Below are 230,686 nucleotides of genomic sequence, written 5' to 3'. Positions count from 1 at the left end.
CTGGCCCAGGCGACGCCCGCGGAGCGGGCGGTCCTCCGGCAGACCGGCCAGCTTCCGGGTGTCTGGGGCGACCACGTCCTCACCAGCGGCATCACCACGGCCTTCCTGGTCGCCGCCGCGTTCACCATCGTCTCCGCGCTCATCGCTCTGCTCGTCATCCAGGTACGGCCCTCGGACCTCGAACGCCTCCAGGGCGCGGCCGACCCGGCGGAGGTCTCGCGCTAGCGCGGTGGTGCCGCGGGATGCCGCCTGTCATGGCTGGCGGTGCCGTTGCGGTGCCGCCTGCCATGGTTGGCGGTTCCGTCCTCAATCGCCGGACGGGCTGGGTTGGCCGTTGTGCGCCTGCTGTTGTCGTGCGGTCGGGGCCGCCTGCCGGGACTGCGTCCTCAGCGCTCGCGACTTGGGTCGGCCTTGTTCGTGCCCGGGATCCTCGCTCGTCGCTTCCGGGCGCATCCCTCCACCGTCCCCTTCGGCCCGCTCGCGGCCACCAGCCGGTGGGGGTACGGGTCCTTCAGGCCCGGACGGGCTGAAGCTTGCCTTCCGGCCGGGCGGGGGCGGTGGAGGGGTTCTCCCGCAGGCGACGAGCGAGGATCCCGGGTAGGAACTGAAGGTGCCGGAGTCGCGAGCGCCGAGGAGAGAGACCCCGGCAGGCGCCCCCGACCCCACGGCCAACCCAGCCTGTCCGGCGTTTGAGGACGGAAGCGTCGGCCATGGCAGACGGCACCGCAACGGCACCGGTGCAGGCGGCACCGTCCGCGCGGCCCGTCCGGCGTTTGAGGACGGAACCCTCGGCCATGGCCGACGGCACCGATAGCCTGGTCGTCCGAACGATCAGGGGGGCGCGGATGGACCGGGACGCGGTGGTGGTCGGCGGGGGGCTGGCCGGGACGCTGGCGGTGGGGGCCCTGTTGGGTCAGGTGGACAGGGTGACGCTGGTGGAGAGGGACCGGTTTCCGGTGGGGCCGGAGGGCAGGAAGGGCGTGCCGCAGGGGCGCCATCTGCATGTGTTCTTGAGTGGTGGTCAGCGGGCGCTGGATGAGCTGCTGCCCGGCGTGGGCGCGGAACTGGCGGCGGCGGGGGCACACCGGTTGGAGATGCCGCGGGACATACTGACGCGGATGCCGGGCGGCTGGCAGCGCCGCTTCCATGAGGGCAGGCACGCGCTCGTGTCTTGTACGCGGCCGTTACTCGACCACGTCGTACGGGCGCGGGTGCTGGCGGAGGCGGCCGGCTCCGGGACGCGCCTGGAGATCGTCGAGGGGGCCGAGGTGGTCGGTCTGCTCGGGGACGAGGACCGGGTGACCGGTGTCCGCATCCAGGACCGGGGGCGAGCCGGGGAGCGGGACCTCGCGGCGGCGTTCGTGGTGGACGCGTCGGGCCGGGGGTCGCGGGCGCCGGAGTGGCTGGCGGGGCTCGGCCGGGCCGCGCCGCGCGAGGAGGTGGTGGACGCCGGACTGGCTTACGCCACGCGGATGTTCCGCCTGGCGGAGCCGCCGGACGCGGGGGTCTACATCATGCCCACGCCGGACGTGCCGCGCGGCGGCGCGGCGGTCCCGGTGGAGGACGGCCGGTGGCTGGTCACGCTCTCTGGCGAACGTGGACATGAACCGCCCACGGGGGAGGGCGAGTTCCTCGACTTCGCGGCGTCGCTGGCGCACCCGTATCTGTATGGGCTCATCAAGACGGCCGAGCCGGTGTCCGGCGTGCACGGTTTCCGGAACACCGCCAACCGCCGGCGCCACTACGACGCCCCGGGCGGTGTCCCGGAGGGCTTCGTGGCCATCGCGGACGCGGCGTGCGCCTTCAATCCCGTGTACGGGCAGGGGATGGCCGTCGCCGCGCTGAGCGGGCTCGCCCTCCGTGACGTCCTCGCGAACGGCGGCCTTCGCCCGGGGCTCGCCGCAGAGGTGCAGGGGGCGGCGGCTCGTGCGGCGGACACCGCGTGGCTGACGGCCACCGCCGCCGACCGTCCCCGGGCGGCGGCAGGTGCCGCCTCGCTCGGCCTTGTCGATCGCCTCAAGAGCCGCTACTTCTCGCGCCTCACGGCCCGGGTCGCCGTGGATCCCACGGTGGGCGCGGCCTACCGTGACCTCCTCTCGCTCACGGTCCCGCTGTCGCGGCTGCTCACGCCGGCCATCGCGGCCCGGGTACTGCTGCTGCCGCGCCGGCGGGGCCTGGCGGACCCGCCGCTGGAGGTGGGGCCGGGGCCGGACGGCGGCTGAGCCACGCGGTCGCAAAGACGTTGTGGGAGCGCTCCCCGCGTTGCCATCATGCCCGCATGACCTCACCAGCCCTCATCCGCCCGTACCGTCCCGGGGACCGGGACGCCGTCTACGACATCTGCGTCCGTACCGGCCACGAGGGCGGGGACGCCCGCCACCTCTACCCCGACCACCTGGAGCTGCTGCCGGACATCTTCGCGGGCCCGTACGCGACGCTGGAGCCCGGACTGGCCTTCGTCGTGGACGACGGCGGTGGCCGGGCCGTCGGGTACATCGTCGGCGCCGCCGACACGGCGGTGTTCGCCGCGCGGTTCCGCGAGGAGTGGCTGCCGAAGGTGGAGCACCGGTATCCGCGTCCGGTGGACGACCCGCGGACGCCGACGGAGGGGATGGTGGGGCTGCTGCACCACCCGGAACGGATGATCGTGCCGGAGCTGGCCGGGTATCCGGCGCATCTGCACATCGATCTGCTGCCGGAGTACCAGCGGGCCGGCCATGGGCGGGAGCTGATGTGGACGCTCCTGGACGCGCTGGCGCGTGGCGGCGTCCCGGCGGTGCACCTCGTGATGGCGACGGCGAACACCGCCGCCCGTGCGTTCTACGACCGGGTGGGATTCCACGAGATCCCGGTCCCGGACCCGGGCCCGCTGACGTATCTGGGGCGTGAACCGTTTCAAAAGGACGGTGCAGTGGTCTAGAAAGCGCTTGCCCATGGGCGGTATGGTCCCCGTCGGCCGACCATCCGCCCGACGGGAGCCGCTCATGAGACGTACCGGAATGGCATTACTCGCCGCCCTCGCCTGCCTTGCCGCGGCGTCACCCGCTCCGGCCTGGGCGGGGGGCGCCCCGGACACCGGGCTGGGCCACTGCACGACCGGCACGGCGCCGATCGTGTGCCACTTCGACGTGGCGCCCGGCGACTACGACGTCACCGCCGTCCTCGGCGGCGAGGCCGAAGGCGCGACGGCCGTGACGGCCGAGACCCGCCGCGCGGTGCTGGCCGAGACGCACACCGGCGCCGGGGAGTACGTACGCCGGGCCTTCACCGTCAACGTACGCACACCCGAGGGCGAGCCCACCGGCGCGACCGGCACTCCCGGGCTGGACCTGTACTTCGGAGGCAGCGCGCCGGAGCTGGCGGCGCTGCGGGTGAGGCCCAGCCGCCATGCGCCGCACATCTATCTGGCGGGGGACTCGACGGTGTGCGACCAGCCGGGCGAGCCGTACACGGGGTGGGGGCAGGAGCTGCCGCAGTTCCTCAGGCGCGGGGTGTCGGTGGCCAACTACGCGGACTCCGGCGAGAGTTCGGGCAGTTTCCTGACGACGCAGGCGCTGTTCCCGACGATGCTGCCGCTGATCCGGCGGGGCGACCTGGTGCTCATCCAGTTCGGCCACAACGACAAGCAGACGACGGCCGCCGACTACCGCACCAATCTCACCGCGCTCGTCGAGGGCGTGCGCCAGCAGGGCGGCCGCCCGGTCCTGGTCACGCCGGTCGTGCGCCGCTGGTTCAACTCCGACGGGACGCTGAACAACGGCACCGCCCTGCACGTCAACGGGCTCGGCGTGGACCTGCCCGCCGAGATGCGCATCCTCGCGCAGGACGAGGGCGTGCCGCTGATCGACCTCACCGCGCTGACGAAGACTCTCGTGGAGTCCTACGGCCCGGAGGCGTCCAAGGCGCTGTATCTCTACAACGAGAAGCGCGACAACACCCACTTCAGCGTCACCGGCGCCACCGAGGTGTCCAAACTGGTCCTCGGTGAGCTCACCGGCCAGCGCCTGATCCCCGAAAGGTCCGTACGACAGCCGTGATTCCCTTCCCCATGCCGCCCGAGGACCGCGAGCGCAGCCCGTACACCGGCTGGACGCGCGACCACTGGACCGCCGCCGCCGACGGACTGCTCGCGGCCACGGCCCCGTACGCGACCCCCGGCCGGGCGCTGTACCACCTGCCGGGGGAGCGGCACAGCTGGTCGGGGGTGCGCTCGGACGGCCTGGAGGGGTACGCCCGTACGTTCCTGCTGGCCGCGTTCCGGGTCGCGGGCGAGGGTGGTGACGATCCGTCACATCTGCTGGAGCGGTACGCGCAGGGGCTCGCCGCCGGGACCGCGAATCCCGGCGGCGACGGACCCGAGGACTGGCCGGTGATCGCCGACCGCGGCCAGCCGCTGGTCGAGGCCGCCTCGATCGCGCTCTGCCTGCGGCTCACCAGGCCCTGGCTGTGGGACCGCCTCGACGACGCCGTACGGGAACGGGCCACCGCCTGGCTCGCGAAGGCCGTCACCGCCCAGGCCTGGCCGTGCAACTGGGAGCTGTTCCCGGTCACCGTCGGCGGCTTCCTGGGGGAGCGGGCCGCCGTGGAGAAGGGCCTGGAGGGCATCGAACGCTGGTACCGGGGCGGCGGCTGGTACACCGACGGCGATCTGCCCGCGTACGACTACTACAACGGCTGGGCCATGCACCTCTACCCGGTGCTGGAGGCCTGGCTGTCCGCCGACCCCGCGCTCCTCGACCGCTACGGCGAGCGGCTGCGGCTCCATCTCGCCGACTACGCCCGCCTGTTCGGTGCCGACGGCGCGCCCATGCACCAGGGCCGCTCCCTCACCTACCGCATGGCCACCACCGCCCCCCTGTGGCTCGGCGCCCTCACCGGCCACACCCCGCTCACCCCCGGCACCACCCGCCGGATCGCCTCCGGTGCGCTGCGCTACTTCCTGACCCGGGGGGCGGCCGGGGCCGACGGGCTGCTGTCGCTGGGCTGGCACGGCCCGTACGAGGGCGTCCTGCAGGGCTACTCGGGCCCGGCCTCCCCGTACTGGGCGAGCAAGGGGTTCCTGGGGCTGCTGCTGCCGCCCGGGCACGAGGTGTGGACGGCGGTGGAGGAACCGGCCCCCGCCGAGCGGGCCGACGCGGTGACGCCGGTCCGGGCTCCGGGGTGGCTGATCCAGTCGACGGCCGCCGACGGACTCGTACGGCTGCACAACCACGGCAGCGAGGACGCCCGCTACGACCCGTACTACACCCGGCTCGCCTACTCCACGGCCACCGGCCCGGCCCCGGACGGCTCGCCCCCCGACAACCACTTCGGGCTGCCCGACACCCCCCGCACCGAGCTGGAACCCCTCGGCACCGGGGACGGCTGGGCCGCCTCACGCTCCCGGGCGGGGGACGCCCATGTCGTGAGTGTGGTCCTCGCGCGCGGCGCGGCCGAGGTCCGGATCCACCTGGTCACCGGAGCCCGCCCCGGCACGGCCGTACGGCACACCGGCTGGGCGGCCGGCGAGGGGCTGCGCTCCGAGCTGCTGCCGCTGCACGGCCTGGCGGCGGCGCCCGCTCTGCCCCCGGTGCGCACCGCCTTCACCGGGCGGGCCGTGGCCCCGGCGCTGGCCGGGGAGACCACGGACCGTGCCGGCGGCGACCTGTTCGTCTGCCTCGCCAGGCTCACCGCCGCCGACGGTCCGGCCCTGGACGCGCTGGCCACCGTGGCGGTGGACGGCCGCCAGGTGACCGTCACCTGGCCCGACGGCACCGTCCAGCGGGCCCGCGTCAGCCCGGGGGAGGTCATCGTGGAATCCCCGCCGCCCGGCGCTCGTTGACCATGGCATGACGGAAACCCATGGCATCGACGAGGCCCAGGACGCCCTGCTCCGGCTGGTGGCCGACACCAAAGGCGGCATCCTGGTCACCATCAAGCGCGACGGCCGCCCCCAGCTGTCCAATGTGATCCACCACTACGACCCCAAGGAGCGCCTCCTGCGCGTCTCCCTCACCGACGACCGGGCCAAGACCCGCAACCTGCGCCGCGACCCCCGCGCCAGCTACCACGTCACCAGTCCCGACCGCTGGGCCTGGACCGTCGCCGAGGGCACCGCCGAACTGACCCCCGTCGCCGCCGACCGCGACGACGCCACCGTCGAGGAGCTCATCGACCTCTACCGCGCCCTGCAGGGCGAGCACCCCGACTGGGGCGACTACCGCCGAGCCATGGTCGAGGACCGCCGCCTCGTCCTCAAGCTGCACGTCGAGTACGCCTACGGACAGCCCGCCCGCTGAAAACCGGATGCGGCGCCTCCCGTGCGCGCGCCAGCATGAGCCATGGCCTGGAATCTGACGGACGACGTCGAGACCTTCGAAGCGGCCGCGGGCGGTTTCCTGCGCTCGCGGCCCGCCGAGCACACCGTGCTGCTCACGGTCACCGCGACGCTGAGAGAGAGCGGAACAACGGCGTTCGGGGACGAGCCGCCGCACTTCGGCTGGTGGACCGGCGCCGGGGGAGCCGTCGGGGGCGCCTTCGTGCGGACGCCGCCGCGTCCGCTGCTGCTCAGCCCGCTCTCCGCCGACGCGGCCGCCTCCCTGGCCGGGCTGTGGGACACGGCGGAGCCGCCGCCCGGGGTGACCGCCGACCTCGCCACGGCGTGGGCCTTCGCCGACGCATGGCGCGACCGTACCGGCGCCACGGTGTCCGTGCACCGGAACATCCGGCTGTACCGGCTCGGGGCGCTCCGGCAGCCCGATCCGATGCCGGCCGGCCGGGTCCGCACCGGTACCGCCACCGACCGCGAGCTGCTGGTCCGCTGGTTCCACGCTTTCTCCGTGGACCTGGGCGGCAGGGAGTTCGTCAACGCGGACCGCCAGGTCGTGGACCGGATCGGCTACGGCGGCCTCAGCCTCTGGGAGGTGGACGGCACGCCCGTCTCCCTGGCGGGCATCTCGCGCACCGTGGCCGGCACCGCCCGCGTGTCACCGGTCTACACCCCCGCTGACCTGCGCGGCCGTGGCTATGCGGGCGCCGCGACGGCGGCCGTCAGCCGGGCCGCCCTCGATGCGGGCGCGGAGGAGGTCGTGCTGTTCACCGACCTCGCCAATCCCACCAGCAACGCGCTGTACCGGCGGATCGGGTATGAGCCGGTCGTCGACCGGGTCGCCCTCGACTTCGACCTGTGACGACAAAGGGGCGCGGAACTGGAATGCCCGTTGTAGGAGTTGTCGCTGTACATACTGGTTCTGCCGGAGCCCCCACGGCTCGCGGCGCGATCGTGACCGCCGACTACCGGGAGGTGCCGTGACCGGCTCCAGTCCGAAGCGTTCCCCGCTCGCCGCTCTCATCCCCGCCTTCGGCGACAACCCCTCCGGGGACAGGATGGAGCGGATCCGGCGGTCGCCGAACTTCGCCGACGGGGTGTTCACCAACCCCGTCGCCGCACGGATGGCACCCTCCGGCTCGATGCTGAAGTTCGCGCGGAACTACTTCCGCAAGGAGGAGAAGATCCGCCGCGCCCCGGCCGGGGAGATTCCCCTGTACGGGGCGCAGGCCACCCTGGGCCGGCTGGCGGCCCCACCGGAGTCCGGGCTGCGGCTCACCTGGATGGGGCACTCGAGTGTCCTTGCCGAGATCGACGGCCGGCGGGTGCTGTTCGACCCGGTGTGGGGCGAGCGCTGTTCTCCCTTCTCCTTTGTCGGGCCCCAGCGACTGCACCCGGTGCCGGTGCCGCTGGCGGAGCTGGGGACGGTCGACGCGATCGTCATCTCCCACGACCATTACGACCACCTCGACATGCCCTCGATCAAGGCCCTGGCCGGCACCGGCACCCGGTTCGTCGTGCCGCTGGGCGTCGGCGCCCACCTGGAGCGGTGGGGGATCCCCGAGGACCGGATGACCGAGCTCGACTGGCACGAGTCCACGCAGGTCGCCGGGCTCACGCTCACCGCCACGCCCGCCCGCCACTTCTGCGGGCGGGCGATCCGCAACACGCAGCACACCCTGTGGGCGTCCTGGGTGGTGGCCGGGCCGGACCACCGGATCTACCACAGCGGCGACACCGGGTACTTCCCGGGCTTCGCCGAGATCGGCGGCACGTACGGGCCCTTCGACGCGACGATGATCCAGATCGGGGCGTACAGCGAGTTCTGGCCCGACATCCACATGACGCCCGAAGAGGGCGTGCGCACCCACGTCGACCTCCAGAGCGGCGACGGGCCCGCCGGGATCATGCTCCCCATCCACTGGGGCACCTTCAACCTCGCGCCGCACCCGTGGGAGGCCCCCGCCGAGGGCACCGTCGCCGCCGCCCGCCAGTACCGCGTCCAGGCCGCCGTCCCCCGCCCCGGCGAGCCCTTCGAGCCGGCCACCGGGCTGCCGCTGGACCCCTGGTGGCGGGCGGTCGCCACCGACCCCGACCGGGCCTGGCCCGCCATCACCGACGAACCGGAGTCCGCCGCCGACTCCGCCGAGTCCGCAGAGCCGGACAGCGCCCGGGCGTAACTCCCGGCCGCCCCGGACCGCCCCCGTCCGTGCGCGTTTCGCGCCGGGCGGGGGCGGTCCGGCGGTTGCAGTATGAGCGCATGCGCATGACGGACGACCCCGCCGCCGCCCTGCCCGAGCCGCTGTCCTACCGCGCCAAGCGCCTCCTGCTCGGCCGGCCCCTGACGACGGAACGCATCAGCGGGCAGAAGCTGGACAACCGGACCGCGCTCGGGGTGCTGGCCTCGGACTGCATCAGCTCGTCCGCGTACGGCAGCGAGGAGATGCTCCGGGTCCTGGTGCCGGTGATCGGGGCGGCGGCCTTCACGCTGCTGATGCCGGTGACCGGGGCGATCCTGCTGGTCCTGGTGCTGCTGACGCTCTGCTACAGCGATGTCGTGATGATCTACACGCGGGCGGGCGGCAGCTATGTCGTAGCGCGCGAGAACTTCGGCCCGGACATTGCCCAGATCGCCGCCGTCGCCCTGCTCGTCGACTACACCGTCACCGTGGCCGTCCAGGTGTCCGCCGGCACCAACGCGCTGATCTCGCTCGCGCACCTGCTCGGCGACGAGTTCACCGGGCTCGACCACATGCAACTGCCGGTCAGCGCAGGCGTGGTGATCCTCCTGGCGTACGGGAATCTGCGCGGCGTGCGCGAGGCCGGCCGGCTGTTCGCGGCGCCCGCCTACCTGTTCATGGCGGCCGTCGCGCTGATGATGGCCGTCGGTCTGGGCCGCTGGGCCGCGGGTGATCTGCCGCACGCCGACATCCACGCCGCGGGCGCGGTCCCGCTGGGGGACGCGGGCCAGGGCTGGCTGTACGGCGCCTCCGTCTTCATCGTGCTGCGCGCCTTCGCCAACGGCGGCTCCTCGCTCACCGGGCTGGAGGCGATCTCCAACGGCATCTCCGTCTTCCACGAACCCCAGGGCCGCAACGCCCGCCGCACGCTGATCGTGATGAGCTGCGTCCTGGGCTTCCTGGTCCTCGGCGTCTCCCTGCTCGCCCACCTCACCCACGCCATCCCCTACGCCGACGGCACCCCGACCGTCATCGCACAGGAGGCCAGGCTGGCCTTCGGCAGCGGCACGGCGGGCGACGCGGGCCTGATCCTCGTCCAGCTCGCGACCGCCCTGATCCTCTACACCGGAGCCAACACCCCCTTCACCGGCTTCCCCTTCCTGGCCAGCTTCGTCGCCGAGGACCGCTTCCTGCCCCGCGCGCTCACCCGGCGCGGCCACCGGCTGGCCTTCTCCAACGGCATCATCGCCCTGTCCGTCGTGGCGCTGGCCCTCCTGCTGGTCACCGAAGCCAATGTGGACCGGCTGGTCGCGCTGTACGCGATCGGCGTCTTCACCGCCTTCACCATGGCCGGCGCCGGGCTGACGGCCCACCACTGGCGGCGCCGCGAGCCCGGCCGCGGCTGGAAGCTCGCCGTGAACGCCTCCGCCGCCGTCGTCTCGGCAGCCGTCGTCCTGATCTTCGCCGTCACCAAGTTCACCGAGGGCGCCTGGCTGGTCGTCGTGGTCTTCCCCCTCGGCGTCTGGGCCCTGATGCGCATCAACCGCGAATACCGGCACGAAGCCGCCGCCCTCCAGGCCCTGCCGCCCGCCGAGGGGGAGCGCGACGCCCCGCGCTGGCGGCGGCACATCGTCCTCGTCCTCGTCGACACCTTCGACCTGGCCGCCCTGGAGGCCCTCCGGTACGCCCACGAGCTGCGGCCCGACGAGGTGCGAGCGGTCCACATCGTCGTCGACGAACCCCGCGCCCGGCGGCTGCGCGAGCGGTGGGAGGCCTCCGCGGCCATCTCCGTCCGGCTGGAGCTCGTCGACTGCCCGGACCGCCGCCTGGAGCGGGCCGCGGCCGAACTCGCCGTCAGGACCGCCGACGCCGACACCGCCGTGACCTTTCTGCTGCCCCGGCGCACCTACCCCACGGTGCTTGGCCGGCTGCTGCACCGGGGGACCGGCGAGTCCCTCACCAAAGCGCTCGACGAGCTGCCGAACGTCGCGGTGACGATCCTTCCCTACGTCGTCGGGGCGCCCCGCTGAAGTATCAAGGCCCGGGCTGCGGACCGGGGTCCTCGTGCCGGGCGAGCAGCTGCTCGATGCGGTCGAAGCGCTCGTGCAGGGCGGCGTGGCCGCGCCGCTTGTGCTCCCGGCCGACGAACCAGGTCGCGATGGCGGCGGTGACCATGCCGTACGTGGTGATGCCGACGACCATCACGACGGTGGCGATGGCCCGGCCCCACCACGTCACCGGGTAGAAGTCGCCGTAACCGACGGTCGTCGCGGTCTCCGCCGACCACCACAGGGCTTTCGGGTAGGTCGTGATGCTCGCGCCCCGCACGCCGTGCTCGGCGGCGACCACGGCCCAGGAGCCGGCGAGCATGGTGACGACCAGGACGGCGGTCGCGCCGCCCGCCGCCTTGAGATGGAGCGAGCGGCCTTCCCGGCCGAGGAGAACCGCGACCGCCTTGCCGAGGAATCCGGGCAGCATGAGCGGATCATGGCACAGGCCGTCACCCGGATCTGGCAGCCCGGGCCAGCCAGAGCGTCGTGCCGAGGCTCGCCGCCGAGAGCGCGAGGAGCATCAGTGGCACCGCGGTGACCGTGGACCACTCGATGCCCTTGCCGAGCGCGGGCGGCGCGGCGACGCCGCCGATCATCGACGCGGCGATGACCCAGGCACCGGCCCGCCGGGCCCCGGGGACGGCCCGGGTGAGCCAGGGCAGGCCGGTGGGGAAGATCGGGGCGATGAAGAGGCCGACGCCGGCGTAGGCGTAGGGGGCCAGGGAGGAGACCGTGGCGAGCGCGAGGCAGCCGGTCATCCCGGCGCAGCAGACCACGAGGATCCGCGGGGCGGGCCAGCGCAGGGCGATCGGCACGATCAGGAAGCGGCCGACGGTCATCATCAGCCAGTACACGGAGGTCGCGGAAGCCGCCAGCGTCGCCGAGCGGCCGAGGGACTCCAGGTGGGTGGGCTCCCAGCCGCCGACGCCCGCCTCGACGCCCACGTGCAGGACGTAGAGGAGGATGAAGCCGAGCAGGACGGGCGTCAGCAGCCGCTTTCCGCCGGTGTCCCCGGGGGCGGGATGCGAGACCGCGTTGGTGCGGACGCCCCGCGTGGCGAGCGCCAGACCCGCCGCGAGCAGGGCGAGACCTGCGAAGGCGTACGGATAGCGGTCGCTGCCCAGGACCGCGAGCAGGGCGGGGCCGAGGACGGCCCCGATGCCGAAGTGGGCGTTGAGGATGTTGAGCATGGCGGTGCTGCGGCCGCCGAAGCCAACCGCGAACAGCTGGTTGAGGCCGTAGTCGATGCCTCCGAAGCCGAGCCCGGTGAGCAGCGCGGCGGCCAGGGCCGTCGGCCAGTTCGGGGCGACGGCGAAGGCGGCGCTGCCGGCGGCCATCAGCGCGTACGAGGCGGTGAGCAGTGCGCGGTTGCTGATCCTGCCGTGGATGGCGTTGAAGGCCAGGACCCCCGCGACGCCGCCGACGAAGTGGGCGCTGAGCCCGAGGCCGGCGGCGGACGGGGACAGGCCGTAGTCGGAGCGCAGGGCCGGGATCGCGGGGCCGTAGAGGGCCTGCAGGGCGCCTATGAGGACGAAGCCGACGCAGGACGCGGCCACGGCCGGCCGGGAGAAGACCCGGCCGGCCGTGGTGGCGGGCGTCTGCGTGGTGGCCGTCAACGGCCGTCCAGGGTGGAGAAGGTGAAGCCGAAGGACGCCTCGGCGGCGGCCAGCCGGTACTGCGGAAGGGAGCCGGGACCGCAGGACTGGCTGCCGATGCCGTGCTGGCCGTGGTCGAGGTTGACCCAGACGACCTCGCCGGGGGTGAGGTCGGGGGTGTGATCCGCGGCGTCGAGCTGCTCGGTGGTCCAGCGGCGGGCGGTGAACCAGAAGGCGGGGGAGCCTTCGCCCTGCCGGACCGCGATGCCGGTGCCGTCCGCGCGGCGCAGCCGCACCCAGCGGACGTCGGCCCGGGCGCCGTTCTCCTGGGGGCGGACGTACGGCGTCTGGAGGGCGTCCACCGTGGAGGCGTGCAGTCCGATCCGGGAGGCGGCCCGGGTGTCCGGGTACGCCTCGCCGGGACCGCCGCCGTACCACTCGGCGCTGCCCAGGGTGCCGCACACCCCGAGCCGTACGCCGAGCCGGGGGAGCGGCACCTTCCAGTCGCCCTCGGGGGTGACCTCGACGGCGAGGTGGAGCCGGCCGCCGTCCGCCGCGTCCGCGGTCCAGCGGTAGACGGTGCGCAGGCCGAGGTCGGAGGCGGCGGGGGCGACGCGGGTGGTGACGGTCAGCGCGTCCTCGGTGAGGACCACCGAGGCGATGCGGTGCCGCATGCGGTGCAGGCCGAGGGTGCGCCAGGCGAGGGCGTCACGGGTTTCCGGGACGGACAGGGCGGCCTCGTCGTTGTCGGTCGGCGCCCGCCAGACGTCGAGCCGGGGGCCGGCGACCTGGAAGCCTTCCAGGTACTTCAGCTCGCCGGTCGCGGCGTCGAAGGTGCCGGGGCCGAGCACCACGACCCCGCCCTCCCCGGCGCGGGGGGCGAGCAGCGCGGGCCCGGAATCGTGGACGGCGGCCGGGGCGGTGGCCGCCGGCCACTGGCCCCAGGAGACCTCGTGCCCGGCCTCGGCCCATGGCGTGTCCTCCCGCAGCACGGCCCGCACCTGCCAGAAGGCCTCGCCGTCCTGCCCGGCCGCATCCGGCACCGGCAGCTTCAGCTCGGCCGACTCCCCGGCCGCGAGCGGCGGCACGGCGAGGGCGTCCTGGGCGACGGCGTGGCCGTCGACCTCGTAGACCCAGGTGAAGGCGAGATGCGAGAGGTCGGTGAAGTCGTGGCTGTTGGTGATCCGGACGGTGCCGCTGCCGGGTTCGCCCTCGATGCGGACCGGTTCGACGACCTTCTTGTACTCGATCAGTCCGGGCGAGACGGTCCGGTCCGGGAAGACCAGCCCGTCGCACACGAAGTTGCCGTCGTGCAGTTCCTCGCCGAAGTCGCCGCCGTACGCGAAGTACGGGGTGCCGTCGGCGGTGCGCCGGGCGATCCCGTGGTCGATCCACTCCCAGACGAAGCCGCCCTGCAGGCGCTGGTAGGTCTCGAACAGCCGCTGGTACTCGCCGAGCCCGCCGGGGCCGTTGCCCATGGCGTGGGCGTACTCGCACAGGATGAACGGCAGCGAGCGGCGCTTGGCGTCCAGCTCGGGGTCGCCCCAGGGCAGCTCCTCACGCCTGCCGATGAGCTCGACCTCGGCGTGGTCGGCGTACATCCGCGAGTACAGGTCGGTGTCGGCGCAGGACAGGTCGCCCTCGTAGTGGATGGGGCGGCTCGGGTCGCGCTCGCGGATCCAGTTCGCCATGGCGGACAGACCCCGGCCGGTGCCGCACTCGTTGCCGAGCGACCAGATGACGATGGAGGGGTGGTTCTTGTCCCGCTCGACCATGCGGGCGGCGCGGTCGAGCAGGGCGGGTGTCCAGCGGTCGTCGTCGGCCGGGTTGCCCTTCCAGCCCTCGAACTCGACGAAGCCGTGGGTCTCCAGGTCGCACTCGTCGACGACCCACAGCCCCAGCTCGTCGCAGAGCGAGAGAAAGGCCGGATGCGGCGGGTAGTGGCTGGTGCGGACCGCGTTGATGTTGTGCCGCTTCATCAGCAGCAGGTCGGTGCGCATCGTGTCCAGGTCGACGGCCCGGCCGTGCTCCGGGTGGAACTCGTGCCGGTTGACGCCCCGGAAGAGGATCCGCCGGCCGTTGACCTTGAGCACGCCGTCCTCGATCAGGACCGTGCGGAAGCCGATCCGCAGCGGGATCCGCTCGCCCTCGGTGGCCAGCTCGGCGTCGTACAGCCGCGGCGTCTCGGCGGTCCACGGCTCCACGGGCAGCGTCAGCGACTCGCCCGTGGCGATGTCGACTCCCAGCTCGGGGACGGTGACCCGGCCGCCGGGCTCGGCGTCGACCCGCAGGGTGCCCTCACCTGTGCGGTGATCGAAACCGGTGTGCACGAAATAGTCCGCTACGGAACCATCCGGCCGGTGGAGGAGCGTGACATCCCGGAAGATGCCCGGCAGCCACCACTGGTCCTGGTCCTCCAGGTAGCTGCCCGACGACCACTGGTGCACCCGCACCGCCAGCACATTGCCCTCCGGCCGCAGCAGCGCGCCCACCGGGTACTCGGCGGGCAGCCGGCTGCCCTTGAAGACCCCCAGCTCCTCGCCGTTGAGCCAGATCTTCGCGCAGGACTCGATGCCCTCGAAGCGCAGCAGCACCGACGCGGGGGCACCGCCGGCCTGCCACCCCTCCGGCAGCGCGAAGGTGATCCGGTGGTCGCCCGTCGGGTTCTCGGTGGGCACGTACGGCGGCTCGACCGGGAACGGGTAGAGGTGGTTGGTGTACGCCGGGGCGCCATGCCCGTGCAGCGCCCAGTGCGCGGGCACCGGCAGCCGGTCCCAGCGGGAGTCGTCGAACTCCGGGCGGGCGAACGACTCGTCCTGCGCGGTCGCGGTCGGCGAGAGCCGGAAGTGCCACGAGCCGTTCAGACTCAGCCGGGCCGCGTCCGACCCCGCATACCAGGCACGCGGCGGCAGGGCGCCGGTGCCGGGTGCGGGGTCGAGGTAGTACGGCAGGTCGGTGCTCAATACAGCTCCCGGAGTGATGTCGTCATGAATCGGATGAATGCAGGATGTCAGCCCTTGATTCCGGTCTGCGCGACGCCCTGCACCAGCCAGCGCTGCAGGAAGAGGAAGACCAGGACGAGGGGCAGGATCGACACGGCGGTCGCCGCGAACAGCTCGTGGATGTTGATGGTCTGCGCCGTGATGAAGGTCGACAGGGCGACCTGGACCGTCCACGCCTGCTGGTCCTGGCCGATCACCAGTGGCCACAGGAAGGCGTTCCACCCGCTGATGAAGGTGATGACGGAGATCGCCGCGAAGAAGTTCAGCGAGTTCGGCACCACGATCCGCCAGTACGAGCCCCAGTAGCTCAGCCCGTCCACCCGCGCCGCCTCCTCCAGCTCCTTGGGGAAGCCCAGGAAGTACTGCCGGAACAGGAACGCGGTGAAGCCGCTGAACAGCCCCGGAATGATCAGGCCGCGCATCGTGGACACCCAGCCGAGCGAGGACACCAGCACGAAGCTCGGTACGAAGGTCACCGCCGAGGGCACCATCAGCGTGGCCAGGACCACGTAGAAGACCTTGTTGGCGTGCTTGTACGGGATCCGGGCCAGGCCGTAGCCGGCCAGCGAGCACACCAGCAGGGTGCCCAGCGTCATCAGCACGGCGATGACGAACGAGTTCCAGAGCGAGTGCAGGAAGGGCACGCTCGGGTCGTCGAAGAGCTCCTTGAAGTTGCCCCATTGCATGGCGGAGGGCCACCAGCGCCACTCCGGGGCCATGACGTCCTGCTCGGTGGACAGGGCGTTGCGGGCGATCAGGTAGAACGGCACCAGGAACAGCACGGTGGCGACCGCCAGCGCGCTGTACAGCCCTGTGTTGCCCAGTAGTTGACGCGGTGTGCGGGAGGCCTTCGCCATCACTCGTCACCCTTTCCGAAGCCGAGCAGCTTGCCCTGGAGCAGCGTCACGGCGCAGATCAGCAGGGCGAGGAGCAGCGCGCCCGCGCTGCCGTGGCCGTAGTCCTGGTTCCCGCCCAGGGCGATCTTGTAAAGGTAGATCAGCGGTGTGCGGCCCCAGGAGGTCTTGCCCGCGTCCAGCAGGTTGTAGAACTCGTCGAAGGCCTGGTAGGCGGCGATCAGCAGCAGCAGGATCACCGCGACGGAGGTGGCGCGCAGCTGCGGCAGCGTGATGTAGCGGAAGGTCTGCCAGCCGGACTTGGCGCCGTCGATCGAGGCCGCCTCGTACAGCTCCTTGGGGATGTTCTGGAGCGCGGCCAGGAAGAGGATCATGTAGAAACCGCACTGCAGCCACAGCCGTACGGTGACGATGACCAGCCAGTACCAGGGCGGGTCGGGGGAGGCCAGCCAGGCGATCGGGTCGATGCCGAACCAGCCGATCACCGTGTTGACCAGGCCGAAGCTCAGACCCTGGAAGATCGACATCTTCCAGATCAGTGAAGCCGCGACATAGCTGACCGCCGTCGGCAGGAAGAACACCGAGCGGAAGAAGGCACGCATGAAGCGGATCCGGTGCACCAGCAGCGCCAGGCCCAGCGAGGCTGCCCAGGTGACCGGCACAGCGAAGAACGCGAAGATCGTGAAGACGAGCAGGGAGTGGACGAAGTCGCCGTCCTTGAGCATGTCGGCGTAGTTCTCCAGGCCGACGAACTTCGTGGGCGTGACCGTGCCGTGGGCCTTGTGCAGGCTCAGCCACAGGCTCCAGCCGATCGGCACGTAGACGAACACGAACAGGCCGGCGAGGAACGGGCCTACGAACAGCCAGAAGTTGAGTGAGCGTCCCCGGACGCCGCGCCGGTGCTGGGCGGGGGCCGCCTCAGCGGCGGCGCGGCGGGGCACGCTGTGCGTGGTGGTTGCCATGGGGTAGCGGGCCTATCCGAAGAGCTGCTTGAGCTCGCGGTTGACCTTCACGTCGCACTTGTCGAGCGACGCCTCGGGGTCCTTGTTGCCGCGTACGGAGTCGGCGATGACATCCTCGAGCGCGGTTTCCATCGGGGGCGTCCACACCGGGTTGTCGAAGTGGCCGTAGTCGTTGAAGAGCTTGACGCCCTCGGCGGCCAGCCCGGTCTTCAGCTTGGTCGCGGTGGCGGCCAGGCTGGTGCGCGGCGGGATGTGGAAGCCGTAGCTGGTGGCCCAGTCCTCCTGGTACTTCTTCTGGTCGATCCACAGCCACTTCACGAACGCCTTGGCCGCGTCAACGTCCTTGGCCTTGGCGGAGACGAAGGTGGACCAGCCGCCGTTGTAGACGGCCGGCTTGCCGCCGTCGCCGACCTTCGGGAAGGGGATGATGCCGATGTCGTCGGGGAAGGCCGCGAGGATCGTCGGCATGGCCCACATGCCGCACCACTGCATCGCGCACAGGCCGTTGACGAGCGAGGACGGGTCCCAGGCCTCGGTCGGCGCGCCGAGGAGCAGGTGGCCGCTGGTGTAGAGCTTGCGCAGCGTCTTCAGGCCCGCGACGACCTCGTCGGTGTGGTAGACCGGCTTGTTGTTCGCGTCCAGCAGGTCGCCGCCGGTGGCCCAGACCAGGGGCCGGATCGCGTTGGTCATGTCGTTGCCGAGGTACAGGCCCTTCATCTTGCCCTTGGTGAGCTTGGCGGCGGCTTCCACCAACTCGTCCAGGGTGGTGGGCGCCGAGACGCCGGCGGCGTCGAGCAGCGACTTGCGGTACCAGAGGAACTGCGGGTCGTCGATCATCCGGATGCCGTAGACCTTGCCGTCCACGGTGTGCGAGGCGATGTCCTTCGGATTGAAGTCGCTCTTGACGTCCGCGATGATGTCGTCGAGCGGCACGACCTGCTTCGACTGCACCATCTGAAGGTTGGGGTGGTACTCGAAGACATCGGGACCGCTGGAGGACAGCAGGCCCGAGGCGAGCTTGGAGTCGTAGTCGCCGGCTATCCACTGCACCTTGACGTCGGCCTTGGTGTAGGCCTTCGCGTACTTCAGTGCGGCCTGCTGGGTGCCCTTCTCGCCGTACTGGTGGTACCACTGGCTGATCGCCTTGCCGTCGCCGCCGGAGCTGCGCCCGTTGTTGCTGCCGCAGGCCGCGAGGCCACCGAGGGCCGCCATTCCGGCCGCCGCGCGCAGGACCCCGCGCCGGTCCCAATCCCTGCTCATTGCCGACATGTTGACTTCCTTGTCTCGTCGTCATGGCTGTGTGGTGCAGCGGGACGCTATTCATAGAAAAGTACTTCGTCAAGGTCTTAGACGAAGGTCAAGGGAAGGGATGCCGCTGTGTCATCGAACTGTTATCCCGCGAACGCGCCGCCCGTTCGGGCACCCGAACGGGCGGCGCCGCAGCTCACGTTGACGCTGACCTGGTCCAGGCCTGATTTGTGCCGCCGCCGCAGGTCCACAGGATCACCGGTGTCCCGTCGGCGGTGCCCCAGCCGCTCACGTCAAGGCACTTGCCCGTCTCCTCGTTGACGATCTGGCCGTTGGCGTTGGTCTGCCATCGCTGGGCCGCTGTGTCCGCCCCGGTGCCGCTTGCGCATGCCGCCGTCGTGGCCCGCGCCCCGTTGGCCGTGCTCGCCGTCGCCAGGCAGGCGCCGTCGCCGTCGGTGAGGCGTCCGGAGGCGTCGTACGTCCAGGTCTGGGAAGCCGTGCCTGCGCATGCCGTGATCGTGCCGTCGGCCGTGAGGCACTTGGCCGAGTTGGTGTTGACCAGGGCGCCGGTCAGTGCGGCCGGCGGGGCGCTGTGCTTGTGCTGCCGGAAGACGTAGGTGGTGACGGAGCGCGGCGCGAGCGTCGCGGAGACCGTGGAGCCGCTCACGGAGGCCGGGGTCACCTTGGCCCAGTCCTCGGTCGCCGAGGTGCGCACGGCGCGGGTGGCGCTGATGTCGGCCTTGCTGTTGAAGCGCAGGCTGAGCGGGGTCTCGGCGGCGTTGTGGTTGTTCACGACCAGGGTCCAGGTGCCCTTGTGGTCGTATGCCGTGACCTCGACGCCGCTCGGTGCGCCGGTGACGTTGTGGAGGACGGCCCCGGGACGGACGAACTTGCTGTACTGGCCGAGGGCGTAGTAGCGCTTGGTCATGTACAGCGTCTGGTTGCCGTTCGCCGCGTAGTCCGGGTCGTAGTAGACCAGCCCGTCGTTCCAGCCCTCGTCATTGCGGGTGTACGGGTCGCTGCCGTAGCCGCTGGCGAGGGCGACCCACCACTGGAAGGCGGAGTCGTGGGCGGTCGCGAAGTCCTTGTAGACGATCCGCGACATCAGCAGCGCGTTGTCGATCGTCGGGTCGTACTCCTGGTTCCAGCCCGTGCTGCCCTTGCCGAAGCAGCAGATCTCGGTGGCCCAGGGCTGCTTGCCGTAGGCCTTCGAGGTCTCCAGGATCTGCGCGAGCGAGCCGTCGCCGGGGTTGTTGTACGTGTGGTGCGCGAGCCTGCTGACGTACTGCGCGGTGCCGTCCTGGCCCAGCCACTGCGGGATCTGGGTGTTGAAGCCGGTCGTGGAGCTGGACTCGTCGGCGATGATGCCGGTCTTAGCGCCGCGCGAGGCGAGCTCGGCGCCGAGCGCGCGCACGATGTCGTCGCGCTGGCTCACATCGACGAGCATGCCCTCCTGCCCGCAGGAGTCGAAGCTGTTGGTCGGCTCGTTGAAGGGGCTGATGTAGTCGAACTTCACGCCCTGCTTCCTGAAGTGGCCGGCCACGTCGGCGATGTACGTCGCGTACGCGCCCTCGTCGCCGGAGATCAGACTGCCGCCGCAGGACTGGCCGTTGGTCTTGAGCTGCGACGGCGCGCTGTTGACGAAGCCGATCAGGTCCTCGACGCCGTAGCGGGCCGCGTACGCGGCGAACTCGCGTCCGCCGGGGTCCTTGGTCCAGTCGTAGGTGCCGTCGTCGTTGAGGAAGTCCTGGGCCGCGCGGGCCGGGGTGGTCACGGCGGTGCCACCGCCGCCGATGTTGTAGCGGTAGGAGCTGAGGTCCAGGCCGTGGCTGCCGAAGAGCAGTTCGGCGACCTTCGCCTTCTGCTTCGGTGCGAAGCCGGCCAGGTCATTGACCCACCAGGCGCCCGAGGCGCCGATGTTGTCGATGGTCTGCGCCGCGTGCGGGGAGACCTGGGCGGCTGCCGGGTCGTCCGCCGCGTGGGCGGGGGCGGTGGGGGCGGTTAACGAGAGCGCGGCGGCCGCGCTCGCGATCAGGGTGCGTAACGCTCTTGTGCGGGTCCGGACTGCCATGTGCCACCTTTGTCGTCAGGAAGGTGTGCTGCGGGTCCTTGCTGCTGTGACTGCCACGGTGCTGCCGCGGCGTACCGGTTTCTGGGACTTCTGTCCCACCGACGCGAGCGAACCTTCGAGGGCGAAGGTCGCCGCGCCGAGACTCACGGGATTGGACGCGATCGGGCACAGCACGATCTCCGTGCTCTCCAGCGGGCGCCGCAGCGCGTGCCGCGCGACCGCCTCGCGGACCTCGTCCAGCAGCGGCTGGCCGAGCCTGCGGGCCACCCAGCTGCTCAGCACGATCACCTCGGGGTTGAGGAGGTTCACCAGATCGGCCACGGCGGCGCCCAGATAGCGCGCGGTGTCGCGGACCACCTTCACCGCGACCGGGTCGCCGGCCGTGACGCCGCGCGCCAGCGCGTCGATCGTCGCGGTCTGGTCGTCGGGGTGCAGCAGCGGGCTCTCCGGGGCGAGTTCGCGCAGGTTCTGCATGATGCCGGGCGCGCCGACGTATGTCTCGACGCAGCCGTGGTTGCCGCAGTGGCACAGCCGACCGTCCAGGACCAGGGTGGTGTGACCCCATTCCCCGGCGCTGTTGGTGACCCCCCGGTGCAGCGCGCCGCCCAGCGCGATGCCCGCGCCGACGCCCGTACCGAGATTGACCACCACGACGTCGTCGCAGCCGCGCGCCGCGCCGAACCACAGCTCGGCGACCGTGCACGCGCGCAGCGGGTTGTCCAGGTACAGCGGATACGGGATGTGCTCGGCCAGCAGGCTCAGCAACGGCACGTCGTGCCAGTCCCAGTTCGGCGCGAAGACCGAGACCCCGCCCTCACGGTCCACCATGCCCGGCATGCTCACCCCGACGCCCAGCACACGGTCGGCGGGGATGCCGGCCTCGCCGACCACGGAGGAGACGGCGGAGACGATGTGTGCCAGGACCTGGGACGGCTCCCGCTCGCCGGGTCGCAGCTCCTCCTCGGCGCGGGCGAGCACGGCCAGCGAGAGGTCGTACAGCTCGACATGGATGTACGTCTCGGCGACATCGACACCGATCAGTGCCCCGCCCTCGGCGTTGACCGCCACCAGGCCGCGCGGGCGGCCGCCGTCGGAGTCCTCGTAGCCGACCTCGATCAGCAGGCCCAGCTCCAGCAGCTCACCGACCAGGTTGGCCACGGTCGCCAGGCTCAGCCCGGTCGCGGCGGCCAGCTCCTGGCGCGATACGGGGGACTCGGCGACGATGTGCCGCAGTACGCCGTATCGATTGGCTGTACGAATGTCCCGCGACGTCCGCTTCATGGCCGACAGGCTATTGCTTCGAGAAGGGGTTGAACAACCCCTTAGGAAAAGCACTATGGAAAGTCTCCCGAGGACCCCTACGGGGAGCCCGAGCGGGAGTCCGAGGCCCAGGCGATACGCAGGGCGAGCGCCGCCACGTCCACGGTCCGTGTCGTGTCCACGTGATGCACCGCCCCCAGCCCCAGCGGCTCCGCCACCCCGCTCCAGAACCGCCACTGGTCCTCGTAGAACGGCGACGCCTCCGCGTGCACCGGATGCCTGCTCCCCGCGCGCTCGCTGAATCTGCGTTGCGCCGTCTCCAGCGGCACCTCGCACCACACCTCGTGCACCTCCTCCGCTCCCGCCCGCGACAACCCCGCCGCCACCACCGCCCGCATGTGCGCCAGCCACGGGCTCTCCAGCACCGCTCCCACCGGCGCGTCGGCCAGCAGCGTCCACAGGCTCTCCGCGGCCGCCACCCCCAGCAGCCGGCTCCACTCCCGCGCCGTACACCCCGCCGGGCGCACCGCGGCCATGGTGTCCGCCAGCGTCTCCTTCACGGCGTCCTTGCTGAACAGCGGCAGTTCCAGTTCATGGGCCAGAGCCTTTGCCAACGTTGTCTTCCCCGCGCCCGGGAGACCGTTGACCAACACAGCTAACATGCCTGCGACCCTAGCCGCCCGTCCGAACGGGGGCGTTGTCAGTGCCGCCGGATAACGTCGAAAACATGGCCGACGCACAAGATGTACGACGCCTCGCTCTCGCGCTGCCCGAGACGGAGGAGAAGCTCGCCTGGGGCATGCCGACCTTCCGCGTGCGCGGGAAGATCTTCGCAGCGCTTGCGGACGACGACGGCTCGGTGGGCGTGAAGTGCCCGGTGGATGAGCGGTCCGAGCTGATCGCGGCCGAGCCGGAGAAGTTCTTCGTACGGCCCGGCCACGATGACAACTTCGCCTGGGTGCGAGTGCGGCTGGCTGCCCTGGAGGACGAGGACGAGCTGCGCGACATCCTCGCCGACTCCTGGCGTCAGGCCGCCCCGAAGCGCCTCGCCCAGGAATAACGGTCAGCAACAGCGGTCAGGACACGATGTCCTTGCGCTGGAAGCCCCGGAAGGCCAGCGCGAAGAAGACGATGGCGAAGGACACCGACACCGAGGTGCCCTTGAGCATGCCCGCCCACTCGACGTGCCCCGGCTGCAGCACATCCGCCCAGGCGTACTGCCAGTGCGTCGGCAGGAAGTCCCGCAGTGATCCCAGGGCCGTGATGGCGTCCAGGATGTTGCAGATGATCACGATGCCGACCGCTCCGCCGACCGCGCCCAGCGGGGCGTCGGTGACGGTGGAGAGCCAGAAGGCGAAGCCGGCGACCGCGAGCTGGCTGACGAAGACATAGAGGGCGATCACCGCCAGCCGCTGGACGGCGGTGCCCGGCGGGAGGGAGCCGGCGGTGGTCAGCGACAGGTCCTTCCAGCCGTACGCGGCCGTGCCCACCGCGAGCGCGACGGCGGGCAGCGACAGCACGGCCGCGGCGCTGAAGGCGAGCGACACCAGCAGTTTGCTCACCAGCAGCCGGGCGCGGGGCACGGGCGCGGCCAGCAGATAGCGCAGCGATGACCAGCTCGCCTCGGAGGCCACCGTGTCGCCGAAGAACAGCGCCACCGGAATGGTGAGGAGGAAGCCGGACGCTACGAACAGCACGGCGAGGGAGAAGTTGAGCCCGGAGGCGGTGGCCACGTCCATGAACGACACAGTGTTGTTCCGGCCGCCGGGGGTGCCGCCGATGGCGAAGGCCGCCCACACCACGACCGGCAGCCCCGCCACGACGGAGAAGGCGATCAGCGTGCGGCGGCGCAGCAGCTGGCGTACCGCCTCGACGCGCAGCGGGAGGGTGCGGCGCGGCCGGTAGCCCTCCGCGGCGCTGTTCGTACTGGCCAGGTCCGTACTGGCGGTGTCCGTACCGGCGGTGCTCATGCCGGGCCTCCGATCAGGGTGAGGAAGGCGTCCTCAAGGCGGCGGTGCGGGCCTACCCGCTCCACCGGCACTTCCAGGCGCAGCAGTTCGGCCAGCAGTTCGTGCACGCTCAAGCCCTCCAGGCGGACCAGCAGACCGGTCTCGGCCGTGTCGGCCGCGGCGACACCGGGCAGCCCGGCCAGCTTGCGGGCGGCCTCCTCCAGGGCGGCGGCGGGCATGCCGGCGGTTCCGACGAACAGGACGTCGCCGCTGCCGCTGATCTCGTCCACCGGTCCGGCGGCGATCAGCTGCCCCTTGTCCATGACCACCAGATGCGTGCAGCTCTGCTCGACCTCGGACAGCATGTGACTGGACACGATCACCGTCCGCCCGGTCGCCGCGTAGCGGGTGACGACCGCCCGCATCTCGCGGATCTGCGGCGGGTCCAGACCGTTGGTCGGCTCGTCGAGGATCAGCAGATCGGGCAGCCCGAGCATGGCCTGTGCGATGGCGAGCCGCTGGCGCATGCCCTGGGAGTACGTACGCACCGCCCGGTCCAGGGCCTCGCCGAGAGCGGCGATCTCCAGCGCCTCGTCCACATGGGCGTCCTCGGCCGGACGGCCGGTGGCCCGCCAGTACAGGTCGAGGTTGGCGCGCCCGGTGAGGTGCGGCAGGAAACCGGCGCCCTCCACGAAGGCGCCGACGCGCGACAGGACCGGCGCGCCCGGCGTGATCTCCTGCCCGAAGATCCGCACGGTGCCGGCGTCGGGCCGGATGAGGCCCATCAGCATGCGCATCGTGGTCGTCTTGCCCGCGCCGTTGGGCCCCAGCAGGCCCAGCACCTGGCCGCGCTCGACGCGGAAGGACAGGTCCCGCACCGCATAGCGGTCGGCGGAGCCGTGATAGCGCTTGGAGAGCCCGGAGATCTCCAACGGCACATCGCCGGGCGCCTGTTCCGCGGACCGCGGGCGCCTGCGGCCGGCGAGCAGCAGCGCGGCGGCCAGGGCGGCCGCGCCCAGCGGCAGCCCCCAGGTCCAGGCCGGCAGGCCCGCCTGCGCGGTGGCCAGCGCGCTGTCCGTCGGCACGGTCAGCGCGGCCCCGCCCTGCGGGAGGGAGACGGTGTACGTGGCCGGGGCGGCCGGGGAGGAGTAGGCGAGGTCGGTCGTCGCCAGGACGAGCCGCAGCCGGTGACCGGCGGCGAACTCGTGGTCCACGGCGGGCAGCGTCACGCTGACCGTGCCGGAGGAGGTGACGCGCAGCGGGGCGACGAGCTGATGGGGGAGCGACGCACTGCCGCCCTGTCCGACGTCGTACACCTTGGCGAAGAGCACGGCGCCCTCGGGCGCGTCGGTCTTCACCGTGATGCGCGTGCGGGCCGAACCCGTCATGCGCAGCGCGGATTCCAGCGGCGCGGAGTCGAAGACGGCCCGCTGCCCGGGGAAGTCGAGGGACAGGCCCTGCCCGAGGCTGCTCAGCTGTGACAGCGCCCCGATCCCGGGCACGGACGAGATGGCGGGCGGCGCACCGCCCGCCGGATTCGACACGGTCTGCGCATCGCCGGTCAGCGCGACCGTACGGCGTCCCGTGCCGCTCAGCCCCGGGTACGCGGCCGCGCTCGCGCCGCGCTGCACCGTCTGCCCGTCCGTGGTGTCGACCCCGCCGGTGCGGGTGACCCGGAAGGCCGGGCCGGTGTCGGTGCCGGTGTCCTTCTTCAGGTAGCGGTCGAACCACGCGACCGTGCGGGACTCGACGCGCGAGGACTCCTGGTCCCCGCCGTCATGCCCGCCGGAGGTCCAGTCCACCGACACCGGCGCGCCGTTGGCGGCCACGGCACGCGCGATGGCGTCCCCCTGGCCGAGCGGGAAGAGCGAGTCGTTCTGCCCCTGCACAACCAGCGTCGGCACCTTGATGCGGGCGGCGACCGATGACGGGCTGGAGCGCTCCAGCAGCTTCACGGTGGTGGCGTCCGCGCGCCCGGAGACGGCGGCCTTGTCGTACATCGCGCACAGCTCGGCGGTGAAGCGGCAGGTGGCGGCGTCGGACGCGGCCGGGGCGGCGGAGCCCGTGCTCGTGCTGCTCGTGCTGCCCGTGGTGAAGAAGATCCCGGCCCACAGCTTCTTGAACACCCCGGACTCGGCCGTCTGCCCGGCCGCGCTCTGCGGGAAGAGCGAGTCAGCCAGATCCCACCAGGTGATCTGCGGCGCTATGGCGTCCACCCGCTTGTCGTACCCGGCGGTGAGCAGTGAGATCGCGCCCCCGTACGACGCGCCAGCCATGCCCACCCGGGGGTCGTCGGGCCCGTCCAGGAGCACGTCGTCGCGCTTGCCGAGCCAGTCGATCAGCCGCCGCACATCGGCGACCTCGCGGTCCGGCGCGTTGAGCCCGATCTGCCCCGTCGAGTCCCCGAAGCCGCGCGCCGACCAGGTCAGCACCGCGTATCCGTCACGCGCGAGCTGCTCGGCCTCGCCGCGCATGTCGTCCTTGCTGCCGCCGAAGCCGTGCGCGAGCAGCACGGCGGGCCGCCGCCCCGAGCCGCCGGCGGTGAAGTACGAGGTGTCGATGCGCACGCGCTTCGCGCTGCCGGTGGTCTCGGGCATCGAGAACACCCGGTCCGAACGGCGCACCGGCGCCGGGCTGTCGGCGGCGGCCAGCGTCACGGCACCGCCCGCCGCCAGGGCGGCGAGCGCGGCGCCCCCCGCCACCAGCCGCCGCCGGTTCTTGTGCCGGGGCCAGAGCCGGGGCAGCCTGGGCAGGGCCAATCGCATGCGGTGATCCTCAGGTACGGGAGCGGGTGTACGGGGGCCGGGGTACGGGGTACGGGATTCGTCCCCCCTACTCTGCCTTACGGTGATCACGCGTACGTCACTCCCCGGGACGGGATCGGCGGAGCCCGCGTACTACCTCGGGAGTACGGTGCTGACCATGTCGTTCGCACGTATCGCGGCCGAGGCCGCCCTCACCGCCACCCCCGTACGCCGCCTCGGACTCGGCCTCGCCGCTGTCGGCCGCCCCGGCTACATCAACCTCGGCCGGGCCGCCGACCTGCCCGCCGAACGCACGGTGGCGGCGATGCGCGAGCGCGCCCACGAGGTCCTGGACGCGGCGTACGACAGCGGCGTGCGCTACTTCGACGCGGCCCGCTCCTACGGGCGTTCGGAGGAGTTCCTCGCCGAGTGGCTCCAGGCCCGCCCCGGCGGCGCCCCCGACGCCGTCATCGGCAGCAAGTGGGGCTACACCTACACCGCCGGCTGGCGGGCCGACGCCGAGGTCCACGAGGTCAAGGACCACTCCGTGGCCACGTACGACCGTCAGCTCACCGAGACCCGCGCCCTGCTCGGCAAACGGCTCGACCTCTACCAGATCCATTCCGTGACCCCGGACAGCCCCGCGCTCACCGACCGGGCCCTGCACGACCGGCTGGCGGACCTGGCCGCCGAGGGCGTGAAGATCGGCTTCTCGACCAGCGGCCCGGCCCAGGCCGACGCGATCCGCACCGCACTGGCGATCACCGTGGACGGCCTGCCGCTCTTCAGCAGCGTCCAGTCCACCTGCAACCTCCTCGAACCCTCCGCCGGCCCCGCCCTCGCCGAGGCCCACGACGCCGGATGCACGGTGATCATCAAGGAGGGCATGGCCAACGGCCGCCTGGCGCACGCCGCCCCCGGCTCCCTCCTCGCCCAGGTGGCCGCCGAGGCCGGCACCACGCCCGACGCCATCGCCCTGGCCGCCCTCCTGCGCCACCCCTGGGCGGACCTCGTACTGTCCGGCGCTGCCTCGGCGGCCCAGCTCGCCGGCAACGCGCAAGCTGCCGCCGTACGCCTGTCCGACGAGCAGTTCGCCGGCCTCGCCACGCTCGCCGAACCGGCCGGGGCATACTGGAGCCACCGCGCGGAACTCCCCTGGAACTAAGGGAGTTGCTGCGCGCGTGCTGTATTGCGTGATTGCGTGCGCGAAAACGGGGGAGCGGCGGCCATGGCGGTGACCGGCACCTGGAATCCGGTGAACCACTACCGGATCGACCACATCCTCGTCAGCCACGCCCTCCTGGCCCGGGTCGCCGCCGCATCCGGCACCGTCCGCGCCTCCGACCACGCGCCGGTCCTCGCCCGGCTGAACTACTGATCGGCAGCCCCCGCACATGAACTCCACCAGATCACTCGTCTACATCGGCGTGGTCGTGGCGGTCATCGCCGCCATCGCCGTCCTGCCCCTGGTCATCGACTCCATAGCCGCCGCCCGCTGGCGCCGCGAGGTCACCAAGGAGCTCATCGGCCGTTCCTGGTCGAACGCCGAGGTCCGCGCCCTCGTCAGGGACCTGCGCGAACCGCGTGGCGTCCGGGGCCTCACCCGGAGCCTGATCGCCATCCTCATCATCGTCCTGGTCGGCTTCGCCCTCGCCTACGCCACCATCGCCACCGGCAACGGCGCAGACGACCTCCGCAAGACCATCGTCACCTCCCTCCTCACCGTCCTCGCCACCGTCGCCGGCTTCTACTTCGGCTCCCTCGGCTCCCAGAACAGCGCCGAGGCCGCCCGTGGCAACGGCACCCCCACCCCGCCGGCCCCGGAGCCCCAGGCCGCCGCCCCCGTACCGTCCCCCGCTACACCCCCTCGACCTTGAACGGATCATGCTCCGCCAGCAGCTTGTCCAGCCGGGCCTTGTCCACCCGGCTGATCACCTGCCCCACCTCCTGCCGGTCCCGTACGCACTTCGCCAGCGTGAACGCCGACGTCACCACATACAGCACCCCCAGCCCGAGGAACGCCCGCACCCACGGCCCCACGGGCAGATATGCCACGCCGACGACCATGGCCGCCAGCGAGACACCGAACGAGAGCACGGCCTGCGCGAAGTACGCCGCCGTCGTCTGCTGATGGATCGCATTCGTCATGCCCGCATCATCCGTCCCCTGTGGCCCACGCCACATGAGTACCCCTACTCATTTCAGCGCGGGAGTCGGTGCGAGCGGGCACCGGGCCGGGTGCGGTATTGTTCTCGTGCACGGTCAGCCGGGGAAAACTCCGGATGATCAAGCACCGGGACGTGGCGCAGCTTGGTAGCGCACTTGACTGGGGGTCAAGGGGTCGCAGGTTCAAATCCTGTCGTCCCGACGGTGTTTATCAGCGGGTTTGCCGATATCGGCAGACCCGCTGGCTGCGTTGTGTGACACGAGTCGGGGCCGCAGCGAGGCGGCACCTGATTCTGCGAGCCAGTCCGCGAGCGTACGGAGCCCGGGGTGGACGACGCGCAGTACCTCGATGTCGGCGTGCCAGCGCGCGCCGGATGCCCACCGTTCCCTGACCTGAGCGATTTCGGGGTTGAGCGCGAAGGCTTCGGCATGGGTGAGCTGCTCGTAGCGCACCGCGGTGCCGGTGGCCTCACTGATCGCGGCGACCGCCTCGGTCGGGGTGGGGGCGTCCCCGGCGAGCTCCAGAGTCCGGCCGGCGAACCGGTCCGGCTGGTCGAAGGCCAGCGCGGCGAATTCCGCGATGTCCTCCAGCGCGATGATCTGGACAGGTTCGTCCGGCGGGAAGATGTGCCGGTGCACACCGTCGAAGATGCCGTCGAGGCCGATGGCCTGCGAAGCGAGGAAGTTCGACATGAACCGCACCGGGCGCAGCACGGTCACCAGCTGAATGCGCTCGCGCAGGTAGTCCTCGATACGGCTCTTCCCCTGTGAGGCGGCCGGAGGATTCGGCGTGGACGCGACGCCGGTGAACACGACGTGCCGGACTCCCGCCGCTGACGCGGCATCGGCCAGCGCACGGCCGCGGGAGAACTCCCGCTCCACGTCGGTGCCGGCGGGCCCGTACGCCATGGGCGGCACGGCGAAGAGCGCCGTGGCTCCCTCCAGTGCCGCCGGCAGGCTCGACGGGTCGTCGAAGTCGCCGCGGACGATTTCGGCCCCGGCGGCCGCCAGCGCCGTGGCGGCGGGAGCGGTCGTGTCACGCACCAGCGCTCGAACCGGCGTGCCGGCAGCCAGGAGGCGACGCGCGGTGGCGCCGCCCTGCTGACCGGTCGCCCCGGTCACGACAACCAGGCGGTCACCGAACTGAGTGGTCATGTCGTCCTCCGCCCCGGGAAGGTCGGCGGGCGCGGTCGGCGTGGGCCCGGGGTCGATGTGGAATGCTCCACCCGGTTGAGTGCGACGGACAAGGGATTACGTGACATGACCACAGCTCTCCAGGACGCCGGACGGGCCGATGCCCGCCGTAACCGTACGAAGGTGCTCGCCGCCGCCGCTCGCGCGTTCACCGATCACGGCCTCGACGTCTCGCTCGGCGAGATCGCACGCCAGGCGGGGGTCGGCACCGGCACCGTGTACCGGCACTTCCCCAGTAAGGAGATCCTGCTCGAGGCAGTACTCGTCGAGCAGGTCGACGGCCTGGTCGACGCCGCCCGACGGTGGGCGGCCCGAACCGCTCCTACCGCCGCGTTCTTCGGCTTCCTCCTCGAGGTCGTCGACAAGTCCTATGGACGCAAGCACGTCTGCGAAGCCGTGACCACGGACACGAGCTGGCCGCGCCCGGGCCTCGCCGCGTCGGCACGACGCTTCCGTCAGGTACTGGACGAACTGCTCCGCGCAGCGCAGCAAGCCGGCGGGGTCCGCGCCGATGTCGGCCCGGACGATGTCGCCGCGCTCACTGTCGGGTGCGCGACGACACGGGCCGCCCACCGCGACCGGGCCGGCGGCACCCGAATGGTGAACCTGGCGCTGGAGTGCCTGCGGAATCCCGCATCGGTAACGGAAGGGCGCAGGTTTCGTGACGCGCCCGGGACGCTTCACGCGGCCCCGCAGTGCGAGGAGTGCGGGGCCCGGCTCGATGCCCGCGCCACCGGCCGCCCCGCACGTTACTGCGGCGCGACCTGCCGGCAGCGGGCCCACCGTCGCCGCCTGTGACCGCCCACACCCCTGGACCTGGCCGCGCGCGCCGACCTGAGGCCCGGTGGCGGTGAACCGGGGCACCGGGCGGGTCCGTGCCAAGGACTGTCGGCGCTTGTCGCGGCATCCGACAGCCCGCAGAATGGGCGATGCCAGCAGGAGGATCGGGGTCCCGTATGTCCGTGTCGCCGTCCGGGAACTCCCATGTGCGGTTGCTGCTGGGGGCGTATGTCCTCGGAGCGCTGTCGGAGGAGGAGGACCGGCGGGTGGCCGCGCACTTGGGGGACTGCGCCGGATGCGGTGCCGAGTACCTCGAAATGGCCGACGTGCCGGACCTGCTCGCGATGTTCACCGAGGCCGATCTGCTGGAGGGACTCGGCCCGGATACGGGATCGGGATCAGGACCAGGACCAGGACCCGGATCAGGACCGGGATCGGAGAGCTGAGGACCGGGCGTGCTGCGTGTACTGGCGGTTGACGACGAGGAACCCGCGCTGGGCGAACTGCTCTATCTCCTGCGGGCCGACCCGCGGGTGGTGAGCGCGGAGGGCGCGCCGGACGCGACGGCGGCGCTGCGCCGGATAGGCGCCGCTCTGCACTGCGGCCCGGACGGCGACGAGTCGATCGACGTGGTGTTCCTGGACATCCACATGCCCGGACTCTCCGGTCTGGACATGGCACAGCTGCTGGCCGGGTTCGCGGAGCCGCCGCTGATCGTCTTCGTCACGGCCCACGAGGGTTTCGCCGTCCAGGCGTTCGACCTCAAGGCCGTCGACTACGTACTCAAACCCGTCCGCCGGGAACGGCTGTCGGAGGCGGTCCGCCGGGTCGCCGAGCACGTCGGGGCGGCGCGTCAGCCCCGCCCGGCGGAGGCCGCTCCGGCGCCGGCGCCAGCCGTCCCGCCCGCCGGCCGGCCGGGGGCGGCGGACCACATTCCCGTCGAACTGGGCGGCGTGACCCGCTTTGTGCTCGTCGATGACATCTCGCACGCCGAGGCGCAGGGCGACTACGCCCGGCTGCACACGCAGCGCGGCAGCCACCTGGTGCGCATCCCGCTGTCCGAGCTGGAACAGCGGTGGCGGGACCGGGGGTTCATCCGGATCCACCGGCGCCATCTGGTCGCGTTGCGGGCCGTGGACGAACTGCGGCTCGATGCCGGAAGCATGAGCGTACGGGTCGGTGACGACCTGCTCGCCGTCAGCCGCCGGCACGCGCGGGAGCTGCGCGATGTGCTGATGCGGCGGCAGGGCACGAGCTGAACCGTTCGACCGTCCGGCGCGTCTGACGCGCCGTTCGCCGCCGTACGGTCGCCGTACGGCGAGGGGCCTCCGCACGACGGCTTGCGGGGTCGCCAAGTCCCGTACCGTGGGCGCCGGTCGGGCGTGCCGTCGGGGAGGCGGCACAAGGGGAGGGAACAGGCGTGCTGGGCGAGATCGACGAGCTGCTGGCGGAGCTGCGCCGGATCCCCTCGTCCCCGCCGGGGACCGAGAGCGAGTTCGCCGAGCTTCTGGTGCGCGTCAAGGGCGTGGCCGGGCGGTGGGCCGATGTGCTGGACCAGGTACGGGAGTCGGCCGGCGGTCTGGCCGGGGCGCGGGCGGCGGCGGCGCTGGAGATCGCCTTCCGCAAGGCCGAGGAGTCGTACGTGGAGCTGGAGATCGCCCACCGGGACTGCGCCGAGCACACCCGGCGCGGCTGAGCGCTCGGCGCGGGGTGGCGTGCCATGTCGTGCGCCGGTAACGTGCGCTGCCTGGACTCCCCGGCCCCACCCGGTATTCGAAAGGGTCTTCGTGAGCGCAGACTCCGCGCCCCGGCGCGAGACCGTCACAGGAGTGCCGGGGCGGCGTCGTCCCCGGACCACGTCCGGTAGCGATGAGCAGTCGCTGCTGAGCGTCACCTCCTTCCGGTCCCTGATGCGCGGTCAGCTCAGGGCCGGGCTGTCCGCGATGGCCTGCCTGGCCGTCCTGGTCGGATCGCTCCCGCTGCTGTTCTCGCTGTTTCCCCAGGACCCGGGGCCCGGACTGCCCTCCCGGCAGACGGTGATGTGGCTCGTGCTCGGGATCGCCGTCTACCCGCTGATGCTGATCATCGCCCTCCGCTATGTGCGGCGCGCCGAGCGCAACGAGCGCGCCTACGCCGACCTCGTCGAGAGATGAACCAGGTCTACACGGCGGGCGCGGTGACCGGCGTCGTGCTGATCACCGTCCTGGTCGGAGCGCTGGGACTGCGCATATCCCGGACCACGTCGGACTTCTACGTGGCCTCGCGCAGCGTGCCGCCCTGGCTGAACGCCTCGGCGATCAGCGGGGAGTATCTGTCGGCGGCGTCCTTCCTCGGCATCGCCGGGCTGGTGCTCGCCCAGGGCGCCGACAGCCTCTGGTACCCGGTCGGTTACACGGCGGGCTTTCTGGTGCTGCTGGCCTTTGTGGCGGCGCCGCTGCGCAGGTCGGGGGCGTACACGCTGCCGGACTTCGCCGAGGCCCGGCTGGAGTCGCGTGTCGTGCGGCGGATGGCCAGTGTCTTCGTGGTGGGGGTGGGCTGGCTGTATCTGCTGCCGCAGTTGCAGGGCGCCGGGCTGACGCTGCGAATCCTCACCGGGGCGCCGGGCTGGCTCGGCGGGGCGGTGGTGGCGGCCGTGGTGACCGCGGTCGTGGCGGCGGGCGGCATGCGCAGCATCACCTTCGTCCAGGCCTTCCAGTACTGGCTCAAGCTGACCGCGCTGCTGGTGCCCGCGATCTTCCTCTGCCTCGCCTGGAGCGGTGGCATCTCCCCGGGAGCGGTGTTCGACCGGCCCGCGACGTTCCGTACCGCCACCTCCGTGACGGTCGACGACACCGTGCGCATCGACGTGGCCCGGCCCACGCGGATCACGGCGGTCGGCACGGCCACGGTCGACGGGACCCGCCACCACGGCGGCCGGTTCGTCCTGGCCCCAGGCGTCCACACCGTCGACGCCGGTGCCACGCTCCGCTTCCCCGCGCACGCCCGGGTGCCCGAACGGGCGGGCTACGGCGGCACCGGGGACGGCGGCACCGGGTACGGCGGCCGGGCGGACTGGGCCCGGTCGGTGACCGGCCCGCAGGAGCCGCACCACCTCTACGCGACGTACGGGCTGATCCTGGCGACCTTCCTGGGAACCATGGGCCTGCCGCACGTCACCGTACGCTTCTACACCAGCCCGGACGGCCGGGCCGCCCGCCGCACCACCCTGGTCGTCCTCGGGCTGATCGGCGCGTTCTATCTGCTGCCCCCGGTGTTCGGCGCCCTGGCCCGGGTCTACGCGCCCGATCTGACGCTGACCGGGCAGACGGACGCCGCCGTGCTGGTGCTCCCCGCCCGGATGCTCGGCGGCGGCGCCGGGGAGGCGCTGGGCGCGCTGGTGGCCGCCGGGGCCTTCGCGGCGTTCCTGTCCACGGCCTCGGGGCTCACCATGTCCGTGGCGGGGGTGCTGACCCAGGATGTGCTGCCGTCCCTGGGCATACGGCACTTCCGGGTGGCGACGCTGGCGGCCATGGGGGTGCCCCTGGCGGCGGCCACGATGGTCACCGGGCTGTCGGTCGCCGACGCCGTCGGGCTGGCGTTCGCGGTGTCCGCTTCCGCCTTCTGCCCGCTGCTGGTGCTGGGCATCTGGTGGCGCGGCCTCACCGCGCCCGGCGCGATCGCCGGGATCCTCGCGGGCGGCGGATCGGCCCTGACCGCCGTCGCGCTGACCATGGCCGACTGGGTGACCGGCCCGGGGTGGCCGCACACCCTGCTGCAGTGGCCCGCCGTGTGGTCCGTGCCGGTCGGCTTTCTCACCATGATCTCGGTGTCCCTTGCCGGCCGCCGGGCCCTCCCGGTCTCGGTCGCGGCGACCATGGCCCGGCTGCACCTGCCCGAACCGGCCGCCCCCGCACGGGGAGCGCGAGGATGAGCGGGCCGCTCACCGCCGCGCTGACGGCCGCCGGCGCGGCGCTCTTCCTGGCCGGCATCGCCGCCGGGTTCGTCATGGCCCGCCGCTCCGCCCGGGGCGACCTCGGCACCCCCGTCGAACAGGCCACCTTCCGTACGCTGCACACCGCCTCGCTCGCCGCGCCCCCGCTGCGCGCCGGGCTGACCGCCGACACCGCGCGCAAGGCCGCCCGCCGGCTGCGCTCGCTGCTGGGCACCCCCGCCCTGTGCCTCACCGACCGGGAGACGGTGCTGACCTGGGACGGGGTCGACGGCCACCAGCACCGGCAGCAGGTCATGGAACAGGTCGCCCAACTGCTGGACACCGGACGGGGCCAGGCGTTCCGCACCACCTGCGAGGACGACGAGTGCCCGCTGCGCTGGGCCGTCGTCGTCCCGCTCACGGTGGACGACGGGGTGCTCGGCGCGCTCGTCGCCTACGGGGAGCGGGAGTCGGCGGTCCTGGTGCGAGCCGCCGACGAGGTGGCCCGCTGGATCTCCGTACAACTGGAGCTGGCCGAACTGGACCGCTCGCGCAGCCGCCTCATCGAGGCCGAACTGCGCGCCCTGCGGGCCCAGATCTCCCCGCACTTCATCTTCAACTCACTGGCCGCCATCGCGTCCTTCGTCCGGACCGACCCCGAACGCGCCCGCGAACTGCTGCTGGAATTCGCCGACTTCACCCGCTACTCGTTCCGGCGGCACGGCGAGTTCACGACCCTCGCCGAGGAACTGCGCTCCATCGAGCAGTATCTCGCCCTGGCCGGGGCGCGCTTCGGCGACCGGCTCGCGGTGACCCTGCAGATCGCCCCCGAGGTGCTGCCCGTCGCCCTGCCCTTTCTGTGCCTGCAGCCCCTGGTGGAGAACGCGGTCAAGCACGGTATGGCGGACGCATCCGGGAAGTGCCTGGTCAGCATCGAGGCGCGGGACACTGGCTCGGAGACGCAGGTCGTCATCGAGGACAACGGCGTCGGCATGGACCCCGGCAGGCTCCGGAAGATCCTCGCCGGCGAGGGCGGCGCCTCCAGCGGCATCGGACTGGCCAATGTCGATGAACGGCTCCGCCAGGTCTTCGGCGACGACCACGGACTGGTCATCGAGACCGCCGTCGGCGCCGGAATGAAGATCACGGCCCGGATACCGAAGTACCGGGCGGGCGTGCACGCCGAACCGCCGTTGTCACGCTGACGCCATTGGCTTGTGACGTGCATCACAATTCCGCTTGTCCTTGGGCCACTTCGGCCCCAGCCCCGTTGCTCCGTTAATCGAGTTGCTCGTTCGATCGCGATCGACCAGGGGGTCAAGGACCATGACGGTTGTCCACGGGACCGTGCTGCCGAACCGTACCGACCTGCTCCAGGCGCTGCGAGCGCTTGACGCGGGCGACCGTGCCGTCGTGCGGAGCCTGTACGTACTGCGGCAGTCGCCCGAAGAGGCCGCAGCCGCGCTCGGCGTGCCGCTCGACGAGCTCCATGGCCGGGCCTGCCGGGCCGCCAAGCTGCTCGGCGCGCGGCTGAGCCAGGCCGCCTGACATTTCGGCACCGGTCCGGTTGATCCGGCGGGGCCCGGTGTACGTGCCGCTGAAGGACGCGGCACAGGCCGTGTGCGGGGCCGGTCGGAATCGCCGGACGGGCTGAGAATCAGCCCGTCCGGCGATGCGCTGTTTCACGCGTTGTGCAGGGGCTCGCGGGTGTCGAGACGGGCGAACTGCTCGCCGCCCGGGACGGGCTGGACGGGGCTGCCCGAGACGAGGGAGGCCTGGGTCGGCACGGTCACCCGGAGGCCGAGCACACCGGTGTCGACGGTGCCGTCCGGCTCGGCGTACCAGCGCCAGTGGGCGCCCTTGACGTCGCCGACCGCGAGGACGATCCAGTCGCCGCCGCGCAGTGAGCTCAGCTCGGCCAGCACGTCCGCGTCCCCGTCCGAGGATACGCGGGGCACGACGACGAAGCCCTTGACCGGACCGCTGCGGGCGGCGCCCCGGACCAGGCCGAGGCCGAGTCCCTCGGCGCCGCGCAGCACCTCGGCAGGGGCCTTGCCGACCAGTTCACGGGCGGTGGGGATGCGCAGGACGCCCTGGAAGCCGGGGAGCGCCTGGGCCGTCGGGTCGACGACCAGGACGACGGTGTCCTGGCGCGGTGCGTCGAGCAGGCCCCGTACGAGCGCGGCGATGGTGTCCTGCGCGGTGGTGAAGTCGCCGGTGACGCTGAGGGCGCCGTTGATCTGGGCGAGGTCCACCATGACCTGCGCGCTGCCGGCCTCGTCCCAGCCGACGCGTACCAGCTGCGGGCAGGAGACCTCCCACGCGGAGCTCACGTCGTCGATCCGCGGCTGCCCGGCGCGCTCCCAGCGGTTGGGGGCGATCGCGGTCCACTCGGCGGGCGGGGTGGCGCCTCCGGACACCGCCACGGAGATCCGCGACGAGGTGGCGAGCGCGCTGTAGACCCGTACCGGGCCGGAGGGGCCGGGAGTGCTCACCAGTTCGTGCACGGCGTGCCGTACGACGAGCGGGGTGAGGGAGTCCGCGGCCAGCCGCTTGCCGAGGGCTGCGCGGCGACGCCTGCGCAGCGCGAGCGTGGCGAAGCGCGGCAGCCGGGGCCGCAGGGCGTACAGGACCCTGCCGACGCCCTTGCCGAGCCGGTACACGCCGCGGCCGACCTTCTTGCGGAGCGTCAGCAGGACGGTGAGCGCGGCGAGCGCGCCGACGGCCAGTCCGATCAGCCACGGCGACAGGCTCGTGCCGAAGAGGTTGACCGTGCCGCTCTTGGCGTTGCCCGTGGCAGCCGTACCGGTCTGGGCGGCGGCGGAGGTGCTCGGGGCGGCGGACGCGGTCGCGCCCGAGCCGTCGTCGGACCCCGCCGCCAGCTGCCCGATCTGCACGTCGGGGCCGCTGGCGTCGTCCGGCAGCACCAGGATGTAGCCGGGCAGGACGGTGTCCGGGCTGGTGAACGTGGTGCCGTCGGGCTCGACCCGGCCCTTGTTGAGGTTGAAGATCTCCTGGAAACGGTTGCCGTCGCCGAGGACGTCCTGGGCGATGAGGAAGAGGGTCTCCTTCTCTCCGTTGTTCTGCTCCGGGGTCTTCACCACGGTGAACTTGACGGTCCTGGTCCCGTCGTCCGCGTATGCCGACGCCGGCAGGAGCCCGGCCGAGGCGACGATCACGATGGCGAGCATGGCGGGCAGCCGCACCATACGGCGCCTCCACTGGCCGGTTCGGGGCTGTTCAGTGACTGTTCTGGGTTTCCGCTCGGTGCTCACCGTTCTCGTCCTCCTCCGTCGAGACTGCGGTCGGCCACTACGGCTTTCGCTTGACTCCGGCACGCTTGCCACGGCGGTCCGGTTCACCTCGGCGCCGAAAAAACCCGTACGGAAAAAAACCTGAACCGATCACCGACACCCCCCGTGCTTCCTGCCAATGGACCAGCCGGGAGGGCAGCGATGGCGAGGCGATACACGTCCAATTTCGGTGTAGTCGGGTTCGGGGACGACCCGACGCCGGGTGACCCTGACGGGATCCGGGCCCTGTCGGCGCAGTACAACAACCTGAGTTCGCAGGCCAGTCAGGCGTTCGCGCTCTTCGCCAACGGCGGCAGGATCCGGTCGGGCAAGGGCGACGCGATGAAGGCCCTGCAGGAGCGGATCTCAGAGGTCCCCAGGATGCTGGACCAGACCGCGGTGTCGTTCAGCAACGCGGCCAAGGCCTACACCGTGTACGCCGACCTCCTCACCGACGCGCAGAGCAAACTGGACACGGCGATGGACCAGGGACTGGAGGCGCAGAGCAATGGCGCCGGCAAGCCCACGGTCCAGACGGCCCCCGACGCCACGCCCGACCAGGCGACCGCGGACGCCCAGGCCAACAACGCCATCTCGGCCGCCAACGACCAGCTCACCGCCGCCAAGCGGCTGGCGCAGGACGCGCACGATCTCCGCGAGAACGGCTCCCGCACCGCCTCCAGCCAGCTCAACGAGGCGGCCACGCACGCCATCCCGGCCCGCGACGTCTTCAAGAAGATCGCGGACTTCCTGGAGGACAACCCGATCGTCGAGATCGTGCTGGGCATCCTGGTGGCGATCGTCTCCGTCTTCTTCCCGGTCTTCGGACTCATCGCGGCGGGCCTGCTCTTCGGCGTCTCCCTGCTCAAGATGGGAGAGGAGGGCAAATTCAACGCCGGGGACATCGTCGCCGGCGTCCTGGGGATCATCCCGGGCATCGGGGCGCTGGGGATCGTCGGCAAGTTCGCCTCGGCGGTGGCGAAGTTCGCGCCGATCGCCAAGCTCCTCGCCGGCGTCAGCAAGTTCACCGGACCGATCCTTGAAGGCGTCACCAAGATGGCGAACGCCTTCCGGAGCACGTTCGCCGCCCTGGGCAAGGGCATCATCGGTACGAAGACGGGTGTCCTGCTGGGAGTCTTCGGCGCGACCCTCAAGGACGTGACGGTCGGGTTCGCGCTGGGCGTCGCCGGTGGGGCGATGACCAACGCGATCAACGGCAAGCCGATCGACATCAAGAACCTGCTGATCACGTCGGCGATCTCGGCGGGCATCTTCGGCGCGCTCACGCCGTTCTCGATGTCGAAGTTCGGTGTCGGCCTCAAGGAGGGCTTCACCAACATCGGCACCGACAGCAAGGCAGCCAAGGAGGGCTTCAGCAAGGCGTTCTCCAAGGACGCCCTCCTCGGCATCAAGGACGGCAAGCTGAACCCGGCGAACGCCTTCGAGCCCGGCAAGGGCGGTTCGGTCAAGGTCGACTCCAACGGCATCAAGTCCACCACCTCGCCGAGCACCGAGGGCACGCCGTCGACCACGGTCGAGACGCCGAACGGCGTCACCACGAAGACCGAGGTCGTCAACCCGGGTGCGGCTCCCGCCGACGGCACCCCGGGGCCGGCCATACCGCCGACCACCAAGACCACCACGACCACCCCTGACGGCTTCACCTCGACGACGCAGACCGACGGCAACGGCACCACCAACACGATCGAGGGCCCCAAGGGCGACCAGGTCATCACCGACGGCAACGGCGCCACCGTCAACACACCGGACCTGTCGACGCACGTCTCGCCGACCAACGCCGAGACCACCCACGGCGACTTCGCGGTCAATCACACCAACCCCGTGGCCGCGAACGACGGGAACCCCGCGGTCCCCGCGGAGGTGACGGTCACGCCGAACGGCGCCGCAAACCCGACGATCACCGTGGGCGACCACAGCGTCGCCACCCCGAATGTGACCGTCACCGATCACGGTGGCAACCACACCTCGGTCAACGGCGGCGACGGGGTGACCGTGCACAACCAGGGCAACACCAACACCGCCCAGGTCAACAACGCCCCGGTCGCCGTCCACGACTTCAGCGGGCCCAACCCGACGGTCAACCACAACGTCGGCGACGGGCACGGCATCGGCTTCGACCCGGCGAACCCCGGCAACGGCCTGAACCTGCCGGGCGGCACCCACGTCGCCACGAACAACAACGGCCATGTCGTGGTCGACCATCCGAACCAGGCCGGCACGGGCAACCACCAGATCACCCTGGACGGCAACAACACCACCTTCAACCACCCCGGCGGCACCAACACCACCGTCCAGAACAACGGCAACGCGACGGTCACGCACACCGGCGGCGCCACGGTCGACGTCCCGAACGGCGGCCACGGCTTCACGGTCAACGACGGTGCCACGCATCTGAACTTCAACGACGGCGGCACCAACCCCGGCGTGACGGTCAACCCGGCGAGCACCACCCCGGTCCATGTGAACCCGAACGGCCATGTGAGCAGCGGTCCTGTCACCACCCACGGCGACGGCAGCGGCACGATCCACCAGGGCGGGTCCGATGTCGCCACGTTCGACAACAACGGCACGACCTTCCACGGCCCGAACGGCGACGTCAACGTCGGCCACGACGGCACCTTCAACACCGGTGGCATTCAGAAGGGGCCCGACGGTGCGGTCACCCTCACCCAGGTCGACAACCATAACCAACCCGCTTTCCCCAAGGCCACGGTGAACCCCGACGGCACGGCGACCTTCGTCCACAACGGGGTGGACCACAACGTCGACGCCGCCGGCAACATCACGCACGCGACCCCGCAGTTCAAGCCGGGTCCCCCCAACCCGGACGGCACTGCGTCGGCCCCGGTGCTCGTCACCCCCAAACAGCCCGCGGTCGGCGCGCCGGCCAACTTCGGCCCGACATCCGTCCACGTCAACCCGGACGGCACCACCCATGTCACGCTGAACGGCCAGAACGGCACCACGGCGACGGTGGGACCGAACGGCACGACGCTGAACCACCCCGACGTCACGGTGACCACCACTCCGGGCAACGTCGTGGTGAACGGCACCGGCGGGGCGAGCAACGTCCACGTCAACACAACCACCCCGACGGGTGGCACCGGTCACCCGACGACCACCGTCAACACCGGCAACGCCACCCCGAACGTCAGCGTCAACCACGGCGACAACTCCACCACGGTCGCCGGACACGGCGGCAACCCGCCGGTCACCGTCGCCCCGACGAACAACGGCCACCAGATCGACGCGGGCAACACCAAGACCACCATCAACCCCGACGGCGCCTCGACCGACGTCGGCAACACGCCCGTCGTCAACACCAACACCGGCGGCGAGAACCCCGTCACCACCGCGAACACCGGCGGCGACACCACCCTGACCTCGGACAACAACGGCAGCGCGGTCTCGGACAACGGCAACACCTTCTCCGTCGACAACACCGGCAAGGTGACCAGCGGCCCGTCCGAGATCAACCACACCACGCCGCCCGGCGGCCAGCCGCAGGCCACGGTCACCCCCTCCGATCCGACGAACCACCAGCCCTTCACGGCGAACGCCACGAACAACGGCGTGGACATCCACGCGGGCGGCGTGCACACCAGCGGAAGCACCAACAACCCGGTGACCTTCGCCCACGACGGCCCGCACAACACGACCTTCAACTCGCCCGGCGACGGCACCCTGACCAGCACCCACACCGGGGGCGACACCGCCGCGGTCAACACCGACCACAGCTTCGACGTGCACAACGCCGGCCCCAACCCGACGGACACGCACAGCGTGCCGAGCAACGACGCCACCAACGGCCCCACCACCACGACCACCATCGATCACGGCAACGGCAACAGCACGACCGTCACCAGCGACAACAACGGCATCGCCAACACCACCACGCAGAAGTCCGGGACCACCCACACCGTCCACCCCGACGGCCACGTCGAGGTCGTGAACCCCAAGAGCGGCACCAAAATCGACACCGACGGCAACCACACCACCGTCGAGACCCCGGACAAGCACGTCATCGGGGACAAGGGCGACGTGATCGGCGGCGGCCACACGTTCACCACCGACCACAGCGGCGCCAACGGCAACCAGGCCGGGACGACGATCAGCGTCCCGGCGACCCCCTTCCACCCCACGAGCACGACCCACCAGCACCCCGACGGCACCGTGGACACCGGCTTCGGCCCCGTCCAGACCAGCCACTCGCCCGGCGGCGTGAACAGCGTCGGCACGAACCAGAATCACGTCCCGGGCCCGGGCGACCCGGCGGTGAACGTCACCCCGGTCACGGGCGACGGGAACGGCCAGATCACCGTCCAGGCGCCCGGCGGCGGCCCCACCGTGTCACACACCACCAACCCGCACACCCCGGACGGCGGCGGCGGCGAGACCACCGTGAACGCCGGCAACGTCACCATCACCAAGAGCCCGGAGCCGCCTGCTCCCAACCCCGACGGCACCCCCCCGGCCACCCCGGTCGCGCCGGAGACCTTCAACGTGCAGCACAACAACGGCGGGCCGAGCGTGGACGTACAGGTCAACGGCAAGGGCGACAGCGTCGTGCACAGTTCCGGCGGCAACTTCGACGTCAAGCACACCGGCAAGGGCGGCTTCGAGGTGGCCGGCGGGGGCGGCGCCAACGACAAGGTGAACGTCGCACCGGACGGCACCCTCACCGACCACAACGGCGTCCCCATAGCGAACGACACCCCCCCGGTCCAGCCCCCCGTGGCACCGGGCGCGGTGGCCCCGCCGCCCCCGCCGCCGACCCAGACGCACACCCTGGCCGACGACACGGTGATCCACAACGACGGCGCCGGCAATGTGACCGTGACCCCGCCGAACGGGGCCAATCCGGAGACCACCATCGCCGGCGGCTCGGCGACCACCACCGACGGCAACGTCACCGTCGTCCAGCACCCGGACGGCAAGGCCACCTTCACCACGCCGACCGACGGCAGCGCCAATCTGAGCATCGGTCCCAAGGGCGTGGAAGGAACCCACACCCAGGTGAACCAGGACACCACCACCACCGTGTTCAAGGTTGACGCCGGCAACAGCGGCGGGGTCAAGGTGACGAACACCGCCGACGGCCACACCACCAAGCTCAGCCCCAACGGGAGCTTCTCCGAACAGCACTCAGCCAGCCACGACAAGTTCGCCCAGGTCGACCCGCCCTCCACCAAGGACGCCGCCTTCGACGTGGGCAGCACCCTGGTCGCGGGAGCCGTCAACACCGTGGCCCAGACCGCCTACTCGATCGACAACGGCGCCGACCCGCACGACGCCATCCAGAGCGCGGGCCTCGGCTTCGCCCACTCCATACCCACCACACTCGCCGGCAGCCACCCGTCGGCCGCGTCCTTCGGCAGCAGCACCGGCAGCGTCGAAGGAGCCATCGCCTCCTTCCCCCGAAAGGTCATCGACAACGAGGCCGGGGTCCGCGACAGCCACGCGCTCAACCAGGCCGACCCGTCCAAGGACGACACCACCGAGATCAAGAACCACGACCCGGGTGCCCACGCGCCCACCCAGTGAGCCGCTTTCCCTTCCACCGCACCATCCGAGAAAGAACCGACAGGAGACAGTGACATGCCCGATTACCACGTCAACAGCGACCGCACCGGCGAGACCTCTGCCCAGCTGCTCGCGGACTTCCAGACGGCCACCGACATGCTCGGCCAGATCCGGATCCGGGTCGACGGCCTGCTCTCCGACGGTTACACCACCCCGGCCGCCGAAGCGCAGTTCAAGCCCTTCTTCGACCAGTTCCACACCGGCATGACCCAGACGGTCAACGGTCTCCAGGGCATCGGCCAGTACGTCAAGGGCGTCGGTGACGCCTTCGACCAGACCGACACGGGCCTGGGCCAGAGCCTGGCCCAGTAGCGGGTCCCCGCCTCCGGGCAGGCCCGCACCCCACAGACCGGCCGGGCCGGACACCGCTCCTCCCGGTGACCGGCCCGGCCGACTCCATTTCCAACAGCGGCAAGCAGCAAGGGAGATAACCGATCATGCGTCTCACCGTCACCGTCGTGGACCCCGCAGAGGGCAGCGCGTCGGACTTCGTCATCGAGAGCGACCCCGAGGCGCCGGTCGGGGAAATCGCCGAGGAGCTGCACCGCAGCCTGCGCGGCGGCGGCGCCGGGGACGACGCAGTTCCGGAGCTCTACGCCGGCAGCGTCCTGCTCAAGCACGACCAGTCGCTGGCCACCGCCGCCGTGCGCAACGGCAGCGTGCTGGCGCTCGACCAGCCCGTGCCCGTACTCCCGTACGAGCCCGACGGCGTCGCCGAGGTGCGAGTGGTCAGCGGCCCCGACGCCGGCACCGTGCACCGGCTGCCGCCCGGCGACTACGAGATCGGGTCCGCGCCGACCTGCCGGATCCGCCTGGAGGCCGCGGGCCTGCCCGAGGTGGCGGCCACGCTGAAGGTCGACGCCGACGGTGCCACCCAGGTCCGGGCGAGCGCCGCCGGACCCGTACGGCTGGACGACACCGCCGTGCACGACTGGACGTCCTGGCGGATCGCCGGGCTGCTCGACCTGGACACCGTGCTGCTGGAACTGGCCGAGCCCACCCGCCCCGACGCCGCCCTGCAACCGTCCGCCGACGGCCTGGGCCTGGACTACAACCGCCCGCCACGGCTGCGTCCGCCGAACATCAAGAACAGATTCCGCATCCCGGCCCCGCCCCGCAAGCCGGAGAAGCGGAAGATCCCGCTGCTGCCGATCCTGCTCACCCCGCTGATCATGTCGGCCACCAGCGTGCTGCTCTCGCACAACTACCGCTTCCTGGCCTTCGGCCTGCTCTCCCCGGTCGCCGCCCTCGTCAACCAGCTCACCGGCAAGAAGCGCGGCAAGCAGTCCTACGAGGAGCAGATCCGCCAGCACGAGGAGAAGATCGTCCGGCTGGAGCAGGAGATCAACGAGGCGGTGCTCGCCGAACAGGCCTTCCGGCGGCTCGCCGTCCCCGACCCGGCCGCCGCCATGCTCATCGCGACCGGCCCCCGGCAGCGGCTGTGGGAACGGCGCTGGCGCGACGAGGACTTCCTGCTGATGCGCCTGGGCACCGCCGACCGGCCGGCCTCGGTCGAGCTGGAGGACCAGAGCCAGGACGAGCACCGCAGGCAGGTCGTCCGCCTCACCAAGGACGTGCCGGTGACCGTGCCGCTGCGCGAGGTCGGGGTGCTCGGCGTCGCCGGCGACAGCTCCGTCGACCCGCTGGTGCGCTGGCTGCTTGCCCAGTCCGCGATCCTGCAGAGCCCGGCCGACCTGCGGATCTACGTACTGTCCAACTCCCGCGCCGAAGAACGCTGGTCCTGGGTCCACTGGCTGCCGCAGTGCGCGCCCAGCGGCGAGGACACCCTCAGCCTGGTCGGCACCAACGCCGAGTCCGTCGGCCGCCGCATCGCCGAGCTGAGCGCCCTGATCGCCCGCCGGGCGGCCGCCGGGGCGCAGGGCCCCCGTGGCGGCGCGGCCGGCGAGCCGGACGTGCTCGTCGTCCTCGACGGCGCCCGCCGGCTGCGGTCGCTGCCCGGCGTCGTACAGATCCTCCGCGACGGTCCCTCGGTCGGCGTCTACGTCCTGTGCATCGACGACGAGCCGCGGCTGCTGCCCGAGGAGTGCCAGGCCGTCGCCATCGTGGGAAGCGGATCGGCCCCGCTGCGCGTCGAGCGCACCGGCGCCGACCCGGTGGACGGCGTACGGATGGACGCCCCCAGCCTGCCCTGGTGCCTCGGCGTGAGCCGGGCGCTGGCACCCGTCCGGGACGTCGGCGACAGCGACGACGCGGCCGTGCTGCCCACCTCGGCGGCGCTGCTCGACGTACTCGGCCTGGAGCCGCCGACAGCGGAGGCCGTCTCGGCCGGCTGGGCGATCAACGGCCGTACCACCCGAGCCGTGCTCGGCATGGGAGTGGACGGGCCGTTCGCCATCGACCTGGTCAAGGACGGCCCGCACGGGCTGATCGCCGGCACCACCGGTTCCGGCAAGTCCGAGCTGCTGCAGACCCTGGTGGCCACCCTGGCCGTCGCCAACCGTCCGGACGCCCTCAACTTCGTCCTGGTCGACTACAAGGGCGGCAGCGCCTTCGCCGAGTGCGTCGACCTCCCGCACACCGTCGGCATGGTGACCGACCTCGACACCCACCTGGTCGAACGCGCCCTGGTGTCGCTCGGCGCGGAGCTCAAGCGGCGCGAGCACCTGCTGTCCACCGTCGGCGCCAAGGACATCGACGACTACACCGACAAGCGCAACCGCGATCCCGAGCTGATCGCGCTGCCCCGCCTGGTGCTGGTCATCGACGAGTTCGCGTCGATGGTCCGCGAGCTGCCCGACTTCGTCTCCGGCCTGGTCAACATCGCCCAGCGCGGCCGGTCGCTCGGCATCCACCTGATGCTCGCGACCCAGCGCCCCTCCGGCGCGGTGACCGGCGACATCCGTGCCAACACCAACCTGCGCATCGCGCTGCGCACCACCGACCCCAACGAGAGCCGGGACATCATCGACGCCCCGGACGCCGGGCTGCTCTCCCCGCGCACCCCCGGCCGGGCCTACGCCCGCCTCGGCCACGCGGCCCTGCTGCCGTTCCAGACCGGCCGGATCGGCGGCCGCCGCCTGGAGGCCGCCAACCAGGACCGCCCCAAGCCGGTGCTGAGCGAGCTGCACTGGGAGTCGCTGGGCAACCCGGTGGAGCGGGCGGCCGTCGCCGAGCGCGCCAGCCAGGCCGTCACCGACCTCTCCGTGCTCGTGCGGTCCGTCCGCGAGGCCGCCGACACCCTCGGCCTGCCGCCCGCCCGCAAGCCGTGGCTGGCCCCGCTGCCCGACATGCTTCCGCTGGAGTCGCTGCCGGACCCCGCGGACGCCGTGAACTCCTCGGGCGGGCTCGCCCCCGTCCCGTACGGGCGGATCGACCTGCCCGCCGAGCAGAGCCAGGCCGAGCTGCTCTTCGACCTGGACACCATGGGCCACCTGCACATCATCGGTTCCCCCCGCAGCGGCCGCTCCCAGGCGCTGCGCAGCCTCGCCGCCTCCCTGGTCCGTACGCACTCCACCGCCGACGTCCACCTGTACGGGATCGACTGCGGCAACGGCGCACTGAACGTCCTCAACCGTTTCCCGCACTGCGGAGCCGTGGTCGACAGGCCGCAGACCGAACGGATCGGCCGGCTGCTGGCCCGGCTGACGGCGGAGGTCGCCACCCGGCAGGCCCTGCTGACCCGGTACGGCGCCGCGGACCTCGCCGAACTGCGCGGCGCGCTGCCGCCGCACGAGAGGCCCGCGCACCTGGTGGTGATGGTCGACCGGTTCGAGGCCTTCGACCGTGACTTCGCCCTGTTCGACCAGGGCAGCATGATGGAGAAGATGACCGGGCTGCTGCGCGAGGGCGCGTCCGTCGGCATCCACCTGGTGCTCGTCGGCGACCGGGTGCTGACCTCTTCGCGGTTCTCCAGCACCACCGAGGACAAGCTCGTCCTGCGGCTCAACGAGAAGACCGACTACGCGATGATGAGCATCCCCACCAAGAGCGTGCCCGACGAGATGCCGCCGGGCCGCGCACTGCGGGCCGGGGACGTCAGCGAGGTGCAGTTCGCGCTGCTCGGCACCGACCCCAGCGGCGCGGCACAGGTTGCCGCCCTGACCGAGCTGGCGGACAAGGTCACCGCCCGGGACCTCTCCCTCGACCCGTCCCTGCTGCCGTTCCGGGTGGACGGCCTGCCCGACGAGCTGACCTTCGACCAGGCCTGGGAGCGTCTCCCGCAGGGCGGATCGCCGTCGCCGATGTGGGCGATGATCGGTGTCGGCGGCGACGACCTGACCGCCGTCGGGCCCAACCTCCTGGACCGCCCCAGCTTCCTGATCGGCGGGCCGCCGCGTTCGGGCCGCAGCACCGTGCTGCTGACGGTGGCGCGCTCCCTGATCGCCCAGGGCACCGGCGTGGTGATCCTCAGCCCCAAGAACTCCCCGCTGCGGGACCTGGCCGGCACCCCCGGCGTGGTCGCGGTGCTGACCGACCCCGAGCCCGCGCTCGGTGAGTTCCGCGCCGCCATGAACGCGGTCGTCACCCCGGCGGGCGTGGTCCTGGTGGACGACGCCGAGCTGCTGCTGCGCTCCGAGTTGGACGCGGACCTGTCCACCCTGGCCAGGGGCGGCGCCGGGAACGGCTGGGGCCTGATCGCGGCCGGCAACACCGAGGCGCTGTTCTCCGGCATCACCGGCTGGCACGTGAACGTCAAGCGCAACCGCTGCGGCGCTCTGCTGTCGCCCCAGTCGGTCACCGAGTCCGACGTCGTCGGGGCGCGCATCCCGCAGGGCCTGATCAGCTCCGGCGTCGAGCCCGGCAAGGCCCATGTGCACCTGGGCGACGGCAAGTTCATCACCGTACGGGTGCCGAAGACCACGGCTCCGTAAGGGCCGACGGCCAACGCGGAAGGGCCCGTCCGCCGAGGAGGTGGACGGGCCCTTCCGATTGTGTACTCGCTTACGCCTTGGAGCCGGCCAGGGCGGCCGGCTCGGTGAAGCGGAAGGTCGAGCTGATCGCGTCGAAGAGGTCGAACAGCTGCTCCGCCAGCGGCAGGTTGGGGCTGGTGCAGGTGACGATGAGGACCCGCTCGTCGTCGGGGATCGGGACGATGGTGTGCATCACCAGCATCTTCACGCCGAAGTCCTCGTCGATCATGACCTCTTCGGTGCCGGTGACCCGGCCGACCTCGCCGACTTCGGGCAGCGTCACCGTGGTCACCGAACGGTTCGGGTCCGGCTCGCCCCGGGTGAGCTGCCGTGTCATGTCCTGGAGGGTGATGGGACGGCCCGGCGAGGGATTCACGGCGAAGATCATGGTGTTGGCCAGCAGCAGTCCGTCCTCGTACATCTGGAACGCCCCGGCGGCGTAGATCGCGCCGCGCTCCTTGGCTCCCGTCAGGACTTCGCGCGCCTTGCGGAAGAGGGTGTTGACCTGCTCCTTGGTGGCCTCCTCGCCCGCCTGGCTCAGCAGCTTGGCGCGGATCGCGGCGAGGCTCTCGTTCCGGAGGTCGTACTCGACCCAGCTCTCCGGGACCCGGAGCGAGAAATTCCGAAGGTTCGTCATGATGAGCTCCTCATTGTCCGCCGTCGCCCTTGAGCGTGTCCGTGCTCTGCTTGTCCGTGTCCTCGAAGGCCTTCATGATCGCGTCGCAGGCCTCCTTCAGCTGCTTGCACTGCCGGGTGAGGTTCTTCCGGCCGTCACTCCACCTGCGGTCGAAGTTCCGCGCGGCGGCGACCATCGGCTGGCCGACCGTCTGCTCGTCGAACGCGATGTTGTGACTGTCGTCGATATGGTCGAGGACCTGCCCGAGCAGACTCCCGAGGCTCTTGACCTCATCGCCGGGGATGTCGACTTCCTTGGCCACCGCAGCGCTCCCTCCTTCTTCCGTGAAACCGCTTGATCTGCTCCTGTTCCAGGCACGGACGACGCATGACCTCGGTTCAACCCGTGCAACGTCGACCGTTCGTCGGCCCGTTGGCCCGTTCGGCGCACGCCACCGCCGCGTTCGCCCGTTCGCCGAACCGGGCCGGCGTATCCGCCAGGTGGCGGATATCTCCGCCATTGGTCTACGCCAATCTCATCCCATGCCGCCGTGGCAGAAGTCCTTTTCCCGAAGGGATGATTCGGGTGAGCTCTCCCCACCTGCAGCACGACACGACCACACTCCCGACTCGGCGTACCGCCGACGAGGCCGCGCTGGTCCGGCTCCAGCAGGAGCACGGACGGGCCCTGTTCGGCTTTCTCGTCGGCCTGACCTACGGGGACCGGCAGCGCGCCGAGGACCTCGCGCAGGAGACCCTGGTGCGCGCCTGGCAGCACCCCGAGGCGCTGGAGACCGACCACGACTCGATGCGCCCCTGGCTCTTCACGGTGGCCCGCAGGCTCGCGATCGACGCCCGCCGGGCCCGCCTGTCGCGCCCCAACGAGATCAGCGACGAGGCGCTGGAGGTCATCACGCCCGCCGTCGCCGACACCGCCGAGCGCTCGGCGGTCACCCTGGACGTCCGCGAAGCCCTCAAGGGGCTCCGCGCCGAACACCGCGCGGTGCTCGTCCAGGTGTACTTCCGCGGCCTGTCGGTCACCGAGGCCGCCGAGGTCCTCGGCATCCCTCCGGGCACCGTCAAGTCCCGCACCTACTACGCCCTGCGGATTCTGCGCCAGGCCCTGCCGGGCTACGTCGCATTCAGCCCGTCCGGCGATTGAGGACACAGCGAGGCCGGCAGCGCAACCCGGCGAACGGCCGCCACCACGCACCGAGCCAGGGCCTGTCCGGCGGATCTCCGCCGGACAGGCCCTGGCTCGTCCCTCGAACGCCCCCTCAAACTCCCGTCGGCGCATGCGCGCCCGGGTCGCGGTCCGCGATCTCCTTCGTCTTGATCCGGCCCGGGTCGGCGTGGTCCAGCGCGCTCTGGTCATGGGCGTTCTGCTCGCCGTTGAAGACCCGGACGGGGAGCGAGCCGATGGCCGCGTCGATGCTCTTGCCTGCGAAGATCGGCTCGTTGTGCGGGATGCGGTTGGCCATCTGATTGGGCAGGACATGGGCGAAGCTCATGCCCGCGTTCTCGAAGGCCGTGGTGGGGTCGGCGCCGTTCGCGATCTGGTAGCCGGCCGTGGCGACGTTCTGGACGGCTCCGCCGACGACGCTGTAGCCGGTCTTCCACTTGAAGTCGTTCATCGACGACGGGTCGAAGGTGGCGTGGTAGTCGTGCGCCGGCGCGTGCTGCTCGGAGTAACTGCCGTTGTAGCCCACCTTGGTGGTGTGGTCGGTGGTGGTGTTGACCACCTTCACGCCGCCCGAGTCGCCGAGGCCGATGTCGAACGAGTTGGGCTGGCCGATGTCGTTGGTGTTGGTGTGGGTTCCCTCGACGCCCCCGGGGCCCAGGTCGAGCGTGGTGTTGTGGTTGTCTTTCGTGGCGAATGTGGCCTTGCCGTCGGGGTGCTGGGTGATGGTGGTGTTGTTGTCGGTGGTCGTCGCGGTGCCGTTGTTGATGTTCGTCTGCTGGTTGTCGACACCGTGCGGGGTGAGGGTGACATGGCCCGCGCCGTCGTTGTTGACGGTGAGCGTGCCGCCGTTGAGGCCGCCGGACTGGGAGCCCGGCGCGCCGCCGTCAGGCGTTTTCACCGGGACGCCGTGGTGGTCGGTCAGGGTGCCGTCGGGGGCGACGGTGACCTTGTCGTTGGTTCCGCCGCCGCCGGAGACCTCGAAGCTGCCGTCGCCCTTGTTGACGACGGTGTAGTCCCCGTTGGGCCCGTTGGGGCTGCTCACGGTGGAGCCCTTGCCGCCGACCGGCACCTCGACGGTGGGTCCGCCGTTGTTGTGCTGCACGCTGAAGACCTCGGGCGCCTGCGTGCCGTCCTTGGGCTGCGGCGTCTTGGTGATCGTGGCGTTCCCGGTGTCGACGGTGGACTTGCCGCCACCGCCGCCGGAGATGTTCGGGTTGGGCTCATGGCTGATCGTCGGGCCGTTTCCGGGCGCCTGGACGCTGATCGAGCCCTTGCCGTTGCCGGTCACCTCGTTGACGTGCACCGGCTGGCCGCCGGTGCCGACGGGGTGCGTGGGGTTGCCGTGGATGTGCTCCGGGCCGCCCGCGGAGTAGGTGCCCTTGACGGGGCCGTAGGTGACGTCCACCTTGCCGTCGGGGTTGAGATGCGTCGTGCTGCCCGGCTGGTGCACCGGGTGGACGGGCGACGTGGTGACCGTCGTCCCCGCCGGGCCGTGGGCGCCCGGGTTGCTGTGGACGTCGATCTGGTTGTTGCCGACCGTCGTCTTCTCCGGGGTGACCACGGTGGCGTGGTCGGGGTGGACCGTGATGTCGGCCTTGCTCGGGGGGTTGTTGACCTTCACCGAGCCGTCCGGGTTGACCGTGTGGCTGGGCGTTCCGTCGCCCCCGGGCTTCCCGGTGGTGTGGGTGACACCGTTGTCGTCGCCCTTCACGGTGGTGCTGACGTCGCCGTGGTCCACGGTCGTCGTGGTGGTCGGGCCGCCGACCGGGTCGGTGGACGGGGCGCCGTGCGCGGTCGTCCCGTCGTGGTTGTTCACCTGGAAGGAGTGGTCGGGGTTGGCCGTCGCCGTGTCGCCCGAGGTGTGGACGACGCTCACGCTGCCGTCGCCGGGCGAGTGGAAGACGGCGTTGGGCGTGTCCGGGTGCTCGAAGGTCACCGGGTTGTTGTTGGTGCCGGTGGTCTTCACACCGCCCGCGTTGACCTCCGCGCCGTTGGGGGTGGTGTGCGCCTGGAACGGTGGGGCGTTCGGGTCGGACGGCTTGACGTTGGCGGTGGGCGCGGCGCCCGGGGCCTTGGTGTGGGTGATCTCCGTGGGGCCGGTGGTGACCTTGCCGCCGGTGTGATCGACGTTGAGGGTGTTGTCGCCGCTGTGGATCTGGCTGTTGCCCTGGTTCGTCGTCAGCGTGGTGTCGCCGCCGGTGTGCGCGGTGGTGACCGGGTGCTGGCCGGCGGTGTTGGTGTTGACCAGCGGCGTGCCGTTGTTGGCCGCCGACGCGCCGTTGTCGTTGACGGTCGTGTGGGTGGTGCCGCTGTGGATCTGGGTGCCCGGTCCGCCGTCGGTGTTCGGGGTGACGGTGGTCGTGGGGGTGCCGTCGTGCGCCCCGACGGTGGTCGAGCCGGTGTTGTGGTCGACGGTGACCTGGGGGTGGCCGGCCCCGGTGGTGACAGTCGTGGTCGGATGCCCGTCCGGCCCGGTGGTGGTGCTGGTCGAGACGGGGTGGTTCGGGTCGGTGCCGTTGACGTCGACCTTGCCGGGGGTGGTGTGGACGGTGACGTCAGGGTGGTTGAGGGTCGTGCCGCCCGGGGTGACGGTCGCCGTGGTGCCGTGGTTGCCGAAGGTGAACTCCGCCTTGCCGTCGGGGTTCACATGGACGGTCGAGTTGCCCAGGTTCACCGGGTTGCCCGGCGTCGGCTGGGTGACGGGCCCGGTGTGCGCCGGGTTGTTGTGGGTGATCTGGCCGTTCGGGCTGACGTTGAAGTCCGTGCCGTTGTGGGAGATCGTGGCCGAGCCGTCCGGGTGCGCGGTGCTGACGGGGACCGGGTTGCCGTCCGGCCCGGGGTGGTTGAGGGTGACCGTGCCGTCGGGAGCCTTGTTGATGGTGCCGGCGTTGAAGCTGCCGTCGTGGTGGACGGTGACGGGGGTGTGGCCGTCGCCCCCGTTGAACGTCACCGAGGTCTTGCCGACGGTCAGCTGGCCGTCGCCGCCGGGGTTGACGACGGCTCCACCGTGGCCGTCCGTGATGACACCGGTCGTGGCCACGCCGCCGTGGTTGCCCACGACGACCGGGTGGTTGCCGGCCGGGTTGACCGTCACCGTTCCGCTGTCGCTGTTGAAGGTCACCGGGGCGTGCCCGTCGTTGACCGTGAAGCCGTGGCCGTTGCCGGGGACGTCCACCGTGGTGCCGCCCGGGTGGGTGACGGTGCCCGAGCCGCCCGGGTTCAGCTGCGTGCCGGTCCCGTCGGGATGCGCGAAGGTGGTGTTGTTGCCGTCGACGGTGATCGTCTGGTGCCCGCCGCCGTTCCCCACCGGATGGGTCACCACGGTCTGGCCGTTGGGGTTGACCGCCACATGGTCGCCGCCCGGCAGGTCCAGGCCGTGCCCCGGGTTGTTGGCGTCGAACCCGATGTGGTTGCCGTTGCCGATGTCATGGGTGACCTGGGGCGCGGCGGGGTTGCTGACGTCATGAACGGCCACCGGCGTGTTGCCGACGTTCACGGTGGTGGTGTTGTTCTGGGTGTGCACGTCCAGACCGCCGGAACTCACCGAGGTGTGGTTCCCGCCGTGGTCCGTGACGGCCACATTCGGCGTCCCCACGCTGTGCTGGCCGACCGTGACCGAGGGCGCGGCGTTCGGCGGGGCCCCGGGCGGGGACACGCTGACGGAGTGGCCGCCGGGGTTGCCGTCGGGGATGTCGTGGGTGACCGTGCCGATGGTGTCCCCGGTGGTGACCGTGCCGTTCGGCCCGGTGCTGGTGTTGATGCCCGGGTTGTCGCCGCCGCTGTTGCCGCCGCTGAGCGGGGTGTGGACCTCCGCGCCGCCGTTGTTGACGGTGACCTTGTCGCCCCCGGGGCCGGTGACCGTCTGGGTGGTGCCGCCCGCGTCGGTTTTGACCGAGGTGGAGAAACCGTCCGGAGTGGTGGACTTGGCGTTGGTCACCGGAGGCAGGCCCTCCCCGCCGGGCTTCACCTCGGTCTTGGTGTTGACACCGTCCGGCGTGCTGATGGTCGTCGACGCCGACCCCTTGCTCGGGGGCGTGTTGTACGTCTTGATGCCGTGGGTGTCGACCTTGATCGCGCCGCCCTTGTCGACCTTGAAGGCGCTCGACGGGCTGTACTTGCCGTTGACGATGCCGAGCGACTCCTTGGAGAAGGCCTTGCTGAAGCCCGCCGAGGACTTCGCCGAGTCCTTGCCCAGGTTCAGGAACCCCTCCTTCAGCCCGGCGCCGAACTTCGACTTGTCCAACGCCGTGCCCCCGGCGGACACCGCGCCTCCGATGGCCGCGCCGACCAGGATGTCCTTGATGTTGCTCGTCTTGCCGTTGATCTTGTCGGTGATCGCCGAGCCGATGGCGCCCGAGACGAAACCGACGCCGAAGTCCTTGCCCACCTGCGCGCCGACCGCCAACAACGGGCTCACCTTGGTACCGATGATGCCCTTGCCCGCGATCACCAGGAACGACCGGATCTCGGACGTCATCTTGGTGATGCTCGCCAGCACCGTGCCGCTGACCTTGCCGACGCCGGAGATGATCTTGGCCAGCGGCGCGAACTTCGCCAGCACGCTCACCGCCTTGCCGAACGCCCCGAGCACGACCGCGCCCGGAATGAGCCCCAGGACGCCGGCGACGATGTCCCCGGCGTTGAATTTGCCCTCCTCGCCCATCTTGAGCAGGGAGACGCCGAACAGCAGGCCCGCCGCGATCAGCCCGAAGACCGGGAAGAAGACGGAGACGATCGCCACCAGGACGCCGAGGACGATCTCGACGACCGGGTTGTCCTCCAGGAAGTCCGCGAACTGCTTGAAGACGTCGCGGGCCGGGATGGCGTGCGTGGCCGCCTCGTTGAGCTGACTGGAGGCGGTGCGCGAGCCGTCCTCCCGCAGATTCTTCGCCTCCTGCGCCAGCCGCGTGGCCGCGGTCATCGCGTCGTTGGCGGCCGAGATGGCGTTGTTGGCCTGGGCGTCCTGGGTCGCCTGGTCCGGTGTGGCGTCGGGGGCCGTCTGGACGGTGGGCTGTCCGGCGCCGTTGTTCCGCGCCTCCAGTCCCTGGTCGATCGCCGTGTCCAGTCTGCTCTGGGCGTCGGTGAGGAGGTCGGCGTACACGGTGTAGGCCTTGGCCGCGTTGCTGAACGACACCGCGGTCTGGTCCAGCATCCTGGGGACCTCTGAGATCCGCTCCTGCAGGGCCTTCATCGCGTCGCCCTTGCCCGACCGGATCCTGCCGCCGTTGGCGAAGAGCGCGAACGCCTGACTGGCCTGCGAGCTCAGGTTGTTGTACTGCGCCGACAGGGCCCGGATCCCCTCGGGGTCACCCGGCGTCGGGTCGTCCCCGAACCCGAACATATCCCACCCCGTCGTGTGCCGTCGTGACATTCCATTCCCTCCCGGAAGAGCCGTCGCTGTCACCCACCGCACGAACGGCACTTCGGGCCGGTTCGGTCACTTTTGTCGATAATCTTTCCTTAATCCTCGGGTCATACGGCAGACATCCTCTTGTTTCCTTCGGAGCAAGCGCCGGGTCTCGAATCAGGGCCGCGACAGACGGCCTCTGGGTCAATTGACGTGACACGACCGCATTCGTCGCGTGACGGGCTCGCGCATGACGGGCTCGTGCGTGACCGTAGGCACGCAGGACAGAGGTAATCGCATCCAATCCGGGCGGCTGCCGGATCAGGCTCAGCCGACGTTGCCCAGCATGGCCAGGACGTCGTCGTACCTGCCGTCGGCCTCCGCGTCGCGCAACTGCTCTGGGACCGCCGCCAGAACCAGCCGCTGACCGAGATCAAGGTCACGACCTTCGGCAATTCGCAGCTCAACGCGAAGAGGACCAGTGCCGAGCGCGGGGGACGTGATCCACTCGGCGCTGATGGACAAGATCGTCAACCTGCTGGACACCGCCGGCCGGCAGTCCGGCCGCCCCGACCGGGTGCCGCACCCGGACGAGATCAAGGTCGTGATCGACGCTGCCGGCCGCCACCCCGACCCCGCCGGCCCCTTGGGCGAGACCCTGGAGGCCCGGCGCCGGACGGCCGTGCGGGAGCTCATGGGCTCCACGGACGTCAAGTCCGAGGACGAGATCGACCGGGTGCTGGGATCGCTGCCGAAGCCCGCATACGAAGAGCTGATCGCCGAGGCCACCGTGATCAGCGACGCCCACAACCCCGCTCGCGGGGCGCATGGGCTGGGCCAGGGGAGTGAATCCAGCGAATACGGCGAACCCGGCGAATTCCGCCCCGAAGCCTGTCTCCATCGCCGATGTGCTGGCGGGCATATGACCGGAATTAGTCATGACGATGCGTCAATTGACCGACACAGTTGGTGTTCCGACGTTTCCGGTTAACTGTTCGAGTGCAGTATTGCCCCGTGAAGGTCGGCATGTGGGTCGGACGAGCCGACCAGGTACGCGCCGTCCTGGGCGCCGTTCGCACGGTGGCCGCCGGACACGGCGGCCGGGTGCTCGTCGAGGGCGAGCCCGGCGCGGGCAAGAGCGCCCTGCTGGCGGTCGTCACCGATGAGGCGGCGCGGCTCGGTTGCCGGGTCCTCACCGGCGCGGCCGGAGAGCTGGAACAGCCCATTCCGCTGCGCGCGGTCCTGGACTGCTTCGAGACTGACCTCGCGACCGGTGGCGGTGGCGAAGCGGCGGCGCAGGTCGCCGACGCGCTCACCGAGCACCTGACCGGTCTGTGCCGCACCTCGCCGGTCGTGGTCGTCCTGGACAATCTGCAGTGGGCCGACAAGGCCAGCACCGTCGTCTGGGACCGGCTGGGCCGGGCGGCCGGCCGTCTGCCCCTGCTCCTGGTGTCCGCCCGCCGCACCGGTCCCGGCGGCGCGAAGGGCGCTCGGGCCGTCCTTCTCGGCCCCCTGACCCGGGAGGAGACCGCCGAGCTCGTCGGAAACCTGATCGGCGTGCCCGCCGGCCCCCGCCTGCTGCGCCGTATGACGAGTGCCGGCGGCAACCCCTTCTACGTACGCGAACTGCTGGCGGCCCTGGTCCGGGCGCGGGCCGTCGAGACCTCGGCCGGTGTCGCGGAGCTGGCCCCGCAGCCCGCCGACGCACCCCCGCTGGTGATCCGGCCGATCACCGAGCAGCTGGGGTCCCTCCAGCGGGACACGCCCGAGGTGCTGCGCATCGCCGCACTGCTGGGCACCGACTTCTCCGTCCCCGAACTCGCCGCACTCCTGGGGCGACCGCCAAACGAACTGCGCCGGGCCCTGGACGAGGCACAGTCGGCAGGCGTGACCGAGCCGGCCGGCGAGGACCCCGGACACCTGCGCTTCAGACACCCCGTGGTCCGTGAATCGCTCTACGCGAGCATGCCCGCGTCCCTTCGCCCGGCCCTGCACCGGCAGGCCGCCGAGTCCCTCGCCGGGGCGGGCGCCGACGTGCGGCGGGTGGCCGGACAGCTGCTCCCGGCGCGGGCCTGCTTCGACCGCTGGTGCGCCGACTGGCTGGTGCGCAACTCCGAAGCGCTGCTGCGCCGGGCACCCGCCGCGGCCGTCGAGCTGACGCGATACGCGCTCGACCGAGCCCCGCACGCGGACCCGCACCGACCGCACCTGGAGGAGACCCTCACCACCGGGACCTTTCTCCTTCGCCGGCCCGGCTCGGCCCAGCTGGTGCGGGACCTGCGCGAGCGCACGGCCGACCCCGGGCGCAGGGAGTCGCTGACGCTCATGCTCGTACTGGACCTGATCCACGAGGGTCGCGCCGAAGAGGCGCTGTCCGAGGTCGAGCGGGGGGAGCGGGCACCGGGGCATGCCGGCTTCCCGGGGCTGCGTGCCTTCCTGCTGTGGGCGGTTCAGCGGTACGAGGAGGCGGATAGCGCCGCGCAGCGGATCGTGGCGCCATCGCACGCACCACCGCACCATCCGCTCGCGCAGGCGTACGCCCGGTACACGCGCGCTGTCCTGATGACGCGGCCGGAAGCGGGCGAGGACGCCCTGGCCGAGGTCGAACTCGGCCTGCGGGCTGCCCGGTTGAGCGAGCACGCCACGGATGTGACGGTCGGGCTGACGCTGACCGGAGCCGGACTGCTGGCCGCGGCGGAGCGCGTCGGCGAAGCCAGGCAATGGGTGCTGACCGCCCGCTCCGTGGCGGAGGCGGCGGGCGCCGACGGACTGCTTCCCCGGGTGGACGCCGCCGCGGCGACGATCGACTACCTCACCGGGCGGTGGGACGACGCCCTCGAACTCCTCGGCCAGGCGCGCGAACCGTCCGCCGACCCCTGGGTGCCGGTCAGCGCACACGGTCTGGCCGCGCTCATCCTCATCAGCCGTGACCGGCGGGAGCGGGCCAAGGACCACCTCGCCGCCGTCGAAGCCGTCCCGGAAGGCCCCGCGACCCCCGGGCTCCAGGCGAGCTGGCTGCTCCTGGCGAGGGCACTGCTCGCGGAGCGGGAGGGCGATCCGTACCGGGCACTGGCCCTCCTGCTGCCCGCGCAGGCAACGGCGGCCGGCCACCACCTGCTGCCCGACGTGGTGCGGCTCGCCCTGGCGGCCGGTGACCCGGCACGGGCCCGCGCGGCTGCCGCCGTGCTCGGCGCCGAGGCCGGACAGGCGGTCGCCCAGCGCTGCCGGGGCCTGCTGGACAACGACCCCGAGCCGCTGCTCGCCGCCCTCGCCCACCACGAGCGCACCGGCCCTTCGCTCCACCTCGCGCAGACGGCCGAGGACCTGGCTGCCGTCCTGGTCGTACGTGGCGACGCCGAAGCCGCCCGCGCCCACCTCAACCGGGCCGTCGAGGTCTATCAGGGGCTCGGCGCCGAGTGGTTCATCGCCCGTGCTGACGCCAGACTGCGAGCCCTGGGCGTCAGGCGCGGCCGGCGCGGGGAGCGCCGCCGTCCCAAGAGCGGCTGGGGGGCCCTGACCCCCACCGAGGTGAAGATCGCGCTGCTGGTCGCCGAGGGCCGGCCGAATCCCGGGATCGCGGCCGAACTGCTGCTGTCCCCCCGGACCGTGCAGACCCACGTGTCGCACATCCTGGCCAAGCTGGGCCTGCGGTCGCGTACCGAGATTGCCAGGATTGCGGGTGGCCATGACGCGTGAGGGTCTGATCGGCCGTGACGAGGAGACCGAGCTGCTGCGCCGGCGGATCGAAGGGCTGGCGCAGGGGCGGGGCGGCTCGGTGCTGATCGAGGGCGAGCCCGGCATCGGCAAGACCACGGTGCTCGCCCTGGTGGCCCGGGAGGCCGCCCGGCTCGGCTGCCGGATCCTGCACGCACACGCCTCCGAACTGGGCCGGAGCTTCCCCCTGCGACCGCTGCTGGACTGTCTGGAAGAGGGCGGCGACGCCGGGGCCGGAACCGGGGCCGGCACCATGGCGCTCATGGAGCGGCTGACCCGGCGGATCACCGCGATGACCGACGAGAGCCCGCTCCTGCTGCTCCTGGACGACCTCAACTGGGCCGACGACGCCACCCTGCTGCTGTGGCAGCGGCTCAGCCGGGCCACCGCCCGGCTTCCCCTCCTCCTGGTCGCCACCTCCCGCCGGGTGCCCGGCCGACGGGAGCTGAGCCAGCTCAGACGGGACCTGCTCGACCAGGACACCTGGCTGCTGGCCCTGGCCCCCATGTCCCCGGCGGAGGTGGCGCGGCTGACCGAGACACTGCTCGGCGCCGCCCCCGGCCCCGACCTGCGGGACCGACTCGAACCGGCCGGCGGCAACCCTCTGTACGTACGCGAGCTGTTGGACGCCCTGCTGCGCCAGGACGGCATCGACGTCGCGAGGGGTGACGCCGAGCTCAGCGGCGACGCGGCGTCGGCCTCGCCCCGCCCGCCCCTGCGTGCCATCACCGAGCGCCTCGGCCGGCTGCCCCCGGACACGCTGCGGGCGCTGCGCGCCGCCGCACTGCTGGGCACCGAGTTCAGCGCGACCGAGTTCGCGGCCGTACTGCGGCGTCCCCCGAGCGACCTGCTCGCCCTGACGGACGAGGCGACCGCCGCCGGGATGCTCGCCGACACCGGGGAGCGCATGACCTTCCGCCATCCGCTGATCCGTCAGGCCCTGTACGACAGCGCCGCACCCCCGGAGCGCGCCCGGGCGCACCGCCGTGCGGCACAGGCCCTGCACGCCGGCGGAGCCTCCGTCGAACGCGTCGCCGAGCAGCTGCTGCACGCCGGTGACGCCACCGGCGGCTGGATGACGGACTGGGTCATCGACGCGGCCGAACCGCTCGCGCTGCGGGCGCCCGAGGTGGCCGTCGACCTGCTGCGCCGGGCCCTCGGCCAGGTGCCCGGGGACGACCCCCGCCGCGCCGCCCTGGAACACCGGCTGGGCGAGGCCGCCTTCCGGCTGCGCCGTCCGGAGTGCAACGCGATCGTACGGGGGCTGCTGGACCGCGCGGCCGACCCGGACCGCCGGGCGCTGCTGACGGTCTCGCTGGTACTGGGGCTCTTCTGGGAAGGCAAGTGGGCCGAGGCGATGGCAGTCCTGGACGAGGCCGAGGCCGGGGAGGCCGAGGGCGCCCCGGACAGGCCCGGCCCCGCCCCGGTGTGGGCGAACCGGTTCCGGGGACTGCGCTCGATCGCGCTCTGGAGCGGGGGCCGCCCCGAAGCGGTCCCCGCGCTCGCGGCCCAGGTCGTGGCCGAGGCGGCCGCCTGCGGCGACGCCAACGCCGAGGCGTACGGCCGGCACGCGCTGGCCCTGTCCCTGATGCGCCGGCGCCGTACGGACGCCGCACTCGCCGAGAACGCCCGGGGACTGGCCGCCGCCCGCCGCGTGGCGGCGACCGGGCCGGGCACCGACGGGGTCGCGGACGTGCGCATCACCATGCTCGTCTACCGCGCCCTCATGCTCGGCGCCACCGACCGTACGGAGGAGGCGCTGGAGGCGCTGCGGGAGGCCCGCCGACTGTGCGAGAGCATGGGCGCGTACGGCCACCTCAGCGGCATCAGCATGAGCCAGGCGGCGCTCAACTACTGGAGCGGCCGCTGGGACGCCGCGCTGGCCGACCTGGACGCGATCGCCGATCTGCCCGCGGTCGAATGGCTGCCGGTGCTGCGGTACGGCGTCGCCGTCCTCGTCCACGGCCATCGCGACCAGGAGGAGGACGCGCGAGCCCTCTTCGCCGAACTGCGGGACCGTCCGGACCCCGGCGGCCTGCAACGCGGCCACTCCCACTACCGGATCATGGCCGGCGCCCTGATGGCCGAGCGCGACGGCCGGCCGGGCGAGGCGCTGGGCATTCTGCTGCCGACCCTGGACCCCGGTTACGCGCGCGAACTGGACCAGCGCCACCAGTGGCTCCCCGACATCGTGCGGCTGGCTCTCGAAGTCGGCGACCCCGCCACCGCACAGGCCGCCGCCGTCATCGCGGCCTCCGAGGCCGACCAGGAACCCAACGCCGGCCGCACCGCCGCCGCAGGCCGCTGCCGGGGCCTGGTCGACCAGGACCCGGAGCCGCTGCTGGCCGCCGTCGACCACTACACCCGGGCCGGCCGCCCGCTCCAGGCCGGCCAGGCCCTGGAGGATCTCGCGGCCGTCCTCGCCTCGCTCGGCGACCTCCCCGGCGCACGGGCACAACTGGACCGCGCGGTGGCTCAGTACCGTCGGATCGGCGCCGCCTGGGACATCCGGCGCGCCCACGCCAGGCTTCGGCCCCTCGGCGTACGCGGCACCGCCCGGCGCGCCTCCCGCCGCCCAGCCCGCACCGGCTGGGAAGCCCTCACCCCGACCGAGTTGAAGATCGCCCGCCTCGTCTCCGAAGGGCGCTCGAATCCCGGAATCGCCGAAGAGCTCTACCTGTCCCCCCGCACCGTGCAGACGCACGTCTCACACATCCTCGGCAAGCTGGGCGTCCGCTCCCGCACCGAGGTCGCCGGCGAGGCCGCCCGGCACCCGGTGCCAGGCCCTAGGCCGGAGTGACGTAACCCGGCATCGCCTGCCGCAGCACCCGCAGGGCGTAGTACGTACGGGACTTGACGGTGCCCGGCGGTATACCGAGAACCTCGGACGCCTCGGTGACCGACAGGCCGCGGAAGTACACCTGCACCAGCACGGCGCGGTGGTCGGGGCTCAGCCGCATCACGGCCTCGCGGATGTCCATCGCCGTGACCGAGCGGTCGACGTCGTCCGGCACCGACGGCGGCACCGATTCCAGGATCTCGTCGCCCACCTCGTTCGGGCGGGCCAGGAGGGCGCGGCGGGCGTCGATCGCGAGTCTGCGGGCCACCGTGAACAGCCACGGCCGCATCGACTCGTGGTCGGTCTCCAGCGCCTCCGGGTGCTGCCAGGCGCGGACCAGGGTCTCCTGCGCCAGGTCCTCGGCGCGCTGCCGGTCACCGTACGTCAGGCCGAGAAGAAAGCTGAACAGGGCGCGTCCGTGCTCGCGCTGGAGCTCGGCCAGTGCCTCCTCGCCGGTGGTGCGGGAAGCGCGGGCGGTGGCCGGTCGGTGCAGCAGATCGGGAGATTTCACCCGAATCACCCCTCCGGGAAAAGGACTTCACCTGGCATCCACCGCGACCGCGGTGGCCTGCCAAGAGATTGGCGCAGACCAATGGCCGAGATATCCGCCACCTGGCGTATACGCCGGCACGGGTCGGCGAACGGGCGAACGGCGTCCCCGACCGCTCGCCGAACGGGCGAACGGCCTTTCGGACGGCGGTGAGCGGTGGCCTGTGAACCTCGGCGCGGCGGTTCCCACATCGCCTCCGTGTGGACCGAACCGGAGCCGGACCGTGCCCGTGCCACTAGCAGAGGACGCGAAGACAAGTGGGTACTCGGTCCGGTCGATGACAGTCGCGAGGTGGATACGACTATGACTCCCATCCGGCGCACGGCACGGGCGTTCCGGCCGGCAGCGGCCGCGAGCGCCGCCGTGCCGGCAGGTGTTCTGCTCACCGTCGGCAGCGCGGCCGAGGCGTCGGCCGCCCCGGTCCCGCGCGGTGCGCGCGCCGGGGTCGTGAAGGCCGACGGGGAGCAGGTCAAGTACTACGTCGTCGGCAAGCAGCCGAACGGTCAGCCCGAGTTCCTGTTCGCGATCGCGGAGAAGGTGCTGGGCGACGGCAACAGGTTCACGGAGATCTTCGCGCTCAACAAGGGCCGGGTGCAGCCCGACGGCGGTGTCATGACCGACCCGGCGTCCATCTCCCAGGGCTGGATCCTCCAGCTGCCCGCGGACGCGTCGGGCGACGGCGTGCAGTTCGGTCCGCTGCCGACCACGGAACCCGCGGCGCCCCCGGCGGCCACCGCTTCCACGACCCCCCAGCAGCAGACCGAGCAGCAGACCCAGCAGCAGGCCCCGCAGACCGCCACGGCGACCCCCGCGTGGGTGACCCCGGTCGCGCTGGGCGGTGGCGGTGCCGTCCTGCTGGTGGGCGCCGTGGCCGCAGGCGTCGCACTGCGGCGCCGGTCGGCGGTACGGGCGGCGGACGCGGCGGCCGCCGCCGGACCGCTCACCGCACCGGTGTCCGCCGATCCTCCGGCCGTGACGGTCGCGGCGCCCTCCCGCGCACCCCGGTCGGTCGCTCGGCGCACCGACTCCCCTGCGCCCGCCGCCACGGCTCCCGCTTCCCCGGTTCCCGCCGTATCGGTGGGCACCGTGTCCGTGGGCGCCGTGTCCGTCATGGCGGAGGGCCTGGGCCGAGGTCGGCCGGGCCGCGAGCCTCGAAGAGGTGGTCGCCCGCCGCTCGGACATGGGCGACCCATCCTTCGAATTCGTCTTCTGCGCCCTGGAGTCCGACGGTCGTACTGGGAGAAGCAGAGGGCGCGGCATGGACGTTTATCCTGCGCGGCGCCGCCCCTGAGGAGGACCAGGAGCGGTAAATAATCCACAGCATATTCAAAGAGTGGCAAAAATGCGCTCCCCGGATCCGGTAAGTGCCGGCCCGGGGAGCACTGAAGCGTTCGATCGTTTAATTTCCGGGAGTGGGTTTTCGGGAGCGTCTTTCCGGGCGCGCGTTTACGGCCGTTCCGGCGCCACAGGGCCAGGTGACGCCGGAACGGCCTCTTCACTCCCGGGTCGGGGGAGCCCGGAAGAGCCTCCGCGCTCCGACGGCGGCTCATACATAGGCACGGCCGGGGACGGTGCCCGGTTCAATCGATCATGGAATCATTTCAGTGATGGATTTATCCGAAATTACCTGAATCGCTCATTCCGGATGCTCGTTGACAGCTGGTCTGGACCACTGTACTTTTTCGAATGCGCAAGCCCATTGTCCCGAACTCCCGTGCACTGCGGTTGATCCCCGGCGTTTCCCCATAGAACGGCCTGGATGATGTTCGAAACCACTCGGCGCAATTCAATTCTGACTTCCTTCCGTAACCTCTACGAAAACAATCCGGACAAGCTCCTGTTCACTTTCGTCGGTGACGACGGGGAGGACAGTGAGACGCTCGGAGTGCGTGAGCTGGCCGTGGCCGTCGACGGGATCGCCCGCTCGCTGCGTTCCTGGGGTCTGGCCCCCGGTGACCGGGCGGTGCTGGTGTATCCGCCGTCCCTGGACTTCCTGAAGGCGTTCATGGGGTGCCTCGCGGCCGGTGTCCTGCCGGTGCCCGTCTACCCGCCGAATCCCTTCCGGCTCAAGCGCGACCTCGCCACCTTCAACGCGATCGTGGCCGGGTCCGGCGCGACCGCCGCGCTGACCAACGGCGCCTTCGACCGGGCCCGCAGGGTCGGTTCGGTGGCCGGGCTGCTGGGCCGGCCGGAGCAGCGCTGGCCCCGCATCCCCTGGTACCGCACCGACCGCCGCCCAGGCGGTGACCGGCCGGGGAACGGCTTCGACCCCGACTCCTGGCAGGAGCCCGCCGACCCGGGGGAGACCGCGTTCCTGCAGTACACCTCGGGCTCCACCGGGGTGCCCAAGGGCGTCATGGTCACCCACGGCAACCTCGTCCACGAGATCGCCGCCAACGTGACCGACCTGCGGCTCAACCCCGGTACCCGAGGGGTGTTCTGGCTCCCGCAGTATCACGACATGGGGCTGGTCAACGTCTTCCTCAGCACGGCGCTGGGCAACTCCGCGACGCACATCATGTCGCCGCTGACCTTCCTCCAGCGGCCCGCGATCTGGCTCGACGTCATGTCCCGGGTGGGCGCCACGATCACCTCGGCGCCCAACTTCGCGTACGAGCTGGCGGTCCGCAGGACCACCCCAGAGATGCGCGCCGGATGGGACCTCAGCTCTCTGGAGATGGCCGTCACCGCCGCCGAGCCGATCCGCGCGAAGACCATGCGCGCCTTCCTCGACGCCTTCGCGGTCGCACGGGTCCGCCGGGACGTGTTCTTCGGCGCGTACGGTCTCGCCGAGAACACCGCGAGCGTGACCAACCGTGGGCAGGGGCTGCTCACTCTCGACAAGAGCGCGCTGGAGAAGGGCGTCGTGGTGCCGGTGGCGGACGCCGGGTCCGGTCATCCGGAGTTCTACAGCTGCGGCACCTCCAGCAAGCACGGCGACCGGATCCGGATCGTCGACCCCGACACGGGCGTCCCCTGCCCGGCGGACCGCGTCGGTGAGATCTGGGTACGCACCTCGACGACGGCGGCCGGCTACTACGGCCGGCCGGAGCTGACCCGCGAGGTCTTCCGGGCCAGGGTGTCCGGTGAGGACGATCCGACCGAGTATCTGCGCACCGGTGACCTCGGCTTCCAGCACGAGGGCCGGCTGTTCATCACCGGGCGGATCAAGGACCTGATCATCATCCGGGGGCGCAACGTGTACCCCTCCGACATCGAGGACTCCGTCCGCGAGAGCCACCCGGTCATCAGGCCCGGCGGTGTCATCGCGTTCGCACTCGACCCCGACGAGGCCTTCCCCGGCGAGGCCGCACCCGACGACATGGGCGAGCGGCTGGTGGTCTTCGCCGAGACCCGGGAGAAGCAGCCCGGCCCGGAGCTGGCCGCGGAGATCTGCGCCGCGGTACGCGGGTCGGTCCACGCCGACCACCAGCTGTCCTGCCACGCGGTGGTGCTGGGCAGGCCCGGACTCGTACGCAAGACCACCAGCGGCAAGGTCCGCCGCCGCGTGTGCAAGGAGGCCCTGCTGAGCGGCGAGATAGACCGGGACGCCGCCACCGTCCTGGTGTCCCTGTCCCCGGCCGCCGAATTCGCCACGGAGGGATGACGCGTATGAACCCGAGCACGAACAGGAACACGCACACGGACAGGCACAGCGACGGCCTGGTACTCGCCACCGGTCCGCGCGATCCCCGGATGTACGACATCGACGACGACTTCCGGCGCGTCCTCATCGACATGTCCGCCCTGACGGTGGCGTCCGCGACCCGCAGGGACCGCTTCTTCCACGCGACCTCGACCTCCGCCCGGGGCGTCCTGCGCCTGCTGGACGCCCCCGAACTGCCCGCCCACGCCTTCCTCCGCCCCGGCCGCCGCTTCCCGGTCCTCGCGCGCTACAGCAACTCGGTCGGCACCGACGACGTCAAACCGACGGTCCGGGGGCTCACGCTGCGGCTCCTGGACGCCGATCCGGCCCCAGGGTCTGCCACCGGGCTCGAAGCGGGGCTGCTCGACCTCACCTTCAACACCGGCCCGACCTTCTTCGCCTCCAACGCCGAGATCTTCCGGCGCAGTTTCGGCACCCCCGAGGAGCGGGCCCGCAACATCAGGGAGAAGCCGCAGGTCCGCGGGATCATCTGGAACAACATCAGGACCGCCGGCTCCTACGCCACGTACGACTTCTACTCCCAGGTCCCCCAGGGCTTCGTCGCCGAGGACGGGCGGCAGTGGCTGATCCGCTTCCGTGTCCACCCGGCCGGTGAGCCCCTCGTGCGGGGCGACTTCGACCACGGCGACCTGTGGTGGCCGCCGGACGCCCCGGACGAGATCCCCCGCCCGGCCGGGGACACCCGCGAGCCCGCCTTCCTCCGCGACGATCTGCGCCGCCGCCTCCGTACGACCGGGGTACGCGCGCTTCTCCAGGCCCAGCTGCACCCGCTGACCGGGGACCCGGCCGACACCGAGGCCGCCCTGGACCCGGCCCGCCCCTGGCCCGAGGACCGCTGCCCCTGGTTCGACCTCGGCCGGCTCGACCTGGACACCCTCACCGACGACGAGGCGGTCAACCGGCTGGCCTTCGACCCGGGCCTCGCTCCGCCGGAACTGGGTATCGCGCTGGCCCGGTCCCCGTACTCCGCCGCCTCCCTGAACCATCTGCGCGCCCTGATCTACCAGGCGGCGTCCCATGCCAGGCTCGGTGAGCGGCAGCCGCCCGAACTGACCGCCCTGCTGCGCCCCAGCCGCAGCATCACCACGGCCGCACCCGGCCCAGGCCCCGCGCCTGCCCCCGCGCCCGCCCCCGGCCCCCGTACGGTGGTCGTTCTCGGCGCCGGCCCGGCGGGGCTGTCCGCCTCCCGCGAGCTGGAGCGGGCCGGCCACCGGGTCACCGTGCTGGAGGCCCGTGAGGCGGTGGCCGGGAAGTGCGAGACCGTGGAGATCGACGGCCGGGCCTACGACCTGGGCGGCCACATCTGCACCAACCAGTACCGGCGGGTCGCCGAACTCGCCACCGAGCTGGGCGTGGCGACCGAGGCCACCACCTCGTACCGGATACTCGACACCGAGACCGCGGGCGCCGCCCCCCAGGACACCTCCTTCTTCAGGAGGGAAACCTTTCAGCGCTACCAGGCGCTCCGCGACCGCGAGTTCCCGCACATCGCCGCACCCGGCCTCGCCCACTCCGCGAAAGCCCTCGCCGCCCCCGTGGGGGAGTGGCTCGCCGAACACGGCCTGGAGTCCATGGCCGCCTCCTTCGGCACCGGGTACACGGCCGCCGGCTACGGCTACCTCGACGACGATGTCCCCGCGCTGTACTTCGTCAAGTACGCCGAGATGACCGGGTTGCTCTCCAACGCCGCCGAACTCCTCGGCCATCCAGGGGCCTTCACCATCGCCGGCGGCTTCGCCCGACTGTGGCGCAGTGTCGCGGAGGAGCTCCGCGACGTACGCCTGGGCGTGCGCGTCGAATCGATCGAGCGGCACGACGGCGGTGTGCGCGTCCGCACCGACGCGGGCCTGATCGAGGCGGACGACCTGGTCGTCACCGTCGCGCCGGACCAGGTGCTGCCGCTGCTCGACAGCACCGACGACGAGCGCGAACTCGCCGCGCGGATCAGCGGCAACGCCTACCACACCACCGTCGCCACGGTCTCCGGCCTGCCCGGCTCGGCCTTCTACTTCCTCCAGCAGAACAACGACAGCCGTAAGGCCTCCGGCCACTGCGTCGCCTACCACCACCGCTACCCCGGCAGCGATGTGCGGACCTTCTACTCCTACGGCCTGCCCGAGGAGATCACCCCGCTGCTGGCCGAGGACATCGCCGGCCTCGGCGGGCAGCTGGAGCAGGTGCACCTCCAGCGCCAGTGGCCGTTCATGCCGCACTTCGGATCCGAGGACCTGCGCGACGGCATCCTGGACCGGCTCGAAGCGATCCAGGGGCAGCGGCACACCTACTACGCCGGCAGCCTGCCCGCCTTCGAACTCGTCGAGTGCACCGTCGCCTACGCCCAGGATCTCGCCCGCCGTCATTTCCCGACGCCCGGCGAAGCCCGGCCCGGGCCGAGCCGGTCACCGCACGCGGCCTCCGCCGAGCACGTGGCGGCTCCCGCCCCGGTCGAGCGCAGGACCGTGGACGACGTACGCGAGTGGCTGGTCGCCAACATCGCCGCCGAACTGCGGCTGCCCCCAGGCCAGTTGGACACCGCCCGGCCACTGGAGGACTACGCGCTGGAGTCGCTGTCGGTGGCCGCACTGCAGTCCCGGCTCTCCGACTGGCTGGGATTCCGCATCCCGCACACCCTGTTCATGGAGCTGCCCACCATCGACGCCGCCGCCGGCTTCCTCGCGGAGCCGGACGGGACCGGCTCCACGACGGCCCCCACGACGGCCCCCGCGACGGCCTCCGCCCGGCCGACCCAGCCGACGAGGCCGAAGCACCTCCTCCCGCTCAACTCGCCGCTCCCCTTCTTCTGCGTGGGCGGCCTCGGCACCACCCCGCGCTATCTCACCCCCCTCGCCCGCGCCCTCGGCGACGGACGGCCCTGCTACGCCCTGGCACCCCCCGGCCTCGACGGCACCGAGGAACCCCTCGACGACATGGCCGACCTCGCCGCCCTCTTCGCCGACGAGATCAAGCAGACCCAGCCACGCGGCCCCTACCTCCTCGGCGGCCACTCCTTCGGCGGCATGGTCGCCTACGAGGCCGCACAGCAGCTCCGCGAGCGCGGTGAACAGGTCCGCAGAGTCGTGCTGTTCGACACCTACGTCCCCGTACCCGGCCACGGCGCCCCCGCCGACGACGACCTGCGCGCGATCCAGGAACTTCTCGCGCTGCGGCACATCGCCTGCCTCGCCACGGACTCCTGCAGCTGCGGCGTCGACCAGGACCGCCCCCTGGAGGAGCAGGGCGAGCAGATCGCGCGGGCCCTGGGAGCGACCGACCCCGCTGCGTACGCGTCCCATCTGCTCACCGTCGTCGGCTCCTACCAGGCGGGCCTGCGGGCCTTCGCCCTCTACCGGCCCACGCCCTCGGACCTGTCGGTGGTGCTGGTCAAACCCGAGGCCGGGTTCGCGCCGCTGAGGCCGCAGGACCACCGCGTACCGATGCACTTCGACTCCCCGAACGGCTGGGACACCGTCGGCGTGGGCGACCTGACCGTCATCCCGGTCACCGGCAACCACTTCGGCATGTTCTCCCGGCCCCACCTCGCCGCCGTAGCCGAGGCCACCCGCATCAGCCTGGCAGGCGACCGATGACCACGGCCCACCACGTCCACTACGACCCCACCGACCGCGCCGTCCAGGCCGACCCGTATCCGCTCTACCACGCACTGCGCGAAGCCGATCCGATGCACTGGAACCCGCCCGGCTTCTGGCTGCTCACCCGCTACGAGGACGTACACACTCTGCTGCGCGACCCGAGGCTCGGAGCGGACAACGGCGGCAACGCGGGAGCGGACGCGAGGCCCGGCGGTGAGCACACCGAGCGCATGGCCGGCGGCGACACCCCGTCCATGATCCTGATGGACCCGCCCGGCCACACCCGCCTGCGGGCCCTGGTCAACAAGGCTTTCACCCCACGCGCCGTCGAAGGCCTGCGCGAGCGCATCGAGCGCATCGTCGACCGCCTCCTGGACGACTGGGACTCCGGCCCCGGCTCCGACTCCGGCTCCGGGGGCACCGACTTCGTGGAGGCCTTCGCGTACCCGCTGCCCCTCGACGTGATCTGCGAGATGCTCGGCGTGCCCGCGTCCGACCGCGCCGAGGTCCGCGACTGGTCCGAGGACATGGCCTACCTCGTGGACCCCGTGGTCACTCCCGAGACAGTGGCCCGGGGGCTGTCCGGCCGCCGGAAGATCATCGACTACTTCCGGACCCTGGTCGCCGAACGCCGGCTCGCCCCGGGCGATGACATCCTCAGCGGCCTCATCCTCGCCGAGGACCAGGGCGACCGGCTGACGTCGGACGAACTGCTCGCCACCGCTGCCCTGCTGGTCGTCGCCGGTCATGAGACGACCGCCAACATGATCGCCAACGGCATGCTCGCGCTGCTGCGGCACCCGGACGAGCTGGAGCTCCTCAGATCCTCCGGCCCCGCGCTGGTCCCGGCGGCGGTCGAGGAGATGCTGCGCTACGACGGGCCCGCCCAGGCCGTGGGGCGACGCGCCCTGGAGGACATCGAACTCCACGGCGTACGCGTTCCGCGCGGCGGCCGGCTCGTCCTCAGCCTCGGCGCTGCCAACCGCGACCCCGCCCGCTTCCCCGACCCCGACCGCCTCGACATCACCCGTCCCGACAACCGCCACCTGGCCCTCAGCGGAGGCGCGCACTTCTGCGTAGGCGCTCCCCTGGCCCGGATGGAGGCCTGCATCGCGTTCACCGCGCTGCTGCGCCGCTTCCCCCGCCTCGAACTGACCGCCGAGCCCCGCTGGCGCGAGCGCACCGGCCTACGGGGCCTGCGCGAACTGCGGGTCGGTACCGGCGGCTGACCCGGTGCCCGGCACCGGGAGCTGTGCCGGATGTCGGGATCCGATCTGCGACATCGAGAAAGGCGTGACATGAATCCCCTCCCCGCAACCCTGCCCGCGCTTTCGCACGGGGCCGCAGCCGTGGCCCCGGGCCGCCCGGAGGGCACCGGCTTCGCGCCCGAGGACATCGCGGCGGTGGTCCGGTCCGTCCGGCGCCCGGCGCGGATCCTGCGTGACCCGGACACCGGCCGTCTCGGGGCGGTCCCGGCAGACGGGCCCGCACCGCCCCCCGGCTGCGAGACGGCCGGCACCCTGCCGCCGCTTTACCCGGAATGGCTGGGGGACCGGACGTACGGCGAGACCCACGGCACCCGGTTCCCGTACGTCGCCGGGGAGATGGCCAACGGCATCGCCACTACCCGGCTGGTCATCGCCATGGCCGAGGCGGACATGCTCGGCTTCTTCGGCGCCGGAGGCCTGGCCCCGGACCGGGTGGAGGACGCCGTCGGCGAACTCGCCTCGGCCCTTGGCGACAGGCCCAACTGGGGCGTAAACCTCATCCACTCCCCGAACGAGCCCGCCGTCGAGGACCGGGTCGCCGAACTGCTGCTCCAACGTGGTGTGCCCGTCGTGTCCGCCTCGGCGTTCATGGACCTCACCCCTGCGGTCGTGCGCTGCTCGGCGGCCGGGTTGCGTACGGACGCGGGCGGGCGGGTGGTGCGCCGCACGCGGCTGTTCGCCAAGGTGTCGCGGCCCGAGGTCGCCGCGAAGTTCATGTCGCCCGCGCCGGGCGAACTGCTCGACCTGCTCGTCTCCAGGGGGCAGTTGACCGCCGACGAGGCGCGGCTGGCCGCCCGGGTGCCGATCGCGCAGGACATCACGGCCGAGGCGGACAGCGGCGGCCACACCGACAACCGGCCGCTGGTCTCGCTGCTGCCCGCGCTGCTGGCCCTGCGCGACGAGCTGAGCGCCCGCCACGGCTACGACCGGCCGGTCAGGGTCGGAGCGGCGGGCGGCCTCGGCACCCCCGCGAGCGTGGCCGCCGCCTTCGCCCTCGGCGCGGCCTACGTCGTGACCGGAACGGTCAACCAGATCGCCGACGAGGGCGGAATCTCGGAGGACGCCAAGGCGATGCTCGCCCAGGCCGACATCGCGGACGTCATCATGGCGCCGGCCGCCGACATGTTCGAGTTCGGCGCGAAGGTGCAGGTGCTGCGGCGCGGCACCATGTTCGCCACCCGTGGCAGCCGGCTCTACGAGATCTACCGTACGTACCCGTCGCTGGAAGCACTGCCCGCCGACGTACGCACCACCTTGGAGCGTCAGGTGCTCGGCGTGCCCGTGGACGACATCTGGGCCGAGGCGCTGCGCTTCTGGCGCCGACGCGACCCCGCCGAGATCACCCGCGCCGAGCAGGACCCCAAGCACCGGATGGCCCTGGTCTTCCGCTGGTACCTCGGCCGGTCCAGCCGCTGGGCGATCGACGGCGACACCGCACGCCGGGCCGACTACCAGATCTGGTGCGGCCCGGCGATGGGCGCCTTCAACCGCTGGACCGCCGGCAGCTTCCTGGCCGGCCCGGGCAGCCGTCCGGCCGCCCAGATCGCCCGCAACCTCCTGGAGGGCGCCGCGGTGGTCACCCGCGCCCATCAACTGCGTACGTACGGAGTCCCCGTGCCCGCCGCCGCCCTCCGCTTCGACCCGCGCCCTCTGATGTGAACCGAGATTCGGAGATGGAACCGATGCAGGACTCCCCGCGCACCCAGCAGGTACCCATCGCGATCGTCGGCGCCGGCGCGCTCATGCCGGGCCCGTCCGGCGTCGGCGGTTTCTGGCGCACCGTCATGACCGGCCAGGACCTCATCACCGAGGTGCCCCCCACCCACTGGCTGACCGAGGACTACTACGACCCCGACCCGTCGGCCCCGGACAAGACCTACGGCCGGCGCGGCGCCTTCCTGTCGCCCGTCGACTTCCCGGCGATGACCTACGGGGTGCCGCCCAACACCCTGGAGGCCACCGACACCACCCAACTGCTGGCGCTCATGGTGGCCGAACAGGTGCTGACCGACGCGACCGGCGGCAACCTGGCGGACCTGGACCGCGACCGGGTCAGCGTGATGCTCGGCACCGGCGCGCTGGAGCTGCTCTACAGCATGTCCAACCGCCTCCAGAAGCCGGTGTGGCTCAAGTCGCTACGCGAGCACGGCGTGCCCGAACCGGACGCCCAGGCCATCTGCGAGCGCATCGCCGGCCACTACGTGCCATGGCAGGAGGCCACGTTTCCCGGACTGCTCAGCAATGTCGTGGCGGGCCGGATAGCCAACCGCTTCGACCTGCACGGCACCAACCACACCGCCGACGCCGCCTGCGCCAGCTCGCTGGCCGCGCTGTCCTCCGCCGTCAACGAACTCGCCCTCGGTACGTCCGACATGGCGATCGCGGGAGGTGTCGACACCCTCAACGACATCGTCATGTACATGTGTTTCTCCAAGACCCCGGCGCTGTCCCCGAGCGGCGACTGCCGTCCCTTCTCCGACACCGCCGACGGCACCATCCTGGGCGAGGGCCTGGTCATGCTCGCCCTGAAGCGGCTCGCCGACGCCGAGCGGGACGGCGACCGCGTCTACGCAGTGCTGCGCGGCATCGGCAGCGCCTCCGACGGCCGCGCCACCGCCATCTACGCCCCGCTGCCCCAGGGCCAGGCCACCGCCGTCCGGCGTGCGTACGAATCCGCCGGATACGGGCCGGACACCGTCGAGCTGGTCGAGGCGCACGGCACCGGCACCAAGGCCGGTGACCTCGCCGAGTACACCGGGCTGCGCGGCGTCTTCGGCGAGACCGGCCGCACCGACGGGCCCTGGTGCGCGCTCGGCTCCGTCAAGTCACAGGTGGGTCACACCAAATCCGCCGCAGGCGCGGCGGGCATGCTCAAGGCGGCGCTGGCCCTGCACCACAAGGTGCTGCCGCCCACCATCAAGGTGGACCGCCCCAACCCCGAGCTGGACCTGGGCAGCGGCCCGCTCTACCTGAACACCGCCGCCCGCCCGTGGGTGCGCGACGCCGACCATCCTCGTCGCGCGTCCGTGTCCAGCTTCGGGTTCGGCGGCAGCAACTTCCATGTCGCGCTGGAGGAGTATGTCCCGGGGGATGACGGCGGGGCCCGGCCGGCGGACCGGCTGAGGACCGTACCCACCGAGCTGGTGCTGCTCGGAGCCGGCTCCCCGGACGAGCTCCTGGCCGGGGCCGAGCGGATCCGGGCGGCCTCGGACCGCGGCCTCCCCGCCGTCGCCCACGACACACAGCGGGCCTTCGACCCCGGACAGCCCTTCCGGCTCGCCCTCACCGCCGAGGACACCGCCGACCTGGCCGGCAAACTCGCCCAGGCCGCCGCCCTGATCCGCAAGGACCCGCAGGCGCGCTTCTCCACCCCCACCGGCGTCCACTACGCGACCGGCCCCGCCGACCCGGGCCGGACCGCGTTCCTCTTCTCCGGGCAGGGCAGCCAGTACGTCGGCATGGGCACCGACGTGACCATGCACTTCCCGCAGGCCCAGGGCGTATGGGACCGATCGGCGGCACACCGGTTCGGCGACCGGCCCCTGCACCGGGTCGTCTTCCCGGTCCCGGTCTTCTCCGACGCCGAACGGGCCGCCCAGCAGGAACTGCTGACCCGCACCGAATGGGCCCAGCCCGCCCTTGCCGTCCAGAGCCTCGCCCTGCTGTCCGTCCTGGACACGGCCGGGGTCCGTCCGGACTGCGTCGCCGGGCACAGCTTCGGCGAGCTGACCGCACTCCACGCCGCCGGGGTGTTCGACGCCGACGCCCTCATCCGCATCGCCCGCCGACGCGGCGAATTGATGCGCGACGCGGCGGCGACGCCCGGCGCGATGCTGGCGGTCGCCGCATCCCAGGAGGAGTCCGACGCGGTGGTGTGCGGCGGCGGCAGGTATCCGGAGGGGCTCTGGGTCGCCAACCACAACAGCCCACAGCAGGTCGTGCTCTCCGGCACCCAACAGGCCGTCGGCAACGCCGAGCGCGCCCTCACCGCGGCCGGGCTGACGGCAAAGCGGCTCGACGCCGCCACCGGTTTCCACAGCCCCCTGGTCGCCCCGGCAAGCGGCCCCTTCCTCGACTTCCTGCGTGACATCCCCTTCCGCGAACCGCAACTGGCGGTCTACGGCAACACCGACGCCGCCCTCTACCCCGGCGACCCCGACCAGGCACGCCGCAGGGTCGCCGGCCACCTCGCCGCCCCGGTGCGCTTCGCGGACCAGATCGAGGCCATGTACGCCGACGGCGTCCGCACCTTCGTGGAAGTCGGCGCGGGCGCGGTCCAGACCCGGCTGGTCGGCCAGATCCTCGGCGACCGCCCGCACCTTGCGGTGAGCCTCGACACCAAGGGCCGCCACGGCGTGGCCGCCCTGCACGACGCCCTCGGCAGGCTGGCCGCGCACGGCCTCGCAGTCGACTTCGCCGCCCTGTGGGCCCCCTACGCCCCGCCGCCCGCCGAACAACCCGCCGACCGGAGGCCCCAGATGACCACCCCGATCCTCGGCAGCAACCTCGGCCGCCACTACCCGCCGGTCGGCGGCGCGGCCGAACTACCCGCCCCCAACCCGGAGCCGGAGCCGGCGCCCGCCATGCCCGCCCAGGCTGCCACCCCGGCCACTCTGGCCCCGGCCCCCGCACCGGCACCCGCGCCGAACGTGCTCGTCGAGGCCCAGCGTCAGACGGCGGAGGCGCACGCCCAATACCAGCGGCAGGCCGCCGACGCCCACGCCACCTACCAGCGGCTGATGGCCGAGAGCCATCTCGCCTTCCTCCGCTCCTTCGAAGGGTCGTACGCCACCGAGCCTCCGCCCGCGATGCCGGTCGGGGTCCCCCCGACCGCCCCCGTCTCTCTCACGGCCTCCGTTGCCCCGGCCCAGCTCCCGGCCCCTCTCCCCGTCCCTCTCCCGGTCCCCGAGCCACTGCCGGAGCCCCTCCCGCAGCCCGCTCCCGCCGCTGACCTGGAAGAACTGATGCTGTCGGTGGTGGCGGACAAGACGGGTTATCCCGTCGACATGCTGGCGTCGGGGATGGATCTCGAGGCGGATCTCGGGGTGGATTCGATCAAGCGGGTGCAGATTCTGGCGGCGTTGCGGGCGCAGGCGCCCGGTCTGCCGCAGGTGGAGATGGCGGATCTGGGCAGGCTTCGTACGATCGGAGACATCGTCGCCAAGCTGCGCGAAGGCGAAGCTCCCACACCCCCGCCCGTCCAGGTGGACCTGGAGGAGCTGATGCTGTCGGTGGTGGCGGACAAGACGGGTTATCCCGTCGACATGCTGGCGTCGGGGATGGATCTCGAGGCGGATCTCGGGGTGGATTCGATCAAGCGGGTGCAGATTCTGGCGGCGTTGCGGGCGCAGGCGCCCGGTCTGCCGCAGGTGGAGATGGCGGATCTGGGCAGGCTTCGTACGATCGGAGACATCGTCGCCAAGCTGCGCGAAGGCGAAGCTCCCACGGTGGCTTCGCCGCCCGCCGCGCGGCTCGTCCACCACGCGGTGCGTGCGGTGCCCGCCGCGCCGGCCGGGCTGGAGCTGGCCGGGCTGGACGGCGGGATGCTGGCGGTCACGGACGACGGGGGCGGGGTGGCCGAGCGGGTCGCCGGGCTGCTGAACGCGCACGGGCTTGCGGCCGCCGTCGTCATGGAGGTGCCGGACGACGCGTTCGGCGTGGTCTTCCTCGGCGGGCTGCTGGAGCCGGCGTCGAAGGACGAGGCCCTGGCGGTGCATGGCGAGGCGTTCCGGGTCGCGCGGTCGATGGCGCGGCGCTTCGAGAGCGGCGGAGGCGGGGTCTTCGTCACGGTGCAGGACACCGGAGGTGACTTCGGCACCGGAGGGCGGGCGCAGATGCGCGCCTGGTCGGGCGGGCTGGCGGCGCTCACCCGTACCGCTGCCAGGGAGTGGCCGGGCGTGAGCGTCAAGGCCATCGACTGCGAGCGAGCCGGACGTGACCCCGAGGCCGTCGCGGAGGCGATCGTACGAGAGCTGCTGACCGGCGGTGACACGCTGGACGTCGGCCTGCGCGCCGACGGCGCCCGCCTGACGGTCCGTGATGTCGAGGTCCCGGCCGGCGAGCTCACGCAGGACCCGGCCATCGGCCCCGACTCGGTGATCGTCGCGACCGGGGGCGCCCGAGGCGTCACCGCGGCCTCGCTGCTGGCCCTGGCCCGCGCCCGCCAGCCGCGTATCGCGCTGCTCGGCCGCAGCCCGCTGCCCGCCGAGCCCGCCGCGCTGAGCGGCGCCGACAGCCCGGCCGCGCTCCAGCGCGCCGTCATCGAGCAGGCCCGCCGGGAGAACGCCGGCCGCCCGCCGGCCCCCGCCGAGGTCGCCGCCACGGTGGCACAGGTGCTGGCCGCACGGGAGGTGCGGGAGACCCTCTCCGAACTGGAGGCTGCCGGATCCAAGGTCCGCTACCTCACGGCCGACGTGAGGGACCCGGCGGCGGTCGCGGCGGCGCTGGAGGAGATACGCCAGGCGTGGGGGCCGGTCACCGGGATCGTGCACGGGGCCGGGGTGCTTGCCGACAAGCGCATCGGGGACAAGACCGACGAGCAGTTCGACCACGTCTTCGCCACCAAGACCGGCGGTTTGCGCGCGCTCCTCGCCGCCACCGCCGACGACCCCCTGGACACGCTGTGCGTGTTCTCGTCCGTCACCGCCCGGTTCGGCAACGCAGGTCAGGCCGACTACGCGATGGCCAACGAGGTGCTGAACCAGGTCGCCTGCGCCGAGCGCGTGGCCCGTCCCCACTGCCGGGTCAGCTCCATCGCCTGGGGGCCGTGGGAGGGCGGCATGGTCGACGCGGCACTGGCGGGGCACTTCCGCAGCCAGGGCGTCGAGCTGATCCCCGTGGCGGACGGCGCCCGGGCCTTCGTCGCGCGGCTCACGGCGCCCGTGGACGGTGACGTAGAGGTCGTCGTGGCCGGCGAGGGCGTGGCCGGCGCCTTCGGATCGGCGCCGCACCGTGAGCGCGCCGCCGCTGTCCGGGCGGCCGGTGCGTCACACCCGTACCTGGCGGACCACGCCATCGGCGGCACCCCCGTCCTGCCCATGGCCATGGCCCTGGAGTGGCTGACCGGCGCGGCCCGCACCTGGCACCCGGCGGGGGAGCGATCCGTCCTGCGCGACATCCAGGTCCTGCGCAAGGTCACCCTGCCGGACCTGGACGGCGACGGCCACCGCCTCACCGTCCACGGGGGGCCGCAGGAGGGCGCACTGACGCTCCGTCTGACCGGTGACGGCGGTGTACCGCACTACAGCGCGACGGCGGGCGGCAGCCAGGAGCACGCCCCGGAACCCGAGGCGTGGGCGATCCCCGAGGGACTGGCCCCGTCCGCCCGGGACGAGATCTACGACGGGCATGTCCTCTTCCACGGCCCCCGCTTCCAGGCCCTCCGCTCGACCGACGGCATCGGCGCCGACGGCGCCTGCGGCACCCTGACCGGCCTGCGCGCGCTGGGCTGGGACGACGCCGGGCCGTGGCGGACCGACCCGGCCCTCACCGACGGGGGCCTCCAGCTCGCCGTGGTCTGGGCGGAGCAGGCGCTCGGGCGGGCGACGCTGCCGATGTCCGCCGCCGAGTTCCGGATCCACCGCACCGGTCCGGCGGCCGGTGACGTCCGCTGCGTCGTACGGGCCCGGGGGACCGGCCCCGAGGGGGCCAGGTGCGACATCGGCTTCCTCGACCAGGACGGTTCCGTACGCGCCGAACTGCTCGGCGTCTCCCTCGTACCGCGCCCCTCCTGACAGCGAGAGCGAGCCAATGCGCATGCGATTCGAACCGATCGCCGTCGTCGGGCAGGGCTGCGTGCTGCCCGACGCGCCGGACCCCGCCACCTTCTGGGAGAACATCGCCTCGGGCCGGGTGAGCCTGTCCCGGGTGCCCGGGGAGCGGTGGCGGATCTCCCACGCCGCCGAGGCCCCACGGACCGACCAGGGCGGCTACGTAAGGGACTTCGGCCGTGTCTTCGACCCGGACGGATTCCTCGTCGGGGCCGGGCGGATCACCGGCCTCGACCCGCTCTTCCAGTGGGTCCTGCACAGCGCCCGTGAGGCCCTGCGCGGCAGCGGGGCCTGGCAGGCCGCCCCGCTGCCCCGGGCCGGGCTGGTCCTGGGCAACCTGTCCTTTCCCTCCGCCGCGATGGCCCGGTACGCGCAACAGGTCTGGTCCGCAGCTCCGCCCGGCAGCCGCCCGGACGCCCGCAACCGCTTCTCATCGGGGCTGCCCGCGCACTTCGCGGCGCGCGCACTCGGCCTCGGCGCGGGCGCCTTCGCGGTGGACGCCGCCTGCGCCTCGTCGCTGTACGCCGTCAAGCTCGCGTGCGACCGGCTCCACGACGGCACAGCGGACCTGATGCTGGCCGGCGGCGTGAACTGCGCCGACGACCTCTTCGTCCACATCGGCTTCCACGCCCTGTCCGCGATGAGCCGGACCGGCCGCAGCAGGCCCTTCCATCAGGACGCCGACGGGCTCGTACCGGCCGAGGGCGCGGCCTTCGTCGCGCTGATGCGGCTGCGCGACGCCGTGTCGCAGGGCCGGCCGGTCCTCGGGGTGATCCGGGGCGTCGGACTGTCCAACGACGGCCGGGACGGAGGCCTGCTCACGCCCTCGGAGGAAGGCCAGGTACGGGCGATGCGGCTGGCGTACGAGTCGGCCGGGATCACGGCGGACACGGTGTCGCTGGTGGAATGCCACGCGACCGGCACGCAGCTCGGCGACGCGGTCGAGATCCGTTCCATGAACCGGGTGTTCGGCGCGTGCGAGAGCCTTCCCATCGGCTCGGTCAAGTCCAACCTGGGCCATCCGGTGACCGCCGCGGGCCTGGCCGGACTGCTCAAGGTACTGGGCGCCATGCGGACCGGGATCCGGCCCGCGACCATCGGCGCCGACGAGCCCAGCGAAGCCCTGCGTGGCACGCCGCTGCGGCTGCTCACGGCGAACGAGCCCTGGGACGCCCCGCACCGCCGGGCCGCCGTCAGCGCCTTCGGCTTCGGCGGCAACAACGCCCATGTCATCGTCGACGCCTGGGAGGGAGCCGCGTCCGCTTCCGTGCCCCTGCCCCTGCCCCCGCCTCCGAAGCCGCCCGAGCCGGTGGCGATCGTCGCGATCGGCGCCCGGGTCGGCGACGGCGACGGCGTACGGGATCTGACCCGGGCCCTGCTGAACGGCACCCCGGCGCCGGGGCCCCGCTCCACGGTCGACGTCGAACTGGCGGGGCTGCGCTTCCCGCCCCGCGACCTGGAACGTGCGCACGCCCAGCAGTTGCTGCTCATGGAGGCGGCCCGGGAAGCGGCGCACGGCATCGTGCTGCCCCGGGAGCGGACCATGGTCCTTGTCGGCATGGGCTGTGACCCCGAGGTCGCCCGGTACCACGCACGCTGGCGGGCAGCCGACGGCCAAGCGGATGCCTACGCCCCGCCGCTGGACGCCGCCGGTGTCCTCGGCACCATGCCCAACGTGGTGGCCAATCGCCTCAACGCCCAGCTGGACCTGGCCGGTCCGGGTTGCTCGGTCTCGGCGGAGGAGGCCTCCGGGCCGGTCGCCCTCGGCCTCGCCGCCCGTGCCCTCGCGGCGGGCGAGGCCGACGCCGCGGTGGTCGGTGCCGTGGACCTGTCGCACGAGCCGGTCCACCTGGCGGCCCTGGCCGAGCTGGGCCACGGCGGGCGTACGGCGGGAGACGCGGCCGTCGCCCTCGTACTCAAACGCCTCGCCGACGCCCGCCGGGACGGCGACCCGGTGATCGCCGTGCTGGACGACTCCGCCGATCCGGCGACGGCCGACATGCTGGTCGGAGCAGCCGAGGACGTCGGCGGCCGCCCCGCTTTCGACCCGGCGGCCCTGTTCGGCACACCGCATGCCGCCACCGGCCTGCTCGCCGTCGCGTGCGCCGCCCTGGCCCTGCACCACCGCGCCCTGCCCGCCGCAGGCGCACCCGCCGTTCCGGCGCTGGGCGTACGCAGCGCCGAGGTGACCGTCACCCCGCTGGACGCCCCGGCCGCCCGGCTGCGGCTGAGGGCTGCCGAGGACACCGTCCCCGCCGCGTGGCTGGCCGAGCCGCCGCCCCGGCTGCACATCTACTCGGGGCGGGACCTGCCGGAGGCCCTCGCGGCGCTCGCCGCCGGCCGGGAGTCCGGCACCGGACCCGCGCGCCTGGTGATCGTGGCGGCCACCGACGGGGAACTGGCCACCCGCTCGGCCGCCGCCCGCCGCTGGCTGACCGGCCAGGGCATCCGCCCGGACGGCGTCGCCTTCCGCGCGAAGCCGCTGACGGGCGAAGTGGCCTTCGTCTACACCAACGGCTCCGCCGCCTACCCGCGCATGGGCCGCGAACTGATGCTGGCCTTCCCCGCCGTCACCGCCGAACTGGAAGCCCGCTGCGGCCCCCTGGAGGACACCGTCGGCTGGGCCTACCGGGGTTCCGGCCCGGCGGGGCCGCCGGCACCGGCGCATGTACTGGACCAGATCTGGGGAGCCGCACTGCTCGCCCAGTTCCACACCGAGATCACGCGCGGCGTACTCGGCATCCAGCCGCAGGCGGTGCTGGGCTACTCCTCGGGTGAGTCGGCCGCGCTGGTCTCGATGCGCGCCTGGCGCGATGTCCGTTCGCTCGTCCACGACATCAGCGGCTCCGACGTCTTCGCCAGCGGCGTGGTCGGCACGCTCGATGCCGTACGGCGGGCCTGGGCGAAAGCCGGAGTGCCCGGGGACCGCTGGGCGAGCCACATGGTCAGCGCACCCGTCGACGCCGTACGCAAGGCGCTCGCCGGCAATCCGGCGGTGCACCTGATGGCCGTCAACGCCCCCGACGTGTGCGTGGTCGGCGGTGAGGAGCGGGAATGCGCACGCGTGCTCTCCGACCTCGCGCCGGGACAGGCCATCCGCCTCGACTACGACATCGCCGTGCACGCCCCGGAGGTCGAGGAAGTACGCGAGGAGTGGCGGCGGCTGCACCACCGGCCGACCGAAGCGGTGCCCGGCGTACGCTTCTACACCGGCGCGGGCGGCGACTGGTACACCCCGACCCGGGACTCCGCCGCCGACGCGATCACCGCACAGGCGGTCGGCACGATCGACTTCGACCGCATGGTCGAACGCGCCTGGGCCGACGGCGTCCGCGTCTTCATCGAGCACGGCCCCCGCGCCCTGTGCACCAGCTGGATCGAGCGCACCCTCGGCGACGACCGGGACCACGTCGCCGTCTCCCTCGACTCCTCCGAGGGGCACGGCATCCGCCGCCTCACCAGCTCCGTCGCCGAACTCGTCGCCGCCGGCGTCCCGCTGGACGCCGACACGCTCTTCGCCCACCTCGCCGCCGTTGCCCCGGCCGTGGGTTCCGGTGGCCCACGGCTGTCGTTCCCGGCCCACCCGCCCGCGGTCGCCCTGCCCGCGCCGGGCGGCCAGGAACCGGCGGCCGGGTCCACGCCGGCCACCTGGCCCTCGTCCGGGGAGCGGGCCGGGACAATGGCCCCGGCGCCCTGGCTTCCCCCGGCCGGGTCGGCGGCGAGGTACGTCTCCCCGCCGCGCGCGGCTGCTCCGGCCGGCGCGGCGGCGCAGGAGATGCCTCCCGCGCCCTGGCTGCCCCCGGCCGAGCCGGCAGCGGTCACGGCGACGCCGGCGACGGCGGCCCCCGTATCCCGCGCTTCCGGCGCCGGGACCGCGGCGGCGTCTCCCGTGGCCTCGGCCGTGTCCCGGGCACTGCCCGTTCCGTCGTCGGCCGTCACCGTGGACACCCCGCTCACGCGGGTGCTGGCGGCCACCGCGGCGCACCAGCACGGCCTGACCACCGCGTTCCAGGACTTCCTGGCCCAACAGGCGCACATCCACCACCAGTTCCTGGCGATGCGGCGGCGTGCCGAAGCCGCGCTGCTGCGCGGAACGCCGCCCCCTGCGGCTCCCGGGTCGCCCGCGCAGCCGTCGCGGCAGCCCGCGCAGCCACCCGTCGGCCGGCCCGGACCGAAATTCACCCGCGCCCAGCTCGAACACCTCGCCGTCGGCCGCGTATCCGAGCTCTTCGGCCCGCGATTCGCCGCGCAGGACGGCCGCGCCCGGCAGACCCGCATGCCGCAGCCGCCCATGCTGCTGGCCGATCGCGTCACCGGCATCGAGGCCGTGCCCGCGTCGATGGGGACCGGCACGATCTGGACCGAGACCGACGTGCGCCCGGACAGCTGGTATCTGGATCCGGCGGGCCGGATGCCGGCCGGCATCATGGTCGAGGCGGGCCAGGCGGACCTGTTGCTCATCAGCTGGCTCGGCGCCGACCTCCTGGACGGACAGGAAGGGCAGGATGACCGGGTGTACCGGCTGCTTGGCTGCGAGCTGACGTTCCACGGCCCGCTGCCCGAGCCCGGGGAGACGCTGCGCTTCGAGATTCGTATCGACGGGCACGGCGAGCACGACGGCACCCGGCTCTTCTTCTTCCGTTACGACTGCTACGACGTGGACGGCGCACTGCGGCTGACCGTCCGGGACGGCCAGGCCGGCTTCTTCACCGACGCCGAACTCGCCCGCACTGGCGGCGTGCTGTGGGACCCGGCCGCCGACGCACCCGATCCCGGTGCCCCGCTCGCCCCGCCCGTGCTCGCGCTTGCGGCGGGCCGCCGTGCCTTCGGCCCGGATGCCGTACGCGCCTTCTCCGAGGGCCGTCCGGCGGACTGCTTCGGACCCGCGTGGCGGGCGACCCGCGCCCATGTCCGCACCCCGCGCATCGCCGACGGGCGGCTGCGGCTGCTCGACGAGGTGACCGACTTCGACCCGTCCGGTGGCCCCTGGGGGCGGGGCTTTCTGCGCGCCGAGACGACGGTCGGCCCTGACGACTGGTTCTTCGCCGGGCACTTCAAGAACGACCCCTGCATGCCCGGCACCCTCATGCTCGAAGGCTGCCTGCAGGCCATGGCCTTCCACCTCGCGGCTCTCGGGCACACCGCCGACCGCGACGGCTGGCGCTTCGAGCCGCTGGCCGGCGCCCCCTACCGGATGCTCTGCCGGGGGCAGGTCACGCCGGACAGCCGCCTGCTGACGTACGAGGTGTTCGTACGGGAGATCTCGGGCACCGGCGCTGGGGAGGAACCGGTGCTGGTGGCCGATGTGCTCTGCACGGTTGACGGGGTGCGGGCGTTCCTCGCCCGTGGGCTCGCGCTGCGGCTGGCCCGCGACTGGCCGCTGGCCACGCTCGGCGGGCCGGCCGCTCGCGGCGACTCCGGTGACGCCCGTCCGGCCGCGTACGGCTATCCCGCCCTGCTGGCCAGTGCCTGGGGCCGCCCGTCGGAGGCTTTCGGGGCGCTCTACGGACCTGCGGAGGACGCCCGCCGGCTGCCGCGGCTGCCGGGGCCGCCGTATCACTTCATCAGCCGGATCGTGTCGGTCGACGGGCAGCCCGGCAGCATGGAGACCGGCATCGCGGTCGTGGCCGAGTACGACATCGTCGGCGACGACTGGTACTTCGAACAGAACGGCGGTGCCGCGATGCCGCTCGCCGTGCTGATGGAGATCGCGCTCCAGCCGTGCGGCTGGCTCGCCTCCTACGCGGGCTGCGCACTGGGCTCCGACGCCGACCTGCTCTTCCGCAACCTCGACGGCAGTGCGACCCTGACCGGCGAAGTGGGCCCGGACACGGGCACCTTGCGAACCCGTGCCGAACTGCGGCAGATCTCGCAGAACGGGGACATGATCATTGTGTCCTTCGAGGTCGTGGTCGAGGCCGCGGCCGACTGTGCCGGCGACGCAGGCCACCAGGTCTTCCGCTGCTCCACCGTCTTCGGCTTCTTCCCGCCCACCGCCTTCGCCGTCCAGGCGGGACTGACGCCCTCCGAGCCCGAACTCACCCGACTGGCCGAGCCGTGCGACCGAACGGCCGACCTGCCCACCGCCGCCGTCGGACCGATGCTGCTCATGCTGGACCGGGTCACCGGCTACTGGCCGGACGGCGGCGAGACGGGGCTCGGACGGCTGAGGGGGGAGAAGGACATCGACCCGGGGGAGTGGTTCTTCAGATCACACTTCCTCGGTGACCCCGTCCAGCCCGGCTCGCTCGGCGTGGAGGCGATGTGCCAGCTGCTGCGTACGTATCTGACCGAGACCGGGGCGTCGGCGGGGATTCGTCGGCCCCGCTTCGAACTCATCCCCACCGCAAGCCCGTTGAGCTGGAAATACCGAGGCCAGGTGGTGCCCGCCAACGAACGCGTCACCGTGGAGCTGGAGATCCGTGAGACCGGCGAGAGGTACGCCGTCGCCGACGCCTGGCTGTGGGTCGACGGCACCCGCATCTACCAGGTCCGGGGGCTCGGAATGCGAGTGGTCGACGACGAGCCCGCGGCGGAACTCGTCCTGGATCCGGCGGTCGACACCTGGCTCGCCGACCATCGCCCGACCTGGACCGTGCCCACCCTGCCCATGATGTCGATCCTCGACCTGCTCGCGCGGGCCGCGCGCAACCACACCGGCCACCCGGTCGCGGCCCTACGCGATGTCCAGCTGCGCCGCTGGCTGCCGGTACGGGAGCCGGTGCGGCTCCGCACCGAGGTCACCCGGGCGGCGTCCGGCGCCCCGGACGGCGAGTACGAGGTGACCCTGCTGGTGTGGCGCGAGGCGGCGACCGCCGCCCTGTCACGCTTCGAACCGGTCGCCACCGCCACCGTCCGGGTCGGTGAACCGGGGCCCCTTCCCGAGGCGTTCGGGCCGCTGCCCGACGCCTCGCCCGCCGACGATCCCTACGACTCGGGGACCCTCTTCCACGGCCCGGCCTTCCACTACCTGGTGTCCTCGCGCGCCGCCGCGGGCGGGGCGTCCGGGGTACTCGACGCCGGACGCGGATCGGTGCCCCGCGGCCTGCTCCACCAGGGACTGCTGGATGCCGCCCTGCACGTCATCCCGCACGACCAGCTGTGGCGCTGGAACCCGGAGATCGGCTCGGACGTCGCCGGATTCCCGCACCGCATCGCAGAGTTCACCTCGTACGGACCGCTCCCGGACTCCGGTGAGGTGCGGGTCGAGGCGCGCTTCGCCGGATTCGACCGGGGGGAGCGACGACTGCCCGCCTTCGATGTCCGCCTGAGCCGCGAAGGCCGGCTGCTGGTGGCGTTCCGCCTGGTGGACGTCCTCGTCCCCAAGGGCCGTATCGCGACGGCCGATCCCGTCGAGCGCCGCGCTTTCCTTCGCGACCGCCGCTACGCGAACGGCGTGGGCCTGTCCCTCACGCGAGGAGCCGTGACCTCGCTGGGCGCGGCCGACGCCGAGGCCTTCGACTGGCTGCCGGGCACGGTTGCGCAGGCGTACGGGCTCCCGCCGGGGGCGCGGGGCCGCGACCACCTGGCCTCCATCGCGGTACGGGACCATGTCGCCCGGCTCGCCCGGGTGCATCCCTCGGCGGTCGTGGTGACCGCCGGCCTCGGCCGTGCCTGGCCGGCGGACCGGCCGGACGAGGTGCACCACTTGCTGGTCGACAGGACCGGCAAGGACGAGGTCGAGGTGCGCTCCGGGCCGAAGCCGGGCAGCTGACCCCGACTCCGGCCGCCTCACGCCACCTCGCCCTGTTCACGGCGGAGCGGGACCGCGGCCGGGCGGGGACGCCTGGCGCCTCCGGCCCGCGCGCGCAGCGCCGGTGTGCCGGTGTGCGGCCGGGCGAAGGAGTTGAGGAGGTCGGCGGCGGTGGCCGCGGCGTCGCCTTCGGCGCGTACGGCGCGGCCGAGTTCGCGGGCTGCGGTCACGATGCGGGGGTCGAGCAGGCGTTGCATGGCGGAGCGCAGGTTGTCGGTGGTGAGCTGGTGCAGGGGCAGGTGGATGCCCGCGCCGCGGCGTTGGACGAGTTCGCCCCACATCGGCTGGTCGAGCATTCCGGAGGCGATCAGGGCGGGCAGTCCTGCCCGCGCGGCGGCGCCGGTGGTGCCGGAGCCGCCGTGGTGGACGGCGAAGCGGCAGCGCGGGAGCAGGGCTGTGAGGTCGGCGCTGTCGACCACGCGGATCCGGGCGGGGTCGGTGACGGGGTGGGCGGGCAGTGCGGCCCAGCCGGAGGTGATGACGGCCCGCAGTCCCAGGTCGCCGGTGGCCTTGTCGATCAAGGCGACCATGGCGGCGGGGTCGGCGACGGGCGTGCTGCCGAACCCGAAGTAGGCGGGGGTGTCACCGGCGTCCAGCCATGAGGCCAGGTCGGGGTCGAGGCCGTGCTCGGCGATACCGCGCCGGTCCTGGCCCTGGGGCTCCAGCCAGCCCGCGAACGGCCGCTGCTCCGGCAGCCAGCCGGTGCCCGGGACCAGTTCCCGGCTGTAGCCCTGGATTTCCAGTGCGCCCAGCAGCCGGGCCCGCCGCTGGGTCGACAGCTGCGTCGGGGCCAGCCCCAGGGCCTCCCGCAGCCGGTTGACCCCCTCCCGGCGCGCCTGCCACGCGGCTTGTTCATACGCCACGTGCGTCTGCCGGTTGGCTCCGGGGACCGTGGACGCCTTGCTGGTCACGAAGGGGTTGGGCACCACGTCGTTGGGCCGCACCGGGAACAGCTGGAGCAGCGAAAGCGGGATACCCCGGGCCTCGGCGATCACCGTGGCCATGTCCTCGGTGAGCGACCCGGACACGATGAGGTCGGCCCCCTGGCTCATCGCGTACAGCGTCCGGGCGATCTCCCCGATGTGCGCGGCCATCACCGAACGCAGCCCGGCCAGGAACTCCTCGCTGTCCGCGGAGGTGACCCAGCTCCGGCCGGCATCCGGCGCGCCCAGGTACTCCCGCCAGTCCACAGGCAGCTCGACCACCTCCAGCCCGGCGGCCCGGGCCATGTCCGCTGAGCCCACCGGCACCGCGAGCACCGGCCGGTGGCCACGGCGCTCCAGCTCCCGGCCCAGAACGACCAGCGGCTGAACATCCCCACGGGTGCCGTGGGTCATCAAAGCGATACGCAGAGACTGCATGTCGGGAACTCCATCCTTGCGGGCGATCATGCCCGACACACGGCCGCGCCCCGCAATCCGGTTCGACACCGCACGGTGGTATAGACCACATGGCCGGAAGGGAACCGAACGCCGCGTAGCCCGCGTCCGGCGCGATCCGTGCTCCGGCGCGATCCCGCTCGGACGTCAGGCGGACCGTCGCGCGAGGTCCTCCAGAACGGCGACGGCCCGGGCGGCGCTCTCGTACGGCACGAAGAGGTGGTCGTGGTGGAAGCCGGCGACCACATTGCAGCTCAGGCCGGCGTCGGCGAGTTCCCTGGCGAAGGCGGCGGTGAGGCCGACCGCCTCCAGGGCGGAGTGGACGCGCAGCGTGATCCAGCCCGCCGCGTAGTCGTAGGGGAGTCCCGCCGCGTCGGCCTCCTCCTGCCGAAGGACCAGGGTGAGGCCCTCCTCTTCGGCGACCGTGGCGACGGGGGTGACGCCGGGCGGGATGCCGCCCTGGGCGGTGGTGAACACGTAGCGGCCCGGGTTCAGCTGCGGGCGCATACCGCTCAGGAGCTTGCGCAGATCGCTCTCACCAGTCATGAGCGGCAGATTACGCGGGCTTCTCCCAGACCGAGATGTGCCGGCCGCTCTCGTTGGTGAAGGGCGCCCGTGTCCAGCCCTCCCATCGCTCGCGCAGCCGGAGCCCGGCGAGCTGGGCCATGAGGTCGAGCTCGGCGGGCCACACGTAGCGGAAGGGGATGGATCTGTACTCGCCACGGCCGTCGTCGATCGTGACGTAGTTCGAGCTCATCGTCTGGGTGGCGACGTCGTAGATGTCGAACGCCCACCGCGTCGGGCTCACGTGGAACGGCACGGCGTTCTGCCCGGCGGGGAGCTTGCGCAGCTCCGGGACCATGACCTCGATGACGAAGCAGCCTCCGGGTTCGAGGTGGGCGGCGACGTTGCGGAAGCAGGCCACCTGGGCGTCCTGCGTCGTCAGATTCATGATCGTGTTGAAGACCAGGTAGGAGACGGAGAACGCCCCGTCGACCCTCGTCGTCGCGAAGTCGCCGATCGTGACGCCGATGGCGTCGCCGCCCGGCTTGGCGCGCAGCCGGGCGACCATCGCCCGGGACACGTCGATGCCGTGGACCGCGACTCCGCGGCGTTGGAGGGGCAAGGCGAGGCGCCCCGTCCCGATGCCCAGTTCGAGGGCCCGGCCGCCGCCGGCCAGCCCTGCCAGGAACTCGACCGCCGGTTCCACGGCAGTCGCCGCGAACATGTCCGCCGCCGACTCGTCGTAGGCCGCGGCGACCCGCTCTCCGAAGTAGCCGTCCTCATCGTCCATCGCCGGACCGTACTGCGCGGGGCCCGTGCGACGCGCGTGCATTTCGGGCCGCCTACGCCTTAGCCTCGGCCGGTGCCACGCTGATTGACACTTGCACTTTTATTGACACCTGTCCATTATCTTGGCCATGACGTTCGAGTTCGCCACGATCGCTCCCGCCCAGGACCGCCGGGTGCGCCGCACCCGGGCCGCTCTGATGCGGGCGGCGGTCGCCCTGGTGTCCGAACGGGGTACGGCGGCCGTTCCCGTGTCCGACATCGCCGAGGCCGCGGATGTGAGCCGGCAGGTGGTGTACCAGCAGTTCGGTGACCGCGACACGCTCCTGCTCCAGGCCGCGCTCGACCTGGTCCGGGAGGAACTGCTGACGCATGTCGTGGACGACTCGCACACCCCGGCGGGACGCCCCACGGCGCTGGCGATGGCGCGGCACTTCGCGGAGCACCGGGCGTTCTACCGGGCGATTCTGACCAGTTCCAGCGCGTTCGCCCTGAACAAGTCGCTGACGGGCCTGATGCTCCCGGTCAACCGGCAGCTGATCCAGCAGGCGTCCGGCGAGCGACACGACCCGCACCTGGTGGAGGACCTCGCCACCTTCCTGACGGGCGGCGGGGCCGCGCTCGTCAACACCTGGGTGGTGGACGGCGAAGAGCCGCTCGACCCGGAGGAGTTCAGCGACCGGCTCATGCGGATGGTGTCCGTCATCACCACCGCGATGGGCCGGCCCACCACGATCACGCATGACGAGGAGTCACGCCGGTGAACCTGAGCAGTCATCTCATCCAGCGCAAGCTGAAGCTGTCCCCTCCGCTGACCCGGGACCTCGTCGTCGAGCGGGATCTGCGGGTGCCGATGCCCGACGGGGCCGAACTGCTGGCGGACAGGTGGGTGCCGAAGGCCGGGGGAGAGGGGCTGCCGGTCGCGCTGATCCGCACCCCGTACGGCCACAGCGGACTGTTCGGCATGGGCATGGCCAGACCGCTGGCCGAACGCGGGTTCCAGGTGCTGATCCAGAGCACCCGGGGCGGGTTCGGCTCCGGCGGGGTCTTCGACCCGATGCGGCAGGAGCGCGAGGACGGGCTGGCGACGCTGGACTGGCTGGTCAAGCAGCCGTGGTCCGGTGGCTCGATCGTGCTGGTCGGCCTGAGCTACATGGGGTACGCGCAGTGGGCGGTGGCCGACCGGCTGCCGCCGGAGGTCAAGGCGATGATCCCGCAGGTCACCGAGTCGGCTCTGACCCTTGAGTTCCTGCGCGCGGACGGCTTCTCGCTGGAGACGCCGTTCGGATGGGGTGTCCTGACCGGCGTCCAGGAACGTCCCTGGGCGATGCTCCGGCAGGCGGCCCAGACGAGGAGAACGCGCCGGGCTCTGCAGACGCTTCCGCTCGACCGGGCCGATGTCGCCGCCATCGGCCACCGCTCGGACTACATACAGGGCATCCTCGCGCACGACGCCGACGACCCGCACTGGGCAGGCATGGACCACCGCCACCGGGTCGCCGAGGTGACCGTGCCGGTCAGCTCGATCGGTGGCTGGTACGACATCTTCCTGCCCGGCCAGCTGCGCGACTTCCGGATCCTGCAGGAGGCGGGGCGCCGGGCCCGCCTGACCGTCGGGCCCTGGACGCACATCGAGATGAACGACAGCGGGATCCGCGAGGCCATCGAATTCGGCCTCGCCCACGCGCGCGGTGAGGAGCCGCCGCACCGCGCGCCGGTGCGGCTGTTCGTGACGGGTGAGGAAGCCTGGCGCGACTTCGAGTCCTGGCCGCCGAGCGGCGCGAAGGAGCAGAGGTTCCACCTGCGGCCCGGCGGCGCGCTGTCCACCGAACCGCCCGGCGAAGCGGCGTCCGACGGCTACCGCTACGACCCGGCGGATCCGACGCCCGCGGTCGGAGGCGTACGCATGGTCGCCGACAGCGGCCGCGTCGACAACAAGGACCTGGAGGCCCGCGCGGACGTGCTCACGTACACCACCGACGTGCTCGACCAGGACGTCGAGGTCATCGGCGAGGTCAGCGCCGAGATCTGGTTCCGCTCCAGCCTGCCCCACGCCGACGTGTTCGTCCGGCTCTGCGATGTCGACCCGCGCGGGCGGTCGTACAACGTCTGCGACGGCCTGACCAGCCTGTCCGGTGCCGACGAGACATCCCGCGCCACCGTCACGCTCTGGCCCACCGCGCACCGCTTCAAGCGCGGCCACCGCATCAGGGTCCAGGTCTCCAGCGGCGCCTTCCCGCGCTACGCCCGCAACCCCGGCACCGGCGAACCGCACGCCACCGCCACCACCCTGCGGGCCGCCGACCAGACGGTCCACCACGGCCCGGCGCAGCCCTCGGCGGTGATCCTGCCGGTCAGGGCCGCCGAATAGGCCGTGCGGCTGCCGCGCGCACGCGCGCCGCGTGCGTGGGGGCGGCCGGCACCTCGGCCGGCCGCCCGGCGGCGAATTCCTTGCGCAGCACCGGGATGACCTCCTCGCCCAGCAGGTCGAGCTGCTCCAGCACGGTCTTCAGCGGCAGCCCGGCGTGGTCCACCAGGAACAGCTGGCGCTGGTAGTGGCCGAAGGACTCGCGGAAGGTCAGGGTCTTGTCGATGACCTCCTGCGGGCTGCCCACGGTGAGCGGGGTCTGCTCGGTGAACTCCTCCAGCGAGGGCCCGTGCCCGTAGACCGGGGCGTTGTCGAAGTACGGGCGGAACTCCCGTACCGCGTCCTGGGAGTTGCGGCGCAGGAAGACCTGGCCGCCGAGCCCGACGATCGCCTGCTCGGGCGTGCCGTGGCCGTAGTGGGCGTAGCGCTGGCGGTACAGGTCGATGAGCTTCTGGAAGTGCTCCTTGGGCCAGAAGATGTTGTTGGCGAAGAATCCGTCGCCGTAGTACGCGGCCTGCTCGGCGATCTCCGGGCTGCGGATGGAGCCGTGCCAGACGAAGGGCGGTACGCCGTCCAGCGGCCGGGGTGTGGAGGTGAAGCCCTGCAGCGGGGTGCGGAAGCGGCCGGCCCAGTCGACGGTGTCGTCGCGCCAGAGCTTGTGCAGCAGCGCGTAGTTCTCGACGGCGAGCGGGATGCCCTGGCGGATGTCCTGGCCGAACCACGGGTAGACCGGGGCGGTGTTGCCGCGGCCGAGCATCAGGTCGACGCGGCCGTCGGCCAGGTGCTGGAGCATCGCGAAGTCCTCGGCGATCTTCACCGGGTCGTTCGTGGTGATCAGGGTCGTGGAGGTGGAGAGGATCAGCCGCTCGGTGCGCGCCGCGATGTGGCCGAGCATGGTGGTCGGGGAGGAGGGTACGAAGGGCGGGTTGTGGTGCTCGCCGGTCGCGAAGACGTCGAGGCCGACCTCCTCGGCCTTGAGCGCGATGGCGACCATCGCCTTGATCCGCTCGTGCTCGGTCGGCGCCCGGCCGGTGGTGGGGTCGGTGGTGACATCGCCGACGGTGAAGATCCCGAGCTGCACCGGCACCGGGTTCACCGCATCCGCATCGTTCATATTTCAACTATACGACGGGTGGGTCTTCCCGGAGAGCGGCCTCCACTGCCAGACTCCAGGCGTGCCCGACTTCGACATGCTTGTCATCGGATCCGGACCCGGCGGCCAGAAGGCCGCCATAGGCGCGGCCAAGCTCGGCCGCCGGGTCGCTGTCATCGACCGCCCCGACATGGTCGGCGGGGTCTCCATCCACACCGGAACCATCCCATCGAAGACCCTGCGCGAGGCGGTGCTCTATCTCACCGGGCTCACCCAGCGCGATCTGTACGGACAGAGCTACCGGCTGAAGGAGGACATCACCGTCGCCGACCTCACCGCCCGGACCCAGCACGTGGTCAGCCGCGAGGTCGATGTCATCCGCAACCAGCTCTCCCGCAACCATGTCTCCCTCCTCGCCGGCACCGGCCGCTTCGTCGACGACCACACCGTCGCCCTGCGGGACCTGGCCGGACACGACCGGCTGATCAGCGCCGAGCACATCGTGATCGCCACCGGCACCCGCCCGGCCCGCCCGGCGACCGTGGAGTTCGACGAGCGCACCATCATGGACTCCGACAACGTCCTCAACCTGGAGCGGGTGCCGCGCTCCATGGTCATCGTCGGCGCCGGTGTGATCGGCATGGAGTACGCCTCCATGTTCGCCGCCCTCGGCAGCAAGATCACGGTGGTCGAACAGCGCGCCGGGATGCTGGACTTCTGCGATGTCGAGGTCATCGAGTCGCTCAAGTACCACCTGCGGGACCTCGCCGTCACCTTCCGCTTCGGCGAGACCGTCGCGGCCGTCGAACGCCACCCCCGGGGCACCCTCACCGTCCTGGAGAGCGGCAAGAAGATCCCCGCCGACGCCGTCATGTACTCCGCCGGACGGCAGGGCCTCACCGACGAACTCGACCTGGACAAGGCCGGCCTGAGCGCCGACCGGCGCGGCCGCATCGAGGTGGACGAGCACTACCGCACCGCCGTCCCGCACATCTACGCGGTCGGTGACGTCATCGGCTTTCCCGCGCTCGCCGCGACCTCGATGGAGCAGGGGCGTACGGCGGCGTACCACGCCTGCGGCGAGCCGGTGAACCGGATGCACGACCTCCAGCCGATCGGCATCTACACGATCCCCGAGATCAGCTTCATAGGCCGCACCGAGGACCAGCTGACCGAGGACTGCGTGCCGTTCGAGGTCGGCATATCCCGCTACCGCGAACTGGCCAGGGGGCAGATCATCGGCGACTCGCACGGCATGCTCAAGCTGCTGGTGTCCCCGGAGGACCGCAAGCTGCTCGGCGTCCACTGCTTCGGCACCGGCGCGACCGAACTCATCCACATCGGTCACGCCGTGATGGGGTGCGGCGGCACGGTCGACTACCTGGTGGACGCGGTGTTCAACTACCCGACGCTCGCGGAGTCCTACAAGGTCGCGGCTCTCGACGCGACGAACAAGATCCGTCAGATCGATCGTATGCACGACTGAAGTCTCTTTACCAGGAAGGAAATCGGGACGGAAGTGGAATGAGGTTTTCCGGCAGAAGTTGATCAGAGCGGCTACTCTCCGGCTCACAGCGACCAGCTGGGAACGTGCGCGAGGAGGGCCGGCTGTGACAGCCGAAGAAGACGGCCGCAATGAAGACGACCTCGATGTCTTCCGGCCGGAGCGGCCGCTGCCGCTGAGCGCCGATCTGGCGCAGCGGTTATTCGAGGAGGCCTGGCCGGCGGACCCGGCGCCTCCCTACGCCGATCCGGCCGCGGACATGGACATGGACATGGACGCGGGCTCGACCCGGGTGTTCACCCCGACCCGTCCGCTGGGTCTGCTGGTGGGCACCGCGATCCTGGCGGTCTGCGGCCTGCTCGTCGTCGTGGTCATCCGCGAGTCGGCGCCGCTCGGCGGTGATTCCGCGGTGACCGGTGCCTCTCCCGCTCCGGGAGTGTCTCTGCCGGCCCTCCCCGATGGCCCGGCCGGCACTGGGTCGCCGTCAGCGACGCCCTCGGCGGCGCACCTGGAACCGGGCCTGGAAACGGCCGCCTCCCGGATCCCGGCGACCCCCGCCGCGCACCACAGCGCGGCAGGCTCGGACCAGGGGCAGGCGGACACCTCGGCGAAACCGAGTGCCACCGCGACCGCCGGCTCCGGCCACACGTCGACGTCGAAGCCCACGCCGCAGGTGACCCGCTGGTCGGTCCGGTCGGTCAACTACCCCGACCGCTACTGGTCCTACCGGGACGGCCTCGGCTATCTGGACCCGGTGAGCGGCTCGTCCTCCTCCAGGACCCGTGCGGGCGCCACCTTCACCGTCGTCGCCGGCCTGGCGGACGCGAGCTGCTACTCCTTCAAGGTCAGCGGCGGCCGCTATCTGCGGCACCGGGACTTCCGGATCCGCGCCGAGGCCTCCGACGGTTCGTCACTGTTCCGCAAGGACGCCACTTTCTGCGCGCACTGGGACTCCGGCTCCGGCACGGTGTCCTTCACCTCGTTCAACTACCCCAACCGGTATCTGCGGCACCGCAACTTCCAGCTGTGGATCGATCCGTACCAGAACAGCTCCCTCTTCCGGTCCGACAGCACCTTCAGGATCGCCTCGCCCTGGGGCTGAGGAGCCGCAGTCGGACGTCCCACGTCACCACGTCACCACGTCACCGGAAGGGCGCGCGGCGACCGGTGGATCATCGTCGGCAGCATCTCCACCGGCCCGCCGTCCGGATCCAGGCGCAGCCCGGGCAGCCGCCGGGTGAAGGTCTCCAGAGTGATGCGCAGCTGCTCCCGGGCCAGTTGGGAGCCGGGGCAGCTGTGCACACCGTGCCCGAAGGCCAGATGCCGGACCGGCTCACGGGTGATGTCGAAGACCTCCGGCCGGTCGACGGCCGCCGGGTCCCGGTTGGCGGCGCCGTACGCCACGAACAGCACCTCCCCGGCGGGGAGTTCGACGCCGGCCAGGGTGACCGGGCGGGTGGTGACCCGGCGGAAGCCCTGGACGGCGGTGTCGTAGCGGGCCGCCTCCTCGATCGCGGCGGGGATCAGCGCGGGATCCGCACACAGAAGATCCCATTGCGAACGATTCCGCAGCAGATGGTAAAGAGTGGTCGCGATCAGTGCCGTGGTGGTGAGATGGCCGGCGATCAGCAGATTCTGCAGATTCGACACCACCTCGCCACGCTGCTGCGGCGTCAGCCCCTCCTCGCCGGCGTCCGGGGCGATCGCCCGGACCATCTCCGTGCACAGATCCGCCCCGGGCTTGCGAAGGCGTTCCTGCGCGTACTCCAGGAGCAGCCACTGCAGCGCGACCATGTCCCGGGCCGCCAGAATCTGCTCCTGCACCGGCAGCGGCCGGAACAGCAACTCCTCCGCCCGGTAGCTCCCGTTGACGGCCGCCGGAACATCGGCCGGGTCCAGGCCGAGCAGGTGGCCGACGGTCTCGCCCGGCAGCCGTTTCGCGTACTGCCGCATCAGCTCGGCCCGGCCCGAGTCGGCGAAGTCGTCGACCAGGGCCTCGGCGCGCGCGGCGATGAACGGCACCGCCGCGGCGACCCGGGACGCCGACAGGCCCCGGGTGAGCGGAGCCCGTAACCGCAGGTGCTCGGCGCCGTCCGCGGTGACCACGACCGGGCCGCCGCCCGGGCCCTTGCCCAGCTCGGCCAGGGCCTCCGGGGCGGGCATGACATCGGGGGTCAGCGCGTTGGCCGAGGAGAAGTCCTCCGGTCTGCGCAGCACTTCGCGGACATCCGCCCAGCGCGCGACCAGCCGGCCGCCCAGTTCCTCCGAATAGGCCAGCCCCGGCTCGTCCCGGGCCCGCTCGTACGCCGGATACGGATCGCGCTGGAGTGCCACTAACCTGCCGTACGCGTCTTCGCCGCCCATGAGCCCGCCTCCCCTTGGCCGCCCCCGCTGGGCGCTCCGACCATGGTGCAGGACGCCGTGCGACGGTGAAAGGCCTGTGCGGACAGAGGCCCTATGCCATCAGCCCGGCGGCGACCGTCGCCCCCAGCTCCCAGCACGCCTCGATGCCGGCCTTCCCCGGCTCGCCCGTGATGGTCACCGCGGCCGCCGCCCGCTGCCAGCCGAGCCCGGTGGTGATCGACTCGATGCCCCGCACGGTCCCCGTCACATCGCTGCCGCCGTGCACGTAGTAGCCGAACGGCCTGCCGCGCGTGGCATCCAGGCAGGGGTAGTAGACCTGGTCGAAGAAGTGCTTGAGCGCGCCGGACATGTAGCCGAGATTCGCCGGGGTGCCGAGCAGATAGCCGTCGGCCGCGAGCACATCGCTCGCGGTCGCCGCGAGCGCCGGGCGGCGTACGACCTCGACTCCCTCGATCTCCTCGGTGGTCGCGCCGGAGACCACGGCCTCGAACATCGCCTGGAGGTTGGGCGACGGGGTGTGATGGACGATCAGCAAGGTGGCCACGGCCCCCGACCCTAGCCGATCCGGGCTTCCGGTTTCCGCCGCGTTTCCCGCGCGTTCCGGGACGGGCATATGGAGTCAAGAATTGGATACGGCCCTTGTGACGCCGGACGGCGGAAGCGGAACATGATCGGCACCCGCACCCGTTCCGTATTCACCGCAGGAGATCGCCTTGGCCGTTGGACTCGCCAAACCCGACCCCGGATCCGGCACGGCTCCGGCCGCCGCGGCCGAGGAACGGCAAAAGCTCCGTAAGCATTTCAGCCGCTTCGACATTCTCTTCTTCCTGCTGTGCACGATCGTCGGCGTCGACACCATCGGCACCGTCGCCTCCTCCGGCGCCGAGGCCTTCACCTGGCTGATCATCCTGGCCGCCGTCTTCTTCATCCCCTCCGCGCTGCTGATCGCGGAACTCGGCGCGGCATTCCCCGACGAGGGCGGCCCCTACATCTGGACCAGCCGCGCATTCGGCCGGCTGGCCGGAGCCGTCAACAATTTCCTGTACTGGGTGACGAATCCGGTCTGGATGGGCGGCACCCTCGCGGTTTCGGCCGTCACCGCCTTCACGACGTTCTTCAACGACGGCAAGGACCTGAGCACCCCGGCCTTCTACGTCTTCACCCTGGTATTCATCTGGGTCGGCGTGCTCGCCGCGATCCTCTCCTTCGACGTCGGGAAATGGATTCCCACGGTCGGCGCCTGGAGCCGCTTCGTCCTGCTCGGGTTCTTCACCCTCACCGTCGCCGTCTACGGCATCAAGCACGGCCTGCACGGCTTCGGCCTCGGCGACTTCTCGCCGACGTACGCCGGTTTCGTCGGCCTGGTGCCGGTGCTGATGTTCAACTACGTCGGCTTCGAGCTGCCCAACACAGCCGGCGACGAGATGACCGACGCGCAGAAGGACGTCCCGTACGCCATCTTCCGCAGCGCCGCCCTCGCCGTGTTCCTCTACGGACTGCCGATCCTCGGCATCCTGCTGGTCCTGCCCACCAAGGCGATCACCGGCCTCGGCGGCTTCATCGACGCCATCCGCCAGGTCTTCACCGTCTACGGGGGCGGGGTCGCCGCCGACGGCACGGTCACGCTCAGCGGGGCGGGCAGCGTGCTCGGTGACCTGGCGGCGGTGCTGTTCATCCTCACCGTGCTGTCCTCGGGCGTCACCTGGGTCATGGGCTCCGACCGGGCACTGGCCGTCTCCGGTTACGACGGTGCGGCGCCGCGCGGCCTCGGTGTGATCTCCGCCCGCTTCGGCACCCCCGTACGGGTCAACATCCTCACCGGCGTGGTCTCCACCGGCGTCCTCGTGCTGGCCCACCAGCTGACCGACGGCAGCGCCGCCAAGCTCTTCGGCGCGGTCCTCGGCCTGGCCGTCTCCACCACCCTGGTGAGCTACCTCGGCATCTTCCCGGCCCTGCCGGTGCTGCGGCGCAAGTACCCCGACGTCCCGCGCCCGTACAAGGCGCCGATGCCCTGGACGATCGCGATCGTGCTGACCGTCCTCATCGCGTTCGCCTCGGTGCAGCTGCTCGCGCCGGGGCTGGGGCCGGGCAGTGACTGGTTCGGCCCGGACTTCGCCCCCGACGGCTGGAGTCAGGGCGAGCGGGTGAAGTACCTCCTCACGGAGGCCGTACCGCTCACCGCGTTCATTCTCATGGGCGTCCTGTTCTGGGCGCTGGGCGCGCCCACCCGTGCGGCGGGCTCAGTGGTACCGGTGCACGACGGCGTGCCCGCGGCCGCTGGCGATGAGCCGGCGGTTGACGGGCACGGTCACGACGAAGGCGACGGCCAGACTGAGCGCGAGTGACGCCCAGAACAGCCAGCTGCCGAGCCCGGCGTCCATGGCGCCGGGCACGGTGACCACCACGGTGTTGTCGATCAGCTCCATGACGGCGATGGACACGGTGTCCGCCGCCAGAGCCACCCGTAGCGCCTGCCGCGGGCCGACGCCGGCCCGCAGGACGCCCCGCATGGTCAGCGCGTAGCCGAAGACGAAGGCCAGCGCGATCGACAGGGCGACGGTCGCCGCCGCGTGCAGCCCGAACGCGCTGCCGATGACCATGCCGAGCACCTCACCGATGGCGCAGCCGGTCAGGCAGTGCAGCGTGGCCTGCACAGCGGCGGTCCAGGACGATCCGCCGTGCTCCATGTACTGGTGCTGGTGCTCGTCGTGGTTCGAAGCCATGTCGAACGACGGTATACCCGGGAGGGGTATCCATCAACGGGGCGTTGCGGGCCGGGTGGCCCCGGCCTCAGATCCGGTCGACGATCTTCTGGAGTCGCTCGACCTCGGCGGACTGCGTTGTGATCACCCTCCGGGCGAGCTGCCTCACGGCCTCGTTCCTGCCGTTCTTGCGCACGTCCTCGGCCATGGCGATCGCGCCTTTGTGGTGGTCGATCATCATCTCGGCGAACTTCCTGTCGAACGCCGTCCCCTCGGCGGCCTTCAGCCCGGCCATGTCCGCGTCGGACATCATCCCGGAGCCGTGGCCCATGGACATCCCCGCGGACTCCGGTGCCTTCCAGGACCTCAGCCAGCCGCGCATCCTGGTGATCTCGGGTTCCTGCGCGGCCCTGATCTGCGCCGCCAGGCTCTTGACCTCGGCGTCCGAGGCCCGGGTCGCGGCGAGCCCGGCCATCTCGACGGCCTGCTGGTGGTGGGTGATCATCATCTGGGCGAACATCACGTCCGCGTCATTGAACGACGCCGCCACGCTCGAAGCGCTCGGCGAGCTGCTGGTGCTGCCGCCGACGGCGGTGTCGGTGCTGTCGCTGCTGCCACACGCGGTGAGCAGCAGCGCCCCCGCGACGACGGTGCCCGCGAGGGCGATACGAAGGTTGCTCATGGGTATGCCGTTTCCTCGTGTCTGTTCGGTCTGCGATGGGTACGGAGGCGCACCAAGGGGAGGTGCGGCGGCCGTCCTATATGCGCAGCACCGACAGACGTACGAGGTCAGGACCCTGTGGCGGCGGCTCCGGCCGGGGGATGACCAGCGCGGCGGTGGCCAGCCAGGGTGTCGCGGCCAGGCGGCGGCTGCCGAGCAGCACGCGCAGGGCGACCGCCAGCAGCAGCGACCCGAGAACGGCCACGCACATGACCGTCGGGTCGAAGCCGTGCCCCGGAGCCGGGGTGTGCGTGGCCTGGGTGTCCGCGACGTGGACCGCTGACACGGCCACGCCCCGCATGCCGCCCATGCCGCCCATGTCGTGCCCGGAGGCGTGGCCCAGCGTGTGCATTCCGAGGATCCCGAACGCGAGCAGCGCCAGTACGGCGAGGTGCCACCAGGCACCCCGGCTTCGGCTCGCGCCGTGCCGCTTCATCGCGTCCTCCCGGGACCGGACATGAGGGCCGGCCTAGGGTCTGTCCGGCGGATCTCCGCGGCGTCGCGTGCCCTGGCACCTGGGGGCACCTCCCAGCCCCCAGGGGCTGGGGGAGCTCGCGGCGTTGCCGAAACGCCCACAGGAAACCACCCTGTGGGCGCTCCGGCGCCTTGCGATCGCAGGCACCAGACCCCGCTCCTTCTTCCACGGACATCCGCCGGACAGACCCTAGTCCTGAGCGACCGTCAGCACGATCTTACCGGTGAGGTGCCCACCCTCGCTGCGCTCGTGTGCCTTGGCGGTCTCGGCGAGCGGGAACTCCGAGTCGACGGCGATGGCCAGTTTGCCGTCCTCGAAGAGGCGGGCAGCCTTGGGCAGGGCCTCGAAGCGCTGCGGGTCCGACCCGGCACCGGTCACCCGGACCCCGTACTGCCCGGCGGAGAAGTCGGCGATGGTGACCACCTTCGCCGGGTCCCCGGCGACCGCTATGAGGTCCTGGATGGAGCCCTTCCCGGCGGTGTCCAGGACGACGTCCACTCCGCCGGGGGCCAGCTCCGCCACGCGCTCCACCAGCCCGGGGCCGTACGTGGTGGGGATGACGCCCAGGGAGCGCAGATGATCGTGGTTGGCCGGGCTCGCGGTGCCGATCACGGTCACGCCGTCCGCGAGGGCGAACTGCGCCGCCGTGCTGCCCACGCCTCCCGCCGCGCCCTCGATCAGCAGCGTCTGCCCGGCGGCCGGCGACCCGAGCAGCCCCAGCGTCCGCTGCGCGGTCTCCGCGGGCACCGGCAGGGCGGCGGCCTGCGCCCAGCTCATCGAGGCGGGCTTGGCCGCGAAGTGGTCCAGCACCGCGTACTGGGCCGATGCGCCACTGCCGGAGCCGAACACCTCGTCCCCGACGCCGACGCCCTCGACGCCTTCCCCGACCTCGTCGACGACCCCGGCGGCGTCCAGCCCGGGAATCGCCGGGAAATCGACCGGCGTGAAGTCCTTCATGTAACCGGCCCGGATCTTCCAGTCGATCGGGTTCACCCCGGCCGTCCGGACCGCGATCCGCACTTCGCCGGGTCCGGCATGCGGCTCGGGGAGCTCGGTCAGGTGCAGAACGGACGGGTCACCGTACTCGTCGAACGCCAATGCGAACATCTCGACACCTCTCGAAGACACTCCATCGTGGTTCCCTCTCTGCAGAAACCAGGCCCGGCGGCGAATGATTCCGGCCGCCGCCACGACGAACGCCTCCGCCGCCGGTGATGTACCGGCGGCGGAGGCGCGTGGGGGAGCCGGGGAGAGCCGAAGGGCTCGGTCGGCTCAGTAGCCGTTGGCGGCGGCGTCCGTGGCGGCCGCACTCGGGTCGGCCGACGAGGTGTCGGACGAGGTGTCGGACGAGGTGTCGGAGGACGAACCGGCCTTGGCCTTCGCGGCGGGGATGGTCTTCCCGCGGTCGACGACGATGTCCTTCTTGATGGCGAACCACACGCCGCCGACACCCTGGCCGTTGGTCTGGCCGGCTTCCTTGTCACCCTTGAAGGTGTAGGAGGGCCAGCAGTTGTACGCCTCCTGCTTGGTGCCGTTCGGCGTGGTGAAGGTGAAGATCGTCTTCGGGTCCAGGCCCAGCGCCTCGATGTCCTTGACGCTGACCAGACCGCTCGGCGTCCACTTCTGCAGGCAGGTCGCGTCGCAGGCGGTCTTCATCGGCCACGGCTGGTCCTTGGTGAACAGGTAGAGCGTCTTGCCGTTCTTGTCCTGCAGGATCGGGCCCAGTTCCGGGCTGTCCAGCACGTTCACCGACTTGCGCGCCACGCCGGCCTTCTTGCCGTCGGCGGCGGCGGCGAACCACTTGCCGCCCACGCCCTGGCCGTTGGTCTGACCGGCCGCGGTGTCCTTGGCGTAGTAGTACAGCGGCCAGCCGCTGAGGGTCAGCTGCTTCGAGCCGTCGGCACGCGCGACCCAGCCCAGCAGGTCGGGGTTGAGGCTGTCGGACGCCGAGGCGTCATCGGCGGAGACCGGCGGCCACAGGGTGGCGCAGTCCCCTTCGCAGTTGGACTTCGACGGGCTCGGGGTGTCGGCGTCGAAGCGGTACAGGGTGTTGCCCGCGCTGTCGGTGACCAGCGGGCCCAGTTCGGAGCTCGAATCCACCGCCAGCACGCCCGCGGTCTTCAGAGCGGTGGTCGCACCAGAACTGGAGGGGCTGGCCGCCACAGACCCCGCGGCCGGCTGCACCACGGTGGTGGTCGGCTGGGTGCTGGCCCCGCAGGCTGTGGCCAGGAGCATGGTCGCGGCCACTCCGGCGAGTAGGACAGTTCGCCACTTTCCCATTATCGGTTCCTCACGTTTCGTGTCCGCACCGGCGTGCTCGACCGGCACTTGGCCCTAACTACGGGCGGAGGTGCGGACCGGTTCACTGGGAACACAAAAGTTTTTCCGGGGATCCGTGTTTGGCAGCTCGAGACGTCCGCCGGCCCAAAATGTGAAGGGAGTTGAGTAGACAAGCCGATGGGGCCGTACAGATCAACAGCGGAGTGCCGGGTACGCAGCAGGGGTGGCCATGACGATGACAGATTCCAACACGCAGGACTCCACGCGGCAGTTGATCGCCGGCCGGTACCGCCTGACGGACGTCATCCGGCAGGAGGGCACCCAGGTCGCCTGGCAGGCCGAGGACCAGGAGTTGTCCCGGCGGGTGGCGGTCACCGAACTGCGCGGCGACAAGCGGCACCCGGAGCCCACCGCCCGGCGCCGGCTGGTGGCCCGCATGCTCCGCGAGGCCGAGGTGATGGCCCTGGTCTGCCCCGGCCGTGTCCTGACCGCCCTCGACATCGTCGAGGAGGAAGGCAGGCTCTGGACGGTCACCGAGATCGTCGACGCCCGCCCGCTCGACGAGATCCTCCTCGCCGAGGGCACCCTGGACGCCGTCCACGCCGCCCGCATCGGCCTGGAACTGCTCGCCGTCCTCACGGCCGCCCACCGCGAGGGCATCACCCACGGTGACGTCAGGCCCTCGTACGTCCTCGTCCGCCCCGACGGCCAGGTGGTGCTCGGCGGCTTCGGCGTCACCGCCGCCCAGACCCCCGCCCCCTCGTACGCCTCCCCGGAGCGGGCCCGCGGCGAACTGCCCGGCCCCTCCTCCGACCTGTGGTCGCTGGGCGCGGTGCTGTACGCCATGGTCGAAGGGCGGCCCCCGTACCGCGACCGCGAGACCCCGGCCGCCACGCTCGCCGCCGTCCTCAACGAGCCCGTCGTGCCGCCCCGGCACGCCGGGCCGCTGGCCCTGGCGATCAAGGGGCTGCTCCGCAAGGACCCGCTGGAGCGCACCGACGACCCGGTTGTGCGAAGAGTCCTCAACCGCATCATCGGCGAGGCCTTCGACGGCGAGGAACCGCCCGACTTCCGCATCCCGGGCACCGGCCTCGCCCGCCGCGCCGACGACCCTCGTTCGGGCGGGCGGCACCGGCCGGCCGTGTGGCGTACGACGATCCGCGGCAGATCCGTCTCCTGGACGCCGACCACCCTGGGCGTCGTGGCGGGCGTCCTGCTGGTGGCCTCGACCGCCACGGTGGCCACCGTCGTCACCCTCGACGGCCGGTCACCCGCCGCGACCTCGGCTGCCGCGCCCGAGCCGTCCACGTCCGCCGGCTCCGGTACGCCCTCTCCCCCCGCCTCCTCGTCGCCGTCCTCGGGCGCCTCCGCGACCTCCTCCGGCGAGAAGACCGAGGTGGTCCCCAAGAACTACTCCCTGAGCGTCGATCCCGAGGGCTTCAGCATCGCCCTCCCCGACGCCTTCGGCCGCCTGGGCGACAACGGCCACGGCGCCGGCTCCCTCTTCGGCACCGCCGGCGACCCCCGCAGCCTGCTCGTGGACTGGACCCACACGCCGGGCGACGACCCGGTCGCCGCCTGGCAGAAGCTGGAGAAGCAGGTCCGCGGCAGCATCGACAACTACCACCTCATCGACATCGTTTCCGTCGACTACCGGGGCTGGAAGGCCGCCGACTGGGAGTGGACCTCCACCATCGGCGGCGTGCGCTACCGCACCATCGACCGCGGCTTCGTCGTCGACTCCAAGCACGGCTACGCGATCCGGTGGAGCGTCCCCGAGGCGGTCTGGTACTCCGAGGAGAACCAGCAGGCCCTCCGCGTCTTCCTGAGTTCCTTCAAGCCGGCGGACTGATCCGACGCTGCACCCACCCGTTCTGCTCGGCGACCGGCCGTGCAGCGGACGCCCCTTGACTGAGGGGCGCTAACTTAGACTAGCCTTACCTAAGAAGCCGCTCGGCTCCTTGATTGCCGGTGGCTGATTCCGGAGGGTGGGCGGGTGCGAACACACGGGCCGCGGGGACGGGACGTCCTGACGCGGGCGGTCGCGGGACAGCGACGGGACGTCACCGTCGGGGCGCTGCTGGGAGCGGGGCACCAGTTCGGGGAAGCACTGGTCCCGGTGCTGATCGGCATCGTGATCGACCAGGCGGTCGCCAAGGGCGACACGGGCGCGCTGGTGCGCTGGCTGGCGGTGCTCGCGGTGGTCTACGTATGCCTGTCGTACAGCTTCCGCTTCGGCGCCCGGGCCGGCGAACGGGCCGCAGAACAAGCCGCGCACCTGCTGCGGGTGGAACTCGTACAGCGCGTGCTGGACCCGCGCGGCGGGGTGGAGCGGGGACGACTGCCTGGCGCGCTGGCCAATATCGCCACCGACGACGCCAAGCGAGTCGGAGCGGTCAACATGGCTGTGATGACCGGCACTTCGGCGCTCACCGGTCTGCTGGTCAGCGCGGTGGCGCTGCTGTGGATCTCCGTGCCGCTGGGCCTGGTGGTGCTGCTGGGCACCCCCGTCCTGCTGTGGCTCGGGCACCTGCTGAGCAAGCCGCTGGAGCGACGCAGCGAGGCCGAGCAGGAGCAGGCGGCGTACGCCTCCGGGGTCGCCGCCGACCTGGTGTCCGGACTGCGCGTGCTGAAGGGAATCGGCGCGCAGGCGGCGGCGGTCGAGCGCTACCGGCGCACCAGCCGCGACTCCCTGACCGCCACCCTGCGCGCCGCGCGGGCCGAGGCCTGGCAGGGCGGCGTCGTACTCGCCCTGACCGGCGGCTTCATCGCGCTGGTCGCGCTGGTCGGCGGACGGCTCGCCGCCGGGGGTGACATCACACTTGGTCAGCTGGTGTCGGCCGTCGGGCTGGCGCTGTTCCTCCTCGGACCGCTGGAGGTGTTCGCCTGGGTCAACTCCGAGTTCGCCCAGGGGCGGGCATCGGCGGCCCGGATCGCCGAAGTGCTCGCCGCCGAACCGGACGTGACGGCGGGCGACACCCCGCTGCCCGGCCCGGTACGCGGCTCCCTGCGGCTGCGCGGGGTCAGCCTCGGCGCGCTGCGCGGCCTCGACCTCACAGTCGAGCCCGCACAGCTCCTCGGCGTGGCCACCACCGACCCGGCCGCCGCCGAGGACCTGCTGCGCTGCCTCGGCCGCACCGACGACCCGGACGAGGGCACCGTGGAACTCGACGGGGTGCCGCTGCCAGAGCTCGATCTGGCCGGACTGCGCACCGCCCTGCTGGTCACCGCTCACGACGCCGCCCTGTTCGAGGGCACCCTCGCCGACAACGTCGGCCCCGGTGACGACGCCCGCCCCGCCATGGCAGCCGCCGGCGCCGACGAGGTCGCCCGCGCCCTCCCGCTCGGCGCCGACACCGGCATCGGCGAGTCCGGCCGCTTCCTGTCCGGCGGCCAGCGCCAGCGGGTCGTCCTCGCCCGCGCCCTGCACGCCGGGCGGCCGGTGCTCGTGGTGCACGACCCGACCACCGCCGTCGACACCGTCACCGAGGCCCGGATAGCCGCCGGCATCCGCGCCTTCCGCCACGGCCGCACCACGGTCCTGGTCACCAACAGCCCCACCCTGCTCGCCGTCACCGACCGCGTCGTACTCCTGGACGGCGGGCGGGTCACCGCCGACGGCCCGCACAGCGACCTCGTCCGCGACGAAGCGGCCTACCGGACGGCGGTACTGGCATGAGCGGTATCACCGGCACGACCGGCACGACGGATGACGCGCGCGAACTGCTGCCCACCGCCACCACCGCCCGCACCCGGGCCGCCGTCCGTGAACTGCTGCGCCCGCAGCGGGGACTGGCCTTCGCCGGGTTCGGCGTCATGGTCGTGGCCACCGTCGTCGGACTGCTCACGCAGCCGCTGCTGGGCCGCATCATCGACCTGGTCACCGAACACCGCCCGGCCGGTGACCTCACCGCCCCCGTGGTGCTGCTCGCCGTGGTCGCCGCCGCCCAGGGCATCACCAGCGCCTTCGGGATGTCACTGGTCTCCCGCCTCGGCGAGACCGTCCTCGCCGACCTCCGCGAACGGTTCGTCGAACGAGCCCTGTCCCTGCCGCTCGACAGGCTGGAGAAGGCCGGCTCCGGCGACCTCACCGCCCGCGTCACCCGCGATGTGTCCCGCGTCGCGGAAGCGGTGCGCACCGCGCTCCCGGAGCTGGCGCGTTCAGCGCTGTCCATAGTCCTCACACTCGGCGCGCTGGCCCTCCTGGACTGGCGGTTCCTCCTCGCGGCCCTGATCGCGATGCCCGTCCAGGCCCACACCGCCCGCTGGTACGTCACCAACGCCACCCCGCTCTACGCGAAGGAGCGCATCGCCACCGGCGCCCAGCAGCAGCAACTGCTCGACACCATCGGCGGAGCCGGCACCGTACGGGCACACCGGCTGGAGGCCGAGCACACCGGGCGGGTCACCGAACGCTCCCGGGCGGCCGTCGCCCTGACGATGCGCGGCGTGCGGCTGGTGCTGGCCTTCTACGCCCGGCTGCACGTGGCCGAGTACCTGGGGCTGGCGGCGGTCCTGGCGGTGGGCTTCCTCCTCGTACGCGGCGGATCGGCGTCCATCGGCACCGCGACGGCCGCCGCGCTGTACTTCCACAGCCTGTTCGGGCCGGTCAACACCGCGCTGGTGCTGCTGGACGACGCCCAGTCGGCCTCGGCGGGGCTCGCCCGGCTGATCGGCGTCGTGGACGAACCCCCGGAGCCGGCGGTGTCGGCGGAGGGAGCCGCGCAGGAGCCCGGGACCGACCCGACCGTGACCGTCAGCGGCGTCGGACACGCCTACGTACCCGGCCGCCCGGTGCTGCACGACGTGGATCTGGTCCTGCGGCCGAAGGAGCGGGTTGCCCTCGTCGGAGCCAGCGGCGCCGGCAAGACGACGCTCGCCAAGCTCATCGCCGGGATCCATCCCCCGACGTCCGGCCGCATCGAGGTCGGAGGCGGGGTGGCCCTGATCACCCAGGAGGTCCACGTCTTCGCCGGGCCGCTCGACGGCGACCTGCGCCTCGCCCGCCCCGACGCCACCGACGAGGAACTGCGCGAGGCCCTGGAACGGGTCGGCGCCCTCGGCTGGGCCGAGGCACTGCCCGAGGGCCTCGGCACGGTCGTCGGCGACGGCGGCCACCGCCTCACCCCCGACCGCGCCCAGCAACTCGCCCTCGCCCGGCTGGTCCTGGCCGATCCGCCGATCGCCGTCCTCGACGAGGCCACCGCCGAGGCGGGCAGCTCCGGGGCCCGCGCCCTGGAACAGGCCGCCGAGCGCGCCCTGGAGGGCCGCACCGCGCTGGTGGTCGCCCACCGCCTCAGCCAGGCGGCCGCCGCCGACCGGATCGTCGTCATGGAGGACGGCCGGATCGCGGAGAGCGGCACGCACGACGAACTCCGTGCCGCCGGGGGGACGTACGCCGCCCTGTGGCGGGCCTGGTCTCGCAACCGCGACGACGGCCACTGACAGCCGCCCTGACCCAGCGACCTGACACCAGTAACTCCGAACAGAGAGATTCCGCGATGTCCCACGCCCACAGAGCCCGCCGTCTGGCCGGGCTGCTCGCCGGAGTACTGCTGCTCGTCGGCACCGCCGCCGCCTGCGGCGACTCCGGGTCCGACACCGTCGCAGGCACCGGCTCCGGCTCCGGCTCCGGCAAGTCCTCCGCGAGCAGCGACGCCTTCCCCGTCACCATCAAGAACAAGTTCGGCAGCACCACGATCAAGTCCGAGCCGAAGCGCATCGTCACCATCGGCCTCACCGACCAGGACGCCGTGCTCGCCCTCGGCAAGGTCCCGGTCGCCACGACGGAGTGGCTCGGCGGCTACAAGGGCGCCATCGGCCCCTGGGCGCAGGACAAGCTGGGCAGCTCGGCCGCGCCGACCGTCCTGAAGGACACCGGCACCGGACCGCAGGTCGAGAAGATCGCCGCGCTCAAGCCCGACCTGATCCTGGCGCTCTACTCCGGCCTGACGAAGGCCCAGTACCAGACGCTGTCGAAGTTCGCCCCGGTCGTGGCCCAGCCCAAGGAGTACAACGACTACGGCATCCCGTGGCAGCAGCAGACCGAGACCATCGGCAAGGCGCTGGGCAAGGCGGACGAGGCGAAGACGCTGGTCGACGGCGTCGAGGCCAAGTTCACCGCGGCGAAGGCGAAATACCCGGTGTTCGCCGAGTCCTCGGCGGTCATGGCCACCCCCTACGAGGGCACCTTCGTCTACGGCAGCCAGGACCCCCGCTCCCGGCTGCTGACCGACCTCGGCTTCTCCCTGCCGTCCGGCCTGGACAAGGTGATCGGCGACAGCTTCGGCGCCAACATCAGCAGCGAGCGCACCGATCTCCTCGACCAGGACGTGGCCGTGTGGATCGTGCCGGACACCACCACGGCCGTCACCAAGCTGCACGCCAACAAGCTCTACGGCGACCTGAACGTGGTCAAGCAGGGCTGCGAGGTCTTCATCCCGGAGACCAGCGACTACGGCAACGCCGTATCGCTGTCGACCGTCCTGAGTATCCCGTACGTCCTCGACCGCCTCGTCCCGCAGCTCGCGGCGGCGGTGGACGGAAAGACCGCGACGAAGGTCGAGCAGCCCGCGTCCTGACGCGGGCCCGGGAGTCGGGAAACGCCTGTGGGGGCCGGCTTTGCCGGCCCCACAGGCGTTTCCGTTCTTACTGGTTCAGGTCAGCGAGACTCTTCGGGCGCATGTCCGTCCAGTTGGTCTCGATGTACTCGAGGCACTCCTGGCGTCCGGCCGGTCCGTGCGCGGCGGTCCAGCCCGCCGGGACGTCCACGAAGTCGGGCCACAGGCTGTGCTGGCCCTCGTCGTTGACCAGGACCCGGTACACGCCGTCGGGGTTCTCGAACGGGTTGCTGCTGCTCATGCTGTCGTCGCCTTTCGCTTGACGAGGGCCTCCAGGGCCCCGAACCATCGGTGGGCCAGCTCCCGCACCGTCTCCTCCGTCAGCAGTTCGGCGGAGAAGGCCCAGTGGGCGCCCAGTTCGGGGCCGCCGGGGCGGTCCTCTGTGAGGGCGTTGACGGTGAGGGCGTGGGACATGGGCATCCCGAGGTCCGCGTCGAGGTCGGCGGCGTCGCCTTCCTCGGCATAGGACCAGTCGGCGGCCTCGGGGTGGTCGAAGCGGCCCATGTAGTTGAACTCGATCTGCGGCTCGGCGAGCTCGGCCAGCTCCGGCCCGGTCCGCGGGTTGAGGTGGCGCAGCAGGCCGTGCCCGATGCCCGCCGTCGGCAGCCCGGCCAGGGTGTCCCGGACGCGTGCCACGGCCGCGTCCAGGCCGGGCCCGTCGGCCGTGCCCGGGTCGAGACGGACGGGAACCACGCTGGTGAACCAGCCGACCGTACGGGAGAGATCGGCGTTGCCGGCCAGTTCCTCCTCGCGGCCGTGGCCCTCCAGGTCGACCAGGACCGCGCTGCCGGCTTCGGTCTCGCCCAGGACGTCCCGCCGCCAGTCGGCGACGGCCAGTGCGAAGCCGGTCAGCAGCACGTCGTTGACGGTCGCGCCGTAGGCGGCCGGGACGCTGCTGAGCAGCGGGCCGGTGATGTCGGCGGGCAGCGTCATGGACAGGTACCGGGTGGTCGCCACCGTGTCCCGTGCCGGGTCCAGCGGGCGGGACAGCGGCAGCGTGGCGCCGTCGGCCAGGGCCGAGGTCCACAGCGGCAGTTCGTCCTCCCGCGCCGGGTCGGCGGCCCGTGCCCGCAGCAGCTCCGACCAGCGGCGGAACGAGACCTCCACCGGGTCGGGCACCGGGATGCGGCCGGCAGTGGCGGCCTCCCAGGCGGCGGCGAGGTCGGGGAGCAGGATGCGCCACGACACGCCGTCCACCACCAGGTGATGGATCAGCAGCAGCAGCCGTCCGGGATCGCCGGGGCCCGCGTCGAACCACACCGCGCGCACCATGTCGCCGCCGTCCGGGTCCAGGCCGTCGCGGGCCACGGCGGCGTGCTCGGCGATCGCCGCGCGCAGGGCCGCGTCGTCGGCGCCCGCCACGTCGACCCGGCGCAGCCAGCGGGCGGCGTCCGCCGCTTCCGGTGCCGGGACCTTGAGCGCCCACTCCCCGGCGCCGGTGCTGACGAGCCTGGCCCGCAGCATGTCGTGCCGACCGGCGACCGCGCCCAGGACGGCCAGCAGCGCGGGCTCGTCCAGGGCGGCCGGCGTACGGAGCAGAGCCGCCTGGTGGTAGCCCTTGACGGGGCCGCCGCGCTCCAGCAGGGCGCGCATGATCGGGGTGAGCGGGACGGTGCCGGTGCCGTCGTCGTGCGTACGGACCAGGTCGTCGGCCCCGAGCGGGACGGCGACGGTCGCCAGGCCTGCGGCGTCGCGGTGCTGGAAGACCTGGCGCGGGGTCAGCCGCAGGCCCGCCGCGCGGGCGCGGGCGACCAGTTGCATGGCGACGATGCTGTCGCCGCCGAGGGCGAAGAAGTCGTCGTCCGCGCCGACGGCTTCGGCGGGGAGGCCGAGGACGTCGGCGAAGGCGGCGCACAGGGCCTGTTCGGCATCCGTCTCCGGCTTGCGTCCGCTCGCGGTCGCGGTGAAGTCCGGGGCGGGGAGCGCCTTGCGGTTCAGCTTGCCGCTGGACAGCAGCGGCAGCCGCTCCAGGACGACCACGGCGGCCGGGACCATGTACTCCGGGAGTACGGCGGCGGCATGGGCGCGCAGCGCGGCCGGGGCGGGGATCCGGCCTTCGGCGGGGACGACGTAGCCGACGAGCTGCTTGACGCGCGGCCGGTCCTCACGGGCGGCGACCACGACCTGGGCGACATCGGGGTGCGTGGCCAACGCGGCCTCCACCTCGGCCAGTTCGATCCGGTAGCCCCGGATCTTCACCTGGTCGTCGGACCGGCCCGCGTACTCCAGCTGCCCCTGCTCGGTCCACCGGGCCAGGTCGCCCGTGCGGTACATCCGAGCCCCCGCCGGGCCGTGCGGGTCGGCCACGAAGCGCTCCGCCGTCAGGTCCGGGCGGCCCAGGTAGCCCCGGGCGAGCCCGGCGCCGGACAGGTACAGCTCGCCGGTGACGCCGGGCGGGACGAGGCGCAGGGCCGCGTCCAGCACGTAGGCGCGGGTGTCGTGCACCGGGCGGCCGACGACCGGCCCGGCGCTGTCGCGCACCCGGCCGACCAGGGCGTCCACGGTGGCCTCGGTGGGCCCGTAGAGGTTGAACGCCTCGGTGGAGCGCAGGCCGGCCAGTCGGGACCAGAGCTGGTCCGGCACGGCCTCGCCGCCGACGCCGACCACGGCGAGCGGGCAGGTCCCGTCCTGGGTGATCAGGCCGGTGTCGGCCATCTGGGCGAGGAAGGAGGGGGTGACCTCGATGAAGTCCAGGCTCTGTTCCCGGATGAGCGCGGCGAGGAGTTCGGGGTCGCGGCGGGTCTCGTCGTCCACGATGTGCAGCGCGTGCCCGTCCAGCAGCCACAACTGCGGCTGCCAGGACGCGTCGAAGGAGAAGGACCAGGCGTGGCCGACCCGCAGGCGGTCGCGGCCGGTCAGCTCCTTCGCGCGGTCGTGCAGGTCGCGGCGGTGGCTGTGGAAGAGGTTCGCGACGCTGCCCTGGGTGATGACGACGCCCTTCGGCCGCCCCGTCGAGCCCGAGGTGTAGATGACGTACGCGGGATCGCCGGGGGAGGGCGCGACGGGGGTCGTGCGCGGGGCGTCCGGCGGCAGGGCGTCCAGGTGGAGCGCGGGGACAGTCGACTTCGGGAGCGCCGGGGCCAGGGCGGTGGTGGTCAGGACCAGGCACGGGCGGGCGTCGGCGAGCATGTCGAGCACGCGGTCGGCCGGAAGGTCCGGGTCGATGGGGAGGTAGGCCGCGCCCGCCTTCATGACAGCCAGGATCGCCGTGATGTGGTCGGCGGTGCGGGGCAGGGAGAGGGCGACGATCCGCTCCGGCCCCGCGCCGTGCCCGGCCAGGATCCGGGCCAGGGCGTCCGCGCGGTCGTTCAGCTCGGCGAACGTCCAGGTGACGTCGGCGTCGGTGACGGCGATCGCGTCCGGTCCGGCGGCGGCCTGCGCCTCGAAGAGCGCCGGGACGGTGGTGGGGGGTTGGCCGAGGTCGGTGCCGTTCCAGGTCTCCAGGAGCTTGTGGCGGTCGGCGGGGGTGAGGACGTCGAGGCGTCCGACCGGCTGGTCGGGGGCGGTCGTCATCGCCTCGAGGACGGTCAGCATGGAGGCCGCCATCCGCTCCGCCGCGACCGGCTCGAACAGGTCGGGCCGGAACTCGGCGGTCAGGCACAGCCGTTCGGCGGGCTCGACGGCCCAGGCGAACGGGTAGTGCGTGGAGTCCTGGTGGTCGCGGACGGTCGTACGCGGGCCGGCCCCCTCGTTGCTGTCGTCCTCCGCGACGGGGTAGGACTCGAACACGACCAGGGTGTCGAAGAGTTCGCCCAGTCCCGCGCCGCGCTGGATGTCGGCCAGGCCGAGGTGCTGGTGGGCCATGAGCCCGGACTGCTCGTCCTGGAGCCGGTCCAGCAGCGCCGCCAGCGGCTCCTCGTCGCGCAGCCGGATCCGTACGGGCACGGTGTTGATGAACAGCCCGATCATCCGCTCCGAGTCCGGCAGCTCCGGCGGCCGGCCGGACACCGTCGCGCCGAACACCACGTCCTCGAGCCCGGTGAGCCGGGACAGCAGGATCCCCCAGGCGGCCTGGACCAGCGTGTTCACCGTCAGGCCGCGCCGCCGCGCGAGCGCGGTCAGGGCGGCGGTCAGCTCGTCGCTCGCCTCCACCGTGTGCGTACGCGGCACAACGGCCGCCCGGTTGGGATCGGCGGGCACCAGGTGCGTCGCCTCCTCCAGCCCCTCCAGGGCCTGCGCCCAGGCAGCGGCGGATGCTGCTGTGTCCTGGCGGGAGAGCCAGTGCAGGTACTCCCGGTAGGGCGCGGGGGCGGGCGGCACGGCTCGGCCGTGGTACAGCGCCCACAGCTCGGCGGTCAGCAGGGGCACCGACCAGCCGTCCAGGAGGAGGTGCTGGTGAGACAGGACGAGCCGGTGCCGGTCGGTGGCGATGCGTACGAGGAGCAGCCGCAGAAGCGGCGGCTCGGCGGGGTCGAAGCGCCGTCGCTCCTGGAGCAGCAGGCGCTCCCACTCGCCGGCGCGGTCGGTGATGTCGACATGTCGCCACGGTAGCGGCACGCGGGGCGGCACCACCGCGACCGGCCGCCCGGAGGCGAGATAGCGGAAGCCGGAGCGCAGGCTGTCGTGCCGGTCGAGCAGCGACTGCCCGGCCGCGCGCAGCCGTTCGGCGTCGAGCGGCCCCTCGATGTCGTACGACACCTGGACCGTGTACACGTCCGGTCCTTCGTCGCCCGAGTCGAACGACGCGTGGAACAGCAGCCCGGCCTGGAGCGGCGACAAGGGCAGCACCTCGACGCCGCCGGTCGCAGGCAGTTCGGCCCGCTCGTCCTCGGTGAGGTCGAGCAGCAGGGCGTCGGCGGCGGGCGGCGCCTGCCGTACGTGGTCCAGGGCGGCGGCCGCCAGGCCGGCCGCCGTCTTGTGCCGGAACACCTCGCGCGGGGTGATCGTCAGCCCGGCCGCGCGGGCCCGGCTGACCAGCTGGATCGCGACGATGCTGTCGCCGCCCAGGGTGAAGAAGTCGTCGTCCGCACCGACCCGTTCGAGGCCCAGGAGATCGGCGATCAGGTCGCAGAACAGCGCCTCGCGCGGGGTCGCGGGCAGCGTCGGGCTCACCTCGGCCGCGAAGTCCGGCGCGGGGAGAGCAGAGCGGTCGAGCTTTCCGTTGGGGGTGAGGGGGATGGCGTCGAGGGTGACGAAGGCCGCCGGGACCATGTGCTCCGGCAGGGCGGCGGCGACATGCGCGCGCAGGCTGGCGGCGTCGGGGGTGGCCTCGGCGGCCGGGATCACGTAGGCGACGAGCCGCTGGTCCCTCAGGACGACCGTGGCGCGGGCGACGGACTCGTGGCGGGACAGGACCGCCTCGATCTCGCCCGGCTCGACGCGGAAGCCGCGCAGCTTCACCTGGTCGTCCACCCGGCCCAGGTATTCCAGTTCCCCGTCGCCGGTCCACCGTGCCAGGTCGCCCGTACGGTACATGCGGGCTCCGGGCGGGCCGTACGGGTCCGCCGTGAACCGCTCCGCCGTCAGGGCCGAGCGGCCCAGGTAGCCCCGGGCGAGCTGGGCGCCCGCGAGGTACAGCTCGCCGGGCACGCCGGGCGGCACGGGGCTCAGCGCCGCGTCCAGGACGTAGGTCCGGGTGTTCCAGACCGGTCGGCCGATCGGGACGGTGGCCATGCCGGGGGTGACCTGGACGGCAGTTACGTCGACGGACGCCTCGGTCGGGCCGTAGAGGTTGTGCAGTTCGGCGGTCAGCAGGGCGTGGAAGCGGTCGGCGAGCGGGGCGGGCAGGGCCTCGCCGCTGCACATCACGCGCCGCAGGCCGGTGCATTGGGCGGCCGTCGGCTCGTCCAGGAAGGCCTGGAGCATTGACGGCACGAAGTGCGCGGTCGTGATCCGCTGGTGCTGGACGAGGTCCGCGAGGTACGCCGGGTCCTTGTGTCCCTCGGGCTTGGCGACGACGAGGCTTGCGCCGCTGATGAGGGGCCAGAAGAACTCCCAGACGGAGACGTCGAAGCTGGAAGGGGTCTTCTGGAGGACGCGGTCGTCGGCCGTCAGCTGGTACTCGTCCTGCATCCACAGCAGGCGGTTGACGATGCCGGAGTGCGGGACCACGACGCCCTTGGGGCGGCCGGTGGAGCCGGAGGTGTAGATGACGTACGCCGGGTGGCGCGGGTCGTAGGCGCGGGGGAGCGGGGCCGATGCGCCGGTCAGCGGGGCCCCGCCGGCGTCCACCAGCAGGCGTGCGGTGCCGGAGTCCGGTACGGCGACGCCCTCGGCGGTGACCAGGCAGGCCGGGGCGGCGTCGGCCAGCATGAACGCGAGCCGTTCTGCCGGGTAGTCGGTGTCCAGGGGCAGGTAGGCCCCGCCCGCGCGGTGGACGGCCAGCAGGGTCACCACAAGGGCGGCCGAGCGGGGCAGCGCGACGGCGACCGTGCTCTCCGGGCCGACTCCCGCCCCGGCCAGGGCGTGGGCGAGCCGCTCGACCCGCGCGTCCAACTCGGCGTAGGACAAAGCCTCGCCCTCGAAGACCAGAGCCGTGGCCTGCGGAGTACGGACGGCCTGGAGGCGGAACAGCTCCGGGAGGGTCAGCTCGGGCACGGGGCGCGCGGTGTCGTTCCACGTGTCGAGGACGAGGTCCCGCTCGCCGTCGGCGAGGACGGCCAGGCGACCGACCGGGAGCTCCGGCTCGGCGGCGACCTGCTCCAGGAGGCTGACGAGGCGCCGCCCGAGCAGGTCGGCAGTCGAGCGGTCGAACAGATCGGCGCTGTACTCGATCCAGCCCTGGATGCCGTTGCCCTCGCCCTGCTCGACGAAGTCGAAGCTGAGGTCGAACTTGGCGGTGGCCTGGCCGACCGGCTCCCGCCGGGCGGTGAGCCCCGGCAGATCCGGGCCGCCGCCGGGTCCGGCGAGGTGGACGACCATCACCTGGAACAGCGGGTGCCGGGCGAGCGAGCGCTCGGGGTTTACTGCCTCGACCAGCCGCTCGAAGGGCAGGTCCTGGTGGTCGTACGCCGCCAGGTCTGTCTCCCGGACCCGGCGCAGCAGAGCGGCGAAGCCGGGGTCGCCGGACAGGTCGGTGCGCAGGACGAGCGAGTTGACGAAGAAGCCGACCAGATCCTCCAGCGCCTCGTCACCGCGCCCGGACACCGGCGCGCCCAGCGGGATGTCGTCGCCCGCGCCGAGCCGGTGCAGCAGCGCCGCCACGGCCGCCTGGGCGACCATGAACATGCTGACGCCCTCGCGGGCGGCCAGCGCTCGAAGCGCCTCCTCCAGCTCCGGGGAGACCGTGAAGCCCACGGTGCCGCCGCTGCTGGCCGACTCGCGCGGGCGCGGCCGGTCGGTGGGCAGAGCGAGCTCTTCCGGGAGGCCGCGCAGCCGCTCCGTCCAGTACGCGAGCAGGTCCGGGCCCGACTCCTCGAGCAGTTCGTCCTGCCAGAGCGTGTAGTCGGCGTAATTCGCGGGCAGCGGGGCCCAGTCCGGGGCGCGGCCCGCCGTGCGCGCAGCGTACGCGGCACTCAGGTCGGCGAGCAGGGGCTGTTCGGACCACTCGTCGGTGGCGATGTGGTGGAGCAGGATCAGCAGGACGTGCTCGTCGGGACCGGCCTCGAACAGGGCGACGCGCACGGGGAGTTCGCCTGCGAGGTCGAAGGGCTGGGCAGCGGCTGCGGCGAGGCCGCCGAGGGGCTCCGTGGCGATCGTGACCCGGGCCTGCTCCGAGGGCAGGATCAGCTGGTACGGCAGGCCGTCGTCGTCGGTCGGGAAGACCGTCCGCAGGGTGGCGTGGCGGGCGAGCAGGTCGTTGACCGCCTCCTCCAGTGCGGCCCGGTTCAGGGTGCCGGTGAGCCGCCAGGCGGCCGGGATGTTGTAGGCGGCGGTCGGGCCGTCCACCTGGTGCAGCAGCCACAGCCGGCGCTGGGCGGAGGACAGCGGCAGCCGCTCGGGGTGTGCGCGGCCTGCGGTGAGCGCCGGGCGGGCGGCGGTGCGGGTCCCGTCGAGGTGGGCGGCGAGCCGGGCCACGGTCGGGTGGTCGAAGACCGTGCGCAGCGGCACCTCGGTACCGAGAGCAGTACGGATTCGGCTGACCAGCCGCATGCCCAGCAGCGAGTGGCCGCCGAGAGCAAAGAAGTCGTCGTCGATGCCGACGTGTTCCAGCCCGAGGACCGCCGCGAACGCCTCGCACAGCAGTTCCTCGCGCGGCGTACGCGGCCTGCGGCGGCCAACAGCCGAGGCGAAGTCGGGCGCGGGGAGAGCAGAGCGGTCGAGCTTGCCGTTGGGGGTGAGGGGGAGGGCGTCGAGCACGACGACGGCGGCCGGGACCATGTGCACGGGGAGCGTGGTCGCGGTGTGAGCGAGCAGCGTCGCGGTGTCGGCCGTACGGCCGGAAGCCGGGACGACGTAGGCGACCAGCCGTTCGTCACGGACGATGACGGTGGCGTGCGCGACCGAATCGTGGCGGGACAGGACCGCCTCGATCTCGCCCGGCTCGACGCGGAATCCGCGTAGCTTCACCTGGTCGTCGACCCGGCCGAGGTACTCCACCATCCCGTCCCGGCCCCACCGGGCCAGGTCGCCGGTGCGGTACATCCGCGCCCCCGGCGCGCCGAACGGGTCCGCGACGAATCGTTCCGCCGTGAGGCCCGGGCGGGCCAGGTAGCCCCGGGCGAGCTGGACGCCCGCGAGGTACAACTCACCCGCCACACCCGGGGGAACCGGGCGCAGAGCGGAGTCCAGGACGTAGGTCCGGGTGTTCCAGACCGGTCGGCCGATCGGGACGGTGCCCATGCCGGGGGTGACCTGGACGGCAGTTACGTCGACGGACGCCTCGGTCGGCCCGTACAGGTTGTGCAGCTCGGCGGGGAGCACGTCGTGGAATCGGTCGGCGAGGGGTGCGGGCAGGGCCTCACCGCTGCACATCACCTGACGCAGGCCGGTGCAGTCCGCCGCGCTCGGCTCATCCAGGAAGGCCCGCAGCATCGACGGCACGAAGTGGATGGTCGTCACCCCGGACTCCTGGATCAGCCGCGCCAGGTACGCCGGATCGCGGTGCCCCTCCGGTTTGGCGACCACGAGCGCGGCCCCGGTGATGAGGGGCCAGAAGAACTCCCAGACGGAGACGTCGAAGCTGGAGGGGGTCTTCTGGAGGATGCGGTCAGCGCTCGTCAGCGCGTACTCGTCCTGCATCCAGAGGAGGCGGTTGACGATGCCGGAGTGGGGGACGACGACGCCCTTGGGGCGGCCGGTGGAGCCGGAGGTGTAGATGACGTACGCCGGGTGGCGCGGGTCGTAGGCGCGGGGGAGCGGGGCGGTCGCGCCCGTGAGCGGAGCCCCGTCGGCGTCGACCAGCAGGCGCGGGGTATCGGAGTCCGGCACGGCGACGCCCTCTGCGGTCACGACGCACGCCGGGCGCGCGTCGGCGAGCATGAACGCCAGCCGTTCCGCCGGGTAGTCGGTGTCCAGGGGCAGGTAGGCCCCGCCCGCTCGGTGGACGGCGAGGAGGGTCACGACCAGGGCGGCTGAGCGGGGCAGCGCGACGGCCACCGTGCTCTCCGGGCCGACGCCCGCCCCGGCCAGGGCCTGGGCGAGCCGCTCGACCCGCGCGTCCAACTCGGCGTACGACAGCGCCTCGCCCTCGAAGACCAGCGCCGTCGCCTCGGGCGTACGGGCCACCTGCTCCCGGAACAGCTCCGGCAACGTCGTGGACGGCACGGCACGCTCGGTGTCGTTCCAGCCCTCCACCACGAGCCCGCGCTCGTCCTCGGCCAGCACGTCCAGCAGACCGGCCCGCCGACCGGGCTCTGCCGCGACCTGCTCCAGCAGGCCGATCATGCGGTGGGCCAGCCGGTCGGCGGTCTCCGGGTCGAAGAGGTCGGTGGCGTACTCCAGAAGCAGCACGAGGCGGTCCTGGCCGACCTCGTCCACGAAGGTGAAGTGGAGGTCGAACTTGGCCATGCCGGTGTCCATGTCGAACCAGTCGGTCGGCAGGCCGAGCACGTCCGGGTCGCCGTCCGGACGGTAGTGGTAGCCGAGCATGACCTGGAACAGCGGGTTGCGACCGGCCACCCGCTCGGGGTTTATTGCCTCGACCACGCAGTCGAAGGGCACGTCCTGGTGCTCGAAGGCCTCCAGCGCCGATTCCCTTACGCGGCCGAGCAGTTCGGTGAACGTCGGGTCACCGGACAGGTCCGTCCGGAGCACCAGCGTGTTGACGAAGAAGCCGACCAGGTCGTCCAGCGCGCTGTCGGTGCGGCCCGCGATCGGCGCGCCCAGCGGGATGTCGTCGCCCGCGCCCAGCCGGTGCAGCAGCGCGGCCGTGGCCGCCTGGAACACCATGAACATACTGGTTCCGCTAACCCCGGACAGCTCGCGCAGCGCCCGGCCGACCTCCGTCGGCACCTCGCGGCGCACCTTGCCGCCGCGCCCGGTGGGCTCGGCGGGACGCGGCCGGTCCAGCGGCAGCGTCAGCTCACCGGGCAGTCCGCGCAGGGCCTCCGTCCAGTGGGCGAGCTGGCGTTCGCCGACCTGCGCGAGCAGCTCGGACTGCCAGAGGGTGTAGTCGGCGTACTGCGCCGGCATCGGATCAGCCGCAGGCTCCCTGCCCGCCACCCGGGCGGCGTACGCGGCGTCCAGATCGGCCAGGAAGGGCCGGTCGGACCACTCGTCGGTGACGATGTGGTGCAGCACCAGAGCCACGACCCAGTCGTCCGCCGCGAGCCGGAATACCTTTGCCCGCAGGGGGAGTTCGGCCGCCAGGTCGAAGGGTCGGCGCTGCTCGGCCTCGATCAGCGCGGGCAGTTCGTCCTCGGAGCTGTCGGTCAGGGTGAAGGGGACCTCGGCCTCCTCGGCGGACAGGATCCGCTGGAAGGGCTCGCCCTCGTGCTCGCCGAACACCGTACGCAGCGACTCGTGCCGGACCGCCACGTCGTGCAGGCCCTGCCTCAGCGCGCCCGGGTCCAGCTCACCGCGCAGCCGGAAGACCAGCGGGAAGTTGTAGGCGACACCGCCGTCCTGGCCGCCGGTGATCCGCTCCACCAGCCACAGCCGCCGTTGGGCCGCCGACAGCGGGATCCGGGTGGGGCGTACGGCGACCGGCTCGACCGACGGGCGGGCGGGGGCGCTACCGCCCGCGCGCCCGGCGAGTAGAGCGGGGGTCGGGGCCTCGAAGAGGTCGCGGATGGCCAGTTCGGCGCCGAGTTCGGTGCGGGCGCGGCTGATGAGGCGGGTGGCGAGCAGTGAGTGCCCGCCGAGGTCGAAGAAGTGGTCCTCGGCGCCGACCGAGGGCAGGTTCAGCACCTCGGCGAACAGCCGGCACAGCACCTCCTCCTGCGGGGTGCGCGGGCCGCGCCCGCCGCCGAGGGCGACCATGGGCTCGGCCTCGGGCAGGGCGCGCACATCCAGCTTGCCGTTGTCGTTCATGGGCAGCCGGTCGAGGGTGACGAAGGCCGCCGGGACCATGTACTCGGGCAGTTGCCGCTTCAGGTCCTCGCGCAGGCGGCGTACCAGGCCGTCCGCATCGCGGGCGGCGGTGGGGTTGTTGGCGAAGGGCTCGGAGCCGCCGCCGGGCAGGTACAGGCCGGAGGTCGTACGGAAGTCGGCAGACGGAACGAACACCGCGTCGTAGCGGCCATTCTCACCGGACCAGGTGGTCAGCACGCGGTAGCCCAGCCCCGCGCCCAGGTCGTGCAGCGCCTCGGGGTCCACGCCCATCGGCGACGTACGTCCGTCGGGGACGCCGCTCACCCGCAGTCGCTCGCCCCGCAAGTGCTCTGCCAGGGCGTCGAGACCAGCCTCGGGCCACACCAGCAGCGGCTCGTCACCGAGCCGTACATCCGCCGCGTCCTGGTAAAGCACCGCGTCGTAGCGGTGCCGGGTCAGCTCGTTGTGCCGCCGCCCCCGCTTCGTGCGCAGGTCGACGCCGTAGCCGAGCTGGGCGAAGTAGTCGGGGTCGAGGAGGAGTTCCTTCTCAAGGCGCAGTCCGCGCTCGACGGCCGGGCCGAGGTCGGCTTCCGCCGTGCCCCGGGCCTGCTGGATCTCGGTGTGGAAGGTGCGGGCCAGCCGCAGGTTGCGTACGTCGCCGACGAAGAGGGCACCGCCGGGGGCCAGCAGGTCCATGACGCTGTGGATCACGGACGTCAGGTAGTCGGCGCTCGGGAAGTACTGGATGACGGAGTTGATGACGACGGTGTCGAAGTAGCCGACGGGCAGCCCGCTCAGGTCGTCGGCCGGGCGGCAGCGCAGTTCCACCTTTGCCGCCAACTCCGGGTCGCGCCGCAGCTCCTCGCCGATCTTGCGGATGACGGGGGCGGCGAAGTCGGTCGCCCAGTACGCCTCGGAGTCCGCCGCGAGGCGGGAGAGGAGAAGCCCGGAGCCGACGCCGATCTCCAGGATGCGGCGGGGCCGCAGTTCGCGGATCCGCGCGACCGTTGCCTCCCGCCACTCGTGCATGTGGTCGAAGGGGATGGGCTGCCCGTCGTAGGAGCTGTCCCAGCCCGCGTACTCCTCGGTGAAGACGGCGGTGCTGATGACCTCGTACTCGTCGGAGTAGATCTCCTGCCACTCGCCGACCTGCTCGCGCTCCGCCGACTGCCGCTCCTCGCCGGTGAGCCGGGCCGGGACGACGTAGCCGACCAGCCGTTCGTCGCGGACGACGACCGCCGCCTGGGAGACGGCCGGGTGGCGGCTGAGCGCGGTCTCGATCTCGCCCAGCTCCACCCGGTAGCCACGGATCTTGACCTGGTCGTCGGTCCGGCCGAGGAAGTCCAGATTGCCGTCCGCCCCGCGCCGGACCAGGTCGCCCGTGCGGTACATACGCTCGCCGGGCGCGCCGAAGGGGTCGGCCACGAATCGCTCGCCCGTCAGGCCGGGCCGGTCCAGGTAGCCCCGGGCCAGGCCGATGCCGGCGATGTACAGCTCGCCGGGCACGCCGTCCGGGACGGGACGCAGCCAGGCGTCCAGGATGTGGGCGCGGGTGCCCCGGATGGGGCGGCCGACGGTGGGGGTGGCGCTGTCGTGGGTGCCGCCGCCCAGGGTGTTGATGGTGTACTCGGTCGGGCCGTACAGGTTGTAGCCGTACGTGCCCTCGGTGTCGCGCAGCCGGGACCAGACCGTCTCCGGGACGGCCTCGCCGCCGAGCAGCACCAGCGGCGGGACGTGGCCCTCCAGCAGGCCTTCCTCGATCAGCAGCCGGGCGTACGTCGGCGTGACGTTGACGACGTCGATCCGGTGCTCTTCGCAGTATGCGACCAGGGCGTGCGCGTCACGGCGCAGCTCCTCGTCGCACACGTGCACCTCGTGGCCCTCGACCAGCCAGAGCAGCTCCTCCCAGGACATGTCGAAGGCGAAGGAGACGGTGTGCGCGATGCGCAGCGCCCGTCCGCCCGCCGAGGCGATGGCCGGTTCGAAGATCTCCTTCTGGTGGTTGAGCTGCATGTTGGTGAGGCCGCGATAGGGCGTGACGACGCCCTTGGGACGGCCGGTGGAGCCCGAGGTGTAGATGACGTACGCCGGGTGCTCAAGGCTGAAGCGCACGCTGACCGGGTCGGACGGCAGGCCCGCCAGCTCGGCGCGCACCGCCTCGTCGTCCAGCAGCAGGCGCGGCAGGTCGCCCTCCAGGGAGGGGGAGACCGCGCTCGTGGTCAGCAGCAGGAGGGGCCGGGCGTCGGCCAGCATCAGCGCGAGGCGGTCGGCCGGGTAGTCCAGCTCCAGGGGCAGATAGGCGGCGCCCGTGCGCAGCACCGCGAACAGGGCCACGACCATGTCGATGGAGCGCGGCAGCCCGAGGGCGACGATCCGCTCGGGGCCCGCGCCATGGGACAGCAGCAGGCGGGCCGTCCGGTTGACGGCGGCGTCCAGCTCCGCGTACGTCAGGGTGCGGTCGCCGAAGACCAGGGCCGTGGTGTCCGGGGTACGGACGGCCTGGGCGGCGAGCAGGTCGGCGACGGTCTCCTCGGGGTCGGGCACCCGTCCGGCGGCCCACTCCAGCTCCAGCGCGGCGCGTTCGGCGGGCAGCAGCGGGTTCAGGGAGCCGATCGGGGCGGCGAGGTCGGCGGCCATCCGCTCGACCAGGAGCGCGAAGCGGTCGAGCAGGTCGCGGGCGCGGTCGTGCTCGACGACATCGGGGCGGTGGGCGAGGGTGACCTGGATCCGCCGTCCGGGGGTGACGACGAGGTTGACGGGGTAGTGGGTCGCGTCGACGTTGGCGACGGCACGGGCGCCGTGCCGCGTCTGCAAGAGGTTCAGCCGGTCCTCGGTGTCGCCGTTGCGCAGAACGAAAAGGGTGTCGAAGAGCCGCCGGTGGCCGGTCTGGGCCTGGAGTTCGCCCAGGCCGAGGTATTCGTACGGCATCAGGTCCAGGCGCTCGCCCTGGATCCGCCGAAGGAGGTCGAGGACGGGCTCGGCGGGGTCGAAGGCGATGCGGGCGGGCACGGTGTTGAGGAACATCCCGATGACGTTCTCGACGTCGGGCACCTCGGTGGGCCGTCCGGCGACCGTCGTGCCGAACACCACGTCGGTGCGGCCGGTCGCGGAGGCCAGGGTCAGCCCCCAGGCGGCGTTGAGCAGGGTGTTGAGGGTCAGACCGTGCCGCCGGCCCGAAGCGCGCAGTCGGTCGCCCAGCTCCTCGGGGAGGGCGGTGTCCAGGTGCTCGGGGATGACGGGCTCCAGGCCGCGCTCTGCGGCCTCGGGGGCGAGCAGCGTCGGCTCTTCGAGACCGGCGAGAGCCGAGCGCCAGGCGGAGTTGGCGACGGCCGAGTCCTGGGTCTCCAGCCAGCTCAGGTAGTCGCGGTAGGAGCCAGGGCGGGGGAGGGCGGCGGCTGCCTCGTTGCCGCCGGTGGCGTAGAGAGCAAAGAGCTGGTCGAGGAAGAGCCAGGCGGACCAGCCGTCCCAGAGGATCAGGTGGCGGCCGATGACGAGGCGGTCGCCGCGCTCCGGCCCGAGGTGCACGAGCAGCATGCGCAGCAGCGGGGGCGCGGACAGGTCGAAGCGACGGGTGCGCTCGGCGTCGATCAGCTCCGCGAGCCGCAGATCCTGCTCGGCGGCGGGGAGGGCGGACAGGTCGGCCTCGTCGAGCGGCACTTCGGGGGCGGCGGCGATGAACTGCACCGGCTGGCGCAGCCCGTCGCTGGTGAAGCCGGCCCGCAGGCTCGGGTGGCGGGCCAGCAGGGCGCGGGTGGCGACGCGAAGGCGGGCGGCGTCTAGGGGCTCGGCGAAGTCGAAGGACTCGTGGACGGTGTAGACGTCCAGGGCGCCGTCGTCGTAGGCGGAGTGGAAGAACAGGCCTTCCTGGAGCGGGGCCAGCGGCCAGATGTCGGCCACTTCACCGGGTGCGGTCCGGCAGACCCGGGCGGTCTCCTCCTCGCTGAGTGTGAAGGAGGTGGATGGGGTGGCGACCCGCGACTCCGCCGTGGCCAGGGCCGTGGCGACCACGGCGAGAGCCGCGGGAGTACGGTGCTCGAACACATCGCGCGGGCTCAGCTCCAGGCCCGCCGCGCGGGCCCGGCTGGAGACGCCGATCGAGCTGATGCTGTCGCCGCCGAGCAGGAAGAAGTCGTCGTCCGCGCCCGCCTCTTCGAGCCCGAGCACGGCCGCGAAGATCCCGGCCAGCACCCGTTCCTGCGGGGTACCCGGTGCCCTGCGCGCGGACCGCTCCGCCTCCGGCGCGGGCAGCGCGGCCCGGTCCAGCTTGCCGCTCGGGCTGAGCGGCAGCGCGTCGAGCGTCACGTAGGCGTCCGGGAGCAGCGGCGCGGGCAGGGCGTCCGCCATCGCGGTGCGCAGGGCGGCGGTGTCGATGCCCTCGCCGCCCGCCGGGACGACGTACGCCACCAGCCGCCGCCCGAGCACGGTCACCGCCGCCTGGGCGACGGCCGGATGGCGGACGAGGGCCGCCTCGATCTCGCCCGGCTCGATGCGGTTGCCGCGCAGCTTGACCTGACGGTCGGTGCGGCCCAGGTACTCCACCGTGCCGTCCTCGCGGCGGCGCACGAGGTCGCCGGTGCGATACATACGGCTGCCCGCAGGACCGTACGGGTCGGCCACGAAGCGGTCGGCGGTCAGCGACGGGCGGGCGTGGTACCCCCGGGCGAGCTGGACGCCGGTCAGGTACAGCTCGCCGGGCACCCCGGCGGGTACCGGCCGCAGGCAGGCGTCGAGCACGCGCAGCCCGGTGTTCCAGACCGGACGGCCGATGGGGACAGTGGTGGCCGAGGCGCCGTCGTAGGTGTGGTGGGTGACGTCCACGGCGGCCTCGGTGGGGCCGTAGAGGTTGTGCAGCGGCACGCCGGCGAGAGCGGACCAGCGGTCGGCGGCCTCGCCGGGCAGGCCCTCGCCGCTGCTGAAGACGCGGCGGAGCGAAAGCGCCCAGGTGGGTTCGGCGGTGACCTCGTCGGAGCGGAGGAAGGCCTCCAGCATCGACGGCACGAAGTGCATGGTCGTCACATGCCGCTCGCGGATGAGCGTGGCCAGGTACGCCGGGTCGCGGTGCCCGTCGGGCTTGGCGAGGACGACGGCCGCGCCCTGGCACAGCGGCCAGAAGAACTCCCAGACGCTGACGTCGAAGCTGGACGGCGTCTTCTGCAGCACGCGGTCCTCGGGCAGCAGCCCGTACTCGCCCTGCATCCAGGCCAGGCGGTTGACGATGGCCCGGTGGGTGACGACGACGCCCTTGGGGCGGCCGGTGGAGCCGGAGGTGTAGATCAGGTAGGCGGGGTGGTCGGGCCCGGCGGGCCGTGCGGCGGTCTCGGCGGCCTCGGGGAGGGGCGCGTCGAGCAGGAGCACTTCCCGCCCCTCGGGCAGCCTCGGCGCGGCGGCGGTGGTCGTCACGACCGTGGTCGCGCCGGAGTCCGCGAGCATCAGGGCCACGCGGTCGGCCGGGTAGTCCAGGTCGACCGGCAGGTAGGCCGCGCCGGACTTCAGGACGCCGAGGAGGGCGACCATCAGCTCCAGCGAGCGCGGTACGGCGACGGCGACGAACCGCTCGGGGCCCGTGCCCCGGGCGCGCAGGACGCGAGCGAGGGCGTCGGCGCGGGCGTCCAGCTCGGCGTACGTCAGGGACTGGTCGCCGAAGACGGCGGCGACCGCGTCCGGGGTGCGGGCGGCCTGGGCCTCGATGGCGGCGGTAAGGGTGGTGTCGGGGACATCGCGGCTCTCGCCGTCCAGCCGCACGGCTGCCGACTCGGCGGCGGACAGCAGGTCGACGGAGGCCACGGCGCGGCCCGGGTCGTCGGCGATGGCGTGCAGGACGAGGGTCAGCCGGTCGGCGACGGCCTGGACGGCAGCGGCGTCGAGCCGCTGGGTGTGGTGCTTGAGCCGCAGGTCCAGTCGGCGGCCGGGCTTGACGATCAGGGCGAGCGGGTAGTGGACGGCGTCGTGGAAGGCGTGGCCGTTGATCCGAACCGCGCCGGAGGGGTCGGTGAGCCCGCTCTCGGCCGGGTAGTTCTCGAAGACGACGAGGGTGTCGAACAGCTCGCCGCCGCCCGCGAGCCCGGCCACCCGCTGGATCTCGGCCAGTCCCAGGTGCTGGTGGCCCAGCAGGTCGCTCTGCTCGCCGTGGAGCCGTCCGAGAGTCTGGGCCAAGGTGTCGCCCGGCGACCAACGGAAGCGGGTGGGGAGGGTGTTGATGAACAGCCCGATCATCGACTCGATGCCGTCCACAGCCGCGTCACGGCCGGAGACAGTGGTGCCGAACACCACGTCCTGGCTGCCCGTCAGGCGACCGAGCAGCAGGCCCCAGGCCCCCTGCACCACCGCGCCCAGGGTCAATCCGTGCTCCCGGGCCCGTGCCGTCAGCCGGGCGGTGACGCGCTCCGACAGCTCGACTCGGATCTGCGCGGGCTCGATCGGCCCGGCGGCGGCCTCCGGCGTCCCGGCCAGCCGGGTCGGCCCCTCCAGCCCGGCAAGTGCCGTACGCCAGGCCGCGCGGGCGGCCTCACGGTCGGCCGAGGCCAGCTCGCGCAGGTACGCGCTGTACGGGGCGACCTCGGGAAGCGCCGACAGGGCAGCGGGGTCGCCGCCGTAGCAGGCCATCAGCTCGCGGTGCAGGACGGGCAACGACCAGCCGTCCGCGATGATGTGATGGAAGGTCAGCAGCAAACGGGCTCGATCGGAGCCGAGCTTGAGCAGCGCGCAGCGCAGCAGCGGCGGGCGGGCCAGGTCGAAGCGGCGGGCGCGCTCCTCGGCCGCGACGGCGTCGGCCCGCTGAGACGCGGCGTCCTCGCTGGACAGGTCCACCTCGCGCCAGGGCAGTTCGATCCCGGAGGCGATGACCTGCACCGCCCGCCCGTCGGGGAGCTGCCGGAAGCAGGCGCGCAGCGGGGCATGCCGCTCAAGCAGCCGCCCGGCGGCCCGGCGCAGGGCCTCGGGGTCTACCGGACCGGCCAGTTCGATGACCTGTTGGACGACGTAGGCGTCGCGGTCGGCGCCGTCGACCAGGGCGTGGAAGAAGAAGCCCTCCTGGAGCGGGCTGAGCGGCAGCAGTTCGCCGACGGAGACCGGGTGATCGCCCTGGAGTGCGGCGAGTTCGTCTTCGCTCAGGCTCAACAGGGGAGCGTCCTCGGCCTTGCCGTCCGCCGCCCGCTCGCTCTCCGGCACCGCGACCGGGGCCAGTTCGGCGACCGTACGGTGCTGGAAGACGTCCCGGGAGGTCAGCCGCAGGCCTGCCCGGCGGGCCAGGACGACGAGCTGGATCGCGATGATGCTGTCGCCGCCGAGGGCGAAGAAGTCGTCGTCCACCGTGACCGACCGCATGCCCAGGGCCTGCGCATACAGCCCGCACAACAGCTCCTCGCGGGCGTCGCGCGGGGCGCGGCCCGAGCTGAGGGCTGCGTAGTCCGGGACGGGCAGGGCTCCGCCGTCGAGCTTGCCGCTGGGGGTGACCGGCAGCCGGTCCAGCGGGACGAGGGCGGACGGCATCATGTACTCGGGCAGATGCTCGGCGGCGTACGCACGCAGGCTCCGCATCAGTGCCGTCACATCGCGGAAGGGCGCGGGCCGGTTGGCGTGCGGGTGGCCGCCGCCGGGGCGGTAGAGGGTGCCGGCGGGGGCGTCGCCGAGGGTGAGGACGGCGTCCAGACTGCCGTCGTCGCCCGTCCCGGTCCAGGTGACGGCCGTGCGGTAGCCGTGCCGCCCGGCGGCTTCGGCCAGGACGCCGGGGTCGACGCCGTCGCCGCGCGGGCTGCTGCCGTCCAGCGAGCCGAGGGAGGCGAGATCCTCGGTGAGACGGGCGTTGGGGATGCCGGTGAGTCGGAGCCGTACGGGCGCGCCCGGGGCGGCGAGGAGGTCATCGAGGGCGACAAGGCCGCCGACCAGCCCGGACCAGGGCAGCTCGACCGCGTCCGGCTCGGCCGGCTCAGCGACGGCGGGCCGCAGCACCACGTCGTAGCGGTACCGGGTCAGCTCGTTGTGGTGAGCGCCGTCCTTGACGCGGATCTCGGCCGCGAAACCGTCGAGGGCCGCGAAGTAGTCCGGGTCCAGGAGCAGTTCGCCCTCCCAGGCCACCGAGCGGTCGACGGCGGCGCGCAGGGCGTCCTTGTCGTCACCGTCGATTCGCCCGGTCTCCACGGCCGCGCGCAGGGCGCGCAGCAGCCGCAGGTTGCGTATGTCGCCGACGAAGATCGCGCCGCCGGGCGCGAGCAGCGCGGAAGCCTTGCGCAGCACCTCCGTCAGGTAGTCCGGGCCCGGGAAGTACTGGGCAACGGAGTTGATGACGACGGTGTCGAAGTGGCCCTCGGGCAGACCGGTGGTGTCGTGCGCGGGGCGGGCCAGCAGCTCGACGCGTTCGGCGAGCCCGGGGACGGTGCCGACCTGGGCGTCGAGGGCGCGGATCGCCTCCTCGGAGACATCCGTCCCCCAGTAGGCCTCGCAGTCCGGGGCGATGCGCGACAGCAACAGCCCGCTGCCGACGCCGATCTCCAGGACGCGGCGGGGCCGCAGGGCGCTGATCCGGCGCACCGTGGCCTCGCGCCACTCGCGCATGTCGGCCAGGGGGATGGGCAGCCCGTCGTACATGCTGTTCCAGCCCGCGAAGTTCTCCTGGAAGCCCTCGGAGCCAGCGGCGGAGTACAGGAGTTCGTGCAGGTCCTTCCACTCGGCGACCTCGGCCGCACCGTCCAGGGAGGGCACGACGTACGCGGCGAGCCGCCGGTCGCCGGGCCGGTCCTCGCGGACGACGACGGCGGCCTGGTCCACGGCCGGGTGGGAGCGCAGCACGGACTCGATCTCGCCGGGCTCGATCCGGAAGCCCCGGATCTTGACCTGGCTGTCGACGCGGCCCAGGAACTCCAGCCGCCCGTCCGCCTTCCAGCGCACCACGTCGCCCGTGCGGTACAGCCGGCTCCCGGGCGCGCCGAAGGGGTCGGCGACGAACCGCTCGGCGGTCAGGCCGGGCTGCCCGAGGTAGCCCCGGGCCAGCCCGTCGCCGCCGAGGTACAGTTCGCCGCTGACCCCGGCGGGCACCGGCCGCAGCCGCCCGTCGAGTACGTAGGCGTGGGTGCCGGGGTCGGGGACGCCGATGGGCACGATGGTGCCGGGCGGCGTGTCCGGGTCGCACAGGCCCAGGGTGGAGTTGGTGGTCGCCTCGGTCGGCCCGTACGCGTTGAACATCATGCGGCCGCGCGCGTAGCGGCCGACCAGCTCGGGCGATACCCGCTCGGTGCCGGCCAGCAGGGTTGCCCCGGCGGGCAGGTGGACGTCCTCGGGCATGGCGGCGAGCAGCGCGGGCGGCAGGATCATGAAGGTGATCCCGTTGGCGTTCGCGTACTCCGCGAGTGCCGCGCCCGGGACGCGCAGCTCGGACGGCACGACGACCAGCCGTCCGCCGGAGAGCAGGCCCAGGCACAGGTCCCAGAAGGCCACGTCGAAGCTGGGGGAGGCGAACTGCAGGACGCGGCTGTGCGGTCCGATGCCGAAGCGCTCGCTCTGGGTGGCGACGAGTTTGGCCACGCCCGTGTGGGAGAGCACGACGCCCTTGGGCCGGCCGGTGGAGCCCGAGGTGTAGATGACGTACGCCGCATCCGTGACGGCCGGGCGTACGTCCGGGGCGTGGGCGGGGCGGGCGGCCAGCTCGGCCACCGTCCCGGGGGCGTCCAGGACGATGTGCTCGGTGCCGTCGGGGAGTTGGTCCGCGCATTCCGCCGCCGTGACGGTGCACACGGGCGAGGCGTCGGCGAGCATGTACGCGATGCGGTCGGAGGGGTAGTCGGTGTCGACGGGCAGGTAGGCCGCGCCGGACTTCAGGACGGCGACCTCGGCGACGATCAGCTCGGCCGAGCGCGGCACGGCGAGCGCCACCACGCTCTCGGGGCCTGCCCCTCGGGCGATCAGTGCGTGGGCGAGGCGGTTGGCGCGCTCGTCGAGTTCGGCGTAGGTGAGCCGGGTGTCCTCGAAGACCAGGGCGATCGCGTCGGGCCGGGCCCGGACCTGGTCGGCGAACATCTCCGGCCAGGTGGCGGCGGGAACGCCGTGCCCGGTGTCGTTCCACTCGGTGAGGATCCGGTGCCGTTCCTCGTCGCCGAGCAGCTCCAGTTCGCCGACCGGGGCGTCCGGGCGGGCGAGGGCGTCCGCCAGCAGCGTCGCGTAGTGGCCGAGGAGCCGGTCGACGGTGGCGGCCTCGAAGAGGTCGGGCCGGTAGGTGGCGCGGATCCCGCCGGCCGTCACCTCCAGAGCGAGGTCCAGTGGGGCGTCCCATTCGTGGGCACCGAACCCGGTGTCGCAGAACAGCCCGCCGCCGCGCGTGGCTTCGGGCCGCAGCTCCGCCGCCAGCACGGACAGCGGTGCCCGGTGCGCGGCGGCCTCGGTACGGGCGGCGTCGATGCGGTCGGTCAGCTCAGCGAAGGTGGTGTGACCGTCGACCTCGATCCGCAGCGGCAGCCCGTCGTGGGCCACGGCGACCTCGGGTGCGCCGCCGCCGTAGCGGTGCAGCAGGGCCACGTACGCGGCGAGCAGGACGGCGGTACCGGGGAGTTCGCTGGTCAAGGCGCAGGCCCGGGAGGAACGGGTGGCATCGAGCTGTTGCGGATAGGGGAAGTCGAGCGGGAGGGCCGTCTCCTGAGGGAGGGGGATCAGCCGTCCGCGCCAGTACCGAGCTGCCGCCGCCGTGAGTTCTTCGTTGCCCGACACAGGCGTCCGCGCCTCCCCATCGTGAAGGATCCGGCTCGAACGAGCCGCAACCGCCAGTCATACTAAGGTAAGCATTACCTAACTAGAAAGCCCTGGTCCGGAGCAAGGGGTTCGCAGCTCAGCACGGTATCGTTAAGGGCTGCCTAACCTAAGGAACTAAGGAAGTCACCTGTGGAGACCGGCCGGTGAACCGGCGCAGGAGTGTGCGCCCCCTTCTGCTCTGCGTGTTGCTGGCGCTGCTGCTGGCAGTTCTGTGCCTGCTGTCCATCGCGCTGGGGGCGGTGAGCATCCCGCCCGGCCAGGTACTGCGGGCCCTTTTCGGCCACGCCGACAGCCAGTTGACGCAGAACATCGTCTGGTCGGCCCGGGTGCCCCGCACCGCGCTCGGGCTGGCGGCGGGAGCCGCGCTCGGGCTGTCCGGGGCGCTGATGCAGGCGCTGACCCGCAATCCGCTGGCCGACCCCGGGATCCTGGGCGTCAGCGCGGGAGCGGCCTTCGGCATCGTCCTCGCGATCGCCGTCCTGGGCGTCGGATCGCTGTACGGGTACGTGTGGTTCGCCTTCGCCGGGGCGCTGGCGGCCAGCGTCGTGGTCTTCGTGCTCGGCCGGTCGGGACGCTCCGGCGCCACCCCGGTCAAGCTCGCCCTCGCCGGGGTCGCGGTCACCTCGCTGCTGTTCTCGCTCACCAACGCGATCGTCCTCACCGACCCCGACGCCCTGAACCGCTACCGCTTCTGGTCCGTCGGCAGCCTCGCCGACCAGGACAGCGGCGTGGTGCTGGGCATCCTGCCCTTCCTCGGCGTCGGCGCGCTGCTGGCGCTGGCCATGGCCCCCGCGCTCAACAGCCTCGCCCTCGGCGACGACGTGGCCGCCTCGCTGGGGCGCAGGCTCCATCTCGTACGGCTCCAGGGCGTCATCGCCGTCATGCTGCTGACCGGCGCGGCGGTGGCCGTCATCGGCCCGGTGGTCTTCCTCGGGCTGGTCGTCCCGCACATCGCGCGCATCCTCAGCCAGTACGCCGGCATCGGCCCCGACAACCGCTGGCTGCTGCCGCTGTCGGCGGTGCTCGCCCCCTGTCTGCTGCTCACCGCCGACATCGTCGGACGGATGGTGGACCGCCCTGTGGAGATCCAGGCGGGCGCGCTGGTGGCCTTCATCGGCGGCCCGTTCTTCATCGCCCTGGTCCGCCGACGCAAGCTCGCGGAGGTATGAACCCGTGACAGCCCTCGCGGCCGACCGCCGTGCCAGGCGGCCCTTCCGGCTCGCCGTGCCGCCCGTCTCCGGTGTGCTGCGGCCCCGGCTGATCGCCGTCTGCGCGGCCCTGGTCCTCGCCGTGTTCCTGCTCTTCTGCTGGGGCGTCGCCATCGGCGACTACCCGGTCTCCTTCCCGGACGTCGTCAAGGCCCTGGCGGGCTCCGGCGACCCCGGCACCGTCCTGGTCGTCCAGGAGCTTCGGCTGCCGCGCGCCCTGACCGGGCTGCTGGTGGGCGTCGCCTTCGGTATCTCCGGGGCGCTGTTCCAGACCATGACCCGCAATCCGCTGGCCAGCCCCGACATGATCGGCCTCACCGAGGGGGCCGGCACCGCCGTGGTGGCGGGCATCGTGCTCGGCTGGGACGGCGGACTCGGCATCCAGACGCTGGGCCTGCTCGGCGCGCTGGGCACCGCCCTGCTGGTCTACCTGCTGGCCTGGAAGAACGGTGCCACCGGCTACCGCATCATCCTGGTCGGCATCGGCGTGTCGTGGATGTGCACCAGCGCCACCGACTATCTGCTCGCCCGGGGCCAGCAGTTCGAGGCGCAGGCCGCGCTCGGCTGGCTGGTCGGCAATCTCAACGGCCGCACCTGGAGCCAGGTCCACACCCTCGCCCTCACCATGGTGGTGCTGGTGCCCATGGCCCTGGCCACCGGCCGCTGGCTGCGCACCCTCCAGCTCGGCGACGACGTGGCCGCCGGACTCGGCACCCCGGTGCGCACGGCCCGGCTGGTGCTGATGCTCGTGGGCGTCGGCCTGATCGCCTTCGGCACGGCCGCGGCAGGCCCCGTCGCCTTCGTCGCGCTCGCCGCCCCGCAGATCGCCCAGCGCCTCGCCGGGACCGCGTGGCCGCCGCTGGTCGCCTCCGGGCTGACCGGCGCGCTGGTCGTCCTCGGCTCCGACCTCGTCGCCCGCGAGGTGATCCCCGGCACCGAACTGCCGGTCGGCATCGTCACGGGCGTCGTGGGCGCGCCCGTACTGCTGTGGCTGCTCATCCGTACCAACCGCGCCGGCTCAGGAGGCTGACCGATCCATGACGTCCACCGAACCCGGCCCGCGCCCCGGCCCCGCCTCCGGCACGCAGCTGACCGCGAGCGGCCTGCACCTGGCGTACGACAACCGGCTGGTCGTGGAGAACCTCGACCTGGCCGTCCCGGCGGGCGCAGTCACCGCGATCGTCGGCGCCAACGCCTGCGGCAAGTCGACGCTGCTGCGCGCCCTTGCCCGGCTGCTGGCCCCCCGCCAGGGCGTGGTGCAGCTCGACGGCCGGGCTCTGCACTCCATACCGACCCGCGAGCTGGCCCAGCGACTCGGCATCCTGCCGCAGACTCCGGTCGCCCCCGAGGGGCTGACCGTCATCGACCTGGTCAGCCGGGGCCGTTCGCCGCACCAGACCTGGTGGCGGCAGTGGTCCGAGGCCGACGAACGGGCCGTGCGCGAGGCCCTGGAGGAGACCGACCTCACCGACCTGGCCGACCGCGCGGTGGACGAGCTGTCCGGCGGGCAGCGGCAGCGCGCCTGGATCGCCATGGCCATCGCCCAGGGCACCCCCGTGCTGCTGCTGGACGAGCCCACGACCTATCTCGACCTGGCCCACCAGATCGACGTCCTCGACCTGATCACCGACCTCAACCGCCGCGAGAACCGTACGGTGGTGATGGTGCTGCACGACCTCAACCAGGCCTGCCGCTACGCCGATCACATCGTCGCCATGAAGTCCGGCCGCATCGTCGCCGAGGGCCCGCCGGCCGAGGTGATCACCGCCGCCACCGTCGAGGACGTCTTCGACCTGCGCTGCCAGGTCATCACCGACCCGGTCAGCAACACGCCGCTGATCATCCCCATGGGCCGTCACCTCGGCGCGATCCCGGCCCCCGTGTCCCGGTGACCGCCCGGCGACCGCGCCGAGACCCGCTCACGGCCGGGCTGTGAGATAACCGCCCATCGTGCGGAAGTAGTCGGTGGCCGCGTACTCGGTGCCGTCCTCGGTGCGCAGCCGGCGCACGAGCAGCCCCCGGCGCTTGCCGCTGCGGGCGTCCGCACCGGCAACGATGACGACCCCGTCGCCCTCCCGGATGAAGATGCGCCCGGGTGTACCCCCGTAGCAGGCCTCGGAGACGGCCGCCGAGACGATGCGGATCCGCTGCCCCCGGTGGTGGGTGAAGGCGTTGGGATACGGGTCGGACTGGGCGCGTATCAGGCGTTCCAGCTCCTCCGCGGACCAGGTCCAGTCGATCCGGCTGTCCTCGATCGACCGCTTGTGGAAGAAGCTCGCGCGGGTCCGGTCCTGCGGCACCCAGCGCGCCTCGCCCGAGGCGATCAGGTCCAGGGACTCCGTCACGATGGGACCGATCAGATCGACGGTGCGGTGGAACAGGTCGGTCGCGGTGTCGGCCGGTCCCACGGTCACCGAGCGCTGCAACAGGATCTCGCCCGCGTCCAGTTCGGGGTCCATCCGGTGGGCGGTGACGCCGACCCGCTCCTCGCCGTTGATGAGGGCCCAGATGATCGGCGAGAAGCCCGCGTAGGCCGGCAGCAGCGAGTCGTGGACGTTGAGCGTGCCGTGCGGCGGCAGGTCGAAGATCTCCGGCGGCAGCCAGGTACGCCAGTTGTTGGCCACGATGATGTCCGGACGCGTGTCGCGGATCGCCTCGATCAGCTCCGCGTCGTCGGGCCGCTCGCGCAGCAGCACCGGAACGCCGTGCTTCTCGGCGAGTTCGGCGACCGAATCGCTCCAGATCTTCTCGTAGACGTGGTCGCTCACGGGGTGGGTGACCACGAGGACGACCTCGTGCTCCGAGTCAAGGAGCGCCTGGAGCGTTCGGTGGCCCCAGGTCTGATAGCCGAACATGACAACGCGCATCTACCGGACTTCCCTTCGACGACATGCATTGCAAGGTAAGGCTAACCTTATCTAGTATTCTCGGCGAAGGAGGCGATGCCACGGTGAACGCACCGAGCTCTGACCCGGGCACCATCCATGACGTCCTCGGCATAGGTTTCGGACCGTCAAATCTGGCTCTGGCCATAGCCATTGAGGAACACAACGCCACGGTCTTGCCCGAGGAACAGGTCAATGCCCTGTTCCTGGAGAGACAACCCCGCTTCGGATGGCACCGCGGCATGCTCATCGACGACGCGACCATGCAGGTGTCCTTTCTCAAGGACCTGGTCACGATGCGCAACCCGACCAGCGACTTCAGCTTCCTGTGCTACCTCCGGGAGCAGGGCAGACTGGTCGACTTCCTCAACCAGAAGACCCTGTTCCCCCTGCGGGTGGAGTTCCACGACTACTTCGAATGGGCCGCCGCCCGCGTCGGGCACCTGGCCGCCTACTCGCAGGAGGTGCTGTCCATCACCCCGATCAGTACCGAGGACGGGACGGACGGGCTGATCGACTGCTTCGACGTCGTCTGCCGCGACCCGCAGGACCCGGACCGTACGGTGACCCGCCGGGCCCGCAACATCAGCGTGGCGGTCGGCCTGCAGCCCCATCTGCCGCCGGACACCGAACTGTCCGACCGCGTCGTCCACAACAGCCAGCTCCTCCCGCGCGTGGCCGAACTGGCCGGCTCCGGGGCCCCGGTGCGCCGGGCCGTCGTCCTCGGCGCGGGCCAGAGCGCGGCGGAGGCGGTGGACTACCTCCACCGCACCTTCCCCGACGCCGAGGTCTGCGCCGTCTTCGCCAAGTACGGCTACACTCCGGCGGACGACAGCCCCTTCGCCAACCGGATCTTCGACCCGGAGGCGGTGGACGTCTATTTCGACGCCCCGTCCGAGGTGAAGCAGTCCCTCTTCGACTACCACCGCAGCACCAACTACTCGGTGGTCGACATGGAACTGATCGAGGCCCTGTACGCCACCGCGTACCGGGAGAAGGTCCAGGGCCGCGAGCGCCTGCGGTTCCTCAACGTCTCCCGCATCCGCGAGGTAAAGGACTCCGGCGACGGGCTCGACGTGGCCGTGGAGTTCCTGCCGACCGGGCAGCTCCAGGAACTGACGGCCGATCTGCTGGTCCACGCCACCGGCTACCGCCCCCGGGACATCGCAGCGCTGCTCGGCGAGTCGGCCAAGATCTGTCTGCGCGACGACGGGGACGAGGTCAGGGTCGGCCGTGACCACCGGGTCGAGGTCGCCCCGGAGGTCACAGCGGGGATCTATCTCCAGGGCGGCACGGAGCACACCCACGGGCTGACCTCCACCCTGCTGTCCACCACCGCCGTCCGGGCCGGTGAGATCCGCGACTCCCTGGTCGCGCGGCACGGCGCCGGCTAGTGCGGCGACCGGAATGGGTTCACCGGGTCCGTCCGGTCGCCGGTTCCGTCCTCAATCGCCGGACGGGCTGAATTCAGCCCGTCCGGCGATTGAGGACAAGCGCTGTCCAAGCCCGTCGGTCCTCTTCCTGCCCCGGAGCCCGGGGGCGGGAACAGGACCGCCACCCCGTCCCGAAGGCCCTCGAAGGCCCCGAAGAGGTGAAGCGCCCATGTCCGATACCGGCCTGCGCACAGAACCGACGCCCGCCGAACGCGCCCGCTCGATCCTCGCGACGGCGGGATCCCTGACCGTCGTCACGGCGGACCACCGGATCGAGATGATCGGCATGCACGCCGCCGACTCCTCCGGGCGGCTCACCCTCACCGACCCGTCCGCCGACCACCTGCACTCCGAACTCGCCCACGCCCCGGCGGAAGGCCTCCAGGCCGAGGCCGAGTTCACCGACATCGCCCCGACCCCCGTACGCGACCGCGTCCGGGCCCGCCTGACGCTCAGCGGGCGGCTCGGCCACGCGTCCGGCCGCACCGGCGCCGACGCCCCCGGGCCACTGCGCTTCACGACGAGCCATGCCGTCCTCACCGAAGCCGGGGAGCGGACCCTCATCGCCGCCGAAGCCCTCGCCCAGGCGGACCCCGACCCCCTCGCGGGCGACGAGGCCGAACTGCTCGGCCACCTCAGCACCGCCCACACCGACACGGTGGTCAAGCTCAGCCGCCTGCTGTCCCCCCGCCTCCTGCTCGGCACCACCGCGATCCACCCGATCGGACTCGACCGCTACGGACTCGTCCTGCGCCTCGAATACGCCCGCGGCCACGCCGACGCCCGGCTCCCCTTCGCCGCCCCCGTACGCCACTCCGGCCAGGCCGCCCAGCACATCCGCGCCCTCGTCGCCCGGGCCGCCCACGCCCACGCCTGCTCCCTCCACAACCGACAGCGCCCCCAGCTGTGACCGCCGACCTCCCCGTCCGCCGGACGGATCCAGGGCCTGTCCAGTCGATCTTGGTCGGGTCCGCTACGCCGCAGCGACATCAGCCGCTGGCGCGGCGGGCGGCACCTCGCGGCGTTGCCGAAACGCCCACAGGAAACCACCCTGCGGGCGCTCCGGCGCCTTGCGATGCACCACCCCAGACGCCGCGGCCTATCCGACCAAGATCGACCGGACAGACCCTGGTCGCCGCCATCATCCGGGCCGCCCCGGCCGCCGCCGCGCTCTACACCTGCCCCGAACCGCTCGCTACCCGCCCGCCAGAGCCGCTGCGTAATCCGGCGAGAACGAACCCGTCGGCCCCGCGCAGCCGTCCACCTCGCCAGGCGGCTTGACCCACAGGAAGGCGTCGATCGCCGCATCCCCGGTCGCCGTCGTCGGTGCCGTGCCGACGGCCCGTCCCGCCGGGTCGCACCAACTGCCGTCGGCAGGCGCGCCGTTGCCATTGCGGCCGGTGTCGATCACGGCGTGCAGCCGCGACGATCCGCCGAGCGCCGCCAGCACCTGCTTGGCGTACGGGATCTCGGCCGAGGTCAGCTGGAAGTTCGAGACGTTGGTGTAGATCCCGTCGCCGCTCGTGAGCACGCCCGCCGAGCGCAGCTTCGCGGCCTGATCGGCGGCGCTGTTCCAATGCGAGTGCCCCGCGTCGAAGTAGACCTTCGCCCGGGAATCCGCCGCGTGAATGGCAGCGCCCGCCCGCGTCAGCGAGGCGTACCGGCCGTTCAGTTCGGACGACGACAGACACGTCGTCAATGCCACCGAGTCCGGCTCCAGGATCACGATCACCTCCCCGCTCCCCAGGCCCGCCGCGAACTTCTTCGCCCACGCGTCATAGCTCGCCAGATCCGGCGCCCCGCCCGCCGACGCCCCGCCGCAGTCCCGGTTCGGTATCTGATACGCCACCAGCACCGGCACCTTCCCCGCGCCCGCGGCGGCCGAGGTGACCCGGCGTACGTCGGCCGTGACCGTGGACGGCTTGTACGTCGAGAACCACACCGCCTGCGGGCGGCTCGCGATCTTCGACGCGATCAGCGGTTCGCGTGAGTCGCTCTTGTTGGCGGCGACCCACTGGTTCACCTGCGACTGCGGGTCGTTGAAGAACTCCGAGGCCGGGGCGGTTGTCGCCCTGGCCGACGCTCCGGCCGCCTGGCGTGACGCCGACGCCGACGGCGATCCCGACGCCCGCGCGCCGCCGGCTGCCGCAGCGCGGCCTCCGGTCTCCGCCGACGGCCGTCCCACATCCGCCAGTTGCGGGAGGGACGGCGTCGCCCCGTCCGTGGCTGCTGTCTCTGACGGGCGGGATGTAGCAGCGTAGGACAGCATCACGCCGCCGGTGACGGTGCCTGCGCCGATCAATGCCGCGATGGTCACGGCCACGAGTTTTGTACGGGGCATGTCCTCAAGTCGCCGCCACCTCCCGAAAGGTTGCCACTTCGGCCCGTCCGGCGTTTGAGGACACCGCAGGGCGTTCGGGGTCTACGCCCCGGCGAACGCCTCCCGCGCCAGGAAGACCAGCCGCGCCCGTTTCCCGGGCAACTGGACCTCGGGCCCGAGCACGAAGCCCGCCCTCAGAGAGCGGGCCACGGCCCGTTCGTTGCGGGCGTCGGGCTCGGCGACGATCCGCTGACGGGAAGGGTCGGCGTCGAACAGGTACCTGAGGAACACCGTCAGCAGGGCGGCGGTAAAGCCGCGTTCGGTGTGTCCGCCGACCGCCACGGGGCCGATGAGGACATGGATGCCGAAGTCGCCCGGCAGCACGTCGTAGCACTCGCCGACGGGATCCTCGGCAGGCTCGTAGGACTGGAAGAGGGCGACGGGGCACCCGTCGCGCTCCAGCAGGTACGCGTGGTGGGTGGTGAGGGAGTCCAGGTACTCGTAGATCTCCTGGACGTGCTCACGCGAGTGCTCGCGAATGCCCAGAAGCGGGCGCGGTCCTGGGTGACCCAGCCGAAGATGAGTCCGGCGCCATGTCGATCACGGGATGGCGGGTGCGTAGTGGATGTGGGCCGGACGGTAGAGGCTGCGGCCCAGGGCCGCAGCGATCCCTTTCAGCGGTGGCGCCGTGCTGTGCCTGCACGGCTGGCTTCCCCTGGCCAAAGTCCACCGGGCGCGCTGACGGCGGGACCTCAGGCCGTCCAGGCCGCCGCGGCGGCCTGGCTACGAGAAGGAGGTACAGAGAAGTGTCACCTGATGACCACCGGGTGACTGCTGTCCGCTCGGCGATTTATCGGAGTCCAGGGAATGCTTGGAGAGCGTCACCGCGAGCGATCAGCCGCCGACACGCCGCGCGAAACACCCGAACCGCACCGGAAGGAATCTCACGCCATGACCGCGACCGCGCCCAAGGCTCCGACTGCACCAGGGGTGCGGTCCTGGTGGGGAATCCCGTACGCCACCGCCGAGCGGTACCGCCGCCCCGTAGTCACGGACTTCGCTCCGGATCGCCCCTGCGACCGCAAGGGCGTCGCCCCGGTCCAGCCCGACAGCGGCGACTGGCTCGAAGCGGACAGCGGGACGGGCGAGGACTGCCTGAACCTGAACGTGTGGGCCCCCGAGCAGCCGGCCGGGAAGACGCTGCCGGTGGCCGTGTACATTCACGGCGGCGGATTCGAGTTCGGCGCGAACACGCAGACCACCTCGAACGCCGCCGGTCTGGCCGCGACGGGGCGCGTGGTGAGCGTGTCGGTCAACTACCGGCTCGGCGCACTGGGCGCGCTCTCGCTCTCGCAGTACGGCGGGCGGCTCGCCGAGGCCAGCAACCTGGGCCTGCAGGACGTCATCGCCTCCCTCACCTGGATCAAGCAGAACATCGCCCACTTCGGTGGCGACCCCGACGACGTCACCGTCTTCGGCCACAGCGCCGGCGCCTACTCCACCCTCGGGCTGCTCGGGGCCTCCTCCGCGGACGGCCTGTACCGGCGGCTGGCCGGGTTCTCCGGCGCGCCCTCGCGTCTCGTCCCGGCCTGGTGGGCCGAGGAGCTCGCGGAGCGGTTCGTCACCGAACTCGGTGTCGCGGGCAACCCCGACAAGCTGATCGATCTGGACGCGGCCTCCCTGGTGGCCGCCCTGCGCAAGGTCTGTCCGACGGATCTCGGAGTCCGTGGCGGGATGGACAACCAGAGCCTCGGCGTCGTCCTGGACGCCGAACAGCCCGGCGGGGTGCTGCGCGCCCACCCCCTGGAAGTCCTGGCCTCGGGTTCGCACCGGGACATCGACGTCCTCCTGAGCACGGCCAGTGACGAGATGGGCTGGTGGGTGGCGAACGACCTCGACCGGTTCGACCCGAACGCCGTCGACCGCGTCACCGACGAATTCGCGGGGTGGCGTATTCCCCGCTCCCGCGCCAGGAGGATCGTCGATACCTACGACCAGGGCGGCCGCACCCCTGCCGAGGTCCGCGCCGCGTCCCTGACGGACTACATTTTCACGCTCCCCGCCGCTCGCGGTGCTCTGGCCCACGCCGCCGCGGGCGGCAACGCCCATCTCCTCATGATCGGGCCCGCCGAGGGTGCGCCTGCCGTGCACGGCACCGAGATGTACGCCCTGGTCGGCCAGGAACAGCCGGGCCGCAGCCCTGAACAGGCTGACCGTGACACGCGTATCCGCGACATCGTCCTCGACTTCGTCACCTGCGAACAGACCCGCCTGTGGCCCGCCGTCACGGACCGGCCCACCTCGGGAAGTGTCGGCAACCCTCCCTACGAGCCCAGCGCCCGCTACCAGGCGGTCCTCGACCTGTTCGAGAACATCGCCCGCCCCTGACGGTCACCGGGCGATCCGGAACAGCGCACCTGGGGGCGAACAGAGCAAGGAACTCGACATGAGCCAACCGACAGCAGCCGGCGACGCCGCACCGGCGACGATGCGGGCCGTCGTCGTCACCCGGCCCGGCGGCCTCGACGCACTGGAGATCAAGGATGTGCCGGTGCCCATACGCAAGCCCGGCTGGGTGCGGATCAGGGTGAAGGCGTTCGGCGTCAACGAGTCCGAGGTCACCACCCGCAAGGGCGAGTCGGACGCGGTGGTCACCTACCCGCGTGTGCCCGGCATCGAGGGCGTCGGCGTGGTCGATGAGGCCGACGAGGAAAGCGAACTGCGGCCGGGACAGCAGGTGGCCACGATGATGGGCGGCATGGGCCGCTCGTACGACGGCGCGTACGCCCAGTACGTGACCGTCCCCGCGGCGCAGGTCATCCCGTTTGAGACCGGCCTGCCGTGGGACGTGGTCGGTGCGCTGCCGGAGATGTTCCAGACCGCCTACGGATCGCTGACCACCGGCCTGGACCTCAAGGCCGGGCAGACGCTGCTGATCCGCGGCGGCACCTCCACGGTCGGGCTGAGCGCGGCCACGATCGCGAAGGACCTCGGAGCCACCGTGCTGTCCACCACCCGCAGCCCGGAGAGGGCCGGGGGACTGCGGGCCGCAGGCGTCGACCATCCCCTCGTCGACAGCGGCACGATCGCCGACCAGGTGAGCGAGCTGATGCCGGAGGGTGTCGACGCCGTACTGGAGTTGGTGGGCTGCTCGGTGCTCGCCGACACCCTCCGCACCGTCCGCCGGCACGGCACGGTCTGCTTCACCGGAGCCCTGGCGGGCCAGTGGACGATCCCCGATTTCACTCCGTTCATGATCCCCAACGGGGTGCGGCTGACGTCCTACGGCGGTCAGGCCGCCGACCTCCCGGCCGACGTCTTCGCCCGCCAGCTCCAGGCCATCGCCGCAGGGAGCCTCAAAGTCCCGGTCGCGAAGGTCCACCACGGCCTGGAACAGGTCCGTGACGCCCAGGCCGACATCGAGTCCGGCACCACGCCGGGCAAGCACGTCGTCGTCCTGGAGGGCTGGGACCTGGGCAACTGAGAAGAGACAACCAACCACCCCCGATGCGCGACGGTCGACAACGGCCGGCCACAGCATCCGTAAGAGGAACTGGCACAGGAATTGATATGGGCCGGCCGTGGCCGTGGCCGTGCCGGGCAAATGGCCGACCAGCTCCAAGCCCCGATGGTAAGTGGATCGACTTTCGTACCCCGATGAACATGGCGTACGTGTCGGCCGCCGACGATCACTCCAACAACACCCCAGAAGGCAGAAACCCATCTGAGAATCCGACTGACCGCCGGAGAAACCATCCTCAACGCAACCCTCGACGACAACGCGACGGCACGCGACTTCGCCTCACTGCTTCCGCTGACGCTGCAGACGAACGACCTGTTCAAGCGCGAGAAGTACGGTCACCTGCCCCGGTCTCTCACCGCAGGAGGCGAGCCGCAGTCCAGCTACGAGATCGGCAACATCATCTACTGGTCACCCGGTCCCGACATCGCCATCTTCTATGACCACGACGGCCAGTCCATCCCCGACCCCGGCATCATCATCCTCGGCGAAATCGACTCGGGGGCCGATGCCTTCAAGAAGTACGACGGCACGGTCGACGTCACCATCGAGGCCGTCGACTGAGACCCAGCCGGAAACCACCGAGATCGTCAACCAAGGAGCGGAGGGGGGACGGTCGTGGCCTCGCCGGCCGCGAAGGCGGCCGGGGTGAGACCGGTGCGGTCGCGGAAGAAGCGGCCGAAGTTCGCGGGGTCGGTGAAGCCGAGGTGGACGGCCACAGCCCGGGCATCCCACTGGGCACCTCCCAGCAGGCGCCGGGCTTCCAGGAGGCGCCGCTCGTCGATGAGTTCACGTACCCCCTTGCCGGTGGCGTCCCGGGCGGCACGGCTCAGAGTGCGGACCGAACAGCCGAGCAGTTCGGCGTAATCCGCGGCGTGGTGCAGCTCGCGAAAGTGCAGCTCCAAGGCGTCCAGGAAGCCTCCGTACCTGTCGGCACGGCCCATGCCGGCCGTGGCCGTGCCGATGGGGGCGATGCCCGGGGAGTTGGCCAGGCGCAGCAGCAGCGATTCGAGCAGGCTGCGCCGCAGGGCGTGGTGGATGCCGAGGGGGCGGCGCCCCAGTGCGCGGTGTTCGTCCAGGAGCTGGAGTGCCGTCTGATGGAGCCAGGCGGTGTCGTCGGGGTGCGGGCTGAGCACGGCAGGGGCCTCGTGCGCGGTGAGCGGGGCCAGGAGGCGGGCGAGGTCGGGCCGCAGCACGTCCGGTTCGAACAGGATGAACGGGCCGCGGGCCGCGCCGGGCGGATGCCAGCACTGCGCGTGCCCGGGACGCACCCACAGCCACTGGCCGGGGGCGACGGTCCGCGTGACGTAGTCGACGTCGTGCCGCAACTCACCCTCGGTGACCAGGATCAGGTAGTGGAAGGTGGCACGGCCCGGACGGGGCGGGTTCCACGGCCAGTCGTCGTGCTGGGCGAAGAAATCCTCGACGGTACGCACCTCAAGGCCGTACGGAGTACCGACCGGGGGCTGGAAACCGTACAGCGGAACCGCAGCTGGTCCGGCCTGCCTGCTCGGCCCGGAGTGTCGCTTGTCGACCATCACGTGTCCGCAGCCTACCGCCCTTCCGGTCGGCTTCGACGGAAGGATGGGACGTGCCACCGCGCTCGCGCGGCGCGCCCTCCGCCTCCTTCGATGCCACAGTCCGTCACCACCTGAGAAGGCTCACCACCCATGAACGGATCGGCCCTGCACAAGACCGCCGCCGACTGTGCGGAGGAACTCCCCGGAGCCCAGCTGGAGCACCCCTTCGGCCCCGACTGGGAGGTCTACAAGGTACGCGGCAAGGTGTTCATGCTGATGACCGAAGTCCCGGGGCGTCCCGTCGTGATCCTCAAGGCGGACCCCGGCGAGGCCGACGCCCTGCGGGAGCAGTACAGCCACATCACCCCCGGCTACCACATGAACAAGAAGCACTGGATCACCCTGGAGAGCGGAGAAGGCGTCGACAGGGAGCTCGTCAGGGAGCTCGTCACCGACTCCTACCGGCTCGTCGTCGCCCATCTGCCCAAGGCCGAGCGGCCTGTCGACCCGCACACCTACGGCATCGGCACGCGGGCGGCCCGGTGAACACGGCCGGTGACCGCCTCCAGGACACCGCCCGCCAGGCGGCCCTGGCCCTCCCCGACGTCAGCCACGGCTACCCCTTCACCCCGGGACTCGACGTGTACAAGGTCGCGGGCAAGGTGTTCCTGATCATCACCGACGACCCGGACGATCAGATCATCACGGTCAAGTGCGAACCCGAACACGCCCGCGCTCAAGTACGCGACTACGCCTCGATCACACCGGGCCGCTATCTCGACAAACGCCACTGGATCTCGCTCGGGCCTGGACCCGGCATCACCGAGCGGCTGGTCACCGACGCGGTCGAGGATTCCTACGACCTGGTCGCCGAGCGGCTGCCGCGAAGCGACCGCGCCGGTGCCCGATGAGCGCCGCGAGCTTCCCCGCGAACGGCGAGCCCTCGCTCGTCAGCGTCCCGCGATAGGGCTCGCCCCGTCCGCACACGCCCGCCTGCGCCCCACAAAGCTGGAAGACGTCGTCAGGCAGGACCACCTCTTGGCCGCGGACGCCGCTGCCGGTGTCGGCCACCTTCTCCGGCGTGGCCGAACCGCTCCAGGCCACCGGTGGTAAGTGGATCGACTTGCCTCGGGGGTGGTGCGGGAGTTACCTTCCGATGGTGAGTCCATCGACTTACCTCACGACTCGGCAAGGAACAATGAACATGAATCGTCTTGCGGGCAAGCGCGCCCTCATCACCGGCGGCACGAGTGGGATCGGTCTGGAGACCGCGCAGCGTTTTATCGCGGAGGGGGCCGACGTGCTGGTCACGGGGGTCACCCCGGCCAGCATCGAAAAGGCGCGGCAGATCCTCGGGGACAAGGTGCCGGTGGTGCAGGCCGATGCGCGCGATCTCGATGCGCAGCGCGGCCTGGCGGAGCGGGTGCGTGAGCACTTCGGGGAGCTGGACGTGGCATTCCTGAACGCCGGCGTCTCGGACTGGCGGCCGTTCGAGGACCACACGGAGGACAGCTTCGACCGGCTCTTCGACATCAACGTCAAGAGTGTCTTCTTTCTCACGCAGGCCCTGGTACCCGTGCTCGCCAACCCGTCCTCGGTCATCCTCAACGCGTCCAACAGTGCGCACGGCGGTTACGGGCAGTCGAACGCCTACGCCGCGACGAAGGCGGCTGTCGGCTCCCTGATGCGGTCGTGGAACGCGGACCTGCTCAGGTCGCACGGCATCCGGTTCAACGCGGTCAGTCCCGGCCCGGTGGACACTCCGCTGTACTCGAAGCTCGGGATCGAGGATCCTGCGCAGCAGTCGGCGGTTCTGGAGGCCATCAGCTCCGGCATTCCTCTGGGGCGCATGGGTCTGCCCGAGGAGGTCGCGGAAGCCGTCGTGTACCTGGCCTCCGATGTCTCCGCCTTCGCTGTGGGCCAGGACCTTATCCTGGACGGTGGCCAGACCGTTCTCTGACAGCGAGGATGCGGCTGGGAGACGGGCGAGGGGCGTGGGTATGTCGGTGGCGGACCGTGACCGAGCGGAAACCGGTGGCGATACGTGCCAGGCCGGGTATCACGCGCAGATCAAAGCGGAGAACCGCGCGCGCATCATCCGCGCCGCCCGCGACCTCTTCCTCGCCCGGGGATACGACAAGACCTCCCTGGCCCAGATCGCCCGGGAGGCGCGCGTCTCCACCGGCACCCTCTTCAAGCGGTACCCCTCCAAGGCTGCGCTGTTCGCGGCCGTCACCTCCGAACAGTGGCAGCTGGATGTGCAGTACGCCGAACCGCCCCCGCCCGGTGATCCCCGGTACGGTCTGGACCACATCGGCCGCGACTACGCCTGCTTGGTCTCGCGGCCCGGCACGGCGGCGCTGTGCCGCCTCATCATCACCGAACTTCCCCAGATGCCGGAACTCGCCGACATCGTCGGCACCGGCTTCGCCATCGACCGCGGACCCTTCTTCGACCGGCTCCGCGACTACCTGGACGCCGAAGCGCAGGCCGGCACACTCGACTTCCGTTCGGCCGACGGACAGACCCAGCCGGCATCCGCAGTGGCCGAACAGTTCCTCGGCATGATCTGCGGCCAGCTCCTGTGGCCTCAACTCGTACGCACCGACTTCGTCCCGCCCGACCCCACCGACACCACGATCGTGGACGAAGCCGTCGCCCTCATGCTCACCCGCTATCGCACCGGATCCTGAACCCCGGACCACCGGTTCACGCTGCAAGGACCCGGATACGTCGCCCTAGCGGGACAGGTGCAGGTATGGGTGACTCGACCGACAACGAATAGCGGCGAGCGCGACCGGTCCTTCCAGTAACCAACAGCGGCCGACAGCTGAGCCCGGACCGTGGCCTCCCGGTACTGCTGACGTGCGCCCCCGGCGTTGCGCTCGGTGGTGCCTCTTGGCAGCGGGTGATCGTGCTTCACCCGTGGGTGCAAGCGTTCGATGACTTCGGCTCACCCGCCCACCCCGGCAGCAGCGCAGGATCGGACACAGGGGCGGCGAGCATCGGTTGCGGCAGTGTCCACGTCACAACTACAACACCTCGCCGGGGGCTGTGTGCTGAGCTCCTGGCGCACGTCCAGGCAGCGCAGCCGGACACCGGGCTGCCCGGATCCCGTGTCGTACGGTCTGATGTCGCGGCCGCCCGCCGTCCGCAACGGATCTCACCGAACCCGGCGGTGCCGCCGGTACGGCCGAAAGATCTGAACCAATACCGGGAATCAGGCGGCGACGAGCTCCTGCTCGCGGTCCGGCGTCTTGACCTTGGGCTTCTTGTTCGGCAGCGAGAGCCGGAAGACCTTGCGCCACGCGGAGACCACCTGCTTGGGCAGCGGCCCGGTGACGTACTCCAGCTCGTACTTTTCGAACAGCGCGCGCACCTTCACCGCGACCTCGGCGTACCGGTTGCTCGGCAGGTCCGGGAACAGGTGGTGCTCGATCTGGTGCGACAGGTTGCCGGTCATGAAGTGCATGGCCCTGCTGCCGCTGATGTTCGCCGAGCCCATCATCTGGCGCAGGTACCACTGGCCGCGCGTCTCAACCTTGATCGACCGGCGCTCGAAGACCTGCACGCCCTCGGGGAAGTGCCCGCACATGATCACCGAGTGGGTCCAGATGTTGCGGATCAGGTTTGCGGTGAACGTGGCGGCGAGCGTGGTGAGGAACGACGGGCCCGACAGCAGCGGGTGGATCACGTAGTCCTTGAGCACCTGCTTGCGGATCTTGCGGCCCACGGCCTTGGCCCGCGCGCGGAACTCCGGGTTCTTGCGGCGGCGCTTGTGCAGGTTCTTGCCGAGCTCCAGGTCGTACGCGGCGATGCCGTACTCGAAGAAGCAGGCGTTGATGAAGTTCCACAGCGGCTGGCCGAGGTGGAACGGGTACCACTTCTGGTCCTCGTCGACGCGCATGATGCCGTAGCCGAGGTCGTTGTCCTTGCCGATCACGTTGGTGTACGTGTGGTGCAGCTCGTTGTGCGAGTGCTTCCACTGCTCGGACGGCGAGACGTGATCCCACTCCCAGGTGGTGGAGTGGATCTTCGGGTCCCGCATCCAGTCCCACTGGCCGTGCAGGACGTTGTGGCCGATCTCCATGTTGTCCATGATCTTCGCCACGGACAGACCGGCGGTGCCGAGCAGCCACGCGGGCGGGAAGATCGAGAACAGCAGCACGCCCCTGCTGACCAGCTCGAGCTTGCGCTGCGCCGAGATGACCTTACGGATGTAGGCGGCGTCTTTCTCGCCGCGGCCGGCGATCACCTCGTCGCGGATCGCGTCCAGCTCGCGGCCAAGCTCCTCGATCTGCTCCGCGGTCAGGTGGGCGGTGGGGTCGGTGGCGGTCAAGGTGCTCCTACCGTTCGATGTCGCAGGGGCCCGCCGCGGCGGACACGCAGGTCTGGATGAGGACGCCCGGTTCGGCCTCGGTGATCTCGCCGGTGCGCAGGTCGCGGACGGCGCCGGCCTTGAGCGGCGTGATGCAGCCGAAGCAGATGCCCATGCGGCAACCGGAGGGCATGAGCACGCCGGCCTCCTCGCCGATGTCCAGCAACGGCGTGGCGCCGTCCGCGTCGACGGTCTTGCCGGTGGCGCTGAACGTGACCTCGCCGCCGTCGCCGGCGACGGTGATGCTGGGGCGGAAGCGTTCGGTGTGCAGGCGCTCTTGTACGCCGTGCTCGGTCCAGTGCTCTTCGGCGGCGTCGAGCATGCCCGCGGGCCCGCAGGCCCAGGTCTCGCGCTCGGCCCAGTCGGGCACGAGTTCGTCGAGACGGGCGATGTCGAGCGTGCCGTCTGTGTCGGTGTGCACCTCGGTGAGCCGCAGCTTCTTGTCCGCGACCAGGTCGTGCAGTTCGTTGCGGAAGATCACGTCTTGCGGCTGTGGCGCGCAGTGGACCATGACGACGTCGTCGAACTCGGTGTCGCGCAGCATGCCCATCACGGGCGTGATGCCGCTGCCGGCCGTCAGGTAGAGCACCTTGGCGGGCTTGGCCTGCGGCAGCACGAAGTCACCGGTCGGCTGGTCGAGCTGGATCAGCGTGCCCGGTTTTGCCCTGCGGACCAGGTGGTTGCTGACCTTGCCGTCCGGGATCGCCTTCACGGTGATCGTGACGCGGCCGTCCTGGCGGTTTGTCGGCGAGGTGATGGAGTAGGCACGCCACAGGCGCACCCCGTCGACGTCGACCCCGATCCGCACGTACTGACCGGCTGTGTGGCCGCGCCAGCCCCGTCCCGGCCTGATCACGATGGTCGCGGCGTCACCCGTCTCGGGGTGCACGGCCTCGATGCGCCCACGCAGGTCAGCGCCCGCACGCAGCGGGCTGACCAGGTCGAGGTAGTCCGACGGCAGCAGCGGCGTCGTGACCATCTCCAGCAGTTTCCACGCCCTGCTGCGGAGGGCTGCACTCGTCATGACTCCAGCTTGCTGCGCCTCAGGGCGTAAAGTCCTGTCCGTAGGACGTGAATCTGGTCGGCTGAATTGTTCGCAGGGAACAAAATATGAGCTATGCAGTCCGGAGGGCCAGCGAACTGGCCCTGGATGAGACGACGGTCACCGCACTTCGGGCCGCGCTGAAGAGCACCGCCGACGAGGTCGTCCAGGCGATCATCGACGAGGTCCCTCCCTACGCCAACGCTCTTTCGGGCCGCATGGGCGCCACCATCCGCCGAGCCGTCCGCACCGCCCTGGGGCACTACCTGGACCTCGCGAGCGGGAACGCCACAGGTGGCGACGCCGGTGAAGCAGCCTACGAGCTGGGCCGCGGCGAGGTGCGCGACGGCCGTTCGATGGACGCCCTGCTCAGCGCCTACCGCGTCGGCGCCCGCGTGGCCTGGCGATGCCTGGCAGCGGGTGCCGTACCCGCAGGTCTGCCCGCCGCCGAGGTCGCCAAGTTCGCCGAGCTGACCTTCGCCTACATCGACGAGCTCTCCGCCGCGAGCGCCGCGGGCCACGCCGACGAACTGGCCGCCCGGGGCCGGGCCCACGAGCGCCACCTGGAACACCTGGCCCGCGACCTCCTCGCCGGCGCGAGCCCGGACGTGCTGCTGGCCTCTGTCCAACGGGCCGGGTGGCAGCCTCCGGTTTCACTGACCGCGGTCCTGCTGCCCGCCGCCCAGGCCCGGCCTGCCTACCGCCGGCTCGACCCGAGCACCCTCGTCCTCGACGATCTGCCGGACGCCACCGGTGTGCTGCTCGTCCCTGATGCCGACCGATCACATCTCTTGCGGCAGCTGACCGACCGCACCGCCGTGGTCGGCCCGGCCCGGCCATGGACTCGAGCGTCCGCCTCGTACGCACGAGCCGTACGCGCGCGCTCCCTCTCCTCTGATATTCGCGACACCGAGGACCACCTGCCCGAGCTGGTGCTGAGCGCCGACATGGACGCGTTCGCAGACCTGCGTGCCCGAGCCCTCGCACCGTTGCGGACCTTGCCTGTCGCGACCGCACGGCGGCTGGAGGAGACGTTGCGGGCGTGGCTGCTGCACCAGGGCAGGCGGGACGAGGTGGCGGCGGCGTTGTTCGTCCATCCCCAGACGGTCCGGTACCGGATGTCGCAGCTGCGGGAGCTGTTTCCGGATCTCGCATCGCCACACCGGGTCCTTGAACTGACGCTGGCGGTCGGTCTTCGGGCCAGCTGACGCGTACTTCGACCGTCCACGACCGCGTCCGCGAGCGGTCCAGGAATCGTGCCTCGCTCTCGGTGCCATCAGCTGGCTCATGCGGCCCGGGAAGAGCGATATTAGCCAGCTGAGACCGGGGGTTGATGTGAAGACCGGACAAGGCCTCGGGAAGCCCGTCGGGGGCGCTGTCTCTGAGGAGCGCGGTGGCGGATACGGCTCGGCTGGATCCGGTGGACGATGCGCACCGGCCCGCTCGTCGACGCGCTCATCGAGCATCTGGTCGGTGATCTGGTCCGTTATGCCCTGGAAAACGTCTTTCATGTCGTCGTGGAGGGCGCGGTCCTGGCACGAGCTGACCCACGGGCGCGCGGCGGGCTGCAGCCGGGTGACCGGCGGGGCGGCCAGGCCGGGTCACCAGGGGCGGGGGCCGGGCCGCTCGCGCCGGGGACCACCGTGGTTCTGCGACGGCCCCGTGCCTCCCTTCCGACAGGTCAACCGGACGACCGACCGGGCCGGCCTGGCACACCGCGCGAGGGATGATGGGGATGGAATGACGGAATCTGAGGTCAGGAGCTTCCATGGCGAAGCGGGTTCACCGCCCCCGTGAGGACGCGGAGTTCAATTTCATCCTCGGGATGAGCGGAGTTCCGGTCCTCGCATACTTCACCGGGACATGGCCCAAGGCAATCGAGCCCTGCCGGGTGATGGACCTCGTCGTGGGTGGCATCGCCGACGACTACACGGGCCGCCTGACGGCCGTCCGCGCCGACATCACGCGTTGTCCGGCTGCGACCGAGCGATACGGGATCACCGGAGCCCCGTCCTACGTCCTGCTGAAGGAGGGAGAGGCGGTGGCGCACGGCACGGGGCCTATGACCATCGCCGAGGTACGGAAGTTCCTGGACGGCCACCTCTGAGCGGCCTGCGGCACGTGGCCGCGACGCCCGTCACGTCTCGTCTCTGGGAGCTGCGCCGCCTGAGACACCTTGGGGCTGAGACACCCCCACAGGTCGCATAACGCAGTCGATCGCGGTCGCGTCCGGCAGCCGCCCGGCTGCGGCCACGATCTCGGGGAAGGCCGGCCCCATGTCGGTGCCCCGGCGTGAGCGCAGCACCACGGTGCCAGCCTCGACGGACAACGCCCCCTGGCAGTCCAACACTGCCCCATGCAGGCGCCTTGGCCGGGGCAGAGAGGCCGAGCTCGCGATGGACAACGGACAACACAAAACCCTGTCGATAACTTCTGCTCGTGGACGCAGCCGGGAGCGGTCCGCGCGTGCAGGACGTCCCAGTCGGTGACGACGGGGGCGAGTTCGCCCCGCGCCCACAGCGGCAGCTGGTCACGCTGGTGAGGGTCGCCGGGGATGCCGGAGGCGCCGAGGGGGACGATCCAGAGGCTGTCGTCGCGGCGGGCGAGGTCCCAGACATAGCGGGCGGAGGGGCCGCGCGCGAAGCTGTCGGTGAGGCCGGGGACGCTGGAGGTGGCCAGGACGCAGTCGTGGTCCCCGGCCAGGCCCGGCCAGTCCTCGGGCTCGGCGTCGGGCAGAGTCTGCCTGGGCGCGAGCCGGTGCACCTCCCCCCAGGGCGCCGGGGCGGCGGCTTCGGCGGCGACCTCCTCTACGGCCGCCCGCACCGCATCCACGAGGTCGCCGTCCGGGAACAGCCCAGCCGTCAGCAGGGACTCCAGGGCGTACGCGACCCGGGGCAGCAGGGCGAGCCAGGGCCGGAAGAGCGCCGGGTACGCGGGACCGGAGACGGACTCCGTCAGCCCGTCCAGCGCCGGATGGTACCCGAGCCGCCGCACAACGGCCCCGCGCACCGCCGCGTATGACGTGGCGTCAGTACTGTCGGCGCCCATCCGGCGGTCCCAGCCCAGCAGCCGCTCCTGCAGCGCCGAGGCGGGCGGGCTGAGTCCGTCCAGCGTGGCGAGCAGCTCCAGCAGAGGCCGGGCCGAGCCCAGATGGGTGTCGGTGTGGACCAGGGCCATGTCCTCGGCCGACCAGGTCACGGAGGCGTCGAGCAACTGCCGAATCCGCCAGGCCCGGTACGGCGGGGCGAATTCGACGCCGACGGGCTCGGCGAGGCCGCGCTCGTTGGCCATCACGGCGACGCCGTCGACCGGCTCGCGCGGCAGCGGGTCGTGCCAGCCCAGCCATTCGTGCCCGGGCTCCCAGGCCGGGACGACGCGCAGCCTGTTGTCGCGGCTCCGCAGCGGCACCGCGCCCGCGACCCGGTGCAGCAACCCGCCCGCGGTGTCGGCGGCGTGGACGACATTGACCGGCTCGGCCCAGCCGTCGAGGGCCCGGTCGACATCGGCGACGGTGGTTGCCCGCAGCAGCGCGGGCAGGGCGGCGAAGCCCAGTTCCTCCCGTACGCGCGGCGGGTAGCGCAGGCTGATGGCGAGGGGACCGTCGGCGCCGCCGATGACGACCGGCCCGCGCTCGGTCTCGATCACCTCGACCGCGACGGGCTCCGCCCCTGCCACCTGCACCGTCTCGACATGGACCGTGGCGGGCCGCCAGCCGTCAGGCCCGAGGGCCTCGACACCCGCATCGGTACGCCGCAGCCGCTCCCGGTACAGGTCGTGGTAGTCGGCCATGGCGTTGGTGATCGCCCAGGCGACCCCGCCCGCGTGCCCGAAGTGGGGCAGGCCCGGGACGCCGGGGACGGCGAGGCCGGCCACGTCGTACTCGGGGCAGGCGAGGTGGACCTGCTGGTAGATCCCCGGGTCCTCGATGAAACGGTGCGGGTCGCCCGCGATGAGGGCCGAGCCGGAGTGCGTACGCTCCCCGGACACCAGCCAGCCGTTGCTGCCGGAGGTGCCGGGGCCGTCGGTGGCGAACAGCTCGATCGCCTCGTCGCCCAGGTGGCGGGCGACCTCCTCGCGCCACAGCTTGGCGGGGAAGCCGGCGAACAGGATGTGCGTCGACAGCCACACGCCCAGCGGGGTCCACGGCTCCCAGCGGCCGGGGGCCAGCCCGGTGGCCGCGAACTGCGGCGCGTGGGCGGCCCCTTCGGTGAGACCGGCGCTGACCCCGTCCACGTACGACGTGATCCAGGCCCGCGTCCGGCCGTCCAGTCGGCGGAAGCAGCGCCGGGCGGTGTCGTCCAGCCGGGACTGGCGGGCGAAGCGGTCCCAGCCGACGGCCTCGGGGCCGAGGAAGGCGGCGGTCGTGCCCTGGGAGCGGTGGCGCTCGACCTCGATCTGCCAGGCGCGGTCGGTGGCGGCGTTGCGGCCCTGGGCGAAAGCCAGCTCGTCCGGGCTGCCGGCCCGCAGGTGCGGGATGCCCCAGGCGTCCCGGTGGACCTCGATGCCCTCGACTCCCTTGATGTCCCCGATGCTCACAGCTGCGCCCGCTTCCGGGCGCGGGCGGCGGGGACGACCAGGGGGGTGCCGGTCTCCGGGTCGTCGATGACGCGGCAGGGCAGCCCGAAGACCTCCTCGACCAGGTCGGCGGTCACGATGTCGTTGGGGGCTCCGGCGGCCACCACCTTCCCGTCGCGCATCGCGATGAGGTGGGTGGCGTAGCGGGCGGCGTGGTTCAGGTCGTGCAGTACGGCCACGAGTGTGCGGCCCTCCTCCTCGTGCAGGCGCGCGCACAGGTCGAGGATCTCGATCTGGTGGGCGATGTCGAGGTAGGTCGTCGGCTCGTCCAGAAGCAGCAGCGGGGTCTCCTGCGCCAGCGCCATGGCGATCCACACGCGCTGCCGCTGACCGCCCGACAGCTCGTCGACCATCCGGTCCGCGAGGTCCGCGACCCCGGTCGCCGCCATCGACTCGCCGACCACCCGCTCGTCGTCCTGCGACCACTGGCGCAGCAGCCCCTGGTGCGGGTAGCGGCCGCGCGCCACCAGCTCGGCGACCGTGATGCCGTCGGGCGCGATGGAGGACTGCGGCAGCAGGCCCAGAGTGCGGGCGACCTTCTTGGCGGGCAGGGAGGAGATGTCCTGGCCGTCCAGCAGCACGCTTCCGGAAACCGGCTTCAGCATGCGCGAAAGGGCGCGCAGCAGCGTGGACTTGCCGCAGGCGTTGGGTCCCACGACGACGGTGAAGGACCGGTCGGGGACGGGCACGGTCAGGTCCTCGGCGATCGTGCGCTTGTCGTACGCGAGGGTGAGACCGTTGCCGGTGAGGCGGGATTCCGCTCGGGATTCCATGACGTGCGCTGCTTCCGTTCCTGTATTCGGATTCGTTGTCATATCCGGCCCGCCCTGCGCTCCGTGGCCAGCAGCCACACGAGGTATCCGCCGCCCAGTACGCCCGTCACCACGCCCACCGGCAGCTGATGGCCCGTGAACAGCCGCTGCGCGCCCCAGTCGGCGGCGACCAGCAGGGCCGCGCCGGTGGCCATGGAAGGGAGCAGACCGGCCCCTGGCGCCTTGGTCATCCGCCTGGCCAGCTGGGGCGCGGTCAGGGCCACGAAGGACACCGGCCCGGCCGCCGCGGCGGCGAAGGAGGCGAGCACCACGGCCGAGGCGAGCAGCACCAGTCGTACGCGTTCGACGCGCACGCCCAGCGCGCAGGCCGCGTCGTCGCCCATCTCCATCATCCGCAGCGCCCGCCCGAGGCCCAGCACCAGCGGCACCACCACCGCCATCGCGGCCGCGAGCGGCCAGGCGTTCTCCCAGCCGCGCCCGTCCAGGCTGCCGGTGAGCCAGAGCACGGCGCGGGCGGCGTCCATGAGCTGGGCCCGGGTCAGCAGATAGCTGTTGACGCCGGTCAGGACGGCCGCGACGCCGATGCCGATCAGCACCAGACGGTAGCCGTGCACGCCCTGCCGCCAGGCGAGCGCGTGGATCAGCACCCCGGTGGCCAGGCCGCCGGCCACCGCGCCGCAGGCCAGCGCCAGGCTGCTGCCCCCGGTGACGACCACGACCAGTGCTCCGGCCGACGCGCCCTGGGTGAAGCCGAGCACATCCGGGCTGCCGAGCGGATTGCGTACGAGGGACTGGAAGAGCGCGCCCGACAGCCCCAGCGCCGCGCCGACCAGCAGCGCGGTGACGACGCGCGGCAGCCGCAGCTGGTTGACGATGAAGTCCTGCGCGGCGGAGCCGTGTCCGGCCAGGGTGCTCAGCACGTCGGCCGGGCTGATCGGGTAGTCGCCGCTGCCGATGGCCAGCACGCCCAGGGCGAGGGCGAGCAGCCCGCAGCCCGCGCCGACCGCGAGGGCCCGGGGCCGCAAGACGACGGAGCGGCCGCCAGTGAGGCGCATGACGCGCAAACGTATGACGCTCATGCGCGCGCCACCTTTCCCCTGCGCACGAAGTACAGGAACAGCGGCCCGCCCAGCACGGTCGTCACGATCCCCACCTGGAGCTCGCCGGGCCGGGCCACCACCCGGCCCAGCACATCCGCGCCGAGCAGCAGCACCGGCGCGAGCACCGCGCAGTACGGCAGCAGCCATCGCAGATCCGGCCCGGTCAGGGCGCGTACGAGATGCGGCACCATCAGGCCGACGAAGACGATCGGCCCGCAGGCCGCCGTGGCCGCCCCGCACAGCAGGGTCACCGCCACGATCGCGCCGGTACGGGTCCGGGCCGGCCGGGCGCCGAGCGCCGTGGCGGAATCCTCGCCCAGGGCAAGGGCGTTGAGCGGCCGGGCCAGGGCCAGCGCGAGCAGCAGGCCGGCCACGACGAAGGGTGCCAGTTCGGCGACGGTGGCCGGTTCGGCGGAGGCCAGCGAGCCGACGGTCCAGAAGCGCATCCGGTCCAGGGAGGCGGAGTCCAGCAGGATCACGGCGCTGACGTAGGAGTAGAGGGTGGCGTTGAGCCCGGACCCGGCGAGTGCCAGGCGCGCCGGGGTGGCCCCGCGTCCGCCGCCGACCGCGTAGACGAGCACCGAGACGACGGCCGCGCCGAGCAGCGCGAACCAGACGTAGCCGTTGAAGGTCGCGATCCCGAAGAAGGAGATGGCGGTGGCGACGGCCGCCGAGGCGCCGGCGTTGATGCCCAGCAGTCCGGGGTCGGCCAGCGGATTGCGGGTCAGGGCCTGCATGACGCCGCCGGCCAGGCCCAGTGCGACCCCGGCGAGCAGCCCGAGCAGGGTGCGGGGGAGGCGCATCTCGTGGACGACCGGGTAGGCGGGGGAACCGCTGTCGAAGAGCCCGTCCCAGACCTCGGCGGGGGACAGCTGCCGGGCGCCGACCCCGATGCTGAGCGCCAGGACGGCCGTCAGGAGGAGCAGGGCGGCCAGCAGTCCGGCGCCGCGCAGGGCGGGTGCGCCGGCCCGTCCGGCCGGTGGATCCCGGCGTATCGGCGGCGACTTGGTGAGGGACACGTACGGGCTCCGTGCGGGCCGGGGGAGTACCGGGACACTCCGTTGGACATTGGCTTAGGTTAGGTTAACCTAACTTCCGTCGTGGGTCCCTGTGACCTCACGTTTTTACCCTCCCCTTACCTTTTCACAGGAAAGACACAGCCATGCCGCAGCCCAGAATCACTGCTCCCCTCTCCCGCCGTGGCCTGCTCACCGCGGGTGGCGCCCTCGGGGCCGGCGCCGTACTCACCGCCTGCGGAGGGAACGGCGATTCGGACGTTTCGGCCACGTCGAGCGCGAGCGGCGGCGGCAGCTGGATCTTCACCGACGACCGTAAGAAGAAGCTCACCGCCAAGACCGCCCCGAAGCACATCGTCGCCTTCACCGGCGTGGCCGCCGCCCTCGTCGACTTCGGCATCGACGACCGGATCGTCGGGGTCTTCGGCGAGACCAAGCTCGCGAACGGCAAGGCCGACCCGCAGGCCGGCGACCTGGACATCTCGAAGGTGACGATCCTGGGCAACGTCTGGGGCGAGTTCAACATCGAGAAGTACGCGGCTCTGGACCCCGACCTCCTCGTCACCCACCAGTACGAGTCGAGCAGCCTGTGGTACGTCCCGACCGAGAGCGAGAAGAAGATCCTCGCCCTCGCCCCCAGTGCCGCCATCACCGTCGCCCGGGTGCCGCTGACCACCCCCATCCAGCGCTACGCCGAGCTCGCCGAGTCCCTCGGCGCCGACCTGGGCGCGGCCAAGGTCACCGAGGCCAAGGCCCGCTTCGAGAAGGCCGCCGCGACCCTGCGCTCGGCCGCCAAGGCCAGCGGCGGACTCCAGGTCCTGGCCGCCTCCGCCAGCGCCAGCATCTTCTACGCGTCCAACCCCGGGGTCAGCAGCGACCTCATGTACTTCAAGTCCCTCGGCGTCGACATCGTCGTCCCCACCAAGCTCGACAAGGGCGACTACTTCGAGAGCCTCAGCTGGGAGAACGCGGACAAGTACGACGCGGACCTGATCATCCTCGACAACCGCGCCAGCGCCCTCCAGCCCAAGGACCTCACCTCCAAGGCCGCCTGGAAGGCGCTGCCCGCCGTCAAGGCCGGCCAGATCGCCGAGTGGGACGCGGTGCCCCGGTTCTCGTACGCGGGCGCCGCACCGCTGCTGGAGAACCTGGCCGCCGCCATCAGCAAGTCCAAGAAGCTCAGCTGAATCGCCCCGCACCGCCCCTTGAAGGGATGACCGCATGACCAGTTCCGTCGCCGGAGCGTTCCGGTTCTTCGATGCCCATGTCGTACGGAGTGAGCGCCTCGGCCCCTCCATGTTCCGGGTCACCTTCGGCGGCGGGCAGCTGCGGGACTTCGCCGGGGGCGGCCGGGACCAGAGCTTCTCGCTCTTCCTGCCGCACCCCGGCCAGGGCACCCCGGTCGTCCCCACCGACGCGGGCGACGGCTGGTTCGCCCTGTGGCGGGCGACGGATCCGGCCGTACGGGCCGTCATGCGCTCGTACACGGTGCGCGCCCAGCGCCGCGAACTCGCCGAGGTGGACGTCGATTTCGCCCTCCACGGTGATACTGGCTCGGCGTCCGCCTGGGCGGCCTCCGCCCGGCCGGGGGACCGGGCGGTGCTGCTCGGCCCGGCCGTCGAGGACAACAAGAGCGTCGGTTTCCGTCCGCCGCCCGGCGCCGACTGGGTGCTGCTCGCGGCCGACGCCACCGCGCTGCCGGCCGTCGCCGCCATCCTGGACTGGCTGCCGGCCGGGGTGAAGGCCCGGGTCTGGATCGACGTGCCCGACGCCGGGGACATCCAGGACCTGCCCTGCCGGGCCGACGCCGAGATCACCTGGCTGGTCCAGGGCGATCTTCCGGCGGCCGTACGGGCGGCCGAACTGCCGCCGTCCGACAACGCATACGCCTGGATCGCGGGGGAGTCCGGGTGCGTGAAGGCGTTGCGCCGCCATCTGGTCGGCGAGCGCGGCTTCGACCGCAAGTGCGTTGAGTTCTCCGGCTACTGGCGCAGGGGCGCCAGTGAGGAGCAGCTGCGCGAGGAAGCGATCTCCGGGTAGGTAAGTTAGGTTAGGCTTACCTAAATAACGATGATCAAGTGTTCGCGACAGGAAGGACAGACATGAGTTTCCAGGGACAGCCGGCAGCCACGATCACGGCCGCAGCCAGGACGGGGAACGCGAGAGCCCACCTGTTCAACGACCGCACGGTGGACGGCTACCGGCACTCCCTGGCCGCGGGCGTCGAGCGGGTGGCGACCCGGATCGCCCGAACCGAGCGGCCCTTCAGCGGCATCACCCCGGCCGCCCTGGCCCCGCGGATCACCGCGATCGACCTGGAGAGCCCGCTCGCCGACCCGGCAGCCGCCCTGGACGAGCTCGAAAGCGTCTACCTGCGCGACGCCGTCTACTTCCACCACCCCCGCTACCTCGCCCACCTCAACTGCCCGGTCGTGATCCCGGCGCTGCTCGGCGAAGCGGTCCTCACCGCCGTCAACTCCTCCCTCGACACCTGGGACCAGAGCGCCGGCGGCACCCTCATCGAGCGCCGCCTCATCGACTGGACGGCGCAGCGCATCGGCCTCGGCCAGGACGCCGACGGGGTCTTCACCAGTGGCGGCAGCCAGTCCAACTTCCAGGCCCTGCTGCTCGCCCGCGAAGAGGCCTGCGTACTCGCCGCCAAGAACTCGGCCGTCCCGCTTACCAAGCACGACATCCTGCCGAAGCTGCGGATCCTCGCCTCCGAGGCCGGTCACTTCAGTGTCCAGAAGTCGGCGAAAATGCTCGGCCTCGGCATGGAGGCCGTGATCTGCGTCGAGACCGGCCCCGACCGCCGGATGCGCCCCGCCGCCCTAGCCCGCGAGATCGAGCGCTGCAACCGCGAGGGCCTCACCGTCATGGCCGTCGTCGCCACCGCCGGCACCACCGACTTCGGCACCATCGACCCCCTGGACCGCATCGCCGACCTGTGCGAATGGGCCGGGCTGTGGCTGCACGTCGACGCCGCCTACGGCTGCGGCCTGCTGGCCTCCCGCACCCGACGCCACCTCCTGGACGGCATCGAGCGCGCCGACTCGGTCACCGTGGACTACCACAAGTCCTTCTTCCAGCCGGTCAGCTCCAGCGCCCTCCTGGTCCGCGACGGGTCCACGCTGCGGCATGCCACGTACTACGCGGACTACCTCAACCCCGCCCGCATGGCCGAGCAGCGCATCCCCAACCAGGTCGACAAGTCGATCCAGACCACCCGCCGCTTCGACGCCCTCAAGCTCTGGCTCACCCTGCGCATCATGGGTGCCGACGCGATCGGCGAGCTCTTCGACGAGGTCGTGGACCGCGCCGCCGGCGCGTGGGAACTGCTCACCGACGACCCGCGCTTCGAGGTCGTCACCAAGTCCCAGCTCAGCACCGTGGTCTTCCGCTACCTGCCCCCCGAGGGCCCGGCCCGCGCACTGACGGACGCCTCCAACCTGTACGCCCGCGAAGCGCTGGCCGCATCCGGCGAGGCCGTCGTGGCCGGGACCAAGGTCGACGGCCGGCACTTCCTGAAGTTCACCCTGCTCAACCCGGAGACCTCGCTGGACGACATCGCCGCCGTCCTCGACCTCCTCGCCGAGCACGCGGGCCGCTACCTCAACGAGCAGCTCAGCCCCGAGTTCCGCCGCCTCGCCGGCTGACCCGCCGTCCGAACGAGAGATTCCGTAACCCGCATGTCCACGCAAGTCTCCACGCAGTCCACCCATGACTTCATAGCCATCGGCCTCGGCCCCTACAACCTGGGGCTCGCCTGCCTGACCGAGCCGATCGAAGAACTCGACGGCCTCTTCCTGGAGAGCAAGCCCGACTTCGACTGGCACTCCGGAATGTTCCTCGACGGCGCCCACCTCCAGACGCCGTTCATGTCCGACCTGGTCACCCTGGCCGACCCCACCTCCCCGTACTCCTTCCTGAACTACCTCAAGGACTCCGGGCGGCTGTACTCCTTCTACATCCGCGAGAACTTCTATCCGCTGCGGGCCGAGTACAACGACTACTGCCGCTGGGCCGCCGCCCGGCTCACCTCGGTGCGCTTCGGCCACGAGGTGACCTCCGTCGAGTACGACGAGGCCTCCGGCCTCTACGCCGTGCACACCACCCGGACCCGCACCGGCGAGCACGTCACCCACCGGGCCCGCCGCCTGGTCCTGGGCACCGGCACCCCGCCGTATATGCCCTCCGTCTGTCATGGGCTGGGCGGCGACCACCTGCACAACTCGCGCTACATGGACCGCCGGGCGGACCTGCAGCGCAAGAAGAGCATCACCATCGTGGGCAGCGGCCAGAGCGCCGCCGAGATCTACTACGACCTGCTCTCCGAGATCGACGTCCACGGCTACCGGCTCAACTGGGTCACCCGCTCACCGCGGTTCTTCCCGCTGGAGTACACCAAGCTCACGCTGGAGATGACCTCACCGGAGTACGTCGACTACTTCCACGCCCTGCCCGAGAACACCCGCTACCGGCTGGAGTCCGAACAGAAGGGGCTGTTCAAGGGCATCAACTCCGATCTCGTCGACGCCATCTTCGACCTGCTCTACCAGACGAACTTCGGCGCCAAGGCCCCCGTCCCCACCCGGCTGCTCACCCACACCGAGCTGACCGCCGCCTCGTACGACGAGACCTCCGACTCCTACACCCTCGGCTTCCACCACACCGAACAGGACCGGGACTTCGAGCTGATCACCGAGGGCCTGGTCCTGGCCACCGGCTACAAGTACCAGCCGCCGGCCTTCCTGGAGCCCGTCCTGGACCGGCTCCGCCTCGACGGCCACGGCCGCTTCGACGTCGCCCGCAACTACAGCATCGACACCACCGGCAGCGGTGTCTTCCTGCAGAACGCCGGCACCCACACCCACAGCATCACCTCCCCGGACCTCGGCATGGGCCCCTACCGCAACTCGTACATCATCCGCGAGCTGCTGGGCCGCGAGCACTACCCGGTCGAGAAGGCCATCGCCTTCCAGGAGTTCGGCGCGCCGGAAGGTGTCCTGCGGTGAGCCTGCTCCACAACGAGATCATCTTCAGCCGCAATGACCCCTGCCTCGGCCGGTTCGCCGTCCGCCCGCTCTACCCGGACGCCGACGCCGAACTGCTGCACGGCTGGGTGACCCACCCCAAGGCCGCCTTCTGGATGATGCAGGACGCGGACGTGGCCGCCGTCGCCTACGAGTACCGCAAGATCTCCGAACACCCGCACCACGAGGCGTTCATCGGCCTCCACGAAGGCCGCCCCGCCTTCCTCGTGGAGCGCTACGACCCCGCCCGGGTCGAACTCGTCGGCCTCTACGAGCACCAGGAGGGCGATGTCGGCATGCACTTCCTGTGCGCGCCGACCGACACGCCCGTCCACGGCTTCACCCTCGCGGTCATCACCACCGTCATGGAGCTGCTGTTCGCCGACCCGGCCAACCGGCGGGTCGTGGCCGAACCTGACACCGTCAACACGGCCGTCCACGCGCTCAACGCGGCCGTCGGCTTCGAGGTCGCCGGAAAGATCACCAAGCCCGAGAAGGAAGCGCTGCTGAGCTTCTGCACCCGCGACCAGTTCCTGACCTCCGGAGCCACCCTGTGCTGCATTCCCCCGGGCGGCGACCCCCCGTACCCCCACGAAACACCGGGCCGGCAGGAGCAGGCGGAGCAGACAGCGCAAGGAGAATCCCGATGAACCCCCGTGAAGCCGTCTCCCACCTCACCCCGGACAACTGGGCCCGCGCCAACCGCCTCCTGGTCCGCAAGGCCCTCGCCGAGTTCGCCCACGAACGGCTGCTCACCCCGGCCGCGGTGGACGGCGACCGCTATGCCGTACGCAGCGACGACGGCACCGTGGAATACCGCTTCGCCGCCCGCGTCCTGACCCTGGACCACTGGCAGATCGACGCCGACAGCATCACCCGCCACCACGCCGACCGCGAACTGCCGCTGGACGCCGTCGACTTCATCATCGAGCTGCGCGGCGCCCTCGGCCTGAGCGACCAGGTCCTCCCCGTCTACCTGGAGGAGATCAGCTCCACCCTCTCCGGCACCGCCTACAAGCTCACCAAGGAGCAGGTCAGCGCCGCCGAGCTCGCCAAGGCCGATTTCCAGGCCATCGAGACCGGTATGACCGAGGGCCACCCCTGCTTCGTCGCCAACAACGGCCGGCTCGGCTTCGGCGTGCACGAGTACCACGCGTACGCCCCCGAGACCGCGAGCCCCGTCCGGCTGCTGTGGCTGGCCGCCCACCGCGACCACTCCACCTTCACCTGCGCAGCCGACACCGACTACGACCGGCTGATCCGGCAGGAGCTGGGCGAGGCGACCCTCGCCCGCTTCGCCGACACCCTCGCGGGCCTCGGACTGGACCTCGCCGACCACCACCTCATCCCCGTCCACCCCTGGCAGTGGTGGAACAAACTGTCGGTCACCTTCGCCGCCGAGATCGCCTCCCGCCGCCTGGTCCCGCTCGGCCCGGGCGACGACGAGTACCTCGCCCAGCAGTCGATCCGTACCTTCTTCAACACCAGCGACCCGTCCAAGCACTACGTCAAGACCGCCCTGTCGGTCCTCAACATGGGCTTCATGCGGGGCCTTTCGGCCGCGTACATGGAAGCCACCCCGGCCATCAACGACTGGCTCGCCGGCCTCATCGCCCGCGACGAGACCCTGAAGGCCACCGGCCTGACGATCATCCGCGAGCGCGCCGCCATCGGCTACCGCCACCGCCAGTACGAGGCCGCCACCGACCGCTACTCCCCGTACCGCAAAATGCTCGCCGCCCTCTGGCGCGAGAGCCCCGTCCCCGCCCTGGAGCCCGGCCGCCGCCTGGCCACCATGGCCTCCCTCCTGCACACCGACGGCGAGGGCCGCTCGCTGGCCGCCGCACTGATCGGTTCGTCCGGCCTGGCCCCCGAGGTGTGGCTGCGCCGCTACCTCGACGCCTATCTGACCCCGCTCCTGCACAGCCTCTACGCCTACGACCTGGTCTTCATGCCGCACGGTGAGAACGTCATCCTGGTCCTGGACGGCGGGGCCGTCGAGCGGGTGATCTTCAAGGACATCGCCGAGGAGATCGCCGTCCTGGACCCGCACGCGGCCCTGCCGCCGAAGGTCCAGCGCATCAGGGTGGAGGTCCCGGAGGAGGACAAGATCCTCTCCATCTTCACCGACGTCTTCGACTGCTTCTTCCGCTTTTTCAATGCCGTCCTGGCGGCCGACGGCGTCCTGGACGAGGACGACTTCTGGCGCACGGTCGCCGGCTGCGTCAGCGACTACCAGGCCGCCAACCCGCAGCTGGCCGAGAAGTTCGAGCGGTACGACATCTTCGCCGAGGAGTTCGTGCTGTCCTGCCTGAACCGGCTCCAGCTGCGCGACAACCAGCAGATGCTCGACCTGGCGGACCCCTCGGCGGCCCTGCAGTTCGCCGGCACCCTGCGCAACCCCCTCGCCCCGTTCGCACGGTCGTGACCCGGGTCCCCAACCGATGGCCGGTCCTCGCGGTGATCTGCCTGGCGCAACTGGTCGTCGTACTGGACAACACCGTCCTCAACGTCGCCGTCCCGACTCTCACCCGGGAGCTGGACGCCTCGACCGGCGACATCCAGTGGATCATCAACGCCTACTCGCTCGTCCTGGCCGGCCTGCTGCTCACCGCGGGCAGCGCCGCCGACCGCTACGGCCGCAAGAGGCTGCTGCTGGCCGGGCTGGCGCTCTTCGGCGCCGGCTCGCTCGCCGCCGGACTCTCCCAGTCCACCGGTCAGTTGATCGCCGCCCGGTCCGGCATGGGCGTCGGCGGCGCGCTGCTGCTGACCAGCACCCTCGCCGTCGTCATGCAGATCTTCGAGCCCGACGAGCGCCCCCGCGCCATCGGCATCTGGGCCGCCGCGAACGCCCTCGGCTTCGCGGCGGGCCCCCTCATCGGCGGCCTCGTGCTCGCCCACTTCCGGTGGGGCGCGATCTTCCTGATCAACATCCCCATCGCCGTGGTCGGTTTCCTCGCCGGACTGGCTCTCGTACCCGAGTCCAGGAACCCGGCGGGGGACCGCCCCGACCTCCTCGGCGCCCTGCTGTCCACGGTCGGCGTGACCGCCCTGGTCTACGCGATCATCTCCGGCCCGGACGGCGGCTGGGGCTCCGCCCCGGTGCTGCTGTCGGCCCTGGCGGGGGCGGTCGTTCTGGCCGGCTTCGGATGGTGGGAGCGCCGGATCCCGTACGCCATGCTGGACCCGCGCTTCTTCCGCGACCGCCGCTTCACCGGGGCGGTCACCGGCGTCGTCCTGATCACCTTCGGCAGCGGTGGCGCGCTCTTCCTGCTCACCCAGCAGCTCCAGTCCGTACGCGGCTACTCGCCGCTGGAGGCGGGCCTGCGGGTGGCGCCGTTCGCGCTCACCATCGTGGCCGTCAACTTCACCGGGACCGGCCCCTGGTTCATCCGCCGTCTGGGCCTGCCGCCCGCCATCGCCATCGGCATGGTCCTGCTCGCCGCCGGCCTCACGGTCGTCTCCACGGCCGCCTCCGACGGCTACGCCGCACTGCTCCTCGGCCTCGTCGTCATGGGAGCGGGCTGCGCCCTCGCCAACCCCGCCATCGCCGAGTCCGTCATGAGCGCCATCCCGCCCGAACGCGCAGGCGCGGGCGCCGGCATCGACGGCACCATGTCCGAACTCGGCACCAGCCTCGGCGTCGCCGTCCTCGGCGCCGTCCTCAGCTCCCGCTTCTCGGCCCTCACCGGCTCCGGCACCTCCGCCCCGGACGCCTTGTCCTCCGCTCTGCGCACCGGCCAGCTGGCCGGCGCAGCCGCCGTCCTGGCCGGCGGCTGCCTGACCGCGCTGCTGCTGAGCCGGGCGGCTTCGGCCCGCCCGCGGGAAGATCACCGCAACCGGCCGCGTTGAGCGAAGCGGAACGATCACCGCCACCCAGGAGCACCCCCATGCCCGAAGCCCGCCAGAACGTCACCTTTCCCAGCACCGAAGGCGCCGGCACCGCCCACGGCTACCTCGCCCTGCCGCCCTCCGGGAGCGGCCCAGGCGTGATCGTGATCCAGGAGTGGTGGGGACTGACCGACCACATCGCCGACATCGCGGACCGCTTCGCGCAGGCGGGCTTCGTCGCCCTGGCCCCCGATCTCTACGGCGGCAGCGTCGCGCACGACAGTGCCGAGGCGTTCCGCATGATGTCCGAGCTGCCCACCGACCGTGGCGCCGAACTGCTCTCGGGCGCGGTGGACTACCTCCTGACCCGCGAGGAGACCACCGGTGGAACCGTCGGCACCGCAGGCTTCTGCATGGGCGGCGGCTTCGTCCTCGCCCTCGCCGCGCGCGACCCGCGGGTGTCGGCGGCGGTGCCGTTCTACGGGGTGATCCCGGGCCCGCTGCCGGACTTCTCGGGCCTGAAGGCCGAGATCCTGGGGCACTACGGGGAGCAGGACGGCACGGTCCCGCCGGAGTCGCTGGCCGCGCTGGGCTCGGCGATCGAGGAGCAGTCCGGCATCGTCCCGGAGTTCCACCTCTATCCGGCGGGGCACGCCTTCTTCAACGACGGCCGCCCGGAGGCGTATGACGCGCCCTCCGCCGCGCTCGCCTGGCAGCGCACGCTCGACTTCCTGCGCTCACACCTCGGGTAGGTCCCGCCACAGCAGCCGCCGCTCACGGCGCGGGTCGTTCTCGACCCGCGCCGGGTCCTGGAAGATCCGCGTCGCCCGGTCACCACCGGGCTCGTACGCGGGCCAGTCCGGCGCCTCACCCCGTACGAAACCGAGCACGGCCGCCTGCAGCTGCTCGGTGACCACCAGGTCGGCCGGGCCCATGGGCGGTGCGGGCGGCAGGCCCTGCAGGTTGTTGAAGACCGGGGGACTGCCCCACAGGCAGCGGTTGTCCGCGCCGTGGGTCGGGCCGAGCCGGTCGTACGGGGGCATGCCCGGCGTGTGGTCGAAGCGGCTGAACCACACCTGACCGCCGGCCGCGTGCTGGGCCTCGGCCAGCCGGATCGCGGGCAGCCACCACATGGCGTCGTCGAGCAGGTCGAGGTGCGGATCGCGGCCGGGCTCGGCGGTGGCGGCGTACGCGTCCCCGAGCGCGGTCCAGCGCCCGTCGCCGAGCCGGTCCCGGCCGGCGGCATCGGTGCCCGGGACCAGGGGGACGGGCGGCGCGGGCGGCGTGCCCAGGCTGCGTTCTCCCGGGGGGCGACCCCCCGTACCCCCACGAGAAGGCGGGGCAGCCTCGCCGGCCGGGTCCGCCTGTGCGGGACGGTCCCCCAGGAAGATGTCCATCTCGTGCCGCACGTGGCTGATCCACAGCGGGATCCCGCGTGCCTCGCCGTCCGCGACGGCGGCCAGCGGGGCACGCGGCAGCACGTCACCGTCCACGACCGGGCGGAAGTCGTCGCCGCGCAGGACCGCGTCCCCCGCACCGGCCACCACCTGGGCGGCGGCCTCGCGCAGCGCCTGCACGGGCAGCCCGGTGAGCTTCTCCGGCGTCGCGCCGGGCGCGCCCAGCGCTGCGCGCAGCCGGCGGGCCGTCTCCTCGCCCTGCGCACGACTGTGCACATTGCGGGCGCTGCCGCTGAGGACCAGCGCCCGGTGGAAGAGCCCGCGCGCGGCGGGCACGGCGAGCAGGGTGGAGGTCAGCATGCCGCCGGCGGACTGGCCGGACAGGGTCACCCGGCCGGGGTCGCCGCCGAAGGCCGCGATGTTGTCCCGTACCCATTCCAGGGCCGCGACCAGGTCCAGCAGCGCGGGATTGGCCGTCCCGGCGGGGCCGTTGAAGCCGAGCGGGCCGAGCCGGTAGTTGAGCGTCACGACGGCGACCTCACCCCGGCGGGCCAGGTGGGCGCCGTCGTAGAGGCGTCCGCTGCCGTGCAGGAAGGCGCCGCCGTGAATCCAGAAGAGGACCGGGACCGGGCCCGTGGCGGCGGCCGGGGCCCAGACATTCAGGGTGAGGCAGTCCTCGTCGCCCTCGTCAGCCTCGTCGTTGGGTCGGGGCGTGCCGGTGAACTGCACGGCCTGCGGTCCGTACCGCGTGGCGTCGCGCACGCCCGGCCAGGGCTTGACGGGGGAGGGCGGCCGGAAGCGCAGCGGCCCGACGGGCGGCGCCGCGTAGGGAATGCCCCGCCACGCGAGCACGCCGTCCTCAGCCGTCCCCCGGATCAGCCCTGCGAGGGACTCGACCTGTGCCGATGCCATGCGTTCCATCCTCCGGCGCCTCAATGTACGAACTAGTGAGTTATCTATAGCCCGCAGAGCGCGCAACCGGGAAGAGGGCCCCGGGTAACTGTTACGCCTCGATTAACACCAGTGGAATTTGCTGTTGCAAACTTTGCGGCGGACCCCTTGACAGGGTGGTGCCGGGCGGCTGAGCATCCGTGCAACGCAGTACTAACTATCCAGTGCGTACATTAGGCCGCCAGCCCACCCCGAACCGGCGCCGTCCCCCGCAGTCCCACCGGAACCGCCCATCTCCCGGCTTTTCCGGATGTGTGTGCCGCCCTTTACGCTCAATACCCTCACCAGAGGAGCCCAACGTGACCGCTCACGACGCTGTGGCCGGATCCCCCGCGCCGCAGGGCAAGCCCCGCAAGGCCGCCTTCGCGGCCTGGATCGGGAGTGCGCTGGAGTACTACGACTTCTTCATCTTCGGCAGCGCCGCCGCCCTGGTCTTCCCCAAGGTCTTCTTCTCCGGCTCCGACACGGCTTCCGCCACGCTGCAGTCACTGGCCACCTTCGGTGTCGCCTACGCCGCCCGCCCGATCGGCGCGGTCATCCTCGGCCACATCGGCGACCGGCTCGGCCGCCGCAAGATCATGGTCTCCACACTCATCCTGATGGGCCTGGCCACCTTCCTCATCGGCTGCCTGCCGACGTACGACCAGGTCGGCGGACTGGCCCCCGCCCTCCTGATCACGCTCCGCGTGCTGCAGGGCCTCTCCGCCGCCGGTGAGCAGGCCAGCGCCAACTCCATGACGCTGGAACACGCCCCCGCCGACCGCCGCGGCTACTTCACCAGCTTCACCCTCAACGGCACCCAGGCCGGCCAGATCCTCGCGACCCTGGTCTTCATCCCCGTCGCGGCCATGCCGGAGCACCAACTGCTCACCTGGGGCTGGCGGATCCCGTTCCTCGCCAGCGCCGTCGTCGCGGTGGCCGGCTGGGTGATCCGGCGCAAGCTGGAGGAGACCCCGGTCTTCGAGCAGGCCGCGGCGAACAACACCGTGGCCAAGCTCCCGCTGGCCGTACTCCTGCGCGACCACTGGGCGGAGGTGCTGCGCGTCATGTGCGCCGCCCTGATCGCCACCGTGAGCACGATCTTCACCGTCTGGGCGCTCTCCTACGCCACCAGCGACAACGTCGGCCTGGAGAAGTCGGTCATGCTGTGGGTCAGCGTCTCCGCCAACGGCGCGGCCCTGCTGTCCCTCCCGCTCTGGGCGAAGCTCTCGGACCGCATCGGCCGCAAGCCGGTCTTCCTCGTCGGCTCGGTCGGCAGCGCCGTGATGATCCCCGTCTACCTGTGGGCCATCTCCACCGCCAGCTACCCGCTGATCTTCCTCACCGGCATCCTCACCCTCGGCATCGTCTACAGCGCCGCCAACGGCATCTGGCCCTCCCTCTACGGGGAGAAGTTCACGACCGCCGTCCGGCTGTCCGGCATGGCCATCGGCACCCAGATCGGCTTCGCGATCGCCGGCTTCGCCGTCACCTTCGCCGCCGAGATCGCCGGCCCCGACGGCGCCAACTGGAAGGGCGTCGCGATCTTCACCGCCGTCCTGTGCGCCATCAGCTCGCTCTCCGTCCTCAGCGGCCGCGAGACGCACAAGATCCCGACCGAGGACCTGGGCCTCAAGCCCGGCCGGACCGCCGCCCCGGCCCGCGAGGCCGCGACCGTCTGACCGCCCGGACGGACCCTGGTTCCCCGCGCCCTTCACGGGCGCGGGGAACCGCGCGTCCAGTCCCGGACAGGCCCTAGGCGTCGGGCCCCTGCGCCCGCACCCGCTGCACGTGCTCCAGCGACTCCCGCAGCTCGCCCAGCCAGTCGTCCGCGTTGCGCTGCACCAGCCGTACGCACCAGGCCAGCGCATCGCTGCGGCTGCGCGCGACGCCACCCGCGATCAGCGTGTCGAGCACCTGCCGCTCCGGCTGCCGCAGCCGCGTCATCACCGGCGCCGCGACCGTTGTGAACATCACCCGGGCGTCACCGCACTCCACGCCCCATGACACCTTTCCACCGAACCGCCGCTCCGCCTCCCGGGCCACCGCGATCCGCTCTTCCCGCGTACGCGCCCGGAACTCCGCCGCCCGCCCGGCCCGCGCCTCCTCCCGCTCCACCGGTGACGCGTCCGCGCCCAGGTCGGGCTCCGGGATCCGGCCGATGACGGTGATCTCCTCACGGTCCACGGTCACGTCCAGGAGCTCGACGAACAGTCCTTCCGGCAGCCGCCCGGCGATCCAGCCGCGCAGTGCGTCCTTCTGCTCTGTCGTAATCATGTAATCAAACTTACACCTCTCCTCGGCGCAGGCAAGAGCCCCCTCCTTCCGTCTTCCGCCGGGATGGCGGCGCCGCCGCCGCGCGTTGACAATGGCGAACACCTCGCAGGGGGTCGTGAGAGGCGGTAGGACGGCCGATGCGTGAGATCCTTCCGGCCCTCGGCGGCTGGTACGCGGCCGGGGCGCCCTTCGGGCTGGCCACGGTCGTCGCGGTCAGCCGCAGCGCGCCGCGCGGCCCGGGCGCGGCCATGGCCGTCGGCCCGGACGACGAGGTCGTGGGCAGTGTCTCCGGGGGCTGCGTCGAGGGTGCGGTCTTCGAGCTGGCCAAGGAGGTCGTCGAGAGCGGCCGGGCCCAGCTGTGCACCTTCGGCTACAGCGCCGCGGACGCCTTCGCCGTCGGCCTCACCTGCGGCGGCGAGATCACCCTGCTCGTACGCCCCGTGTCACCCGCCACCGATGCCTCCTTCGCCGACGTCGCGGCCTCCGTGGCCGCCCACCGCCCCGTCGTCACGGCCACGGTCACCGACGGCCCCGCCCCGCGCGGCGCCACGCTCGCCGTATGGCCCGACGCCGTCTCCGGCACCCTGGGCACCGAAGGCCTCGACGCCGCCGTCACCGCCGACGCGCGCGGCGAACTCGCGCAGGGCGCCACCGTGAGCCGGCACTACGGCCCCCGCGGCGAGCGCCGTGAGGACGACGTCACCGTCTTCCTCCAATCGTTCGCACCGCCCCCGCGCATGCTGGTTTTCGGGGCGATCGACTTCGCCGCGGCCGTCGCGCGCATCGGCGCCTTTCTCGGCTACCGGGTCACGGTCTGCGACGCCCGGCCGGTCTTCGCCACCGCCAAGCGCTTCCCGGAGGGCGTCGAGGTCGTCGTCGACTGGCCGCACCGCTACCTGCGCGGCACCGATACCGACGACCGCACGGTCATCTGCGTCCTCACCCATGAACCCAAGTTCGATGTGCCGCTGCTGGAAGCCGCGCTGCGCATGCCGTCCGCGTACATCGGAGCGATGGGCAGCCGCCGCACGCACGAGGACCGGGTGAAGCAGCTGCGCGAGACCGGCCTCGGCGACCACGAGCTTGCCCGGCTCCGCTCGCCCATCGGGCTGGACCTGGGCGCCCGGACCCCCGAGGAGGTGGCCGTCTCGGTGGCGGCGGAGATCGTCGCGCTGCGCTGGGGCGGCAGCGGCGCCCCGCTCACCGCGACGACCGGTGACATTCACCCCTGACGGAGCTTGGAAAAAATATGTTTACAACCCTTTTGTCCTGGCTGAATCGGAGTAGTGTGGGAATTGGCCTGCGGGGCGAGCGAGGGAGTTCACCCGGAGTAGCCGACTTTGACGGAGTGAGAAGGTGAATTTCCGTCGGGGCCGACGTCGACGGGCGGGCTGAGAGGCTGGATGGTCGGAAGACCTGAAGGCGACCTCCACAACCTGATCCGGACAATGCCGGCGAAGGGAGCCCACCTCGCAGGTTCTCATGTGCGCTCACAGCTGAGGCCCGTACGGTCCGGTTCATGAACCATGTGAGGCCCCTGCTGGCCGCACTTTCCGGCCTGGCCTTCGTCCTCACCGGAATCAGCGCGAGTAGCGCACCGCCCCCGACCCTCCCGGCCAACGGTGTGTCCGCCCTGCCGGCCATGGGCTGGAGCAGCTGGAGCCACCTGCGCCGCTGGCCCACCGAGAGCCGCATCAAGGCCCAGGCCGACGCCCTGGTCAGCAGCGGGCTCGCCTCCCACGGCTATGTGTACGTCAACCTCGACGACTTCTGGCAACAGTGCGACGAGAACGGTTTCGTGGTCGACTCCCACGGCCGCTGGGCCGTCGACCGGGACAAGTTCCCCTCGGGGATCAAGGCGCTGGCCGGCTACATCCACTCCCTCGGGCTGAAGTTCGGCTTCTACGTCACACCTGGCATCGCCGCCGGCGCGGTGACCCGGAACACCCCCATCGAGGGGACGTCCTACCGGGCCGCCGACATCGCCAACACCTCCAAGGCCGAGACGAACTACAACTGCGGCAACATGTACGCCATCGACTACGGCAGGCCGGGCGCCCAGCAGTTCGTCAACTCCTGGGCCCGCCAGTTCGCTTCATGGGGCGTCGACTACCTCAAGATCGACGGCGTCGGCGGCTCCGACATCCAGGACGTACGCGCCTGGGCCGCCGCGCTGCGCGCCACCGGCCGGCCGATCACCTACGCGCTGTCCAACAACCTGCCGATCGCCGACGCGGCCACCTGGCGCGGGCTGGCCAACAGCCGCCGCACCCAGCTCGACGTCGAGTGCTACTGCGGCGCCGGCCTCTACGGCAGCGGCTCTCCACTGACCAACTGGTCCTTCGTCGCCTCCCGTTTCGACTCCGCGGCGGCCTGGCAGCCGTACGCCGGTCCCGGCGGCTGGAACGACCTGGACTCGCTGGAGATCGGCAACGGCTACCGGACCGGCCTCACCCCCGACCAGCGGCGCTCGACGTTCACACTGTGGGCGATGGCCGCCTCCCCACTGCTGCTGGGCACCGACCTGACCGCGCTCACCGCGGGCGACCGGGCCATGCTCGCCAACGACCGGCTGATCGGCGTGGACCAGGACGGCGTCGCCGCCGTGCGCATCGTCGACCACGGCGCGGAACAGGTCTGGCGCAAGCGCGAGGCCAACGGCGACTACATCGTCGGCCTGTTCAACACCGGCACCTCCGCCCGTGCCACCGTCGGCGTCCCCTGGTCCCTGGTCGGCCTCCCGGGCGCCGACGCCGATGTCACCGACCTGTGGTCGGGCCGTCACGAGGGCACCGTGTCCGGCTCGTACAGCGTCACCCTGCGCCCGGGCGAGACCCGGCTGCTGAGGGTCCGGGCGAGCGAATAGGCGAACGCTCGCGGTCACCGCGCTAGCGCGCGGCGACCATCGCCCACACCGACTTGCCCCCCGCGTCGGGCGGGGTCCAGCCCCAGGATTCGCTGAGCGAGTCGATGATGTGCAGCCCGCGCCCGGACTCCGCGAGATAGTCGGGCTCCTTGACCACCGGGACATCGGTGCCGGGGTCGGAGACCGTACACAGCACGGAGGCGCCCCGGCCGAGCAGCCCGAGCCATAAGGGCCGTGCGGACAGACCGAGGTCCGGCGGGTTGTCGAAGCCGTAGCGGATGGCGTTGGTGAGCATCTCCGACACGACGATCGACGCGTTCTCGACGACGTCGAGCATGCCCCAGCCGCACAGCGTCGTACGGGTGAACTGCCGTGCGGTGCCCGCCGCGTGGAAATCGCCGGCGAGGGCGCAGGCCGCGAACCGCGTGGCCGGGCCGTCGGGCAGGGCGTAGCCCGGTGGGAATGCCGGGTGTGTGGTCATCGCGAGACTCCGCAGAGCTGTCGGGCGGGGGCACGGTTTGTTCTGCGCGATCCACTATCGCGGTCCAATCCCTACCCGTGCAAGCACATCTGCAATTACAGTCGTAAGTGCGGCTGTAAGTACATCGGTAAGAACGGATGCACGTGCAGATGCACGTGCATGGCGTCAAGGAGAGGTCATCATGCAGGAGTTGGAGAACGGCGTACCGGCCGGCGACATCGACGGCGTGGTCTGGCGCAAGAGTGCCCGCAGCAACCCGAGCGGCAACTGCGTGGAGCTCGCGGCCCTGCCCGGCGGGGGCTTCGCCATGCGCAACTCCCGCCACCCCGAGGGCCCGGCGCTCATTTACACCCGTGCGGAGATCGAGGCCTTCATCGGCGGTGCGAAGGACGGGGACTTCGACGACATGACGGGCTGACCCCGTCCCGATCTCTGGCGCTCCGTCAGATTCCGCCGGTGGCACGCCAGGGCGCGCGACTGTACTCGAGCGCCCCCGGATGGAAGACTGAGTGCTCGACCAGTCACTCACGGGAGCCGGCATGACCGCGGCACAGCCGAGCAGACAGCCCTCGATAAAGCGGTACCTCGAAAACCCGCGCGGCGGGCCGACGGTACTGCGCATCGTGCTGGGCACCCAGCTGCGCAAGTTGCGCGAGGCGCGCGGGATCTCGCGTGAGGACGCCGGGGAGTCGATCCGCGCGTCCCACGCGAAGATCAGCCGCCTTGAGCTGGGCCGCGTCGGCTACAAGGACCGCGATGTCGCCGACCTGCTCACCCTCTACGGCGTCCTCGACGAGAACGAGCGGGCGGATTTCCTCACCCTGGCCCGGCAGGCAAGCACGCCCGGCTGGTGGCACCGCTACGGCGATGTCCTGCCGAGCTGGTTCGAGACCCTGATCGGACTGGAAGAGGCCGCGTCGGTCATCCGCACCTACGAGGTCCAGTTCGTCCCCGGCCTGCTCCAGACCGAGGACTACGCCCGCGCCGTCACCCGGCTCGGCCACCCCCGCGCCTCCGCCGTCGAGATCGAGCGCCGGGTCGCGCTGCGCATGGCCCGGCAGCGGCTGCTCACCCAGCCCGAGGCCCCCAGAGTGTGGGCGGTCATGGACGAGGCCGCGCTGCGCAGGGCGCTCGGCGGCAACGAGGTGATGCGCGCCCAGCTGGAGCACCTGATCGAGACCGCCGCCCTGCCGAACGTGACGCTGCAGATCGCCCCCTTCAGCGTCGGCGGCCTCGCCGCGGCCGGCGGCCCCGTCACCATCCTGCGCTTCCAGGAGCCGGACCTGCCGGACATCGTCTACCTGGAGCAGCTCACCAGCGCGCTCTACCTGGACAAGGCGGACGACGTCGACAACTACCTCGCCGTCATGGACCGGCTGTGCGCGGAAGCCGAACCGCCCGGAAGGACGGCCCGCTTCCTGCGCGAGATCCTCGACGGGATGAAGGGCTGACGGGGGGGGCTGACGCAGGGCTGAGGTGGCCGCACCGGCCCCACCTGGGTCACGCTGGACGCATGCTGCTGGCCGATGTCGCCCGGACGTCGCGGGAGGTCGCCGCGACCTCGGCGCGGTCGAAGAAGACCGCGCTCCTCGCCGAGCTGTTCCGGGGCACATCACCTGCCGAGGCCCCGACCGTGATCACCTACCTCGCCGGGCGGCTGCCCCAGCGCCGAACCGGCATCGGATGGCGGGCGCTCAGCGACCCGGTCCCGCCCGCCGACGGGCCCGGCCTCGCCGTCCTCGACGTCCACAGCACCCTGGACCGGATCGCGGCGGTGGCCGGAAAGGGCGCGCAGGCAGAGCGCAAACGGCTGCTCCACGGGCTGATGGCCGCCGCCACCCAGGACGAGCAGCACTTCCTGCGCGGCCTGATCAGCGGCGAGGTCCGCCAGGGCGCCCTGGACGCCCTCGCCGCCGAGGCCCTGGCCGTGGCCGCCGGGGCAGACCCGGCGGACGTACGCCGCGCGGTGATGCTCAGCGGCTCCCTCGGCGCCGTCGCCCAGGCCCTGCTCGCCCGGGGCCCGCAGGCGCTGGCCGACTACCGGCTCGAAGTCGGCCGCCCGGTGCAGCCGATGCTCGCGCACACCGCCAAGGACGTGGACGAGGCCCTGGACAAGCTCGGCCCCTGCGCGGTCGAGGAGAAGCTCGACGGCATTCGCGTCCAGGCCCACAAGGACGGCGACACCGTACGGATCTACACCCGCACCCTCGACGACATCACCGGCCGGCTGCCCGAAGTGGCCGCCGCCGTAGGCGAACTGGCGGCCCGGCAGGCCGTCCTGGACGGCGAGGTCATCGCGCTGGGCCCCGACGGCCGCCCCCGCCCCTTCCAGGAGGTCGCCGGCCGCACCGCCTCCCGCCTCGACGTCGCCGGCGCCCGGGCCACCGTCCCCCTCTCCCCGGTCTTCTTCGACCTGCTGTCCGTCGACGGCCGCGACCTGCTCGCCCTCCCCGCCGCCGACCGCCACGCCGAGCTCGCCCGCGTCGTCCCCGAGCCCCTGCGCGTACGCCGTCTCGTCGCCGCCGACCCCCAGGACGGGCCCACCCGCGCCGCCGCCCGCGACTTCGCCGCCGCGACCCTGGCCAGGGGCCACGAGGGCGTCGTCGTCAAGGCCCTCGACGCCCCCTACAGCGCCGGCCGCCGCGGTGCCTCCTGGCTCAAGGTCAAGCCCGTGCACACCCTCGACCTGGTCGTCCTCGCCGTCGAATGGGGCCACGGCCGCCGCACCGGCAAGCTCTCCAACCTCCACCTCGGCGCCCGGCGGCCCGACGGCACCTTCGCCATGCTCGGCAAGACCTTCAAGGGGCTCACCGACGAACTGCTGAGCTGGCAGACCCGGCGCCTGCGGGAACTGGCCGTCAGCGACGACGGCTGGGTGGTCACGGTACGCCCCGAGCTGGTCGTCGAGATCGCCTTCGACGGCGTACAGCGCTCCACGCGCTACCCGGAGGGCGTCACGCTGCGCTTCGCGCGGGTCCTGCGCTACCGCGAGGACAAGACGGCGGCGGAGGCCGACACCGTCGAGGCGGTGCGGGCCCTCCGGTTGCCGGACTGATCGCCCGAGGTTGCAATGAAGGCGTGAGTACGCCCAAGGACAGCCCGCACGGCCGTACGAGCCGGATGCTGACAGCGCTCGTGCTGGTCCCGACCCTGCTGCTGGCCGGTGTCGTCGTGGCCGGCATCGCCACCGGTGTCGTACCGGTGTCGCTCGCCATCTCCGCGCAGACGGCCTCGCTGTCGGGGCAGAGCTTCCAGGTGGCCGCCGACCAGCTGGTGGGCGACGGCTTCAGCCAGTACGTCACGGTGGACCGCACGGGCAAGGGCGACTACCCGGAGGGCGTCTCCGCCATCCGGTCGGCGGATCTGCACGGACTGTGCCAGTCGGTGGTCACCCACATACCGGGGGTCGGCGATGTGACGCTGCGGATCAGCGCGGGCGGCGAGAGCAGGGTGGTGCACGCCGAGAACCTGGTCGTGGACACCCACGACCTGTCCGGCGACGCCGTGTTCCAGAACGTCACCTTCGGGCAGGACGCCTCCACCCTCAGCGGCTCGAAGCAGGGCCCGCAGGGGTTCATCGGCCAGCAGGCCGCCAAGGTCACCATCGACCACCTGCGGCAGGAGACCCGCTCCGTCAGCGCGGCGACCTTCCGGCTGCCGGGCCTGCACCTGACGGTCAAGAAGGGCTCCAAGCCCTGCTTCTGAGAGCTCCGGTCGGGGCTCCGGTCGCGCGGTTGCGCTGATGGAGTGATCACGCGACCGGCGAGGTGACCGGTCAGCCTGTCCGACGTTGGGAAGGTGTGCAATCCGCCTCCCACGCCCGTCTGCCGGGCCGCACCCGCTGGAAGCGCCTGGCCCTGGTCATGGTGCCGACCCTCGCCCTGTCCGCGGCCGTGCTCTCGGCGACGGTCAGCGGTGCGCTCGCCGCCTCGTTCGGAGTCTCCGCCAACTCGTTCGTGGTCTCCGGGGAGAGCTTCCAGATCTCCGCCGACACCCTCGACGGCCACGGCTTCGTCCAGTACGGAGTCCTCGACCGGGGCAAGCAGGGCACCTACCCGGAGGCGCTGTCCGGCATCAGGTCGGCCGACCTGTACAACCTGTGCCAGTCCGTCGTGCAGGACTTCCCGGTGGTCGGCGGCGTCACGCTGAAGTTGACCTCGGGCACCGGGGGACCCCCGGCGCACGCGGACCGGCTGGTCGTCGACGCGCACGACCTGCGCGGTGACGCCGTTTTCCAGAACATCAACATCGGCCAGGACGCCTCGACCCTGGAGGGCATGTCCGGGGTCCAGGGTTCCCCCGGCGGCTTCGGCGAGCAGGCCGACAGCGTCAGGATCGACCACCTGCGGCAGGGCACCCGCTCGGTCAGTGCCGCCACCTTCCGGCTGCCCGGTATGCACCTGACCGTGCAGACCGGCGACCACTCTTGCTACTGAAGGCGGGCATGGGCACAGTGGCCAGGCTGCGGACGGCCTTCCGGGACTGGCGGCGCAGCCGCCCCTTCTGGGCCGGGGTGTGGACCGTGCTGGCGGGCATGGAGATCCTCTCCATCCCGCTGGCCCCGCTCGCCCTGATGATGCACGAGGGCATCGCCGGCGTCTCCGGCGCGCTCATGGGCGTGTTCATGGTGATCCTCGGGCTCACCATGTGGCTGTCCCCGGGCCACCGGGGCTTCGCCGGGATCGCCACGCTGATCTTCGCCGTCAGCTCGATCGTGCTGTCCAACTTCGGCGGCTTCCTGATCGGCTTCCTGCTCGGCGCCGTGGGCGGCGCCATGGCGATCGCCTGGGTGCCGGACGGGCCGCCGGCGCCTGAGCAGCCGGTTCCGGACTGGAGCGGCAGCGGCGGAGAGCCGGACGAGAAGGGGCCGGAAAAGACGGAGAAGCCCGAAAAACCCGCGAAGCCGGAGAAAACAGGCAAGGCGGGCAAGGTGCGGAAGGCGGGGAAGACCGCCCCGGCGAACGGCGAGGCGTCCTTCATGGCGTCCTTCACCGTACGCGGCATGCGCATGCGGGCCATCGGCGCGCTGCCCGCCGGGGGAGCGCTGCTGGCCGGCGGCCTGCAGCCCATGGCCCCGTACCCGATGGCCATGGCCGCTCTGCCGACGATCGCCCCGGCCCACCGGCCGGACCGGCTCAGCGTCTGCTCGCTGCTCGACGGCCTGATCGGCGCGAAGAGGCAGGCGAAGCCCCGCCAGGACGGCCTGCACGCCGCTCTGGACACCCCTGTCGGCCTGCGCGGCAAGCTCGACGCGACCGTGCCCGGGCAGCGTACGCGCGGCCCCACGCGGCATGCGCGCAGCGAGCCCCTGGCCCCGTCGCCCGCCGCCCCCGCGGCCCCGGACCAGGCGGCCCCGGTCGCCCCAGCCTCCGGCGGCCTGCTGGGCGCCGTCACCGGTCTGCTCGGCCTGACCCCGCCGCGGGCGTCCGCGTCGGCGCCCGCCCCGGCGACGCCCTCCGTACCGGCCTCCGCTCCCGGTGTCACGCCGGCGCCCGCGCCCCGGCACGCGGCGCCGGGCCAGGGCCGTCCGCGCCACGACACCGTCAAGGGCACCGGCACCGGGGCCACCCTTGCCGTGGGCCCGCTGCGGCTCGCGCTGCCGAAGCTGCCGGCCGACGGCGGCATGAACTCCTCGCTCGGCCCGCTCCCCCTGGACATCGCCGTCGGAGACCCGAAGGATCACCAGGACTCGCCCTGGTGCCTGCCGAAGGTGTCGCTGGGCCTGTCCGGGGCGGCCGCGAGATTCCACGAGCCGGCCGCCGCGCAGCCGTTCCGGATCCGTACGCCGCTGCTGGTGCTCACCGGCCTGACCTACCACGGCATCACCGGCGTCAGCACACACCTCGGTCCGCAGAAGGTGCTGGTCTTCACCGCGTACCGGCTGGACATCGCCAGCCTGCGCCAGACGGCCCCGCTGCTGCCCCCGACCTGCACCGGCGCGCTGCCCGACACCTCCCACCCGCCGTTCTACGGACTGCCGGGGGTCGCCATCGCGCCGCTGGGCATCGGGCTGCCCGGCATCGGCTTCGTCCCCTCGTCGGCGCCCGGCCCAGGGGCGGCCTGCCAGGGGAAGCTGGAGCAGGACGCGGCCCCGGCGAGCACCACGACCGCGACCGGGCGCCCGGTGGTGCTGCTGACGAAGGTGCTGAGCGGCAATCTGCTGGGCCTGCTGCCGGTCACCTTCACCCCGGACATGCCGCCGCCGCTGCCGCCGGGGCTGACGCTGCCGATCCCGGTCTTCTTCACCAACGTCCTCGGCTTCAACCAGTTCCTCGGCGCCGACCGGCTCTCCGTACCCGGACTCGCACAGAGCGCTTCCTTCTGACCGAACCCACCGAGTCGAGCTGGGCGGCGAGCCAGCGGGAGCGCTTCTCGACGTCCAGCTCATCCAGCAGCCGGTCGAGGTTGGCCAGCAGCGCGCCGTGCAGTTCCCAGCCGTCCCACGCGCCGCCCGTGTCGGCTTCGGCCCGCAGCGCGGCGGCCACCCGCTCCCGGTCCGCCCGCCCGTCCCGCAGCGCCCGCTCCAGCTCGGCCTCGGCCCGCTCCGCGCCCGCCGTGATCTGGGCGGTGATCAGCCGTCCGAAGCTGTCCACGGCATCGGCGATATGGGTGAGCAGTTCGTCCAGCACGGCCGCGAGATCGCCCTCGTACACCGGCTGCCGCGCTCTGCGCTGCTCCGAAAGGTCGGCCAGCGAGCGGCACAGCGTGCGCAGCACGACCGTGCAGACCTCCAGCGTGTCCAGGCCGCTGCGCAGGATCAGCCGGGCCATCGCGCCCTCCGTGGGGCGGACCCGGGGGTTGAGCTTGGTGCTCTCCTCGGCCCGGCGCAGCGACTCGTCGAAGCGGGCGATCTCGTTGTCCAGCCTGCGCGCCTGGTGCAGCCAGGCCACCGTCTGCTCGCGGGACGCCCCGGCCCGCAGTTCCCGGCCGATGCGCAGCAGCAGCCGGCGCAGCCCCGCCGCCAGCTCCTGCACCGCCTCGCCGGCCGGTTCCACGAAGGCCGGGGGCGGCAGCAGGGCGTTGAGCAGCACCCCGACCACGGCCCCGATCAGGGTCTCGACGACCCGGTCCGCGCCCTCGTGGCCGGGGTTGGAGACGCCGAGGATCAGCATGCCGCTGATGGCGACCTCGGCGATGAACTCGTCGACGCGGATCATGTGGCCGACCACCAGCGAGGCCAGGATGATCAGGCCCAGGCTCCACCAGGTCAGCCCGATGAGATCGCTGAAACCCACCGCGATGAGGACCCCGGCCATCACGCTGAGCACCCTGCGGATCCCGGTCGTCAGGGTCGTGTAGAGGGTGACCTGCACGACCAGCAGCGCGGTCAGCGGAGCTGTCAGCGGCACGGGATTGGGAACCAGCTCCAGTGCCACCGCATACGCCAGCACCCCCGCCACGGTGGATCGCACCGACTGCACCACGACGGGGTCGTTGTGGCGCTTGACGATGCGGGTCAGGGCCGCGGGGGCTGCGGGCACCCTCCAGGCCTTCCCGGCGGGAGGTCCGCCGCCCGGGTGAACTTCCGGGACGTGCCCGCGAGCCGCATCCGTTCCCGGCCTCCGGCCGTCGTTTCTGCCCTATGCCTGTGCAGGTGCCCATCACTTCGGCGGCAGGAGGAGCGCAATTGGACAGGCGTGCGATGCGGCGCCCCCTCAAGCCCGCCCTGGCCGTCGCGGCGGCGCTCCTGCTGGCGGCCCTGCCGACCGGCTGCGGCGGCGGAGGCAGCACCTCCACCGGCCCCGCCCATCTCAACTGGTACAACTTCCCCGACGACTCCGGCGCCCTCCAGCAGGCTGCCGACGGCTGCACCAAGGCGTCGGGCGGCCGCTACACGATCGCGTACAACAAGCTCCCCCGGGCGGCCGACGGCCAGCGGCAGCAGCTCGTGCGCAGGCTCGCCGCCCACGACGAGGCGCTGGACATCCTCGGCCTGGACGTCACCTGGGCCGCGGAGTTCGCCGAGGCCGGCTGGATCCGCCCCTGGACGGGCCTGGACCGGGCCCGGGCCACGGCCGGCACCCTGGCCGCCTCGCTGAAGACGGCGACCTGGAAGGGCAAGCTCTACGCGGTCCCGTACAACGCCAACACCCAGCTGCTGTGGTACCGCGACGACCTGGTCCCCAGGCCCCCGACGACCTGGGCGCAGATGCTCGACGCGTCCCGGGCGCTGGCCAAGGCCGGCAAGCCGCACCACGTCGAGATCCAGGGCGCGCAGTACGAGGGCCTCACGGTCTGGTTCAACACCCTCATCGAGAGCGCGGGCGGATCGATCCTGAACGCCAGTGCCACCGCGCCCTCGCTCGGCGCGCCCGCGGTCAGGGCCGCCGGCATCATGCGCGAACTGGCGACCTCTCCGGCCGCCGATCCCTCCCTTGCCAACCAGATGGAGGACCAGAACCGCCTCGCCATGGAGTCCGGCACCGCGGCCTTCGAGCTCAACTACCCGTTCGTGTATCCCTCGATGAAGGCCAACCAGCCCGATCTCTTCAAGCACTTCCACTGGGCGCCCTACCCCCGCGTCGACGCCGCCCGCCCCGCCCGGCCGACCATCGGCGGCATCGACCTGGCCATCGGCGCGTACTCCCGCCACCCGGCCCTCGCCCACGAGGCGGCCCTGTGCCTGCGCAACCGGGGCAACCAGATGACCGCCGCGCTCAAGGGCGGCCTGCCGCCGACCCTGCGCAGCCTGTACAGCGACCCGAAACTCATCGCGAGCTATCCGTTCGCCGCCGACATCCTCAGCGCGCTGGAGCACGCGAGCGTCCGCCCGCAGACCCCGGCGTACCAGAACATCTCCATCGCGGTCTCCCACACCCTGTCACCGCCCGCCGGGATCGAACCCGTCAGCGCGGTGGCCGACATGAAGGGCCAGATCAATGACGCCCTGCAGTCCAAGGGGCTGATCCCGTGACGAAACAGCTCTCGGAAGGCGCCCGCCAGGAACGGCGGCTCGGCTGGACGCTGTGCGCTCCCGCCGTCCTCGTCATGGTCGCCGTGACGGCCTACCCGGTCGGCTACGCCGTCTATCTCTCCCTCCAGCGCTACGACCTGCGCTTTCCGCAGCTCGCGAAATTCGTGGGGTTCAGCAACTACGGGGCCGTGCTCAGCTCGCCGTTCTGGTGGGAGGCCTTCCGGGTGACGCTGATCGTCACCGTGGTCTCGGTCGCCGTCGAGCTGATCCTCGGTATGGCCCTGGCGGTCGTCATGCACCGCGCCCTGTTCGGCCGCGGCACCGTGCGGACCGCGATCCTCGTTCCGTACGGCATCGTCACCGTCGTCGCCGCCTTCTCCTGGCAGTACGCCTGGACGCCGGGCACCGGCTATCTCGTCGACGCCGCCGGGACCGCCCCGCTGACCGACCACTGGAAGGCCATCGGGCTGATCATCCTCGCCGAGGTGTGGAAGACCACCCCCTTCATGGCGCTGCTGCTGCTCGCCGGGCTCGCCCTCGTCCCCGAGGAGACGCTGCGCGCGGCCATGGTCGACGGGGCCTCGCGCTGGCAGCGCTTCCGGCTGGTCACGCTGCCGCTGATGAAACCGGCGATCCTGGTGGCGCTGCTGTTCCGGACCCTGGACGCCTTCCGGATCTTCGACAACATCTATGTGCTGACCTCGGGTTCGAACGGCACGGGATCGGTGTCGATCCTCGGCTACGACAACCTGTTCACCGCGCTGAACCTGGGCATCGGGTCGGCGATCTCGGTGCTGATCTTCATCTGCGTGGGGATCATCGCCTTCGCCTTCATCAAGCTGTTCGGCACGGCCGCCCCCGGCTCCGAGATGGGACGGTGAGACGCCGATGAGCGCTGCCGACAACAAGCGGATCGCCGGGTGGAGCGCGGTCAACGTCCTGGTCGTCGTCTACGCGATGTTCCCGGTGGTGTGGATCGCCTCGCTGTCCTTCAAGGACCCCAGCACCCTCACCGACGGGTCCTTCATCCCGCAGAAGTGGACCTGGGCGAACTACCGGGGCATCTTCGAGACCTCGGAGTTCACCCGGGCGCTGATCAACTCGATCGGCATCGCGCTGATCGCCACCGTGATCGCGGTCGTGCTCGGCACGATGGCCGCGTACGCCGTGGCCCGGCTGCGCTTCCCCGGCAAGCAGCTGCTGATCGGGATGTCGCTGCTCATCGCGATGTTCCCGCCGATCTCACTGGTGTCGCCGCTGTTCAACATCGAGCGCTACCTGGGGCTGTTCGACACATGGCCGGGGCTGATCATCCCGTACATGACCTTCTCGCTGCCGCTGGCGATCTACACCCTGTCGGCCTTCTTCCGCGAGATCCCCTGGGACCTGGAGAAGGCAGCCAAGGTCGACGGGGCCACCCCCACGCAGGCCTTCCGGCTGGTCATCGCCCCGCTGGCGGCGCCGGGCGTGGTCACCACCGCCATTCTGGTCTTCATCTTCTGCTGGAACGACTTCCTGTTCGCGATCTCGCTGACCTCGACGACCAGGGCGCGCACCGTGCCGGCCGCGATCGCCTTCTTCACCGGCAGCTCGCAGTTCCAGCAGCCCACCGGGTCGATCGCCGCCGCGGCGGTGGTCATCACCATCCCGATCATCGTGTTCGTACTGCTCTTCCAGCGCAGGATCGTCGCCGGACTGACCTCCGGCGCGGTCAAGGGCTGAGCAGGCAAGGGCTGAGAGGACCCATTCGTGGCCGAGATCATTCTCGAAGGCATCACCAAGCGGTACCCCGACGGCGCGCTCGCCGTGAAGGACGTCAACCTTCACATCGAGGACGGCGAGTTCGTGATCCTCGTCGGCCCCTCCGGGTGCGGCAAGTCCACCACCCTCAACATGATCGCGGGCCTGGAGGACATCACCGAGGGCACCCTGCGCATCGGCGACCAGGTCGTCAACGACAAGGCCCCCAAGGACCGCGACATCGCCATGGTCTTCCAGAGCTACGCCCTCTACCCGCACATGACGGTCCGGGAGAACATGGGCTTCGCGCTGCGCCTGGCCAAGGCCGACAAATCCGTGATCAAGGACAAGGTCGAAGAGGCCGCCCGGATCCTCGACCTGACCGAGCACCTGGACCGCAAGCCCGCCAACCTCTCCGGCGGCCAGCGCCAGCGGGTCGCCATGGGCCGGGCGATCGTACGCGACCCGCGGGCGTTCCTCATGGACGAGCCGCTGTCCAACCTGGACGCCAAGCTGCGCGTCCAGATGCGTACGCAGATCTCCCGGCTGCAGAAGCGGCTCGGCACGACCACGGTGTACGTCACCCATGACCAGACCGAGGCCATGACCCTGGGCGACCGGGTCGTGGTGCTGCGCGGCGGGGTCGTGCAGCAGGTCGGCTCGCCCCAGCATCTGTACGACGAGCCGCGCAATCTCTTCGTCGCCGGGTTCATCGGCTCGCCCGCGATGAACTTCCTGCACGCCACGCTGGACAACGGCGCCCTGACCACCTCGCTGGGCGTGCTCCCGGTGCAGGACCGGGTGCGGCGGACGCTGGAGCGGGAGAACGCGCCGCGCGAACTGATCGTCGGCTTCCGGCCCGAGGACTTCGAGGACGCCTCGCTCATCGATCCCTCGCGCGTCGGCGTGACCTTCACGGTGACCGTGGATGTCCTGGAATCCCTCGGCTCCGATGTCTTCGTGCACTTCACGGAGACCGGCGGCCGCGCCTCCACCGCCGAACTGGACGAGCTGGCCGCCGACTCCGGCCTCACCGACACCGGCGACAGCGGCCACCAGATCGTCGCCCGGCTCTCCACCGAGACCCGGGCAAGGGAAGGCCGGCCGGTGGAGCTCTGGCTCAATGTCGAGAAGGGCCACATCTTCGATCCCTCGACCGGGGTCAACCTCAGCCACCCCGAAGTCGTCGACCGTGACGGATGAACCCCGGGTGACGCCGCCCGCCGTACGGTAGGCGGCATGGCCGAGCCGCTGCCTGGCCCTCTCGCCCACCTCGCACCCCTGCTGGAGGACTACGGCTACCTGGCCGTCGGCACCCTGGTGCTGCTCGACAACGGCGGCATCCCGGTGCCCGGCCAGACCATCCTCGTCGCCGCCGCCGTCTACGCGGGGGCCGGACGGCTGAACTTCCCGGCCGTCCTGGGGGTGGCCGTGGCCGCCGCCGTCATCGGCAACGCCCTCGGCTATCTGATCGGGCGCAAGGGCGGCCGGGCCTTCGCGCACCGCTGGGGCCGCTATGTGCTGCTCACCCCCGCCCGGCTGGAGCGGGCCGAGGACTTCTTCGCGCGTCACGGCGCGGCCGTCGTCACCTGGGCCCGGTTCGTGGACGTCCTGCGCCAGACCAACGGCATCATCGCCGGCACCGTCGGCATGCCCTGGCGGCGCTTCATGGTCTTCAACGTCATCGGCGCGGCCCTGTGGGCCGGCGTCTGGGCGGGGCTCGGCTACGCGGCGGGCGCCCACATCGGCACGATCTACGCCACCGTGGCGCGCTCGCAGCTCCTCGCCCTGGCCGTGCTGGGAGCCCTGGCCGCCGTCCTGCTGGCCCGGCACCTGCTGCGGCGGCGCTGACTCAGGGGGCCAGCCATCGGATGAATGCCTAGGCCAACCTCTTGTACGAGCAGGCCGTGGATCGTAGAGTCCGCTTTCGACAGATATAGATCCGAGGTATTCCCAGGGGGAGATCGCGCATGCGGAGGACTGAACTCGGCCACAGCTCAGTGGAGGTCACCGAGCTGTCCTTCGGCGCGTCCGCCATCGGCAATCTCTTCACGCCGGTCACCGACGAAGCCGCCACGGCGGCCGTGGACGCCGCCTGGGGCGCGGGAGTCCGCTACTTCGACACCGCCCCGCACTACGGACTCGGCCTGTCCGAGCGCCGTCTCGGCGCCGCGCTGCGCGACCGGCCCCGCGCGGAGTACGCCCTGTCCACCAAGGTGGGCCGCCTGCTCGTCCCGTACGACGAGCCTTCCGGCGACGACCTGGCCGACGGCTTCGACGTGCCCGCGACCCACCGGAGGGTCTGGGACTTCAGCGCCGACGGCGTCCGCCGCAGCATCGAGGACAGCCTGCACCGCCTCGGCCTGGACCGGATCGACATCGTCTATCTCCACGACCCCGACGACCACGCCGAACAGGCTTTCCGTCAGGCCTATCCCGCCCTGGAACGGCTGCGCGCCGAAGGCACGGTCGGCGCGATCGGCGCCGGCATGAACCAGACCGCCATGCTGACCCGCTTCCTGCGCGACACCGACGTGGACGCCGTCCTGTGCGCCGGCCGCCACACCCTCCTCGACCACCAGGCCCTCGACGAACTGCTGCCCGAAGCCGCCGCCCGGGGCCGGAGCGTCGTCGTCGGCGGGGCCTTCAACTCCGGCCTCCTCGCCGACCCCCGCCCCGGCGCCACCTACGACTACGCCCCCGCCCCCGGCCCTCTCCTCGACCGCGCCCTGCGCATCAAGGCCGTCACCGAGCGGCACGGCGTCCCCCTGCGGGCCGCGGCCCTGCGCTATCCCCTCGGCCACCCCGCCGTCGCGAGCGTGCTCGTCGGCGTCCGGTCGGCGTACGAGATCCAGGACGCGGCGTCGATGCTGGCCAGCCCGGTCCCCGACGCCCTGTGGGACGAGCTGCGCGCGGAAGGGCTGCTGCCGGCGTAAGACCTCTGACCCGTCAGTCCTCCAGGCGGAAACCGACCTTCAGGCCCACCTGGAAGTGCGCGACCTGACCGTCCTCCAGCTGCCCACGGATCTGCACCACCTCGAACCAGTCCAGATTCCGCAGGGTCTCCGAAGCACGGGTGATCCCGTTGCGGATCGCGGCGTCGATGCTGTCCGGCGACGACCCGACGATCTCCGTGACCCGATACGTGTGGTTGGACATGGCGACTCCTGAGTCTCCCGTGTGAAGTGGTCCCGCTGACTGCACACTCCACCGTGCCCCATCGGCCCGCCGCCCGCGAGAGGAGACGACCGCCCGGCCGGGCCAGGATTGGCCGCCGCAGTCAGGGGCAGGCGCTTCATGGCGGCGTTCACCCGTCTGCCGTACGGCGTCCAGGGCGCACAACGAGAACCGACGAGAAGGATGACTGACATGCTGCTGCTCGGAATCCTCCTGCTGGGCGCGACCGGTGCCTTCGCGGGGCTGCTGGTCTCGGAGAACCGCTCCGGCGGGCCCGACTACGCCGTCACCATGTTCGGCAACGACCTCGGCACCGTGAACACCCTCGGTGCCTTCCTCGCCGGCATCGCCCTGACCCTCGTCTTCTGCCTGGGCCTGGCCCTGGTCACCGGCGGGGCCAACCACGCCCGCCGCCGCAAGGCCGAGCTGCGCCGGATGCGCCGCGAGGCGGCGCGCAACACCGACCAGCCGACCGGTGAGCCGGCGACCGAGCCGATCGCCGCCCCGCCGCTCGAGAAGCGGCACCGGCGGGTGCACATCCCCGGCCACTGACACATGCTGGGAGGCGACCGAGCGACCGGGCGACCGGGACCAAGGAGGCCGACGTGACCACCGCGAACATCTGCTGCGTGCCCGGCGCGCCCTGCTGGGTCAGCCTCATGGCGCGCGACCTGGACGTCGCGAAGAGCTTCTACGGTCCCCTGCTGGGCTGGAGCTTCGAACCGGGCCCGGACCGCTGGGGCCCCTACGTCCGGGCGGTCGTGGACGGCACCGAGGTCGCCGGAATCGGGGCCATCGCCCGCAGCTGGGAGACCTCCGTCGCCTGGACCACCTACTTCGGCGTCGAGAGCGCCGACGCCACCGCCGCCGAGATCCGCGACCGCGGCGCCACGGTCGCCGTCGGACCGCTGGAGTTCGAAGCCGGCCGGCTGGCCCTGGCCGCCGACCCCCAGGGCGCCTCCTTCGGCATCTGGGAAGGCGTCCCCGGCGCCCCCCGCAAGCTCCGCCTCCCCGGCGCGCCCGCCTGGATCGAACTGCGTACGCGTGACGCTTTCGCCTCCGCCATGTTCTACGGCGAGATCTTCGCGTGGGACCGCCGCGACCCCAACCGCTATGTCGTCGAATGGGAGAACGACCGCGTCGTCCTCTATGTCGACGGCCACGCCGTCGCCGGCCTGCGCGGCGGCGGTGTCGAAGCCGCCGCCGACCCGCGTGTGCGCCCCCGCTGGCACGTCTTCTTCTCCGTCCCCGACATCGACGACGCCGTCCAGCAGGCCAAGGAGCTCGGCGGCGAGATCACGGGCGAGCCGATGGAAAGCGCGTACGGCCGTGTCGCCGGCATCCGCGACCCCGAGGGCGGGCTGCTGTCCCTCATCAGCGACCAGACGTAGCCGAACCAGCCCGTCCGGGGTGGGGGATCCCCTCAGACCACCTTCAGGCGCACCAGCGCCCCGAGCACGAGCGCCCCCGGAAGCAGCGGCAGCCACACCGTGATGATCCGATAGGCCAGCACCGCCGACGTGGCCCCGGTCACCGGCGCCCCGGCCGTCACCAGGGCGACGACGAGCGCGGCGTCCACCGACCCGATCCCGCCCGGTGCCGGGATGGCCGCCGCCAGGACGCTGGCCGCCAGATAGGCCACAGCCACATGGGCCATCGGCACCGGCAGGTCCAGCGCGGCGCAGACGGCGACCAGGCCGGCGGCCTGGAGCGCGGGGAAGGCCAGGGACCCGCCCCACAGGGCGAGGACACGCGCGGGGCGGCGGTGGACGGAGCGGGCGTCGGCGAGCGCGGTACGGAGGAAGCCGCGTACGAGCCGCCGCAGCGGCGGAACAGCGACGACGGCCAGGGCCAGGGCGAGGGCCACGAGGCCGGCCGTGACGGCGATACGGGCCCCGGCGCCGCCGTCGACCAGCCCGCCGAGCCGCAGAGCGTGCGGGAAGCCCGCGAGCAGCGCGAGGAGCAGCAGCACCCGCCCGGCGGCCTCCGCGAGCAGATACAGGGCGAGCGCCGCGGACGACCGGGCCGGGGGAAGCCCGCAGCCGCGCAGGAAGCGGAGGTTGACCGCGCCCGCGCCCAGCCCGGACGGCAGGACGTGATTGGCGGCGCCCGCCGCGAACTGGGTCGCGAGCAGCCGGCCGGCCGGCAGCCGTTCCAGGACCGCGCCCTGCCGCGCGAAGGAGACGGCGACCCAGCCGAGCCCGGTGACGGCGACCGCGGCGAGCAGCCAGTAGCGGTCCGCCGTGAGGAGCCGGCGGGCGCCGTCCGCGATCACCGGCCAGTGCAGGGCGACCCACACGGCGACGGCCGCGAGCGGCACGAGGCACAGGGCCTGCCGCCAGGGCAGCCGCCGGAGCCGCCGGAACGGTGTGTCCGCAATCGCAGTCGCCATGGCCGCAGCGTTCCCACCGCGCGCGACATCCGGGTGTCGTACGGGCGGCCGCAGGATGGTCCATCCGTGGCCGTTTGGCCGGAGCGCGGCCCGGCGAGGCCCCGAAGGCTTCGGACGCGGTGGTACAGAAGCCGTCATGGACTGGTTCACGGTGCCCGACTACTGGCTGAGCAGACTGGTCATCCAGCGCGGCCTGGCCGCCGTCTACCTGGTCGCCTTCCTCTCGGCGGCCAACCAGTTCCGCGCCCTGATCGGCGAGCACGGGCTGCTCCCGGTGCCGGATTTCCTGGAACGGGTGCCCTTCCGGCGAGCGCCGAGCCTGTTCCAACTCTCCTACTCCGACCGCCTCTTCGCCACCGTCGCCTGGACCGGCGTCGCATTGTCGGCGGTCCTGGCCGCCGGCGCGGCCGACCACGTGCCGCTGTGGGCGGCCATGGCGGCCTGGGCGCTGCTGTGGGCGCTGTACCTGTCGATCGTGAACGTCGGCCAGACCTGGTACGCGTTCGGCTGGGAGTCGCTGCTCCTCGAAGCCGGGGCGCTGGCGGTCTTCCTCGGCAACGAGCGCACCGCGCCGCCCGTGCTCGTGCTGTGGCTGATGCGCTGGCTGGTCTTCCGGGTCGAATTCGGCGCCGGGCTGATCAAGATGCGCGGTGACGCCTGCTGGCGCGACCTGACGTGCCTGTACTACCACCACGAGACCCAGCCGATGCCGGGCCCGCTGAGCTGGTTCTTCCACCACCTCCCCAAGCCGCTCCACCGGATCGAGACCGCCGCCAACCACTTCGCCCAACTCGTCGTCCCCGTCGCGCTGTTCACCCCGCAGCCGGTCGCGAGCGCCGCCGCCTGCCTGATCGTCGCCACCCAGCTGTGGCTGATCCTGTCCGGCAACTTCTCCTGGCTCAACTGGCTGACCGTCCTGCTCGCCGTCTCCGCCTTCGACGGCTCCATCGTCGCCGCCCCGCCCGCTCTCCCCGCCGCCCCGGTCGCGTACGAGGCCGTGGTGCTCGCCTTCACCGCGCTGGTGGCGGTGCTCAGCTACTGGCCGGTCCGCAATCTGGTGTCCCGCCGCCAGCTGATGAACGTCTCCTTCAACCGCCTCCACCTGGTCAACGCGTACGGCGCCTTCGGCAGCATCAACCGCATCCGCCTCGAAGTCGCCGTCGAGGGGACCGACGAGCCGGTCATCACCCCACACACCGTCTGGCGGGAGTACGGCTTCAAGGGCAAGCCCGGCGACCCGCGCCGGCTGCCCCGCCAGTTCGCCCCGTACCACCTGCGCCTGGACTGGCTGATGTGGTTCGCCGGCATCTCCGCCTCCTACGCCTGGCCCTGGTTCGTGCCCTTCCTCGGCAAGCTGCTGGAGAACGACCCCGCCACCCTCAAACTGCTGCGCACCAACCCCTTCCCCGACGCCCCGCCCACCCACGTCCGGGCCCGCCTCTACCACTACCGCTTCACGGACTGGGCCACCCTGCGCGCGACCGGCGCCTGGTGGCGGCGGACCCTGGTGCGCGAATACCTGCCGCCGGTCAGCCTGGAATCGCTGGACCGCCGGTCCTAGGCAGGCGAGGCAGCGGCGGTACGGGTGAACGCCTGGGCGTCCAGCACGGCCGCCCCGCCCGCGTCATTGTTGAAGTACGCGTAGACATCCGCGTCGCCCGGCCACGTCTCGGCGATCCGCCGGGCCCAGGTGGCGAGCGCGCGCCGGCCGTAGCGTGGCGGCGGGCTCGCCAGGCCCCCGTGGAGGCGCAGATAGCCCCAGTCGGCGGTCCGCCAGAGCGGGGTCGAGGGCCGGGACAGCCGGTCGGCCCAGCACAGGGCGGCGCCGCGCCGCTCCAGGACGTCGCGGATCTCGGCCGTCCACCAGGAGTCGTGGCGCGGCTCGACGGCGACCCGGGTGCCGGGCGGGAAACAGCTCAGACAGGCGTCCAGGGCGTCGGCGTCGGCGCGCAGGGTGGGCGGCAGCTGGAGCAGGACCGGGCCGAGGCGGTCGCCGAGGCCGGCGGCGTGCTCCATGAGGCGGTGCACGGGTTCCTCCGGGTCGCGCAGGCGCTTGATATGGGTGAGATAGCGGCTGGCCTTGACCGCCATCACGAACCCGGGCGGGGTGCGGCGGCGCCAGTCGGCGAAGTTCTCCCGGGTGGGCAGCCGGTAGAAGGCGTTGTTGCTCTCCACGGTCGGGAAGTGCCGGCCGTACTCCTCCAGCCACAGGCGTTGCGGGCACCCGGGCGGGTAGAGGCCCCCGCGCCAGTCCTTGTACTGCCAGCCCGAGGTCCCGGTGAGCAGTGGCATGGGCGGCCCCTCGATCTTCTCCGGTCTTCCCTTGCCTATTCGGTTCTTTTCAGGTTAATTCGGACTAGGTCTTAGGTATCGCTGGGGGTGAACCATGCAGTTCATCGACCGCACGGATGCCGGACAGCGGCTCGCGGTGCGCCTGCGGCATCTCGCTTCCGGACACCCCGTCGTCCTCGGCCTGCCGCGCGGCGGCGTACCGGTGGCCTATGAAGTGGCCAGGGCGCTGGACGCCCCGCTCGACATCGTCGTCGTGCGCAAGCTCGGCGTGCCGTATCACCGGGAGCTCGGCTTCGGGGCCATCGGGGAGGGCGGGGCGAGGGTCGTCAGTGACGACATCGTGCGCATGACGCATCTGGGCCGCCACGATCTCGAAGAGGTCGAGCACCGCGAGGAGGCGGAGCTCGCCCGGCAGGCGCACCGCTTCCGGGACGGCCGGCCGCGGACCGCTCTGCGCGGCCGCAATGTGATCGTGGTGGACGACGGGGTCGCCACCGGGGCCACAGCGCTGGCGGCGTGCCAGGTCGTACGGGCGCAGGGCGCGGCCCGGGTGGTGGTGGGCGTGCCGGTCGGGGCGCCGGACGCGGTCGCGGCGCTGCGGGTGGTGGCGGACGAGGTGGTGTGCCTGCACGCGCCGAGGTCGTTCTTCGCGGTGGGGGAGTGGTACGGGAATTTCACGCAGACCGGCGACGAGGAGGTGTCGGCGCTGCTCAAGCAGGCCGCCGTACGCCCGCCCCGGAGCGTGCGCACGGAGTACGCGGCGGGCGGCGTACGGCTGACCGGGGACCTGGCCCTGCCGGCCGGCGCCGAGGCCGTCGTGGCCTTCGCCCACGGCACCGGCAGCAGCCGGCACAGCCCCCGCAACCGGGCGGTGGCGGCCACCCTCAACGAGGCCGGCCTGGGCACCCTCCTGCTGGATCTGCTGACCCCCGAGGAGGAGGCCCACGGCGGCCGGGCCAAGGTCTTCGACATCGGCCTCCTCGCCCGGCGGCTCACCGACGTGACGCACGCGCTGCGCGACGCCGAAGGGCTTCCCGTCGGCTGCTTCGGGGCGAGCACCGGAGCGGCCGCCGCCCTGTGCGCGGCGGCGGACGCCGCCGGCGCGGGCGAGGAGATCACCGCCGTCGTCTCCCGCGGCGGCCGCCCCGACCTCGCCGGGGACCGGCTCGGCCGCGTACGGGCCCCCGTCCTGCTGATCGTCGGCGGGGCCGACACGGACGTGCTGGAGCTGAACCGGCGGGCCCAGGAGCAGCTGCGCTGCCCGAATCTGCTGCATGTCGTCCCCGGCGCCACCCACCTGTTCGAGGAGCCCGGCGCCCTGGACCAGGTGGCCCGCCTGGCCAGGGACTGGTTCCTGGGACACCCGCCGGACAGGCCCTAGGGGGTGTCCGGCGGCTGTTCTCCCTTAGCCGCTGGCGCGGCGCGGCCGCGGCGTCGCGTGCCCTGGCACCAGCGCTCGCGGCGTTGCCGACTGCGACATCAGCCGCTGGCGCGGCGGGCCGCTCCTCCACCCACGGAGATCCCCCGGACAGGCCCTGGCCGCCTTACCCTGATGGGAAGGGGTAGCCGACCCGGAGGTTCCCGATGAGCAGCAGCTCGGTAGCGATGCTGGACGCCCTCCCCGCCGACCACCGGCGTGTCTTCCTGGAACATGCGTCCAAGGTGACGTTCCCGCAGGGGTGGCGGATCTTCGACGAGGGCCGGTTCGCCGACAAGTTCTGGATCGTGCGGTCCGGAGCCGTCTCCCTCGACATGAACATCCCCGGCCGGGGGACCGTGAGCATGGAGACCCTGGGCCCCGGCGAACTGCTCGGCTGGTCCTGGCTCTTCGCCCCGTACCGCTGGCAGTTGGCCGGCCGGGCGCTCGGGACCGTCGACGCGTACGAGTTCAACGCCGCCGAGATCCGCGACCTGTGCAAGGAGCATCCCGCGCTGGGGCACGCGATCGTTCTCGCGGCAGCCGAGACCATCGCCCACCGGCTGAACTCCGCGCGCAACCGGATGATCGACATCTACGGCCCGCGCCTTCAGGAGCACGCGTAGGGCCCGGTCGCCATGGGGACGGCGGCCGGGCCCTGCGCCTTGCGGCTGAGCCCGGTCAGCCCAGGTTCGCCGGGGACGAGGTGCGGTGCTTGTTGTCCTTGAACACGTTGTTCTTGCCCTTGCGGTCCCAGAACAGGTCGTAGGGGCGGTTGCCGAGGGCCTCGTTGCCGACGACCCGGTTGTCGCGCGCGTCGGCGCCGCCGATGCTCTTGGTGGAGAAGACCGCGATGCCGCCCGAGGCGATCGAGGCCCCGGTCTTTCGGTTGCCGTCGGCCGTGTTGTGGGTCACCTTCACGTTGTGGACGCCTGCCAGGCCGATGCCGATGCCGGACAGCGGGGGCACGTCCTCCTCGGCGGCGCAGTGGCGCGAGTTGCCGTTGGCGCGGTTGTCGCGCAGGGTCATGTCGCCGCCGGCGATGGCGCCCTCGCCGGAGTTCACCGCCAGGATGCCGGCGCAGTTGCCGTCCGCGCGGTTGCCCGCGACGGTGACCCCGGTCGAGTCCCGGACCAGGACGCCGATGGCGTTGTTCCAGGCGTTGTTGTGGCCGACCCAGCCGCGGGCCTTGGGCGAGTCGCCCAGGTAGATGCCCGCCTCGCCGGAGCCGGTCGTGTCGTTGTCGGTGAGCCTGGTGTTCGTCCCGTGGAACGAGGTGACCCCGTACTCCTTGTTGCCGACGGCCTTGATGTGCCAGGCGCGGAAGTCGTCGGTGCCGAAGCCGACCACACCGCTGCCGCTGAAGCCGCGGACCTCGAAGCCCGTCACCTTCACATGCGCGACCGCGCGGACGACGTTGCCCTTCTTGTCCAGCCGGCCGATGACACAGATGCCGTTGCTGCCCTCGCAGGCGGTCTTGCGCGGCTTCTTCGGCTGTGTGAGGACCGTTCCGTTCTTCCCCCAGCCCGAACCCACCAGGGTCAGCGCCTTGGTCACGACGACGTTCTCGGCGTAGTGCCCGGGGCGTACCCGGATCGTGTCACCGGCGTGAGCGCGGTTCACCGCGTTCTGGATCGGGGTGCCCTTGCCGGGATTCACCACGAGCGTCGCGGGCCGGGGGTGCGGTTGTGCCTGCGCGGCGCCGGTGCCGCAGACGACGGGGCCTGCGACGAGCGCGCAGGCCAAGGCGATACGGGTGGGGTTGCCCACCATGCCAGCCTCCAGTGAGATCGACCGATTGGCCACTGCCTGTCATATCTCTCGGCTTTACCGATGAACGGCGACCGGCGTTCGACCGGCCCGGCGATTCAGCCTGCCGGGCTAACCGATGCGGTCGTCGTCGCCGGGGTGGAGGCCGGCGAGGTGGTCGGGGAGGGGGAGGGACTGGAGGAGGCCGGCGTGGGTGTGCGGGTGACCGTGTGCGTCGGAGCGGGCCCGGTGGTGGCCGCGGACCGTGCGCGGTCCTGGTCGCCGGTGGTCCCGGCCGGCCGGACGAACCAGGTGCGGGTCTGCGGGTCGTAGAGCACGAACGCCTTGAGCGGCTTGGACGCCGGAGCGACCGCGATGACCCGGGAGGCGTCGAAGGAGGACCACGAGGGCCCCGTGTACTTCTCCGGACCGTCGGCGGCGGGCGGGCGCAGCAGCGGGTTGCCGCACTCGCAGCGCACCCGGGGGCGGCCGTGCGGGGAGGCGAGGACGGCGGTGCCGGCCTGCAGGACGGAGGGGAAGGCCACGGCTTTTCCGTTGCGGTAGCCGTAGTTGGTCACACGCGTGTCGGCGCGCAGGAGAACAGGGGTGAGGGTGCGCACGTACGCGCCGATCCCGGCGGGCTTGATGCCCACGGCGCCGGCGAAGGCCCTGGCCTTCGCGGAGTCGGCGGTGAGAGCGGCGATGAGCCGTTCCACGTCGCAGCCGGACACCCCGCGATGACCTCCGTAGAGGCCGGGCACGGCACCGGAGACGGCGGGTGCGCCGAGCGTGCTCTCGGCGGGGGAGGTGCTTGCCGTGGGGGTCGGGGCGTCGGCGGGCAGGGAGTCCTGGGCGACCGAGGCGGTGAACGGGTTCAGGCCGTGTGCGTCGGCGGGCTGACGGACGATCTCCAGGGTGCCGGCGCTCTGCGTCGCGCCGCCACCACCACCGGAGCCGCCCTTGTCCCCGCCGCCCTGGACGGCCAGCGCCACGGCCACGCCGACTGCCGCCACGGTCACCGCGGCGAGCACGATCAGGCCCCGGCGGGAGCGCCACCAGGGGGTGCCCGCGGCGCGCCGCGGGGGCTCCGGTGGAGGCGGCGGCTCGGGGGACGGGCCGGAAAGAGGACCGGACGGCGGACCCGGCGGCGGGCCCGAGGGCGGAGTGGTCACCCTGCATTGTCTGTTCGGCGCCCCGTACACCCGCAAGCCGGGGCATTCCGGACGGGCGGTGCGGACGGGCGGTGCGGGCGGGCGCTGCTTAGCCTGAGCCCGTGAGCCACGACACGACCGCGCCCGCCCCCGCGACCGCCCCCGGCGTCCTGCGCGGCTGGCTGGACGCCATCGCCGTGGTCCTCGCCGCGCTGCTGGCGATGACGGTCGTGGCGGCACTGGGCCTGTGGCTGGCGGGCGCCTCGCAACTGCCGGGCTCGGCCTTCCCCCCGGTGGTCGCCGCGACCGTGGTCATGGCGGTGGGCGGGCGGATCGAGCTGAGCGGCGGGGCCGGGGTCATCGCCCAGTCGGAAGCGGCCATCAAGGTCGTCCCGCTGTCCGTGAGCCTGGTGGGCGCCCTGGTGGCGGCGGCCCTCTTCGTGCGGCCGCTGCGGTTCCACGCCGTCCTGTCCGGCGGCGAACTGCTGGGCCGCTTCGCCCGTACGGCGGTGCTCTGGCTGCTCGCACTGATCCCGGTCGTGCTCGCCGCCCGGCACACCTTCACGATCACCGTCGGGAACTCGCTGGCCGACCAGTTCGGCGAGCTCTTCGACGCGACCCCGAGCGTCGGCTTCCGGGCGGTGGTCCCGGCGACCATCGGGGCCGGCCTGGTATGGCTGCTGATCGTCCTGGCCCTGGCGGTCACGGTCTCCCGCAAGGCCCCCCTCCCGTCCAGGCTGCTGCACTTCGAGCCCTCGGTCCGGCCGGCCGCCCGGGTCATGGTCATGGTGCTGCTCGGCTACGTGATCATCGGGGTGGTCGGCGCCGTCGCGACCGCCGCCACCGGAACGGGCGACGCGGACGTGGGCAACCTCTTCGCCGTCGTACTCCTGGGGCTGCCGAATCTGTCCGGCCTGGCTTTCGGACTGGGGCTCGGGGCCACCTGGGAGGGCAGCCTCAAGGGCGGCCTCGGCCTGCCCATGCCCGAGGCGCTCGCGTCGGTGCTCCGGGCCTCCGGCGACGGACCCGTGCCGCTCGACCTGGCCTCCCTGTCGCGCTACGACGGCCGGGTCTGGCTGCTGCCGGTGCTCGCGGGCGTCGCACTGCTCACGGCGGGCTTCGTGAAGGCCCGGCACTCACCCGCGGGCGTCAGCCATCTGCGGCACTGCGCGCACCTGGCCGTGGCCATGGCGGTGACGATGCTGGCCATCGGGCTGCTCACCCGGATCCACGCCCAGTACGGCCTGAGCCTGTTCGGCGTCGGCGACGCCTCCGACGCCGGCGGCCTCGGCGGGACGGTGTCGCTGCGCTGCCGCCTGCTGACGGCCGTGCCGATCGCCGCCGGCTGGGGCGCGGTCGCGGGCTTCACCGGCAGCGTGCTCGCCTCATGGCTGGCGAAGGACCGGTAGCGCCCAGCGCGGCGGTTCCGGCGGCGCGGGCTGCGTCCGGGGGACCGGGGGGACCTGGGGGCCCTCGGCGGCATCGGCGGCTTCGGTGCCCTCGGCGGCCTCGGGCAGGACGGAGACCAACTGGGTGGGCGGGTGCTCCAGCACCGGCCGGGGGGCGGGCTCCTCGCGTACGCTCCAGGCCGTGCGCAGTGCGGCCACGAACTGCAGACAGGTGTCGTGCCGTTCCTCGGGGGACTTGGCCAGAGCCCGTGCCATGACCTCGTCCACGGCGGCCGGGAGCTCGGGCCGCAGCGGGGTCACCTGCGGGGGCTCGGAGTACAGATGGGCCCACAGCAGGGCCAGGTCGTCCTCGCGCCGGAAGGGCGGGGTGGCGGTCAGCAGCTCGAAGACGACACAGCCGAGGCTGTAGACGTCGCAGCGGCCGTCCACCGGGCGGCCGGAGATCTGCTCGGGCGCGACATAGTCCAGGGTGCCGACGAACTGGCCGACGGTCGTGAAGCCGGTCAGGGACAGGGACTTCTTCGTCAGCCCGAAGTCCGTGAGATAGACGTGCTCGGGATGATCTGCATCGGTACCTTCCGCCACGAGAATGTTTCCCGGCTTGACGTCCCGGTGCACCAGATCGTGCGAATGCGCCGCGTCCAGCGCCGAGGCCACCTGTACGGCGATGCGCCCGGCGGCGTCCAGCGGCAGCGGCCCCTCGCGGTCGATGAGCGCCCGCAGGTCGCGGCCCTGCACATACCGCATGGCGATGTAGAGGATGCCCTCGGTCTCCCCGGCCTCGAAGATCGGGACGATGTGCGGGTGGTCGATGGCGGCCGCGACCTCGGACTCATGCACGAAGCGCTTGCGGAAGATGTCATTGCGCGCCAGCTCGGGCGCGAGCACCTTGAGCGCCACCGTACGGCCCAGCCGCAGGTCCTTGGCCCGGTAGACCACAGCCATGCCGCCGCGCCCGATCTCGCTCTCGACGCGGTATCCGGCGATCTGCCGGCCCGCCATGCCGGTCGGCGCGGTCATGGCCGGGGCCGATCGATGAGCGTGCTCGGCTCGGTCGAGGGCGGTTCCACGGCCGCGTAGGTCGTCAGACGGGCCATCGAGGCCCCTTCGCAGTAGCACCAGCGTTCGCGCTCGGTGTCGAACAGCCAGATCGCCTCGCCGTCCACGACCGCGCCGATCCGTTCCCCCTGCGTACGCCGCTGGAAGGTCTCGCCGTCGATACGGCCCGCCGCCAGCTCCTCCGTGAGCTGCCGGTAGCGGCTCAGCGCCTGTTCGAGGCGGGCCAGCAGCGGCCGCGCGTCCGCCGTGTGCTCCGCCGGTCCCGGGGCGGCGGGCGGGCCCTGCGGGACGGTGACGAGCAGCCGTCCGTCGACCCACGCGGACCAGCCGTTGGAGCACACGATGTGGCCCCAGTCGCCCCGGCGGTCCAGCAGCTGTACGGGCAGCAGCGGATCGAGCCGCGCCGAGGGCCGGGCGTCACCGGGCGCGGCCCAGGCCGGCAGACCGGCGGCGGGGGCCACATGGGTGGGACGGAAATCCGGGGCTGTCATCGCATCGGCTCCTCGGCTCCTGGCCTCAACCGCGCATGATGGCGGGCTCGTGCCGGCGCAGCAGCTTGGCCACGACGAAGGCCAGCACCGCGCTGAGAACCAGCATCATCCCCATGTTGAGCAGCCACACCCCCGCCGAGTGCCGGAACAGCGGGTCGGCGGCCGCGTCCCCCGGCACGATCCGGTGCAGGTCGACCGTTCCGGCCATCGCGCCGAGCGCCCAGCGCGAGGGCACCAGCCAGGCGAACTGCTCAAGGCCGGGCACCCCGTTCAGCGGCAGCAGGGCACCGCAGAAGACCACCTGGACGATGGCGAGCAGCACCAGCAGCGGCATGGTGACCTCCTCCTTGCTCACCAGCGCCGAGACCAGCAGCCCCAGCATCATCGCGGTGAAGGAGAGCAGAGCCACCGCGAGCGCGATCTCCAACAGCGGCGGCAGGAAAACGCCGCTGCCGCCCTGAGGTCTGAGCTTGACGCCGATCAGGCCGGCCATCGTCAGAACGACCGCCTGGATGACGGTGATCACCCCGAGCACCACGATCTTCGAGCACAGATACGCGGACCTGGACAGCCCGACCGCCCGCTCCCGCCGGTAGATCACCCGCTCCTTGACGAGTTCGCGCACCGCGTTGGCCGCGCCCGTGAGCACCCCGCCGACGCACAGGATCAGCAGGACGTTGAGGGCGTTCTCGCCCGTGAGCTTCGATCCGGCCAGCGCGTGCGCCATCGCGCCCATGACGAACGGCAACGCGACCATGATGGCCAGGAAGGTCCGGTCGGCGGCCAGCGAGGCGCTGTAGCGGCGTACCAGCGTGCGCAGCTGAGCGCCCCAGCCCTGCGGCTTGGGCGGCTTGACGCCGCGCTGGGCCGAGTCGGGTGCGGGCCCGGGCAGTCCGTCCGCCGAGTCGATGTACTCGTGGTGCAGCTTCGAGGCCTCGTACTGGCCCGCCCAGTCGCGGTCCTGGTCGTTCTCGAAGGCCTCGAAGGCCTCTGGCCACTGCTCGAAGCCGAAGAAGGCCAGTGTGTCCTCGGGCGGCCCGTAGTAGGCCATCTGCCCGCCGGGTGCCATGACCAGCAGCCGGTCGCACACGTCGAGACTCAGCACGCTGTGGGTGACGACGACGACCGTGCGGCCGTCGTCGGCCAGGCCGCGCAGCATGTTCATCACCGAGCGGTCCATGCCCGGGTCCAGCCCCGAGGTCGGCTCGTCGAGGAACAGCAGCGAGGGCTTGGTCAGCAGCTCCAGCGCGACACTGACCCGCTTGCGCTGGCCGCCGGACAGACTGTGGATCGGCTGGTCCACCCTTGCGTCCAGGCCGAGTTCGCCGATCACCTCGTCCACCCGGGCCCGCCGCTCGGCCTTCGCGGTGTCGCCGGGGAAGCGCAGCTCGGCGGCGTAACCCAGCGCCCGGCGCACCGGGAGCTGGAGGTGCAGGATGTCGTCCTGCGGTACGAGACCGATGCGCTGACGCAGTTCGGCGTACTCGCGGTACATGTCCCGGCCGTCGTAGAGCACGGTGCCGTGGTCCGCCGGACGCAGCCCGGTGAGGGCGTTGAGGAGGGTGGACTTGCCGGAGCCGCTGGGGCCGACGACCCCCAGCAGGCACTTCTCGCCGACCGGGAAGGAGATGTGGTTCAGCAGGGTCTTGCGGCTGCCGTCGGAGCCCACCTCCACCGCCAGGTCCCTGACCTGGAGCGAGACCTCGCCGGTGTCGGTGAACTCCACCAGCTTGTCGCCCACCAGGCGGAAGACCGAGTGGCCGATGCCGACGATGTCGCCCGGGTGGATCGGGGCCCGGGTGACCGGCTGCCCGTTGAGGTACGTGCCGTTGTGGCTGCCGAGGTCGGCGATCTCGTAGCCGCCGCCGGGGGCCGCGCGCAGCTCGGCGTGGTGCCGGGAGACCAGCAGGTCGTCGACGACCACATCGCTGTCGGCGGCGCGGCCGATCCGCACCGTACGGGCGGGCAGCTGACGGATCGAGGTCGGCTGCCGGAAGGTCCCGGTCGGAACGGGCCCGGCCGGGATCGGTTCGGACAGGTTGGTTCCGTACGGACCGGTTCCGTGCGAACCGATTCCGCTCGAGGCCGGCTCGGGCTCGGCCGGGGGGATGCCGCTGAGCTTGGCCCACGGGCCGTCCGCCGGGTGCCCGAAGCGAATCAGGCTGCCGGGGCCCACGCCCCACTGGCGGACGCTCTTGCCGTCGGCGTACGTCCCGTTGGTGCTGCCGGCGTCCTCCAGGATCCAGCCGTTGACGTCCGACCGGAGCACCGCGTGGTGCCAGGACACCCGGGGGTCGTCGCAGACGATCTCGCTCAGCGGATCGCGTCCGACATGGTAGGTGCGCCCCGGGACGATGACCTGCGTACCGTCATCGGTCTCAAGGACAAGCTCGGGCGCGGAGGGCGCGAATTGCCGCTCACCCATGATCCACAGCGTACCGTCGGTACCCCGGTCCCGCCCGGCGAGCGGTTACCAGGCGGAGGGCGAGTAGTCCTTCAGGAAGCAGCCGAAGACGTCCTCACCGGCCTCGCCGCGCACGATCGGGTCGTAGACCCGGGCGGCGCCGTCGACGAGGTCCAGGGGGGCGTGGAAGCCCTCGGAGGCGAGCCGCATCTTGTCGGGGTGCGGGCGTTCGTCGGTGATCCAGCCGGTGTCGACCGCGGTCATCAGGATGCCGTCGTTCTCCAGCATCTCCTGCGCGCTGGTGCGCGTCAGCATGTTCAGCGCGGCCTTGGCCATGTTGGTGTGCGGGTGGCCGGGACCCTTGTAGCCGCGGCTGAACTGGCCCTCCATGGCGGAGACGTTCACCACGTACTTGCGGCGGGCGGCGGACGCGGCCATCGCCGGGCGCAGTCGGCTGACCAGCACGAACGGGGCGGTGACATTGCACAGCTGGACTTCGAGCAGCTCGACCGGATCGACCTCGTCGACCTTCTGGACCCAGGTGTTGACCGGGGCCAGGTCCGGCACCAGCCCGCCCGCGTCGATGGCGGTGCCCGCCTCGATCCGGGCGACCGTGGCCGAGCCCGTGGTCAGCGCCAGCGCGGTGACCTCCTCGGCGGTCAGGGCGTCACCGGCGCGCGGCCCGGGCAGCGTGGCCTGGGCGCCGCTGCCGAAGGTGCCGATGACCTCGGAAGCGGGCAGCTCCCCGGCGGGCAGCGGGGCCGACTCGGCGGCGACCAGCTCGGCGTAGGCCTGGGGGGAGCGGCGTACGGTCTGCGCGGCGTTGTTGATCAGGATGTCCAGCGGGCCCTCGGCGCTCACAGAGTCGGCCAGCGCGACGACCTGGGCCGGGTCGCGCAGGTCGATACCGACGATCTTGAGGCGGTGGATCCAGTCGGCGCTGTCCGGCATCGCCTTGAAGCGGCGGATCGCGTCGCTGGGGAAGCGGGTGGTGATGGTGGTGTGGGCGCCGTCGCGCAGCAGCCGCAGCGCGATGTACATGCCGATCTTCGCCCGGCCGCCGGTGAGCAGCGCCCGCCGGCCGGTCAGGTCGGTGCGGGCTTCACGCCTGGCGCGGTTGAAGTGCGCGCACTTCTGGCAGAGCTGGTGGTAGAAGGCGTCCACCTCGACATAGCGGGTCTTGCAGATGTAGCAGGACCGGGGGCGCTCCAGGACACCGGCGATCTCGGTGGTGACCGACGAGCTGGGCAGCAGGCCCTCGGTCTCGTCGTCGATCCGCTCGGCGGAACCGGTCGCGGTGGCCTCGGTGACCGCCTTGTCGTTGGCGGTCTTGGCGGCCCGGCGCTCCTGGCGGCGCCGCTGCTTCACCGTCCGGTAGATACCGGCGGTGGCGAGCCGGACCGTGATGGCGTCGGGGTGGTCGATCGGCAGCTCGTCGAGCTCCTTGAGCACGCTGAGGCACAGCTCCAGGCGCGCCGGGTCGATGCCTGCGCTGCCCGCGGCCTCCTGCTGGAAGTCCGTGGTGCTTTGGCCGTGGTCGATCGCCGTCATGCCCGCCGTCGTCTCTGGATCGTGTGTTCCTGTGCTTGCTTCCCGGCGGAACTCTACGTAGCCGACGACGCCCGGCCAAAATCTCACTCCAGCGGAGCCGTGGCCTCGCTCTCGTACTCGTAGTCCCATGGCTCGTCCGCGATGTGCTCGACGCGCTTGTAGTACGCGGCACTGTCGGGCCAGGCCTGGTGGACGCCCGCGTCCTGCACGGTGATCGCCATGGGGTCGTAGAGGATGCCCTCGGGCGGCTGCCCGACCGCTCCCACGACGATGCCCAGCGTGAGCCCGTCGCCGGGGCCTCCGTGGAGTCGGATCCTGTGGGTCATGGGGTCACCTCCGTCTCTCAATGATCGCTCGGACGGGTCGAACACGCAGTGAAGATCCCGGTGCAATTCGCGCTATGGGCGTTTTCGGGGATCCTGCCCGCCGACAGCGCGCGAAAGATCGGCTAATTTACGCATCCACGCTCCCATTCCCCCACAAGGAGCATGCGTGCAGGAGACCACCGTCCCAGCTCTGGCCACCACGCCCCTCGTGGGCGGGCTGGCCGACCCCGTATTCGAGAGCGCTTCCGAGGCGCCGGACCGGATCGTGCTGGGCCGCAAGACGGACGGCGAGTGGCGGGACGTGACCGCCGCCGGCTTCCGTGACGAGGTGATGGCGCTGGCCAGGGGCCTGCTCGCGGAAGGCATACGCTTCGGCGACCGGGTCGCCGTGATGTCCCGCACCCGTTACGAGTGGACACTGCTGGACTTCGCCCTGTGGACCGTCGGCGCCCAGCCGGTGCCGGTCTACCCGACCGCCTCCGCCGAGCAGCTCGGCTGGATCCTGCACGACAGCGGCGCCGTGGCCTGCGTCATCGAGGACGAGGACCACGCGATGACCCTCGGCTCGGTGCTCGGCGGCCCGGTCACCCTGGCCCATGTCTGGCAGCTGGACGCCGGAGCGGTCGCCGCGCTCACCGAGGCCGGGCAGCGGATCCCCGAGGAACTGGTGCACCGCCACCGGCTCGCGGTGACCCCGGACGCGGTGGCCACCGTGATCTACACCTCGGGCACCACCGGCCGCCCGCAGGGCTGCCTGCTCACCCACGCCAACTTCATGGCCGAGTGCGACAACCTCATCGCCGGCTGGCGCCCCATCTTCGAGCCCGGGAACGGCGAACAGCCCTCCACGCTGCTCTTCCTCCCGCTGGCGCATGTCTTCGGACGGATGGTCCAGGTCGCGTCGCTCAGAGCCGGAGTGCGCCTGGGCCACCAGCCCGACATGTCCGCCGCCGCCCTGCTGCCGGACCTGGCCTCGTTCCGGCCGACCTTCGTCCTCGGCGTCCCGTATGTCTTCGAACGGGTCTTCGGCGCGGCCCGCGCCAAGGCCGGGGCGGAAGGGCACCTTGCCATCTTCGACCGGGCGGTGGAGGTCGCCGTGCGCTTCTCCGAGGCCCGCGAACGGCGCGCCTTCGGCGAGGGCCCCGGGCCGGGCCCGGCGCTGCGGCTCAGCCACCGGTTCTACGACAGGCTCGTCTACGGCAAGGTCCGCGAGGCACTGGGCGGCCGGGTCCGCAACGCGGTGAGCGGCGGCTCCACGATGGGCCGGCGGCTCAGCCTGTTCTTCGACGGCGCCGGCGTGACCGTCTACGAGGGCTACGGCCTCACGGAGTCCACCTCGGCCGCCACCTGCAACCCGCCGGGAAAGGTCCGGCACGGCACGGTGGGCCGCCCGGTCCCGGGGACGGACATCCGGATCACCGAGGACGACGAGGTCCTGCTGCGCGGCGGCAGCGTCTTCGCCGGCTACCTGGGCGACACCGACGCCACCGCGGCGGCGCTGCGCGCCGGCTGGCTGCACACCGGCGACCTGGGCAGCCTCGACGAGGACGGCTATCTGACCATCACCGGCCGCAAGAAGGAACTCATCGTCACCGCCAGCGGCAAGAACCTCATCCCGGGGGTCCTGGAGGAGCGGGTCCGCGAACACCCGCTGGTCGAGCACTGCGTCGTCATAGGCAACGACCGGCCGTTCGTCGTGGCCCTCCTGACCCTGGACTCCGAGGCGGTCGCCCACTGGTTGCGGCTGCGGGGCAGACGCGGGCTGATCGACGCGGGCGAACTGGCGCGGGACCCCGACCTGGAGTCCGAGGTGCGGCGGGCGGTGAGCGCCGCCAACACCCAGGTCTCCAAGGCGGAGTCGATCCGCGCCTTCCGTATCCTGCCCTTCTCCTTCACCGAGGAGCGAGGCCTGCTCACCCCGTCGCGCAAGCTCAAGCGGCGGTCCATCGAGCAGGTCTGCTCCCCGGAGATCGAAGCCCTCTACGGAGGCTGAAGGAGAGTGAAGGGCTTTACGGCTTTACGGCTTGGGCAGTGTGCAGCCGCTCAGGGTCAGGTCGACCTGGTTGCCGGTGGTGAAGCACGCGGCGATCCCGTAGGTCTCCTCCGCGTAGTTGATGCCCTCGCGGACGGTGACCGTGCCGTCCTCGGAGACCTCGCACGGGTTGTCCTCGGTGCAGGTCTCGCCGTCCTCGTTGCCCGTGTTGTTGATCGCGACCACCTGGCCGGTGCTGGCGTCGATCACCGGCGAGCCCGAGGTGCCGCCGATGGTCTGGCAGGCGGAGGTGTACCGGACCGAGTCCTTCCAGGTCCAGTCACCCTCCTTCAGGCGGTAGACGAATCCGTCGATGTTGCACGAGTAGATGGTCTTCCAGTAGCCGGAGACCACCTTGATGGCGGTGCCCGCCACGGGGTGGGTGGTGGACAGAACGAGCGGCGAGATCCCGTACGTCGACAGGATCTGGGCGTACGTCCGGTTGAGCTGGTAGATCGACACGTCGGTGTCGGTCATGGTCGCGTACGCGAGCTTGGTGGCGCGCAGGGTGCCGACGCTCGTGCCCGTGGAGTTGAGCAGGCTGAAGGTGCGGGTGGACGAGGCGTTGACCAGGACCTCGCCCGGGTCCAGGAAGCCGCTGCTGAGGCAGTGGCCGTTGGACATGACCAGGGCCGGGTCGGTGGACGCGGAGCTGGGGAACTTGATGACCGAGCCGGAACAGTTGCTCAGCGCGACGGTGCCGGCGAAGTTCACCGTGGCCTTGAGCTGCGGGGCTGCCGCGGCCGTACGGCTCGTGGCCGAGGCGGGGGCGGCGGTGAAGCCCGCTATCGAGGCGACGCCCGCAAGAATGGCCGCGAGTACGCCGAAGAGAGGTTTGTTCATGTGGGGGGTCCTCTCGAGACCGAAGATCTTTCGGTTGTTGTCATGGACATTCTCATGACTCGAGAGGTGATCAGCAAGGGGGTCTGTGCATTGTCTGTGTGTGCGGCGTCTGTGCACACATGCCCGGGTGCGGGACACTGGTGGTGTCCCGCACCCGGGCATGCGTCAACCCGTCCTCCCTGTCTACGTTTTCGCCTTCGCGTACTCCGCCATGCCACCGGCGAAGTCGAAGACCATGACCTGCTCGTCGCCGAGGACCCAGGCGTCGTGCCCGGGCGGGACCACGAACACGTCACCCGGCCCGACGTCGGCCTCCTCGCCGTCGTCCATGCGGATGCGCAGATGCCCTTGGAGGACATAGCCGTTGTGGTGCGTCTGGCAGCTGTCGGTGCCGGCGATTTCGCGCAGCGACTCAGACCAGCGCCAGCCGGTGTCGAAGGTGGCGACGCCGAAGTTGAGCCCCGTGAGGTCGAGTACGTCGAGGTGACCACGGGGGAAGTCGCGGCGTTCGTCGGGCTTGCCGGTGTTCTTGACTTCGATCATGAAGGATCCGCTCCGTCCTGGTGTGAGTGACGGAATTATTCGCCTATTTCCATAATGCTCCTGTGGGGCGCAGCATGGACAGGTGGGATGCGTTCGCAAGGAGGTGCGGAAACCATGACCCAGTTCATGGATGTTCACCACGGGATGAAGGGCATCACCGCGGAAGGGCTCCTGGAGGCCCACCGGGCCGACCTCGCCGTTGAGGGCGAGGAAGGCGTTCACTTCGAGCGCGCCTGGGCGGACCCCGAGTCCGGGACGGTCTACTGCCTGTCCTCGGCCCCGTCGGCGGCGGCGGTCCAGCGAGTCCACGACAAGGCGGGACACCGCGCCGACGAGATCCATCCGGTGCCGGTCAGCGTCTAGTGCCTGTCCGGGGGCCCGTCAGCACGTGTTCCGGTGGGAGATGTCCAGCACGAAGCGCTCGGGGTTGTGCAGCCGCTTCGTGGTGTAGTCCGGCCTGCTGTTGAACGCGGCGCCGAAGGTGACGACACCCTCGAAGTCGCCGGTCAGCGCGAAGCCCTTGAGCTTCGGCAGATTCGGCCTGGTCAGACGCGGGCCCTTGTAGACGTTCCTGCCCGCGGCATTGTGGGCGGCCGCGGGGGAGAGCTTGATCTCCAGGAACCGTTTGCCCGCGAGCGGGACCTTCTTTCCGGAGGCGTCGTAGCGCAGGACGCTGACGCGTTTGACCGTGGTCGGCGGCAGGGAGCCCTTCACGTCGATGACGATGCGGTCGAAGGTGCAGTGCCCGGCGATCCGGGCGTTGGTGACCAGGGCCGTCGAGGGGGCGGCCGCGGCCGCGGGAGCGGCGGAGGCGGCGGTGGACGCGACGGCGCCGGCGATGAGCAGCGTGCTCGCGGCGGCTGCCGTGAGGCGGAGACGGGTGCGGGTGCGGGTGTGCATGGCGTGCCCCTTGTGAGCGTGGGGGACTTTCATCAGTCACTGTATGAGACATTTGACCGAGTCGTACGGTTGCACGCGTTATGCGATTGACGATTGGCGAATGGAACCCCATGTGCTGGAGCGCCACCGCGGATCTCGCCGCAGGTGGCGGCGTCGCGGCCGTGGGCGTGGTCTGCGTCGCGCATGTGCGCCGGGTTCCCGACCTGCCGCTCGCCGCGCTTCCGCTGCTGCTCGGCGCGCACCAGATGATCGAGTCGGTGGTGTGGCGCGACCCGTCCGGCGCGGGGTCCGCCCGCACCGCCTGGGCCGTCATCGCGCTTCCGCTGCTGCCGGTCCTGGTGCCGCTCGGTGTGCTGCTCGCTGTGCGTGCCCCCGTACGGCGACGCGTGGCGCCGCTGCTCGCGGTGGGCGTCGCGACCGCCGCGGGACTGGGCGCGGGACTCGCGTCCGAACCGGTCACCGCGCAGGTGCGGGGACACACATTGGGCTACGGGCTCGGCCTCCCGGGGGCGCCGCTGCTGATCGCCGGATATCTGCTGGCCACCGTGGGCTCGTTGCTGGTCAGCGGCGACCGCGTGCTGCGCCTGCTCGGGGTGGTCGTCGGGGTGGGGGCGGCGCTCTGCGCGGCGCTGTGGCGGCTGGAGTTCATCTCCACGTGGTGCGCCTTCGCAGCGGTCGTCAGCGTCATGCTGCTGTGGTGGGTGAGGGATAGAATGAGTGGACACATCCCGATATAGGAGGCCGTCATGCGCAAGGTCGTTGACTGCCGGGACCACCCGAGTGTCTCGGGCTGCACCCTCACCATCAGCGGTGAGGAAGAGGAAGTCGTACGCGCGGCGGCCGAGCACGCCGTCTCCGTACACGGCCACGAGGACAACGCGGAACTGCGCAGGATGATCCGCGAGGACCTCAAGGACGAGGTGCCGGCGCACGCCTGACCGCGCCGGCCAGAGCACGCCGGTCGGCGTGGGCGCCGGCCGGTATCTCCTGATCGACCGTCACCTCGGCGGTCAGTCCCCGGGTGGCCACCACCCGCCGCACGGACGCCAGCAGGGTGTCGTCCCCGACGAACGCGGGGGCGGTCGTCGGCTCCCCGCCCGCCAGGCGGTAGCGGATCGACACGGGGCGGACGGGCGCGCCCGCGTCCAGCGCCGCCTGGAACACGGCGGGCCGGAAACGGCCCTCCTCCCGGCCGCACCAGGTGCTGCCCTCCGGGAAGGCCACCACCGTCGCGCCGGTGCGTAGCGCCCCGGCGATCTCGGCGACCGTGTCCGGCAGCGACCTGATCCGCTCGCGGTCGATGAACAGTGTGCCGCCACGGACCGCGAACCGCCCGATCACCGGCCAGCCTGCCACCTCGCGCTTGGCCAGCATCCGGCCCGGGCAGACGGCGCCGACCAGTAGGATGTCCAGCCACGAGACATGGTTGGACACCACGAGTACGCCTTCCGGAGCGCGCGGCATCCGGGGCGCGATCACCCGCACCCCGAAGGCCGCCGCCACCGCCAGCATCCAGCGCCGGACCAGCGCGTCCCGCCGGGCCGGGCCGCACCACCGCCCGGCCGGCCGGTACAGCGCGAGCCCGGCGAGCAGCACGGCCAGCCCGGCCGCGTACCGCAGCAGCCGCCGCACCGGCCCCACCGACGGCGTCCCGCCGGCCACGCACGCCGCGGGGGTGCACGAGGCGACCGGCGACCACCAGGCGGCGGACATCAGGCTGCCGGGCCGGAGGGACCGAGGGCCCCGAGCGATCCGAAGTGCCGCAGATAGCGCGCGTCGGTCCGCTCCAGGGACAGCAGTACGAACAGGTCCGCCACCCCGAAGTCCGGGTCGTGCGCCGGCTCCCCGCACACCCACGCGCCCAGCCGCAGATATCCGCGCAGCAGCGCCGGCATTGGGGCCCGGGCGGCGCGCCGGATGCCCGCCGGATCCCACGGGCGGTGCGGGGTGACCCGGTACTCCTGCGGCGCCAGGTGCTTCGCCGACACCCGGTCCCACACCCCCGCCGCCGTCGCGCCGCCGTCGGCCAGCGGCACCGAGCAGCAGCCCGCGACCCAGCCGTGGCCCGTCCCGGCCAGATAGCGGACGATGCCGCCCCACATGAGCGCCACCACCGCCCCGTCCCGGTGCGCCGGGTGCACGCAGGAGCGGCCCACCTCGACGACGTCGTCCCGTATCCCGGCGAGGCGGCCGAGGTCGAACTCCGACTCCGAGTACGTCCGGCCCGCCCGGCGGGCGTTGGCCGGGGACAGCAGCCGGTAGGTGCCGACCACCATGCCGGTGCTGTCGTCCGTCACGAGCAGGTGGTCGCAGTACGCGTCCAGCGCGTCGATGTCCAGGCCGGGTACGGGCGTGTCGAGCACCGCGCCCATCTCCCCGGCGAACACCTGGTGGCGGAGGGACTGCGCGGCCCGCACCTCGGCCTCGTCCTTGGCGAGGCTGACCGAGTAGCTCGGGCGGTTGTGGGTGAGCAGTGGGCTGGCGAGGTCATGAGCAGCGGTCATGGCTGACTTCCCGTGGGGCGGGGTGACGGTGACACCCCTATGTCTTCCGCCACGCTCTTGCCTTGGCATGACCATCACGGATCGCGGAGATGTGCGCTCGCTGAAACCCCGGCTTCGGGGGTGCTTCGGGGGCTGCCGGGCTGCGTCAGCCGGGGAGGCTGCCGAGGCGGCCTTCGAGGAGCAGCAGGAGGTCGGCGAGGATGGCGGCGAGGTCCTGGCGGCGGTCGGCGGGGAGGCCGGACAGCAGGGCGGTCTCGTAGTCGAGCTGCTCGGGGAGGAGCCGGTCGACGAGTTCGCGGCCGGTGGGGGTGAGGGAGAGGTGGGAGACGCGGCGGTCGCGGCTGTCGGGGCGGCGGGAGACGAGGCCGCGCTGTTCGAGCTGCTTGATCCGTTTGGTGACGGCGGCGCCGGAGGCGAAGGTCTCGCGGGTGAGGCGGCCGGGCGTGAGCTCGCCGCCGACCCGGCTGAGGGCGCAGAGGATCTCGTACTCCGGGCGGGTCAGGCCCTCGCGGCCCAGCGGGGCGTCCGCGACCTGCTGGAGCAGGGAGGTGCAGCGGTTGAGCCGTCCGATGACGGCGACCGGGGCGAAGTCCAGGCCGGGGTGCTCCTGCTGCCATTGGCGCAGCACGGACGCGACGGCGTCCTCGGCGCCCGTGGCGCCTGCCGCCCCTGCGGCGTGTGCCGCGTCCTCCATGCGTCGATCCTTTCCCTTTCCCACGCTGCCCGCGAGTGCTTGATCGTACGCGCCATCACTGTGCGGGGCCCGGCGAGGCGGCCGGTGCGGCGGCCGGTGCGGCAGCCGGTGCGTACGGCACGGTCAGCGCGGCCAGCGTCCGGTGCCCGCGCCGCTCGGCGGCGGCGATCCGCTCCTGGGGGAGGGCGCCGCTCCACCACTCGCCGCCGGCGGTGTCGGCGGCCTCACGCAGCTCCAGCAGGGTGACGGCGAGCCGCTCCCTTGAGGGGACGGGAGCGGTGACGGCGGCGTCGACATGCGCAAGGGCGGTTTCGACCCGGCCGGCGGCGCGGCGGTTCGGGACGAGGAAGCAGACCAGCAGGCCGGCGGCGACGCCGACGCAGGTGTCGAGCCAGCGGTCGGTGATCAGCTGCCGGGCGGGTTCGGCGCCGGCGAACTGGACCATGATCATGGCCATCGGCGTCACGAAGACACTGCCCAGCCAGTAGTTCCGGGCGATGGTCGCCTCCGTGGCGAACTGGCAGGCCAGGGCAACGGCCACCAGGGCAGCCCGGCCCGTGCTGGTCAGCGGCACGAGCGTGGTGAACAGCAGCACCCCGAGGAGGTTGCCGAGGGCGCGCTGCAGGCCCCGGTGCCAGGACATCGTGGTGTTGGCGGCGAAGACCGAGGTGGCGGTGACCACGGCCCAGTACGGGCGGTCCACGCCCAGCGCCATCGACGCCCACCCCGCGAGCGCCCCGCCCAGCGCGACCCGCGCGGCGACCGGAAGCAGCGGCGAACCCGGCGCGAAGGCCCGCAGCGCGGTCCGCAGACCGGAGGCGGCCCGTGGTTCCGCGCCTGTGTTGGTGCCTGTGCCGGTCCTGGTCGGCTCGGCGGCTTCGTCGGCATGCGCAGGGCCGGGATCCGGCAGCGAACGCCCCTTGCGCAGGTCGTGCGCCCACTCGGAGAAGCGTTCGGCCTGGTCGTGGTGGGTGGCCGGGGCCGCGGCGGCGGATTCGGCGCGTACGAGGAGGAGCCCCAGGCCCGTGAGGTGATCGCCAGGGCCCGCCATCCGCAGGGAGTGCCGGGCGGCGTTGGCGGCGGCCGCGGCATCGTGACGGGAGGCGTTCGTGCGCAGCAGCCGGGCGGTGGCTTCCAGGGCGCGGGCCACGGCGATCCGCTCGGGGCCGTGCGGCCGTCCGAGGGCCGGGGCCATGCAGACCAGCCAGGCGATCGCACCGCCGAGCGCCCCGAGCGCGAGATGGGCCGGGAGGTCGGCGAGCCGCTGCGGCAGGAAGGCGGCACTGGCCGCCACGAAGGTGAAGATCACGTTGGCGGGCGGCCCGATGCGGGTCGCGTCGCACACCGTCTTGTGGACCGCCGCCAGCAGCGCGGCGACCGTGACCCGCACAGCGATGGAGTCGGTCAGCGCGGCCGTGCCCAGGGCGACGGCGGTGCTCAGCAGCATGCCGAGCACCACCCAGGCCAGCGTGCGGGCCCGGGCGGCGTACGGCTGCCCGTGCGCGTACAGGGCGCACAGGCCTCCGGCGGTGACGTAGAAGGCCAGGTCCAGACGGCCCGCGAGCAGCAGCGCCACCTCGGGGACGGCGAGCGTGATCACGACGCTGAGGGCGGGCTTGTGCCAGATGTCGGCGCCGGGGCGCAGGGCGAGCGCACCGCGCGCGGAGCGGGCGATCCTCAGGGCTTGCCCTGGGCCGCCCGCGCCGCCGCGGACCGCTGCTTCTCCTCCGGGCATCGTCTTCATACCTGGAAGGTTAGCAGATGTTTTACTTGTGAAGTAGTTTCTCTCACTCCTCCGGCGATGCCAGTGACAGCGCGAAGCGGCCCTCGCGGTCGGTCCACCAGTGCCGCAGGCGCAGCCCGGCGGCGGCCAGCTCGGCCCGCACACCCGCCTCGCGGAACTTCGCGGAGATCTCGGTGCGCATCTCCTCGCCCGGCGCGAAGTCGGCGGTCAGGTCGAGCGCGGGCACCTTGGCGGTCAGGTACCGGCGGGCGCGCAGCCGCATCTCGATCCATTCGTTGTCCCGGTCCCACAGGGCGACGTGGTCGAAGTCGGCGAGGTCGAAGTCGGCGCCCAGTTCGCGGTCGATGACGGCCAGGACGTTCTTGTTGAAGGCGGCGGTGACGCCCTGCGGGTCGTCGTACGCGGCAATGAGCGTGGCCTCGTCCTTGACCAGGTCGGTGCCGAGCAGAAACGTATCTTCAGGCGCCAGCATCCTCCGTACCGACGCAAGGAACGCCGCCCGCTCGACCGGCACCAGATTGCCGATCGTGCCGCCGAGGAAGGCCACCAGACGCGGTCCGGGGGCCGCCGGCAGGGTGAGGCCGCGCTGGAAGTCGGCGACCAGGGCGTGCACGGTGAGGCCGGGGTGGTCGGCGAGCAGCGCCGTTCCGGCCTGCGCAAGGGCGGATTCGCTGACGTCCACCGGGATGTACGTCAGCGGGCCGCCCAGCGCGCGCAGGGCGGCGATGAGCAGCCGGGTCTTCTCGGACGAGCCGGAACCGAGCTCCACGAGGGTGCGGGCCCGGGCGGCCTGCGCGATCTCGCCCGCGCGGTCCCGGAGGATCTCGCGCTCCGCCCGGGTCGGGTAGTACTCGGGCAGCCGGGTGATCTCCTCGAACAGCTCACTGCCGTGTGCGTCGTAGAACCACTTGGGCGGCAGCTCCTTGGGGTCGCGGGTCAGACCGTCGGCCACGTCCGCGCGCAGAGCGGCGGCCGTGTCGTCGGGGGCAAGGGTGCGGGTGAGATCGAACGGGCTCACAGGTGCGGCTCCTTGAGCGGGATGAGCAGGACTTCCGAGGTGTCCCCGGTCAGCAGATGCCGGTCGGGGACCTCGGTCCAGCGGGGGTCGTCGTCATGCGGCTCGGAGGCGACGACCAGGGAGCGGCCGGGGGCGGACAGAAACCACAGCGAGTCGCCCCAGGCGGTGGCGGCGATGGTGTGGCCGTCGGTGAGAAGGAAGTTGAGCCGGGACTCGGGGGTGAGGGAGGCCAGCCGGCCGGTCGTGTCGGCCAGCGCCTCGTCCGGACCGGCCCCCGCGCGCAGCTGGTGCAGGGCCAGCGCCCACGCGAGCGCGGAGTCGCAGCGGGCCTCCAGGGTGAGCAGCTCCGCCGCGGGGAGGGTTTCCGCCGCGTCCGCGACGGACCGCGGCCAGCCCAGGAGAGCCCCGTTGTGGCTGAACAGCCAGGGCCCGTAGGTGTACGGGGCCGCGGCGGACTCGTCGGGCGCGGAGCCTTCCGTGGTGTCCCGTACGGCTCCGAGCAGCGCGCCCGAGCGCACGACCCGGGTGACGTCCGCGAAGCTCGGGTCCGCCCAGACCGGGCCCGTGCGGCGGTAACGGGCCGGGACGGGGTCGCCGGGGGCGTACCAGCCGAGGCCGAAGCCGTCGGCGTTGACGGTGCCGTTGCGTTGGCGGCGGGGGGCCCAGGACTGGCGGTAGAGGGAGTGCGGGGGGTTGATGACGATGTCGCACAGCGCGACGGCGGGGCCGAGGTAGGCGAGGTGGCGGCACATCAGCGGGGCTCCGGCGGCCGGGTGGCGGGGTCCGGGTCCGCGTCACGCGCCGTCCTGAAGCCCGAGAAGATCTGGCGGCGGATCGGGTAGTCCCAGTTGCGGAAGGTGCCCCGGCAGGCGACGGGGCCGACACCGAAGGAGCCGCCGCGCAGGACCTTGTGGTCGGGGCCGAAGAAGACCTCCGAGTACTCCTTGTACGGGAAGGCGGCGAAGCCGGGGTAGGGGAGGAAGTCGGAGGCGGTCCACTCCCAGACGTCGCCGATGAGCTGGCGGACGCCGAGGGGGGAGGCACCGGCGGGGTAGGAGCCGACGGGGGCGGGGCTCAGGTGGCGCTGGCCGAGGTTGGCGTGCTTGGGGGTGGGGTCGGCGTCGCCCCAGGGGTAGCGGCGGGAGCGGCCGGTGGCGGGGTCGTGGCGGGCGGCCTTCTCCCACTCGGCCTCGGTGGGCAGGCGTCGGCCGGCCCAGCGGGCGTAGGCATCGGCCTCGTACCAGCTGACATGCAGGACGGGCTCGTCCGGCGGGACGGGCTCGGTGACACCGAAGCGGCGGCGCAGCCACAGCCCGCCCTCGTGGCGCCAGAACAGCGGGGCGTACAGGCCGTGTTCGCGCACATGGGCCCAGCCCGCCGCCGCCCACCACCGGGGGTCGTCGTAGCCGCCGTCCTCGATGAAGCGGATGTATGCGGCGTTGCCGACCGGGACCGTGTCGATGAAGTAGGCGCCTACCTCCCGTATGTGGCCCGGGCGTTCGTTGTCCAGCGACCATGGCTCGGCCGAGGTGCCCATGGTGAACGGGCCGCCGGGGACCAGGACTTCGGCGGGCAGGGCCGCCGCGTCGGAGGGAGCCGGGGGCGGGGCGGGGGCGGTGAGGGCGGCGGGGCCGCGGCGGAGCTGGTGGGTGATGAGCATGGTCTCGTCGTGCTGCTGCTCGTGCTGGGCGATCATCCCGAAGGCGAAGCCCGCGTCGGTCAGCGGGCTGCCGCCCTCCAGTCGCGCCCGCTCCAGGATGTCCAGGACCCGGCCGCGTACGTCGGCGGCGTAGGTGTGCGCCTCGGCGGGCGGCAGCAGGGGCAGGGCCGGGCGCTCGGAGCGCGGGTGCTCGAAGGCGTCGTAGATCGGGTCGATGTCGGGGCGCAGGGCCTCACGGCCGCCGACGGTGCGGAGCAGCCACTGCTCCTCCTGGTTGCCGATATGGGCCAGATCCCAGACCAGCGGGGACATCAGAGGGGAGTGCTGGGCGGTGAGTTCGCGGTCGTCGAGGCACGAAGTGAGGGCCCGGGTCCGGTCGCGTGCGGTGAGCAGGGCGTCGATGGCGCGCCGGCGGAGTGCTTCGGTGTCGAGAGCGGGTGCGGTCACTGATGGCTCTCCTCGCGTGCGTAGGCGTCGAGCGTGTCGTCGGCGGGACATCGGCCCCGCATGACATAGCGGTCGGTGAAGTCGGCGACGGCCGCCTGGAGCCCGGCGTCCGCGCCGAGCCGGGGCAGCGCCTCCAGGGCGGCGGCGAAGCAGGTCGCGGCCGTCGCCTGCAGCTCGGGATCGGTCAGCCCGAGCCGGGCGGCACGCCGCCAGAGCGGATTGCGCGGAGCGGGCCCGGGACCGGCCGAGTCGGCGAGCGGCTTGACGGCCCGGTACGCCACCTCGGAGGCGGCCGGGTCGTCGAACAGGGCCATGGTGACCGCCAGCGGGACGATCCAGCCGTCCTCACCGGACTGGGCGTCGATCATCCGCAGCTCCAGGTGCCCGTGCGGCCGGACCGGCGGGAAGAGCGTCGTGAGGTGGTACTCCAGGTCCGCCACGCCCGGCCGGCGCCGCCCCGGCACCGACCCGTCGGCGCGGATCCACTCGCGGAAGGTGAGCCCGGCGGGCGGCACGGCCCAGGGGCCCTCCTCGGCCCGTACGCACAGCACCGGCGCGTCCAGCGCGTACGACGCCCATGCGGCACGCGGGTCCGGCCCCGCCGCCGGGGCGTTGGTGCGGGCCACGTCGAGGTCCGCCCACACCGCCTGCCGGGTGGAACGCCAGCCGGTGGGCCGGCCCTCCCGGAGCGGCGAATTGGCGAACGCGGCGACAAGGACCGCTCCCAGCAGATGCGCGAGCAGCCAGCGTCTGGCGATGCTGAACGGCCCCGGCTCGTCCGTGCCCGCGTCCAGGCACACCTGTACGGAGGCCGAGCTGCCCATCATGACGCGGCCGGCCGTCCCCGTCCGGTCGAAGTAGGTCTCCATGGCGCGGTAACGGGGATGATCGAGCAACCGCCGCGGGGGCAGCCACGGGTCGAGGCCGTAGCCTGCGAGCCGCATCCCGCGCTCCCGCAGCAGACCCCGTACGGCGGCCAGCTCGGCGGATGCCGTCCCCACGCACTCGGTGAGGGAGCCCGCCGGGAGCGAGCTGAGCTCCAGCTGACCACCGGGTTCCTGGGTGAGCGGGGAACCGAGGGGGAGGTCGCGCAGCGCCGCTACGGCGGCGGTGAGCCGCTCCGGCTCGACCCGGCGGCCGGGGTCCAGCAGATCGTGCACGAACCATTCGAGTTCGACGCCCACACGGGCGGGCGGGCCGTTCTTGAAGCAGATGCCATGGATATGGGCCTGCGCCTCGTCCTCGGTGATCGGCTGCGGCGTCCGAGTCCGCTGTCCGCCGCCGCTTGCGCTCGGCATTCCGGGTCCTCCTGTCGAAGGCGGTATCCCTACCACCTAAGCCGTCCCGCGCCGGGTCCTCAAGAGCGCCTCGGACGAATACCGGGGGGACAGGAAGTGACGACTGCGGCGCCCGGGACCGCCGGCAGTGCACGTTCCAGCCTCGCCCGCGACGGGCCGACGCGCATCTCGGTCGGCCCCCGCGGAGCCAGACTCCCGCAGGCCCTAGCCGTCCAGCAGGGCCTCGCGCCCCTGGGCGCGGTAGTGGTCCAGCAGCTCCGCCCGGTCCGCCTCGCCCAGCGCCCGGTACGCCGCCCCGCAGGGGCCCGAGCGGGGTGGCGACCACCACACCGGGTCGGCGCAGGCGAAGCCCTCGCGCCGCAGCGCCGCCCGGTGGATCTTGTTGGTCGCGGTGACCGGCATGCGGGGCACGATCCGGACGAAACGCGGGGCCATCTTCGTACCGAGGTCCGGCTGGGCGGCCAGGAAGGCCGCGAAGGCGGCCGGGTCGAAGTCCGAGCCGTCGTGCGGCGCGAGCGCGGCCATCACCTGGTCGCCTGAGACGGGATCGGGCACCGCGTACACGGCCACCGCCGCGGCGGCGCCGTAACGGGCGAGGATGTTCTCGATGAGGGCGGCGGCGAGATTCTCGCCGTCGACCCGGAGCCGGTCATCGGTCCGGCCGGCGAAGTGGAAATACCCCTCGGGGTCGCGGAAGAACAGGTCGCCGGTCCAGAACCAGCCGCTACGGGTGCGCTCCGCGACCGCGGAGTCGTTCTTCCAGTAGCCCTCGAAGCGGCTGCGGCCCCGGTTGACGAGCTCGCCTATCGCCTCGTCGCCGTTGAGCAGCCGCCCGGTGCCGCCGTCCAGGACCGCTCGGGCCCGCTCCTGCCCGGTCGACGGGTCGACCACCGCGAGGTCCGCGCCGGGGGCGGCGCGCCCGACCGCGCCGGGCGGGGTGCCGGGGGAGCGCTGGATCGCGGCGCCGCCCTCGGAAGAGCCGTAGCCCTCGGTGAGGCGGACCCCGAAGCGCGCGGCGAAGCGCTCGGCGTCCACCGCGCCCGCCTCGGTGCCGAAGCCGTGGCGCAGGGTGTGCTCGCGGTCGTCGGGGCGCTCGGGGGTGGCCAGCAGGTACTGGACGGCGCGGCCGACGTAGGTGAAGTACGTCGCCCCGTAGGCCCGTATGTCGGGCAGGAATCCGGACGCCGTGAAGCCGCGCCGCAGCGCCACCGCCGCGCCGCAGGCCAGGGCGGGGGCCCAGTTGGCCATGACGGCGTTGCCGTGGAAGAGCGGCATGCAGATGTAGTGCACATCGCCGGGGCCCAGGCCGAACTGCGCGGCGATCGAGCGCCCGGCGTTCGCGAGCCGCCCCTGCGAGACGATCACGGCCTTGGGGGCGCCGGTCGAGCCGGAGGTGAAGTACAGCAGCAGGCGCGTGCCGGGGCCCACGCCTGCTGCTGCACGCGGCTCGCAGCCCTCGTACGGTGCGACAAGCGCCTCGTACGCCGGATCGTCGACGACGAGGACGCGCTCCGGCGGCAGACCGAGGTCCAGTCCTGCCAGCAGCGGGAGATACGCCCGCTCGGTCACCAGCAGCACGCACTCGGTGTGGGTGATGTCGCGGGCCAGCTCGGGGCCGCGCCGCGTGGGATTGACACCGACGACCGTCGCCCCGGCCAGGGCGGCCGCGCCCAGCCACAGCGGATACTCCGGGACGTTGGCCAGCAGCAGCCCGATGTGCGGCTCGCGGCCGGCGGGGAGCAGATCGGCCAGGAGCGCGGCACGGGCGGCCGCCGCGGCGGCCGCCCGGTGATGGCTGAGCACGAGGTCCCCGTGCATCAGGCCGGGACGGTCATCGCCCCGGCGCGACAGCACGAGTTCGGCGACGGTCTCCATGCCGCCGAACGATAACTGACGCAGTGTCAGATGTCAGGACTGCTGCTGTGCCGCTTCGCTGACCGACTTGCGGACCTCGTCCATGTCCAGCGCGCGGGCCTGCTCGATCACGCTCTCCAGCGCCGGCTCGGGCAGCGCGCCCGGCTGGGCGAAGACGGCGACACGGTCGCGCACGATCATGAGCGTCGGGATCGACTGAATTTCGAAGGCGGCGGCCAGCTCGGGCTGGGCCTCCGTGTCCACCTTCGCGAAGACGAGGTCCTCGTGGCGCTCGGAGGCCGCGTCGTACACCGGGGCGAACATCCGGCACGGGCCGCACCAGGACGCCCAGAAATCGATCAGTACGAATTCATTGTCCGACACAACCTCGTCGAAGTTGTCCTTGGTGAGCTCAACGGTGCTCATACGTCCCTTACCTGCTTCCAGGCCCGGCTCTCGGATGCCCACTGGCGGGAACGAAAGCTACCGGTGGGGTATTCCGGACGCCCCAGGTTCTACGGGACCACCGTGACCGGCCAGCGCCCCGCCTTGACCAGGCGGACGGCCACCGAGCCGACGATGCGGTGCCCGGCCTGCTCGGAGGCGCCGACGACCACGGCGTCGGCCTTGAGCTCGTCGGCCGCCTTGGCCAGCCCGCCGAAGGGGTCACCGGGAAAGGTGTGGAACTCCCACCGGAGCTGGAAGATGCCCTCGACCTGCTTGACGGCGCGGCGGATCTCGTCGACGAGCTGCTCGGCGATCTCGCCGGTGGTCTCGGCGACCGGTGCGCCGAAGGCCGCTCCGGCGGTGATCAGCGGCTGTATGTAGACGATGGCGAGCAGTGCGTTCTGACGCCTGGCCAGGCCGGCGGCGTAGGACACCGCCCGCCAGGACGAGTCCGAACCGTCAACCCCCGTCACGATCACCTTGGGGCCGTCCGTACCGCGTTCGAACTGCGCGGGCGTTCTGTCCTTGTCCACCACGTACTGAGGTTATCGCCTGGCCAGGGCCCTGCGGCACCCCCGGTGCCTCAGGCGTGACCGCTCGCCTGGGGCGCAGCGCGGTCGCGGTGAGGGCGGCCGCCAGCAGCATCAGCGCGGTGCCGGTGGCGAAGGCCAGGTGGTAGCCGCCGGTGAGCGCGGCCGCGGTGTTCTCGCCGGTGCCCAGCAGCCGGTCGGTGCGGGAGGCGGCCAGGGTGCTGAGGACGGCGAGGCCGAGTGCGCCGCCGACCTGCTGGGTGGTGTTGGCCAGGCCGGAGACGAGCCCGGAGTCGCCGGGGGTCGCGTCCGACATGGCCAGGGTGGTGATGGTGGGCAGGGCCAGGCCGGCCCCGGCGCCGAGCAGCACCAGGGCGGGCAGTACGTGGGCGCCGTAACTGCCGTGCGCCGGCAGCTGGGTGAGGAGCACGAAGCCGGCGGCGAGCAGGAGCAGGCCGGCAGCGAGCACGGTCCGCGGACCGAAGCGCGCGATGAGCCGGGCGGCGAGGAAGAGCGAGGTGAGTCCGATCGAGGTGGTGATCGGCAGGAAGGCGATTCCGGTGCCGATGGCGTCGTAGCCCAGCACCCGCTGCAGATACAGCGCGACCAGGAACTGGAAGCCGAACATGGGGGCCACCATGACGAACTGGACGAGATTCGCCCCCGAGACGTTCCGTGAGCGGAATATCCGCAACGGGAGCAACGGGTGCGCGGCCCGGGCCTGGCGCAGGACGAACGCAGCCAGCAGGGCGGCCGAGACCGCGCCGAGGCCGAGGGTGTGGGCCGAACCCCAGCCCCGGTCGGCGGCCTTGACGATGGTGTAGACGCCGAGCATGAGGGCGGCAGTGACCAGGACCGCGCCGATCACGTCGGCACCCTGACGAGGCCCGGCGCCGTGGTCGGGGCTGAGCACCCGACCCGCGAGGACGGCCGCGGCGACGCCGATCGGGAGGTTGACGAAGAAGATCCAGTGCCAGCTGATGGCCTGGGTCAGCACCCCGCCGGCGATGACCCCGATCGACGCGCCGGCGGAGCCGACGAAGCTGTAGACGGCGATCGCCCTGGACCGCTCGCGCGGTTCCGTGAAGATCGCGACGATCATGCCGAGCGTCACCGCCGACGCCATCGCGCCGCCGACCCCCTGCAGGAAGCGGGCGGCGATGAGCGTGCCGGGATTCGCCGACACCCCGCACAGCAGCGACGCCGCCGTGAAGAGCGCGAGCCCGGCGACGAAGACGCGCTTGCGCCCGATGAGGTCGCCGAGCCGCCCGGCCAGCAGGAGCAGCCCGCCGAAGGCGATCAGGTAGGCGTTGACGACCCAGGTCAGGCTCGCCTGGGAGAAGCCGAGATCGCTCTGGATGGACGGCAGGGCCACATTCACGATGGTCCCGTCCAGGATCACCATGAGGGTGCCCGCGCAGAGCACGAGCAGAGCCGGCCAGCGTGAACTGCCGGACGGGGTTTCGGGGACGTGCTGGGACATCGGGTCGCCTCCTGGTCGCTGAAGTGCCAGGAAGGACGCTAGCAGATAGTTTTGTTCGGGACTATCTGTTTCCGATCGAGTCCGGGAGTCACTTTCGGGCCTGCCGCGGCCGCCGCACCGGCCGCTCGCACTCCACCGGCTCCGCGAGGTGCCCGCCGACCAGCCGGGTGAGCGCGGAGGTGAAGACCTTCCGCTCGTCCTCCGGCAGTGCGCCGAGCACGTCGTTGTGGACGTGGTCGACGATCTCCTGGCCCGCCTCGACGGCCTTGCGGCCGGCCGCGGTGACCCGGATGATCCGCGCCCGGCGGTCGGTCGGCGACGGTACGCGCTCCGCCAGACCGGCCTTCTCCAGCTCGTCGACGGTCACCACCATCGTGGTCTTGTCCAGTCGGGACTGCTCCGCCACCTGTGCCTGGGTGAGCCCGCCCGGCATTGCGTGGGCGAGTACGCAGAATCCCCGCGACGAGATGTCCAGCTCGCTGCCAAGTGCCGCCGTCGTCTGCGTGGTCAGTACGTGGGCGGCGTGCTGCAGCAGTCCCGTGAGGTCCGGGGCGGTCGGTGTCTGTGCCTGCGCCTGTGCGGTGGTCATGGGGCGACCGTAACAAAAAAAGGTTCACTACGGGACTATTCGCGAGCGGAACGATTGTCGCGCCCGGTCATGGCGGAGGCAGAGGCAAAGGCAGCGGCTGCGGGGGCTTCGGCCCGTCGTAGTGCCCGACGGGGCGCATCCGCAGGGGGTGCTCCTCGTACTCTTCCAGCGCGTGCGCGATCCATCCGGCGGTGCGGGCGACGGCGAAGACCGTTTCGCCGGCCTCGGCGGGCATCCCGGCCGAGACGGAGAGCACGGCGAGGGCGAGGTCGACGTTGGCGTGCAGCGGGACGTGCCGCGCGGTGGTCTCCACGACGTCGCGGGCGGCGCCGAGGGCGGGCGCGGCGGCGGGGATGCCGTCGAGAAGCCGGAAGAGTGCCTGGGCGCGCGGGTCCTCGCCCGGGTAGAGACGGTGGCCCAGGCCCGGCACGCGGCGGCCGGTGCGCAACTGGTCGGCGACGACCGGGGCCGCGCTGCCGCGCTGGAGGACGTCGGTGAGGAAGCGGTGGGCGAGCCCGCTGGCGGCCCCGTGGAGAGGGCCTTCGAGGGTGCCGAGGCCCGCCGAGACCACGGCGTAGGGGTGGGCGCGAGCGGACGCGGCGACCCGGACGGCGAGGGTGGAGGCGGCCAGGTCGTGGTCGATGAGCAGCACGAGAGCGGTGTCCAGCGCGCGCAGTGACGCATCGTCGGGCGACCGGTCGGTCAGCCGCGACCACAGGCGCCGGGCCAGCGCTCCTTCCTCCGCGTCCGGGTCCCCCGCCTCCGTGCCCCCGGCGGGCGGCAGCGCGTCGACCAGCGTGGGGATCAGGGCCCGCGCCGAGCCGAGCACCGCCTCCGGTGACAGGTCGAAGCGCAGCGGGTCGGCGGCCGCGGCCGCGATGGCCGCCACGCGCAGCCGGTCCACCGGTCCGCTGTGCGCGGGCAGGGCGCCGACCGCCCGCCGGGCGGCCGAGAGGGTCTCCCGCGGCGCCGTGAAGCGCGTACCGGGGCGCAGCACGCCGGTCCACAACCACTCGGCGGCTTCCTCGTAGCCGTAGCGCTGGGCGAGCGCGGTCGCGTCGACGCCGCGGAAGTAGTACCGGCCCTTGTCGATGAAGGTGATGCCGGTGCGGATGGCGCCCACGCCGGGGGCGCCGGGGGTGCCGGTGGTGGTGGGCGTGGCGTCGGAGGCGGGGCGCCGGTGGCGGCGGGCCAGCGCGTCGACCTCCTGCGCGTCGAAGGTGCTGCCCCGGCCGCCGGCCGCGCGGCGGCTGGTCAGCAGCCCGCGGCTGACATACGCGTAGACCGTCTCCGGCTTGACGCCGAGCCGCTCGGCCGCCTCGCGCGTGCTCAGTCCCGCTGGTTCCGTCATGACCTCATCCCATCACATGTTGATTCAATCAATATTGACATAGATCCAGTCAATCATCGACAGTCGGATCAACGTCAATCGAGGAGAATCTCAATGATCGTGTCAAGCCGTCTGCGTGACCGGCGGGGCGGAGGTGAACAGCCTCTTGTCACGCAGCATCGCCCAGAGCACGTCGACCCGGCGGCGGGCGAGCGAGAGCAGGGCCTGGGTGTGCAGAAGGCCCTCGGATCGCTTTTTGAGGTAGTAGTCCCGGGAGGGCCCGGGTCGCATCATCGCGGTCTGCGCCGACATGTAGAAGATGTGTCGCAGGCGCCGGTGGTAACGCTTGGGCCGGTGGTAGTTGCCGGTGCGGCGGCCGGAGTCCCGGGCGACCGGGGCCAGGCCGGCGTGGGAGGCGAGGCGGCCAGCGTCCTTGTAGCCGCCCAGGTCGCCGACGATGGCGACGAACTCGGCGCCCAGGATGGGGCCCATGCCGGGCATGGACTCGATGATCTCGGCACGGTCGTCGGTGCGGAAGGTCTCGCGGATCTCCCGGTCGTTGTCCTTGATCCGCTCGTCCAGCGCCAGGAGCTGGTGGGCGAGGTCGCAGACCAGCTTGGCGGCACGTTTCTCGCCGGGCAGCGCGGTCATCTGGGACTGGGCAGCCTCCACGGCGTTGGCGGCGACGACGTCGGCGCCGCGGACCTTGCGCCGCTCCAGCCAGGTCGTCAGCCGCTTGACGCCGATGCGCCGCAGAGCGGCCGGGGTCTGGTACTCGGTGAGCATGACGACGGGGCCTTTGGCCGCGGAGTAGTCGAAGGCCCGCTCCAGGGCGGGGCAGATGCCCACCAGCAGGTCACGCAGCCTGTTGATCAGCCGGACCCGGTCGGTGATCAGGTCGGCGCGGTACTTCGTCAGCAACTGGAGGGTGGAGACCAGCTCGGGCGGAGTGTCCAGCGGAGCGAAGTCCCGGCGCATGCGGGCCTGATCAGCGATGACCCTCGCGTCCTTGGCATCCGTCTTCCCCTCGCCCCGGTAGGCCCCGGACATGCGGTTGACCGTCCGGCCGGGCACGTAGACGACCTGCTGGTCATGGGCGATCAGCAGAGCCAGCAGCAGCGTGGACGCGCGGCCGGAGATGTCCACCGCCCACCGCACCTCGTCGGCCTTCTCCTTGGCCGTTTCGATGAGCGTCAGGATCTGCGCTTCATCGTTGATCACCTTTGTCGAGAACAGCGTCTCCCCGTCGGCATCCACCGCCACCGCCCAGTGATGCCCCTTGCCCGCATCGATGCCGACCCATATCCGTGCGTGAAACGTGCTCAAGCCCGTCCCTCCGTTCCACCGTGACCAGAACTTTCACGGCCCGCAGAACACTCCGCCGACAGGTCCCTAACCAGCGATGACCGCAGTTCTCAATCAGTGGTCGGAGCGTCCCGGAGGACCGGGCGGCCATTCTCCTTGAGCCATCAACGGCAACCCAGCATCAGCCACACCCGGTCCTCCTGGACCGCCAACATTCTTAGGGAAACCAGCATGTCGATCACCGATGTACCGCGCGGTCTCAAGGGCGTCGTCGTCACCGAGACGGAAATCGGCGACGTCCGGGGCGGCGAGGGCTTTTACCACTACCGGCAGTACTCGGCCGTCGAGCTGGCGCAGACCCGCACCTTCGAGGACGTCTGGCACCTGATGTTCGACGGCACCCTTCCTGACGCCGCCGCGCGCGCGGAGTTCACCGCCCGCACCACCGCGCTGCGCCACCTGTCCGACGACGTGCGCGACGCGCTCCCCGCCATCGCCCGCTCCTGCGCGCTCAGCGGCCCCCTCGCAGGCCTGCGCACCGCGCTGTCCCTGCTCGGCGCGTCCGCCGGATTCCGCCCGCTCTACGACATCGACCCCGCCCGCCGCCGCGAGGACGCGCTCGCCGCCTGCGCCGCCGTACCGACGCTGCTCACCGCCCTGCACCGGCTCGGCCAGGGCCTGTCGCCGGTCGAGCCGCGCGACGACCTGCCGTACGCCGCCAACTACCTCTACATGCTCACCGGCGAGGAGCCCGACCCCGTACGCGCCCGGGCTGTGGAGCGCTACCTCATCTCCACCGTCGACCACGGCTTCAACGCCTCCACCTTCACCGCCCGCGTCATCACCTCGACCGGCGCCGACCTCGCCGCCTGCCTCGTCGGCGCCGTCGGCGCCCTCTCCGGCCCCCTCCACGGCGGCGCCCCCAGCCGCGCCCTCGACACCCTCGACGCCATCGGCACCCCTGACCGCATCGACTCCTGGATCCGCGACAGTGTCCTCGCCGGCGACCGCATCATGGGCTTCGGCCACCCCGTCTACACCACCGAGGACCCCCGCTCCCGCATGCTCAAGGCGATCGCCCGCGACTTCGGCGGCCCCCTCGTCGACTTCGCCGTCCAGGTCGAGGAGCGCGTCGAGGCGATCCTCGCCGAGCTCAAGCCGGGCCGTGAGCTGCACATCAACGTCGAGTTCTACGCGGGCGTGGTGATGGAACTCTGCGGCCTGCCCCGGGAGATGTTCACTCCGACGTTCGCTTGTGCGCGGGTGGTGGGGTGGAGCGCGAATGTGCTGGAGCAGGCGGAGGACAGCAAGATCATTCGCCCGTCGGCCCGTTATGTGGGCCCGCCTGCGCCGCAGCCGGTGCCGGTGGTGTGAGTGGTTGGGGGTCGGGTGGGCCGGGCGGGGTGTCGTGGGGGTACGGGGGGTCGCTCCCCGGGGGATCGCAGTACGCCGACGTTCGCTTGTGCGCGGGTGGTGGGGTGGAGCGCGAATGTGCTGGAGCAGGCGGAGGACAGCAAGATCATTCGCCCGTCGGCCCGTTATGTGGGCCCGCCTGCGCCGCAGCCGGTGCCGGTGGTGTGAGTGGTTGGGGGTCGGGTGGGCCGGGCGGGGTGTCGTGGGGGTACGGGGGGTCGCTCCCCGGGGGATCGCAGTACGCCGACGTTCGCTTGTGCGCGGGTGGTGGGGTGGAGTGCGAATGTGCTGGAGCAGGCGGAGGACAGCAAGATCATTCGCCCGTCGGCCCGTTATGTGGGCCCGGCCGCCCCGCAGCAGGTGCCGGCCGCCGGTTGACGGGGGTGGAGGGGACGAGGACGGGCTCGGCGGTGCGGCGGGAGCCGGACCAGGCGGCGGGGACGGCGTCGATGTCGTAGGCGAGGCGGTGGGCGAGGGCCTCGTAGTTGACACGCCAGCCGCGGAAGTCGGGCCAGGCCTCCTCGGGGGTGCGCTCCATGGGGTAGCCCTGCTCGGCCATGCGGGCGACGCCCTGGAGGAACTCCTCGTAGGTGATCCGGACGGGGCTGTCGGGGGAGGGGTCGCGGTCGTAGGCGACGCGGCGGATGTCGGCCAGGTCGCGCAGGCAGACGAAGCCGGCGCGCAGCGCCATACGGATCTCGGCCTGGGGGCGGCCGGGATTGAGGGCGAGCCGCAGGGCGCCGGCGTCGAGGACGGCGAGGAGGGCGACGAGCCAGTTGCGGTCGGCGCGGGGGGAGCGGAAGTGGATGAGGATCGGGTAGGAGGTGTGGCTCTCGCTGACCTCGGCGCTCCAGCGCTCCCAGTTGTGGAAGAGCTCGGTGAGCCGGTCGAGCAGGCCGACCTGGGCGTAGCGGGCGAGGATCTCCGGACCCCAGGGCGGGCTGCCGGTCCGTGCCTGGAGGAGGGTGACCTCGGTCTCGCGGCGCGCGTACGCACCGTAGATGGTGGGGAGGTAGCCGACCTGCAGGCCGATGATGATGGGCCCGGTGGCGGCGGCGCAGAAGTCGATGACGGTCAGGTCGACGTGGTGGCTGCTGGCGAAGCCGAGGGTGAACAGCGAGGAGCCGGCCTCGCGGGCGGCGTCCACCGGCCGCAGGTCGCTGACGGCGCCCTGGAGCAGTGCGTAGCCGATCAGGAAGGCCAGCAGCCAGCACACCAGCGTCGCCAGGATGGACAGCGGCGCGACCGGGCCGAGCACTCGGTCCTTGCCCTCGGCCGTCGGGCACAGGTCGGCCGCGGTCTGGAAGACCCGCCGGACCACCGACTGGACGACCCGGGTGAAGCCGGAGGTGGTCGGCCGGGGGATGACCAGCGTGCGCAGGACGGACGAGAAGGTGCCGGCGACGATCAGGGCGCCGAGCACGCCGAGCAGCACGCGCATGTCACAGCACCCGGCGGCGCACCAGCGCGGCCAGCACCAGCACACCGGGCAGCAGCGGCAGCCATACGGTGACGATGCGGTACGCCAGCACCGCGGAGGTGGCCGCGACCGCCGTCGCCCCCGCCGTGACCAGCGCGAGCCCCAGGGCGACGTCGAGCGAGCCCAGCCCGCCGGGGGTCGGGAGCAGCGCGGCGGCCGCGCTGCCCGCCAGATACGCGACCGCCACATGCGCAGGCGGCACAGGGGCGTGCAGCGCTTGTACGACCGCGACCAGCACCATCGCGTGCATCACCGGGAAGGCCAGCGAGCCCGCCCAGAGCGTCGCTGCGCGTGCCGAGCAGCCGTGCACCTCGCGCACATCGGTCACCACGGCGCCCAGGAAGGTGCGCAGCGCCGTACGCAGCCGCCGGACCCCGGCGAGTCCCGCCACGACCGCGCACAGCAGCACGGCGCCCGCTATGACCAGCGAGTCGTCGGGCCGCGCGGTCCCGGCCGGCACGACGCGGTGCATGTGCAGCGCGTGCGGGAAGGCCACCAGCAGGGCCAGCAGCAGCGTGACCCGCACCACCGCGCCCGCGAGGGCCCGGACCGCGAGCGCGGCGGCCGACCGCCTGGGCGAGAGGCCGCAGCGGACCAGGAAGCGCAGATTGACCGCGTTGCCGCCGACGCCCGCCGGCAGGATGTGGTTCGCCGCCGACGCCGCGAACTGCGCGAGCAGCAACCGCCGGCGCGGCAGCTGCTCGATCACCGCGCCCTGCTGTGCGGCCGCCGCGCAGACCCAGGTCAGCACTGCCGCGCCGGCCGCCATGAGCAGCCATTCCCGGTCCGCCGAGCCCAGCTGGTCGGTGCCGGAGTCCACCATCGGCCAGCGCCAGCAGACCAGCGCGACGACCATCAGCAGAGGGACCACACCGCATATCTGACGGACAGGGAGCCGACGCCACATTCGTTTTCACCCTTCGGGTCCCCGTCCAAAGAACTACGCCCGACCATACGTGGCGGGCCGCACGGACGCTCAACCGGAGACCGGCAGTTGGGTTAAGCGTCACAGTTCCAGCAGGCTGCCCTCGCCGTCTATGCCGTCGGCACTGGCGTCGTCGAACCAGACGTCGCCGGTGGCCAGGTAGCGGAAGCGGTGGACGCCGGACGGCAGGATGACCGAGACCGTACGGGTGCCGTCGCGGCGCGGTACGAGGGCGTGGCGGCCGGGCTGCCAGTCGTTGAAGTCGCCGACGACGCTGACGGTGCCGGGCGGCTGGCCGGCGGGGAGGGCGAAGGTGACGCGGGTCTTCCTGCCGAAGAGCTTGGTGCGCCTGAGCATGGTCACTCCCTGTGCTCGATAGGAGATGCAGAGTCACATTCTTCCGGTCCGGCGGCGGATGTCACATACCGACTGGTCGGTGTTGACGCTAGCGTGTCCCCGTACACGCAAACGATGGAGGGAGTCGCGGTGCGCGCGATCCAGATCACCGAGTTCGGCGGGCCGGAAGTGCTGCGGCAGGCGGAGCTGCCCGAGCCGGTGGCAGGGCCGGGGCAGGTACTGGTGGAGGTCACGTCGGCGGGCATCAACTACGCCGACACCCACATGGTGGAGAACTCCTACCTGTCCAAGGCGGCCCTTCCGCTCGTCCCGGGCGGCGAGGTCGTCGGCCGCACGCCCGACGGGCGCCGGGTCGTCGCCCTCACCGACAACGGCGGCTACGCCGAGCGGGCCGCCGTACAGGAGTACATGGCCCACGAGGTCCCCGACGGCGTCACCGACGGCCAGGCGCTCGCCCTGGTCGTCCAGGGACTGACCGCCTGGCACCTGCTGCGCACCTCCGCCCGGATCGCGCAGGGCGAGTCCGTGGTCGTGCACGCGGCGGCCGGCGGCACCGGTTCGCTCGCCGTGCAGCTCGCCAAGGCCTTCGGGGCGGGCCGGGTGATCGCCACCGCCTCCTCCAAGGACAAGCGCGACCTCGCCCTGGAACTGGGCGCCGACATCGCGGTCGAGGCGGACGGCGAGGGCCTGAAGGAGCGTCTGGTCGAGGCGAACGGCGGCAAGAAGGTCGACATCGTCCTGGAGATGACCGGCGGACCGGTCTTCGACGCCTCCCTCGCCGCCCTGGCGCCCTTCGGACGCCTGGTCACCTACGGCCTCGCCTCCCGCGTCCCGCCCACCCCCGTGCAGGCCGCGCAACTCATGGGCCGCTCCCGCGCCGTGATCGGCTTCTGGCTGATGCACACCATCGGCCGTCCGGGCATGTACCGCGAGCCGATGGCCGAGCTGCTCGCCATGACGGCGGACGGGGGGCTGAAGCCGCAGGTCGGCGGCGTCTATCCGCTCTCGGAGGTGGCCCGGGCGCACGAGGATCTGCGGGCCCGCCGCACTTACGGCAAGTTGATCCTCGACGTGTCACGCTGATCGTCGCAGGCGGCTCGTCGCCTGCCCTGTCGCGGAGGCACAATCGACAGCGACAGGGGTGCACGGCGAGCCGCACCGAGCAGCACCCAGGCGCCCGCAGGAAACCGGGAGGGGCCATGGCCACGGACAGGACCCGATTCGCCCCAGACCGGGGACTCACGACCCGTATGACGGTCACGATGTTCATGATCGGGCTGCTCTACGTGGTCTTCGTCGGCGGCCTGCTCGCCCTGCTCCGCGGGGCCTGGCCGCTCATCCTGCTCATCGCCGGCGGCCTGTTCATCGCCCAGTTCTGGTTCAGCGACCGCATCGCCGCCTTCAGCATGGGCGCC

The 230,686-nt window shown here is 72.0% G+C and carries 171 protein-coding genes, 1 tRNA gene and 2 pseudogenes (2 of these 174 only partly in view); 97 read left to right on the top strand and 77 right to left on the bottom strand.

The window, feature by feature from the left end:
- From OG607_RS05310 to OG607_RS05270, 9 genes are all read left to right on the top strand, one after another.
- Window positions 1-225, top strand: partial view of an MFS transporter gene (locus OG607_RS05310; protein WP_405736573.1) — the end only. It extends 1,263 nt beyond the left edge of the window; the window shows 225 of its 1,488 coding nt (coding positions 1,264-1,488); the start codon falls outside the window, past its left edge; the stop codon is at window positions 223-225.
- Between the two features lie 569 nt (window positions 226-794).
- Window positions 795-2,222 carry an NAD(P)/FAD-dependent oxidoreductase gene (locus tag OG607_RS05305; RefSeq protein ID WP_405719432.1) on the top strand — a complete coding sequence of 476 codons (1,428 nt, stop codon included), beginning with the start codon at window positions 795-797 and terminating at the stop codon, window positions 2,220-2,222.
- Between the two features lie 56 nt (window positions 2,223-2,278).
- Window positions 2,279-2,920 carry a GNAT family N-acetyltransferase gene (locus OG607_RS05300; RefSeq protein WP_405719429.1) on the top strand — a complete coding sequence of 214 codons (642 nt, stop codon included), beginning with the start codon at window positions 2,279-2,281 and terminating at the stop codon, window positions 2,918-2,920.
- 64 nt (window positions 2,921-2,984) lie between these two features.
- Window positions 2,985-4,037, top strand: a complete 1,053-nt coding sequence (locus tag OG607_RS05295; protein ID WP_405719428.1) for a rhamnogalacturonan acetylesterase — start codon at window positions 2,985-2,987, stop codon at window positions 4,035-4,037.
- 11 nt (window positions 4,038-4,048) lie between these two features.
- Complete coding sequence (locus OG607_RS05290) at window positions 4,049-5,821, top strand: DUF2264 domain-containing protein (RefSeq protein ID WP_405736570.1); 1,773 nt, start codon at window positions 4,049-4,051, stop codon at window positions 5,819-5,821.
- A 7-nt stretch (window positions 5,822-5,828) separates the two neighbouring features.
- The gene (locus OG607_RS05285; protein ID WP_405719426.1) at window positions 5,829-6,278 is read left to right on the top strand and encodes a PPOX class F420-dependent oxidoreductase; all 450 of its coding nucleotides are present in this window, start codon (window positions 5,829-5,831) and stop codon (window positions 6,276-6,278) included.
- Between the two features lie 42 nt (window positions 6,279-6,320).
- Complete coding sequence (locus OG607_RS05280; RefSeq protein ID WP_405719423.1) at window positions 6,321-7,169, top strand: GNAT family N-acetyltransferase; 849 nt, start codon at window positions 6,321-6,323, stop codon at window positions 7,167-7,169.
- A gap of 118 nt (window positions 7,170-7,287) precedes the next feature.
- The gene (locus OG607_RS05275; protein WP_405719420.1) at window positions 7,288-8,487 is read left to right on the top strand and encodes an MBL fold metallo-hydrolase; all 1,200 of its coding nucleotides are present in this window, start codon (window positions 7,288-7,290) and stop codon (window positions 8,485-8,487) included.
- A gap of 86 nt (window positions 8,488-8,573) precedes the next feature.
- Complete coding sequence (locus OG607_RS05270; protein WP_405736567.1) at window positions 8,574-10,517, top strand: APC family permease; 1,944 nt, start codon at window positions 8,574-8,576, stop codon at window positions 10,515-10,517.
- 4 nt (window positions 10,518-10,521) lie between these two features.
- Here OG607_RS05270 and OG607_RS05265 read toward each other — a convergent pair whose 3' ends face one another.
- The 9 genes from OG607_RS05265 to OG607_RS05225 form a co-directional block, all read right to left on the bottom strand.
- Entirely contained in the window at window positions 10,522-10,965 is a 444-nt protein-coding gene (locus tag OG607_RS05265; RefSeq protein WP_405719417.1) for a potassium channel family protein, read from the bottom strand.
- Window positions 10,966-10,987: 22 nt separating this feature from the next.
- Window positions 10,988-12,154 carry an MFS transporter gene (locus tag OG607_RS05260; protein ID WP_405719414.1) on the bottom strand — a complete coding sequence of 389 codons (1,167 nt, stop codon included), beginning with the start codon at window positions 12,152-12,154 and terminating at the stop codon, window positions 10,988-10,990.
- Entirely contained in the window at window positions 12,151-15,096 is a 2,946-nt protein-coding gene (locus tag OG607_RS05255; RefSeq protein ID WP_405719411.1) for a glycoside hydrolase family 2 TIM barrel-domain containing protein, read from the bottom strand. Before OG607_RS05255 ends, OG607_RS05260 begins: the two co-directional genes overlap by 4 nt.
- Window positions 15,097-15,143: 47 nt before the next feature.
- Window positions 15,144-15,992 (bottom strand): carbohydrate ABC transporter permease, encoded by an 849-nt coding sequence (locus OG607_RS05250; protein WP_405719408.1) that lies wholly within the window; start codon window positions 15,990-15,992, stop codon window positions 15,144-15,146.
- Entirely contained in the window at window positions 15,992-16,951 is a 960-nt protein-coding gene (locus tag OG607_RS05245; RefSeq protein WP_405719405.1) for a carbohydrate ABC transporter permease, read from the bottom strand. Before OG607_RS05245 ends, OG607_RS05250 begins: the two co-directional genes overlap by 1 nt.
- Window positions 16,952-16,963: 12 nt before the next feature.
- Entirely contained in the window at window positions 16,964-18,220 is a 1,257-nt protein-coding gene (locus tag OG607_RS05240; protein WP_405719402.1) for an ABC transporter substrate-binding protein, read from the bottom strand.
- Between the two features lie 175 nt (window positions 18,221-18,395).
- Window positions 18,396-20,270, bottom strand: a complete 1,875-nt coding sequence (locus tag OG607_RS05235) for a glycoside hydrolase (protein ID WP_405719399.1) — start codon at window positions 20,268-20,270, stop codon at window positions 18,396-18,398.
- Window positions 20,271-20,285: 15 nt separating this feature from the next.
- Complete coding sequence (locus OG607_RS05230) at window positions 20,286-21,551, bottom strand: ROK family protein (protein WP_405719396.1); 1,266 nt, start codon at window positions 21,549-21,551, stop codon at window positions 20,286-20,288.
- Window positions 21,552-21,628: 77 nt separating this feature from the next.
- Window positions 21,629-22,192 (bottom strand): AAA family ATPase, encoded by a 564-nt coding sequence (locus OG607_RS05225; RefSeq protein ID WP_405719394.1) that lies wholly within the window; start codon window positions 22,190-22,192, stop codon window positions 21,629-21,631.
- 65 nt (window positions 22,193-22,257) lie between these two features.
- On the opposite strand from OG607_RS05225, the gene OG607_RS05220 reads away from it, so the two are divergent.
- Window positions 22,258-22,590, top strand: a complete 333-nt coding sequence (locus OG607_RS05220; protein ID WP_405719392.1) for an MmcQ/YjbR family DNA-binding protein — start codon at window positions 22,258-22,260, stop codon at window positions 22,588-22,590.
- 16 nt (window positions 22,591-22,606) lie between these two features.
- Here the strand turns inward: OG607_RS05220 and OG607_RS05215 are convergent, their stop codons facing one another.
- Window positions 22,607-23,500: an ABC transporter permease gene (locus OG607_RS05215; protein ID WP_405719389.1), complete on the bottom strand. Its 894-nt coding sequence runs from the start codon at window positions 23,498-23,500 to the stop codon at window positions 22,607-22,609.
- Window positions 23,497-26,244, bottom strand: a complete 2,748-nt coding sequence (locus OG607_RS05210; protein ID WP_405719387.1) for an alpha/beta fold hydrolase — start codon at window positions 26,242-26,244, stop codon at window positions 23,497-23,499. The genes OG607_RS05215 and OG607_RS05210 overlap by 4 nt, the downstream gene beginning before the upstream one ends.
- A 157-nt stretch (window positions 26,245-26,401) precedes the next feature.
- Between OG607_RS05210 and OG607_RS05205 the strand changes: the two genes are divergently transcribed.
- Genes OG607_RS05205 through OG607_RS05195 form a run of 3 tightly spaced genes read left to right on the top strand, consistent with a single transcriptional unit; the run spans window position 26,402 to window position 28,100 of the window.
- Entirely contained in the window at window positions 26,402-27,388 is a 987-nt protein-coding gene (locus tag OG607_RS05205) for an aldo/keto reductase (RefSeq protein ID WP_405719384.1), read from the top strand.
- A gap of 36 nt (window positions 27,389-27,424) precedes the next feature.
- Window positions 27,425-27,601 (top strand): hypothetical protein, encoded by a 177-nt coding sequence (locus tag OG607_RS05200; protein ID WP_405719381.1) that lies wholly within the window; start codon window positions 27,425-27,427, stop codon window positions 27,599-27,601.
- A gap of 16 nt (window positions 27,602-27,617) precedes the next feature.
- Complete coding sequence (locus OG607_RS05195; protein WP_405719379.1) at window positions 27,618-28,100, top strand: hypothetical protein; 483 nt, start codon at window positions 27,618-27,620, stop codon at window positions 28,098-28,100.
- Here OG607_RS05195 and OG607_RS05190 read toward each other — a convergent pair.
- Entirely contained in the window at window positions 28,081-28,371 is a 291-nt protein-coding gene (locus OG607_RS05190; protein ID WP_405719376.1) for a YiaA/YiaB family inner membrane protein, read from the bottom strand. The two genes, OG607_RS05195 and OG607_RS05190, sit on opposite strands and share 20 nt — an antisense overlap.
- 146 nt (window positions 28,372-28,517) lie before the next feature.
- On the opposite strand from OG607_RS05190, the gene OG607_RS05185 reads away from it, so the two are divergent.
- A tRNA-Pro gene (locus tag OG607_RS05185) sits at window positions 28,518-28,591 on the top strand.
- Here the strand turns inward: OG607_RS05185 and OG607_RS05180 are convergent.
- Window positions 28,573-29,544, bottom strand: coding sequence for an NmrA family NAD(P)-binding protein (locus OG607_RS05180; protein ID WP_405719374.1), 972 nt, complete (start codon window positions 29,542-29,544; stop codon window positions 28,573-28,575). The genes OG607_RS05185 and OG607_RS05180 overlap by 19 nt on opposite strands.
- A 105-nt stretch (window positions 29,545-29,649) precedes the next feature.
- Between OG607_RS05180 and OG607_RS05175 the strand changes: the two genes are divergently transcribed.
- From OG607_RS05175 to OG607_RS05140, 8 genes are all read left to right on the top strand, one after another.
- Window positions 29,650-30,381 (top strand): TetR/AcrR family transcriptional regulator, encoded by a 732-nt coding sequence (locus OG607_RS05175; RefSeq protein WP_405719371.1) that lies wholly within the window; start codon window positions 29,650-29,652, stop codon window positions 30,379-30,381.
- 158 nt (window positions 30,382-30,539) lie between these two features.
- Window positions 30,540-30,809, top strand: a complete 270-nt coding sequence (locus tag OG607_RS05170) for an anti-sigma factor family protein (protein WP_405719369.1) — start codon at window positions 30,540-30,542, stop codon at window positions 30,807-30,809.
- A gap of 9 nt (window positions 30,810-30,818) precedes the next feature.
- Window positions 30,819-31,622: a LytR/AlgR family response regulator transcription factor gene (locus OG607_RS05165; RefSeq protein WP_405719366.1), complete on the top strand. Its 804-nt coding sequence runs from the start codon at window positions 30,819-30,821 to the stop codon at window positions 31,620-31,622.
- A gap of 161 nt (window positions 31,623-31,783) precedes the next feature.
- Entirely contained in the window at window positions 31,784-32,059 is a 276-nt protein-coding gene (locus tag OG607_RS05160; protein WP_405719363.1) for a hypothetical protein, read from the top strand.
- 91 nt (window positions 32,060-32,150) lie between these two features.
- Window positions 32,151-32,516: a hypothetical protein gene (locus tag OG607_RS05155; protein WP_405719361.1), complete on the top strand. Its 366-nt coding sequence runs from the start codon at window positions 32,151-32,153 to the stop codon at window positions 32,514-32,516.
- Window positions 32,513-34,273, top strand: a complete 1,761-nt coding sequence (locus OG607_RS05150) for a cation acetate symporter (protein WP_405719359.1) — start codon at window positions 32,513-32,515, stop codon at window positions 34,271-34,273. Before OG607_RS05155 ends, OG607_RS05150 begins: the two co-directional genes overlap by 4 nt.
- A complete protein-coding gene (locus OG607_RS05145; protein ID WP_405719357.1) occupies window positions 34,270-35,478 on the top strand; it encodes a sensor histidine kinase in 1,209 nt (402 codons plus the stop codon). Before OG607_RS05150 ends, OG607_RS05145 begins: the two co-directional genes overlap by 4 nt.
- Before the next feature lie 121 nt (window positions 35,479-35,599).
- The gene (locus OG607_RS05140; RefSeq protein WP_405719354.1) at window positions 35,600-35,821 is read left to right on the top strand and encodes a hypothetical protein; all 222 of its coding nucleotides are present in this window, start codon (window positions 35,600-35,602) and stop codon (window positions 35,819-35,821) included.
- A 134-nt stretch (window positions 35,822-35,955) separates the two neighbouring features.
- On the opposite strand, the gene OG607_RS05135 is transcribed toward OG607_RS05140, so the two are convergent.
- Complete coding sequence (locus OG607_RS05135; RefSeq protein ID WP_405719351.1) at window positions 35,956-37,482, bottom strand: LysM peptidoglycan-binding domain-containing protein; 1,527 nt, start codon at window positions 37,480-37,482, stop codon at window positions 35,956-35,958.
- A 246-nt stretch (window positions 37,483-37,728) separates the two neighbouring features.
- Between OG607_RS05135 and OG607_RS05130 the strand changes: the two genes are divergently transcribed.
- The 3 genes from OG607_RS05130 to OG607_RS05120 all read left to right on the top strand — a co-directional run bounded on the left by OG607_RS05130 (window position 37,729) and on the right by OG607_RS05120 (window position 48,002).
- Complete coding sequence (locus OG607_RS05130) at window positions 37,729-43,131, top strand: hypothetical protein (protein WP_405719348.1); 5,403 nt, start codon at window positions 37,729-37,731, stop codon at window positions 43,129-43,131.
- 54 nt (window positions 43,132-43,185) lie between these two features.
- Window positions 43,186-43,482, top strand: a complete 297-nt coding sequence (locus OG607_RS05125) for a WXG100 family type VII secretion target (protein ID WP_405719345.1) — start codon at window positions 43,186-43,188, stop codon at window positions 43,480-43,482.
- 125 nt (window positions 43,483-43,607) lie between these two features.
- Window positions 43,608-48,002 (top strand): FtsK/SpoIIIE domain-containing protein, encoded by a 4,395-nt coding sequence (locus OG607_RS05120; RefSeq protein WP_405719342.1) that lies wholly within the window; start codon window positions 43,608-43,610, stop codon window positions 48,000-48,002.
- A 70-nt stretch (window positions 48,003-48,072) separates the two neighbouring features.
- Here OG607_RS05120 and OG607_RS05115 read toward each other — a convergent pair whose 3' ends face one another.
- Entirely contained in the window at window positions 48,073-48,678 is a 606-nt protein-coding gene (locus OG607_RS05115; RefSeq protein ID WP_405719339.1) for a hypothetical protein, read from the bottom strand.
- Between the two features lie 10 nt (window positions 48,679-48,688).
- Window positions 48,689-48,979: a hypothetical protein gene (locus OG607_RS05110; protein ID WP_405719336.1), complete on the bottom strand. Its 291-nt coding sequence runs from the start codon at window positions 48,977-48,979 to the stop codon at window positions 48,689-48,691.
- 254 nt (window positions 48,980-49,233) lie between these two features.
- Between OG607_RS05110 and OG607_RS05105 the strand changes: the two genes are divergently transcribed.
- A complete protein-coding gene (locus OG607_RS05105) occupies window positions 49,234-49,818 on the top strand; it encodes a sigma-70 family RNA polymerase sigma factor (protein ID WP_405719333.1) in 585 nt (194 codons plus the stop codon).
- Window positions 49,819-49,933: 115 nt separating this feature from the next.
- On the opposite strand, the gene OG607_RS05100 is transcribed toward OG607_RS05105, so the two are convergent.
- The gene (locus OG607_RS05100) at window positions 49,934-55,180 is read right to left on the bottom strand and encodes a hypothetical protein (RefSeq protein WP_405719330.1); all 5,247 of its coding nucleotides are present in this window, start codon (window positions 55,178-55,180) and stop codon (window positions 49,934-49,936) included.
- Between the two features lie 333 nt (window positions 55,181-55,513).
- Entirely contained in the window at window positions 55,514-55,711 is a 198-nt protein-coding gene (locus OG607_RS05095) for a hypothetical protein (RefSeq protein WP_405719327.1), read from the bottom strand.
- Here OG607_RS05095 and OG607_RS05090 point away from each other — a divergent pair.
- Genes OG607_RS05090 through OG607_RS05080 form a run of 3 tightly spaced genes read left to right on the top strand, consistent with a single transcriptional unit; the run spans window position 55,704 to window position 61,700 of the window.
- Window positions 55,704-56,177, top strand: a complete 474-nt coding sequence (locus tag OG607_RS05090; protein ID WP_405719325.1) for a hypothetical protein — start codon at window positions 55,704-55,706, stop codon at window positions 56,175-56,177. The two genes, OG607_RS05095 and OG607_RS05090, sit on opposite strands and share 8 nt — an antisense overlap.
- A 23-nt stretch (window positions 56,178-56,200) precedes the next feature.
- The gene (locus OG607_RS05085) at window positions 56,201-58,882 is read left to right on the top strand and encodes an AAA family ATPase (protein WP_405719323.1); all 2,682 of its coding nucleotides are present in this window, start codon (window positions 56,201-56,203) and stop codon (window positions 58,880-58,882) included.
- On the top strand, window positions 58,872-61,700 hold the full coding sequence (locus OG607_RS05080) for a helix-turn-helix transcriptional regulator (RefSeq protein WP_405719321.1): 2,829 nt from the start codon (window positions 58,872-58,874) through the stop codon (window positions 61,698-61,700). Before OG607_RS05085 ends, OG607_RS05080 begins: the two co-directional genes overlap by 11 nt.
- Here OG607_RS05080 and OG607_RS05075 read toward each other — a convergent pair.
- Window positions 61,687-62,250, bottom strand: coding sequence for a sigma-70 family RNA polymerase sigma factor (locus OG607_RS05075; RefSeq protein ID WP_405719319.1), 564 nt, complete (start codon window positions 62,248-62,250; stop codon window positions 61,687-61,689). The two genes, OG607_RS05080 and OG607_RS05075, sit on opposite strands and share 14 nt — an antisense overlap.
- A 342-nt stretch (window positions 62,251-62,592) precedes the next feature.
- Here OG607_RS05075 and OG607_RS05070 point away from each other — a divergent pair, with 342 nt between their 5' ends.
- The 7 genes from OG607_RS05070 to OG607_RS05040 all read left to right on the top strand — a co-directional run bounded on the left by OG607_RS05070 (window position 62,593) and on the right by OG607_RS05040 (window position 86,297).
- Window positions 62,593-63,603, top strand: coding sequence for a hypothetical protein (locus OG607_RS05070; protein ID WP_405719317.1), 1,011 nt, complete (start codon window positions 62,593-62,595; stop codon window positions 63,601-63,603).
- A 445-nt stretch (window positions 63,604-64,048) separates the two neighbouring features.
- Window positions 64,049-65,896: a fatty acyl-AMP ligase gene (locus tag OG607_RS05065; RefSeq protein WP_405719315.1), complete on the top strand. Its 1,848-nt coding sequence runs from the start codon at window positions 64,049-64,051 to the stop codon at window positions 65,894-65,896.
- Window positions 65,897-65,901: 5 nt separating this feature from the next.
- A complete protein-coding gene (locus OG607_RS05060) occupies window positions 65,902-69,543 on the top strand; it encodes an alpha/beta fold hydrolase (RefSeq protein ID WP_405719313.1) in 3,642 nt (1,213 codons plus the stop codon).
- Window positions 69,540-70,775, top strand: coding sequence for a cytochrome P450 (locus tag OG607_RS05055; RefSeq protein ID WP_405719311.1), 1,236 nt, complete (start codon window positions 69,540-69,542; stop codon window positions 70,773-70,775). The genes OG607_RS05060 and OG607_RS05055 overlap by 4 nt, the downstream gene beginning before the upstream one ends.
- A 69-nt stretch (window positions 70,776-70,844) precedes the next feature.
- Complete coding sequence (locus OG607_RS05050) at window positions 70,845-72,473, top strand: PfaD family polyunsaturated fatty acid/polyketide biosynthesis protein (RefSeq protein WP_405719309.1); 1,629 nt, start codon at window positions 70,845-70,847, stop codon at window positions 72,471-72,473.
- A 14-nt stretch (window positions 72,474-72,487) separates the two neighbouring features.
- Window positions 72,488-78,547, top strand: a complete 6,060-nt coding sequence (locus tag OG607_RS05045; protein ID WP_405719306.1) for an SDR family oxidoreductase — start codon at window positions 72,488-72,490, stop codon at window positions 78,545-78,547.
- A gap of 22 nt (window positions 78,548-78,569) precedes the next feature.
- Window positions 78,570-86,297, top strand: a complete 7,728-nt coding sequence (locus OG607_RS05040) for a beta-ketoacyl synthase N-terminal-like domain-containing protein (protein ID WP_405719304.1) — start codon at window positions 78,570-78,572, stop codon at window positions 86,295-86,297.
- 17 nt (window positions 86,298-86,314) lie between these two features.
- Here the strand turns inward: OG607_RS05040 and OG607_RS05035 are convergent, their stop codons facing one another.
- The 3 genes from OG607_RS05035 to OG607_RS05025 form a co-directional block, all read right to left on the bottom strand.
- Window positions 86,315-87,697, bottom strand: coding sequence for a glycosyltransferase (locus OG607_RS05035; protein ID WP_405719302.1), 1,383 nt, complete (start codon window positions 87,695-87,697; stop codon window positions 86,315-86,317).
- Window positions 87,698-87,862: 165 nt separating this feature from the next.
- Window positions 87,863-88,261 carry an ACT domain-containing protein gene (locus OG607_RS05030; protein ID WP_405719300.1) on the bottom strand — a complete coding sequence of 133 codons (399 nt, stop codon included), beginning with the start codon at window positions 88,259-88,261 and terminating at the stop codon, window positions 87,863-87,865.
- Window positions 88,262-88,271: 10 nt separating this feature from the next.
- On the bottom strand, window positions 88,272-89,009 hold the full coding sequence (locus OG607_RS05025) for a class I SAM-dependent DNA methyltransferase (protein ID WP_405719298.1): 738 nt from the start codon (window positions 89,007-89,009) through the stop codon (window positions 88,272-88,274).
- Window positions 89,010-89,136: 127 nt separating this feature from the next.
- Between OG607_RS05025 and OG607_RS05020 the strand changes: the two genes are divergently transcribed.
- Window positions 89,137-89,769: a TetR/AcrR family transcriptional regulator gene (locus OG607_RS05020; protein WP_405719295.1), complete on the top strand. Its 633-nt coding sequence runs from the start codon at window positions 89,137-89,139 to the stop codon at window positions 89,767-89,769.
- Window positions 89,766-91,376: a CocE/NonD family hydrolase gene (locus OG607_RS05015; protein WP_405719293.1), complete on the top strand. Its 1,611-nt coding sequence runs from the start codon at window positions 89,766-89,768 to the stop codon at window positions 91,374-91,376. Before OG607_RS05020 ends, OG607_RS05015 begins: the two co-directional genes overlap by 4 nt.
- On the opposite strand, the gene OG607_RS05010 is transcribed toward OG607_RS05015, so the two are convergent.
- Entirely contained in the window at window positions 91,360-92,454 is a 1,095-nt protein-coding gene (locus tag OG607_RS05010; RefSeq protein ID WP_405736565.1) for an LLM class flavin-dependent oxidoreductase, read from the bottom strand. The genes OG607_RS05015 and OG607_RS05010 overlap by 17 nt on opposite strands.
- A 94-nt stretch (window positions 92,455-92,548) precedes the next feature.
- On the opposite strand from OG607_RS05010, the gene sthA reads away from it, so the two are divergent.
- Together sthA and OG607_RS05000 are read left to right on the top strand one after the other, a co-directional pair.
- Complete coding sequence (gene sthA / locus OG607_RS05005) at window positions 92,549-93,952, top strand: Si-specific NAD(P)(+) transhydrogenase (protein ID WP_405719290.1); 1,404 nt, start codon at window positions 92,549-92,551, stop codon at window positions 93,950-93,952.
- A gap of 124 nt (window positions 93,953-94,076) precedes the next feature.
- A complete protein-coding gene (locus OG607_RS05000; protein WP_405719287.1) occupies window positions 94,077-95,072 on the top strand; it encodes an AbfB domain-containing protein in 996 nt (331 codons plus the stop codon).
- Between the two features lie 32 nt (window positions 95,073-95,104).
- Here OG607_RS05000 and OG607_RS04995 read toward each other — a convergent pair whose 3' ends face one another.
- Both OG607_RS04995 and OG607_RS04990 read right to left on the bottom strand, forming a co-directional pair.
- Window positions 95,105-96,334: a cytochrome P450 gene (locus tag OG607_RS04995; protein WP_405719284.1), complete on the bottom strand. Its 1,230-nt coding sequence runs from the start codon at window positions 96,332-96,334 to the stop codon at window positions 95,105-95,107.
- A gap of 91 nt (window positions 96,335-96,425) precedes the next feature.
- Window positions 96,426-96,878, bottom strand: a complete 453-nt coding sequence (locus OG607_RS04990; RefSeq protein WP_405719281.1) for a flavodoxin family protein — start codon at window positions 96,876-96,878, stop codon at window positions 96,426-96,428.
- 169 nt (window positions 96,879-97,047) lie between these two features.
- Between OG607_RS04990 and OG607_RS04985 the strand changes: the two genes are divergently transcribed.
- Window positions 97,048-98,679, top strand: a complete 1,632-nt coding sequence (locus tag OG607_RS04985) for an APC family permease (RefSeq protein WP_405719278.1) — start codon at window positions 97,048-97,050, stop codon at window positions 98,677-98,679.
- Here the strand turns inward: OG607_RS04985 and OG607_RS04980 are convergent.
- The 5 genes from OG607_RS04980 to OG607_RS04960 all read right to left on the bottom strand — a co-directional run bounded on the left by OG607_RS04980 (window position 98,575) and on the right by OG607_RS04960 (window position 102,512).
- Window positions 98,575-99,057: a DUF4396 domain-containing protein gene (locus OG607_RS04980; protein ID WP_405719275.1), complete on the bottom strand. Its 483-nt coding sequence runs from the start codon at window positions 99,055-99,057 to the stop codon at window positions 98,575-98,577. The two genes, OG607_RS04985 and OG607_RS04980, sit on opposite strands and share 105 nt — an antisense overlap.
- 67 nt (window positions 99,058-99,124) lie before the next feature.
- The gene (locus OG607_RS04975; protein WP_405719272.1) at window positions 99,125-99,718 is read right to left on the bottom strand and encodes a DUF305 domain-containing protein; all 594 of its coding nucleotides are present in this window, start codon (window positions 99,716-99,718) and stop codon (window positions 99,125-99,127) included.
- Between the two features lie 76 nt (window positions 99,719-99,794).
- The gene (locus OG607_RS04970; RefSeq protein WP_405719269.1) at window positions 99,795-100,193 is read right to left on the bottom strand and encodes a DUF6153 family protein; all 399 of its coding nucleotides are present in this window, start codon (window positions 100,191-100,193) and stop codon (window positions 99,795-99,797) included.
- Window positions 100,194-100,421: 228 nt separating this feature from the next.
- Window positions 100,422-101,339 (bottom strand): NADP-dependent oxidoreductase, encoded by a 918-nt coding sequence (locus OG607_RS04965; RefSeq protein ID WP_405719266.1) that lies wholly within the window; start codon window positions 101,337-101,339, stop codon window positions 100,422-100,424.
- Between the two features lie 165 nt (window positions 101,340-101,504).
- Entirely contained in the window at window positions 101,505-102,512 is a 1,008-nt protein-coding gene (locus OG607_RS04960; protein ID WP_405719263.1) for an SCO0930 family lipoprotein, read from the bottom strand.
- A gap of 229 nt (window positions 102,513-102,741) precedes the next feature.
- Here OG607_RS04960 and OG607_RS04955 point away from each other — a divergent pair, with 229 nt between their 5' ends.
- From OG607_RS04955 to OG607_RS04940, 4 genes are all read left to right on the top strand, one after another.
- A complete protein-coding gene (locus tag OG607_RS04955; protein ID WP_405719260.1) occupies window positions 102,742-104,364 on the top strand; it encodes a serine/threonine-protein kinase in 1,623 nt (540 codons plus the stop codon).
- 144 nt (window positions 104,365-104,508) lie between these two features.
- Window positions 104,509-106,191: an ABC transporter ATP-binding protein gene (locus OG607_RS04950; RefSeq protein WP_405719258.1), complete on the top strand. Its 1,683-nt coding sequence runs from the start codon at window positions 104,509-104,511 to the stop codon at window positions 106,189-106,191.
- Window positions 106,188-107,957, top strand: coding sequence for an ABC transporter ATP-binding protein (locus tag OG607_RS04945; RefSeq protein ID WP_405719255.1), 1,770 nt, complete (start codon window positions 106,188-106,190; stop codon window positions 107,955-107,957). Before OG607_RS04950 ends, OG607_RS04945 begins: the two co-directional genes overlap by 4 nt.
- Before the next feature lie 56 nt (window positions 107,958-108,013).
- Window positions 108,014-109,093 (top strand): iron-siderophore ABC transporter substrate-binding protein, encoded by a 1,080-nt coding sequence (locus OG607_RS04940; protein ID WP_405719252.1) that lies wholly within the window; start codon window positions 108,014-108,016, stop codon window positions 109,091-109,093.
- Between the two features lie 67 nt (window positions 109,094-109,160).
- Here OG607_RS04940 and OG607_RS04935 read toward each other — a convergent pair whose 3' ends face one another.
- A complete protein-coding gene (locus OG607_RS04935; protein ID WP_405719249.1) occupies window positions 109,161-109,373 on the bottom strand; it encodes an MbtH family protein in 213 nt (70 codons plus the stop codon).
- Window positions 109,370-131,176: a non-ribosomal peptide synthase/polyketide synthase gene (locus OG607_RS04930; protein WP_405719246.1), complete on the bottom strand. Its 21,807-nt coding sequence runs from the start codon at window positions 131,174-131,176 to the stop codon at window positions 109,370-109,372. Before OG607_RS04930 ends, OG607_RS04935 begins: the two co-directional genes overlap by 4 nt.
- Before the next feature lie 185 nt (window positions 131,177-131,361).
- Between OG607_RS04930 and OG607_RS04925 the strand changes: the two genes are divergently transcribed.
- From OG607_RS04925 to OG607_RS04915, 3 genes are read left to right on the top strand one after another with little or no spacing between them, the layout of a single operon-like run.
- Window positions 131,362-132,387, top strand: coding sequence for a FecCD family ABC transporter permease (locus OG607_RS04925; RefSeq protein ID WP_405719243.1), 1,026 nt, complete (start codon window positions 131,362-131,364; stop codon window positions 132,385-132,387).
- 4 nt (window positions 132,388-132,391) lie between these two features.
- Window positions 132,392-133,456, top strand: a complete 1,065-nt coding sequence (locus OG607_RS04920; protein ID WP_405719241.1) for a FecCD family ABC transporter permease — start codon at window positions 132,392-132,394, stop codon at window positions 133,454-133,456.
- 7 nt (window positions 133,457-133,463) lie between these two features.
- The gene (locus tag OG607_RS04915) at window positions 133,464-134,318 is read left to right on the top strand and encodes an ABC transporter ATP-binding protein (RefSeq protein WP_405719239.1); all 855 of its coding nucleotides are present in this window, start codon (window positions 133,464-133,466) and stop codon (window positions 134,316-134,318) included.
- Between the two features lie 27 nt (window positions 134,319-134,345).
- Here OG607_RS04915 and OG607_RS04910 read toward each other — a convergent pair whose 3' ends face one another.
- Window positions 134,346-135,293, bottom strand: a complete 948-nt coding sequence (locus OG607_RS04910; RefSeq protein ID WP_405719236.1) for a methionyl-tRNA formyltransferase — start codon at window positions 135,291-135,293, stop codon at window positions 134,346-134,348.
- Window positions 135,294-135,376: 83 nt separating this feature from the next.
- On the opposite strand from OG607_RS04910, the gene OG607_RS04905 reads away from it, so the two are divergent.
- Window positions 135,377-136,705 carry a lysine N(6)-hydroxylase/L-ornithine N(5)-oxygenase family protein gene (locus OG607_RS04905; protein ID WP_405719233.1) on the top strand — a complete coding sequence of 443 codons (1,329 nt, stop codon included), beginning with the start codon at window positions 135,377-135,379 and terminating at the stop codon, window positions 136,703-136,705.
- A 208-nt stretch (window positions 136,706-136,913) separates the two neighbouring features.
- Window positions 136,914-137,654, top strand: coding sequence for a DUF2470 domain-containing protein (locus OG607_RS04900; RefSeq protein WP_405719230.1), 741 nt, complete (start codon window positions 136,914-136,916; stop codon window positions 137,652-137,654).
- A gap of 285 nt (window positions 137,655-137,939) precedes the next feature.
- On the opposite strand, the gene OG607_RS04895 is transcribed toward OG607_RS04900, so the two are convergent.
- Both OG607_RS04895 and OG607_RS04890 read right to left on the bottom strand, forming a co-directional pair.
- Entirely contained in the window at window positions 137,940-139,067 is a 1,128-nt protein-coding gene (locus OG607_RS04895; protein ID WP_405736562.1) for a glycoside hydrolase family 6 protein, read from the bottom strand.
- Between the two features lie 99 nt (window positions 139,068-139,166).
- Window positions 139,167-139,559 carry a GNAT family N-acetyltransferase gene (locus OG607_RS04890; RefSeq protein WP_405736559.1) on the bottom strand — a complete coding sequence of 131 codons (393 nt, stop codon included), beginning with the start codon at window positions 139,557-139,559 and terminating at the stop codon, window positions 139,167-139,169.
- A gap of 456 nt (window positions 139,560-140,015) precedes the next feature.
- On the opposite strand from OG607_RS04890, the gene OG607_RS04885 reads away from it, so the two are divergent.
- The 3 genes from OG607_RS04885 to OG607_RS04875 all read left to right on the top strand — a co-directional run bounded on the left by OG607_RS04885 (window position 140,016) and on the right by OG607_RS04875 (window position 143,148).
- Window positions 140,016-141,452: a carboxylesterase family protein gene (locus OG607_RS04885; RefSeq protein ID WP_405719227.1), complete on the top strand. Its 1,437-nt coding sequence runs from the start codon at window positions 140,016-140,018 to the stop codon at window positions 141,450-141,452.
- 58 nt (window positions 141,453-141,510) lie between these two features.
- Complete coding sequence (locus OG607_RS04880; RefSeq protein ID WP_405719224.1) at window positions 141,511-142,548, top strand: alcohol dehydrogenase catalytic domain-containing protein; 1,038 nt, start codon at window positions 141,511-141,513, stop codon at window positions 142,546-142,548.
- 204 nt (window positions 142,549-142,752) lie between these two features.
- On the top strand, window positions 142,753-143,148 hold the full coding sequence (locus tag OG607_RS04875) for a cyclophilin-like fold protein (protein ID WP_405736556.1): 396 nt from the start codon (window positions 142,753-142,755) through the stop codon (window positions 143,146-143,148).
- Window positions 143,149-143,174: 26 nt separating this feature from the next.
- Here the strand turns inward: OG607_RS04875 and OG607_RS04870 are convergent, their stop codons facing one another.
- The gene (locus tag OG607_RS04870) at window positions 143,175-144,125 is read right to left on the bottom strand and encodes a helix-turn-helix domain-containing protein (RefSeq protein ID WP_405719221.1); all 951 of its coding nucleotides are present in this window, start codon (window positions 144,123-144,125) and stop codon (window positions 143,175-143,177) included.
- Between the two features lie 129 nt (window positions 144,126-144,254).
- On the opposite strand from OG607_RS04870, the gene OG607_RS04865 reads away from it, so the two are divergent.
- The 4 genes from OG607_RS04865 (at window position 144,255) to OG607_RS04850 (ending at window position 146,797) form a co-directional block, all read left to right on the top strand.
- Complete coding sequence (locus OG607_RS04865) at window positions 144,255-144,650, top strand: MmcQ/YjbR family DNA-binding protein (RefSeq protein ID WP_405719218.1); 396 nt, start codon at window positions 144,255-144,257, stop codon at window positions 144,648-144,650.
- Window positions 144,647-145,015, top strand: coding sequence for an MmcQ/YjbR family DNA-binding protein (locus tag OG607_RS04860; protein ID WP_405719215.1), 369 nt, complete (start codon window positions 144,647-144,649; stop codon window positions 145,013-145,015). The genes OG607_RS04865 and OG607_RS04860 overlap by 4 nt, the downstream gene beginning before the upstream one ends.
- 293 nt (window positions 145,016-145,308) lie before the next feature.
- On the top strand, window positions 145,309-146,064 hold the full coding sequence (locus tag OG607_RS04855; protein WP_405719212.1) for an SDR family oxidoreductase: 756 nt from the start codon (window positions 145,309-145,311) through the stop codon (window positions 146,062-146,064).
- Between the two features lie 40 nt (window positions 146,065-146,104).
- On the top strand, window positions 146,105-146,797 hold the full coding sequence (locus OG607_RS04850; RefSeq protein WP_358342372.1) for a TetR/AcrR family transcriptional regulator: 693 nt from the start codon (window positions 146,105-146,107) through the stop codon (window positions 146,795-146,797).
- A 527-nt stretch (window positions 146,798-147,324) separates the two neighbouring features.
- On the opposite strand, the gene OG607_RS04845 is transcribed toward OG607_RS04850, so the two are convergent.
- Window positions 147,325-148,443 carry a fatty acid desaturase family protein gene (locus OG607_RS04845; RefSeq protein WP_405719209.1) on the bottom strand — a complete coding sequence of 373 codons (1,119 nt, stop codon included), beginning with the start codon at window positions 148,441-148,443 and terminating at the stop codon, window positions 147,325-147,327.
- A gap of 7 nt (window positions 148,444-148,450) precedes the next feature.
- A complete protein-coding gene (locus OG607_RS04840; RefSeq protein ID WP_405719206.1) occupies window positions 148,451-149,506 on the bottom strand; it encodes a ferredoxin reductase in 1,056 nt (351 codons plus the stop codon).
- Window positions 149,507-149,592: 86 nt separating this feature from the next.
- On the opposite strand from OG607_RS04840, the gene OG607_RS04835 reads away from it, so the two are divergent.
- Window positions 149,593-150,732 (top strand): PucR family transcriptional regulator, encoded by a 1,140-nt coding sequence (locus tag OG607_RS04835; RefSeq protein ID WP_405719203.1) that lies wholly within the window; start codon window positions 149,593-149,595, stop codon window positions 150,730-150,732.
- 560 nt (window positions 150,733-151,292) lie between these two features.
- Window positions 151,293-151,631, top strand: coding sequence for a thioredoxin domain-containing protein (locus OG607_RS04830; RefSeq protein WP_319235853.1), 339 nt, complete (start codon window positions 151,293-151,295; stop codon window positions 151,629-151,631).
- Here the strand turns inward: OG607_RS04830 and OG607_RS04825 are convergent.
- The 4 genes from OG607_RS04825 to OG607_RS04810 are packed head-to-tail and all read right to left on the bottom strand — an operon-like array spanning window position 151,538 to window position 156,991.
- The gene (locus OG607_RS04825) at window positions 151,538-154,060 is read right to left on the bottom strand and encodes a penicillin acylase family protein (protein WP_405719199.1); all 2,523 of its coding nucleotides are present in this window, start codon (window positions 154,058-154,060) and stop codon (window positions 151,538-151,540) included. The genes OG607_RS04830 and OG607_RS04825 overlap by 94 nt on opposite strands.
- Window positions 154,057-154,872, bottom strand: coding sequence for an ABC transporter ATP-binding protein (locus OG607_RS04820; protein WP_405719196.1), 816 nt, complete (start codon window positions 154,870-154,872; stop codon window positions 154,057-154,059). The genes OG607_RS04825 and OG607_RS04820 overlap by 4 nt, the downstream gene beginning before the upstream one ends.
- A gap of 38 nt (window positions 154,873-154,910) precedes the next feature.
- Window positions 154,911-155,951, bottom strand: a complete 1,041-nt coding sequence (locus OG607_RS04815) for a FecCD family ABC transporter permease (RefSeq protein ID WP_405719193.1) — start codon at window positions 155,949-155,951, stop codon at window positions 154,911-154,913.
- On the bottom strand, window positions 155,948-156,991 hold the full coding sequence (locus tag OG607_RS04810) for a FecCD family ABC transporter permease (RefSeq protein ID WP_405719190.1): 1,044 nt from the start codon (window positions 156,989-156,991) through the stop codon (window positions 155,948-155,950). The genes OG607_RS04815 and OG607_RS04810 overlap by 4 nt, the downstream gene beginning before the upstream one ends.
- A 143-nt stretch (window positions 156,992-157,134) precedes the next feature.
- On the opposite strand from OG607_RS04810, the gene OG607_RS04805 reads away from it, so the two are divergent.
- From OG607_RS04805 to OG607_RS04770, 8 genes are all read left to right on the top strand, one after another.
- A complete protein-coding gene (locus OG607_RS04805) occupies window positions 157,135-158,175 on the top strand; it encodes an ABC transporter substrate-binding protein (RefSeq protein ID WP_405719187.1) in 1,041 nt (346 codons plus the stop codon).
- A 34-nt stretch (window positions 158,176-158,209) separates the two neighbouring features.
- A complete protein-coding gene (locus OG607_RS04800; RefSeq protein ID WP_405719184.1) occupies window positions 158,210-159,028 on the top strand; it encodes a siderophore-interacting protein in 819 nt (272 codons plus the stop codon).
- Between the two features lie 62 nt (window positions 159,029-159,090).
- Window positions 159,091-160,644 (top strand): pyridoxal phosphate-dependent decarboxylase family protein, encoded by a 1,554-nt coding sequence (locus OG607_RS04795; RefSeq protein WP_405719181.1) that lies wholly within the window; start codon window positions 159,091-159,093, stop codon window positions 160,642-160,644.
- A 33-nt stretch (window positions 160,645-160,677) separates the two neighbouring features.
- Window positions 160,678-162,003 (top strand): lysine N(6)-hydroxylase/L-ornithine N(5)-oxygenase family protein, encoded by a 1,326-nt coding sequence (locus OG607_RS04790; RefSeq protein WP_405719178.1) that lies wholly within the window; start codon window positions 160,678-160,680, stop codon window positions 162,001-162,003.
- Window positions 162,004-162,005: 2 nt separating this feature from the next.
- Window positions 162,006-162,671 carry a GNAT family N-acetyltransferase gene (locus tag OG607_RS04785; RefSeq protein ID WP_405736554.1) on the top strand — a complete coding sequence of 222 codons (666 nt, stop codon included), beginning with the start codon at window positions 162,006-162,008 and terminating at the stop codon, window positions 162,669-162,671.
- Window positions 162,668-164,449, top strand: coding sequence for an IucA/IucC family protein (locus tag OG607_RS04780; protein ID WP_405719175.1), 1,782 nt, complete (start codon window positions 162,668-162,670; stop codon window positions 164,447-164,449). Before OG607_RS04785 ends, OG607_RS04780 begins: the two co-directional genes overlap by 4 nt.
- Window positions 164,446-165,873 carry an MFS transporter gene (locus OG607_RS04775; protein WP_405719172.1) on the top strand — a complete coding sequence of 476 codons (1,428 nt, stop codon included), beginning with the start codon at window positions 164,446-164,448 and terminating at the stop codon, window positions 165,871-165,873. Before OG607_RS04780 ends, OG607_RS04775 begins: the two co-directional genes overlap by 4 nt.
- A 38-nt stretch (window positions 165,874-165,911) precedes the next feature.
- Window positions 165,912-166,604 (top strand): dienelactone hydrolase family protein, encoded by a 693-nt coding sequence (locus OG607_RS04770; protein WP_405719169.1) that lies wholly within the window; start codon window positions 165,912-165,914, stop codon window positions 166,602-166,604.
- On the opposite strand, the gene OG607_RS04765 is transcribed toward OG607_RS04770, so the two are convergent.
- Window positions 166,590-168,161, bottom strand: coding sequence for a carboxylesterase/lipase family protein (locus tag OG607_RS04765; RefSeq protein WP_405719166.1), 1,572 nt, complete (start codon window positions 168,159-168,161; stop codon window positions 166,590-166,592). The genes OG607_RS04770 and OG607_RS04765 overlap by 15 nt on opposite strands.
- Window positions 168,162-168,499: 338 nt before the next feature.
- On the opposite strand from OG607_RS04765, the gene OG607_RS04760 reads away from it, so the two are divergent.
- On the top strand, window positions 168,500-169,861 hold the full coding sequence (locus OG607_RS04760; RefSeq protein WP_405719163.1) for an MFS transporter: 1,362 nt from the start codon (window positions 168,500-168,502) through the stop codon (window positions 169,859-169,861).
- A 73-nt stretch (window positions 169,862-169,934) separates the two neighbouring features.
- On the opposite strand, the gene OG607_RS04755 is transcribed toward OG607_RS04760, so the two are convergent.
- Window positions 169,935-170,456 (bottom strand): hypothetical protein, encoded by a 522-nt coding sequence (locus OG607_RS04755; protein ID WP_405719160.1) that lies wholly within the window; start codon window positions 170,454-170,456, stop codon window positions 169,935-169,937.
- A gap of 137 nt (window positions 170,457-170,593) precedes the next feature.
- On the opposite strand from OG607_RS04755, the gene OG607_RS04750 reads away from it, so the two are divergent.
- Both OG607_RS04750 and OG607_RS04745 read left to right on the top strand, forming a co-directional pair.
- Window positions 170,594-171,688: an XdhC family protein gene (locus tag OG607_RS04750; RefSeq protein ID WP_405719158.1), complete on the top strand. Its 1,095-nt coding sequence runs from the start codon at window positions 170,594-170,596 to the stop codon at window positions 171,686-171,688.
- Between the two features lie 287 nt (window positions 171,689-171,975).
- Window positions 171,976-173,322, top strand: coding sequence for a glycoside hydrolase family 27 protein (locus OG607_RS04745; RefSeq protein WP_405719156.1), 1,347 nt, complete (start codon window positions 171,976-171,978; stop codon window positions 173,320-173,322).
- Window positions 173,323-173,344: 22 nt separating this feature from the next.
- Here OG607_RS04745 and OG607_RS04740 read toward each other — a convergent pair whose 3' ends face one another.
- Window positions 173,345-173,803, bottom strand: a complete 459-nt coding sequence (locus OG607_RS04740) for an ATP-binding protein (protein ID WP_405719153.1) — start codon at window positions 173,801-173,803, stop codon at window positions 173,345-173,347.
- A 181-nt stretch (window positions 173,804-173,984) separates the two neighbouring features.
- Here OG607_RS04740 and OG607_RS04735 point away from each other — a divergent pair, with 181 nt between their 5' ends.
- From OG607_RS04735 to OG607_RS04710, 6 genes are all read left to right on the top strand, one after another.
- Window positions 173,985-174,221 (top strand): DUF397 domain-containing protein, encoded by a 237-nt coding sequence (locus OG607_RS04735; protein ID WP_405719150.1) that lies wholly within the window; start codon window positions 173,985-173,987, stop codon window positions 174,219-174,221.
- A 121-nt stretch (window positions 174,222-174,342) separates the two neighbouring features.
- On the top strand, window positions 174,343-175,254 hold the full coding sequence (locus tag OG607_RS04730; RefSeq protein ID WP_405719148.1) for a helix-turn-helix domain-containing protein: 912 nt from the start codon (window positions 174,343-174,345) through the stop codon (window positions 175,252-175,254).
- Between the two features lie 62 nt (window positions 175,255-175,316).
- Entirely contained in the window at window positions 175,317-176,858 is a 1,542-nt protein-coding gene (locus OG607_RS04725) for an ATP-dependent DNA ligase (protein ID WP_405719145.1), read from the top strand.
- 23 nt (window positions 176,859-176,881) lie between these two features.
- The gene (locus OG607_RS04720; protein ID WP_405719143.1) at window positions 176,882-177,508 is read left to right on the top strand and encodes a DUF6230 family protein; all 627 of its coding nucleotides are present in this window, start codon (window positions 176,882-176,884) and stop codon (window positions 177,506-177,508) included.
- A 95-nt stretch (window positions 177,509-177,603) separates the two neighbouring features.
- Window positions 177,604-178,239, top strand: coding sequence for a DUF6230 family protein (locus tag OG607_RS04715; RefSeq protein ID WP_405719140.1), 636 nt, complete (start codon window positions 177,604-177,606; stop codon window positions 178,237-178,239).
- Window positions 178,240-178,247: 8 nt separating this feature from the next.
- Complete coding sequence (locus tag OG607_RS04710; protein WP_405719138.1) at window positions 178,248-180,128, top strand: DUF6114 domain-containing protein; 1,881 nt, start codon at window positions 178,248-178,250, stop codon at window positions 180,126-180,128.
- Here the strand turns inward: OG607_RS04710 and OG607_RS04705 are convergent.
- Complete coding sequence (locus OG607_RS04705) at window positions 180,064-181,284, bottom strand: FUSC family protein (RefSeq protein WP_405719136.1); 1,221 nt, start codon at window positions 181,282-181,284, stop codon at window positions 180,064-180,066. The two genes, OG607_RS04710 and OG607_RS04705, sit on opposite strands and share 65 nt — an antisense overlap.
- 146 nt (window positions 181,285-181,430) lie before the next feature.
- On the opposite strand from OG607_RS04705, the gene OG607_RS04700 reads away from it, so the two are divergent.
- The 6 genes from OG607_RS04700 (at window position 181,431) to OG607_RS04675 (ending at window position 187,393) form a co-directional block, all read left to right on the top strand.
- Window positions 181,431-182,717 (top strand): ABC transporter substrate-binding protein, encoded by a 1,287-nt coding sequence (locus OG607_RS04700; RefSeq protein ID WP_405719133.1) that lies wholly within the window; start codon window positions 181,431-181,433, stop codon window positions 182,715-182,717.
- A complete protein-coding gene (locus tag OG607_RS04695; RefSeq protein WP_405719130.1) occupies window positions 182,714-183,598 on the top strand; it encodes a carbohydrate ABC transporter permease in 885 nt (294 codons plus the stop codon). Before OG607_RS04700 ends, OG607_RS04695 begins: the two co-directional genes overlap by 4 nt.
- A gap of 7 nt (window positions 183,599-183,605) precedes the next feature.
- On the top strand, window positions 183,606-184,439 hold the full coding sequence (locus OG607_RS04690) for a carbohydrate ABC transporter permease (protein WP_405719127.1): 834 nt from the start codon (window positions 183,606-183,608) through the stop codon (window positions 184,437-184,439).
- 27 nt (window positions 184,440-184,466) lie between these two features.
- Window positions 184,467-185,660, top strand: coding sequence for an ABC transporter ATP-binding protein (locus OG607_RS04685; RefSeq protein ID WP_405719124.1), 1,194 nt, complete (start codon window positions 184,467-184,469; stop codon window positions 185,658-185,660).
- A 36-nt stretch (window positions 185,661-185,696) separates the two neighbouring features.
- The gene (locus OG607_RS04680; protein ID WP_405719121.1) at window positions 185,697-186,308 is read left to right on the top strand and encodes a DedA family protein; all 612 of its coding nucleotides are present in this window, start codon (window positions 185,697-185,699) and stop codon (window positions 186,306-186,308) included.
- A gap of 119 nt (window positions 186,309-186,427) precedes the next feature.
- A complete protein-coding gene (locus tag OG607_RS04675; protein ID WP_405719118.1) occupies window positions 186,428-187,393 on the top strand; it encodes an aldo/keto reductase in 966 nt (321 codons plus the stop codon).
- Between the two features lie 13 nt (window positions 187,394-187,406).
- On the opposite strand, the gene OG607_RS04670 is transcribed toward OG607_RS04675, so the two are convergent.
- Window positions 187,407-187,616, bottom strand: a complete 210-nt coding sequence (locus tag OG607_RS04670) for a dodecin (protein ID WP_405719115.1) — start codon at window positions 187,614-187,616, stop codon at window positions 187,407-187,409.
- Window positions 187,617-187,826: 210 nt separating this feature from the next.
- Here OG607_RS04670 and OG607_RS04665 point away from each other — a divergent pair, with 210 nt between their 5' ends.
- Together OG607_RS04665 and OG607_RS04660 are read left to right on the top strand one after the other, a co-directional pair.
- A complete protein-coding gene (locus OG607_RS04665; protein ID WP_405719112.1) occupies window positions 187,827-188,186 on the top strand; it encodes a hypothetical protein in 360 nt (119 codons plus the stop codon).
- Between the two features lie 53 nt (window positions 188,187-188,239).
- Window positions 188,240-189,025 (top strand): VOC family protein, encoded by a 786-nt coding sequence (locus OG607_RS04660; RefSeq protein WP_405719109.1) that lies wholly within the window; start codon window positions 188,240-188,242, stop codon window positions 189,023-189,025.
- 32 nt (window positions 189,026-189,057) lie between these two features.
- On the opposite strand, the gene OG607_RS04655 is transcribed toward OG607_RS04660, so the two are convergent.
- On the bottom strand, window positions 189,058-190,026 hold the full coding sequence (locus OG607_RS04655) for a YbhN family protein (RefSeq protein ID WP_405719106.1): 969 nt from the start codon (window positions 190,024-190,026) through the stop codon (window positions 189,058-189,060).
- Between the two features lie 136 nt (window positions 190,027-190,162).
- Between OG607_RS04655 and OG607_RS04650 the strand changes: the two genes are divergently transcribed.
- A complete protein-coding gene (locus OG607_RS04650; RefSeq protein WP_405719104.1) occupies window positions 190,163-191,587 on the top strand; it encodes a lipase maturation factor family protein in 1,425 nt (474 codons plus the stop codon).
- Here the strand turns inward: OG607_RS04650 and OG607_RS04645 are convergent.
- Window positions 191,584-192,318, bottom strand: coding sequence for a DUF72 domain-containing protein (locus tag OG607_RS04645; RefSeq protein ID WP_405719101.1), 735 nt, complete (start codon window positions 192,316-192,318; stop codon window positions 191,584-191,586). The genes OG607_RS04650 and OG607_RS04645 overlap by 4 nt on opposite strands.
- A gap of 94 nt (window positions 192,319-192,412) precedes the next feature.
- Here OG607_RS04645 and OG607_RS04640 point away from each other — a divergent pair, with 94 nt between their 5' ends.
- On the top strand, window positions 192,413-193,699 hold the full coding sequence (locus OG607_RS04640; protein ID WP_405719099.1) for a phosphoribosyltransferase: 1,287 nt from the start codon (window positions 192,413-192,415) through the stop codon (window positions 193,697-193,699).
- Between the two features lie 203 nt (window positions 193,700-193,902).
- Entirely contained in the window at window positions 193,903-194,361 is a 459-nt protein-coding gene (locus OG607_RS04635; protein ID WP_405719096.1) for a Crp/Fnr family transcriptional regulator, read from the top strand.
- Between the two features lie 55 nt (window positions 194,362-194,416).
- Here OG607_RS04635 and OG607_RS04630 read toward each other — a convergent pair whose 3' ends face one another.
- Window positions 194,417-195,508 carry a nitrous oxide reductase family maturation protein NosD gene (locus OG607_RS04630; RefSeq protein WP_405719093.1) on the bottom strand — a complete coding sequence of 364 codons (1,092 nt, stop codon included), beginning with the start codon at window positions 195,506-195,508 and terminating at the stop codon, window positions 194,417-194,419.
- Window positions 195,509-195,603: 95 nt separating this feature from the next.
- Window positions 195,604-196,656 (bottom strand): DUF6777 domain-containing protein, encoded by a 1,053-nt coding sequence (locus tag OG607_RS04625; RefSeq protein ID WP_405719090.1) that lies wholly within the window; start codon window positions 196,654-196,656, stop codon window positions 195,604-195,606.
- Between the two features lie 101 nt (window positions 196,657-196,757).
- On the opposite strand from OG607_RS04625, the gene OG607_RS04620 reads away from it, so the two are divergent.
- Window positions 196,758-198,044, top strand: a complete 1,287-nt coding sequence (locus tag OG607_RS04620) for a streptophobe family protein (RefSeq protein WP_405719087.1) — start codon at window positions 196,758-196,760, stop codon at window positions 198,042-198,044.
- Here the strand turns inward: OG607_RS04620 and OG607_RS04615 are convergent.
- The 5 genes from OG607_RS04615 to OG607_RS04595 all read right to left on the bottom strand — a co-directional run bounded on the left by OG607_RS04615 (window position 198,021) and on the right by OG607_RS04595 (window position 203,875).
- Window positions 198,021-199,064, bottom strand: a complete 1,044-nt coding sequence (locus OG607_RS04615) for a protein kinase domain-containing protein (RefSeq protein WP_405719085.1) — start codon at window positions 199,062-199,064, stop codon at window positions 198,021-198,023. The genes OG607_RS04620 and OG607_RS04615 overlap by 24 nt on opposite strands.
- Window positions 199,061-199,594 (bottom strand): hypothetical protein, encoded by a 534-nt coding sequence (locus tag OG607_RS04610; RefSeq protein WP_405719082.1) that lies wholly within the window; start codon window positions 199,592-199,594, stop codon window positions 199,061-199,063. Before OG607_RS04610 ends, OG607_RS04615 begins: the two co-directional genes overlap by 4 nt.
- A gap of 25 nt (window positions 199,595-199,619) precedes the next feature.
- Entirely contained in the window at window positions 199,620-202,019 is a 2,400-nt protein-coding gene (locus OG607_RS04605) for an FHA domain-containing protein (RefSeq protein WP_405719080.1), read from the bottom strand.
- A 45-nt stretch (window positions 202,020-202,064) separates the two neighbouring features.
- Window positions 202,065-203,549: an SDR family NAD(P)-dependent oxidoreductase gene (locus OG607_RS04600; protein WP_405719077.1), complete on the bottom strand. Its 1,485-nt coding sequence runs from the start codon at window positions 203,547-203,549 to the stop codon at window positions 202,065-202,067.
- A gap of 83 nt (window positions 203,550-203,632) precedes the next feature.
- Window positions 203,633-203,875, bottom strand: coding sequence for a hypothetical protein (locus OG607_RS04595; protein ID WP_329310376.1), 243 nt, complete (start codon window positions 203,873-203,875; stop codon window positions 203,633-203,635).
- Window positions 203,876-204,041: 166 nt separating this feature from the next.
- Between OG607_RS04595 and OG607_RS04590 the strand changes: the two genes are divergently transcribed.
- Window positions 204,042-205,868: an AMP-dependent synthetase/ligase gene (locus tag OG607_RS04590; RefSeq protein ID WP_405719075.1), complete on the top strand. Its 1,827-nt coding sequence runs from the start codon at window positions 204,042-204,044 to the stop codon at window positions 205,866-205,868.
- Window positions 205,869-205,892: 24 nt separating this feature from the next.
- On the opposite strand, the gene OG607_RS04585 is transcribed toward OG607_RS04590, so the two are convergent.
- Window positions 205,893-206,750, bottom strand: a complete 858-nt coding sequence (locus OG607_RS04585) for a serine protease (protein ID WP_405719073.1) — start codon at window positions 206,748-206,750, stop codon at window positions 205,893-205,895.
- 183 nt (window positions 206,751-206,933) lie between these two features.
- Window positions 206,934-207,293, bottom strand: coding sequence for a cupin domain-containing protein (locus OG607_RS04580; protein WP_405719071.1), 360 nt, complete (start codon window positions 207,291-207,293; stop codon window positions 206,934-206,936).
- Between the two features lie 114 nt (window positions 207,294-207,407).
- On the opposite strand from OG607_RS04580, the gene OG607_RS04575 reads away from it, so the two are divergent.
- Window positions 207,408-207,656 (top strand): SCO4226 family nickel-binding protein, encoded by a 249-nt coding sequence (locus OG607_RS04575; RefSeq protein ID WP_405719069.1) that lies wholly within the window; start codon window positions 207,408-207,410, stop codon window positions 207,654-207,656.
- 18 nt (window positions 207,657-207,674) lie between these two features.
- Here the strand turns inward: OG607_RS04575 and OG607_RS04570 are convergent, their stop codons facing one another.
- Window positions 207,675-208,193, bottom strand: a complete 519-nt coding sequence (locus tag OG607_RS04570) for a hypothetical protein (protein WP_405719067.1) — start codon at window positions 208,191-208,193, stop codon at window positions 207,675-207,677.
- 110 nt (window positions 208,194-208,303) lie between these two features.
- On the opposite strand from OG607_RS04570, the gene OG607_RS04565 reads away from it, so the two are divergent.
- Both OG607_RS04565 and OG607_RS04560 read left to right on the top strand, forming a co-directional pair.
- Window positions 208,304-208,930, top strand: coding sequence for a DUF6629 family protein (locus tag OG607_RS04565; RefSeq protein WP_405736551.1), 627 nt, complete (start codon window positions 208,304-208,306; stop codon window positions 208,928-208,930).
- Between the two features lie 9 nt (window positions 208,931-208,939).
- Window positions 208,940-209,131, top strand: coding sequence for a DUF1059 domain-containing protein (locus OG607_RS04560; protein WP_405719066.1), 192 nt, complete (start codon window positions 208,940-208,942; stop codon window positions 209,129-209,131).
- Here OG607_RS04560 and OG607_RS04555 read toward each other — a convergent pair.
- From OG607_RS04555 to OG607_RS04485, 15 genes are all read right to left on the bottom strand, one after another.
- Window positions 209,103-209,906, bottom strand: a complete 804-nt coding sequence (locus OG607_RS04555) for a lysophospholipid acyltransferase family protein (RefSeq protein WP_405719063.1) — start codon at window positions 209,904-209,906, stop codon at window positions 209,103-209,105. The genes OG607_RS04560 and OG607_RS04555 overlap by 29 nt on opposite strands.
- A complete protein-coding gene (locus OG607_RS04550) occupies window positions 209,906-210,697 on the bottom strand; it encodes a GNAT family N-acetyltransferase (RefSeq protein ID WP_405719061.1) in 792 nt (263 codons plus the stop codon). The genes OG607_RS04555 and OG607_RS04550 overlap by 1 nt, the downstream gene beginning before the upstream one ends.
- 145 nt (window positions 210,698-210,842) lie before the next feature.
- Window positions 210,843-211,391: a MarR family winged helix-turn-helix transcriptional regulator gene (locus OG607_RS04545; protein ID WP_405719059.1), complete on the bottom strand. Its 549-nt coding sequence runs from the start codon at window positions 211,389-211,391 to the stop codon at window positions 210,843-210,845.
- Between the two features lie 55 nt (window positions 211,392-211,446).
- On the bottom strand, window positions 211,447-213,135 hold the full coding sequence (locus OG607_RS04540; protein ID WP_405719057.1) for an FUSC family protein: 1,689 nt from the start codon (window positions 213,133-213,135) through the stop codon (window positions 211,447-211,449).
- 43 nt (window positions 213,136-213,178) lie between these two features.
- Entirely contained in the window at window positions 213,179-214,153 is a 975-nt protein-coding gene (egtD, locus tag OG607_RS04535) for an L-histidine N(alpha)-methyltransferase (protein WP_405719055.1), read from the bottom strand.
- Entirely contained in the window at window positions 214,150-214,905 is a 756-nt protein-coding gene (egtC, locus tag OG607_RS04530; RefSeq protein ID WP_405719053.1) for an ergothioneine biosynthesis protein EgtC, read from the bottom strand. The genes egtD and egtC overlap by 4 nt, the downstream gene beginning before the upstream one ends.
- Window positions 214,905-216,260, bottom strand: a complete 1,356-nt coding sequence (egtB, locus tag OG607_RS04525; RefSeq protein ID WP_405719050.1) for an ergothioneine biosynthesis protein EgtB — start codon at window positions 216,258-216,260, stop codon at window positions 214,905-214,907. The genes egtC and egtB overlap by 1 nt, the downstream gene beginning before the upstream one ends.
- Complete coding sequence (gene egtA, locus OG607_RS04520) at window positions 216,257-217,558, bottom strand: ergothioneine biosynthesis glutamate--cysteine ligase EgtA (protein ID WP_405719047.1); 1,302 nt, start codon at window positions 217,556-217,558, stop codon at window positions 216,257-216,259. Before egtA ends, egtB begins: the two co-directional genes overlap by 4 nt.
- Before the next feature lie 204 nt (window positions 217,559-217,762).
- Window positions 217,763-219,433 carry an AMP-binding protein gene (locus OG607_RS04515; RefSeq protein ID WP_405719044.1) on the bottom strand — a complete coding sequence of 557 codons (1,671 nt, stop codon included), beginning with the start codon at window positions 219,431-219,433 and terminating at the stop codon, window positions 217,763-217,765.
- 33 nt (window positions 219,434-219,466) lie between these two features.
- Window positions 219,467-219,838 carry a thioredoxin gene (trxA, locus tag OG607_RS04510; RefSeq protein WP_405719042.1) on the bottom strand — a complete coding sequence of 124 codons (372 nt, stop codon included), beginning with the start codon at window positions 219,836-219,838 and terminating at the stop codon, window positions 219,467-219,469.
- An 89-nt stretch (window positions 219,839-219,927) separates the two neighbouring features.
- Window positions 219,928-220,392, bottom strand: coding sequence for a universal stress protein (locus OG607_RS04505; protein WP_405736548.1), 465 nt, complete (start codon window positions 220,390-220,392; stop codon window positions 219,928-219,930).
- Window positions 220,319-221,872, bottom strand: coding sequence for a DHA2 family efflux MFS transporter permease subunit (locus OG607_RS04500; protein ID WP_405719039.1), 1,554 nt, complete (start codon window positions 221,870-221,872; stop codon window positions 220,319-220,321). The genes OG607_RS04505 and OG607_RS04500 overlap by 74 nt, the downstream gene beginning before the upstream one ends.
- 88 nt (window positions 221,873-221,960) lie before the next feature.
- Window positions 221,961-222,461, bottom strand: coding sequence for a MarR family winged helix-turn-helix transcriptional regulator (locus OG607_RS04495; RefSeq protein ID WP_405719037.1), 501 nt, complete (start codon window positions 222,459-222,461; stop codon window positions 221,961-221,963).
- Between the two features lie 67 nt (window positions 222,462-222,528).
- Entirely contained in the window at window positions 222,529-223,812 is a 1,284-nt protein-coding gene (locus tag OG607_RS04490) for a citrate/2-methylcitrate synthase (RefSeq protein ID WP_405719035.1), read from the bottom strand.
- A 102-nt stretch (window positions 223,813-223,914) separates the two neighbouring features.
- Window positions 223,915-225,117 (bottom strand): IS110 family transposase, encoded by a 1,203-nt coding sequence (locus tag OG607_RS04485; RefSeq protein WP_405719032.1) that lies wholly within the window; start codon window positions 225,115-225,117, stop codon window positions 223,915-223,917.
- Window positions 225,118-225,327: 210 nt separating this feature from the next.
- On the opposite strand from OG607_RS04485, the gene OG607_RS04480 reads away from it, so the two are divergent.
- The 3 genes and pseudogenes from OG607_RS04480 to OG607_RS04470 all read left to right on the top strand — a co-directional run.
- Window positions 225,328-226,470, top strand: coding sequence for a citrate synthase (locus tag OG607_RS04480; protein WP_405719030.1), 1,143 nt, complete (start codon window positions 225,328-225,330; stop codon window positions 226,468-226,470).
- Between the two features lie 57 nt (window positions 226,471-226,527).
- Window positions 226,528-226,677 (top strand): annotated as a pseudogene (locus OG607_RS04475) (citrate/2-methylcitrate synthase); the annotation flags it as partial.
- A gap of 57 nt (window positions 226,678-226,734) precedes the next feature.
- Window positions 226,735-226,887, top strand: a pseudogene (locus tag OG607_RS04470) (citrate/2-methylcitrate synthase); the annotation flags it as partial.
- Here the strand turns inward: OG607_RS04470 and OG607_RS04465 are convergent.
- From OG607_RS04465 to OG607_RS04455, 3 genes are all read right to left on the bottom strand, one after another.
- Entirely contained in the window at window positions 226,823-227,950 is a 1,128-nt protein-coding gene (locus OG607_RS04465) for a hypothetical protein (RefSeq protein WP_405719028.1), read from the bottom strand. The pseudogene OG607_RS04470 and the gene OG607_RS04465 sit on opposite strands and share 65 nt — an antisense overlap.
- A gap of 1 nt (window position 227,951) precedes the next feature.
- Window positions 227,952-228,860, bottom strand: coding sequence for a YbhN family protein (locus OG607_RS04460; RefSeq protein ID WP_405719026.1), 909 nt, complete (start codon window positions 228,858-228,860; stop codon window positions 227,952-227,954).
- Between the two features lie 135 nt (window positions 228,861-228,995).
- Entirely contained in the window at window positions 228,996-229,271 is a 276-nt protein-coding gene (locus OG607_RS04455) for an isoamylase early set domain-containing protein (protein WP_405719023.1), read from the bottom strand.
- A 129-nt stretch (window positions 229,272-229,400) separates the two neighbouring features.
- Between OG607_RS04455 and OG607_RS04450 the strand changes: the two genes are divergently transcribed.
- Both OG607_RS04450 and htpX read left to right on the top strand, forming a co-directional pair.
- A complete protein-coding gene (locus OG607_RS04450) occupies window positions 229,401-230,354 on the top strand; it encodes a zinc-binding alcohol dehydrogenase family protein (RefSeq protein WP_405719020.1) in 954 nt (317 codons plus the stop codon).
- 116 nt (window positions 230,355-230,470) lie between these two features.
- Window positions 230,471-230,686: the start of a zinc metalloprotease HtpX gene (gene htpX / locus OG607_RS04445; protein WP_405719017.1), read on the top strand. The gene runs 693 nt beyond the window's last position; the window shows 216 of its 909 coding nt (coding positions 1-216); the start codon lies at window positions 230,471-230,473; its stop codon lies off the right edge, out of view.

Origin of the sequence: Streptomyces sp. NBC_01537 (genome assembly GCF_045040445.1) — a bacterium.
Classification (GTDB): domain Bacteria; phylum Actinomycetota; class Actinomycetes; order Streptomycetales; family Streptomycetaceae; genus Actinacidiphila.
The sequence above is the reverse complement of the archived record's forward strand: the minus strand, read 5'-3'. Positions and strand labels throughout refer to the sequence as shown.

What these genes read in the sequence shown, in the direction of transcription:
- OG607_RS05305 (WP_405719432.1), top strand. Translation starts at nt 795, where the DNA reads ATGGCCGACGGCACCGATAGCCTGGTCGTCCGAACGATCAGGGGGGCG.
- OG607_RS05300 (WP_405719429.1), top strand. Translation starts at nt 2,279, where the DNA reads ATGACCTCACCAGCCCTCATCCGCCCGTACCGTCCCGGGGACCGGGAC.
- OG607_RS05295 (WP_405719428.1), top strand. Translation starts at nt 2,985, where the DNA reads ATGAGACGTACCGGAATGGCATTACTCGCCGCCCTCGCCTGCCTTGCC.
- OG607_RS05290 (WP_405736570.1), top strand. Translation starts at nt 4,049, where the DNA reads ATGCCGCCCGAGGACCGCGAGCGCAGCCCGTACACCGGCTGGACGCGC.
- OG607_RS05285 (WP_405719426.1), top strand. Translation starts at nt 5,829, where the DNA reads ATGACGGAAACCCATGGCATCGACGAGGCCCAGGACGCCCTGCTCCGG.
- OG607_RS05280 (WP_405719423.1), top strand. Translation starts at nt 6,321, where the DNA reads ATGGCCTGGAATCTGACGGACGACGTCGAGACCTTCGAAGCGGCCGCG.
- OG607_RS05270 (WP_405736567.1), top strand. Translation starts at nt 8,574, where the DNA reads ATGACGGACGACCCCGCCGCCGCCCTGCCCGAGCCGCTGTCCTACCGC.
- OG607_RS05265 (WP_405719417.1), bottom strand. Translation starts at nt 10,965, where the DNA reads ATGCTGCCCGGATTCCTCGGCAAGGCGGTCGCGGTTCTCCTCGGCCGG.
- OG607_RS05250 (WP_405719408.1), bottom strand. Translation starts at nt 15,992, where the DNA reads ATGGCGAAGGCCTCCCGCACACCGCGTCAACTACTGGGCAACACAGGG.
- OG607_RS05245 (WP_405719405.1), bottom strand. Translation starts at nt 16,951, where the DNA reads ATGGCAACCACCACGCACAGCGTGCCCCGCCGCGCCGCCGCTGAGGCG.
- OG607_RS05240 (WP_405719402.1), bottom strand. Translation starts at nt 18,220, where the DNA reads ATGTCGGCAATGAGCAGGGATTGGGACCGGCGCGGGGTCCTGCGCGCG.
- OG607_RS05235 (WP_405719399.1), bottom strand. Translation starts at nt 20,270, where the DNA reads ATGGCAGTCCGGACCCGCACAAGAGCGTTACGCACCCTGATCGCGAGC.
- OG607_RS05230 (WP_405719396.1), bottom strand. Translation starts at nt 21,551, where the DNA reads ATGAAGCGGACGTCGCGGGACATTCGTACAGCCAATCGATACGGCGTA.
- OG607_RS05225 (WP_405719394.1), bottom strand. Translation starts at nt 22,192, where the DNA reads ATGTTAGCTGTGTTGGTCAACGGTCTCCCGGGCGCGGGGAAGACAACG.
- OG607_RS05220 (WP_405719392.1), top strand. Translation starts at nt 22,258, where the DNA reads ATGGCCGACGCACAAGATGTACGACGCCTCGCTCTCGCGCTGCCCGAG.
- OG607_RS05215 (WP_405719389.1), bottom strand. Translation starts at nt 23,500, where the DNA reads ATGAGCACCGCCGGTACGGACACCGCCAGTACGGACCTGGCCAGTACG.
- OG607_RS05210 (WP_405719387.1), bottom strand. Translation starts at nt 26,244, where the DNA reads ATGCGATTGGCCCTGCCCAGGCTGCCCCGGCTCTGGCCCCGGCACAAG.
- OG607_RS05205 (WP_405719384.1), top strand. Translation starts at nt 26,402, where the DNA reads ATGTCGTTCGCACGTATCGCGGCCGAGGCCGCCCTCACCGCCACCCCC.
- OG607_RS05195 (WP_405719379.1), top strand. Translation starts at nt 27,618, where the DNA reads ATGAACTCCACCAGATCACTCGTCTACATCGGCGTGGTCGTGGCGGTC.
- OG607_RS05190 (WP_405719376.1), bottom strand. Translation starts at nt 28,371, where the DNA reads ATGACGAATGCGATCCATCAGCAGACGACGGCGGCGTACTTCGCGCAG.
- OG607_RS05180 (WP_405719374.1), bottom strand. Translation starts at nt 29,544, where the DNA reads ATGACCACTCAGTTCGGTGACCGCCTGGTTGTCGTGACCGGGGCGACC.
- OG607_RS05175 (WP_405719371.1), top strand. Translation starts at nt 29,650, where the DNA reads ATGACCACAGCTCTCCAGGACGCCGGACGGGCCGATGCCCGCCGTAAC.
- OG607_RS05170 (WP_405719369.1), top strand. Translation starts at nt 30,540, where the DNA reads ATGTCCGTGTCGCCGTCCGGGAACTCCCATGTGCGGTTGCTGCTGGGG.
- OG607_RS05150 (WP_405719359.1), top strand. Translation starts at nt 32,513, where the DNA reads ATGAACCAGGTCTACACGGCGGGCGCGGTGACCGGCGTCGTGCTGATC.
- OG607_RS05145 (WP_405719357.1), top strand. Translation starts at nt 34,270, where the DNA reads ATGAGCGGGCCGCTCACCGCCGCGCTGACGGCCGCCGGCGCGGCGCTC.
- OG607_RS05140 (WP_405719354.1), top strand. Translation starts at nt 35,600, where the DNA reads ATGACGGTTGTCCACGGGACCGTGCTGCCGAACCGTACCGACCTGCTC.
- OG607_RS05135 (WP_405719351.1), bottom strand. Translation starts at nt 37,482, where the DNA reads ATGGTGCGGCTGCCCGCCATGCTCGCCATCGTGATCGTCGCCTCGGCC.
- OG607_RS05130 (WP_405719348.1), top strand. Translation starts at nt 37,729, where the DNA reads ATGGCGAGGCGATACACGTCCAATTTCGGTGTAGTCGGGTTCGGGGAC.
- OG607_RS05125 (WP_405719345.1), top strand. Translation starts at nt 43,186, where the DNA reads ATGCCCGATTACCACGTCAACAGCGACCGCACCGGCGAGACCTCTGCC.
- OG607_RS05120 (WP_405719342.1), top strand. Translation starts at nt 43,608, where the DNA reads ATGCGTCTCACCGTCACCGTCGTGGACCCCGCAGAGGGCAGCGCGTCG.
- OG607_RS05115 (WP_405719339.1), bottom strand. Translation starts at nt 48,678, where the DNA reads ATGACGAACCTTCGGAATTTCTCGCTCCGGGTCCCGGAGAGCTGGGTC.
- OG607_RS05105 (WP_405719333.1), top strand. Translation starts at nt 49,234, where the DNA reads ATGATTCGGGTGAGCTCTCCCCACCTGCAGCACGACACGACCACACTC.
- OG607_RS05100 (WP_405719330.1), bottom strand. Translation starts at nt 55,180, where the DNA reads ATGTTCGGGTTCGGGGACGACCCGACGCCGGGTGACCCCGAGGGGATC.
- OG607_RS05090 (WP_405719325.1), top strand. Translation starts at nt 55,704, where the DNA reads ATGGACAAGATCGTCAACCTGCTGGACACCGCCGGCCGGCAGTCCGGC.
- OG607_RS05080 (WP_405719321.1), top strand. Translation starts at nt 58,872, where the DNA reads ATGACGCGTGAGGGTCTGATCGGCCGTGACGAGGAGACCGAGCTGCTG.
- OG607_RS05070 (WP_405719317.1), top strand. Translation starts at nt 62,593, where the DNA reads ATGACTCCCATCCGGCGCACGGCACGGGCGTTCCGGCCGGCAGCGGCC.
- OG607_RS05065 (WP_405719315.1), top strand. Translation starts at nt 64,049, where the DNA reads ATGATGTTCGAAACCACTCGGCGCAATTCAATTCTGACTTCCTTCCGT.
- OG607_RS05060 (WP_405719313.1), top strand. Translation starts at nt 65,902, where the DNA reads ATGAACCCGAGCACGAACAGGAACACGCACACGGACAGGCACAGCGAC.
- OG607_RS05055 (WP_405719311.1), top strand. Translation starts at nt 69,540, where the DNA reads ATGACCACGGCCCACCACGTCCACTACGACCCCACCGACCGCGCCGTC.
- OG607_RS05050 (WP_405719309.1), top strand. Translation starts at nt 70,845, where the DNA reads ATGAATCCCCTCCCCGCAACCCTGCCCGCGCTTTCGCACGGGGCCGCA.
- OG607_RS05045 (WP_405719306.1), top strand. Translation starts at nt 72,488, where the DNA reads ATGGAACCGATGCAGGACTCCCCGCGCACCCAGCAGGTACCCATCGCG.
- OG607_RS05040 (WP_405719304.1), top strand. Translation starts at nt 78,570, where the DNA reads ATGCGATTCGAACCGATCGCCGTCGTCGGGCAGGGCTGCGTGCTGCCC.
- OG607_RS05035 (WP_405719302.1), bottom strand. Translation starts at nt 87,697, where the DNA reads ATGCAGTCTCTGCGTATCGCTTTGATGACCCACGGCACCCGTGGGGAT.
- OG607_RS05030 (WP_405719300.1), bottom strand. Translation starts at nt 88,261, where the DNA reads ATGACTGGTGAGAGCGATCTGCGCAAGCTCCTGAGCGGTATGCGCCCG.
- OG607_RS05025 (WP_405719298.1), bottom strand. Translation starts at nt 89,009, where the DNA reads ATGGACGATGAGGACGGCTACTTCGGAGAGCGGGTCGCCGCGGCCTAC.
- OG607_RS05020 (WP_405719295.1), top strand. Translation starts at nt 89,137, where the DNA reads ATGACGTTCGAGTTCGCCACGATCGCTCCCGCCCAGGACCGCCGGGTG.
- OG607_RS04995 (WP_405719284.1), bottom strand. Translation starts at nt 96,334, where the DNA reads ATGGGCGGCGAAGACGCGTACGGCAGGTTAGTGGCACTCCAGCGCGAT.
- OG607_RS04980 (WP_405719275.1), bottom strand. Translation starts at nt 99,057, where the DNA reads ATGGCTTCGAACCACGACGAGCACCAGCACCAGTACATGGAGCACGGC.
- OG607_RS04975 (WP_405719272.1), bottom strand. Translation starts at nt 99,718, where the DNA reads ATGAGCAACCTTCGTATCGCCCTCGCGGGCACCGTCGTCGCGGGGGCG.
- OG607_RS04970 (WP_405719269.1), bottom strand. Translation starts at nt 100,193, where the DNA reads ATGAAGCGGCACGGCGCGAGCCGAAGCCGGGGTGCCTGGTGGCACCTC.
- OG607_RS04965 (WP_405719266.1), bottom strand. Translation starts at nt 101,339, where the DNA reads ATGTTCGCATTGGCGTTCGACGAGTACGGTGACCCGTCCGTTCTGCAC.
- OG607_RS04960 (WP_405719263.1), bottom strand. Translation starts at nt 102,512, where the DNA reads ATGGGAAAGTGGCGAACTGTCCTACTCGCCGGAGTGGCCGCGACCATG.
- OG607_RS04955 (WP_405719260.1), top strand. Translation starts at nt 102,742, where the DNA reads ATGACGATGACAGATTCCAACACGCAGGACTCCACGCGGCAGTTGATC.
- OG607_RS04945 (WP_405719255.1), top strand. Translation starts at nt 106,188, where the DNA reads ATGAGCGGTATCACCGGCACGACCGGCACGACGGATGACGCGCGCGAA.
- OG607_RS04940 (WP_405719252.1), top strand. Translation starts at nt 108,014, where the DNA reads ATGTCCCACGCCCACAGAGCCCGCCGTCTGGCCGGGCTGCTCGCCGGA.
- OG607_RS04935 (WP_405719249.1), bottom strand. Translation starts at nt 109,373, where the DNA reads ATGAGCAGCAGCAACCCGTTCGAGAACCCCGACGGCGTGTACCGGGTC.
- OG607_RS04915 (WP_405719239.1), top strand. Translation starts at nt 133,464, where the DNA reads ATGACGTCCACCGAACCCGGCCCGCGCCCCGGCCCCGCCTCCGGCACG.
- OG607_RS04910 (WP_405719236.1), bottom strand. Translation starts at nt 135,293, where the DNA reads ATGCGCGTTGTCATGTTCGGCTATCAGACCTGGGGCCACCGAACGCTC.
- OG607_RS04900 (WP_405719230.1), top strand. Translation starts at nt 136,914, where the DNA reads ATGTCCGATACCGGCCTGCGCACAGAACCGACGCCCGCCGAACGCGCC.
- OG607_RS04885 (WP_405719227.1), top strand. Translation starts at nt 140,016, where the DNA reads ATGACCGCGACCGCGCCCAAGGCTCCGACTGCACCAGGGGTGCGGTCC.
- OG607_RS04880 (WP_405719224.1), top strand. Translation starts at nt 141,511, where the DNA reads ATGAGCCAACCGACAGCAGCCGGCGACGCCGCACCGGCGACGATGCGG.
- OG607_RS04865 (WP_405719218.1), top strand. Translation starts at nt 144,255, where the DNA reads ATGAACGGATCGGCCCTGCACAAGACCGCCGCCGACTGTGCGGAGGAA.
- OG607_RS04855 (WP_405719212.1), top strand. Translation starts at nt 145,309, where the DNA reads ATGAATCGTCTTGCGGGCAAGCGCGCCCTCATCACCGGCGGCACGAGT.
- OG607_RS04850 (WP_358342372.1), top strand. Translation starts at nt 146,105, where the DNA reads ATGTCGGTGGCGGACCGTGACCGAGCGGAAACCGGTGGCGATACGTGC.
- OG607_RS04840 (WP_405719206.1), bottom strand. Translation starts at nt 149,506, where the DNA reads ATGACGAGTGCAGCCCTCCGCAGCAGGGCGTGGAAACTGCTGGAGATG.
- OG607_RS04835 (WP_405719203.1), top strand. Translation starts at nt 149,593, where the DNA reads ATGAGCTATGCAGTCCGGAGGGCCAGCGAACTGGCCCTGGATGAGACG.
- OG607_RS04830 (WP_319235853.1), top strand. Translation starts at nt 151,293, where the DNA reads ATGGCGAAGCGGGTTCACCGCCCCCGTGAGGACGCGGAGTTCAATTTC.
- OG607_RS04820 (WP_405719196.1), bottom strand. Translation starts at nt 154,872, where the DNA reads ATGGAATCCCGAGCGGAATCCCGCCTCACCGGCAACGGTCTCACCCTC.
- OG607_RS04815 (WP_405719193.1), bottom strand. Translation starts at nt 155,951, where the DNA reads ATGAGCGTCATACGTTTGCGCGTCATGCGCCTCACTGGCGGCCGCTCC.
- OG607_RS04805 (WP_405719187.1), top strand. Translation starts at nt 157,135, where the DNA reads ATGCCGCAGCCCAGAATCACTGCTCCCCTCTCCCGCCGTGGCCTGCTC.
- OG607_RS04800 (WP_405719184.1), top strand. Translation starts at nt 158,210, where the DNA reads ATGACCAGTTCCGTCGCCGGAGCGTTCCGGTTCTTCGATGCCCATGTC.
- OG607_RS04795 (WP_405719181.1), top strand. Translation starts at nt 159,091, where the DNA reads ATGAGTTTCCAGGGACAGCCGGCAGCCACGATCACGGCCGCAGCCAGG.
- OG607_RS04790 (WP_405719178.1), top strand. Translation starts at nt 160,678, where the DNA reads ATGTCCACGCAAGTCTCCACGCAGTCCACCCATGACTTCATAGCCATC.
- OG607_RS04780 (WP_405719175.1), top strand. Translation starts at nt 162,668, where the DNA reads ATGAACCCCCGTGAAGCCGTCTCCCACCTCACCCCGGACAACTGGGCC.
- OG607_RS04770 (WP_405719169.1), top strand. Translation starts at nt 165,912, where the DNA reads ATGCCCGAAGCCCGCCAGAACGTCACCTTTCCCAGCACCGAAGGCGCC.
- OG607_RS04765 (WP_405719166.1), bottom strand. Translation starts at nt 168,161, where the DNA reads ATGGCATCGGCACAGGTCGAGTCCCTCGCAGGGCTGATCCGGGGGACG.
- OG607_RS04755 (WP_405719160.1), bottom strand. Translation starts at nt 170,456, where the DNA reads ATGATTACGACAGAGCAGAAGGACGCACTGCGCGGCTGGATCGCCGGG.
- OG607_RS04750 (WP_405719158.1), top strand. Translation starts at nt 170,594, where the DNA reads ATGCGTGAGATCCTTCCGGCCCTCGGCGGCTGGTACGCGGCCGGGGCG.
- OG607_RS04745 (WP_405719156.1), top strand. Translation starts at nt 171,976, where the DNA reads ATGAACCATGTGAGGCCCCTGCTGGCCGCACTTTCCGGCCTGGCCTTC.
- OG607_RS04740 (WP_405719153.1), bottom strand. Translation starts at nt 173,803, where the DNA reads ATGACCACACACCCGGCATTCCCACCGGGCTACGCCCTGCCCGACGGC.
- OG607_RS04735 (WP_405719150.1), top strand. Translation starts at nt 173,985, where the DNA reads ATGCAGGAGTTGGAGAACGGCGTACCGGCCGGCGACATCGACGGCGTG.
- OG607_RS04730 (WP_405719148.1), top strand. Translation starts at nt 174,343, where the DNA reads ATGACCGCGGCACAGCCGAGCAGACAGCCCTCGATAAAGCGGTACCTC.
- OG607_RS04725 (WP_405719145.1), top strand. Translation starts at nt 175,317, where the DNA reads ATGCTGCTGGCCGATGTCGCCCGGACGTCGCGGGAGGTCGCCGCGACC.
- OG607_RS04710 (WP_405719138.1), top strand. Translation starts at nt 178,248, where the DNA reads ATGGGCACAGTGGCCAGGCTGCGGACGGCCTTCCGGGACTGGCGGCGC.
- OG607_RS04690 (WP_405719127.1), top strand. Translation starts at nt 183,606, where the DNA reads ATGAGCGCTGCCGACAACAAGCGGATCGCCGGGTGGAGCGCGGTCAAC.
- OG607_RS04680 (WP_405719121.1), top strand. Translation starts at nt 185,697, where the DNA reads ATGGCCGAGCCGCTGCCTGGCCCTCTCGCCCACCTCGCACCCCTGCTG.
- OG607_RS04675 (WP_405719118.1), top strand. Translation starts at nt 186,428, where the DNA reads ATGCGGAGGACTGAACTCGGCCACAGCTCAGTGGAGGTCACCGAGCTG.
- OG607_RS04670 (WP_405719115.1), bottom strand. Translation starts at nt 187,616, where the DNA reads ATGTCCAACCACACGTATCGGGTCACGGAGATCGTCGGGTCGTCGCCG.
- OG607_RS04665 (WP_405719112.1), top strand. Translation starts at nt 187,827, where the DNA reads ATGCTGCTGCTCGGAATCCTCCTGCTGGGCGCGACCGGTGCCTTCGCG.
- OG607_RS04655 (WP_405719106.1), bottom strand. Translation starts at nt 190,026, where the DNA reads ATGGCGACTGCGATTGCGGACACACCGTTCCGGCGGCTCCGGCGGCTG.
- OG607_RS04650 (WP_405719104.1), top strand. Translation starts at nt 190,163, where the DNA reads ATGGACTGGTTCACGGTGCCCGACTACTGGCTGAGCAGACTGGTCATC.
- OG607_RS04645 (WP_405719101.1), bottom strand. Translation starts at nt 192,318, where the DNA reads ATGCCACTGCTCACCGGGACCTCGGGCTGGCAGTACAAGGACTGGCGC.
- OG607_RS04640 (WP_405719099.1), top strand. Translation starts at nt 192,413, where the DNA reads ATGCAGTTCATCGACCGCACGGATGCCGGACAGCGGCTCGCGGTGCGC.
- OG607_RS04635 (WP_405719096.1), top strand. Translation starts at nt 193,903, where the DNA reads ATGAGCAGCAGCTCGGTAGCGATGCTGGACGCCCTCCCCGCCGACCAC.
- OG607_RS04630 (WP_405719093.1), bottom strand. Translation starts at nt 195,508, where the DNA reads ATGGTGGGCAACCCCACCCGTATCGCCTTGGCCTGCGCGCTCGTCGCA.
- OG607_RS04615 (WP_405719085.1), bottom strand. Translation starts at nt 199,064, where the DNA reads ATGACCGCGCCGACCGGCATGGCGGGCCGGCAGATCGCCGGATACCGC.
- OG607_RS04610 (WP_405719082.1), bottom strand. Translation starts at nt 199,594, where the DNA reads ATGACAGCCCCGGATTTCCGTCCCACCCATGTGGCCCCCGCCGCCGGT.
- OG607_RS04605 (WP_405719080.1), bottom strand. Translation starts at nt 202,019, where the DNA reads ATGGGTGAGCGGCAATTCGCGCCCTCCGCGCCCGAGCTTGTCCTTGAG.
- OG607_RS04600 (WP_405719077.1), bottom strand. Translation starts at nt 203,549, where the DNA reads ATGACGGCGATCGACCACGGCCAAAGCACCACGGACTTCCAGCAGGAG.
- OG607_RS04595 (WP_329310376.1), bottom strand. Translation starts at nt 203,875, where the DNA reads ATGACCCACAGGATCCGACTCCACGGAGGCCCCGGCGACGGGCTCACG.
- OG607_RS04585 (WP_405719073.1), bottom strand. Translation starts at nt 206,750, where the DNA reads ATGAACAAACCTCTCTTCGGCGTACTCGCGGCCATTCTTGCGGGCGTC.
- OG607_RS04580 (WP_405719071.1), bottom strand. Translation starts at nt 207,293, where the DNA reads ATGATCGAAGTCAAGAACACCGGCAAGCCCGACGAACGCCGCGACTTC.
- OG607_RS04575 (WP_405719069.1), top strand. Translation starts at nt 207,408, where the DNA reads ATGACCCAGTTCATGGATGTTCACCACGGGATGAAGGGCATCACCGCG.
- OG607_RS04570 (WP_405719067.1), bottom strand. Translation starts at nt 208,193, where the DNA reads ATGCACACCCGCACCCGCACCCGTCTCCGCCTCACGGCAGCCGCCGCG.
- OG607_RS04565 (WP_405736551.1), top strand. Translation starts at nt 208,304, where the DNA reads ATGTGCTGGAGCGCCACCGCGGATCTCGCCGCAGGTGGCGGCGTCGCG.
- OG607_RS04560 (WP_405719066.1), top strand. Translation starts at nt 208,940, where the DNA reads ATGCGCAAGGTCGTTGACTGCCGGGACCACCCGAGTGTCTCGGGCTGC.
- OG607_RS04555 (WP_405719063.1), bottom strand. Translation starts at nt 209,906, where the DNA reads ATGTCCGCCGCCTGGTGGTCGCCGGTCGCCTCGTGCACCCCCGCGGCG.
- OG607_RS04550 (WP_405719061.1), bottom strand. Translation starts at nt 210,697, where the DNA reads ATGACCGCTGCTCATGACCTCGCCAGCCCACTGCTCACCCACAACCGC.
- OG607_RS04545 (WP_405719059.1), bottom strand. Translation starts at nt 211,391, where the DNA reads ATGGAGGACGCGGCACACGCCGCAGGGGCGGCAGGCGCCACGGGCGCC.
- OG607_RS04540 (WP_405719057.1), bottom strand. Translation starts at nt 213,135, where the DNA reads ATGAAGACGATGCCCGGAGGAGAAGCAGCGGTCCGCGGCGGCGCGGGC.
- egtC (WP_405719053.1), bottom strand. Translation starts at nt 214,905, where the DNA reads ATGTGCCGCCACCTCGCCTACCTCGGCCCCGCCGTCGCGCTGTGCGAC.
- egtA (WP_405719047.1), bottom strand. Translation starts at nt 217,558, where the DNA reads ATGCCGAGCGCAAGCGGCGGCGGACAGCGGACTCGGACGCCGCAGCCG.
- OG607_RS04515 (WP_405719044.1), bottom strand. Translation starts at nt 219,433, where the DNA reads ATGGAGACCGTCGCCGAACTCGTGCTGTCGCGCCGGGGCGATGACCGT.
- trxA (WP_405719042.1), bottom strand. Translation starts at nt 219,838, where the DNA reads ATGAGCACCGTTGAGCTCACCAAGGACAACTTCGACGAGGTTGTGTCG.
- OG607_RS04500 (WP_405719039.1), bottom strand. Translation starts at nt 221,872, where the DNA reads ATGTCCCAGCACGTCCCCGAAACCCCGTCCGGCAGTTCACGCTGGCCG.
- OG607_RS04495 (WP_405719037.1), bottom strand. Translation starts at nt 222,461, where the DNA reads ATGACCACCGCACAGGCGCAGGCACAGACACCGACCGCCCCGGACCTC.
- OG607_RS04490 (WP_405719035.1), bottom strand. Translation starts at nt 223,812, where the DNA reads ATGACGGAACCAGCGGGACTGAGCACGCGCGAGGCGGCCGAGCGGCTC.
- OG607_RS04480 (WP_405719030.1), top strand. Translation starts at nt 225,328, where the DNA reads ATGTCGATCACCGATGTACCGCGCGGTCTCAAGGGCGTCGTCGTCACC.
- OG607_RS04465 (WP_405719028.1), bottom strand. Translation starts at nt 227,950, where the DNA reads ATGCGCGTGCTGCTCGGCGTGCTCGGCGCCCTGATCGTCGCCGGCACC.
- OG607_RS04455 (WP_405719023.1), bottom strand. Translation starts at nt 229,271, where the DNA reads ATGCTCAGGCGCACCAAGCTCTTCGGCAGGAAGACCCGCGTCACCTTC.